The sequence below is a fragment of the Sinorhizobium glycinis genome, from assembly GCF_001651865.1.
In the GTDB taxonomy this organism is placed as follows: Bacteria; Pseudomonadota; Alphaproteobacteria; order Rhizobiales; family Rhizobiaceae; genus Sinorhizobium; species Sinorhizobium glycinis.
In genome coordinates this window covers 788,461-1,019,146 of sequence record NZ_LPUX01000053.1, presented here as the reverse complement: position 1 = coordinate 1,019,146, position 230,686 = coordinate 788,461, and the positions used below count along the sequence as shown (strand labels likewise).

Below are 230,686 nucleotides of genomic sequence, written 5' to 3'. Positions count from 1 at the left end.
CGTTTCTACAAGGGGGTCGCCCGGGTTGGGCGCCGGCGGTGCCGTACGGATTCTCCCCCTTGTGGGGGAGATGGCGGCAGCCAGAGGGGGTGCTTCTTCTGCACTCCTTGTTTTTTCGCTCACCGCGCCGCCTTCAGCAGCGCGGTCACCAGGCCAGCGGTCGAGGAATCGTGTCCCTCGGCACTCTCCGTGCCTTCGACGACCGGAAGCAGGCCGGTCGCCAGTTCCTTGCCGAGCTCGACGCCCCACTGGTCGAAGGAGTTGATGTTGAAGAGCGCGCCTTCGACGAAGACGCGGTGCTCATAAAGGGCGATCAGGCGGCCGAGCGCGAAGGGGTCGAGCTGGTCGTAGACGAAGGTCAGCGACGGTCGGTTGCCGGTGAAGACGCGGTGCGGCGCGATCCTGTCGGCCTTGGCCTCGTCCATGCCCTTCGAGGTGAGCTGGGCCTTGGCCTCAGTCAGCGTGCGGCCCTTCATCAGCGCTTCCGACTGCGCCAGGCAGTTGGCGATCAGCAGCTGGTGCTGGTGGCGCAAGTCCTTTTCGTGGCCATTGGCGGCGATCATGAACTCGGCCGGAATGATGTCGGTGCCCTGGTGGATGAGCTGGTAGAAGGCGTGCTGCCCGTTGGTGCCGGGCTCGCCCCAGACCACAGGCCCGGTCGCAAACTCCACCGGCTTGCTGTCGAGCGTCACGGCCTTACCGTTCGACTCCATGTCGAGCTGCTGCAAATACGCGGGGAAGCGCGCCAGACGCTGGTCGTAGGGCAGGATCGCCCGCGACGGATAGCCGAGCACGTTGCGATGGTAGAAGCCGATGAGGCCAAGCAGCATCGGTATGTTCTCGCAGACCGGCGCGGTACGGAAATGTTCGTCGATCGCGTGGCCACCGTCGAGCAAGCGGCCGAAATTCTCACTGCCGATGGCAATCATCAGCGGCAGGCCGATCGCCGACCAGATCGAATAGCGCCCGCCGACCCAGTCCCAGAAGCCGAAGACGCGGGCGGCGTCGATGCCGAAGGCGGCGACCTTGTCGAGCGCGGTGGAGACGGCTGCGAAGTGGTGGCCGACCGCCGCCTCGCCGAGCCTGCCAGCGATGAAGGCGCGCGCTGTCGCCGCATTGGTCATCGTCTCGATCGTCGTGAAGGTCTTGGAGGCGACGATGAACAGCGATGTCTCCGGGTCGAGGAGCTTCAAGGTGTCGGCGATATGAGCACCGTCGACATTGGAAACGAAGTGCAGCCGCGGACCGTCATGGAAGGGGGCGAGCGCCAGCGTCGCCATCACCGGGCCGAGGTCGGAACCGCCGATGCCGATATTGACGACGTCGGTGATCTTCTTGCCGGTGGCGCCCTTCAAGGCTCCCGAACGGACCTTGTCGGCAAAGGCGCCCATCGCCTCCAGAACGGCGTTGACGTCAGGCATGACATCCTTGCCGCCGACGAGGATCGGCCGGTTGGACCGGTTCCGGAGCGCGGTATGCAGGACGGCGCGCTCCTCGGTAATGTTGATGACGTCGCCACGGAACATGGCGTCGCGCTTTTCTTCGACCTTGGCGGCCTTTGCCAGCGCCTCTAGACCCTGAAGGATCTGGTCGTTGACGGCGCATTTCGAATAGTCGAGGAGCAGGTCGCCAAGTTTCGTGCTGAAGCGCGCAAAGCGGTTCGGATCGGCCGCGAAGGCGGCACGGATATCGGCTGCATTGGTCTCGCGTGCAGTGGCTTTGAGGGTTTCGACAAGCGCTTTCATCGCAGGGCTCCTTGCATCGGAAATCGGCTGCGATAGCTAGTCGGTTTAGACATGGCAAATCAAGGGCAGGTGTGCGCTGCAGCGAAAAAAGGAGGCTGCTGCGACGCCGTCCCGTATTTCATGTCGCTGAAAACATGGGGGCTGTTTTCAGAGTGGTCTGCCCCTCTCCTCGGGTTTAACCCGAGGACTAACCCTATCCTCGCAGGCGGAAAGAGGGGACTTTGGAGGTTGAGGCGCTGCCACGAGTCTCCTTCGCCCCGCTCGCGGGGAGAAGGTGGCGGCAGCCGGAGGAGGGGCTTTACCGCGCTTCGAGCGAAATGATCAGTCGCGCAAATCCTTGCGCAGGATCTTGCCGACATTGGACTTCGGCAGTTCGTCGCGGAACTCGACGTGTCTCGGCCGCTTGTAGTTTGTAAGATGTTCGGCGCAGTGACGCTTGACGTCGCCTTCGGTAAGGTTCGGATCCTTGCGCACGACGAAGAGCTTGACCGCCTCGCCGGAGTGCGGATCGGGGATGCCGATCGCTGCGCATTCGAGAATGCCCGGATGCGTTGCCACGACCTCTTCGATCTCGTTCGGGAAGACGTTGAAGCCGGAAACGAGGATCATGTCCTTCTTGCGGTCGACGATCTTCGTCAGCCCGGCGGCATTCATGAAGCCGATGTCGCCGGTGCGGAAGAAACCGTCCGGCGAAATCGCCTTCGCCGTCTCGTCGGGGCGCTGCCAGTAGCCGGCCATCACCTGCGGGCCGCGGATGCAGATCTCGCCGATTTCGCCGACCGGCAGCGCGTTGCCGTTTTCATCACGGATCTCGACTTCGGTCGAAGGGAGCGGCATGCCGATCGTGCCGGTGAACTCGTCCGTATCGAGCCGGTTGGCGGTGGCGACCGGCGAGGTTTCCGAAAGCCCGTAGCCTTCATGGATCGGGCAGTGGGTCATGGCGAGCCAGCGCTCGGCGACGGGTCGCTGCACCGCCATGCCGCCGCCGAATGTGAGGATCAGCGAGGAGAAGTCGAGCTTCTGAAACTCCGCATTGTTCATCAGCGCGTTGAACAGCGTGTTGAGCCCGGGGAAGATGTTGGTCTTGTACTTGCCCAGTTCCTTGACGAAGGCGGGAATGTCGCGTGGATTGGGGATCAGGACGTTGTTGCCGCCGGTCGCGAGCCCCATCAGCGAGTTCACCGTCAGCGCGAAGATGTGGTAGAGCGGCAAGGCGCACATGAAGGTGAGGCTTTCCGGGCGCGGCTTGCGCAGGAATGCCGTATTCAGCCAGACCTCCATCTGGGCCATGTTGGACAGAAGATTGGCATGGGTGAGGGTGGCGCCTTTGGAAACGCCGGTGGTGCCGCCGGTATATTGCAGGAAGGCGACATCGCTCGGCCCGATATTGGGCTTCGCAAGGGAAAGCTTCTCGCCCTTCGCAAGAACCGTGCGGAAGGAGAGGTGGCCCGGCAGCGACCAGGCGGGAACGAGCTTTTTCACGCGGCGCACGACGAGATTGACGACGAGGCCCTTCACCCCGAGCATGTCGCCCATCGTCGCGACCACCACATGCTTGACCTTGGTGCGTGCGACGACCTGCTCGACGGTATGGGCGAAGTTTTCCAGCACGAAAATCGCCTTGGCGCCGGCATCGACCAACTGGTGCTGGAGCTCGCGCGGCGTGTAGAGCGGATTGACGTTGACGACCGTGTAGCCGGCCCTGAGAATGCCATAGACGATCACCGGGTTCTGCAGGATGTTCGGCATCATGACGGCGACGCGATCGCCTTTCGCCAGGCCGAGCGACTGCAGCCAGGCGCCGATCCGGCCCGAATGGGCATTGAGATCGGCGAAGGTCAGCGACTTGCCCATGCAGGTGAAGGCGGGGCGCCAGGAATGCTGCGCCACCGCATGGTCGAAGAACTCGCCGAGCGAGCGATAGGGCAGCGGTCCGATTTCGGCGGGCACGCCCGGCGGATAGGACTTGACCCAGTTTTTTCCCGCGCCGGATCCCGTCTGCTGCATGCTTGCTTCCGCCATGATCTCTCTCCCTCTGGTGGCAACGAACTGCCTTGCTCACGGCGAAGAAAAATCCCTCCCGATCTTCCCTCCCGATCGAAGATGCTGTTTTTGCAGCGTCTCTTCAAGCACTAATCGGAATTAAATAACTTTGACGTAAACGTCAATAACAACGACGCATATGCAGGGGACGGATTTACCGACAGGCAGGCGAAAACAATCGAAATCTCCCTGTCATCTCTCTCCGCTAGACCCGTGGCAGGCGATCACGGCAATTGTGAATTGATCCCGAACCAGCGCGATGATTTGGAGGCGCGACCCTCTTTATGCCGAAAGCGCGCATGGAGGAAGGATGCGGGCTGGAAAGGCTGCGGGATTGTTGTAAGGTTCTTGAGAGACGGAGGACTACAGGTGCAATTGGGCAATCGTGAGCGAGAAAATCTCCCGGCGGAGCCGCGGCTCTTCGGGCAGCCTCCCCATTCGCGCTCGGCCCTCGTCCTGCCGATCTCGGCGGCGCGCTGGCTGCTCGTCCTCGTGCTGCTCGCCGGCGTCTATTTCTTCCATGGCTTCGTCGTGCCGGTGCTTGCCGCCGTCGTCATCGGCTTTGCCAGCTGGCCGATCTACCGTCGGCTGCTGCAGGCCCTGAACGGCAATCGGACGCTCGCGGCAACCATCGCCATCACCTCCGTCGTCGCCTTCATCGTCGTGCCCATCTCGATCGCCGCGGCCTATGCCGTGGACGAGGTGCGCGACTGGCTCGTCTGGGCGGTGGAAACCAACGTGAACGGGGCGCCGGTCCCGGCCTGGCTGACGACCATCCCGGTGGCCGGCGCCTGGCTTGGCCAGCAGTGGGTGAAATATGTCGGCCATCCAGGCGCACTTGGCGAAATGGTCCAGCTCGTCAGCGGCTCCAATATCGGCAACATCTACCGCGGCGTCCTGGTGATCGGCGCCTCCGCCTTCCAGTCCTTCCTGACGCTGCTTTTCATGCTGATCACGCTGTTCTTCGTCTATCGAGATGGCCACGCCTTTTCGAAGCAGCTCGATCGGCTCGGCGAGCAGATTTTCCCGATGCGCTGGGAGCGCCTGTCGCGCGTCGTGCCGCTCACCATCAGCTCGACGGTGACCGGCATGGGCATCATTGCGATCGGCGAGGGCATCGTTCTCGGCGTCGCCTATTGGCTTGCCGGCGTGCCCTCCCCGGTAACGCTCGGCATCATCACCGGTCTCATGGCGCTCATTCCGGGCGGCGCGCCGCTCTGCTTCACCCTCGTGTCGATCTATCTGGTGGCGAGCGGCTCGCCGTTCCACGGCGTCGCGCTCTTTGCCTGGGGAACGACAGAGCTCTTCATCGTCGACAAGACGCTTCGCCCAAGGCTCGTTGGCGGCCCGATCAAGCTGCCCTTCCTGCCGACCTTCTTCGGCCTCGTCGGCGGCGTCAAGACAATGGGATTCCTTGGCCTTTTCGTCGGACCGGTGCTGATGGCGCTGCTCGTAGCGATCTGGCGGGAGTGGATGCACGAGGTGACGAACCAGCCGGAGCCGGCGGCAAAGCCGGTCTCCAGGGTGGACATCGCCGCAAAATAGGATCGGCCCCGGCTCCGGTCTTGTTTTCTCGAAGGTATTGCCTGGCCGCGCATCGCTTTCACAGAAATGAACCTGCTGAGGATCGAGTTCGAGAGATTGCATGTCCGACACTGATCGCGACCTCGAAAGCCGCCCCGATCCCGATGCCCTGCTGGCGCTGGCCGAAAAGGGCGGCAGAGGGAAGCTGACGGTGTTCCTCGGCGCCGCGCCGGGCGTCGGCAAGACCTACGCCATGCTGATGCGGGCGCAGCGCCTCAAGGAAGAGGGCGCCGATATTGTCATCGGACTTGTCGAGACACATGGGCGCAGCGAAACCGCGGCTCTGCTCGAAGGGCTGGAAGTCTTGCCGCGCCGCGAAGTAGTGCATAGCGGGCGCACGCTCCATGAATTCGATCTCGACGCCGCTTTGGCGCGACGTCCGCGGATCATCGTCGTCGATGAGCTCGCCCATACCAATCTCGGCGAGGGCCGGCATCCCAAGCGCTACCAGGACATCGAGGAACTGGTGGATGCCGGCATCGATGTCTGGACGGCGCTCAACATCCAACACCTCGAAAGCCTGTCTGACGTCGTCGCGCAGATTGCCGGCGTGCCCGTGCGCGAGCGCATTCCCGACACGGTTCTGAACCGCGCCGACGAGGTGCTGCTGGTGGACCTGCCGCCGGCGGAACTGATCGACCGGCTGAAGGAAGGCAAGGTCTATCTGCCCGATAGCGCCAAGCGCGCCGTCGATAATTTCTTCCGCCTCGGCAATCTGACGGCGCTGCGCGAACTGGCGCTGAGGCGGACCGCCGACCGGGTCGACGACCAGATGGTCGACTACCTCAAGCAGAATGCCATAGAGGGTCCCTGGCCGGCCGGCGAGAGGCTTCTCGTCTGCATCGGCCCGGATCCGCTGTCGGAAAAGGTGGTGAGGACGGCAAGCCGGCTTGCCTCTGGCCTCAACGCCGGCTGGATCGTCGTTTCCATCGAGCGTGCGGATCGCGCCTCGGGCGATGGCGAGGCGGTGCGGCAACTCGACGAGACCTTCCGTCTTGCCGAGCAACTGGGCGCCGAGACGCGTCGCGTCATCGGCAGCGATTTCGTCGAGGAGATCCTGAAGCTTGCGAGGCGCGAACATGCGACGCAGATCGTCATCGGCGCGCGGCGCCACTGGTTCCCGCTGAGCCTGTTCCGCGCCTCCTTGCCCGACGCGCTGGCCAAGCGCGTCTCGGGCATCGGCATTCATCTCGTCACCGGCAAGATCGAGCCGGCCGCCAAGCCGAAGCTTCGAAGCAAACAGCTGCTGCCGGAGGGATTCGGCCGAGCGCTCGGCATAGCCGGTGGCGCCGTCGGGCTGGCGACAGTGCTCGGCCTGCTGATCGAGCACTTCATCATCCTGCAGAATATTTCGCTTCTCTATCTCCTCGCCGTGCTCGCCTCGGCGGTTTACGCCGGTTATCTCGCCGCCTTGGCAGCCGCGCTGTTTTCCGTTGTCGCCTACAATTTCTTCTTCATCGAGCCGGTCGGCACGTTCACGGTGGCGGAGCCGCACGAGGTCTTCGCGCTTTTCGTTTTCCTGGCGGCTGCGGCGCTCGCCGGCGGCCTTGCCTCGCGTGTTCGCGAGCAGGCGAAGACCGCAAGGGACCGGGCGACCGCGACGCAGGCGCTCTATGATTTTACCCGCAAGCTTTCCGGCACCGCCAATGCCGAAGACGTGCTCTGGGCGGCCGTCACCCAGATCCAGGGGACGCTGAGGCGCAATGCCGTGCTGTTGCTGCCGGAACACGGCGATCTGGCCGTGAGGGTCGCCTGGCCACCGGACACCGAGCTCAGCGTCAGCGACATGATGGCGGCGCGCTGGGCTTTCGAGAAGAAGGAGGCTGCCGGCAATGACACCGGCACGCTGCCGAACAGTCCGTTTCAGTTCAGGCCGCTCACAAGCCCGCAGGGTGTCGTCGGCGTTTGCGGCTTTCTGCAGGAGGACAGCCCTCTCGACATCAACGAGGAACGGGCCCTTGCCGCCATTCTCGACCAGACCGCGATCGCCGTCGACCGCGCCCGGCTATCACGCGAAAGCTTCGATCAGGCCGCCCAGCTCGAGGGCGAGAGATTCCGTGCTGCTCTGCTTTCGTCGCTATCCCACGAGCTGACGACCCCTTTGGCGACGATCAGCGGCGCAGTGACGACCCTGCGCCAGCGTCACGAAGGAATGCCTGACGAGAGCCGGGATGATCTTCTGAACTCGATCGAGGAGGAAAGCGGCAGGCTGATGCACTTCGTTGCCAACCTGCTCGACATGAACCGGATCGAGGCGGGGACGATCAATGCCAGGCGCGATCGGGTCGATGTGGCGGACGTCGTCCACTCAGCCGTGGAACGGGCGCGAAAATACTTTCCCGGCCGGATTTTCGAGACCAGCATCGCCGCCGACCTGCCGTTGATGCGCGGCGACGGCGTCCTGCTCGGGCAGGTCCTCTTCAACCTGCTCGACAATGCCGACCGGTTCGGAGGCGACGAGCCCGTCAGCATCTATGCCCGGCGGGAGGCCGACGAGGTCGTGCTGTCGGTGACGGACCTCGGCAAAGGCATCGCGCCCGCCGATCTCGAGCACGTCTTCGACAAATTCTTCCGCAAGGGAAAGCCGGACGGACGCGCGCTCGGCACCGGCCTCGGGCTTACGATCAGCAAGGCCTTCGTCGAGGCGATGGGCGGGCGGATCAAGGCCGAGAGCCCGGCGCTCAGGCGCCGCGGGACGCGTATTTCCATGCGCTTCGCGGCGGTTGAAGCGGAGCCCTCGAGCTGAGGTGAGACTGCCATATGGCCTTTGCGGCCAAGTTGTTTTATGACGGACTGCAATCATAAATTTGTAAGGGCCGGATTTCATTAAGATGAGTGTCGCTCCCGATGGCGGAGAGCCGGATAGCCCGGGCGCCGATCGACGCCCTATTGCGGCGCGCGACAGCGGCTTCGCGCGTCGATTGACGGCGCTGCTTTTGAAGACGCCGATCACGCCGAATGAGATTTCATTGCTGAGTGTCGGCTTTGCCGCGATCGGCGGCGCCACTCTCTTCCTTGCGACGCGCTGGCCGGCGCTTTATCTGGTCGCCGTCGCCGGCATCCAGCTGCGGCTCCTCTGCAATCTGCTCGATGGCATGGTCGCGGTCGAGGGCGGCCGCGGCTCGCCGGTTGGCGCGCTCTACAACGAGTTTCCCGACCGCGTCGCCGACACGCTGTTGATCGTGGCGCTCGGCTATGCCGCCGGTGCCGGCTGGCTCGGCTGGGCCGGTGCGCTTGCCGCCGCCCTGACGGCTTATGTGCGCGTCTTCGGCGGATCGCTCGGCCAGCCCCAGGACTTTCGCGGCCCCATGGCCAAACAGCACCGCATGGCGCTGATGAGCCTTGCCTGCCTGCTGGCATTCGGCGAGCCCCTGCTGACGACGGAGCGCTTCGTGCTTTACGCCACGGCGTGGATCATCCTCGCCGGGGCGCTTTTCACCTGCTGGACCCGCACCAGGGCGATCGTCTCGCGCATCCCGGGAGCCGCAAAGCCGTGATCGATCTGGTGCTGATTGGTCTCACGCGGTTTCTCGTCGGCGGGCAGGCGCGATGGATCGGCGCCTCTCCGGATATGCGCCAGCGCATCTATTTCGCCAATCACGCCAGCCATCTCGACACGCTGCTGATCTGGTCGGCCCTGCCGCGGCAGCTACGCGGCTCGACCCATCCGATCGCTGCCGCCGACTATTGGGGCAAGGGGAAGGTGCGGCGCCATATCGCGCTGAAGGTGTTGAATGCCGTGCTCGTGGACCGCGCCACGCAGGGCCCGCCCGGGGCGGCGCTCGCCCCGTTGCGCGGCGTGCTCGCTGAGGGCGAGTCGCTCGTTCTCTTTCCCGAGGGCACGCGCGGCAACGAGCGTCTGCCGGGGCCGTTCAAGAGCGGTCTCTACTGGCTGTCGCAGGAATTCCCGGAGGTCGAGCTGATCCCGACCTACCTGGACAATCCGTCCCGCGCCTTCCCGAAGGGAACCTTCCTGCCCGTTCCGATCAGCTGCACGGTTCGCTTCGGCGCGCCGCTCCTGAGGCGGGCAGGGGAGGAGAAGGACGCGTTTCTCGACCGCGCCCGCGCTGCCGTCGGTGCGCTCGCCTCGGATCCCGTTTCATGAGGCCGCCATGTCTTTGACCGACAAGCTGTTCATCCTCTTCGGCGGAATTTGTGCCCTGCTCGGCATCGCCTCGGCGATCGGCTTCGCATTGTCGCGCAAGGTGACCTCCGAGAACGGCCGGGCGACGGTCGACAATCTCAACGCCCGCATCAGGGCCTGGTGGGTGATGGTCGCGATCTTCGCCCTGAGCTTCGGCCTCGGCCGGGGCGTCACCGTGGTGCTTTTCGCGCTGACTTCCTTCTATACGCTGCGCGAATTCATCTCGCTGACGCCGACGCGCGGCGCCGATCACCTGCCGCTGGTCGCCGCCTTCTACGTGCTGCTGCCGCTTCAATACTGGCTGATCTGGACCGACTGGTATGCGTTGTTCACGATCCTTGTCCCGGTTTATGGCTTCCTTCTCCTTCCGAGCCTTGCCGCGCTAAAGGGCGATGCCGATGCGTTCCTGTTGCGCGTGTCGCGCATCCAATGGGGCCTGATGCTGACGGTATATTGCATCAGCCACGCGCCGGCGCTGTTGACGCTCGACATCCCCGGCCGCCCGCGCGAGGGCTTCCTGCTGCTCTTCTTCCTGATCACCGTCGCGCAGTTCAGCGACGTGATGCAATACGTCTTCGGCAAGCTCTTCGGCCGAACGAAGGTGGCCCCCGTTATCAGCCCGTCGAAGACCGTCGAGGGCCTCGTCGGCGGCGGCCTCTCCGCCGTCGCCGCCGGCGCCGGCCTCTGGTGGATCACCCCGTTCACGCCGCTGGAGGCCGCCGCCATGGCGCTCGCCATCGTCGCCATGGGCTTCCTCGGCGGCCTGTCGCTCTCGGCCGTCAAGCGCTCGATGGGCGTGAAGGACTGGGGCACGATGATTTCCGGCCACGGCGGCGTCCTCGACCGCATGGATTCGCTGAGTTTTGCCGCACCGGTGTTCTTTCACCTGACGCGGTATTTTTATACGTGAGAAAAATGGTGCCGCTTACGTGACTCGAACACGTGACCCCATCATTACGAATGATGTGCTCTACCGACTGAGCTAAAGCGGCATTAGACGGTTCCGCGGATGTCGCAGAACGAATGTGAGGCGCTGATAAACGCAAAGCGCCGAGATTTCAAGCCATCAGTTTCGAGAACTTGAAAATTCCTTCGGCGCGGCGCGGTCGCCGGGAAGTGCGAGGCCGAGGCGTGCGCGGGCGGCGGCGTATTCGCGCTCCCACCGCTCGACCAGGTGGGCGACGGTGCTGACTTCGCGGATGGCGCCGATGCCCTGGCCGCAGCCCCAGATGTCCTTCCAGGCCTTCGCCCCGCCGACGGCCGTGCCGAAATCCATCTTCGACGCGTCTGCCTCCGGCAGGCTGTCCGGATCCATGCCGGCGGCGCGAATCGAGGCCTTGAGGTAGTTGCCGTGGATGCCGGTGAAATAGTTGGAATAGACGATGTCGGCGGCGCTGCTGTCGACGATCATCTGCTTGTAGGCGTCGCTGGCGCGGGCCTCTTCGGTGGCGATGAAGGGGGAGCCGATATAGGCCATGTCGGCGCCCATCGCTTGCGCCGCGAGGATGGCGTCGCCGGTCCCGATTGCGCCCGAGAGCAGCAGCGGCCCGTCGAACCAGGCGCGGATTTCCTGGATGAGCGCAAAGGGCGAGAGCGTCCCGGCATGGCCGCCGGCGCCGGCGGCAACGGCGATCAGCCCGTCGGCGCCCTTGCGGATCGCCGAGTTCGCGTGGCGGTTGTTGATGACATCGTGGAGCACGATGCCGCCATAGGAGTGGATCGCGGCGTTGACCTCCGGCACCGCGCCGAGCGAGGAGATGACGACCGGCACCTTGTATTTGACGCAGAGCATCAGGTCCTGCTCGAGCCGGGTGTTCGACTTGTGGACGATCTGGTTGACGGCAAAGGGTGCCGCCGGCCGGTCCGGGTGCTTGCGGTCGTGGTCGGTGAGCGCTTCGGTGATCTCGGCGAGCCATTCGTCGAGCTGTGCCTGCGGACGCGCGTTGAGCGCCGGGAACGCCCCGATGACGCCCGCCTTGCATTGCGCAATCGTCAGCCGGGGATGCGAGACGATGAAAAGCGGAGCGCCGACAACCGGCAGTCTCGTCGTTCCGGACAGAATTTGCGGCAACGGCATCGGGTCTCTTCTCCATCGCAATTTTTTGACGTTTGCGTAAACGTCAATGTAGATAGCAGCAATGACCGCGCTTGCAAAGGGAGGTATTTCGCCGAACATTCCGGCGGGTCACGCGTCTTTTCCCCGCGGAAGACCCGGCGGCGGCGCTGGCGGACTTGCAGATTCCGCAAGCAGCAGTTACCCAATCGTTAATAAAACCAACGGCGTGCCGCGGGAAGAGGCGAGGCCTTCCCATATTTGCCCCGCTTGGGCGCGGAAGTCTGGTGTGCAGAAGGATTTGATGTGAGCGGACTCGAGACGGCGATCAGGAATGCACTGGAACGCTCGGAGCGGAGCAATGCGGAAATCCGCGCGCGGATCTATCAGTCGGCCCGCCAGGCGCTGGAAAACGGCCTCAAGAAGCAGGAGATCGAGGACCCGGAAATCATCGCCAAGCAGCGCCACCGGCTGGAAGCGGTCATTCACGCGATCGAAACGGAGGAGCGGGCTGCCCTGAAGGCGCGTCTCGCCACGCCGGTCGTGAGCCTCGCGGACGTGAAAGGCAAGGGTGATGCGGCAGCGCGAGCTTCAGCCGGTGCGGCTGCCCCTTTGCGGCAGGAGCCGGGTTTCAGGGCGGAGGCACAGCCGGCGTCCCCCGGTGACGGCGGCCTCGGCGCGCTCGGTGCCCTGCGCCCGGAGCGTGACGGCCCCATGGCTTCGACGCAGCCGGTGACCGGTGGTGAAAAACCCGCCGGCGCGGCGACGTCCGGTTCGATCGCCCCGGACCTGGGCGTCACCGACAAGCGCCCGCGCAAGCGCAAGGGCGGTCGCATTCTCTCCTTCGTCATGGTTGTCGCAACACTCGCCGCGGCGGCGGGTGCCGGCGTCTGGTGGGTCGAGACCAATGACCTGTTGAAATCGCCGGCCGAGCGCGACACCAATGTCGCCAATCCGCCGGCGGTGGTGGAGACCGAGGACTTCCCCGCGGCGGCCGGTTTGCCGACCCTCGGGGCGCAGGAGGGTTTCTCCGGCGAGTGGATCGAGATCTTCACGTCGGCGGATGCGGCGGCCGTCAAGCCAAGCGCCCGCGCCAGCGCGGAGCCGTTCGACGACGATGGCGGCGAACGCATCCGGCTGACGTCGGCGGCCGCGTCGAAAGAGGGCGAGGTGGCGATCGAAATTCCCGCCGATGTGCTTGCCAAGGTTTCGGGCAAGTCCTCGACGCTGGCGCTGAGCGTCCAGGCACTTCCGGGCAAGACGACGGAGTTCTCCGTCGAATGTGATTTCGCGGCGCTCGGCGCCTGCGGTCGTCATCGCTTCACCGCGCATGACGAGCGCCTCGACATGCTGTTCAAGATCAGCTTCGAAGGCAGTCGTCCCCCCGGCAGTTCCGGAAGGTTGCTGATCAACAGCGACGTCAGCGGCGCCGGCAACAGCCTGGATCTATTTGCCATTCGCGTGCTGCCGAGGCAATGAGCCGCCCTGGGTGGTCGAACGGAGCGTTCCTTGGATCGTTCTTCCGGGGCTAAACCCCCTCTGGCCTGCCGGCCATCTCCCCCACAAGGGGGGAGAATACGTGCGGCCGGCCTCTTGCTCCGACCGAACGGCTTATGCAAGCGGAACGCTTCGGTGGACGTGTAAAGCGTGCCACACCGATTCTCCCCCCTTGTGGGGGAGATGGCCGGCAGGCCAGAGGGGGCTATTACCCCTTGCCAGGGCGAGAAATCACCTGAGGAAGCCAGGTCCGGACCCGACGATCTTGTCGTCTATCTTGCCGATCGCGGCCTTGTCCTTGCCGTCGTAATCGAGCTTCGTCAGCAGGTGGCGGATCAGGTTGATCCTGGCGCGACGCTTGTCATTGCCGCGGATGACGGTCCAGGGCGCATGGTCCGTATGCGTTTCCTTCAGCATCCGGTCGCGCTTCTCGGTGTAGTCGTCCCATTTTCCCAACGCCGCGATGTCCATCGGCGACAGTTTCCAGATCTTCAGCGGATCATGCCGGCGGTCGTGAAACCGCTTCAACTGCATCTCCCGGCCGATATTGAGCCAGAACTTGAAGAGCTGGATGTTCTCGTTGACGATCATCTTCTCGAAGCGCGGCGCTTCCTTGAGGAAATGCTCGTATTGCTCCGGCGTGCAAAAGCCCATCACCGGCTCGACGCCAGCGCGGTTGTACCAGGAACGATCGAAAAGAACGAATTCGCCGGCGGTCGGAAAAGTCGACACATAGCGCTGGAAATACCACTGGCCGCGCTCGGTCTCGGTGGGTTTGGTGAGCGCGACGACGCGCGCCGAACGGGGGTTCATATAGGCGGTCGTCGCGTGGATGGCGCCGCCCTTGCCGGCTGCATCGCGCCCCTCGAAAACGGCCATGACGCGCTTGCCGGTCGCCTGCATCCAGAACTGGACCTTGACGAGCTCGATCTGCAGCTTCGTCAGCGTTTCCTCGTATTCCTCCTCGCTGAGCTTTTTCTCATAAGGGTAGTCGTCGGAGGAGAACGCTTCGTCGTCGATCCATTCCGGCAGTTCCGGATTGTCGATGTCGAACACCCGGGTCTTGCCGCCGATCGCGAGTTCGACCGCGCGGCTTCCCGGCGTGCCCGCAGTCGGTGCCTGTTCGAGAGCCATGCCTTCCTCCACTGTCGTCGATTTCACTACAGCGCCGTGCGGCTTTTCAGTCCGCAAAGGTCGCTCCAGCGCATTGGATGCGGTGGAGGAGGCCATAATTACATTGCAGATTCAAGCATCTCGTGAAAATCATGTCATGAAGCGCCGCTATTTCTGCCCGAATGGCCGGAGCGGTCAGCTGGAATGCTTTAGGCGTTTCCGGCCGAGACCTCTCCACTTTCGCGCGTACTCGCCACACTTATTGGTATGTGGGGTGACGTTCCTCATGGTTAGGGAGGCGGCAAATTGAGCAACGAGGGTATCGTCTTGGATGGTGCGAAGGTGTTCTGGGAGGGCCTCAAGCCGAGACTGAAGGCAGAGCGCTGGATTCTCGGCCTCTCCATCGTGCTTGCCGTCCTCGCCGCCCTCGCCGGCATCCACATCCTGGCGGTGCTTGCCTTCTGGCTCGTTCTTGCAGCAGCCCTTCTCAAGCGAAGTGCTCCTTTGGCAGAGCCGGTGCCGGAGGCGGCACCGAGCGTAACGGAGACGCGGACGGACGCGCTGATCCCCGTGCTGAACGCGCTCGATATGCCGGTGCTCGTCATCGCCGCGGACGAGACCGTCCTTTTCCAGAACGCCGCCGCCGAGAAGGCCTTCGGCACGATCCCCCCGGAAAGCTACCTTTCGGCGCGCGTACGCTCTCCCGGAATACTCGACATGGTGCGCGAGACCATTGCGACGGGCAAGGTCAACCAGATCGAGCATGCGGAACGCTTGCCTTCGGATGCGGTCTATGTCGTCCGCGTCGCCCCGGCGGATGTCGGCGGCGAGGGGCCCAGCGGGCGGGTCTTCCTGCTGACCTATCGCGACATCTCGCAGACCCGCCGCATCGACCGGATGCGATCCGACTTCGTCGCCAATGCCAGCCACGAGCTGCGCACCCCGCTCGCTTCGCTCCGCGGCTTCATCGAGACGCTGGAGGGTCCGGCGAAGAACGACACGAAGGCGCAGGAGAAATTCTTCGGCATCATGCACGAGCAGGTGACCCGCATGAGCCGCCTCGTCGATGATCTCCTGTCCCTGTCGCGGCTGGAGTTGAAGTCGCACATCGCCCCGGAAGACCAGGTCGACCTGGTGCCGCTGCTCGGACATGTGCGCGACAGCCTTCTGCCGCTCGCAAGCGACCTCGATGTGAGGATCTCGCTCGAGGTGCCCGAGGAGCCGGTCTTCGTCCAGGGCGATCGCGATGAGCTGATCGAGGTCTTCGAAAATCTCATCGAGAACGCCTGCAAATATGGTCAGGAAGGCAAGAAAGTCGACGTGCGGCTCACGGGCAAGGAGGGGCAGGCGGAGGTGACGGTCACCGACTACGGCCCGGGCATCCCGGCCGAGCATGTGCCGCGGATCACCGAACGCTTCTACCGGGTCAATGTGGAGGCGAGCCGGTCGAAAAAGGGGACCGGCCTCGGGCTTGCCATCGTCAAGCATATCCTGACGCGCCACCGCGCCCGCCTGCTCATTCATTCGGAGGTCGGCAAGGGAACGGTCTTCACGGTCCGCTTCTGACACAAAAGCCATGCGACGGCTGTGTCGATCAGAAATCCTGTAGCATCTTCAATGACATAGCCTGTCATAAATGTTTCACGAAATTGACATAAAACCTGTAGCCATCGGCGGCTAACTAGGGCAGCCGATCAGACGGCGAAGAGAGCGCTGGACCCATTGGCGCACCAACACGAGCCCATTCCGGGAGAACATCTATGAAAGTCCTTAAACTCACTGTAGCGGCGCTGGTTGCATCCGCCGCTTTCGCCGGTGCCGCAGCAGCTCGCGACCAGATCCAGGTTGCTGGCTCCTCGACCGTTCTTCCCTATGCAAAAATCGTCGCCGAGAGCTTCGGCGAGACGTTCCCGGACTTCAAGACGCCGGTCGTCGAATCCGGCGGCTCTTCCGCCGGCCTGAAGGAATTCTGCAAGGGCGTCGGCGAAGACACGATCGACATCGCCAACTCCTCGCGCAAGATCAAGGATAGCGAGATCGAGGCCTGCAAGTCCGCCGGCGTAACCGAGATCCAGGAAATCAAGATCGGCTATGACGGCATCGTCTTCGCGACGGACGCAGGCAATGCCGACATTGCGCTGAAGCCGGAGCACCTCTACAAGGCGCTGGCCGCTGAAGTCGTCGTCGACGGCAAGCTCGCCGCCAACCCCTACAAGAAGTGGTCGGAAATCGACGCTTCGCTGCCGGATGCGGAGATCGCCGCCTACATCCCGGGCGAAAAACACGGCACGCGTGAAGTCTTCGAAGAGAAGATCCTTGCCCATGGCTGCAAGGACGCAGGCGCTCTCGATGTCATCAAGGCTGCCATCAGCGACGAGAAGGCCGCTGCCAAGAAGTGCGTTGCCGTTCGTAAGGACGGTCTCGCTGTCGACATCGACGGCGACTACACCGAAACGCTCGCCCGCATCGCCTCCAACAAGAGCGGCATCGGCGTCTTCGGCCTGTCGTTCTACGAAAACAACGCCGACAAGCTCAAGGTCGCGACCGTCAACGGCGTCGTTCCCTCGACCGAGACGATCGCTTCCGGCGAATATCCGGTTTCCCGCCCGCTGTTCTTCTACGTCAAGAAGGCGCATCTCGGCGTCGTTCCGGGCCTCAAGGAATATGTCGAATTCTTCGTCGACGATCAGATGATCGGCCCCGACGGCCCGCTCGCCGAATACGGCCTGGTTGCCGCACCGGACGCCGAGCGTGAAGAAATCCGCAAGTCCTTCGAAGCCGGAAATCTGCTCTGATCAAAATGACGTCCCGGCGCAGCTTTCCGCTGCGTCGGGACTTTGCGAAATTCGATTTTTCCGGTGGCTTTTGACGGCCCTGCCGTGGAGACGTGCCGATGAGCACCTCGCTTCTTCTCCTGATCATTGCTTTGATTGGTATTGGCGCCTATTTCGCCGGCCGTGCCCGTTCGCTCACCCGGTCCGGCAACAAGCTTGCCACCTTGCATTCCCTGCCGGGCTACCATGGCAGCTACGTCGCCATCTGGGCCGTGTTGCCGGCGCTGCTCGTGCTTGCCGGCTGGCTGATCGCCTCGCCGATCTACATCGATTCCGCCGTCCGTTCGACGCTTCCCGATGCGGTCCAGAGCCAGGGTGACGCGACCGTCCAGCTTGCTCTCGGTCAGGTGAAGGCAGTCGCCACCGGGCTCAATCGCCTTGACGCGACGGAGATCGAAACCATCAAGGACGGCTCGGCCAATCTGCGCGAGACGCTCGCAGCCAGGGGCGTAGCGCTCGCCGGGGAAGGTCAGCCCTTCATGGTCGAGGCGGCGGAGCGGTTCAATGCGATGCGGCTCTATAGCCGCTGGCTGATGAGCGCCGTCGTGCTGCTTGTCGCGATTGCCGGCGGCCTTTATGCGATCCGCAATGTCACCGCACGCTTCCGCGCCCGCAATCAGGTCGAGCGCGTCATGCTCGGCTCGCTCGTCGTCGCTTCGTCGATCGCCATCCTGACGACGATCGGCATCATCGGTTCCATGCTTTCGGAGGCCGGCCGGTTCTTCAGCATGGTTTCGCCGGCCGAATTCTTCTTCGGCACGGTGTGGGATCCGCGCTTCGCGGCGGCCGGCAGCGAGGGGGCCTCCGGCCAGTTCGGCCTGCTGCCGCTTCTTGGCGGCACGCTCTATATCGCCTTCGTCGCCATGGCGTTCGCCGTGCCGATCGGCCTGTTCGCCGCCATCTACATGGCCGAGTATGCAAGTCCGCGACTGCGCTCGATTGCGAAGCCGCTCCTGGAGGTGCTCGCCGGCATCCCGACGATCGTCTACGGCTTCTTCGCCCTCGTCACCGTCGGACCGTTCCTGCGCGACATCTCCGCGCAACTGAACGGGCTTATCACCGGCAACTACCAGAACTTCATCCAGGCGCAGAGCGTGCTGACCGCCGGGATCGTCATGGGCATCATGCTCATTCCGTTCGTCTCGTCGCTCTCGGACGATATCATCACGCAGGTGCCGCGGGCGCTACGCGACGGCTCGCTCGGGCTCGGCGCGACGCGCTCGGAAACTGTCAAGAAGGTCATTCTTCCCGCCGCGCTGCCCGGCATCGTCGGAGCGCTGCTGCTGACCGCCTCGCGCGCGGTCGGCGAAACGATGATCGTCGTGCTTGCCGCCGGCGTCGCCGCGCGCATGCAGATCAATCCCTTCGAACCGATGACGACCGTGACGGTTAAGATCGTGCATCAGTTGACGGGCGACCTCGAGTTCACCTCGCCGCAGACGCTGGTCGCCTTCGCGCTCGGCATCACGCTCTTCGTCATCACGCTCGCGCTCAACATCTATGCGCTCTACATCGTGCGCAAATATCGGGAACAGTACGAATGACCGACGTTGCTTCTCCAACGGTAAGGGTCTCGACCCGTCCTGCCGAAAGCCGCCGCGACATCGGCATCAAGCGCCGTTACGCCGCGGAGCGCCGGTTCCGCGCCTACGGCATCAGCGCCATCGTGATCGGCCTGTTCTTCCTTGCGGTCCTTGTCTGGAGCGTCGTTTCGAAAGGCTACACGGCCTTCCAGCAGACGACGATTACGCTGCCGATCGAGTTCTCGGAGAAGGTGATCGATCCGAAGAACGAGCGGGCGACCGATCCGAAGCAACTGCAGACGGCCAACTATCCGGTCCTTGCCCGCGACGCCCTGGTCAAGCGGCTCGGCATCGACCCGAAGAAGCGGCCGCTGGTCAAGCAGGCGAACGACATGGTGTCCGACAGCGTCCGCACGCAATTGCGCGACATCGTCGTTGCCGATCCTTCGGTCATCGGCAAGACGATCCCGGTGACGCTCCTCGCCGACGCGAACATCGATTCGGCCTTCAAGGGTCAGATCGACCTCACGGTCGAAGAATCGAAGCGCAAGGTCAAGGACCAGCAGGTCGCCTGGATGAACGAGCTGGCTGAGGCCGGCGTGCTGAAGAAGAGCTTTAACACCGGCATCTTCAGCTTCGGCGCCTCGAGCCGTCCGGAGGCCGCCGGGGTCGGCGTGGCGCTCGTCGGATCGGCCTATATGATGTTGATCGTTCTGGTCCTGTCGTTGCCGATCGGCGTTGCCGCCTCGATCTATCTCGAGGAATTCGCGCCGAAGAACCGCCTGACCGACCTGATCGAGGTCAACATCAACAATCTCGCCGCCGTGCCCTCCATCGTCTACGGTCTTCTCGGCCTCGCCGTCTTCGTGAACTTCGCCGGCATGCCGCGTTCGGCGGCACTCGTCGGCGGCCTGGTGCTGACGCTGATGACGCTGCCGACGATCATCATCGCGACGCGCGCCGCGCTGAAGGCCGTGCCGCCGTCGATCCGCTCCGCCGCGCTCGGCCTCGGCGCCTCGAAGATGCAGACGATCTTCCACCACGTGCTGCCGCTCGCCATGCCCGGCATCCTCACCGGCACGATCATCGGACTGGCGCACGCCCTGGGCGAGACGGCCCCGCTGCTGTTGATCGGCATGGTCGCCTTCGTCGTTGACTATCCGGGCTCGCCGCTCGAGCCCTCCACCGCGCTTCCGGTGCAGATCTACATGTGGGCGAACGAGGCGGAGCGCGCCTTCGTGGAGCGCACCTCGGGGGCGATCATCATCCTCCTGATCTTCCTCGTCATCATGAACCTCGGGGCAATTCTGTTGCGGCGTCGCTTTGAGCGTCGCTGGTAGTGGGGTAAGGACTATGAACATCATGTCGGAAGCTGCAGTCGAAAAGGCTCTGGACCAGAAAATGAACACGGTGCCCTTGAAGATGATCGGCAAGGATGTGTCGGTCTACTACGGCGAGAAGCGCGCGCTCTTCGACGTCAACCTGGATATCCGCGAGAACACCGTAACGGCGCTGATCGGTCCGTCCGGTTGCGGCAAGTCGACCTTCCTGCGCACGCTCAACCGCATGAACGACACGATCGAGAATTGCCGCGTCACCGGTCGGATCACCCTCGACGAGGACGACATCTACGATTCCTCGATCGACGTGGTGGAGCTGCGCGCCCGCGTCGGCATGGTGTTCCAGAAGCCCAATCCGTTCCCGAAGTCGATCTACGAGAATGTTTCCTATGGGCCGCGCATCCATGGCCTTGCCCGCACGAAGGCCGATTTCGACGAGATCGTCGAAACGAGCCTGCAGAAGGCGGGTCTTTGGAACGAGGTGAAGGACCGTCTGCAGGAGCCGGGGACCGGTCTTTCCGGCGGCCAGCAGCAGCGCCTCTGCATCGCCCGCGCCGTCGCCGTCAGCCCGGAAGTGATCCTGATGGACGAGCCCTGCTCGGCGCTCGACCCGATCGCGACCGCCAAGGTCGAGGAGCTCATTCACGAGCTGCGCGCCAATTTCACCATTGTCATCGTGACCCATTCGATGCAGCAGGCTGCCCGCGTCTCGCAGCGCACCGCCATGTTCCACCTCGGCAATCTCGTCGAGGAGAACGATACCGACAAGATGTTCACCAATCCGGATGACCAGCGCACCCAGGACTACATCATGGGCCGCTTCGGCTGATCGGCCGAAGACCCACTTGTGAAGAGCGCGCTCTCGAGGAACCGAAGATGTCCCACCCCCACATAACGACCGCCTTCGACGAAGAGCTGAAATATCTGACGCGCCGGATCTCCGAGATGGGCGGTTTGGCCGAGCAGATGGTGGCCGACTCCGTCCGCGCTCTCGTGAACTCCGACCTGGCGCTTGCCCAGAAGGTGATCTCCGACGACGCGATCCTCGATGAGGCCGAGCGCCAGATCGGCGAAAAGGCGATCGTCACTATCGCCAAGCGTCAGCCCATGGCCGCGGATCTCCGCGAGATCATGGGGTCGATCCGGATCGCCGCCGATCTGGAGCGTGTCGGCGACCTCGGCAAGAACACCGCCAAGCGCGTTATCGCGGTTGCCGGCTCCGGCATCCCGCGCAAGCTGGCGCGGGGACTGGAGCATTTGGCCGAGCTCGCGCTGGTGCAGCTCAAGGAAGTCCTCGACGTCTACGCCTCGCGCTCGCCGGAAAAGGCAAAAAGCATCCGCGAGCGCGACGAGGAGATCGACGCGATCTACACGTCGCTGTTCCGCGAGCTCTTGACCTATATGATGGAAGATCCGCGCAACATCACGCCCTGCACGCATCTTCTCTTCTGCGCCAAGAACATCGAGCGGATCGGCGACCACGCGACCAACATCGCCGAGACGATCTATTACATGGCGACGGGCGCCCAGCCGCAGGGCGAACGGCCGAAGGACGACACGACGTCGACGCTCGGATCCGTCACCGACTGAGACCGGCGCGCCCGCTACCTTATGAATCCAGGCAAGGAGTCGTAGCTGAATGTTGCCGAAGATAGCAGTCGTCGAGGACGAGGAAGCGCTGAGCGTGCTCCTGCGCTACAATCTCGAGGCGGAGGGCTTCGAAGTCGATACGATCTTTCGTGGCGACGAGGCGGAGATCCGCTTGCAGGAGCGCCTGCCAGACCTTCTGATCCTCGACTGGATGCTGCCCGGCGTCTCCGGCATCGAGCTCTGCCGCCGGCTTCGGCAGCGGCCCGAGACGGAGCGGCTGCCGATCATCATGCTGACGGCGCGCGGCGAGGAGAGCGAGCGGGTGCGCGGGCTCGCGACCGGTGCCGACGACTATGTCGTCAAGCCCTTCTCGACGCCCGAACTGATGGCACGGGTGAAGGCGATGCTGAGGCGCGCCAAGCCGGAGGTGCTGTCTACGGTGCTTCGCTGCGGCGACATCGAGCTCGACCGCGAAACGCACCGCGTCCACCGTCGCAGCCGCGAGGTGCGGCTCGGCCCGACGGAGTTCCGGCTCCTGGAATTCCTGATGTCCTCGCCGGGACGCGTCTTCTCTCGCTCGCAATTGCTCGACGGCGTCTGGGGGCACGACATCTATGTCGATGAGCGTACGGTGGACGTCCATGTCGGCCGCCTGCGCAAGGCCCTGAATTTCTCCAATATGCCTGACGTGATCAGGACGGTGCGCGGGGCCGGCTATTCGCTGGAAAGCTGAGGCCTTCGCTGTCGTCACAGCGCTCCAAAGAGAGAAGGGGCCTCTCGGGCCCCTTCATGCTTTTTCAGTTCAATCTTACCGTCAGCGCACGCGGCGCCGCTCGGCCGAGGGCTGATAGGCGAGCCTTGCGTGATAGCTGCAATAGGGCGAGGATTCCGGTGAATCGTTGCCGCAGAAGTGGAATTCTTCCTTGAGCGGGTCGCCGATCGGCCATTTGCAGGTCCGCTCGGTCAGCTGGGTCAGCTCCAGCCGGCGCGACATCGGCACGACGATGCTGGTGTCGAGAGCGATGTCCTGCTCCGCCACCAGATCGACGGCGACCTCTTCCTTGAGCACGGTGGTCCCGGCAGTGCGGGTGACGGTCCGGGTCACGGCGCGCGCCGCGTAGTTGGGGGCGCGGGGCGCGGAAGTCGTCCGCTTGGGGCGAGCCGCCGCGGTGGTTCCGCCGGCCTTGGCACGGCCCGGCAGGCTCAACCGATGAACCTTGCCGATGACCGCGTTACGACTGACGCCTCCGAGCTGCGCCGCTATTTGGCTCGCGCTCAGGCCCTCCGACCAAAGCTTCTTCAGCTTTTCAACCCGCTCGTCAGTCCAGTTCATTTCTGCACTCCCCGTTCTCGGCGTTTGGGATGGCAGAATCCATCACCGTTCTCCGGAAAAGCCCCGGAGTTTCAACGCGATAACTATTTTGGTGACTAGGTCCGCCGCATGCGTCTAGTAATTGAATATTAACCTACCGGCAGGGTGACTCCGTGGCAAGAGTCGCCGGAATCGCGCCGAATCGATTTCGCAGTTTTCCCCAACTTGCTGTCGGATAGTTGCATTTTTGCAAGCCCCGAGCGGTGATTTTTTCGCAGCCCGGAATCCGTGTCGGCGAAGTCGTCGCAAGCCTTGGTTTTGTTGACATTGCGCCGCGAAATGGGAATAGTGCCTCCCGCCGCCGAAAGGCGGCATTTTTGATTTTTGTCGGGCAGGATACGTCCGATAACGATGCCGACGGATGAAGGAGACGCCGACCATGGCCGCAACGACGCCGCTCTACGACACCTATCTGCGGGCGCCGTTGCGTTTCGAGCGAGGCGAGGGCGTCTGGCTGGTTGCGGAAGACGGCACGCGCTATCTGGACTTTGCAGCCGGCGTCGCGGTGAATTCGCTCGGCCATGCCCATCCGCATCTCGTCGAGGCTCTCAAAGGCCAGGCCGAGAAGCTCTGGCATGTGTCCAATCTCTACGACGTTCCCGGCCAGGAGAGCCTGGCGCGGCGGCTGACGGCCGTTACTTTCGCCGATCGCGTGTTCTTCACCAATTCCGGTGCCGAAGCGCTCGAATGCGCGATCAAGACGGCGCGCCGCTATCATTTCGCCAAGGGGCATCCGGAGCGGTTCCACGTCATCACCTTCGAAGGCGCTTTCCACGGCCGCACCATCGCGACGATCGCCGCCGGCGGCCAGCAGAAATATATCGAGGGGTTCGGGCCGAAGGCGCCAGGCTTCTACCAGGTGCCGTTCGGCGATATCGCCGCCGTCAAGAATGCGATCAACGACGAGACTGCCGCGATCCTCATCGAACCCATCCAGGGCGAGGGCGGCATTCGCCTCGCCCCGAAGGCGTTCATGCAGGAACTGCGCGCGCTTTGCGACGAGTACGGTCTGCTCCTGATCCTCGACGAGGTCCAGTGCGGCGTCGGCCGCACGGGCAAGCTCTTCGCCCATGAATGGGCCGGCATCACGCCGGACATCATGGCCGTTGCCAAGGGCATCGGCGGCGGCTTCCCGCTCGGCGCCTGCCTGGCGACGGAAGCAGCGGCCGCCGGCATGGTGGCCGGCACCCATGGATCGACCTATGGCGGCAATCCGCTGGCGATGGCGGTTGGCAATGCGGTGCTCGACGTCGTCCTCGCCGAAGGCTTCCTCGACAACATCCGCGACGTGGCGCTCGTCTTCCGCCAGGGTCTCGCCTCGCTCAAGGACCGCTTCCCGGATGTGATCGAGGAGATCCGCGGCGATGGGCTGATGCTCGGCATCAAGGCCAAGGTGCCGTCCGCCGACTTCCTTAAGGCGATCCGGGCCGAGAAGCTGCTCGTCGTGCCGGCCGGCGAAAACGTGTTGCGGCTGTTGCCGCCGTTGATCACCACCGCTGCCGAGGCGCGAGAGGGGCTGGCGCGACTTGAACGCGCTGCCGAAACGGTCCGGACCAATAGCGGCACGGCTGCGGCTTGAGATAGCGACGGATTGCGGGCGGCCCGAAAGCATGGTCGACTACCGGTTTATGACGGGAAATACAGCATCATGACTGCCACCAGACACTTCCTCGATCTCTCGGCGATGACGGCCGCCGACCTGCGCACGATCATCGACGATGCACGGGTGCGAAAGACGGCGACCAAGGCCGGAACGGCCGGGAAGCCGCTTGCCGGCAAAATGCTGGCGATGATCTTCGAGAAGCCGTCGACCCGAACCCGCGTTTCCTTCGATGTCGGGATGCGGCAGCTTGGCGGCGAGACGCTGTTCCTGTCGGGAACCGAAATGCAGCTCGGCCGCGCCGAGACGATCGGCGACACCGCCAAGGTTCTCTCGCGCTACGTCGACGCCATCATGATCCGCACGACCGATCACCGCCGGCTCCTGGAATTGGCCGAGCACGCCACCGTTCCGGTTATCAACGGCTTGACCGACGACACGCATCCCTGCCAGATCATGGCCGATATCATGACCTTCGAGGAGCATCGAGGTCCGGTCGAAGGCAAGACGATCGCCTGGACCGGCGACGGCAACAACGTGCTCCATTCCTTGATCGAAGGCTCGGCACGCTTCGGTTACCGGATGAACATGGCCGTGCCGCTCGGCTCCGAGCCGCAGGACAAGTTCATGAACTGGGCGCGCAACAACGGCGGCGAAATCCTGCTTTGCCATGAGGCGGAGCAGGCGGTTGCCGGTGCCCACTGCGTCGTCACCGACACCTGGGTGTCGATGAACCAGGAGCATCGCGCCCGGGGACACAATGTCTTCCAGCCCTATCAGGTCAACGAGGCGCTGATGAAGCGCGCCTCCCCGGAAGCATTGTTCATGCATTGCCTGCCGGCGCATCGCGGCGAGGAAGTCACCGACGAGGTCATCGATGGTCCGCAGTCCGTGGTCTTCGACGAGGCTGAGAACCGCCTGCATGCGCAGAAGTCCATCCTCGCCTGGTGCCTGGGCGCCGTCTGAGGTGTCGCTGAACCGGCTCGGGTCAACAGCTGCCGCAGCGGCGAGACTATTGAAACCGGCGAGGTTTGACACGATCTAGGCTGCATACGGGGCGGCTCCGGTGTGCCGGCAATCGCCGCTCACGGAGCCAGCAGGCGAGTTTGCCGAACGACGCTCGAAGGGGTGCCGGCAAAAGCACCTGGCTTCTGGACAAATCCGTTCACGGCGGGATCAAATAGATAACGGGCAGGTTGCACGAGGGTAAGCAATGCCCTTACTGCGGCCATTGTTCGCGAGAAAGGAGCAAACGATGACAGAGACAGCACCGGGACTTGGCGAGTTCGACTTTGCCGGTGACGACCACGTCGTTCCCTTTCAGGTCGAGGGCCTCGACGTGCGCGGCCGAGCCGTGCAGCTCGGTCCGATGCTCGACGCAATCCTCGAGCGGCACAGCTATCCGCTGCCGGTGGCGCGGCTCGTTGCCGAAACGGTCGTGCTGACGGTTCTGCTCGGAACCTCGCTCAAGTTCGAGGGCAAGCTGATCGTCCAGACCCAGGGCGATGGGCCGGTCGATCTCGTCGTCGCCGATTTCTCCACTCCGGACCGGGTTCGCGCCTATGCGCGCTACGACGAAGAGGCGCTTGCCGTCGCCGAGAAGGGCGGGCGCACGCAGCCGCACGAATTGCTGGGCAACGGCATCCTCGCCTTCACGATCGACCAGGGCGCCCATACCCAGCGCTACCAGGGTATCGTTGCGCTCGACGGCGCGACGCTGGAGGAGATCGCAGCGGTCTATTTCCGCCAATCGGAGCAGATACCGACCAAGGTCCGACTTGCCGTCGCCGAACTGCTCGACCGGGACGAAAACGGCAAGCCGCGGCATCGCTGGCGCGCCGGCGGCATGGTGGCGCAGTTCCTGCCCGAGGCGTCCGAGCGCATGCGCCAGCCGGATCTCCCCGGCGGCGACGGCGATGACGGCGACGCCAGCCTCCTCTTCGACGAGGACGATCTCTGGGCCGAAGCCAAGGTGATGGTCGAGACCATCGATACCGACGAGCTGACCGATCCGACGGTCGGCACGGAGCGCCTCCTTTATCGGCTGTTCCACGAGCGGGGCGTTCGCGTCTACCAGCCGCAGGCGGTCTATGATCGCTGCAGCTGCTCGCGCGACAAGATACGCGAGGTTCTCGAAGGGTTGAGCGAGGAGGACGTCGAGCACAGCATCGAGGACGGTCAGATCAAGGTGACTTGCGAGTTCTGCTCCACCAACTACCGTTTCGAGGCAAGCGAGGTGCGGTCTCAATAAGCGGTGCGTTAATTCAGCGTCCGCACCAGTCCGGGAGAATCCAGCGAAAAGGCGGGGATAGCCACAGTGAAGGTTTCCCCGTCTTCGGCTTCCATGCTGTAGTGGCCGAACATGACGCCGGATGGCGTGTCGAGCGGGCAGCCGGAGGAGTATTCGTAGGTGTCGCCGGGATTGAGCAGCGGCTGCTCGCCGATGACGCCGGGACCGCTCACCTCGTCCACCTGGCCGTTCTCGTCGGTGATGTGCCAATAGCGCGTCATCAGCCGAACCGCGATCTCGGAATGGTTCGATATGACGATGCGGTAGCCCCAGACATAGCGGCTGTCATCCGGATCCGATTGCTCTTCGAGATAGTACGGCTCCACCGTGACTTCTATGTCGCGAGTCAGTGCGCGGTACATGTTCGACATCCTGTTTCAAAACTGCTCGACTATCATACAGCGATAAGGTTTCGTGAAGAATAACGGCAAGATTATACGAGTCGCTTCAAATTTCACGCAAGGCGGGCGAACATGCTTGACGGCGCGGTGCGCAAGCGTCTGGATCCCATTTTGAACCGGCTGGGTGCGGCGCTCGCTACACGCGGCTTGGGTGCCGATGCGATCACGATCTGCGGCCTTTGTCTTGGACTTGCCGCGGCCGTCCTCATTGCCCGGCACTACTATCTTGCGGGTGCGGCTCTCATCCTGTTGAGCCGGCTCTGCGACGGCCTCGACGGGGCGGTGGCGCGCGCAACCCGCAAGACCGATTTCGGCGGCTTTCTCGACATCGTCCTCGACTTCGCCTTCTACGGCGCGATCCCGCTCGCCTTCATCGTCGCCGATCCGGCGATGAACGGCCTTGCCGGCGGGCTCTTGCTCTTTGCCTTCTATGTCAACGGCTCGAGTTTCCTCGCCTTCGCGGTGATTGCCGAGAAGCGGGCGCTGTCGACGGAAATCCGCGGTGCGAAGTCGCTCTATTTCACGACCGGGCTTGCGGAGGCGACCGAGACGATCGCCTTCTTTCTGGCAGCCTGCCTGCTTCCGGCCTGGTTTCCGCCGCTGGCAGTGATATTTGCCGCCGTCTGCCTTTACACCGCGCTCTCGCGGATCGTTCTCGCACGCCTCACTTTTCGCGACGGGCAATGAAAAAACCGCCCGCGGTAAGCGGGCGGTCAACACTCTCATGCTGCGAGTCAAATCAGGCCCGGACCGCCTCCAGCGCCTTGGCGAAATCCTCGACCAGATCGTCGCTGTCCTCGATGCCGGCCGAGAAGCGCACTGTACCGGCCGAGATGCCGAGTTCGGTGCGGGCCTCGTCGGTGAGGTTCTTGTGCGTCGTCGTTGCCGGATGGGTGATGAGGCTCTTGGAATCGCCGAGATTGTTGGAAATCCGCACGATCTCGAGCGCGTTCTGCAGCGCGAAGGCCGCTTCCTTGCCGCCTTTCAGCTCGAAGGCCACCAGCGTCGAACCGCCGCTCATCTGCTTGGCGATGATGTCGGCCTGCGGATGGTCCTTGCGGCCCGGATAGATGACCCGGGCCACCTGCGGCTGCTCGGCGAGGAAGTCGGCGATGCGGCGGGCGTTCTCCGTCTGCTGCCTGACGCGCAGCGGCAGCGTCTCGATGCCCTTGAGCAGCGTCCAGGCGTTGAAGGGCGACATGGCGGGGCCGGTATGGCGGAAATAGTCGTGCAGGTTCTCGTCGATCCACGCCTTGTCGGCCAGCACGACGCCGCCGAGGCAGCGGCCCTGGCCGTCGATATGCTTAGTGGCGGAGTAGACGACGATATGTGCGCCGAGTTCCAGCGGCTTCTGGAAGAGAGGTGTGGCGAAGACATTGTCGACGACAACCTTGGCACCGATCTGGTTGGCGAGCTTTGCGACGCCGGCAATGTCGATCACCTCGAGCGTCGGATTGGTCGGGCTCTCGAGGAAGAAGACCTTGGTGTTCGGGCGGACCGCCTCTTCCCAGTTCTTAAGATCGCGGCCATCGACCAGCGTGCATTCGACGCCGTATTTCGGCGCCAGCGTCTCGACGACCCAGCGGCAGGAGCCGAAGAGGGCGCGGGCGGCGACGATGTGGTCGCCGGCCTTGACCTGGCAGAGGATTGCCGAGGAGACCGCCGCCATGCCGGAGGCCGTGGCGCGCGCATCTTCGGCGCCTTCGAGCATGCACATGCGCTTCTCGAACATGTCGTTGGTCGGGCTGCCGTAGCGGGCATAGATGAAGCCGTCGGTCTCGCCTTTGAAGCGGGCTTCCGCCGCTTCCGAGCTCTCGTAGACGAAGCCCTGGGTCAGGAAGATCGCTTCGGAGGTCTCGCCGTGCTGCGAGCGGGTGGTTCCGCCGTGGACGAGTTGGGTTGCCGGGCGCCAGGTCTTGCTCATGCGACGATTACCTTCAAAACAAAAAAACCGGCCGCGAAACGACCGGTTTGACACCCGGCCTTTTTAGCTACTTGTTTAACGTGGCTGCAAGCCGACCGGCCAAATCACCACGGGATAAAGCTCCAATACTGCCTGGCCGCGCTTGCGTCAATTCCCGGAGTTTGGTTTTGTCTGGCAACTGAGAATGAGGATCGCAATGCCCCGCGAAACAGGGATTTTGGCCGACCGCGCGATTGCCGCGCTGTATGCCTCGGGACGTCTGAAGAGCGAGAAGGCGCTGGATAGTGACCAGATCCAGCCGGCCAGCCTCGATCTTCGCCTCGGATCCAAGGCGTTTCGCGTCCGGGCGAGCTTCATGCCGGGACAGGCCCATCTCGTCGCCGACAAGCTCGATCGTCTGAAGCTGCACGTGATCGATCTGAGCGAAGGCGCAGTCCTGGAGACCGGTTGCGTCTATATCGTGCCGCTGATGGAGAGCCTTTCTCTGCCGGAGAGCATGTCCGCCTCCGCCAATCCGAAGAGCTCGACAGGACGCCTCGATATCTTCACGCGCGTCATCACCGATAGGGCCCAGGAGTTCGACAAGATCCCGGCCGGCTATAGCGGGCCGCTCTATCTCGAGATCAGCCCTCGGACCTTTCCGATCGTTGTCCGCCGCGGCTCGCGTCTCTCGCAGATCCGCTTCCGCGTCGGCCATTCCGTTCTCTCCGAGCAGGAATTGCTGGCGCTGCACGAAAGCGACGTGCTCGTCGCCAGCGAGCGGCCCAATATCACCGGCGGCGGCATTGCGCTGTCGATCGATCTCAAGGGCACCGGGCCTGACGGCCTGATCGGCTATCGCGGCAAGCACCACACATCGGTGGTCGATGTCGACAAGAAGGCCGAGCACGCGGTCTTCGATTTCTGGGAACCGCTCTATAGCCGCGGTCGCGACGACCTGATCCTCGATCCCGACGAGTTCTATATCCTCGTCTCGCGCGAGGCGGTGCATGTGCCGCCGCTCTATGCCGCCGAGATGACGCCCTTCGACCCGCTGGTCGGCGAGTTCCGCGTCCACTATGCGGGCTTCTTCGATCCGGGCTTCGGCCACGCCTCGGCCGGCGGCAGCGGCAGCCGTGCGGTGCTCGAGGTTCGCAGCCACGAAGTGCCCTTCATCCTGGAACACGGGCAGATCGTCGGCCGCCTGATCTATGAGCACATGTTGGAACGACCGGAGGGCCTCTACGGCATCGATCTCGGCTCGAACTATCAGGCGCAGGGGCTCAAGCTTTCGAAGCATTTTCGTGCCGAGTGAGCATGAGAGCTTGACAGATCGCAGCTGTTGGGGAAATTTCCGCTTCTGACGCGGGTGTAGTTCAGTGGTAGAACGCCAGCTTCCCAAGCTTGATGTCGTCGGTTCGATCCCGATCACCCGCTCCATCTCTCTTCCGCTCCAACAGACGGTCGACAGCTTGTGCCGTGCGCCCTCATGTCGAAGATCCGTCAATGGCCAGCGCCGCAACACCCCGCTAAAGCGCCGTGCGTCTTTTCAGGCGCACGAAGATTGCTGTAGCACTTTGATTTGCTGCATGTTTCATCCTTAAATCGGCACGATTTAAAGAAACATGCAGTAGGCTCACGAATCGGATGGCAATGACGCGCGCTTTCTTTCACCGTCTTCTCGGCATGCTTGCGGTCTCGGGGTTGCTTCTTGTGTCCGGGGCGAACGCCGCGCCGAAGGACCTGCCTTTGCTGTTCGATGCCCGCGAGCGCATCGCCAAGCCCGATCTGACCGCGCTGGCGCGGCTGCGTTTCCTCACCACGGTCGATTTCCCGCCTTTCAATTTCATTGACCAGTCGGGCAAGCTTTCGGGTTTCCATGTCGACCTCGCCCGGGAAATCTGCCGTGAGCTGGAGATCGAAGCGAAATGCCAGATCCAGGCGGTGACCTATCCCGAGCTGATGCCCGCCCTCGAACAGGGCCAGGGCGAGGCGATCGTCGCCGGCATCGCCGTGACGCCGGAACTGAGGCGACGTTTCGCCTTCTCCAGACCCTTCATGCAATTGCCGGCGCGTTTCGCGCTCAACAGGAAGGCAGGCGGGGACGCTCAGAGGCCAGCCGATCTTATCGGCAGACCAATTGGGGCCGTTGCCGGCACGACCCACGAGGCGATGCTGAAAGCCTTCTTTCCGAAGCTCGAAGCCAAGGCCTATCCCGACCGCAATGCCTTGCTGAACGCCCTGCGGGAGGGCGCCGTGACGGCTGCCTTCTCCGATGGCATGCAGCTCTCCTTCTGGGTCTCCGGAAGCATTGCCGCGGGATGCTGCGCCCTGATGGATGGCGCCTATTTCTCGGAGCGCTTCCTGGGCGAGGGCCTGACGATCATGAACCGCACGAGCGAGCCCGCCCTGACCCAGGCAATCGACCATGCGCTCCTGGCGCTCTCGCGCAGCGGCAGGCTCGAGGAAATCTACCTGCGCTATTTCCCGAACGGCATCTATTGAACGGAAAATCCCGGCGCCGCGAATGCTACCTGCGAAAGCGGGCGAGGGCGCCGCGCTCGATCGCCGCGCAGGTGAGCTTGTCGAGGGCGAGACGGTCGCGCAACAGCTGCAACAGCCGGATTTCCTCGGTGCGGATGCGCTGGTCGGCAGCGGCGATCTCGACGGCAAGCGCATAGGCTGTTTCGTAGTGCCGCTGCGGCAGCGATTCGCGGACCATTTCGAGCGTGACGTCGAGCCCCTCCGGAGCGGCAAGCTGGGCCGCGCACTCGCGGCCGATATGGATCAGCCGATCCTCGTCGAAACCGTCGAAGGCCGGCAGGAAACGGACGAGCCCGCCGATCCGTGCGAATTCGTCATCGCTCATGATCCTGTCGACGGCCGACATCATGACCATGACATAGACAAGGGCTTCGTGCTGGCTGAGGCTCGCGGACATCTACTCTCCTGCAATCGATGGCGCCCAGTTAGGGATTCCCGCCGGGGCTTGCAAGTCCGGCACGGTCTCGCCGAAGTCCGCGCCGCCGGTGGGCTCGATCACCAGCCGCCTCCGGCTCAGATCACGCGGGTCGCTGCCGTAGAAACCGCGCTTGGCGTTGCGGGCAGCCTCCGCCTTCGCTTCGAGGGCAGTGCCTGGGAGCGGTATCGCCCAGCCGTTCGTGACCAGCCATTCGGCGACGTTGATTTTGCCGACGGTGCAGCTTGCGGCGGCGGAGCCTTCGGTCCTCTCGTCGACCTGGTCGCAGACGAGCGCACGCCCCCTCAGGAAATTGCGGAACGCCGTGCGCGCGACCATGCCGCAGGGCCAGCTCTTGCCGGTTCCCTCGCAGACCTTTTCCGCGTTTTCCGGCTCTATGTCCTTGATCTGCAGCGTCGTGCCGCCGTTCTGGACGAGCCCCGCTGCAAGCGCGACGGGTCGTTGCAGGACAATGGGGGATGCCTTCTTCTCTTCCGGGGCGGAAAGAGGCGGCCGTGGCGCAATCCTTTCAAGTGGTTTGGCAACGCCCTCTTCCGGGATGGCGAAGAGAGATGGGTCGACCGGCCGCACCGGCACCCTGGAGGTCTTGGCGGCAGCCTCCGCTTCGGCGGGCGACGGGGTCGGCTCGGCCGGAAGTTCCTCGGCTGCAACTGGTGCTTCAGCCGGTTCTTCGATTATGGCGTCCGGCGTCTCGAGAACGAAATCAGGCGTGGCGGCGCTTTCGCGGCCGCGGATCGTAGCGGCCCCGCCGAGCAGGATGCCGGTGTAGATGGTGAGGGCGGCGAGCCCGCCGGCGATGGAAATGAACTGCGGCCGCATCCTGACGCTATCCTATTGGCTGGCCCAGATGATTCGGGCGATCCATTCGACGTCTTTCATCTCGAAATTGCGGTTCGGGTGGTCGGGATTGAGCGACAGAAGCTCGACGCCGCGCGGCGTCTGCCGCGCCAGGATCTTCGCCATTACCTCGCCCTCGCGGCTCTTGAGGACGACGCGGTCGCCGCGGCGCACCTGCGCTCCCGGATCGACGATCAGCACGTCCCCGTCGCGATAGAGCGGCAGCATGCTGTCGCCCTGGACCTCCAAGGCGTAAACGCTCGCCTTGCGCTGCGACGCGACGGGGAACTCTACCTCGTCCCACCCTTGGCCGACGGGAAAGCCGCCGTCGTCGAAGAAGCCGCCTGCGCCGGCCTGCGCGAAACCGATGAGAGGAATGCCGGAAGCCGGCTGACCGGAGCGGGACGATGCTCCGCTGCCCGCTTGCAAGAGCGCCATGAACTGGTCGATCGTCGCGCCGGTCGCCTCGAGGATTTTCGAGATCGATTCCGTCGACGGCCATCGATCGCGACCGTCGGGGGACTGGCGCTTCGACTTGTTGAAGGAGGTCGGATCGAGACCGGCGCGCCGTGCGAGGCCGGACGGCGAGAGCTGATGGCGCTCCGCCAGCGCATCGATCGCTCGCCAGACGCTGTCATGTGAAAGCATGTCGATCCACCCTGCCACAGTGCGGCGACGCGGCGCCGCACACCGACCACCGGCTACGCCCGCTTCAGCCTCATTGTACCCTAACGAGGCGAGAAACCGCCGTAAAGAACAGGCAGGAAAATAGTCCTGTGCTTGCGAAGTGACGCCCACGACGGGCTCATGAACCGGCGTTGGCGGGTTCCCGTTCCTTGGCCTTGCGGGCTATGACCTCCTCATAGGCCGCCTGCAGCGTCTGGCGCACGGATGGGCCGTCCGATTCACGAGACACGCCGAGATGTTCGGCCCTGAGCTCGTTCATGAAGCGTTCCCAAAGTACCGGGCCGCCCTCCTCCATGAGCTGGGCGCGGATGCTCAGTTCCTCGCTGACCGGCAGATAGCGTCGGCCCCAGGCGCCAAGATGCGCCATGATCGGCACCAGCGCGATCGCCATCTCGGTGAGGCTGTAGATCGCCTTCTGCTTGTGGCTCGGATCGTCGCGTTTCGTCAGCATGCCGATTTCGAGCAGCGTCTTCAGCCGGTCGGCGAGGATGTTGGAAGAAATGCCCTCCTGTGACCGCAAGAGCTCGCGGAAGTGGCGTTTGCCGCCGAAGATCATGTCGCGGATGATCAGCAGACTCCATTTGTCGCCGAAGACTTCGAGCGAGAGATTGATCGGGCAAGCCGAGCGGTGATCGTCAGTCATTCTGGTCTCTGTTCCGAGGGCGGATGGCATATGCGCTTTCCATCCTTTAAAACTGCTTGCATTATTGCGGCAGTGGCAATACAGCGCAACTGCTTTCAAAGCAAAATCAGTTCTTGACGGGGCAGGTTCGGGGCGCGGCCGCCGGACCGCGCCGCCGAGAAGGAAACGTGCCCAGCCTTCCGTGAAGCGTGCAAATAGCGTCTGCACTGAACGCCAAAAACAAGGCAAGCATCGCGATAACCGACCTGCGACGCAAAAAAGGCCGCACCCGTCGGCGCGGCCCTCGAATATCTCGCCGGCCAGGGCGGGCGGCTTAAGCCGCCTTCTGCGCCTGGCCGTAAGGATCGAAGCGTCCGTAGAAGGTCTCTCCCTTTTCGGCCATCTCTTTCAAGAGCGGCGTCGGCTTGAAGTGGTCGCCATGCTCTTCGGCGAGCTTTTCGCAGAGTTCGACGAAGGCTTTGGCGCCCATGCCGTCGATATAGGAGAGCGTGCCGCCGGTATAGGGCGCGAAGCCGAAGCCGAGGATCGAGCCTACATCCGCCTCGCGCGGATCGGTGACGATGCCTTCCTCGATCGTCCGGGCCGCTTCGAGCGCGATCGTCACCAGGAAGCGCTGCTTCAGCACCTCGACATCGACCTTGTCGGCCGCCTTCTGCGGATAGAGCTCCTTGAGGCCCGGCCAGATATATTTCTTGGCCGGCTTCGCCGGGTACTCGTAGAAGCCCTTGCCGTTCTTGCGGCCGCGCCGGTCAAGTTCGTCGACCATCTTGTTGACGAGTTCCATGTGGCGCGGATCGACGGCCTTCTCGCCGAGGTCGGCGACCGTCGCCTTGAGGATCTTCTGGCTGAGGTCGATCGCCACCTCGTCGTTCAGCGACAGCGGCCCGACCGGCATGCCGGCCATCTTGGCGGCATTCTCGATCATTGCCGGCGGCACGCCCTCGATCAGCATGTCGTAGGCTTCGTGGATGTAGCGGAAGACGCAGCGGTTGACGTAGAAGCCGCGAGTGTCGTTGACGACGATCGGCGTCTTCTTGATCGCCGCGACATAGTCGAGCGCCGTGGCGAGTGCCTTGTCGCCGGTCTCCTTGCCGAGGATCACTTCCGTCAGCATCATCTTCTCGACCGGCGAGAAGAAATGGACGCCGATGAACTGCTCCGGCCGCTTCGAATTCCCGGCAAGGCCGGTGATCGGCAGCGTCGAGGTGTTGGAGGCGAAGATGGCGTCCGGGGCGATGACCGCTTCCACCTTCTCGATCACGTCCTTCTTGACCTGCCGGTCCTCGAACACCGCCTCGACGACGAGGCCGGCGTCCTTGAGGTCGCCATAGTCGGCCGACGGCGTGATTCGGGCGAGCAGCGCTTCGCCCTCTTCCTTCGTCAGCCGGCCCTTGCTGACGGAATCCTTGACCAGCCCTTCCGAATGCGCCTTGCCCTTCTCGGCTGCCTCCATGTCGCGGTCGATGAGGGTGACCGGAATGCCGGCGGCAGCCGTCACATAGGCGATCGAGGCGCCCATGAAGCCGGCGCCGACGACGCCCACCTTCCTGAATTCGGATTTCGGCACGCCGGCCGGCCGACGGGCACCCTTGCCGAGCTCCTGCATCGAGACGAACAGCGAGCGGACCATCGAGAAAGCTTCGGTCGTCTGCAGGATCTCGGTGAAATAGCGCTGCTCGATCTTCAAGCCCGTATCGAACGGCACCTGCAGGCCCTCATAGACGCATTTCAGGATGGCGATCGCGCCCGGATAATTGCCGTAGGTCTCGCGGCGCAAAATGGCGGAAGCCGCCGGCCAGAGCTGTGCGGAGGCGGGCGTCCAGACGCCGCCGCCCGGAAGCTTGAAGCCCTTCTCGTCCCAGGGCTGCACCGGCTTCAAACCATTCTTGATCATCGCCTTGGCTGCCTCGACCAGCTTCTCCGGATCGACCACCTCATGTACGAGGCCCATGGCCTTCGCACGCGCCGCCGTCAGCGACGAGCCGGTTGTCATCATCTGCAGCGCGTCCTGCGTGTTGGTGAGCCGCGGCACGCGCTGCGTGCCGCCGGCGCCCGGGAAGATGCCGACCTTGACCTCGGGGAGGGCGATCTTCACCGATTTCGAATTGGCGGCGACGCGGCCGTGGCAGGCGAGCGACAGCTCGAAGGCGCCGCCCATGCAGGTGCCGTTGATCGCCGAGACCCAAGGCTTGCCCGAGGTTTCGAGCTTGCGGAAGAGCCCGGTCATGCGCCCGACGAGGTTGAAGAGCTTTTGCGCGGCATTGGCCGGATCGTTCTTCTTCTCCTCGGCATGCAGCGTGAACATCGACTTGATCATCGAGAGATCTGCGCCGCCGGAGAAGGAGGATTTTCCGGAGGTGAAGACGACGCCATTGACGGCGGCATCGGCGGTCGTCTGGTCGACGATCGCATCCAGTTCGTCCATCACCTCCTCGGTGAAGACGTTCATCGACTTCTCCGGCATGTCCCAGGTGACGAGCGCGATGCCGTCTGCGTCGGTTTCGATCTTGAAGTTCGTGTAAGACATATTCTCTCTCCCGGGATCGGATCAGACGCGTTCGATGATCGTGGCGGTGCCCATGCCGGCGCCGATGCAGAGCGTCACCAGCGCCGTGTTGAGGTCGCGGCGTTCGAGCTCGTCGAGCACGGTGCCGAGGATCATCGCGCCGGTCGCGCCGAGCGGATGGCCCATGGCGATCGCGCCGCCATTGACGTTGATCCGGTCCTGCGGAATGTCGAAGGCTTGGCAGTAGCGCAGCACCACGGCGGCAAAGGCCTCGTTGAGCTCGAAGAGATCGATGTCCGACAGCTTCATGTCGGCGCGCTTCAGAAGCTTTTCCGTGACGTCAACCGGCCCGGTCAGCATCAGCGCCGGATCGGAGCCGATATTGGCGAAGGCACGGATGCGGGCGCGCGGCTTCAGCCCCATGGCTTCGCCGCCGGCCTTGGAGCCGAGCAGGACCGCCGCGGCGCCATCGACGATGCCCGACGAATTGCCGGCGTGGTGGACATAGTTGATCCGCTCGATTTCCGGATGCGCCTGGATGGCGACGGCCTCGAAGCCGCCCATCTCGCCGGGCATCTGGAAGGAAGGGTTGAGCGAGGCGAGCGCCTGCATGTCGGTGCCGGGGCGCATGTGCTCGTCGCGGTCGAGGATCGTCAGGCCGTTCTGGTCCTTGACCGGCACGACCGAATTCTCGAAATAGCCCTTCTCCCAGGCGTGCGCCGCGCGCTTCTGGCTTTCCACCGCATAGGCATCGACGTCGTCCCGCGAGAAGCCGTATTTGGTGGCGATCAGATCGGCCGATACGCCCTGCGGCATGAAATAGGCCGGCAGGTTGACGGAAGGATCCATGAACCAGGAACCGCCGGACATGCCGAGGCCGATGCGCGACATCGACTCGACGCCGCCGGCGATGACGATGTCGTCCGCTCCTTGGGCGATCTTGGCGGCGCCGAAATTGACGGCATCGAGGCCGGAGGCGCAGAAGCGGGAGATCTGCATGCCGGGCGCTCGCGTCGAGTAGCCCGCTTCAAAGGCCGCCGCCTTCGGGATCACCGCGCCCGCATCCATGACCGGGTCGACGCAGCCCATGATGATGTCGTCGACGGTCGACGTGTCGATCCCGTTGCGATCACGCACGGCCTCGAGCACCTTGGCGGCGAGGCGGACGGAGGGCACTTCGTGCAGCGCGCCGTCCTTCTTGCCACGGCCGCGCGGCGTGCGCACGTGGTCGTAAACGAAGACTTTCGTCATGTCTTATCTCCCTTTCGTCGGCGCCTGCTCGGGCCGCGCATTATCGTTTGGAACGGGGAGCGGGCGGAAAACCGCCTCGCAACCCGTTCCTCGTCCAGTTGCACTCTGAAATCAGAACGCCGCGGCGTCCAGCGCCATAAGCGTGTCGGCGCCGGTTTCGATGCGAGCCTTGCGCAACGCCGTCTCCGGCAGGATACGCTCCATGAAGAACTTCGCCGTGATCAGCTTGTTCTTCAGATAATCCGCCTGCGTCGTCTCGCCCGCAGCAAGCTTCTCCTCTGCGGTCTTGGCCATCTTCGCCCACATGTAGCCTAGCACGACGAGGCCGAAGAGGTGCATGTAATCGGTCGAGCCGGCGCCGGCATTGTCGGGCTTGGCCATGGCGTTCTGCATGAACCACATTGTCGTCGCCTGCAGGTCGTTGAGGCCCTTCTTCAAAGCCTTGGTGTAGCCGGCGAGCCTTTCGTCACCGCGGTTCTCCTCGCAGAAATCGCCGATTTCCTTGAACAGCGCCATGACGGCGCGGCCGCCATTCGCCGCCAGCTTGCGGCCGACGAGGTCGAGCGCCTGGATGCCGTTCGCGCCCTCGTAGATCATCGCAATGCGGGCATCGCGCACATACTGGCTCATGCCGTGCTCTTCGATGTAGCCGTGCCCACCGAACACCTGCTGCGCCATGACGGCATGCTCGAATCCCTTATCGGTCATCACGCCCTTGAGGATCGGCGTCATCAGCCCGAGCATGTCGTCGGCCGCCTGTCGCTCTGCTTCATTGTCGGAGCGGTGGGCGAAATCGGATTTCAGCGCCGTCCAGAGCGTGAAGGCGCGGCCGGCCTCGTTGAAGGCCTTGATCGTCATCAGCGAGCGGCGCACGTCCGGATGGACGATGATCGGGTCCGCCTTCTGGTCGGGCGCCTTGGCACCGGAAAGCGAGCGGCCCTGGATACGTTCGCGCGCGTAGTTCGCGGCGTTCTGGTAGGCGATCTCGGCGATCGCGAGCCCCTGCATGCCGACGGCGAGGCGCGCCTCGTTCATCATCACGAACATGGCGCTGAGGCCCTTGTTCTCCGCGCCGATCAGGTACCCGGTCGCCTCGTCATAGTTCATGACGCAGGTGGAGTTGCCGTGAATGCCCATCTTCTCTTCGATCGCGCCGCAGGAAACGCCGTTGCGCGCGCCGGGCTCCCCGGCGTCGTTCAGCTCGAACTTCGGCACGATGAAGAGCGAGATGCCCTTGACGCCTTCCGGCGCGCCTTCGATGCGGGCAAGCACGAGGTGGATGATGTTCTCCGCCATGTCGTGCTCGCCGGCGGAGATGAAGATCTTCTGGCCGGAGATCCTGTAGGAGCCGTCGCGGTTCGGCACCGCCTTGGTGCGAAGCAGGCCGAGATCGGTGCCGCAATGCGGCTCCGTCAGGTTCATCGTCCCGGTCCAGGTGCCTTCCACCATCTTCGGCAGGTAGGTGCGCTTCTGCTCCTCGGAGCCATGCACGAGAATGGCGGCGATCGCGCCCTGAGTCAGGCCCGGATACATCATCAGCGACATGTTCGCGGCGGACAAGAATTCGCCGACGGCGGTGTGAAGGGTGTAGGGCAGGCCCTGCCCTCCGAATTCTTCGGGCGCGGCGAGCCCCAGCCAGCCGCCCTCGCGGTAGAGATCGAATGCCTTCTTGAAGCCCTTCGGCGTGGCGACCGAGCCGTCGTCGCGGCGCGTGCAGCCTTCCTGGTCGCCGGGAAGATTGATCGGGAAGAGTTCTTCCTCGGCCAGCTTTGCGGCTTCGCCGAGGATCGCCGCCACCATATCCGGCGTCGCATCCGCAAAGCCCGGCAGGTTGTGGTAGCGCTCGATGCCGAGCACGTCGTGGAGGATGAACAGGGTGTCGTCGACCGGAGCCTTGTAGATGGGCATTCTTTTCCTCGCCTTGATGTCCCCTCGGGCCGCGCCGCGGCTTGCCCGATTCTGCTGCCTGGAGCGCGCCGAAGGGATCGGTGTCGCATCGTCGGCAGGATGCTACAAAATTTTGACGTTTGCGTAAACGTCAAAAAAAGGCCGCGGAAAAATTTGGCCAGAACGTCCTGTCGAGAAGGATTAGGACCGGTCCGGATGGATAAATCGTTAAAAAACCCCACCGGTTAACCGCTTGTTTACCACGTTTAATGAATTGTGGGCTGTGAGTTGGTCAAAGCTGCAACCGCGATGCTCGCGTGAATGTGGCTTTGTCCGCATCGGCTGGGCCGCTGAAGAGGAAGGAACTTGGACTTTCCGCGGCTGCCACGATCGACGGCGACAGGGGCGAAGAGACAATGAACGGATCGCGATCCAATCCTCAGCGCGCAGGCAGCCCGTCCTATGGCGACAGGCCGTCGCTCGACGCCCTTAACCGCACCATCGAAGGTCTCGAGGCCCGCATCGAGGGCCTGATGAGCAGCGTCAGCCGCGAGCAGCGCCAGCCGGACCGTCCGGCAGCGCCGGCGAACAAGGCCGTGTCGGAAATCCTCGAGCGCCAGCGCTCCTTGAGCGCCGCACGGGAGCGATTGCCGCTGCGGGAACGCATTCCGGCGCGCGAAGCCGATCGCGCTGCTCCCCCGCGGCCTGCGGAAGAGCCGCGATACCAGGCCTCCCCGGCAGGGCCCGCCCAGCCGGGGCGCCCATCCGCGGCAGCCGATATCGCCGAGGCTCTCGTCGGCTTGCGACAGGACCTGAAGCGCGACATCAGCGACGGGCTTGCGCGCGAAATGCACGCCCTTCGTTCGGAGATCCGCGGCATCAAGGCCGAGGCTTCCGAAGACCGCAGCTACGCCGCGGACATCAGGGCCGATTTGCAGCGGCTGGCCGACAGCATCAATCAGCTCGGCCGACAGGCGCCATCGGCGCAGGCCGATGCCCTTCGGATCGAATTCGACGACCTCCGCTCGATGCTCGACGGCCTGGCGCGCGAAGACAGCATGCGCCGCATGGAAAGCCGCTGGAACGGCGTCGAGGATCGGCTGAACGCCTTCGACCAGAACCGCGACGACGAGCTCGTGGCGCTCGCCTACCGTCTTGACGAAATCAAGTCGCAGATCGGCGCCCTGAACCAGGCCTCGGCGGTCGATGTGCTGGAGGACAAGCTTGTCGCGGTCGCCCGGGCGATCGAGTTGCTCGGCCGCCAGATACAGCCGGACGACGGGCGGCTCGTCTCGCAGTTCGCCGAGCTCGATCAGCGGCTTGACGAAATCAGCCGCGCGGTCGCCACCGGCCGCAATGCCACGACCCTCGACAATGCCTTCGTCAACCGGATGGAAAGCCGCCTCGGCGATCTCTCGCGCCAGATCGACAATCTTGCTCGCCCCGCGGATGCCGGTCTTGGCGCACGGATCGAGGCGCTGGCGGCGCGGGTCGAGGATCTTGCGGGCGAGAGGGCCGCGGCTCGGCTCGAGGAGCGGCTCGACCAGCTTTCCGCTCTGCTGGAGCGCAGCCAGCGCAATGCGGCGCCGGAACTGACGGATTATCTCGCCGACATTTCGCGCAGGATCGAGGCGCTGGATCAGGGCAGCGTCAACGACGCCCTGGCCGAGCGGCTCGACTATCTCGCTCGCCGCATCGACGACCTGGACGGCCGAGGTGGCTCGCCGGCGCCCGACATACGCTTCGAGCGGCTCGAAGACCGACTTGCCGACATCGCACAGCGCCTGGAGGAGACGCACGCCGCGCCCTTCGACGACGGCGAGGCGCTGCGCAATCTCGAAGCGCAGATCGGCAATCTTTCAGCGCTGGTGAGCCAGTCGCATCAGGAGCCGGCCGGCGCAGCGCCGATCGAGTTCGAAAGCCGCATGACGGCACTCGAAGACTATCTGGCCACCAGCGACGAATACATCATCGAAGCCGCCCGGCGGGCGGCCGAAGCGGTGATGGAGGCCTATGCCCGGAACGGCATGCCGCAGACCGCTGCCGGCGCCGACATGGCCGCGATTTCGGCGCTCGCCGAAGACCTCAGGGCGCTGGAGGACCTCAGCCGGTCGAGCGAAGAACGCACCGCGCGTACCTTCGAGGCCCTGCACGACACGCTCGTCCACATCGCCGAGAAACTGGAGCGGCTCGAAGAGCGGGAGCCGAGTGCCGGGGTGCGGAATGCCGCGCGCGACGTGCCGATGATGCCGAAAGCGGTGCAGCCGGAATTTGGCGGCGCATTCAACGACGCCGACCTCGAGCGGCAGGGCGAACTTCAACCGGTCGGATCAACGGCTGAAGCCGAAGTCACGGTTGCAGGTCCGGTTGTGGCCGACATATCTCCCTCCGTTGATGTTTCGACTGTCGAGCGGGATGAAACGCGGGTCGAGGCCCCCGCTGCAAAAGCGGGCCTGCTTGCCGGTCTCACCAGGCGCTTCGCCGCCAAGCGCAACGAGACTGCGACCGTGCAGGCGCGCCAGATGGTCGAGCCCACCCCCTCGATCGACCCCTCGGAAATGCTCGCGCCCGAGGACGCCAACCAGTTGCTCGAGCCCGGCTCCGGCGTGCCGGACGTCAAGAAGATTCTCGAGCGCGTGCGGGCCGGGCAAATGGCCCGCGGCCAGCCGGCTGCCGGCGGCGAAAAGGCGGATTTCATCGCCGCGGCGCGCCGTGCGGCGCAGATGGCCGTCGAGGAAGCCGATTCGCTGAAGAGCGCCAAGGACAATAAGGGACCGTCAGCCGTCGGTGCTGCCTTTGCCCGTCATCGCCGCCCGATCCTCATGGCAGTCGGTGCCGTGCTGCTGGCGATCATGTCCTACCCGCTGGTCAGCACCGTGCTGAAGGGCAGCGACGCGCAGAGCGTCCAACCCGCCGTGGCGGTCGAACGCAAGGCGGAAGTGGAAATTGCGCCGAAGGCCGCCGAGGCAGTGGCGAAGCCGGTTGACGCCGCGAGCGCGGCAACACCTGCCGAGCCGGCGAAAGCTGCAGCTCCGGTCGACAAGACTGTTACTCCGTCCATCGCGACGAAGGCACCCGAAGCAGGGGCGGACAAAGCTGCCGCAGTCGTTCCGGCAGTGGAGGGAGGTCAAGCGCCCCTGCTGCAGCCGGCGTCAGCGCCGACCCAGACGGGTCCGGTCTCCACTTTCCAGGTGACCACGACGGGCGCCCCCGGGGCAGCGAGTTTTGCGCCGGTCAAGGCGAGCGAACTCGTCCTGCCGGAAGGCTTTGGCCCGCCCGCCCTGGTGACGGCGGCGAAGGGCGGCGATCCTCTGGCCTTTTACGAGATAGGCACCCGCTTCACCGAGGGTCGGGGGGTCAAGGAAGACCTGGCGGAAGCTGCCCGATGGTATCAGCGCGCCGCCGATGCCGGCGTCGTGCCGGCCGGTTACCGCCTTGCCAATCTCTACGAGAAGGGGGCGGGTGTTGCGCGCGACGCGGCGAAGGCCAAGGCCCTCTACCAGAAGGCTGCCGAGGCGGGTAACGCCAGCGCTACGCATAACCTCGCGGTCATGCTCGCCAGTGGCCGCGACGGTGCGCCCGATCTCGCCGCAGCGGTGAAATGGTTCGAGAAGGCTGCCAATCTCGGTGTCCGCGACAGCCAGTTCAATCTGGCCGTTCTCTATGCGCGCGGCAACGGCGTCGCTCAGAGCCTCGAGGAGTCCTACAAGTGGTTCGCGATCGCCGCGCGCGATGGCGACAAGGACGCCGGCGAAAAGCGCGACGAGATCGCCAAGGCGATGAAGCCCGAGGAGCTCTCGCGCGCCAAGGCCAAGGTCGAGGCCTGGAAGGTGCAGCCGGTCGATGCCGCGGCGAACACGGTGGATGTGCCTGACGCCTGGGTTGGTCCCTCGACGAAGACGGCGTCGGTCGACATGACCAAAGCCGTCCGCAACATCCAGGCCATTCTCAACAACAATGGCTTCGACGCCGGCGCGCCCGATGGGCAGATGGGCAAGAAGACGATAGCCGCGATCAAGGCGTTCCAGAAGTCGATCGGACACGAGCCGACCGGTGAGATCACCGACGAATTGGTGAAGGAACTGTTGAAGCGCAATTCGTGAGGGCGATCCGCTCGCCCGCACCCCGTCCGGCCCATCGCCGGCACGTCGTCTCCGGCGTGGCCCCGCGATGCCGCAATAAAGCCGAAGATCCGGGCCATGTGGGCAGCGGTAGAAATCGCCCGCCATGTGCCTGAAAAGGTTGACAGCTCAGGCCCGAGGGCGCATGAGCGGAGGCGCCGCACGTTGTCCTCTCGAGGGTGTCGGCGGCTAGCCGAAAATGTCCCGCGCGTGGTGAATTTCTTGTGACTTCGAAGCATTCCGCCATGCCTCTTCCCGAGGCGGAGGGGCGCGAATTAGTCAAAACGTTGCACGATTCCTAAATCGTTTCCGGTTAGGAGTTGTGCAGTTGCAATTTCACCCGCCTTGCGGGTTCGTTGTTACGTCGAGGTTTGGCCGTGACGGTCTATCTGCCCATAGCAGAGTTGTCGGTGAACATTCTCATCATTCTCGGCATGGGCGCGGCCGTCGGGTTTCTGTCCGGCATGTTCGGCGTCGGCGGCGGTTTCCTGATCACGCCCCTCCTGATCTTCTACAACATTCCGCCGGTGGTGGCGGTGGCGACCGGTGCGAACCAGGTCGTCGCCTCGTCGATCTCAGGCGCCATCACCCATTTCCGGCGCGGCACGATCGACATCAAGCTTGGGACGGTCCTGCTCTGCGGCGGCCTCGTTGGCGCGACCTTGGGCGTCTGGCTGTTTTCGATGCTACGCCGAATCGGCCAGCTCGATCTGGTCATTTCGCTGCTTTACGTCGTGCTTCTCGGTTCGGTCGGCGGCTTGATGCTCTGGGAGAGCATCGGTGCGATGCGCAAGGCCGCCAAGAACCAGCCGACTCAGTTGCGCCGGCCCGGCCAGCACAATTGGATCCACGGACTGCCCCTGAAGATGCGTTTCAAGAAGTCGAAGATCTATCTGAGCGTCATCCCGGTCGCCACGCTCGGCTTCTGCATCGGCATCCTGACGTCGGTCATGGGCGTCGGCGGCGGCTTCATCATGGTGCCGGCGATGATCTATCTCCTGCGCATCCCGACCAGTGTCGTCGTTGGAACCTCGCTGTTCCAGATCGTCTTCGTCTCGGCCTATACGGTGATCGTCCAGGCATCGACCAATTACACCGTCGATATCGTGCTTGCCTTCGTCCTGATGATCGCCGGCGTCATCGGCGCCCAATATGGCGTGCGCGTCGGCCAGCGGCTGCGCGGCGAGCAACTGCGGGCCCTCCTGGCGCTGCTCGTCCTTGCCGTCGGCATCCGCCTGTCGATCGAGCTGATCATTCCGCCCAAGGATATCTATTCGGTGGTTTCAGGGGGGTTCGGCTTCTGATGCGCGCGCTTGGCCGTCTCGTTCTGTTTGCTGTCGCTTTGATGGTCGCCGGGCCGGCAGCGGCACAGTCTCTGGAGCGCGAGGTTGGAGACTTTACCGAAAAACTCGAGATCGGCATCTCGACGGACGAGATTTCCATCACCTCCGATTTTCGCGGCGCCGACCTGACGATCTTCGGCGCCATCGACGGCTTCGACGCCAACCTTCTCGCCCAGGGCAAGTACAACATCATCGTCGTGCTCGAAGGGCCGAAGGACCATGCGACGGTGCGCAGGAAGGAGCGCGTCTTCGGCATCTGGGTCAACACGCAGTCTATGACCTTCGAGCTCGTGCCCGAAGCCTATTCGCTGTCGACCACGCGCGATATCGAGACGATCGCGCCGCCGCGCGACATCGCCAACATGGGCATCGGCGTCGATCACATGCGGCTGGTGCCGCTCGGCTTCATCGGCGACGGCAGCAGCCTCGGCGAGTTCCGCAATGCCTTCCGCCGCATCCGCGAGGAGAGCGGCGTCTACCAGCGCGATCCGGGCGGCGTACAGTTCATCAGTTCGAGCCTCTTCAAGGCGTCCGTCCGCCTGCCGGCCAATGTCCCGAACGGCGTCCATGTGGTGCGCGCCTATCTCTTCCGCGAGGGCCTCTTCGTCGCCGCCAAGGCCCTGCCGCTGCGCGTCGTGAAAACCGGGCTCGAACAGGCGATCACCCGCGCCGCGCACGATCAGCCGGTGATCTACGGCCTCCTTGCCGTGGCGCTGGCGGTAATCACCGGATGGGGCGCGAGCCTGCTTTTCCGTAAGGATTGATGCGGAACGGAACCCGGCGGGTGCCTTCTCGGGCTTACCGTCGGCGCCGGCGCGTTTCCTTTTGAGCCGTTGCGGTTTAAGAGAGGGTGAGGATCAAGCAACGCCCTTCCGGTCCTTGCGCCGAGGGGCGACCACAACGATCGGGAGACTGCCTCCCGGAAGCAGAGGAAGCCCATGAAACCGATTTTCGTGCAACTGCAATGCGCTCCCGGCCGGACCTACGAGGTCGCCGACGAGATCTACCGCAAGGAAATCGTCTCGGAGATGTACTCGACGAGCGGTGACTACGATCTGCTTCTGAAGATCTATGTCGAGGAAGGCCAGGACGTCGGCAAGTTCATCAACGACAATATCGCCAGCGTTCCGGGCATTTCCCGTTCGCTGACGACGCTCACCTTCAACGCTTTCTGATTGATTCCGATAGGGGCGGAATGCGAGCGGAAAACCGCTCACACTTTTCCTCATTCCGCCCTAACCCAGGAGATTGGCGAAGCGCACCGAATAAATGCGGTCGCGGCCCATCATGTGGGCGACGAGTTGCTGGCGGTCGAAGAGGCCGGTCATCGCCCGGTGCCGGAGATCGAGCCCCCCGGTGGTGACGCCGAAGGCCGGCATCAGCAGCCTCTTGCCGTCCGTTGCGAAGCAGGCGCGTCGGATCGATCTTTCGCGGCGCCGTACGGTTGCCGAGGGATGTAAGTGGCCGGCGATTTCGCCGACGCCGTCCGCCAGAGATGGCTCGTGGCGGAAGACGAGGCCTGCATGGCGAAGCTCGTCCATCGACGCGCCGGGCACTCCTGACGGGCCGTCGGGATCGTGATTGCCGTTGATCCAGATCCAGTCACGCCCGCGCGCCATCGCCTCTATCATCTGGCGGAACGTGTCCGGCATCGCCGCTGATCCGCGCCGGTCATGGAAATTGTCGCCGAGGCTTATAACCGTTGCGGGACTATGGCGAGCAATGATGGCCTCCAGGATGCGCAACGTCGCGAGCGTGTCGTAGGGCGGCAGCATCATGCCGCGCCGGGCGAAGGCGGAGCCTTTTTCGAGGTGGAGGTCGGAAACGACCAGCGTCCCGGTCTCCGGCAGAAACAGGCCGCCGAGCGGGTCGCAGATGGCGGCGACGCTGTTTATCGCGATGCGCGCCTGGAAGGGAGCGCTTGTCGTGGAAGCGGATGTCGCATGAACGAGCCGGTGCATGGTCACACCGACGTTCTCGGATGCAGGACAAGACCCCTCCCCAACCCCTCCCCACAAGGGGGAGGGGCTCCGCGGCGGCACCATCTTGGCCCCTTCGACGGTTCGACAAGTGGCTGGAGCAAAGTGCGCGCGCCGAGAGCGCGGCAAGGTAGCCCCTCCCCCTTGTGGGGAGGGGTTGGGGAGGGGTCTTTTCCTTCCCGCTGGGATAGCCGGCAGGCCAGAGGGCGGTAGAGCATCCGCACTCCGTCCGGAATACCCCTGATATAGTTCACATTGCTCTCCTATCCATCGGTACCATGGCCGCCTCCCATCGCCTCCTCGATCAGCTCGTCGGCGGCCTCCGTCAACAGGAAGTCCTGCGCCTCTCCGTGAACCGATTCCCGGCCGATCTCAAGCATGACCGGGACGGCGAGCGGCGAGATGCGGTCGAGCCGGCGATGGGTGATGTGTCCCTTGATTCGCTTGAGCATAGTGCCGAGGCGACCAATGTCCAAAAGTCCGGCGGCCGCGTCGTTGCGCGTCGCTTCCAGCAGGATGTGATCGGGCTCGTGCATCCGCAATACGTCGTAAATGAGGTCGGCCGAAACGGTGACCTGGCGACCGGTCTTTTCCTTGCCTGGATGGCGCTGGTCGATCAATCCGGCAATCACTGCACAGGTGCGAAAGGTGCGCTTCAGCAGGAAGGATTCGTTGAGCCAGGCCTCAAGATCGTCGCCCAGCATGTCCTCGTCGAAGAGCCGGGCGAGCGATGGGGTCCGCGCCCGGAATGCCGCGCCCAAGTCGTCGAGCGCCCAAACGCCGAGCGAATAGTCGGTGGCGACGAAGCCGAGCGGTTTCAGGCCGGCCCGATCGAGGCGCCGGGTAAGCAGCATGCCAAGCGTCTGGTGGGCGAGCCGCCCTTCGAAGGCGTAGGTGACCATGTAGTGGCGGCTGCCGCGCGGGAAGGTCTCGACCAGCAGCTCGTCCTCGCGCGGCAGCATCGAGGCGTCGTCCTGCAGCGCCAGCCAGTCGCGCACCTGGTCCGGCAGCGTGGCGCGCCGCGCCGGGTCGGCAAGCATCTTCCTGACCTGCGCAGCGAGATAAGTGGAGAGCGGAAATTTGCCGCCGGCATAGCTCGGCACCTTGGGATCGAAGGAAAAGGCTTGTGACACGAGACATTCGTTCTCGCGTATGCCCTCGAAGCGCAGCACCTTGCCGGAGAAGAGAAACGTATCGCCCGGCGACAGCATCTCGAGGAAATACTCCTCCACCTTGCCGAGCGGCATGCCGCCGCGGCCGAGCGAGCCGCGCGCGTTGCGCTTCACCATGCGCACGTTCAGCATCGGCGATTCGACGATGGTGCCGACATTCAGCCGGTACTGCTGCGCGACCATCGGATTGGAAACCCGCCAGAGCCCATCCTTGGTCTTGCGAATGCGGGCGTAGCGCTCATAGGTGCGAAGCGCGTAGCCGCCGGTGGCGACGAGGTCGACGACCCGCTCGAAGGTCTCCCAGGAAAGATCGGCATAGGGGGCTGCGGTGGTGATCTCGTCATAGAGCTGCAGCGCGTCGAAAGGCCTGGCACAGGCCATGCCGAGCACGTGCTGGGCCAAAACGTCGAGCGCTCCCTTGCCGACAGGCGGGGTGTCCTGTGCGCCGACATAGTTGGCGTCGAGCGCCGCCTGGCATTCCATCACCTCGAAACGGTTGGCCGGGACGAGGATCGCCCGGCTCGGCTCGTCCATTCGGTGGTTGGCGCGGCCGATGCGCTGCGCGAGCCGGCTCGCGCCCTTCGGAGCGCCGACATGGACGACCAGGTCGACGTCGCCCCAGTCGATGCCGAGATCGAGCGTCGATGTGGCGACGACGGCGCGCAGCCGGTTCTCGGCCATCGCCGCCTCGACCCTGCGGCGCTGGGCGACATCGAGCGAGCCGTGGTGCAGCGCGATCGGCAGATTGTCGTCGTTGATCGTCCAGAGCTCCTGGAAGAGCATTTCCGCCTGGCTGCGCGTGTTGACGAAGAGCAGCGTCGTGCCGTGCGCCTTGATCGCCTTATAGATGTCCGGGATCGCATAGCGGGCCGAGTGCCCCGCCCAGGGCACCTGGCTCTCCGCGCGCAAAATGGAGATTTCCGGTTTTGCCCCGCCGGATACGGTGATCAATCCGGCGTAGCTCTCCGCGTCCGGGGTCTGGCCGACCAGCCAGCGCTGCAATTGCTTCGGTTCGGCCACCGTCGCCGAAAGGCCGATCGTCTGCAGGCCGGGCGCCAGGCGGCGCAGCCGCGCCAGCCCGAGGGCGAGCAGATGGCCGCGCTTCGAGGTGACGAGCGAATGCAGCTCGTCGAGCACGACATAGCGCAGATCCTTGAAGAAGCGCTCTGCCTCGCCATCGGCGATGAGCAGTGCCAACTGCTCCGGCGTGGTCAGCAGCAGGTCGGGAGGGCTCAGCTTCTGGCGCTGCCTTTTGCCCTGCGGCGTATCGCCGGTGCGGTTCTCGATCCGGACCGGCAGGCCCATTTCATTGACCGGCTTCGTGAGATTGCGTTCGATGTCGACGGCGAGCGCCTTGAGCGGCGATATATAGAGCGTGTGGATGCCGACGAAGGCGGAACCGGGCGGAATCCTGCCGCGCCGCGTGACATCGACCAGCGACGGCAGGAATCCGGCAAGCGTCTTGCCCGCGCCCGTCGGCGCGATCAGCAGCGTGCTTTCCCCTGTCTCGGCCCGTGACAGCAGTTCCTGCTGGTGGGCGCGCGGCCGCCAGCCCTTTTCGGCGAACCAACGCAGAAAAGGCGTCGGCAACGTCAAGGCGTCGCTTTCCGGCAATGGGGCATCGATCCTGTTCACGGGGAACAAAGGTAGATCAAACGGCGCAAAAGAGAAGCCTGCATGGCGCATGTCGGCGCTCGCCCCTCACCCTAGCCCTCTCCCCGCTTGCGGGGAGAGGGGACTTAAACGGCGCGGCATATCCCTTCGCCCCGCTTGCGGGGAGAAGGTGCCGGCAGGCGGATGAGGGGCGACTCGCGCACGTTTCAAAGCGCGATATATCGATCGGCGCGGTGGTTGATTGCTACGAAGAGGTTGAGGACGACCGCGCCGAGCACCGACCACAGGACGACCCAGGGCGTCGTGACCGCGAAGGCGACAGCCAGAACCACCATGTCGATCGCCAGCTGCACGAGGCCGGCGCGGATGCCGAAGCGCTCCTGCAGATAGACGCCGAGGATGCCGACGCCGCCGAGGCTGGCGCGGTGGCGGTAGAGCGCCAGGACACCGTAGCCGAGCAGCAGTCCGCCGAGAAGCGCTGCCCAGCCGGGATGGATCTGATCGATCGCGAAAAGCCGCGACTGCACGTCGGTCAGGACCGAGGTGAGACCGATGGCGATGAAGGTCTTGATCGTGAAGGCCGGACCCAGGCGCTTCAGCGACAGGTAAAAGAACGGCAGGTTGAGCAGGAAGAAAGCGAGACCGAAATTCACGCCGGTCGCATAGTGCAGGAGGAAGGCGACGCCGGCGGTGCTTCCGGTCAGCAATCCGGCACTCGCCAGGAAATAGAGTCCGAGAGCGGCGACGAGGCTGCCGGAGAAGACGCCCTGCACATCCTCGAGCGGCGTGTGCCTTGTGGGACTGGTATTCCAGAGACCGAGAACGCTGCTCATCTGTGCCATGGTGAACTCCCGCAAAGAGCTCCACTATTTGCTGCGGCGCACAAGAATAATCAAGAAAAATATGTAAGTATTGCTGACCTATTTTGCAGGCCAGCGTTGCGGTTCACGCAGGCTTGCGGGCCAGAAACAGGATGCCGGCAATCGGCAGGCCGGCATCCATGCGGATGACCGCCCGTTCGATGGCGATCATCGACAGCCGGAACTCGGCACAGAGTGACGCGACATAGGCGTCCGAATGCGCGTAGCGCAGCGACGGCCTTAGCACGAAGCCGTCCTCCGCCGCAGCGTCCTCGACAGAGAAGGCAAACAGCCCGCCCGGCGTCAGAAGCCGGTCGGCGATGACGAAAGCGCTTTCGAGGTGGCCGAGATACATCAGCACGTCCGCAGCGCTGACGAGATCGGCGCGCGCTTCCGCGAGTTCGCCGAAGAGGCCACAATCGTCCGGCGACAACGACAGGTCCGCCCGGCCCAACCGATCATAGACCGCCTTGCCTCCGGCCTTGGCAAGCATGTTAGCCGAAAGATCGAAGCCTTCGAGAAAGCCGGCGCGGCCGCGGATGCGCTCGCCGAAGAGCCCGGTGCCGCAGCCGATGTCGGTGACGTGGCGAAACTTTTGACCGCTGGTCGTCCGGTCGATCAGCGCCGCGAGCTTTTCCGGAACGCTGTAGTCGAGCTTCTCGACAAGGGCCTGGTCGAAGCGCTCGGCATAGTCGTCGAAGAGCCGCTCGACATAGGTGCTCAGCGGTTGCTCCGGCGTGTCGCCGGCGCCGAGAAGCGCCAATTTCAGGCTGGCGCCGAAAATGTCCTCAGGGTTGAGGCGAAGCGTGTTGCGCAAGGCCGCGACGGCCGCCTCTTTTCGGCCCGATTTCTCCTCATAGTCCGCCAGCCGGAACCATCCGGCCGCCCAATTCGGCACGAGTTCAAGCGCTTGGACCATGAGCTCGGCCGCGCCGTGGTGATCACCACTCTCGGCGAGCATCTTGGCGTAGTCGGCGCGGCGATCGGCGATCAGATCGCCGGAGGAAAGCTGGTGGGCGGCCATGAGGGTGACAGGCTGGTTGCGACGGACGCTTCTGGCGCCGGGTGCGGCAAAACACAAGCGGAATCTGAACGACCGCGGTTCTCGCGGCTTGCGGGCCCCGGCCGAGCGGCTTATGTGATGGGAAACAGGAGAATTTTTCGCTGATGTCGGACGGCGTAAACAGATTTCTCGGTGATTCACCGTTGCGGATACTGGTGAAACTCGTGGTCGTGTCGATCCTCGTCGGCTTCGTCATGACCGTTTTCGACTGGCGTCCCATGGACATTCTCGACGGCATCCGCGACTTCGTCGTCGATCTCTGGCGGACGGGCTTCGCAGCGCTCGGGCGCGTCGGCGATTACCTGTTGCTCGGCGCTGCCGTCGTCATCCCTGCCTTCATCATCCTACGTCTCTTGAGCTATCGGCGGTAAGCATGCAGGATCAGTTCTTTCTTCCGCGCAGGCGGCTTGTTCTGCGTGCCGGTGCGGTGCTCTCGCTCGGGCTAGTCGCCGGCTGCTCGACTTCCGGTCTCCTCACTCCCGACGACGGAACGGGCAGCGACCAGACCGAGGCGACGCTCGGCTATGTCAATTCACTGCGCAAGGGCAGGGGGCGCACGACTCTCGTGCGCGATCCGGCCGCGTCCGTTGCCGCGATGCACCAGGCGGCGCGCATGGCACGCGCCGGCAAGATGAAGCACAGTATCGGCTGGCGCGACGATTTTGCCGATCGGATGAAAGGCGATGGCGTCACCCTTCCGGCCGCCGAGAACATCGCCATGGGCCAGGAGAACGCCGAACGGGCCTATGAAGCCTGGTTCAATTCGCCGAAGCACCTCGAAAACATGCTCGGCAGCTATCGCGGCCTGGGTGTGGCCGTGGCGCAAAATACCGCTTCCGGAAACCGCCCCTATTGGGCCATGGTGCTGTCCGGCTGAGTCGATCCCCAAGATTGCCTTGCGGGGACGGCCGCAGGGTAACGACGATGACTGCCACGGAAAGCCTCGAGCGTGGAAGGCTTGCCCGCGAAGCGGGTCCTTTTGACGTCACTAACCGGCTGATCTTTTCGATCGCGTTGCCGATGACGCTCGGCTTCCTGACGACGCCGCTTCTCGGCCTCGTCGACACCGGCGTCGTCGGCCGGCTCGGCCGGGCCGAGATGCTCGCCGGCCTCGCGGTCGGTGCCGTCCTGTTCGATCTGATCTTCACCACCTTCAATTTCCTGCGCGCGTCGACCACCGGCCTCGTCGCGCAGGCCTATGGCCGCGGCGACCGGCGCGAGCAGCAGGCGGTGTTCTGGCGTTCGCTTGTGATCGCACTCTTCTGCGGCATCGCCATCGTCCTCCTGTCGCCGCTTCTGCTCGCCCTCGGTCTGTGGCTGATGGCGCCGGAGGCGGAAGTCGCCGCGGTGACGCGCACTTATTTTCTTTACCGCATGCTCTCCGGCCCGGCGGCGCTCGCCAATTATGCGATCCTCGGCTTCGTGCTTGGCCGTGGCGAAGGGACGCTCGGCCTGCTGCTGCAGACGCTTATCAACGGCATCAACATCGTGCTTGCCATTCTCTTCGGCCTGGTCCTCGGATGGGGCGTCGCCGGTGTCGCCATCGCCACGGTGACGGGGGAGGTTGTCGGTGCTCTGGCAGGCTTCGCGATCGTCTACGGCCGTTTCGACAAGAGGGATGCGCCGGACTGGGCGACGATCTTCGCCGGCGACCGGCTCAAGGCGCTGTTCGGCCTCAACCGCGACATCATGATCCGGTCCTTCGTGCTGCTCGCCGCCTTCACGCTGATGACCCGGATCGGCACGTCCCTCGGCCCGGTGACGCTGGCGGCCAATGCCGTGCTGATGACCATCTTCCTTGTCGCCGGCTATTATCTCGACGGCCTTGCCAATGCGGCCGAGCAGCTGACCGGGCGCTCGATCGGCGCCGCCTATCGGCCGGCCTTCGATCGCGCCCTCAGGATGACCGCGCTATGGTCGCTGGGGCTCGCCCTGATGACGACGGTGTTCTTCCTCGCTTTCGGCAACGCGCTCGTCGATCTTCTGACCACGGCGCCGGAGGTGCGGGCGCTCGCCTATGAATTCATGCCGTGGGCGGCGGTGACGGCACTCACCGGCGCGATGGCCTTCCTGATGGACGGCGTCTTCATCGGCGCCACCTGGTCACGCGACATGCGCAACATGATGCTCGCCGCCTTCGCCGTCTACGGCGCGGCACTCACCGTTCTCGTGCCGGCCTTCGGCAATCACGGCCTGTGGGCCGGTCTCAACTTGTTCCTGCTGCTGCGTGGCCTGTTCTTGGTGCTGTTGCTGCCGCGCCGCGCCGCTCAGACGTTCCGCCCGGCCCAGTAGTCGAGACGGCTGTCGCGGATCTCGCGGATAGAAGCGAGCTTGTCGCGATCGCAAAGCTGTGACAGGCCGCGCACGATCCTGCCTGGCAGGCCCGGTCCCTCGTAAACCATGCAGGAATAGAGCTGCACGAGGTCGGCGCCGGCGCGGATCTTTTCCGCTGCGGTCTCTGCCGAGCTGACGCCGCCCACACCGATGATCGGCAGGTCCGGCCCCAGCCGTTTGCGCATCCGGGCGAGCACCGCCGTCGACTTCTCGAAGAGCGGCTTGCCGGAAAGCCCGCCAGCCTCCTTGGCCTGACGCTGATCCCTGAGGCCTTCGCGCGACAGCGTCGTGTTGGAGACGATCAGGCCGTCGAGATCATGGGCCAGCACTTCCGCCGCGATGTCGTCCATGCCTCCTTCGGTGAGATCCGGGGCGATCTTGAGGAACACCGGAACGCGCCTTCCACTTTTCTCCGCTTCCTCGTCCCGGGTGGCAAGCACGACCGAAAGCAGCGCCGCCAGGCTCTCGCGTGCCTGCAGGTCGCGCAGGCCCGGCGTGTTCGGCGAGGAGATATTGGCGGTGAAATAGCGAGCCACCGCATAGAAGGTGCGGATTCCCGCGACATAGTCGGCGATCCGGTCGGCGCTGTCCTTGTTGGCGCCGATATTGACGCCGATCAGCGCCTGGCGCGAGCAGGCCTGAAGGCGCGCCAGCGCCGCCCCGTGCCCATCATTGTTGAAGCCGAGCCGGTTGATCACCGCCTCGTCCTCGACGAGCCGGAAAATCCGCGGCTTGTCATTGCCCTGCTGCGGCCGCGGCGTCACCGTGCCGATTTCGGTGAAGCCGAAACCGAGCCTCAAGAGAGCTTCCGGCACCTCGGCATTCTTGTCGTAGCCGGCCGCCATGCCCACCGGATTGGGAAAGGTAAGCCCTGCAATGGTCTGCTCGAGCCTGGCATCAGCAGGGGCGGCACAGCTCGGCACGACGCCGCTCTTCAGCGCCCTGATCGAGATGCCATGGGCGGCTTCCGGATCGAGGAGGAACAGGCCGCGGCGGGCGAGGCGTTCGAGAGGTCCGGTCATGGCGCGAGCTCGGGGAAGACATGCTTGCCATCGGCGCCGAGCGGCAGGGGCTTTTCCCATAGCACCGCGTCGAGCGTCAGCGGCGCATAGAGATGCGGAAACAGCGCCCCGCCGCGCGAGGGCTCGTAAACGAGCTCGTCGCCAAGCGCGTCCGCGTCGACGGCGACGAGCAGCAGATCCGTCTGGCCCTCGAAATGCCGCGCCGCTGTCTCGGCGACCTGGTCGCCCGTCGAGAAATGAATGAAGCCGTCGGCGAGATCGACGGGCGCGCCGGAAAACTGTCCCGCACGCCGGGCTTCCTGCCATAGAAGCGTCGGAACGATCTTGTATATGGTAGTCGTCATAATCCGCTCGTCCGTCATCAAATCGAGCCATGGCCTTGCCGCAAATATCGCCGCATGTCCACCGCCGAGCATCGACCGAAGGCGGATTTGAGCGGGATGAGGAAAGCGGCAAGCGTATTTCCGCCCGCACCCTGCTATAAGTAGTGGACGCGCTCACGGGAGCATCCGATGGAGAGGACGGCATGAGGCAGGTAATCGCAGCGCTCGCGTTCGGCTTGGCCCTCGGCTGGAGCCATTCGGCCGGAGCCCAGGAGCCGGCGCCGGGGCGCTTCAGCATGCAGAAATCGGAAACGGGATTCGCCCGGCTCGATACCGAGACCGGCGAGGTCACCCTCTGCCAGGAGAAGAACGGCGCGCTCGTCTGCCGGATGGCCGCTGACGAGCGCGCCGCCTTCGAGCGGGAACTCGACCTGCTCACCAAACGGGTCGAAGCCTTGGAAAAGGCCCTGCAGGGCGGGGCGACAGCCACTAAACCCGATCTTCCGACCGATGAAGAGATTGACCGGACGATGAGCATCATGGAAAGAATGATGCGCAAGTTCATGGACATCGTGAAGGAACTCGAAGGTCGCGATGCCACCGACGAAGGTGGACCGGTGCCTGACAAGACCTGATCGTCCTGAACAAGCACCGAATGGCGCGCGGAGGACGAAGCCGCTCGGTGAAGAAACATGCGGCATTGCGAGTGCTGCATCCGAGGCTCTTGGGAGGGAGCGTCACATGGCCGACATGACCATCATCATTGCCGACGATCATCCGCTGTTCCGCGGCGCGATGCGCCAGGCGCTGAGCGGCATGGACGGCGCACCCGCCGTCGTCGAGGCCGGCGATTTCGCAGCCGCCCGCAAGGCGGCGGCGGATAACCCGGATGCCGATCTGATGCTTCTTGACCTTACCATGCCGGGGGTCAGCGGTCTTTCCGGCCTCATCGCCCTGCGCGCCGAATTCCCGAGCCTGCCGGTGATGATCGTTTCGGCCCATGACGATCCGGCGACCATTCACCGCGCCATCGATCTCGGCGCGGCGGGTTTCCTTTCGAAATCGGCCGGCATCGAGGAAATCCGCGACGGCATCGAAAAGGTCATGGCCGGCGAGATCTTCGTCCCGGCCGGTTACGACCAGAACCAGGAATACGAACCGGAAGTGGCCGACCTCCTGCATCGGCTGCAGACCTTGACGCCGCAGCAATCGCGCGTCTTGTCGATGCTGGCCGAAGGCCTGCTCAACAAGCAGATCGCCTACGAGCTCGGCGTCTCCGAGGCGACCATCAAGGCCCATGTCTCGGCGATCCTCCTGAAGCTCAACGTCGACAGCCGCACCCAGGCGGTCATCCAGCTTTCAAAGCTCGGGAGCGTGGCGGCGGCTTAAGCGGCAACAACTGCGGGTGAATTCGCCCCTCATCCCGCTGCCGCGACCTTCTCCCCGCAGGCGGGGAGAAGGGGCATGCCGCGCCGTCTTGCCTCTTTCGTCGACCGGTATTGAGGGGACTGGGAGCTTGCTGCGTGTCCCTTCGCCCCGCATGCGGGGAGAAGGTGCCGGCAGGCGGATGAGGGGCAAATCCCCGAATGAACCCGCCGCTACTCCGCCGCCGCGCGTCCCGCGGCGGCGAGCTGGGTCAGCCAGGCACGCAAGACAGCCGGCCGCACCGGCTTATGCTGCAATGAGATTCCATCACGCTCGGCGGCGCCGCGGACCTCCGGGGTGCGGTCGGCGGTCACCATCAGCGCCGGAACGCTCTCTTGCCAAAGCGCTCGGATAGCGGCGATCGCCTCGATGCCGGTGCCGTCGTCGAGGTGGTAGTCGGCGACGATCGCGTCGGGGCGCGCCGGCAGGTTGTCCGGACCCATCCGAGCACAGGCAGCAACCGATTCCACCGTCGTGACGGCGCAGCCCCAGCCGCCCAGAAGCAGCGCCATGCCCTCGAGGATCTTCGGCTCGTTATCGACGCAGACGACAGCAAGGCCGGTCAGCGCTTCGCTCGTTTTCGTCGCGGCGACCGGCTGCGGCCTTGACCGTTCGCCGGCGCTTGTATCGAGCGGTACGGTGACCTTGAACCCCGTGCCCTTTCCGGGCTTCGACTGCAGGCCGACCGGATGGTTGAGCACACGCGAGATGCGGTCGACGATGGAAAGTCCGAGGCCGAGGCCGGAGGCTGTTCGCGCCCCTTCGTCGAGGCGTGCGAATTCCTTGAACACGGTCCGGAACTTGGACGCCGGAATGCCTATGCCTGAATCGAGCACTTCGATCGTAACCGCCTGCTTGTGCCGGCGGACTCCGACGAGCACCTTGCCCTGGAGCGTGTACTTGATCGCATTCGAGACGAGATTCTGGACGACGCGCCTGAGCAGGTTCGGGTCGCTGCGCACGACGAGCGAGGTCGGCATGACGATGAACTCGATTTGCTTCGCCCGTGCCATCGGGGCGAAATCGGTCTCGATGCGCCTCAACAGGTCATTGAGCGGCACGGACTGCAACCGCGGCTTCATCGCGCCGGTGTCGAGCCGCGAGATGTCGAGAACGGCACCGAGAATAGCCTCCACCGATTCGAGCGATGAGTCGATGTTCTGGACCAGCGCCTTGTTGTCGGACTCGCCAAGCCGTTCGACAAGTGAGGAGGAATAGAGTCGCGCCGCGTTCAAAGGCTGCAGGATGTCGTGTCCGGCCGCCGCGAAGAAGCGGGTCTTGCCGATATTGGCCTCCTCGGCGGCGGCGCGCGCCTCGCCGAGTTCATGGTTGACCCGCGTCAGTTCGCTGGTCCGCTCGGCGACGCGCAGTTCCAGCGTCTCGTTCGCCTGCTTGAGCGCCATGTCGGCCGCAACGCGCGGGGTGATGTCGGTATAGGTGGTGACGATGCCCTTGTCGGGCATGGCGTTGGTGCGGACCTCGACGATCCGCGCACCATTGCCGAGTTCGAGCAGGAACGGATTGTCGAGCGTCAGGAAGGTGGCGACCAGGGTCTTTTCGTACTCCTTGCGGATATCGCCGCGGCGCGCCAGGATCGCCACGATGTCGGCAAGCGGGAAGCCGACCTGGCCGGCGGCCTCGGGTAGGTCGAGCAGTTCCCGGAAACGGCGGTTCCAGATGATCAGGTTGTTCTGGTTGTCGAAGACGGCGATGCCCTGGTCCATCTGCGAGAGAGCCGTCTGCAGCATGTCCTGGTTATATTGCAGCGCCTCGCTCGCCTGGTCGAGCAGCCACGCGGTATCCGACGAGGTGTCGTCCATGCGCTGCAGCACCAGCGAAAACACCAGCCGGGCCGAAGAGGAGCCGATGGCGCTGCCGAGCAATTGTTCGGAAAAATGGACGAGGGCCATGTCGGCGGAGGCGTTTTCATCGAGCCAGCGGCCCGACTGCTGCTCGTAGGTGTGGAAGGAGCGCTGCATGCGTTCCTCGCCCATGTAGCGGGCGATGGTCGTCTTGAGGTCGCGCACCGACACTTTCGTCTTGCGACCGCGGAAGGCCCTTTCGGTGCGCGAGCGGCGCGTGATGAACACCCCGGCCTGGAAGCGCTCCAGCGGCTTCGGCGTGCGCGTCAGCGAGCCGAGCACATAGGCGGACACGTTGACGAGCATGCTGAGGGCGGATGCGTTGACGAGCGGGTCGGACTGCGGGCCCGAGAAGAGATCCGTAAACGGCAGGAGGAAGCTCAGGATCGTCGAGGCAACGTGGGAATTGTCAGGCCCGCCGAGGCTCGGCAGGAAGAGGACATAGGCCCAGACGAGGAAGCCGCTGACCATTCCTGCAATCGCGCCCCGGGCGTTCGCCTGCCTCCAGACGAGACCGCCGATGAGCGCCGGTGCCATCTGCGAGATGGCGACGAAGGAGAGGAGGCCGAGCGAGGCGAGGCCGGCGCTCATGTCGGCGGAGCGATAGTAGCCGTAGCCGAGCAACAGGACGACGAAAATCGCCGTGCGGCGGATGTTGAGCAGCGTCCCGGCCATGCTCTCCTGCAGGGTGCCGCGGGTGCCGAGCCTCTGGCGCAGGAAGACCGGCATCACGATGTCGTTGGAGATCATGATCGACAGCGCCACCGAGGCGACGATGACCATGGCCGTGGCAGCGGAAAAGCCGCCGATGAAGGTGAGAAGGGTGATGAGAGGTACGTCGCTGGCGAGCGGCAGGGCCAAGAGATAGAGGTCGGCGTCGCCGGCGCCGGAGAAGGTCAGGATGCCGGCAATGGCGATCGGCAGGACGAAGAGATTGATGGCGATAAGATAGAGCGGAAACAATATCCCAGCGGTGCGCAGTTCGTTCTCGGTGCGATTTTCGACGACGGTGACGTGGAACTGCCGCGGCAGCATGATGATGCCGAAGGCGGAGAGGACGATCAGCAGGATCCAGCGGGCGGCCGGCGTCTGGTATTCGAGGGCGGAAAGGACGGCGGGGCTCTGCTGAGCCGCGGCCAGAAGATTTGCCGGCCCGTCGAACAGGACGAAGACGATGTAGATGCCCGCCGTAAGCATGGCGACGAGCTTGACGACCGATTCCATCGCAATCGCCAGGATCAGCCCGTCCTGGTGCTCGGTCGCATCCGTGTGGCGCGTCCCGAAGACGATCGCGAAACAGGCGAGGAAAAGCGTCACGAGCAGCGGCAGGTCGATGAAATTCTCGCCCGCGCCGATGCCGTAATCGCTGGTGTCGATCATCGCCGCGACAGAGCTCGAAACCGCCTTGAGCTGAAGGGCGATATAGGGAATGGCGCCGACCAGCGAGATCAGCGCGACGATCGCCGCCACCGCCGGGTTCTTCCCGTAGCGTGCCGCCACGAAATCGGCGACCGAAGTCAGCTTCTCGGTCTTGGCGAGCTGCACGATCCTGCGGATCAGCGGCATGCCGAGCGTGAACATTAGGATCGGCCCGATATAGATGCCGGTGAACTCGAGGCCATGCTCGGCGGCAAGCCCCACGCCGCCGAAATAGGTCCAGGAAGTGCAGTAGATCGCCAGGCTCAGCGCATAGACCAGCGGCCTGCCCTTGCTGGCAATCCTGCTTCTGCTGGCCCGCCGGTCGCCGTAGCTTGCGACTGCGAAGAGCAGCAGCAGATAGGCGAAGGCCGAGGCGAAAATGACCGAACCCGAGAGCATGCCTCACTCCTCGACGGTGAGCATAGGGCAAGTCCATCCCATTGAGAATTGGCTGCTTTATGCGTCTTAAGTCCAAGATCGGACCGACGCTGCGCCCTTGCCGCGCCTTGGACGGCGGCGTCCTCCCCGGAAATTGGATCGTGAAGGGCGGTTCCATAGAACCCGGCTTTGGTCTAGTTTCCTACCAGCGGTTGCCGCGCGGGACAGGCGCGGCCGATCGTTCCAAGATGGCGATATCACGGAGGGACGCATGCTGAATGAATTCAAGGAGTTTATCGCCCGCGGCAATGTGATGGACCTGGCGGTCGGCGTGATCATCGGCGCCGCCTTCAGCAAGATCGTCGATTCTGTCGTCAACGACCTGGTGATGCCGATCGTCGGTGCCATCACCGGCGGCGGCTTCGACTTCTCCAACTATTTTCTGCCGCTGTCGGCGAACGTCACGGCTCCGACGCTTGCCGCGGCTCGCCAGCAGGGCGCGGTCTTTGCCTACGGCAACTTCATCACGGTACTGATCAACTTCCTGATCCTCGCCTGGATCATCTTCCTGTTGATCAAAATCGTAAATCGCCTGCGGAAGTCGATCGAAAAGGAGAAGCCACCGGCACCAGCCGCGCCGCCGCCGCAGGACATCCTTCTGCTGGCGGAAATCCGTGATCTCCTGAAGCAGCGCGCCTGACTGGTGCTCGTCGCGGGCCACGCTCCTGATGGCCCGCAAATTCATCACAGAAATCGATAAATCCGTCAGAGAAAATCGCGTGATCGCGGGCGGGAAAGCGTCTAGAAGCGGCGGGCAACTACAGCGACCTTTGAATTGCTGCATGTCTTTATCCTTAAACCGACTGCGATTTAAGGAGACATGCAGGAGGAGCCCGCCGCCGATGACGATCATGACCAGCCTCAGCCCCCGCGCTCTTTCGGCGCCCGAAAGCGGCATCGTCGAAGTGGTGAATTATGCGCGGGGTCGCGACGGTCTCATTCCGCTCTGGGTGGGCGAGGGCGATCTGCCTACGCCGGATTTCATCAGCCGGGCGGCCGCAGAAGCGCTAACGGCTGGCGAGACGTTTTACACCTGGCAGCGCGGCATTCCACCGCTGCGCGAGGCGCTGGTGCGCTATTACCAGCGCCGCTTCCAGAAGACGCTTACGCCCGAGAATTTCTACGTCGTCGGATCCGGAATGCAGGCGATCAAGCTTTCGATCGAGGCGATCGCCTCGCCCGGCGACGAGATGGTGCTCCTGACCCCGGCCTGGCCGAATTTCGCGGCCGCCGCTGACCTCTCCGGCGTGCGCCCGGTCTCAGTGCCGCTCCGCTTCGAGAGCGGGAAATGGCAGCTCGACCTTGACCGTCTCGAAGCGGCAATCGGAGAGAAGACGCGGGCGCTCTTCATCAACACGCCGTCCAATCCGACCGGATGGACCGCGACGCTGGACGATCTCAGCGCTATTCTGTCGCTGGCGCGCAAGCACGGCCTCTGGATCATCGCCGACGAGATCTACGCGCTCTACTGCTATCTCGGCGGACGGGCGCCGTCGTTCCTCGATATCATGGAGGAGGATGACCGCATCCTCTTCGTCAATTCCTTCTCGAAGAACTGGGCGATGACCGGCTGGCGCGTCGGCTGGATCGTCGCACCCCCGGCAATGGGGCAGGTGCTCGAGAACCTCGTCCAGTATTCGACCTCCGGGGTCGCGCAGTTCATGCAGCGCGGCGCCGTCGTCGCCTTGGATGAGGGGGACGGCTTCGTCGACCACAATGTCGCCAAGGCCAGGCGCAATCGAGATATGCTCTGCGATGCGCTGATTGCCACCAATCGCGTCGAGACCCTGAAGCCGGATGGGGCGCTTTACGCCTTCCTGAAGATCGACGGCGTAACGGACGCACGCCGGGCCGCGATCGACATCGTCGACAAGACCGGCGTGGGGCTCGCGCCCGGAACGGCGTTCGGCGAGGGAGGATCGCTCTTCATGCGAGCCTGCTTCCTGCGCGATCCGACCCAGATTGCAGAGGCCGCGGACCGGCTGCGCGCCTATATCCTCAACCGCTGAGACGGGATTTCGTGCGTTCCAGGTTCGATCGATAAAATCCGAATGTTTGCCGTGGTTGGCGTTTAACCACACGAATGAGAATAGCCGGCCAAGAGCGGCGTCGGCCCGCCGATTTACCAATTCCGTAAGCATCGCCCGTCTTTCCTGTTACCGGGTTCTATCGGGGGTTGGAAGGGCAGTCATGGCCGTATTGGTAACAGGCGGAGCGGGCTATATCGGCAGCCATATGGTCTGGTCATTGCTCGACGCGGGTGAGTCCGTCGTCGTGCTCGACAGCCTCACGACCGGCTTCCGCTGGGCGGTCGCGCCGGAGGCGCGTTTCTATTTCGGCGATGTCGGCGACCGGGCGGTGCTGGCGCGGATCTTCGCCGAGAACGAGATCGACGCCGTCGTGCATTTCGCCGGATCGGCTGTCGTGCCGGACTCCGTTGCCAAGCCGCTCGCCTATTACGAGAACAACACGGCAAAGACGCGGACGCTGATCGCCGCGACGATAGAAGCCGGCGTGCGCCGCTTCGTCTTCTCCTCGACGGCCGCCGTCTATGGCACCCAGGACACGCCGGAGCCGGTCAAGGAAACAGCTGCCCTGCGTCCGGAAAGCCCCTATGGGCGTTCCAAGCTGATGTCGGAGATCATGCTCGAGGACACGGCCGCCGCCCATGATTTCAGCTATGTCGCGCTTCGCTATTTCAACGTGGCCGGGGCCGATCCTCTCGGTCGAGCCGGGCAGTCGACCTTCGGTGCCACCCATCTCATCAAGGTCGCCTGCGAGGCGGCACTCGGCAAGCGCCGCAAGGTCGACGTGTTCGGCACCGACTATCCGACGGCGGATGGCACTGGCATCCGCGACTACATCCATGTCAGCGATCTGGTCGCCGCCCATCGGAACGCGCTTGATTATCTGAGGCGCGGCAGCGACCCGCTCGTCACCAATTGCGGCTATGGCGAAGGCTTTTCCGTGCTGCAGGTCCTCGACACCGTGCGGCAGGTTTCCGGCCGCGACTTCCGCGTCGACTATGCGCCGCGCCGCCCGGGCGATGCGGCCCAGGTCGTCGCCGATCCGTCGGTCGCGCGGCTGAAGCTCGATTGGGTCCCGACCCATGCGAGCCTCGAACATATCGTCCAGAGTGCCTTCGACTGGGAAGGATATCTCAGCCGCAAGAACGGTTTCGACGATGGTCGCGGCGAGGACGGGCGGCTCGTCGCCAACGGGTGATGGCAGGCCTACTCCTGGTCTTCGCCGAGGAGCTTGCGCTCATGCGCGATCGCATGGTCGATCAGCTGCGTCCACAGCCCCTCATAGAAGCCCGGATCGAGGCCGAGCGAAATCGCGTGCCTGCGGGCGTTCTCCCTGACCTCTGTGACGCGCGCCGGAATATCGGCCTTCAAGTTCAGCGGACGTTTGATCTCTGCCGCGCGGTCGATATAGCCCCAGCGCTCGGCAAAGAGCGCCATCAGGGCGCGGTCGAGCCGATCGATTTCGGCGCGCACATCCGCCATTGTCGTGCATTCCGCGGGGGTCTTTGGCATGTCCGGCTCCTGCCGGGGCGTTTCGCGCCCCGTTTCATCGCGCCGAACTGCTAGCAAAGCGGATGCCGGCTGAGAAGGGGGAAAACCGCCGCAGAGCTCGAGAGATAGCCCCTGCGGCGTGCTTCGCGCATCGTAGCACGCCATGCCATTCCTCACGCTTCGTCATCCTCGGGCTTGACCCGAGGATCCAAGCACGGATGTCGTCCATGGAAGTAGCTGGCTTGTGTCTGGATCCTCGGGACAAGCCCGAGGATGACGGAAGAACATGGGATCGCGTGCAAGAGTTGACCGGAGGCTTGTCCCGCAACCCAGCCTGAACTGGTCACCTCGGCAGGCGATCGCAGGGGAGTAGGGTGCGGTCCTGTCTCCGTCCGGCGATTGCCTGCCGATGTGTAGGAAGACGGTACTGCCGCAAGCTTGAGCGGGGCTTTCCCTAGCTGCCGAGCACAAGCTTGATCGCGAGCCCGACGGCGCTCACGACCGCGACGCCGGCGACCCAAAGGCCGACGAACCAGAGAAGCCTGCGCCCGAGCGCGCTCATTAGTGATAGCCCTCTTCCGGATCGACCTTGCCGCGGAAGACCCAATAGGCATAGGCGGTATAGGCGAGAATGATCGGCACCAGCACGAGTGCGCCGATAAGCAGGAAAGCGAGGCTCTCGTTCGGCGCCGCGGCGTCCCAGATGGTGAGCGACGGCGGCACCATATAGGGGTAGAAACTGATACCGATGCCGATATAGCCAAGAAGGAAGAGCCCAAGGGCGGCGAAGAAGGGCTGCCTATCCTGGCGCTCCTGTATCCCCTTGAGCAGCAGATAGAGGCAGCCAAGAACAAGCAGGGGCACGATGACGCTGAAGATCGCCGTCGGCCAACCGAACCAGCGCTGGAGATAGACCGGCTCGAGAAACGGCGTCCAGAGGCTGACGATGCCCATGGCCGCGACGGTAGCGAAAGCGCATTTGAGCGCGATTGAGCGGGCACGTTCGGCGAGGTCGCCACGCGTCTTCATGACCAGCCAGGTCGCGCCGAGGAGCGCATAGCCGACAACGATCGCCAGGCCGGTGACGATGGAGAAGGGCGTCAGCCAGTCCCACCAGCCGCCGGCATAGGCCCGGTCTTCGACCGGAATTCCCTGGACGAGCGCGCCGAGCGCCAGCCCCTGGGCGAAGGCCGCGAGCGTCGATCCTCCGGCAAAGGCCCAGTTCCACAAAAACTCGCCGCGCTGGGTGCGCCAGCGATATTCGAAGGCGACGCCGCGGAAGATGAGGCCGAGAAGCATCGCGATGATCGGCGCGTAAAGCGCCGGCAGGACGGTCGCATAGGCGAGCGGGAAGACGGCCATCAGTCCGCCGCCGCCGAGCACCAGCCAGGTCTCGTTGCCGTCCCAGACCGGTGCCACGGAATTCATCATCACGTCGCGATCGTGCTTCTCCGGGAAAAACGGAAAGAGAATGCCGACGCCGAGGTCGAAGCCGTCGAGAACAACATAGGCGAGCACTGCGAAGGCGATCAGGGCGGCCCAGATGAAGGGCAGGTCAATGGCCATGATGGCCTCCATGGGGTTTCGCCGCTGCCGGGCCAGGGGTGACGCCGGCGGTGCGCAACGGCCCCTCGTCGAGTTCCGGCATGGTATCGCGCGGCAGGCGCGCCATCAGCCGCAGAATGTAGAAGGTGCCGGCGCCGAAGACGAGGAAGTAGACGACGATGAAAGCGACAAGCGACGCACCGACGGCCGGAGCCTCGATCGGTGAGACCGAATTGGCCGTCAGCAGGTGGCCGTAGATCGTATAGGGCTGCCGCCCGACTTCGGTGGTGATCCAGCCGGCAAGCACCGCCACGAATCCCGCCGGGCCCATCACGACGGCCACGCGATGCAGCCGGGCATCCGTGGCGAGCGTGCCGCGGTAGCGACACAAGAGGCTCCAGAGCCCGATGCCGAGCATTGCAAAGCCGATCGCCACCATGACGCGGAACGACCAGAAGACGATTCTGACGGGAGGGTGCAGTTCTTCGGGAATGGAATCGAGGCCGGCGAGCGGCGCATCGAGATCGTGTTTCAGGATGAGGCTCGACAACTTGGGAATTTCGACCGCGTAGTCGACCCGTTTTTTGGCGGGATTCGGAATGCCGAACAGGATCAGCGGCGCCCCGTTTTCATGGCTTTCGTAGTGGCCTTCCATTGCCATGATCTTGGCCGGCTGATGCTCGAGCGTGTTGAGCCCGTGCAGGTCGCCGGCGAAGATCTGGATCGGCGCGACGATCGCCGCCATCCACATCGCCATCGAGAACATGGTGCGGGCGCGGCGCGGCGCGGTGTTGCGCAGGAGGTGCCAGGCGCCGCAGGCGCCGACGACGAAGGCGGTGGTCAGATAGGCGGCGAGCACCATGTGGACCAGCCGGAATGGGAACGATGGATTGAAGATCACCGCCCACCAGTCGGACGGAACGAACTGGCCGGCCTCGTTGACGGAAAAGCCGGCCGGCGTCTGCATCCAGGAGTTCACGGCGAGGATCCAGGTCGCCGAAATCAGCGTGCCGAAGGCAACCATGGCGGTGGCCAGGAAGTGAAGCCGCGGCCCGACGCGGTTCAAACCGAACAGCATGACGCCGAGAAAGCCTGCCTCGAGGAAGAAGGCGGTCAGCACCTCGTAGCCCATCAGCGGCCCGATCACCGGCCCGGCGCGGTCGGAGAACACGCTCCAATTGGTGCCGAACTGATACGACATGACGATGCCGGAAACGACGCCCATACCGAAGGCGACGGCGAAGATCGTTTTCCAGAAGTTGAAGAGCTCGAGATAGACCTCGTCCTTTTTCCAGAGCCACAACGCCTCGAGGACGGCAAGATAGCTGGCCAGTCCGATGGAAAAAGCGGGAAAGATGATATGAAACGAGACAGTGAAGGCGAACTGAATGCGCGCAAGCACTGTCGCATCGAAGGCTTCGAACAAGGCGCGGTCCTCGCATCCCGCAGGTCGTTTATCGATCAGAGCGTTGTCCGCTCAACGTGTGATCGAATCTGATGCAGAATTGCCAAAGGTCAATGACAGGCCGGCCGCCACGTTGTCACACTGCGGCAATGTTTCGCCTGCGGCATTTGGACCGGACAGATCGCCGGCGCTATGACCGCCCCAGATAGGCCTCGGCGAGCTCCGTCCAGAAGGCGGCGCCGATCGGCAGCAAATCATCGTTGAAGTTGTAGCCCGGGTGGTGGAGCGGCTTCTCCTCGCCGGTCACCCGCGATCCCAGGAAGAAGTAGGTGCCGGGCTTCTCCATGAGCATATAGGCGAAATCCTCGCTGCCCATGTAGGGACGCGCGAGATCGACGACCTTGTCCGCCCCGGCGAAGCGGATGGCGAGGTCGCGGACAAAATCCGTCTCCTCCTTGTGGTTGATCGTCGGATCGTAGCTCCGCTGGTAGTCGACGGTCGCCCGCATGCCGAAGCTCGCCGCCTGCGCCTCGGCGATCATCCGTATGCGCCGCTCCAGCTCGTCGCGGACGGCCGGATCGAAGGAGCGGATGCCGACGACGATCTCCGCTCTCTCGGGGATGATATTGCTCGCCGAACCCGCGTGGAAGGCGCCGACGGTGACGACCGTCGGGTCCATCGGATGGATGTTGCGCGCGACGATCGTCTGCAGCGCCATGACGATGCTGGCGCCGCAGACGATCGGGTCGGCGGTCTCCTGCGGCTCGGCGCCGTGGCCGCCGCGGCCGTGAACGGTGATTCGCGCCTCGTCGACGGCGGCCCCGATCGGCCCCTCGCGCAAGGCAAACTGCCCAAAGGGCAGGTTCGGCTCGTTGTGAAGCGCGAAGACAGCGTCGCAGGGGAATTTGTCGAACAGGCCCTCGTCGATCATGATCTTCGCGCCGCCGAAATTCTCCTCGGCCGGCTGGAAGATGAGGTGGACGGTGCCGTCGAAATTCTTCCGCTCGGCAAGCGCGCGGGCCGCGCCCAAGAGCATCGCCGTGTGGCCGTCATGGCCGCAGGCATGCATCAGCCCTGGCGTCCTGCTGGCGTAGTCGAGCCCGGTTTCCTCTTGGATCGGCAAGGCGTCGATATCGGCGCGGATGCCGATCGAGCGGGCGCCGGTGCCGTTCCTGAGCGTGCCGACGACGCCGGTCTTCGCAAGTCCGGTCGTGACCGTGTAGCCCAGCGCTTCGAGGTGGCGTGCGATGAAGGCGGATGTCCGCCGTTCCTCCAGCCCCAATTCCGGATGCGCGTGCAGGTCGCGGCGAATGGCGACGAGTTCGGGCATGGAATTGCTGATCGCAGCGGAGATTTTCATGTCAGGCACCACGGGTGGGAATGCGGTTCTCGAAATAGCGGAAGGCGACGACCAGGATGCCAGTCAAGCACATGTAAATGAGCGCCAGCAAGAGCAGCGGCTCGTAGGTGAGATAGGTTTCCTGCCGGACCTTGGAGATCACCGCATAGACGTCGACCACCGTGATGGTGGCCACGAGCGGCGTCGACTTGAGCTGCAGCACGGTCTCGCCGTTGAGCGTCGGCAGCGCCCGGTGGACGGCGCGGGGCAGCCAGATGCGCCGGAACATCGTCCAGCGACCCATGCCATAGGCGCGAGCGGCTTCCAGTTCTCCCTGCGGCACGCCGGCAAAGGCGCCCCGCATCACTTCCCCCTCGTAAGCGGCGAAGGAGAGCGTCAGTGCCGCCACCCCATACGGCCACGCCTCGCGCAGGTAGGGCCAGAGGAAGGAATGACGGATCCAGGGGAACTGGGGGAAAAGCGAGCCGAGCCCGTAATAGAGCAGCCAGAGCTGCAGGAGCAGCGGCGTTCCGCGGATGACGGTGCAGAACAGGCGGGCCAGGACCTTGAGGAACCAGGGGCCGGTGACCTGGACGAGGCCGAGCGGAACGGCGAGCAGGAAGCCGAGGATTGCGGTGCTGAACAGCATTGCCAGGCTGACGAGGGTTCCGGAGCCGAGCCATGGAAGATAGCGCGGCAGCCAATCCCAGCGCATGAAGACGGCGATTGCGACGACGAGGCCCGCGAGGAGCAGCAGCATGACGATGCGGTGCGGCCGGAGAAAGTTTTCCGGCGTGGGAAGATCTTCGGGGACGAGCGCGAGCGCGTGGGTCGTTTCGTCGGTCATCGCCGCTCCGCGAAGCCGCGCCGGGCGTGCCGTTCGATGATGCCGATGAAGAGGTTCGAGACGAGCGTCAGGACGAGATAGAGCGCGCCCGCCGCGCAGAAGAAGAGGAGATAGGCCTTGGTCGTGCCGGCCGCCTGACGCGTGACGAGCGTCAGTTCGCTGAAGCCGACCACGGCAAGCAGCGCCGTGTCCTTGGTGGCGATCAGCCAGAGATTGGCAAGGCCGGGGATCGCATAGGGCAGCATGGCGGGGAGGGTGATGCGCCTCAGAACCTTGCCTGGCGACATGCCATAGGCGCGCGCCGCCTCGATCTGACCGGCCGGCACCGCCTTGATCGCGCCGCGCAGCACCTCGGTAGAATAGGCGCCCTGCACGACGCCGATGACGAAGATGCCGGCCGCCAGGCCGCTGATATCGACGGTCGCGATCCCCATGGCGCCGAGGAACTGGTTCAGGAAATCGGTCCCGGCATAGTAGAGAAGCAGGATGAGGACGAGCTCGGGGACGGCCCGGACGATGGTCGTGTAGCACTCGAGCAGGTCGCGCAGCACCGGGCCGCCATAGAGCTTGCCGAAGGCGCCGCCGACGCCGAGCAGCAGTCCGAGAGCATAGCCGCCGACGGCGATCTCGATCGAATGCAGGAAGCCTTGCAGCAGGACGCCACCCCATCCCGGCGCTGCAAGCGCGAGCAGGCTCCAGTTTATGAAGGAATCCGCGGCCACGGCCACCTCGTTCTTCAGAGCGGGATGAGGAAAAGTGCGCGGTTTTCCGCCCGCATCCCGCTCCAGCTTCAAGTCCAGGCCGGCGGTCCGAAAACAGCCGGCCAGTTACGGGCTAGCCACCGTAGATGTCGAAGTCGAAATACTTCTTCGAGAAGGCCTCATAGGTGCCGTTGGCGCGGATCGCCTTGATCGCCGCGTTGATCTTCTCCTTGAGCTCCGTTTCGCCCTTGCGCAGCCCGACGCCGACACCCGGTCCAATGACGTCCACATCCTCGGCGACTTCGCCCTTGTAGTCGCAGCATTCCTTGCCCTGGTCGCTCTTCAGGAAGGCCTCGAGCGCGATCGCATCGGCCTGCACGGCGTCGACACGGCCGGCGGCGAGATCCTGGTTCGCCTCGTCCTGCGTCTGGTATTCCTTGACCTCGACGCCGGCCGGGGCGAAATGCTTCGTCGCATAGGCCTGGTGCACGGTCGAGACCTGCACGCCGAGCGTCTTGCCGGCGAGGCCTTCCGGCGTCGGCTTGATGTCCTCGCCCTTGGTCCCGATGATGCCGGTCGGCGTGTTGTAGTATTTGTCGGAGAAGTCGATGGTCTTCAGACGCTCCGCGGTGATCGACATCGAGCCGACGATCATGTCGATCTTCTTGGCTGTCAGTGCCGGGATGATGCCGTCCCAGGCGACGGGGGTGATCACGCAGTCAAGCTTCGCCTCGGCGCACATCGCCTTCATAAATTCGACCTCCCAGCCTTCCCAGTTGCCGTTCGCGTCCGGCGAGGTGAAGGGCGGGTAGGGTTCTGCGGCAATACCGACCTTGACCTGTTCGGCCGAGGCGGCGGCACCGGTGAGCGACAGGGCGGCGGCAAGCGCCAGGAGCTTCAATGTCTTCTTCATGCTGTTCCCTTTTTTGGTTGTTGAGCATTGCGGAATTCAATGAATCGAACTGATGAACTTCTTCAGCCTTTCGGATTTCGGCGCGCCGAAGATCGCCTCCGGCGGCCCCTGTTCCTCGATGATGCCGTTGTGCAGGAAGACGATGTGGGTGGCGACGTCGCGGGCGAACTTCATCTCGTGCGTGACGAGGATCATTGTCCGTTTCTCGCGCGCAAGGTCGCCGATCACGGAGAGAACCTCGCCGACGAGCTCCGGATCGAGCGCCGAGGTCGGCTCGTCGAAGAGCATGACAAGCGGCTGAATGGCGAGCGCCCGGGCGATCGCGGCGCGCTGCTGCTGGCCGCCGGAAAGGAAGGCCGGGTAGGCGTCGCGCTTTTCGTGGAGCCCGACGCGGCGCAGCAGCTTCTCTGCCCTCTCCACCGCTTCCGCCCTGGATTTGCCGAGCACGTGGACCGGAGCCTCGATGACGTTTTCGAGGATGGTCATGTGCTGCCACAGATTGAAGCTCTGGAAGACCATGCCGAGCTGGGTGCGGATGCGCTGGACCTGCTTGCGGTCGGCGGGAACCAGGCCGCCGTTGCCGTCCGGTTTCATGCGGATTTCTTCGCCGTGGACGCAGACCCGCCCGGACGAGGGCAATTCCAGCATGTTGATGCAGCGCAGGAAGGTCGATTTTCCCGAGCCGCTGCCGCCGATGATGGCGATCACGTCGCCCTGCCGGGCAGTCAGCGAGACGCCCTTCAGCACTTCCAATGGCCCGAAACGCTTGTGGAGGTCGGTGATCGCAATTGCCTGGGCCGCGTCCGTCATCGACACGCGGCTCCATTGGCGCGCAGAGCTTCTCGTGAAGGCATGAAAACAGTTCCCCTGCTCGTTCTTTCGTGCAGCATCTTCGGCTTGTCACGCTGTTTCATGGCCGGCATGGTTGCACTTGTGTCGCTATTATTCAAGTGTATAATAACTTCGTCGCTGATTTTTTGGCGGCCCCACCCAAAATCACACCCCGCAGGAGCAGCGCATGAGTCTATCCGATCCGCAGGCGACGATGATCGGGCAGAGCGGGCGGGAGCGGTCGTGAGCCGCCGGAGTTTTCACCGCGCTCCGGAAGGCGAGCGCCGCCAGGAGCTCATCGAGGCGACGCTCGACTGCATATCGGAATTCGGCCTGAAGGGTGCGACGGTCCGGCAGATTGCGGTTCGCGCCGGCGTGACGGCCGGGCTCGTCCGCCATTATTTCGACTCGAAGGATCAGATGGTGGCGGAAGCCTATCGCGCCGTCATCGCGTCGCTCACCGAAAAGGCCAAGAACGTAGAGGGGGATCCGACGACGCGGCTCAAGGATTTCATCGCCATCAACCTGACGGAACCGGTGGCCGACAGCCGCAGCGTCTCGCTCTGGGCCGCCTTCATCAGCCAGGTGCGGGTCGATCCGGTGCTCGCCGAGATTCACCGCGAAGGCTATCTCGCCTTTCGCAATGCCCTGCAGGATCTGTTGAGCGATTTCCTCGCGGCGAAGGGCCGCGCCGCGAGTTCGGAGGAATGCCGCCGCTATGCGATTGCGATAAATGGCCTTGTCGACGGGTTGTGGGTAGAAGGCTGCCTTGCCGGCGATCTTTTCCGCGACGGCGAACTGGTCGGCATTGCCATGGCCTCCGTCGAAGCGCTGCTCGGCCTGCCGATAGAAGCTTAGCCGATAGAACAATAAGAAACGGGAGAAAGCACCATGCGTTATGCGTCGATCACCTCGCGCCTGGCGGACCTTGGCTCCGGCAAATGGTCGCTGCACATTGGGGCACGCCAGCTGAAGGCAAGCGGCGCGGATCTCATCGAGCTCACCATCGGCGAGCCTGACCTGCCGCCCGACCGCGCCCTTCTCGACGAGTGCCAGCGCGCCATGGATGCCGGGCGCTACCGTTATTCGAATGGCCGCGGCGAGCCGGCCCTCGTCGCCGCGCTTGCGGAAAAATATCGTCGCCGCCGCGCCGATGTGACGGCGGAGAACATTCTCTGTTTCCCCGGCACCCAGACGGCGCTTTTCGCGGTGATGCTGGGGCTGGCCGAAGCAGGCGACGGCGTGCTCGTCGGCGATCCGCTCTATGCCACCTACGAGGGCGTCATCCGTTCGACAGGCGCCCATCCCGTTCTCGTGCCGTTGAAGCCGGAACACGGCTTTCACATGCGGGCGGAGGACCTGGAGCGGGCGGTTACGCCCGACTGTCGTGTCCTTCTCTTGAACACGCCGCATAATCCGACCGGTGCCGTGCTGACGGCGGCGGAGATCTCGGCAATCGGCGAGGTTGCGCGCCGCCACGATCTGTGGATCGTCTGCGACGAGGTCTATGAGGAACTGGTTTTTGACGCCGTCTTCGCGTCCCCTTTCGACGATCCGGATCTCGCCGAGCGCACCGTGGTCGTCTCGTCTATTTCGAAGTCGCATGCCGCTCCCGGCTTCCGCAGCGGCTGGGCGATCGGCCCGGCCGAGTTCACGCATCGCCTCCTGGCGGTTTCGGAAACCATGCTTTTCGGCCAGCAGCCATTCATCGCCGACATGACCGCCTACGCACTGACGCATGACATCGATACGGCGCGGCAGATGCGCGAGGCTTACAGGCGACGCGCCGGCCGGATGGCGGTCGCTCTCGCCCGGACGCCGGGCATCTCGGTTCTGCCGCCGGAAGCCGGCATGTTCGCCTTGATCGACGTCTCCGGAACGGGTCTCTCGGGCGAGGCCTTTGCCTGGGCGCTGCTCGAAGAGGAGGGTGTGGCGGTGATGCCGGGTTCGTCCTTTGGCAACGAGGCGCGGAACTTCCTGCGGGTCAGCCTCACCGTACCGGATCAGGATATAGACGAGGCATGCCGCCGGATCGCCGCTCTGGCCGAACGTTGTACGACTCGAAAGGAGCGCCGCGCATGAGCGTCGAAATGAAAACCGTCGGCGAGGTCCTCGTCGATCTGCTCGAGGCAAACGGCGTCGAAGTCGTGTTCGGCATTCCAGGCGTTCATACCGTCGAGCTCTATCGTGGGCTTTCGGCCTCGAAGATCCGCCATGTGACGCCCCGTCATGAGCAGGGCGCCGGCTTCATGGCCGACGGCTATGCGCGCGTCAGCGGCAAGCCGGGTGTGGCGCTGGTCATCACCGGACCTGGCCTCACCAATACGATCACGGCAATGGCGCAGGCGCGGCAGGATTCGATCCCGATGCTGGTCATTTCCGGCGTCAACCGGCGCGACTCGCTGGGGCACGGCCGTGGGCTGCTGCACGAACTGCCCGACCAGCAGGGGATGATGAAGACCCTGGCTCTCTATTCGCACACGCTGATCAATCCGGCCGACCTGCCGCTGGTCGTCGACCGTGCCTTTGCCGTGCTGCTTTCCGGGCGGCCCGGGCCTGTGCATATCGAGATCCCGACCGACGTGATGGTCGAGCGGATCGAGAGCAAGGGCATCAAGCCAGCGGCGGCGACCCGCCCGCGCTCCGACAGCGAAACCTTGCAGAGGGCGGCGATCCTCTGCGCGGAAGCCTCGCGCCCCGTCGTTCTCTGCGGTGGCGGGGCGCTGACGGCAGAGGCGGAGGTACGGGCGCTCGCCGAGCAGATCGGCGCGCCGGTGGTTACGACGGTGAACGCCCGCGGCATGCTGGCCGGCCATCCCTTGCGCGTTCCGGCAAGCCCGAGCCTTAAGGCCGTCCGCGCCTTGCTGCGCGATGCCGATCTCGTGCTGGCGCTCGGCACCGAGATGGGTCAGACCGACTACGACCTCTATGCCGATGGCGGTTTTCCCGTGCTTCGCAACTTGATCCGCACCGACATCGACGCCGCGCAGCTGGCGCGCGGGCCGCAGGCGGCGCTGTCGATCCTTTCCGGGGCAAAGGCCGCGACGGCGGGGATGCTGGGTTTCCTGCCCGGCCACACGCCCGCAAGGGACGGCGCGTCGCGGGCCGATGCGGCGCGCATGGCGGCGCTGAAGGAAATGACACCGAAGATGCGTGCCGAAGTCCGTGTGATCGACTTGATCTACAAGGCCCTTCCGGACTGCACCATCGTCGGCGATTCGACCCAGGCGGTCTATGCCGGCAACCTCTACTGCGATGCGCCGCGGCAGCGCGCCTGGTTCAACTCCGCCACCGGCTATGGGTCGCTCGGCTATGCGCCTCCCGCGGCCGTCGGCGCGGCGGTTGCCGATCCGGAAAAGCCGGTCGTCTGCCTTGTCGGCGACGGGGGCTTCCAGTTTTCGCTGGCCGAGATCGGCTCGGCGGTAGATGCCGCGGCCCGGGTGACCTTCCTCGTCTGGAACAATGACGGCTACCGGGAGATCGAATCCCACATGGTCGAAGCCGGTGTCACGCCGGAAGGCGTGAAGCCTTCCGCGCCGGATTTCCTGTTGACTGCCAAGGCTTATGGCGTCCCGGCTGAGCGGCTGGCGAATATCGAGGACCTGCCGCGTGCTCTGGCGGATGCCGCTTCGCGGTCGGGTCCGTCGCTGATCGAGATCCATCAGGAAAGGACCGCCGGCCTCGCTGCCTGACAACGATCGGGCCGCGCCGCATTTGACTTTTGCGCCCCGGAATGGTGTTAAGGGCGCCTGCTCGAATCCGGCCATGTTCTTCCACTAGGCTGGGGATCGGGCTGAATTTTATCTCGCGGGCGCTAAGGCGCCGAGAGAAAGGAACCGCGTCCTCGATGGACCGCTTGGGTGGTGGCAGCAGGAACATGCAGGCCGGCCGGCTCCTTGCCGTGCTGTGGCTGTTCTGCGCTTCCTTTGCCATGCAGGTCATCGCCGTCGGGCAGAGCGTTTCCGGCCGTGTGGGCGCGCAGACCGGCAGTGTCTCCGCGCCCGATGGCGGATCGCCCGATCGTCCCGCCGCCCGCCAGATTTCCCGTGCCGTCGCCTTGCCGGAATTGCGCATCAGTGGTGAGCGGCCCGAAGGAAAGGTGACGCTCGGCGGCGACCCGTCCGCGGTGCTTGCGGCCGAAGCTGTGACCTTGCCGATCTATGAGGACACTCGGCTCCTCGGTTATCCGCGCACGGAAGGCGCAATCGGCTCCCGCCACGAGAGCGAGCGTATCCGCGGACCGCCCGCGGCCTGAATTGCGATTGAGAATTCGGCGGAGCTTTCACTCCGGCCTCGATGAAACCTAGCCCGATCGGTGCCAAAGAAGGCGCGCTCAGGCGTTTTTGGAATTTCCACATGCGTACATCCAGATGGGCGGTTCTCGCCTATGTCGCGATCATTATCTTCGGATGCCTCGCGGCGGTGCCGAGCGTGCTGACGCCGGCCGTGCGGGAGCGATTCGCTTCCGTGCTTCCCTTCAAGCCGGTCACCCTCGGCCTCGACCTTCGCGGCGGTTCGCACCTCGTGCTCGAGGTCGACGGGGCGGGGCTGCAGAAGGCTCGCCTCAACTCGCTTCTCGACGACACCCGGCGCGTCCTGCGCGGCGAGCGCGTCTCCGCCTCTTCGGCGCGAATCAGCGGCAACAGCGTGACGGTAAACGTCGCCGATCCCGCCGATCGGGAAAAGGTCCTGCCGAAGCTGCAGGAATTGGCCGCGCCCATCGGCACGGTCGGTTTCGGCGCCGCCGCTACTGAAGTCGAGGTGACGACCACCGGCGACGTCATCACGCTGGCGATGACCGAGGCAGGTCTTGCCGACCGCATGACCAAGGCGGTCGAGCAGAGCCTTGAAATCATCCGCAACCGCGTCGACCAGGTCGGCGTCGCCGAGCCGCTGATCCAGCGCATCGGTTCGAACCGCATTCTCGTCCAGCTGCCGGGCCTCCAGGATCCGACGCGTCTGCGCGAACTGCTCGGTTCGACGGCACAGATGAGCTTCCACATGCTCGACCAGAGCGTCGACATCACGCAGCCTGCCCCGCGCGGCGTCGATATCCTGCCGGGCGCCGATGACGGCAACAAATATCCGGTCGAAAGCCGCGTCGCCATTTCCGGCGAACGCCTCGAGGATGCGAAGGTCGGCTTCGACCAGCGCAACAACCAGCCGGTCGTGGATTTCGCCTTCGACTCGCTCGGCGCCCGCCAGTTCGCCGACATCACCCGTGAAAACGTCGGCCGTCCATTTGCCATCGTCCTCGACGGCAAGGTCCTGACGGCTCCGGTCATCAACGAGCCTATCCTCGGCGGCCGTGGCCAGATCAGCGGCAACTTCACGGTCGAGGAGGCCACGGTCCTCTCGGCACTGCTGCGTTCCGGCGCTTTGCCGGCACCGCTCACCATCATCGAAGAGCGCTCGGTCGGGCCGAACCTCGGCAGCGACTCGATCCGTATGGGCCTCTACACCGGTCTTGCCGGTTTCGGCCTCGTCGTGACGCTGATGATCGTTCTCTATGGTGCCTGGGGCATGATCGCCAATGTCGGCTTGGTGCTCCACACCATCCTGACGATCGGTGTTCTCGGCCTGATCGGCTCGACGCTGACCTTGCCAGGCATTGCCGGCATCATCCTCGGCATTGGCATGGCGGTCGACGCCAACATTCTCATCAACGCGCGTATCCGCGAAGAAACGGAAGCGGGCGCCGGTGCGATGAAGGCGCTCGACGTCGGCTTCAACAAGGCCTACGCGACCATTCTCGATTCCAACGTCACCACGCTTGCCGGCACGGTTCTGCTGTTCTGGCTCGGCAGCGGCCCGGTCCGCGGCTTCGCGGTCACCATGATGCTCGGCATCGTCATCTCGATGTTCACTTCGGTCACCGTCGTGCGCCTGCTGATGCGCGAGGTCGTCGTGCGCCGCAAGATGAAGAAGCTGGAGATCCCGTCGCTCTTCGGGCGCGTCCCGCACCTGCCGACCTTCTCCTTCATGAAGCGTCGCTTCCAGGCTATCGGCTTCTCGGCCTTCCTGTCGATCAGCTCCGTCATCCTGTTCTTCACGCCGGGGCTCAACTACGGCATCGACTTCATCGGCGGCATCCAGGTCGAGGCGGTGTCGAAGGAGAAGATCGACCTGCCGACGCTGCGCCACAGCCTCGAAGAGCTCAATCTTGGCGAGGTTGCGCTGCAGGACTTCGGCGGCGGTCAGTCGGTGCTGGTTCGCGTCCAGCGCCAGCCGGGCGGCGAGCAGGAACAGACGGCGGCGCTGAACCGCATCAAGGATGCCGTGACGACCGCCATCCCCGGCGCCAGCATGGAGCGCACCGAAGTCGTTGGCCCGACGGTCAGCGGCGAGCTGGCTCGTTCCGGCTTCCTCGCCGTCGGCCTCGCGATGGTGGCGATCCTGCTCTACATCTGGTTCCGCTTCGAATGGCACTTCGCCGTCGGCGCGATCGCGGTGCTTTTGCTCGACATCACCAAGACCGTCGGCTTCTTTGCGCTGACGGGCATCGACTTCAACCTGACGGCGATCGCCGCATTGCTGACGATGATCGGCTACTCGGTGAACGACAAAGTGGTGGTCTACGACCGCATGCGCGAGAACCTGCGCAAGTACAAGTCGATGCCCTTCTCCGACCTCATCGACATGAGCATCAACCAGGTGATCGCGCGATGCATCTTCACCTCGATGGCGACGGCGCTTTCGCTGGTGCCGATGGCCATCTGGGGCGGCGAGGCGGTTCGCAGCTTCGCCTGGCCGATGATCTTCGGCGTCATCGTCGCGACGACCTCGTCGATCTATATCGGCGGGCCGATCCTCTTGTTCCTCAGCCGCTGGTGGAAGGATCGCGAGGCCGGCCGCTCCAGCGCGCAGCCAGGCACGCCGGCGGTCTGACGTCCGCCGCCTCCATTACCGACAGCAGGGGCAGCCTCACGGGGCTGCCCCTTTTTCGTCCGAAAGTGCTGCCTTTATGCGAATCGTCGCTTGCAGGTCGATTCGGCGCTACCTAGATAGGAGATGCCCCTGCAGGGGACGCAATGGAATTGTCTACGAGGCGACCAGAAACGGGATGAGGAGAATTATTTTCCGCTTTCTCGTTTTTGTAATTGACTAAATTGGTAGATTATTCTAGTTTGCAAACCGTGACGCGGAAGGATTCCGCCTCGCATTGTTCATGAACCGCCGCGGCGCCATGTGCCGCGCTCAGCCGAAGGAGAGTGACATGTCCAGAATTGTCTCGACCGCCGCCTTCTGCGGCTCTCGTTCCCTTTGTCGTGCAACAGTGAAAGGTCTCATTCGCACGCTTTGCCGAATGTGACTGTTCGAACTTACCAAATTCACCTTTTGCCGAGAATTGAATGATCCGCGCCCCAGGCGTGGAGGAGCGTTATTCGCATGAACAAGCAAGTTATCGAATATGGCGGAGAGGCCGTTGGCGTCGTCGTCCCGGACCAGGACCGGTTGAAGTTCCTGGCCGTCAAGTATCACGTCTGGGATCTCGACGCGCAACGTTTCGGCTCCGCCGATGAAGCGCGCGCCGCCATACGGCACCTGCTTGCCGGCCAGGCCGCACCCAAACACCAAGCCGGCGCCGCGGCGTGATTCTTGCGCCGCCGCCGCCCGTAGCCAATGATCCCCAGTTATCGAACGTCGGCTGCAGCTTCCGCGCCGCGGCCGACAAGGTTCGCCAGGACTTCATGGAGCCCGAAGCCTGTGTCAGGGCGCGTTTCCATGACGTCAGGCGAGCGATCCCCCGGTTCTCGCCTCGCTCGACGCTCGCCGGCCGGAGGTCTTTGCCGCCGAACACGCCTGTGGAAAATCGGATCCGCTGGCGTGAGCGCCGCGAAAATTGGCTGGTTTGGCCGAAACACGGTGTTGGAGGCTTGGTTTGCGGGAAAAAAGGGCATATCTGGCTTTTATATTCCAAGCGCGGTCGCTAGAGGCGGCTTGCGATCGTATCGTTTGTGAAACCGGGATTGATGATGGGCTTGCGACACGTAAAGGCCGAGGGGTCTTCCCCGAGCGCCGTTCTGGATTCGATCGGCCGGACGTTGACGACGGCCACCAACGGCATCAAGGCCCTGGCTGAGCACCTGGCGGCGGATCAAGGTTTCGCGCGCAGCCTCGTCGAGGCGGTCGAGCTGGTCGGTGATGGCCATGGCCGCGTCGTCGTTTCGGGCGTCGGCAAGAGCGGCCACATCGGCCGCAAGATCGCCGCGACCTTGGCCTCCACCGGCACCTCGGCCTATTTCGTCCACCCGACGGAGGCAAGCCACGGCGATCTCGGCATGGTCACCTCCGATGACGTGCTGATCCTGCTCTCCTGGTCGGGCGAGACGGCGGAACTCGCCAACATGCTCACCTACGCCAAGCGCTTCAAGGTGCCGATCGTGTCGATCTCCTCCAACCGCGACAGCATCCTGGCGCGCAATTCCGAGATCGCCCTCGTACTTCCAAAAGTGCCGGAGGCCTGTCCGCACGGGCTGGCGCCGACGACCTCGGCCATGCTGCAGCTCGCCGTCGGCGATGCGCTGGCGATCGCGCTTCTGGAGCGGCGCGGATTTTCCGCCGAGGACTTCAAGACCTTCCACCCGGGCGGCAAGCTCGGCGCGCAATTGCGGCTGGTACACGAGCTCGCGCATGTGACCAGCCAGATGCCGCTGCTCGCCGTCGGCCGGCCGATGAGCGAGGCTGTCATCGAGATGTCGGCGAAGGGCTTCGGCGTCGTCGGCATCGTGGACGGCGGCGGCGTGCTCGTCGGCGTGATCACCGACGGCGACCTGCGCCGGCACATGACCGGCGACCTGCTTGGCCAGCCGGTCGAAGAGATCATGTCGCATCATCCGAAGGTGGTGCAGGGAGACGTGCTGGCAAGCGCCGCAATGGAATTCATGCAGGAGCACAAGGTCACCGTGCTGTTCCTCGTCAACGAGGCAGGGATGCCTGAAGGCATCCTGCATATTCACGACCTGTTGCGCGCCGGCGTTGCCTGACGGGAAGCGCTTGCCCTCTTTTGCGGCTTTCGCCGGGGCGGCGGATCGATGAAGGCGCCGGGCTGGTTGACGGTGTTGCCGTGCAGCCGCTCGGCGATGGCGTCAGCCGCGGCATCGGTTCCGGCGACAGAATAAAAGTTGCCGCGAACCTGGATCGATGCCGCCATCAGCCGGAACATTGCCGCACCCAACTCCGGATCCGGCGCCTGCGGCGCCGCCCAGAACGCATCGAGCGGCTGCTGGTCCGTAAGCCCTGCGATGTCGAAAACGGCTCTGCCCAGGATTTTCACGGGCTTGGCTTGTTTCAATGCATGCAGCCCGGCGGTCGAGTTGACCGTCACCATGCCGGCGCTCTTCTCCGCCAGCAGATCCAGATTTCCGCCGTCGAGATAGATGACGCGCTCGTTGATTCCGAGCGCCGTCGATTGCTTTGAAATGATCCTGCGCCAGGGGATCAGGCTGTTATCGAGCGGATGCACCTTGATGGCAAGCCTGCTGGCGGCCGGTGCATGGCGTGCGAAAGAGGCGAGGATATCCGCAATCGCCTCCTTCTGGCTGTTGAAGGGAGAGTGCGCCCGCAATTGGAAGTCGGTTTCGAGTTGCAGCGGGTAGACGAAATAGGGCGTGCCCGCCGACGTGAGTGATCCGATCAGCCGGTTTGCGGCTCTTTGCTGGCGCTTGGCTGCCGCCAGGCGCCTCACCCAGCCGGCATATTCCGCCAGCGGATGAAAGATCGCGTGCCGGCGATAACCAGGAAAGAGGAACCAGAAGAACACGTTCGGCAGGTTGTAGAGAAGGTCATAGGCCGCTTCGGCAAGGAAGGTCTGCGTGTGCCGCCGCCGCCAGTCCGGTTCCGGCAACCCGGCCGCCGCTTGCAGGATCTGCTGCGGGTCGGCAGGGAAATGCGAATTGGACGACATGCCGCCGCGCTCGAGCGTCAGCCAGTCGGGTCTCAGATACCCCATCTCGACGACGAAAACCTCAACTGAGAGTCGGCGCGCGGCAGCGACCGCTAGCCGGTGATAGGGGCGTTCCTCGCCGAGCAGGACGAGGTCGCTGACCGAATGGCGGCGGATGAATTCCTCCACATAAGCGGCCCAATTGGCGATCGAGCCCCGATAGTTGTGCGCGCCGCCACGCCGCCAGAAGATCTGGTCGCCCGCATTGAGGTTGATCCGCAGGCAGGTATGGCCGAAAGCCTCGAGCCGCGCGGCGATCTTGGCGAAGATCGGCGACGAGGGGCCCTGCAGGAACAGGAAAGTCCGTCGTGGTCGCTGCTGGATCGTCGTGCCTGCCGTCATGCTGCAAGTTCCCCACCGCCGCCGCTATTGCAGCGCGTCCTTGTGCAGCTTGGCGTGCTTCAGCAGGGCGCGCAGTAGATTCCACGGGTCCTCGTCCTGCGGAGGTCTGGGCCGGTGATTTGCCGGGCGGGCCTTGGCTAGCGGGACGACGAAATAATCCGTGCGCGGGTCGGGAAACGGATCGGCAAAGGACTTCAGGAGGGGCGCATGATCGCCGTAGAAGACGAGCCATACCGGGCGGTCCAGCCTGTCGAGACCGTCGACCAGCTTCTTCAATGCGGCATCCGATTGCTCGAGGATCGCCAGGTAGATCTCGACCGGATTGGTGAGCGTTCCAGCGCGGCCGGGCTCCCAAGGGCCATGATTGGCCATCGAGGCGACGAACAAGAAGCCGCTGTCTTCGTCGGGAAGCGTCTCTGCCTCCTCTAGAACTCGCGCGGTCAGCACGGCGTCGGAGACATAGAGACCGTCCTGAGAAGCATCATGGTCGAATGCATCGAGCATAGTGAGCTTGTCGAAGCCCAAAACCGGCATGGCCTTGTGGCGCAGGAAGAACGTCCGGTCGTAGGGATGAATGAAATGCGTGCGCCAGCCGGCCCGCTTCAACTTTCCCGGCCAGACGACATCCGCATAGTGGGCGGCGCGAAGATAGGGATAGCTCGCGTCGACGTGGATATCGTCCGGCACCAGGCCGCTCAAGACCGCGAACTCGGTTCGCAGCGTGTAGCCGCCTTCGAAAACGTTGCTCAACCGCCCCCACTGCGCCGCTTGCTGGCGTAGCCCGTCGATCGTCGGCAACTTGATCGTGTCGACCCCGAAGTGCCGCATGTCGATGAAGGATTCCGATTGCCAGACGACGATGAGCGGCGCCTCCTCGTGGCCGATCAGTTCGTGGACCGCGGCTCGAAGGCGTTCCGAGAGTTCGGCGACGATCTTCTCACGCTTGACCCCAAGCCAGACGATGAAGTGGAAGACCACCGAGCCGAAGGTGCCGAAACGCACCGTGCTCATCTTGACGTTGACCTTCTTCCCCACCAGCCGCTGCACGAGCGCCGCCGTCGGGCGATTGACCGGGCCATAGAACAGCGAGATCCAGGGCAGGCTTGCCGCTGCGACCATCACTGCGACCCAGAACGCCCTGTCCCGGGCCGGCAGGATGCTCGGCTCGAAATACATGTACAGGCCCGAGACGCCGAAGACGTAGAGAAAAGCGACGATCCAGAACACGATGTTCAGCGACGTCGCGTAGAAGATCGACTTGTATTTGAACACGTCGGCTACGAGCGCGATGTCCGAGAAGACCAGCGGCTCGCGGATGAACTTGAACTTCGCGCGGGAGATGCCCGTGAAGATGATGAAGAAGCTCATGGTGCCGGCAGCGGCGTAAAGCGGCCTCCACGAGATCGCGAAGAAGCCGGCAAAGACGAGCGCAATGACCGGCAGGCGGGCGAGGGCGTCGATACTGTTTTGGTTGCGGCCATGGGGAGACGCGTTCTTCCGCCGCTCGCGCTTCGGCAGCGCAAAACGGTCGGTGAAGAAGATCACACCGCAGGACAGCAGGTAGCAGCCGAGCGTCAACGCTGCCGGATAGTCGTGCAATTCAAAGGGAAGTAGCGCCAATCCGTTACCTTCGAGCCATTTCCGCGCCTCGCCGGCAGGTCTCCGCCCGACACTTAAATGCTAACTCCTGCAGGCACAAGCGCGGCAGGGAATTCCACAGTCACCGTCCACGACTGCGCGCGATCGCCCGGTCGAACCACCAGTTGATGAGCGGCCGAACGGCCGGCCCGAAGCGCCCAAGCAGAAAAAGAGTGAGGCCGAAATAGGTCTCGAACCTGTTCCGATCGACGCCTTCGATGATCTTCCTGGCAACGGCTTCGGCCGTCCACGGGCGCACAGCCCCCATCACCACACTTGCCTCCCGCGGGCGCTCTGCGATTTCCCGGTCGAATTGCGGCGTCTCCGTATCCGGCGGAAAGCTTACCGAGACGCCGACGCCGTGGCAGCGCGCTTCGCAGCGCAGCGCCTCGGCAAAGCCGCGCAGGGCGAACTTCGACGCGCAATAGGCCGTGTAGCCGTAGATGCCGACAAGTCCGGCACCGGAGGAAATCATCACGATGTGTCCACGCCGCCGCCGGGCCAAGTCCGGGTAGACGGCACGCACCGCATGTACAGTGCCGGAGAAGTTCGTTTCCATCTGGCGGCGGAAGGCGGTGCTCGACGTGACTTCGAACGGCGCCGGTTCGACAATGCCCGCGGAGGTCACGAGAATGTCGCAGGGGCCCAGCGCCTCGATGCAGCGGCCAATCGCCGGGCCGATTTCTGCCTCGTTCGCGACATCGGCCGTTTCGATATGGAGGTCGCCGGCTCGCGCGCCGTGCTTGGCAACGAGCTTCTGCGCCGCCAGGTCCAATAGATCGCGCGAGCGCGCAACGAGCGACAGCCGCGCACCGCGGCCCGCGTAGATCGATGCGAGTGCCAGGCCTATGCCGCTGGAGCCGCCGGTTATGATCACATGGGTCATCCAGTAAACCTGCCTGCAAGCTGCAGCCCTTGGGCAACGACGATGTCTAAAGCGTGTCGCGTTCAAACGGGTTCACGCGACGCGCTTTAGGTGTTTGTTTTATGCATGTCGTTGTCCCAATACCGCTGCACACTTTTGGGCGACATGCATTAGCGTGCCGAGAGGGCCTTCAGCATCTGATCGATATCGACCCCGCCGAGGCCGAAATTCCGTTCGGTGAGATCCTTCAGGCGCTCGGCCGTCAGCGTCACGGTACGGCGGATCTGCTCCTCCGTGTGTTCGCTGGTGATGAAGAAGCGCAGCCGTGCCATCCCCTCCGGTACGGCGGGATGAATGATCGGCAGCACGTTGACGCCGGCGGCGAGCAGGTCGTTCGAAAGCTGTACGGCCCTGAGCGAATCGCCGACGATCACCGGCACGACCGAGTAACCGCCGCTCAAGCCGGTGTCGAGGCCGGCCTCCTTGGCGAGCTTCAGGAACAGGCCGCCATTGCGCCTCAGCGCCGCGGTGCGCTCCGGCTCCCGTTCGAGAACGTCGAGGCTCGCGACCGCCGATGCGCCGAGAACGGGCGCGAGGCCGACGCTGTAGACGAAGCCGCCGGCCGAGGCCTTCAGCACGGCCGCGAGCGCCTCGCTGCCGGCGACGTAGCCGCCGCAGCTCGATGTGGTTTTCGACAGCGTCCCCATCCAGATGTCGACCTCGCGCGGATCGACGCCGAAATGCTCCGCCAAGCCTTTGCCCCGCTTACCCAAGACCCCCAGCGAATGGGCCTCGTCCACCATCAGCCAGAAGCCGAATTCGGCCTTGAGCTTCAAAAGCGCCGGCAGGTTGGCGACATCGCCGTCCATCGAATAGATGCCCTCGACGATCACCATGATGTGGCGATAGTCGCCTGAAACGGTGCGGAGAACATGTTCCAGGTCGGCCGTATCGTTGTGCTTGAACAGGCGGCGCGCGGCACCCGAAAGCTTGATGCCGGCAAGCGCGCTGTTGTGGATGAACTCGTCATGGATGACGAGGTCTTTCGGCCCCAACAGACAGCCTATGGCCGCCACATTGGTGAGATAGCCGCTGACGAAGCAGACGGCCGCCTCGACACCGTAGAACCGCGCGATCCGCTCCTCAAGCTCGACATGCACCGGTCTTTCGCCCGCCACAAGCCTGCTCGCCGAGGCGGAGATCCCGAAGGACTCGATCGTCTCGCGCGCCCTGTCGAGGACGTGGGCGTGGCGGTTCAACCCGAGATAGTCATAGGAAGCGAAGTTGATGAGCTTGCGGCCGTCGATCACCGTCGTCGCGCCGGCCGCGGTCTGATGCGCGCGATAGAACGGATTGGCGATGCCGAATTGCTGGCTCACCAGCTTCTGGGCCTGCACTTGCTTGTATTCAGGCAAATCCTCGAAGCGGGCCTGCTGGCGACGCGGAGCAGGCGGCAACTCCCGCTCCGAGCGCGCCATACGGTTGCGCTCGGAGGATTGATGGGTGTTCCTCATCCTGTCCAGCAGGTTCTCCTTGAGGCTGCTGTTCATCTTGGAGAAGGTCTGGCCGTTTCCGTCGTTGCTCATTGGCTCAGTGCTTTTTCCTTGGCTGCTCCGATATGGCGTTGCGTGAGTTCGGTGACGAGCTTGTCGTCGGCGGTTTCGGCATCGTCGCTCTGGTCGCGCTTGCTTACCTTTTCATAGAGCTTGCGCGCAACGTCCCCCACGGTCGTGTTGTCGGCGACGCCGCTGAGCGGCATGTCGAATCCGGTATTCTGCTGGAAGCTGATGCCGAGCTCGACCGCCATCAGGCTGTCGAGGCCGATTTCCTTCAGGATCTTGCCGCGCGTCACCGTATCCTTGGCCACGCGGAGAATAGCGGCGATCTCGCCCGCGACCAGGTCGAACAGAATGTCCTCCGCCTCCTGGGGCGACTTGCCCTCGATCATCGCCACGAGGTCCATCTTGGCGCCCTCGGCGCCGGAGGCGTGCTGGTCGGCGCTGCGCAGGATCACCTCGAAGAGCGCGTTTCGGGCAACCGGCAGATTGCGCGCCGCCGCCCAGTCGATCTCCGAGATCATCACAACGGCGGCATCGACGGTACCCGGATCGGCGGCGATATGGCTCTCGACCATATCGAGCGCCACCTGGGCCTTGAGCGCCGTCTTGCCGATGCGCTTGGAGAGAAGGTCGTTGACGTCGGCGTTCTGCGTCAAATAACCGGCGTCGGCAATGGCGCCAAAGCCGACTGCCAGCCCGGCCCGTCCCTCTGCGCGCCGTGCGCGGGCGAGGCCCTCAAGGTAGCCGTTGGCGGCCACATAGTTCGCCTGGCCCGGATTGCCGACCAGCGTCGTTGCGGAGGAGAACAGGATGAAGTTGTCGAGTGCGTCTCCGCGCGTGAGACGGTCGAGGATCGCCGCTCCTTTGGCTTTCACATCGATGACCGGGCGGTTGCGCTCGCGGTTCAAGTTGCCGATCAGTGCATCGTCGAGCACCATTGCCGCATGCACGATCGAGCGCAGCGGCGCCTGCGCCCGAAGTGTCGCAAGAAGCGCTTCCACCGCGGCGGCATCGGTGACGTCGCAGGCGTGGAGCGATGCCGACACGCCGGCCTTCTGCCAGCGCTCGATCGTCGCGCTCGTCTCGGCATCCGGCTGGCCGCGGCGTGAACAGAGAGCGATGTGGCGGGCGCCCTTCTCGACGAGCCACTTGGCAGCGGCGAGGCCGAAGCCGCCGATGCCGCCGACGACGAGGTGCATGCCGTCCGGATCGACCTTCATGCCCCTGCGCGGGTTGGCGGCAATCTCGTGCTTGCCGGCGACCGGCGGGAGAACGACGATCTTGCCGATATGGCCGGCGTTCTGCATCAGCCGGAAGGCATTGCCGATTTCGTCGAAATCGAAGGCGCGATAGGGAAGAGGCGTCAGCCTGCCTTCCTCGAAGAGTTCGCCGATCTCCAGGAAGATGCGCTTGGTCAGTTCCGGCTGGTTGACGAGGAGCTGGTCCGCGTCGATGCCGAAATAGCTGACATTACGCCGGAACGGCCTGAGGCCGATCTTGCTGTCGGCGTAATAGTCGCGCTTGCCGAGTTCCAGGAACCGCCCGAAAGGTTTGACGAGGGCGAGGCTCTGCTCCATCGCCTCGGCGAAGAGCGAGTTGAGGACGAGGTCCACCCCTTCGCCGCCGGTCACGGCGCGAACGTCATTGACGAAGCCGAGCGAACGGGAATCGAACACGTGATCGACCCCGAGCATCGTCAGGAAACGTCGCTTTTCGCGGGTTCCAGCCGTGGCGATGACCTTGGCGCCCTTCAGCTTGGCGACCTGGAGTGCAGCGAGGCCGACCCCGCCGGCAGCACCGTGGATGAGGATCGTCTCGCCTGCCCGGATACGGCCGAGCTCGACCATCGCATAATAGGCGGTGAGGAAGGCGACCGGCAGCGTGGCAGCGGCCACCGGGCTGATCGTCTGCGGCAGTCTGGCGACGCCCGCGCGGGAGACGACCGCATGCGTCGAGAAGGCGGCAGACGCAATCGCCATCACCGCATCGCCGACGGCGAGATCGTCAACGCCTTCCCCGACCTCGACCACATGTCCGGAAAGCTCCATGCCGATCGTCGCGCCGGCAAACCCGTCCTCAAGCGCCTCTTCCGGCAATAGGCCCATCGCCCACATGACGTCGCGGAAGTTCAGCCCCGTAGCGGCAACGGAGACGACGATCTCACCGGGTCCCGCCCGCGGCACATCGGTTTCTTCCCAGGCGATGCTGCTGACCTGGGAACTGACGCGCTGGCGAATGGTAGCGGCCGAGAAAGCGCTGATCTTGCCTTCGGTCCTGGCGGCAGGACCGGACACGGCCCGGATTTCCGAGACCAGGCCCGTCGCCCGATCAAGCAGCCACTCGCGGTTGGAACCCTGGATGGAGAGCAGCGGCAGCGCCGAAGCGAGCATGTCCTCGTGGCTCGCACCGACAGGATCGGAGAAATCGAGCGAATGAACGTCGAGGAATTCGTATTCGTTCTGCAACACGCGGACGAATGTCCACAATCCCGAATTCACGCCCGAACTTGCGGATCGCGACACCGGTGCGCCGCCCGGCGCCACCAGCACGAGGCGGGGACGCTCGGCTCCGGCAGGCTCGGAGCTCCCGGCACGCTGCTTCAGCGCTTCCGCAAAGGCGCTGAGCGCCAGCACCTGCGTCTGCAGCGAGGCGGAATCGACGTCGCCGGCGTGGTCTGCCGCCGCGGACACGAAAACCGCGCGGACCGGGTTTTCGCCGAGCCTGTCGAGCGCTGCGCTTAGCAGGGCGACATCAGCGGCCATATCGCCCGAGACGGAGACGGGGATGGCCCCAGCAGGAGTCGGGCCGTGCCGGGCGTCCGTTTCGACCACCAGATACGGATTTGCACCGGCATCGTTTGCCGCCGGCCCTGCCGCGACGGCAGTGCCGCGTGCCTCGATCAGGATCGTGGTGCCGTGCGGGCACTCGCAATCGCTGACGCTGACGTCGCTGAGATCGAGATCGGTCAGACATTTCTGCCAGTGCGACGCCGCGGCGAGCTTGCCGATCGCGAACTCCGCGGTCTGGCTGCGTTCGAACCAGCCGTCGGAGAGACCAAAGGCGAAGTCGCCGAAGATCGACGGAGCACTGACGGCAGCGACCAGCGCGCCCCTTTCGCGCAACATCGAACGCAGCGCAACGCGAATGTCGGCGTCCTCTTCGATCAACTGGTACAGGTTGTCCGAAGCGCTGACGGCGAGATCGAAGGGCCCTATCGCGGTGAATTCGCTCTTCTTCAGAATGCGCACATGGGCGTCTTCCTCGAATGCGATTTCGAGATTGCGCTGGGCATTGTCGCGCGGCTCGACGACCGAAAGGGTCGTTCCATGCCGTGCCGCCAGATCGGCCAAGCGCCGCGTGAACCCTGCGGAGACACTGCCGAACTCGACGATGCGAAGTCGAGCGCCATTCACCTGCGCGGCCAAGGCGTGTTCGACCATGCCGAGGACCTGATCCATGCGCGAACGGCTTGCCGCCGAATGGACAGCCTGATGGTCGAGCGTCGCCTCGCTGATGAAACCCGACTGGAAAGCCGCAGGTTCGCCAGTTCCGGCCAGCAGCACGTCGAGACGGCTCATCGCTTCCGCATAGGCGTTGTTGATCAGCACCGCTTCGACGGCGCGGTCGGGACGTTCACCATAGAGCTCGCCGAGGATCTCTTCGACGGTCGGAAGGGTGAACTCCGGCGCGATTTTCCAGCTGCCGTTCAGGTGTTCACAGAGCCCGGCATCCTCGAGTGCGTAGAGGCAGTTCGTCAGGAAGCATTGGAACGCGAAATCGCCAGGCAAGCCATTGCTCTGGATCGTGCTCTTTCCCCGCGCCAGCTTGAGAGCGATTTCATGACAGGCGCGATAGATGGACGCATTGAAGAGCAGTGTCGCATTGTCGACGCCGCTGTCGGCGCCGGTCGTTTCCGCAAGCTTCGCCGGCACCGTCCCGGCCAGCTTCGTGCCGGTCAGTATCACATCGGACAGAACCGACTCGTAATGGAAGGACAGTCCGTCGAGCGTCTTGTGCTTGCGCAGATAGGTTCGGCGGAAACGGCAATCGTCGAATTGCGCAACCGGCTCGCCCGCCGCATCGAAGAAGTGAAACCGTGCCTTGATCGAATTGGCACTGACACGCTGGATCTCGATCGTCGCACGGGCAATCGGCCTGCCTGCATTGACGACTCGTACCGAACCGAAGCGGACCGGAATGTAAGGCGCGCCGCCCTTTTCGCCGGTGAAGCGGTCGAAGAGGGCCACCAGCCCGTGGAAGGTCGCGTCGACGGAGATCGGATGGAGCGCATATCGAACGAGTGGATGCCCTGCTTCGGCCGGTGCCTTCAGCTCGACTTCGATCAGCCGTTCCCCGTAGGCGACCGCCTTTGCGAGCAACTGGAAGTGTGGGCCGTAGTCGAGCCCGAACTGCCTTGCCGTGTCGTAGGCCTTCGCCGGAGTGACGGTGCCTGTCTTGGCCAGACCGGAGATGGAGGGCAGTTTTCCGTTCGCTCCGGCTATCGGCTTGCGGCTTCTCGCCACCGCATGCACCGCCCAGTCGTCTTCCGACAGGCGTTCACGCGAACGGATCTCGATGTCGCCGGTCTCCGGCGACAGCGTGGTCGAGAGCTCCATGATCCGGCTGTCGCTGAGTTCGAGCGGCCGGACGATCTCGAGATTGGTGATCTCGACCTCGTCGCTGCCGTAATATTGCTGCGCAGCCGAGACGGCCACTTCTATGAAACCGCTGCCCGGCAGGATCGCCTTGCCGTCGACAACGTGTTCGGCGAGATCCGGGAAGAGATGCGCGTCGACATGGTTCTTCCAGCTGCCGCTGTTCGGGTCGCTCCGCCAGCCCGAAAGGCGGTAGGGCTTGCCGGAACGACCGAAGAGGTCGGTCGCGTCAGTGGTGGACTGCGGGCGCAGTTCGACAGGTTCGAACGGCAGGGTCGGCAGTTCGATAAAGGCGTCGCGCTTGCCGTAGACGCTCGGCCGGTCGACTGCCGCGCCGTGCGCGACGGCCCGCGCCATAGATGCGGAGATCGGGTCCTGCCCCTTCTCTCCGGCGTCGCGAAGCAAGGTGGGTACCACCGTCGCCGGAACCGCGGCCTGCTTGATCGTCTCCTTGACATAGGAGGCGAGGATCGGACGCGGAGAGATTTCGATGAACAAACGGCAGCCGAGCGCGAGCGCCGCCTCGGCGGCCGCCTGGAAGCGCACCGGCTCGCGGACGTTCTTCCACCAATAATCGGGATCGAGCTCCGTGCCGTCGAGCGCACTGCCGGTGACCGTCGAGAGGTAGGTCAGCTCCGTCCGGCGCGGGGCGATATCGGGAATATCGGCAAGGAACGCCTCTTTCGCCCGGTCGATGATCGGATGGTGGAACGGGTAGTTGATGTCGAGGATCTGAACCGGGATCTTCGCCTTGCGAGCGGCGTCGCGGAAGGCGGTAATCTCGTGTGCCGGCCCTGAAATCGTCACCGAATTATGCGCGTTGACGGCAGCCACGCAGAGTTCGTCGAGACCGCGCGCCTCAGCAAAGGCGTTGGCCGCTTCCTCGCCGAGCATCACGGCTGCCATCGTGCCTTGGCCCGCCAGCAGATCCTGGTGCAGCGAGCGCTTTGCGACGATCGACACGGCATCGACCAGCGACAGGGCGCCTGCCGCATAGGCTGCGGCGATCTCGCCGACGGAATGCCCGAACACGGCGGCCGGCGTGATGCCCATCGCCACGAGCGAGTCGGAAAGTGCGGCCTGGATCGCGAACAGCAGCGGCTGGGCGATCTTGGTGTCCGCGAGCCTCTTGTCCAGCTCCGGATCGGTCAAGAGGTCCTTGAGATCGATATCGGCGTGGAACTTGAAGAGCGCACTGACGGAGGTGAAGGACTGGCGGAAGTGCAGGTTTTCGCGGAAGGCCTCGACGCCCATGCCGGCCCATTGCGAGCCGTTGCCGGAGAAGACGAAGGCGACCTGAGCATTCTTGACGGGCGCCTCGCCGACCTCGCCGACATCGGAGCCCGGCTTCTCGAGGTGGCTGGCAATCGCCCGGACGATGTCCTCGGGATGGTCGCTGCGCGCCGCGAAACGGTGGCGCATATGGGTGCGGTTCGAGCCCGAAGCAGCGATGATGGCGCGTGTCTGTTCCTTGGAAGCGCTCGCGAACGTCGCCTTGTAGTCCTTGAGCAGGTTTTCGAGGCTCGACTGCGTGTGGGCGCTTGCGAGAAACACGTGTCCGGCCGATCCAGCCGTTGCCTTTTCCTGTGCGACCGGATCGGGATCGCTGATGACGACATGGGCGTTGGCGCCGCCGAAGCCGAAGGAGTTGATGCCGGCAAGCCGAGCGCGCTTGCCCCTCAGGAGCTCGATCGGATTGGCCGTCACGCGGACGTTAAGGCCCTCGAAATCGATATGCTCGTTCGGCGTGTCGAAGTGCAGCGAAGCCGGAAGGTAGTTGTGCTCGAGCGCCAGAACGGCCTTCATCATCCCGAACAGACCGGAGGCCGGCTCGGTATGGCCGATATTCGACTTGATCGAGCCGATCGGCACCGGAGCCCGGCGCTTGGCGCCGATGACCGTGCCGATGGACCACACCTCCGCCGGGTCGCCGACCTTGGTGCCCGTACCGTGGCCCTCGACGAAGGCCACCTGATTGGCGTCGATGTCGTTGCCCTCGTAGATTGCTCGGAGCAGGTTCGCCTGCGCCTCGCGCGAAGGCAGCGAGATACCGTTGGTGCGGCCGGCCGAGTTGACGCCGGAGGCGACGATCCTCGCATGGCTCCTGTCCCTCTCCCGGCGGGCGCGATCCGACCGCCGCAGGACGAAGACGACGCCGCCTTCGGCACGGACATAACCGGCGCCGTCGTTGTCATAGGCGCGGCAGAGCCCCTCCGGCGACAGCATGCGCGCCTGGGCGAAGCCGACGAAGGGGAGCGGGTGGGCGAGAATATTGACGCCGCCGACGATCGCCGTGTCGATCTCACCGGCGTCGAGCGCCCGCATCGCCTGGTCGAGTGCCACGAGCGAGGACGAACAGGCGGTGTCGACGGTCATGCTCGGGCCGCTTAGCCCGAAAACATGCGAAATTCGGTTGGAGACGATCGAGAGCGTATTGCCCGTCATGAAATAGGGGCCTGCGGCAGCCGGGTCCTCGACCGTCAGGTTGGCGTGATCGAGGCTCGATGCCCCGATATAGACGCCGACATTCTCGCCATGCAGCGACGCTATCGAGATGTTTGCGTCCTCGAGCGCGCGCCAGGCAAGCCGCAGCAGCACCCGCTGCTGCGGGTCCATGTACATGGCCTCGCGCTGCGACATGCCGAACACGGCCGGATCGAAATCATAAATCGTGTCGAGAACGCCGGCGGCAAACGAATAGGTCTTGCCCTGCGTTCCCATCACCGGGTGCCAGAAACGCGCCAAGTCCCAACGGTCGCCCGGCACGCTGGACACGGTGCACATGCCTTGACGAAGGATTTTGAACAGCGCCTGCGGCGATTCCGCTCCAGGTGCCAGGCATGCACGCCCTATGATTTCAACAGTCATGTATGATCGAACGCTCTAGAACTGCCGTTAAAATTGTCCTAGCCAATTGCAACGTCAAACGGAAATTGCAATCGGCGAAAGATTTGCTGGGTGGTTTTCCCCGTTTTTGTCCCCCCTGCTGTATTAGGGAGCTTTTAACTCATAGTGCCTAGCTTTCAACCCCAAAGGACTAGATAAACGGCCTGCAACACCCGTCCAAAACAATTACCGCGACAGCTCGTAACCGATTTCGGGGGCGGTATGGCCGGAAAGGCGCAGTTCCTAATATTTTGGCTCGCTTATCGGCGGGTGGCTTGTTGTGGGACGGCGATTGTGCTTTTCAGGGACCGGCGGATTCCTGCCGGGACGAATGCGGCGCAGATCTTTGAATGGAATCATCGCTGTGCCGAATACGGAGTATCGTAGTGAAACGAGTGACTGCCCTTCTGCTTTGTACCGCGCTTGCGGGATGTCAGGCTGTACCGGGCGAGGGCCCTCTGACAAGCGATATCGTCGCAGAAGCCGGCCAGTCGGGATCGGAGATCGGCAGGAAGAACGCCACCGTTTTCGACATCATTGATATCGACGGCCAGTCCGCGCGGCTCGTTTCCGAATATGTGGCGACGACCCTCAGCCGCCGCTTCGGCATCGGCGGCGGCGTCGGCCAGGTAGTGATCGGCGTCGGCGACCAGCTGAAGGTCACCATTTTCGAGGCGGGCAGCGACGGCCTGTTTTCCACAACGGAATCGAAACAGACGAGCATCGACCTCGTCGTCCAGCCCGACGGCAAGGCGGCGATCCCCTATGTTGGCTCGGTCCGCTTCGCCGGCTTGACGCTGGAGCAGGCGCGCCAGGCGATCCTCGATGCTCTGAAGCAGAAGGCCGTGGAGCCGGACGTCATCGTCACCTCGACGTCGACAGCGTCGCGCATCGTCACCGTCTCGGGCGCCGTCGGCCGCCCGTCGGTGGTGCCGCTCAACCTGGTCAGTGAAACGATCAACGAGGTGATCGCCAAGGCCGGCGGTCCCTCGGCGCAGCCCTACGAGACCTATGTCACGCTGGTGCGCGGCAAGAAGACCGGAACGGTTCTGCTGAAGTCGATCATCGAGAGCCCCTCGGAAAACATCCATGTGAAGCCGGGCGACCAGATTTTCGTCACCCGCGATCCGCGCACCTTCACGATCCTCGGCCAGGTTCGCGCCAACCAGCGCGTCGAGTTCGGCTCCAACGACCTCAATCTGCTCGAAGCCGTGGCGCTCGCCGGCGGCGGGGCGGATCGCACCGTCGATGCGAAGGGCTATTTCGTCTTCCGCTACGAGGAGCCGGACATCGTCATGAGCCTGCTCGGCCGCGAGCGCTTCAACTCCATGCTGAGCAAGGGCATGAAGCCCGACAGCGTCGGCCGCTATCCGATCGTCTACCGCTTCAACATGACGAACCCGGACAGCCTGATCATCGGACAGACCTTCCCGGTCAAGAACCGCGACGTCATCTACGCCTCGCGCCATCCTTCGGTCGACATCACGAAGTTCCTGGATTTCGTCGCGCGGCCGATCGGCATTGCGAATTCCGGCGTCAATATCGCCGACAATATCAACGATCTCAACAACTGAAAGTAGCGTGGGGGTATACGCCTCCACGACCTCGCCAGTCGCGTGCCAGCATCCTGGTGAACATGCTTGCCGCCTCGCGCGTTCTGTGATTGATCTTGCGCTTAAATCGGTTTGCCGATCGTCGAAAGACGGTCGGCGATCGCGAGGAGTGGCCCATGGCTGAAGATGCCCTGATCGTCATCGACATGCAGAACGACTTCTGCCCGGGCGGTGCGCTCGCGGTCGCGGGCGGCGATGAGATCGTGCCGGTCGTCAATCGCCTGATCGAAGCGGCCCAGCATGTCATCCTGACCCAGGACTGGCACCCGGCCGGGCACTCGAGCTTCGCTTCGAGCCATCCCGGCAAGGCGCCTTTTGAGACGATAGCGATGCCTTATGGTGAGCAGACGCTCTGGCCCGACCACTGCGTCCAGGGAAGCCCGGGCGCCGATTTCCACCCCGCTTTGCGCTGGACGAGGGCGGAGCTGGTCGTCCGCAAGGGGTTCCGCCCCGAGATCGACAGCTATTCCGCCTTCTTCGAGAACGATCACCGCACCCCGACAGGCCTCGCCGGCTACCTGCGCGAGCGCGGCATCTCCAGAGTGTCGCTCTGCGGTCTCGCGACCGATTTCTGCGTCGCCTACTCGGCGCTCGATGCGGTCGCTCAGGGCTTTTCGACCTCCGTTGTGCTCGGCGCCTGTCGCGGCATCGACCTGAACAGATCGCTTGCGGCGATGACCCGGCGCATGCGCGAGGCGGGGGTCGAACTCATTTAGCCGCACAGGAGCGGGATCGCTCCGAGTTACCAAATCGATCATGATGGTGTTCGGCCAGACGTGATCCAGAAGGAGCGTAGTCTGAAATGCCAAAGACCGATATCGCGCGGCGGGTCTATAACCACACCTGGAAGCTCGATCCGATCATCCGCAGTCTTTTGGATACGGATTTCTACAAGCTCCTGATGCTGCAGATGATCTGGCAGCTCTATCCCGATGTCGATGCGACCTTCTCGCTGATCAACCGCACCAAGACCGTGCGGCTTGCCGAGGAGATCGACGAACAGGAGCTGCGCGACCAGCTCGATCACGCCCGCACCCTGCGGTTCACCAAGAAGGAGATGATCTGGCTCGCCGGTAATACGTTCTACGGCCGCAAGCAGATCTTCTCGCCGGAATTCCTTTCCTGGCTCGCCAGGTTCCGGCTGCCCGAATACGAGCTGTCGCGCCGCGACGGCCAGTTCGAGCTGACTTTCCGCGGCCGCTGGGTCGAGACGACGATGTGGGAGATTCCGGCGCTGGCGATCATCAACGAGCTGCGCTCGCGCGCCGCGATGAAGGGCCTCGGTCCCTTCACGCTGGACGTGCTCTATGCCCGCGCCAAGGCCAGGATGTGGTCGAAGGTCGAGCAGTTGCGGCAATATCCGAACCTGCGCATTTCCGACTTCGGCACGCGCCGCCGGCACAGCTTCCTGTGGCAGCGCTGGTGCGTGGAGGCGTTGAAGGAAGGCATCGGCGCCTCTTTCTCGGGCTCGAGCAATGTGCTTCTCGCCATGGACAACGATCTGGAGGCGCTCGGCACCAATGCCCACGAACTGCCGATGGTGGCGGCCGCGCTCGCCCGCAACGACCGGGAGCTTGCCGCGGCTCCCTACCAGGTTCTGCAGGACTGGAACCAGCTCTATGGCGGCAATCTGCTGATCGTCCTGCCGGATTCGTTCGGCACCGCCGCCTTCCTGCGCAATGCCCCCGACTGGGTGGCGGACTGGACCGGCTTCCGGCCGGACAGCGCTCCGCCGATCGAGGGCGGCGAGAAGATCATCGCCTGGTGGAAGAAGATGGCCCGGGATCCGGCCGAGAAGCTGCTGATCTTCTCCGACGGTCTCGATGTCGACACGATCATCAAGACCTATCGCCATTTCGAGGGGCGCGTGCGCATGAGCTTCGGCTGGGGCACCAACCTGACCAACGATTTCGCCGGCTGCGCGCCGACCGAGATCAGCGGCCTCAATCCGATTTCGATCGTCTGCAAGGTCAGCGAAGCCAACGGTCGGCCGGCCGTCAAGCTTTCGGACAATCCGCGCAAGGCAACCGGCGATCCCGCCGAAGTCGAGCGCTATCTGAAATTCTTCGGAACGGAGGATTTCGTCGAGCAGAGCGTCCGCGTGTGATGAGCGCCGCCTCTGACATCCCACGTTCGACACCTTTTCCGCCGTCAGCTTCGGCGGAAAATGCCTGAGCCGACGCCCAATAATATGACTTATGGGGGTACCTCACTATTTTCTTGAATTTCCCCCGAAATGCCCCATGATGACCCGCGTTGAGGTACACCTTGGGAGGGGTTCGTGCGTCAAGCCTATTCACCCGATGACGTCGACGTCATGCGCGGTGCACTGGATATCTGGTGTGCCCTGCACAATGTCGGCAAGGATGGAGCAGAGGCCAACAGAGCCGCGCGGCGCATCCTCGACCTTATGGACAGGAAGAAGTGCTCCTGCGACGAGCTTCTGGCTCAGCTCGGAGACTTCAGGCCGGAACCGCATCACCGCGCCTTCTAACGACAGCGACAACACCATCCGACGTCTTGATCGGCGAGACTTGCGTGTCGCCGAGATAGGCGGAGACGGGCGTTTGCCCCGACTCAACCGGCGAGCCGAGCAGCCGGGCGAAGAAAGCGGTAGGCTACAGTGCCGTGCGTCTTTTGAGACGCCACAGTATACGGCAGCTGCCTCGCGTCGGTTGCGGTGCGGCAGGGCTTTCCCTCTTGTCCTCATTCCTGTGCTTGTCACAGGAATCCCGTGGCGACCGTCAGCGCGGTATCGACGAGGTAATTTCGCCGGAGACGGCGGCGTTCGCTGGCGTCCTGTGCTGGGACAGGGCAACGTGCAGGATCCCGGACGCCGCGATCGACGCGACAAGAACGGCGATGGTGGCGCCGAGCCCCGATTTGATCATCCCACGTCCTCCAAGCGCGTGATTTGCCGCTCCGGCTGTCAAAGCGCGAGATGGAGTTATTCCTGTGGCGACGATCAGGCTGTTCCCCGAGTAACGTCAGACATGGTTAATGATGTTTTGATGGTTCGGCAGCCGGCATTTCGATCGATATGCGATCGCCACCATGTTTTGGACATCTTTCTGGCAACCACTCGCCGGCCAATGCGTTCTGAGCGAACGTAGGGGTGACATTTTGATCGAGAGCACGGATGGCGCAAAGCGATGCCGCGTCGAAGATTGGTCCCGATGGGCCAGAAGAAGCCGAGCCGAGCCGTGATCAGCCGGGCAGTTCGGAAGGCGCCGCATTCGCAAAGACCCGAGAGGCACTTGCGGGGCTGGGTCGCGCGCTGGCCAGACTTGGCCGGGCGCTCCACGAGGAAGTACCTGTTGCCGCCCGTCGTGCCGGTGAAAAATCGGGCGCCGCGGCGATCGGCGCCATCGAGCGGCTGGGGCGGACCTCAAATGGCAAGTCCGATTCCGTCGCCTTAGCGGGACGCTCCGCAAGCCGATGGGTGAAGCCGCGGCGAGGGCGAACCGAAGACCACCGCGCCGAACCGAAGCGCCCGAGCGGCCGGCGTACAATCCTGGTGCGGACCGTATCGGCAGCGGCGCTGGCGTCGCTCGTGCTGCTGGTTGCCGTCTTCGCCTGGGCCTTGCGCGATGTTCCCTGGGACGAGATCGCCGAGGGCTCGCTGAAGCCGGTCGTCGTGCTGGAAACCGCCGACGGCAAGCCTCTGGTGAGCCAGGGGCCGTTTCAGGGGTCCTACGCGGTGCGCGCCGATTTTCCGCCGCATCTGGTCGAGGCGGTGCTCGCAAGGGAGGACCGGCGCTTCTACGAGCATTCCGGCATCGATCTCCGGGGCATCGCCCGGGCGATCTACACCAACCTCGGGGCGGGCGAGGTTGTGCAGGGCGGCAGCACCATCACGCAGCAGCTGATCAAGATCCTCTATCTCGAGCGCGACCGCACCTGGAAGCGGAAGATACAGGAGGCGGTGATCGCCTTCTGGCTGGAGCACAAGCTCGGCAAGGACGAAATCCTCACCCGCTATTTGAACAATATCTACCTCGGCGCAGGCGCCACCGGCGTGCCGGCCGCTGCCCGCATCTATTTCGACAAAGAGGTTCAGGAGCTTTCGATCGGCGAATCGGCGATGCTCGCGGCGATCATCCGCGCACCCTCGCAGCTCAATCCGCTGACCAATCCGGAGGGTGCCCGCCAGCAGGCGGAACTGGTCCTCGATGCCATGGTGAAGGGCAACAGGATCACGTCTGAAGAGGCGAAGGTCGCCCGCGCCGACTTCGGCAAGCTCCAGCCGACCAGTCCGGCGATCCGGTCGGGAAGCTGGTTCGCCGACTGGATCATGCAGGATGCCCGCGAACTCGCCGGTCCCTATCGCGGCACGATCAAGGTGAGGACCACCATGGTGCCGCGGCTGCAGGCGATCGCCGACAAGGTCGTCGCCGATGCGCTTCGGCGCGAAGGCGGCAAGGCGGGCGTCTCGCAGGCCGCTTTGGTGGCGATGACGCCGGAGGGCGCCGTCGTCGCCATGGTCGGCGGCCGCGACTATACGAAGAGCACCTTCAACCGCGCCTTCTCGGCGATGCGCCAGCCCGGCTCGGCCTTCAAGCTGTTCGTCTATTATGCCGCGCTAAAAAGGGGCCTGAGCCCGTTCGACCCCGTCGAGGACGCGCCGATCGAGATCAACGGCTGGTCGCCGGAGAATTTCGGCGGCGGCTATAGCGGCGTGGTCAGCATAGCCGAAGCCTTCGCCCGATCGCTGAACGCCGCGACGGTGGCGCTGGCGATGGAGGTCGGCATCGACGAGGTCATCGCCTCGGCGCGGGAACTCGGCATCGATGCCAAGCTCGCCGACACGCCGAGCCTCGCGCTCGGCTCCTCGGAGGTGAACCTGCTCGACCTCACCGGCGCCTATGCCTCCGTCCGGGCCGGCCGGGCGCCGATCGAGGCATGGGGCATCGAATCCTTGCATGCCGAGGGCCAACCGCAGGCCTTCCGGGTCGGCCCTTCCAAGGAGGCGGTGACCGATATCAGTCAGTACCGACCGGACCTCGTTGCGCTGCTGCGGTTGGTGGTCGAACGCGGAACCGGCCGCGAAGCGGATATCGGCACGCTCGCCGCCGGCAAGACCGGCACCAGCCAGAACCACCGCGACGCCTGGTTCGTCGGCTTCACCGAGCCGCTGATCGTCGGCGTCTGGGTTGGCAACGATGACGAGACGCCGATGAAGGACGTCACCGGCGGCAAGCTGCCGGCGCGGATCTGGAAGAACTTCATGACCGCGGCGCTGGCTGAAGGCACGCCGGAGCAGAGCGGCGCGCAGGTGGCGGGGTCCGCACCGGCTTGCAACTTCAGGGCCTGCGCGCGGGCCTATCGGTCGTTCCGGCCGGATGATTGTACGTTCCAGCCGTATTACGGGCCGAGGCGTTTGTGTGAAAAGTAGGGCAGGTGCGAATCCAGTGCGGCGATGCTGTAGGGTTCGCTGAGCTTTTGTATTTTCCGCTATTTCGAAGCCAATGGCGCGCAAGAGCGCTCGCCGCGCGGAAGATGTTGCTCGGCTACGATCTTGGGCTCGGCTCGAAGCACCTGGGAGTGCCCGCTGGCGCAGAACACGATCTTGCCGCCCGGCGGCGAGTTCAAATTGATCGTCCATCGCCAAAAATCGAAGGGTCGATCCAGACGCTCCCGTGTAACGCGGTCGATGGAAAGTTCACTCATCGCGGTTCGCCCATCGCTGTCGCCGTGATCGATGGCAAGCTGCAGATCACCGACATCGTGAAATGTCAGGGTGGCTGGCGCCACGCTGAAGCGAAACATCCCAGAAGGTTCGCAAAGCCAGTCGGCGATGAAATCGATGTCGAGCACCAGATCGCTGCGCCATTCCTGTCTCTCTGGATCGCCGATGTCGAAGCGGATTGCGTAGATGAGATTGTCGTGCCATCGCCAGACGAGATCGTCCTTGAGCGTGCCTTTGTCGTCGGAGTCAGTTCTCATTGGAGCACTTCCCGCGCCCGTTCACCCGGCGATCACCCTAGCAAGCTCAAGCGATTCTTTGCAAATATCAGCCAAGGAAAACTGGTGCTGCTAGAGAGATTTGAACTCTCGGCCTCTCCCTTACCAAGGGAGTGCTCTACCCCTGAGCTATAGCAGCATCCGGCGGCGTTGGGTGATACGCCGCAGCAAGCGAGGGGCCTATTGCCATAGCTTGCGGGAGAGCGCAAGGCGCATTTCGAAGTTTTTGACGGGGAGGGGGCGTCCTCGCCTGCGGCAAGCTCGGTCTCAGGTCACAAAGCCCCTTGGTTTCAATGCCTTGATGCAGGCCACGATTTGAAAATCGCCGCTAATTTTTCGGAATTTCGCTCGGCCGGAACTCACCTTGCCGCTTCCGGAGTTTCGGCTTTTGCGCTAATCCATTGACCATGCAGAACGACGACGACAAGGGGCGCGCGCCGGGGCCGCGAAGCGGCGCGAAAGCCGGCAAAAGCGAGGCGGAGGTGAGGCGGCAGCGGCTGGCGAAGACGCTCCGCGACAATCTCCAGCGCCGCAAGCAGCAGGCGCGGGCCCGCCGGGCGGGCGACGCCGACGAGACATCCGGAGTGCCTGCCGCAAAATCGGACGAATCGGGCGATTAATGCATGTCGCCCAAAAGTGTGCAGCGGTTTTTGGATGACGGCATGCAGGAAGGGAAGTAATCGGCGGGGGATAAATCACCTTCTTTGAGGCTTCCGCCATTCCTGTCGACTTCGCATTTCAAGGCACTTCTAATTTCGCGGCATCTCCACTAAGAGACGCCCTTCAGCAACACCGGATTTTTTTGGAAAGGCGGGCGGCGCCCGTGCGAGAGGTCTCATGGATCGCATCAGGATCGTAGGCGGAAATCAACTTAACGGGGTGATCCCCATTTCCGGCGCCAAGAATGCCGCTCTGCCCCTGATGATCGCGTCGCTCCTGACCGACGACACGCTGACCCTGGAAAACGTGCCGCACCTCGCCGACGTCGAGCAACTGATCCGCATCCTCGGCAATCATGGCGCCGATATCTCCGTCAACGGCCGGCGCGAGCGCCAGGGCGAGAGCTATGCCCGCACCATCCATTTCACCAGCCGCAACATCGTCTCGACCACGGCGCCCTATGAGCTCGTCTCGAAGATGCGCGCCAGCTTCTGGGTCATCGGGCCGCTGCTCGCCCGCGAAGGCAAGGCGCGCGTCTCGCTGCCGGGCGGCTGCGCCATCGGTACGCGGCCGGTCGACCTCTTCATCGAGGGCCTGACGGCGCTCGGCGCCAACATCGAGATCGACGGCGGCTACGTCAACGCCACGGCGCCCGCAGGCGGCCTCATCGGCGGGCGCTATGTGTTCCCGAAGGTCTCGGTCGGTGCCACGCATGTGCTGATGATGGCCGCGACCCTTGCCAACGGCACGACGGTGATCGGCAATGCGGCCCGCGAGCCCGAGGTCGCCGATCTTGCCAAGTGCCTGAACGCCATGGGCGCGAAGATCTCCGGTGCCGGCACCGGCACGATCACCATCGAAGGCGTGCGCTCGCTGTCGGGCGCCCGCCATCGGGTGCTGCCCGACCGCATCGAGACCGGTACCTATGCCATGGCGGTGGCGATGACCGGCGGCGACGTCATCCTTGAGGACACGGATCCAAGCCTGCTCGATACCGCCCTTGAAGCGATCCGCCGGGCCGGCGCCGAGATCAGCGCGACGAACAGCGGTATCCGCATCGTCCGCAATGGCCCCGGCATCCGCCCGGTCGATATCGTCACCGATCCCTTTCCGGGCTTCCCGACCGACCTGCAGGCCCAGTTCATGGGCCTGATGACCAAGGCGGGCGGCGTTTCCCACATCACCGAGACGATCTTCGAGAACCGCTTCATGCATGTGCAGGAACTGGCGCGGCTCGGCGCGAGGATCTCGCTCGCCGGCCAGACGGCGAAGATCGAGGGCGTCAGCCGGTTGAAAGGCGCCCCGGTGATGGCGACCGACCTGCGCGCTTCCGTTTCGCTCGTCATCGCCGGGCTTGCCGCCGAGGGCGAGACGATGGTCTCGCGGGTCTACCACCTCGACCGCGGCTTCGAGCGGCTTGAAGAAAAGCTGACGCGCTGCGGCGCCCATGTCGAGCGCGTCAGCGACTGACACGACAGCGCCGCGCGTCTCGAGTTGCTGCATGTTTTTATCCTTAAATCGGATTCGATTTCAGGAAACATGCAGTAGGCTTTTGCGCCTGAAACCGTTGCGGTTTCGGGCGCGACGTCTTATGTCCTTGATGATTGCGGTGCAAAATTCGGCGCCGGACTGCAGGGATGGATCGCATGGATGCTTTGAAGCTGCTCGCACTCGACGAGGAAGACCTTGGGGTCGTTTCCGCTCATGTGCAAGACGCAGTCTTCAAGGTGGCCGGCATTCATTATGATGCGCGCCGTCGCCAGTTTTCCCTGGTCCTCAACCGCTTCGTCTGGGAGGCGGCGGAAGGCAAGCGCAGGAGCTTCGAGCGGCGCCGCGCCTTGCTGCTCTTCAAGTGCGTCACGGCCGTGCGCTCGCTCGGCTTCGACCGGGCCGACATGGAAGCGGTGCTCGATCTCCTGGCGCTGCGTTTCGTGCTCAAGGGGGAGGGGCCGGAGGGAACGGTCGAGCTCGTGCTCGCCGGCGATGCCTTGATCGCGCTTGATGTGGAATGCATCGAGGCGCAGCTTGCCGATACCGGCGGGGCGTGGGAAACCGCGTTCAAGCCGCGCCATCCCGAAGGCGACTGAGCAAAGCGCCGCCACCACCAAGAGGATCATCGCATTGGCAATCAGGTTGAACTTTCTCGACAGCGGCTTCGAACGTGAATTCGCCGCGTTCCTGACGACCAAGCGGGAGGTTTCCGAAGACGTCAACGCCGCGGTGCGCGCCATTATCGACGACGTGCGGGCGCGCGGCGACACCGCGCTTGCCGACTATTCCGCCCGGTTCGACCGCGTGGATTTCAGCGTCACGCCCATGGCGGTCAGCTCGGCCGAGATCGACGCGGCGATCGATGCGGTCGAACCGGAGGTGCTCGGCGCGCTCAAGGTCGCGGCGACCCGCATCGAGGCGCATCACCGCCGGCAGGTGCCGAAGGATGACCTCTACGAAGATCAGATGGGCGTCGGGCTCGGCTCGCGCTGGACGGCGGTCGAAGCGGTGGGGCTCTACGTCCCGGGCGGCACCGCCAGCTATCCCAGCTCGGTTCTGATGAATGCGCTGCCGGCCAAGGTCGCCGGCGTGCCGCGCATCGTCATGGTGGTGCCGGCGAGGGATGGTGCGGTCAACCCCGCCGTGCTGGCGGCGGCGCGGCTCGCCGGCGTCGAGGAAATCTATCGCATCGGCGGCGCCCAGGCCGTCGCCGCGCTCGCCTACGGCACCGAGACGATCGCGCCGGTGGCGAAAATCATGGGGCCCGGCAATGCCTATGTCGCGGCTGCCAAGCGGCAGGTCTTCGGCACCGTCGGCATCGACATGATCGCCGGCCCCTCGGAGGTGCTGGTGATCGCCGATGCCGACAACGACCCGGATTGGATCGCGGCGGATCTCCTGGCGCAGGCAGAGCACGACGCCAGCGCCCAGGCGATCCTGATCACCGATGACGCCGCCTTCGGCGGGGCGGTCGAGCAGGCGGTCGAGCGGCAGCTCACGACGCTGCCGCGCACCGAGACGGCAACGGCGAGCTGGCGCGACTTCGGCGCCGTGATTTTGGTGCCGGATCTCGACAAGGCCGTGCCGCTCGCCAACAGGATCGCCGCGGAGCATCTCGAGCTGGCGATGGCCGATCCGGATTCGATGGTCCCGAAGATCCGCAATGCCGGCGCCATCTTCATCGGCCGCCACACGCCGGAGGTGATCGGCGACTATGTCGGCGGCTCCAACCACGTGCTGCCGACGGCGCGCTCGGCGCGCTTCTCCTCCGGGCTCGGCGTGCTCGACTATATGAAGCGGACCTCGATCCTCCGGCTCGGACCCGAACAGCTGCGCATTCTCGGCCCGGCGGCGATCGCGCTGGCCAAATCGGAGGGCCTTGAGGCCCATGCCCGCTCTGTCGCCATCCGCCTCAATCTTGAGGATGCCGGATGAGGGCCGATCGCCACCTGCGCCTCTGCGATGTCGTGCTGGACGAGACGATCGGCCGCTCGACCCCGGACGTGGAGCATGAGCGCGCGGTTGCGATTTTCGACCTCCTGGAAGAGAACCTGTTCGAGCCTGTCGGCCATCCGGGCGGGCCCTATCGGCTCAATCTGTCGCTGGTCGATTCGAAGCTCGTCTTCGCGATCTCGACCGACGGCGGTGACGCGGTTGCCACCCATATTCTGTCGCTCACCCCCTTTCGCCGCATCGTGAAGGACTATTTCCTGATCTGCGAAAGCTATTACGAGGCGATCCGCACGGCGACGCCGAGCCAGATCGAGGCGATCGACATGGGACGTCGCGGCATCCACAACGAAGGCTCGCAGACGCTGATCGATCGGCTTTCCGGCAAGATCAGGCTGGACTTCGATACGGCGCGGCGCCTCTTCACACTGGTCTGCGTGCTCTATTGGCGCGGCTGACGGGGGCGGACATGACCGGGATCGCCTTGCCAGGATCGAAGATGCCCCGCTCGATCCTCTTCATGTGCGGCATGAACGCGATTCGCTCGCCGATGGCCGAGGTGCTTGCGCGGGCCGCGCTGCCGAAGGGGACCTATGTGGCCTCCGCCGGGGTCCGCCACGGCGAGCGCGATCCCTTCGTGGACGTGGTTCTCGATGAGGTCGGGCTGACGATCGGTCGCCACCAGCCGCGCACGCTCGAGGAGCTCGAAGACGATTACTTCGATGTCATCGTCACGCTGGCGCCGGAGGCCCATCACAAGGCGCTGGAACTGACCCGCTCCATGGCGGTCGATGTCGTCTACTGGCCGACGCCGGATCCGACGGTGGCGACCGGCACGCGCGACCAGATCGTCGGCGCCTATCGGGCTGTCAGGGATCACCTCGCCGGCCTTATTGCCAGCCGGCTGGCTGGTCGCGAGAAAGTCGGTTGAAGGACGGTGCCGTTCGCTTTTGCGTGGCTGAAAGCCATGTCGGCATCGTAGGGTAGAATTGCGGAAAAAACGGGTATCAAGGCGGGTTCACAAATCCGCGGCGATTGTGTAGTTTCCGGCAAATTTTTCAAGGATGCGTGGCGCATCCCTGTTGAACATGAGAAAGCACAATCCTGCATGGCGAAAGAAGAAGTCCTCGAATTCCCGGGCGTGGTCACCGAATTGCTTCCCAACGCGACGTTCCGCGTGAAGCTCGAGAATGACCATGAGATCATCGCCCACACGGCCGGCCGCATGCGCAAGAACCGCATCCGCGTTCTCGCCGGCGACAAGGTGCTGGTCGAGATGACCCCCTACGACCTGACGAAGGGCCGCATCACCTACCGCTTCAAGTAAGCACGACTTTAGCGGCGGTAACCTCCGGGATCTGACGGTTCGCTTCGATGACAGTCACCCAGAAATTGATATTGGCGTCCGGATCGCCGCGTCGCGTCGAGCTTTTGGCGCAAGCCGGTATCGAGCCGGCGCGCTTGCTGCCGATGGACCTCGACGAAACGCCGAAGCGCGCCGAGCACCCGCGCTCGCTGGCCCGCCGGCTTTCCGCCGAGAAGGCGAAGGCGGCACTGGCGGCGATCAAGGGGGAGCCGGCCTGGGACGGGAGCTACATCCTCGCGGCCGACACGGTCGTCTGCGTCGGTCGCCGCATCCTGCCGAAGCCGGAGCTGATCGGCGAGGCGTCGAGCGCGCTGCACCTCCTGTCCGGCCGGAGCCACCGCGTCTATACCGGCATCTGCCTCGTCACGCCGGACCGGACGATCCGCCAGAAGGTGGTCGACACGAAGGTACGCTTCAAGCGCCTTTCCGGCTACGACATCGAGAGCTACCTCGCCTCCGGCCAATGGCGCGGCAAGGCAGGCGGCTATGGTATCCAGGGCATTGCGGGCAGCTTCGTCGTCAAGCTCGTCGGCTCCTATACCAATGTGGTAGGATTGCCGCTCTATGAGACCGTCAATCTCCTCATCGGCGAGGGGTACGACGTCCATGCGCGTTGGCTGGAAGGCTGAAGACAAGTGAGTGGCGAAGGCAAGAAGCACGGCTCGAATGTCGAGCCCCTGCGCCCGACGCGGCCCTGCCCGGAATGCGGCCGCCCGTCGGTGCGCGAGCACTACCCCTTCTGCTCCGGGCGCTGCCGCAATGTAGATCTCAACCGCTGGCTTTCCGGCTCCTACGCGATCCCCGTCGCCGACGACGAATCGAAAGCCGACGACGAGGATCGCTAGACTCGCTTGGCCCCCCATCCGCCTGCAGGCACCTTCTCCCCGCGAGCGGGGCGAGGGACTCGTGGCGCGCGCTTAAGTCCCCTCTCCCCGCGTGCGGGGAGAGGGCTAGGGTGAGGGGCGATCGCACGACTGACAGTGCGGGGGGCTGCGCCGATCCTGCTGAATCCCTTCGCTTTTCACGGCTTCTCCACGGCTCGTGGATTTCCATCGAAAAAGAGTCATTTGGTGCTGGACACGGCCGAACAAGATGCTATAACCCCGCTCGCTTCCGGGGCGAACCAAGCGCCCCCACGGCTTTCAAAGCCGCTGCCCACAGGCAGGATGCCCGGATAGCTCAGTTGGTAGAGCAGCGGATTGAAAATCCGCGTGTCGGTGGTTCGAATCCGCCTCCGGGCACCATTTTCTTCGTGTCCACACCGAATGCAGCGTTTGAGGGCGTCTTATCGCAGGCAATCGCCGCAACCTGCCTCCATGCCGGGCCGATCGAAGTTGCCCTGTTGAACCGGGAGGAGAGTTTGGCCCAGGCAGAGTGCCGCATCAGCTCAGTCGACGGGACCTGCTGCTCCCGCACGGAGTTCCGCTTGCATTATCGTTCCATGAAGGCACGTGCCATGCTGTCCCGGATCGGCCTGGTCAGGTAGTCGAAAAAGGTTCGCTCTGCTGTCTGGATTAGGATCTCCGCCGGCATCCCTGGAGTTGGCGCGAAGCCGGGAACTCTTGAGAGCTCGCTGACCGGCAGGTTGACCCGGGCCAAATAGACCTCCCGTGCGCCGTCGCCCGTTGTGTCGGGCACCGAGTCGGCGGAAACATAGAAGACTTCGCCATTCAAGACCGGCGTCGTCCGCTGGTTGAGGGCGGTCAGTCTGACGGTCGCATTCTGACCGACTTTGACGTTGTCGATCTCGGTGCGGAGCACCAGTGCTTCAATGATGAGAGGCACGTCGGACGGCAGGATTTCCATGATCGGCTTGCCGCTTTCGATGACGCCTCCGGGCGTGTGATAGTAAAGCCTGACCACCTTGCCGCTGACCGGGGCGTTTATGGTGGCGCGGCGCAGGACGCTGGCCGCCCCGCGCAACTGCTCGCGCACCGAATCCAGTTCGGCCTCCACTTTTTGTAGTTCCTCGAGGGCGGCCTCGCGATAGCTTTCCCGTACCTGCTGGACCTGCTGCTCTTGCTTCAGAATCTGGACGCCGGTTTCCGCTATCTCGGCGGTCAGTCTCCCGGCCTGCCCCTCCGCGTCGGCGATCGACCGCTGGATCGTCTTGATCTCCGTCCTGCGGATCAAATTCTTCTTCAGGAGCGACGTCTTGCTGGCATATTCCTCCTGCAGGAGAACACGCTGCTGGCGAACTGACTTGAGTTGTTGCTCGTAGCCTTTCGCGCGGAAGCGGAAACTCTCGATGTTCCGCATCAGCAGTTCGATGTCGCTGTCCAACTTGCTTTTCCAGGACTGGAAATTGACCTCTTGACTGCGGATTATCCGCCCGATGTCCGGGTCGTCCGGCCGTGGACGAAGGTGGTCCGGCAGTGCAATCTCGTCGGCCCCTCCTATTTGCGACTGGAGGCGGGCGATTATCGCCTCCAGTCGCGCCTGCCGCAGAAAAAGCTGCCGTTCGTTGGCGCGCGCCGCCGTTTCGTCCAGCCGAATGAGCGGTTGGCCTGCGTCTACTTGATCGCCTTCGTTGACCAGGATTTCTTCGATGATCCCGCCTTCAAGGTGTTGGATGATCTTGTTCTGGCCGGTCGCGACGAAACTTCCCTGGGCGATGATGGCAGCGGCCAGTGGCGCCGTGAAGGCCCACCAGCTGAAGCCGCCGAACGTAACTGCCATGAGGGCGAGCCCAAAGACGGTATGTCTCCAGATCGAGCGCGGAACCGGTGAATACCACTCGAGGTCGTAAACTTTGACTGCGTCTGTCATGGTCGCCTACGTAAGCTGATTGTGGTCGAGCGGATTGCCCTCGAGATTCATTCCGCGGGAGGCGAGGGCCTTGAGAACGTCCTGGCGCATGCCGAAGAGGGCCACGGTGCCGTTCACCAGCAGCAGCACCTTGTCGACGCTGTTGAGGAGGGCCGGTCGTTGGGTAACGGTCACGACGGTGATCTGCTGCTTCCTTGCATGGGCGAGTGCCCGCGTCAGCGCCGCCTCTCCCGCGCTGTCGAGATTGGAATTGGGCTCGTCGAGCACCACCATGCGAGGATTGCCGAAAAAGGCGCGGGCGAGCGCGACGCGTTGTTTCTGGCCGCCTGAGAGGGGGGATCCGTCCGCCGCCACGAAAGTCTCATATCCGTGCGGCAGCTGCGCGATCATGTCATGCACATCGGCGAGCTTGGCGGCCGCATAGATTTCAGCGTCGCTGGCGTCCTCCCGCATGCGGGCGATATTGGCCTTGATGGTTCCCGGAAAGAGCTGGACGTCCTGTGGGAGATAGCCGATGCTTTCGCCGAACTGACGTTGGTCCCAGTTCCTCAGATCCATGAGATCGAGCCGGACATTGCCGGATGTCGGCAGGATGGAGCCGACAAGCATTTTGCCGAGCGTTGTCTTGCCCGCTCCGGAACTGCCGATCACGGCCAGCGAATCACCCGGATTGAGCGAGAAGGTCACGCCGTTGAGGATGACGCGCTTCGTGCCTTGCGGGACGAAAAGCAGCCGTTCGACGTCGAGGCGCCCTTCCGGACGCGGCAGTTTCAGGCGCTCGAAATTGAGCGGCGAGGACTGCAGCAGGGAGGCGATGCGAGAATAGGCGGCGCGCGATTGGACCACCTGGTTCCAGCCTTCGATCGCCCCCTCGATCGGCCCGAGGGCTCGGCCGGCAATGATCGATGCGGCGATCACCATACCGCCCGTAAGGTCCCCACGCAGGGCGAGATTGGCGCCCCAGCCGAGCATCATGACCTGGGTGAGCGACCGCAAGGCCTTGGAGAGGGAAGCGAATGCAATGTTGCGGTCCTGCGCCACGACTTGCGCCGTGAACGAGCTGGCCATGTCCCTGCCCCAGATGCGGACGGATTCCGGGATCATGGCAAGCGCATTGATGATCTGCGAATTGCGCGACATCGAATCGAGGTGGAGGTTTGCCTTGCTCTGAAACGTATTGGCTTCGCCGAAGGAAGCCGCCGTCGCCTTCTGGTTCAACAAGGTCACGACGAGAAGAAGCAGTGCCGAGGTGATGACGATGGAGCCGAGATGCGGGTGAATGAGGAAGACTGCCACCACAAAAAACGGCGCGATCGGGGCATCGAGAAAGGAGAGCAGTGTGCTCGACACCAGAAAGGAGCGCAGCTGCTGCAGATCGCCAAGCGTCTGATATTCGCGACCATTGCTGTGCAGCGAGGCTCTGGCGGCCGCGCTGAGGATCGGCGCGCCGAGCTGCGCGGCAACCTCCACCGCGGTGCGCATCAGGATCATGCGGCGAACTGCATCGAAAATCGCCTGCAGGATGACGGCGCCGACAATCAGCCCAGTGAGCATCACCAACGTGTCGATCGAGCGGCTCGTGAGCACCCGGTCGGATATCTGAAACAGATAGATCGGTATGGCGAGCACGAGAATGTTGGTGGCGATGGTGAACAGCATCACGATCATTAGGTTCTGCCTGATCGCCCGCAGACCCGCCTTGAGACTGGCGGAGAAATCGACCGGGCCGAGGCGTTTATGGAAGACACCGGCGCCTCCGCCTCCTCCTTTGCCGTCTCCGCCGCCTTCTCCTCCCGGGGAGCCACGCTTATCCGGTGTCCGGGCCTCTGCCTTTATCGGACCGCGGTCGCCCTCGATAACGACCATTCCCGACATGGTGGTCTTGTCCTTGGCTTCGGCCCTGGGCTCGGCACTTGGTTTTTCGAAGCGCGGTTCGGGTTTGCCGTCGTCCTGAATCAGCCCGCTGCCGGATTCCCCGTTTCCTCGTCCGTCCCGGATTTCGGGGGCGTTTGCGGTGTCGGCTTTCAGGGGAGGCGGGGCTGCCTGTAGAATGACCTCGGCTGCCGGCGTCGAAATCCGCTCGGATGCGGTCGGGGCGGTCGTATCTGGGCCATTGGTGTTCTGGTCAGGTCTTGCGGCCGCCGCGCCGCGAAGATGGTCAATCACCTCGTCGATCTCCTTGACGGTGCGCTTCAGGACGTTCTCCCGACGGTCGAGTGTACGGAGCACTTGATCAGGGGAATGCTCCGCCTTGGAATCGAGCGAAGAGACCACGTCGCCGTCCGTGGCGAGCTCTTCAAAGGTCGGTGCGCGGTCGTCGGCCATCATCTCCTCCGCCGGCCCATCAGGCGAGCATGCTTTGCATGGGATCGGCACTCGTCGTGTCGATCGGAGGCGGCGCGTGGTCCAGGGGCTTGGGTCCGGGGTCCGGAGCCATCATGTCTTCGCCGAGGAATGCCACCGCTTCGTTGATGAGCGCGTCGGGATTCTGGGCTGCGAGGTCGGGTTCGGTATCGATCAGCTGGGCTTGGAAAAGGACCTCGTCCGAATAGGCGTTGCCGCCGGTGTAAATGGTCTTGCCGGGGTCGGCATCGACGATTCCCGCATAGTTGACCAAGCTGTTCGAACCCGTCGAAATCGTCCAATCCGCCTTGGCATGGCCGACGAGCTTGTTCTTCGCCAGCGCGACCTCGTCGCTGTCGCCCAGGATGTTGGTCTGCTTGATGGAATTGAGATTGACGAGGTGACCCTTGATATTGAGGACCTTCAAGCCGTTCATGCCGGCGAACGCGTCATCCCTGAGGACGTCCTTCGGAAGCGATTTCTTGTCGCCTGCGAGATCGCCGAAGGCGTCAAGGTAGGATTCCGGCATCGGCTCCACGGTGGTCGCCCCACCTGCTTCCACGATGCCCGCCTCATTCCAGAGCAGGTTTTCCCCGGTGGAGACCGACCCCTGGCCGCTTGTGCCGAAGCCTTCGACGGCGTCAACCAGGTCGTTGTCGAGCAGGATATTCGCCTGCTGGATGATATTGGCGTCGTAAACATCGCCGCCGACGAAGATGAGGTCGTAGTAGTGGCCGAGCTCGGCGAGCGAGACGTCGTTGATCGCGGTGTTGTCGCCTGTAATGATCGAAGCCTTGGTGCCGGCGGACGCGAGAACGGCCGTGTCCTCATCCGTCACGAAGGTGAATTGCTCGATCCAGTTCACAATCAGGAGGTCGCCCTCGATCTCGGTGATCGCCCAGACCTTCGGGAAGTCGCCGACTCCCGCCTGCTCTGTGTTGGCGGGGGAGGGGTCGAGATGCTTGAACATCGCGATGTTGAACGTCTCGGACGGCTTGGCCGAGTCGAGGTTCCAGCCGTTGAGGGCGGGACTCAAGAGATCGTTGTCGCACAGCACATTGATCTGGCTGATCGCGTTGAGCTCGACATGGTCGCCGGCGACAGCGAGCACCTGCGACTGTAGCGAGTTGTTTGTCAGTTGCACGGAATTGACCAGGGTGTTGCCGCCGGCTTGCAGTTCGACCGCAGGCTCGATCGAGACGGGTCCCTTGCCCGCGGTGAAGGCGCCGCCGGCCTGATCGGTGGGAGCCGGCTTGCCGTCCGGCATCTCCTCCTGTGGCGGCAGGTAGTCTTCGAGGCTGGGTGCCTGCTCTACGAGCTCTCCATCGACGAACGTGCCTTCGAGGGTCTCGGATTTCGCCACGAAGGCGCCTTCCTGTCCGTCGGCGGAGAAGGCATCAAGCTCCTGCGCAGCGGTTGTGATGTAGGTGGCAATCTCCTCGGGCGAACCTGGAATCTCCTCGTCGCCGAGGGGGGACATCTGCCGCGCCGCTTCGATGAGATCGTTCATGAGGGCGCTGTTGTCCACCTGGGATTCGACGTGCAGACCGTGACCGCCAAGGCTGACGACATCGTTGTCCGAAAGCCAGATGTGCTGGGAAGCGTACACAGCCGTCGACCCGGGCGGATCGATCTGAAATTCCGCGGCGCCGCCCGACGATGTGGAACTGGGCGCATTCGGGGTATAGGGGCCGGGATTGTCGATTTCGCTTACCGGGCGCGAGGGCGTTATTTCCTCTGGGTGGACGCCGGGATGCCGTCCGAGGGACGTCTCGACCAGGTCCGGCTCGACCGGCCGATAGGAAACACGGGGATCGAAGCCCTCGAGCTCGTAATTCGCCTTGACCGTGACGGGCACGGAGGACAGCTCCTGCGGGTCTTCCTGGGCTTTCTGGAGAGCCTTGAACTCTTCATAGGCCTCACGCAGTCGGACTTCTTCGATGGCAATTGCGAACAGCCCGATGAAATGGGCAATCGCCTCGGTGGTCTTGTCGAAATACACGGTCATTGTCAGCCCGCCTTTGCATTTCGGTGCCGTTGGGCCGCGCGGGACGAGCCCGCGCAGTCCAGTTCAATTCCCGATTCCGAGGATTGCGGATCGGAGGCGTCGAAATACCCTTAGGCGTCTTCGTCTTCGCCGATCGACGTGGTGCTGTAGTTGCCCCCGACGACCGTCATGTCGATCGTGTTGCCTTGCAGATTGGCGCCGAGCACGAACTGCTGGTTGAAGGCATTCGTGTCGATCACCGCATCGGCGCTTGCCGAGGAGATTCCTTCGAGGAAACTGTCATCCCCGTTGTAGGAACCCCAGGTCCCGCCTGCGCCACCTGCACCGCCAGCTCCGGTCGTGGCAATGCCGCCTGCGGCGCCCGCGCCGCCTGCACCGCCTGTGGCGTCGCCGCCTGCACCGCCGCCGGCCCAGGTATCGCCAGCCCAGGCGCCCGTGAGGGCAAGGCCGCCGCTACCGGCGCCACCAGTTGCGGCTCCGCCGGACCCGGCTCCGCCGGCAGCATCGCCGGAGGTTCCGCCGTTGGCGTTGGCAGCGCCGCCGCCACCGCCGCCGCCGCCGTTACCAGCACCGAGACCGAAGCCTGCGCCTATGCCCACGCCGGCGCCGAGAGCATTCCCGCCGTCACCACCATCGTCCGAGCTGCCCCCATTGGCGTCGCCGGTCTTGCCGACGGCGACGCTGTTGCCGCCGTCATTGTCGCCGCCGTCGCCGCCGAAGTTGAGGATCGGGATCGAGAAGCCGTGGGAATCTGCCCCGTCGCCGCCGTTGCCGGCGTCCTTGGCAGTCGCGTCGTCGCTTTCGACGTCACCCGTCTTGCCACCATCGCCCGCCTTGCTGTCGCCACCTTCGCCGCCGGCTGCCGCGCCGACGCCAAGGCCGACACCGAGCCCGAGCCCGAGCCCGAGGCCGGCTCCGCCATTGCCGCCGTCGCCAGCCTTTGCGTAGCCGCCGTTGGCATTGCCGCTGGTTCCGCCTGTGCCGACGCCGACGCTTGCCGCGATACCGCCGTAGCCGTCGCCACCGTCAGCATCGCCCTTGTTGTATGCATCGCTGCCGATGGCTTTTCCGCCGCTCGCGAAGCCGCCAATCGCGGCGCCACCATCGCCCCCGTCGCCACCGTCGGCATCGGCATCCCCGCCGCCTTCGCCGCCGTCACCGCCGGCATCGATGCCGTCGTCCGACTTGGCGTAGCCGCCATAGGCATCGCCCTTCTGGTACAAGGTGCCGTCATTGGAGACGTCGTGCAGATAGTCGTCATCCGACATGATGGCGGATTGGCTGAAGACGTTACCGACGTCATTGCCTGCGCCGCCGAGTGAGTCGTTCAAGATGTCCTTGAAGCTGATGCTGGCCATGCCGTTGATGGTCGAGTCGTCGACGTCGACAAAGTCGTCATCCGAGGGCTTCCAGCCATCCAGGTCGAGCTTGACGTCCACGTCCACGTCAACGTCGGTCTTGCTTTCTACGTCGACCTTGGTCTCGCTCTTGTTCAGGTTGGCGTTCAGGTTGGCGTTACCGTTCACGTTGGCATTGCCGTTTCCGTTCAGGTTGGCATTGCCGTTGCCGTTCAGGTTTCCATTGCCGTTGGCATTCCCGTTGCCGTTGAGATTGCCATTGCCGTTGAGGTTTCCGTTCAGGTTGTGGGACGCGCTGGACTGCGTTTGATCTTGTCCCTGGTCCTGTCCCTGATCCTGACCTTGGTCCTGTCCCTGTTTCTGCTTCTGAAGTTCAAGCTGCGCTTGAAGCTCATGCTGGCTCTGGTCCTGAGTTTGGTCCTGGCTTTGGGTGTCCCATGGCCACAGGAAATTCTTGTCATTGCTCATAAGAGTATCCTCAAATTGAGCCGCGACAGCCGAACCGCCATTTTCTTTCACGCGGATTTGAGCCATGCGCGGGCTGAGTGTTGATGATGAGGAAGCGGGATCGACGGCCAGGAATGGCCGCAGGTCCGCTGTTCAAGGTTCTCGTCTTGCGCTGGGCATTCACTCTCCCTTCTTTGAGGGGAGCAGTAGGTCCTTCGAAAGGAGCGCCCTTGCGGCGCAGACACTCGTCCTCCCAGACCTGAGCGTTTTCCTGCTCCCGTGCTGCGGGAAAAAGTCTGTTGCCGGGACAACCGAAATGTAAGTTGCCAGTTCGATGGAGGAGATGCGCCCGAGAATTCCACGGGTGGATAGGCTGCTAACTTGAGGTAGTATACCGGGCGCCGAAATGAGATATTCTCACCATTCTGTATACGGGCACGTAAACCTATGAAGAGATACCAAGAGCTCCTACTTTTGATTGGGCAACTGAACTACACCTGGACCAACACTGAAAGCCTGCTCATTTACCTGATCGCCGGCCTTGCCAATACGGACAAGGAGACGGCCATCGTCATCTTCCTGACGCTTAATACCACGCGCGCTCGCATCGAGCTCGTCGAGAGACTCGCCAAGACGAGCAAGACACCAGCGTCGCGCCGGCAAGAAATTCTTGCAATAACGCAACAACTTGGTCGGCAGGTGAAGCTTAGGAACAAATACAGCCACTGCATTTATTCCTTCGACGAGACCGGTGATCAGGCGAGCACCCAGTTGATGGCCATCTTTGACAGCAAGGACACGATCAAATACGGCAAGATCGAGCAGATCGACGATGCGGAAATCGTGCGGATCAACGAGGTCATCGAGCACATCCAGAGGATCAACAGGGAGATCTGGGCGATGGTCGACCGATACTCCTTCCCACGCTGACACTGGAGCCTGAGGCCGCTTCGCCTTTCACGTGGAACCGGCTTCAGCTTTTGAGCCGCTAGAGCGGGATGCGCTCACATACGTTCGCATCGCCGCTCTAAACCTTTGTTTTTGCCGCATTTGTGCGACGTCAGGTGATTCCACCTGACTGCAAAATGCTCTAGCAATGGCTGATTGCCTCGCAGACCCGAGTCGACTTGCTGTGGCATTCCGCCGGCTGTATCGACCCGGAAACTTTGTGAAGGTTGCGGCGTTCCTCGACTTCGCCACGGGGCGCATTGGAGAAGCAAATAGCTCGGGTCTGGCAGCGAGCAGAGCGACGCGCCTGCTCGGCACTCTCGTCAGGAAAATGTCCGGAAGCGCGAGAGGTTCATCAACTCTTGTGGCGCATCCCACCGGAACAACGGGCGAATGGCAACGGCCCCACCTCGGTTGAGGTGGGGCCGTAATCGCGATCAATCAGGACGGCCTACAGACGGTTGTCTTGGCTGCCATCATGCTCGATGCCAAAGGGGCGACCGCGTCGCCCCGGCACCGACGCCGTTAGATGGCCTGGTATGCCGCCAGGATCGCCTCCACCTGCGAGGTGTTCAGGGCTTCCACCTGCGTTGTCGTGACGGCCAGCAACTGGTCGCTGGACAGGCTCAGGATGTCGTCCGTGGACAGACCGGCGATTGCAGTCGTGCTGATCGCGGCGATGTCGGCGGTCGAGAGGGTCGCGAGATCGTCCGTTGACAGGGCCGCGATGTCGGCCGAGTCCAGCGCTGCGACCTGGGCCGAAGTCAGTGCCTCGACCTGGTCGGTGCTGAGCGCGTCGATCTGGTCGGAGCTGAGCGCGCCGATGACCTTCGTGTTCAGGGCTGCGACCTGATCGGTGGTCAGTGCCGCGACGTTGTCCGTGCTGAACGCGGCCAGTTGCGTCGAGGTCAGGGCTCCGATCTGGGCCGAGGTAAGCGCCGCGACCTGGTCCGAGGTCAAGGCCCCGATCTGGGCGGTGGAGAGCGCTGCGACCTGAGTGGTCTTCAGCGCCGCCGCCTGATCGGTGGACAGTGCCGCGACATTGTCGGTGGACAGACCCGTGAGCGCCGTGACCGCGATGGCCGCGATGTCGGCGGTCGAGAAGGTCGCGAGATCCTCGGAGGCGAAGGCGGCGAGTTGCGCCGAGCCGAGCGATGCAACTTGCGCCGTCGTCAGGGCCTCGGCTTGGTCGGAGCTCAGCGCGCCGATCTGTACCGAGCTCAAGGCTGCGACCGTCTTCGAGTTCAGCGCCGCAACCTGATCGGTGGAGAGCGCCGCGACATTGTCGGTGGAGAACGCCGCAATCTGTGTCGAGCTCAGGACGCCGACCTGGGACGAGGTGAGCGCAGTCACCTGGTCCGAGGTGAGGGCGGCGATCTGGGCGGTGGAGAGCGCCGCGACCTGGGTGGTCTTCAGCGCCGCAGCCTGATCGGTCGACAGGGCCGCGACATTGTCGGTTGAGAGACCCGACAGGGCGGTTGCGGCAATTGCCGCAATCTCCGAGGTCGAGAAGGTTGCAATGTCCTCGGAAGCGAGAGCCGCGATGTCGGCCGAGTCGAGCGCCGCGATCTGGGCAGAGGTCAGCGCCTCAGCCTGATCGGAGCTCAGCGCTTCGATCTGTGCCGAGCTCAGCGCGGCGACCGTCTTCGAGTTCAACGCTGCGACCTGGTCGGTGGAGAGCGCCGCGACATTGTCGGTGGAGAGCGCCGAAATCTGCGACGAGGTGAGGGCTCCGACCTGCGAAGAGGTGAGCGCCACGACCTGGTCCGAAGTCAGGGCCGCAATCTGGGCAGTCTTCAGCGCCACGACCTGGGTGGTCTTCAGCGCTGCGGCCTGATCGGTGGAAAGCGCCGCGACATTGTCGGTGCTGAGACCCGCCAGCGCCGTGACCGTGATCGCCTGAATGTCGGCAGTCGAGAAGGTCGCGATGTCCTCCGAGGCCAGAGCCGCGACCTGCGTCGAGGTGAGCGAGGCGACTTGCGCCGTGGTCAGGGCCTCGGCCTGGTCGGAGCTCAGGGCTTCGATCTGGGCCGAGGTCAGGGCGGCGACGCTCTTCGAGTTGAGCGCTGCCACCTGGTCGGTGGAGAGCGCCGCGACATTGTCGGTGGAGAGCGCCTTCACCTGCGTGGAGGTCAGAGCTCCGACCTGAGACGAGGTGAGCGCCGTTACCTGATCCGAGGTGAGGGCCGCGACCTGGGCGGTGGAGAGTGCTGCGACCTGGCTGGTCTTCAACGCTGCAGCCTGGTCGGTAGACAGTGCCGCCAGATTGTCGGTGGACAGACCCGTGAGTGCCGTGACCGTGATCGCCGCAATGTCGGCGGTCGAGAAGGTCGCGAGATCCTCGGAGGCAAGGGCTGCGATTTGCGTCGAGCCGAGTGCCGCCACCTGCGCCGTGGTCAGAGCTTCTGCCTGGTCGGAGCTGAGAGCGCCGATCTGTGCCGACGTCAGAGCTGCCACCGTCTTCGAGTTCAGCGCTGCGACCTGGTCGGTGGAGAGTGCGGCGATATTGTCGGTGGAGAGCACCGAAATCTGCGTCGAGCTCAGGGCTCCGACCTGTGACGAGGTGAGCGCCGCGATCTGGTCCGAGGTGAGGGCGGCGATCTGGGCGGTTTTCAGCGCCGCGACCTGGGTGGTCTTCAGCGCTGCAGCCTGATCGGTCGACAGAGCCGCGACGTTATCCGTCGAGAGGCCTGCCAGCGCTGCGACCGTGATGGCCGCAATATCGGCGGTCGAGAAGGTTGCGATATCTTCCGAAGCCAGAGCACCCATCTGCGCCATGGTCAGAGCGCCGACCTGCGCCGAGGTCAGCGCTTCGAGCTGATCGGAGCTCATTGCGTCGATCTGTACCGTCGACAGTGATGCCAGGGTCTTGGTGTTCAGGGCCGCGACCTGATCGGTGGTCAGTGCCGAGAGGCTGTCAGTGGTGATCGCGGACGCCTGCGTCGAGGTCAGGGCACCGATCTGAGTGGTGCTCAGGGCGGCGATCTGGTCCGAGGTGAGTGCGGCGATCTGGGTGCTCTTCAGCGCCGCGACCTGGGTGGTCTTCAGTGCTGCCGCCTGATCGGTAGAGAGTGCCGCGACATTGTCGGTGGAGAGGCCGGCAAGTGCGGCGACCGAGATTGCCGCAATGTCGGCGGTCGAGAAGGCAGCGATATCTTCAGAAGCCAGCGCAGAGAGCTGCGTCGAGCTGAGCGCGCCGACAAGAACCGAGGTCAGCGCCTCGACCTGCGTGGAGCTGAGCGCGCCGATCTGTGCCGTGGTCAGAGCTGCGACGGTCTTCGAGTTCAGCGCCGCCACATGGTCGGTGGAGAGTGCCGCAATATTGTCGGTGCTGATTGCAGACACCTGCGACGAGGTAAGCGCTCCAACCTGGGACGTGGTGAGCGCAGTCACCTGGTCCGAGGTGAGGGCGGCGATCTGGGCGGTCTTCAGCGCCGCGACCTGGGTGGTCTTCAGCGCCGCGGCCTGATCGGTCGAGAGTGCCGCGACGTTGTCGGTGCTAAGACCCGTCAGGGCAGTGACCGTGATTGCCGCAATGTCGGCGGTCGAGAAGGCGGCGATGTCCTCCGAGGCAAAAGCCGCAATCTGAGTCGAGCTGAGCGATGCCACTTGAGCCGTGGTCAGAGCCTCGGCCTGATCCGAGGTCAGGGCTTCGACCTGTGCCGAGCTGAGCGCTGCGACGGTCTTCGAGTTCAAGGCGGCGACCTGGTCGGTGGAGAGTGCCGCGACATTGTCGGTGGAGAGCGCCTTCACCTGCGTCGAGGTCAGGGCTCCGACCTGCGAGGAGGTGAGCGCCACGACCTGGTCCGAGGTGAGGGCGGCAACCTGCGTGGATTTCAGCGCAGCAACCTGGGTGGTCTTCAGCGCCGCGGCCTGATCGGTGGAGAGCGCCGCGACATTGTCCGTGGAAAGGCCCGAAAGCGCCGTGACGGTGATTGCCGCGATGTCGGCGGTCGAGAAGGCGGCGATGTCCTCAGAGGCAAAAGCCGCAATCTGCGTCGAGGTGAGCGCGGCGACTTGCGCCGTGGTCAGCGCCTCGGCCTGGTCGGAGGTGAGAGCGCCGATCTGTGCCGAGTTCAGCGCTGCGACGGTCTTCGAGTTGAGCGCCGCCACCTGGTCGGTGGAGAGTGCGGCGACATTGTCGGTCGAGAGCGCCGAAATCTGGGTCGAGCTCAGGGCTCCGACCTGAGACGAAGTGAGCGACACGACCTGGTCCGAAGTGAGGGCGGCGACCTGGGCCGTCTTCAGCGCTGCGATCTGAGTGGTCTTCAGCGCAGCGGTCTGATCGGTCGACAGCGCCGCGACATTGTCCGTGCTCAGTCCCGAGAGGGCGGTCGCGGTGATTGCCGCGATCTCCGAAGTCGAGAAGGTTGCGATATCCTCGGAAGCGAGCGCCGCAATGTCGGCCGAGTCGAGTGCGGCGATCTGCACGGCGGACAGGGCTTCGACCTGATCGGAGCTGAGCGCGCCGATCTGTGCCGAGCTCAGTGCCGCGACGGTCTTCGAGTTGAGCGCCGCAACCTGGTCGGTGGAGAGCGCGGCGACATTGTCAGTGGAGAGCGCCGAAATCTGCGTCGAGGTCAGGACGCCGACCTGTGACGAGGTGAGCGCCGTGACTTGATCGGAAGTGAGGGCGGCGATCTGGGCGGTCTTCAGCGCCGCGACTTGGGTGGTCTTCAAGGCTGCGGCCTGGTCGGTGGAGAGCGCCGCGACATTGTCGCTGGAAAGACCGGCGAGCGCCGTGACCGTGATCGCCGCGATGTCAGCAGTCGAGAAGGCCGCAATATCTTCGGAGGCGAAAGCCGCAATCTGCGTCGAGGTGAGCGAGGCCACTTGGGCCGTGGTGAGAGCCTCGGCCTGGTCGGAGGTGAGGGCGCCGATCTGTGCCGACGTCAGGGCGGCGACGCTCTTCGAGTTGAGCGCTGCGACCTGGTCGGTGGAGAGGGCCGCGATATTGTCGGTGGAGAGTGCCTTTACCTGTGTCGAGCTCAGGGCGGCGATCTGCGAAGAGCTAAGCGCGCCGACCTGGTCCGTCGTGAGGGCGGCGATCTGGGCGGTCTTCAGCGCTGCAACCTGGGTGGTCTTCAGTGCAGCGGCCTGGTCGGTGGACAGTGCCGCGAGATTGTCGGTGGAGAGACCGGCGAGCGCGGTAACGGAGATCGCTGCGACCTCGGCGGTCGAGAAGGTGGTGATATCTTCAGAGGCCAAAGCCGCAATCTGCGTGGAGGTGAGCGCGGCCACTTGCGACGTGGTCAGGGCCTCGGCTTGGTCGGAGCTCAGGCCGCCGATCTGTGCCGAGCTCAGCGCTGCCACCTGCGACGTCGCCAGGCTTGCGATCTTGGCCGCATCGATGGCCGCCAGCTGGTCGAGGCTGATGCCGGCGACCGAGGTTGCCGAGATGGCGCTCAGTTGTGCGGTGCTGAAGACCGCGACATCGTCCGTATCGAGCGCCGCGATTTGGGTCGAGGAGAGCGCCTTGACCTGAGCAGTGGTCATAGCCGCGACGTCTTCCGTCGTCAGGGAGGCAACCGCGGAGGTCGAAAGATTCTTGATCTGGGTGACGCTCAGAGAAGAGATGATGGAAGTCATGGACGCGAGCCTTCAAAGTTAATCGCTTGTGGAAAACCCGTTGACGCCGAAAGTGCGACAAGCGCCGGGAACCCCGAAGGAACCAAGCGCGTGACACGTGCGACCTCGTGCGACGCCTGTCCACCCGGACGCGAAGACCCGCTTCGGCTCAAAGCGTCCTGATGGGCGAAAATATCGGGTTGAGGGACATGGCTCGCGTGAGCCCTAGCGTTCGGAAAGCTTCATGCACACAGGACCAGCGCGTCCTATTTCCTACGCCTATGAATGGAACCTTTCCCTGGCGAGATCGGCTCCGTCATCTTCGCCGCAGTCTCATCCGGCGGTTGCCGACTGCGGCACTCGGTTACTACGACTAGCTGCCAAAGTTAAAATTTTGGTTAACGGGCCGGCTTGAAGGGCAAATGCCAGAGCATTCGACCGGACTCGGCCTGGGCGCGAAGATTCGAGAGCAGGCTTGCGTCTGACGAGACGCTAATACATCGAATCCATGGTTGGCAATACGCAGCGAAAGGTAAAGTGCCGAGAGGCTCGACCGCTGCCTTATGCCGCTTCGTTCTGCCTCGCGGGCCGAAGGACCCGGGCAGGGCCGGAGGATGTTCATACGAGCGGTTCGTTGTGTACCACGCCCGATCCTTGCTTATCGAAGCGGCGCAAGCCCAAGGCAAGCTAGTCCGGTTAATGGCGTGAAATAGCCTTCGAACATGTTCTCTGCGTCGGCCGCCAACTCGCCTGTTAGTGGGATTTCAATGACCATTTACACTCACCTCGCTTCGGATCCTGCTTCTCCACTTGCTGGTTTCCTGGAAAGGGCGCGACAACAGCGGCTTCCCCTGACGGAATTGTTCCAGTTTGCCGAAAGCTTCAATGCCGCCGGGCAGAGAGAGCAGGCTGCCGAACTCTACAAATCCTGGATCGCCTACAACGATTCCAATCCGCTGCTTCACCTCGTCTATTTCAACTACTCCGTCACGCTCAGGCAGATGGGCGACCTTGCCGGCTCCATTCATGCCCTGCGCGCCTGCCTGAAGCTCGAGCCGCGCTTCGGCCAGGGTCATATCAATCTCGGCCGTGCCCTGGAGGATGCCGGACTGACGGGTCAGGCGATTCAACAATGGCAAGTCTATGCCGAGGCGACCTCCGAGATCACGCCGGAGCGCGCCGCGCATCGTTTGATGGTCCTCCAGCACATGGGTCGGGTGCTCGAGAATGCCGGTCTGATGGAGGAGGCGGAAAGCACGCTGTGGAAGGCGATCGAGCTCAGGCCAGACAAGACCGAGGCCGGCCAGCATTGGACATCGCTCAGGCAACGCCAATGCAAATGGCCGACATTGGCCCCTTCGGAACATGTATCGGCCCGGCAACTGCTCGATGCGCTGTCTCCGTTGACCCTTGCCTGTTATGCTGACGATCCGGTTTTCCAGCTTGCCAAGGCCTATCGCTACTGCAAGTCGCTGGTGGGCCGACCGGACTTGAACGGCTTCCCGAAGCTCCTGCCTCGGCAAAAGTCCGGAACCGGGCAGCGATTGCGCGTCGGCTATGTGTCGTCGGACCTGCGCGACCACGCGGTTGGCTTCGCGCTCAGCGAGGTTTTCGAAACGCACGACAAGAGCAGCGTCGAGATCTACGCCTATTATTGCGGCGAAGCGCGGACGGGCGACGCAACGCAGACGCGGATGATGAGCGCCATCGACTGCTGGCGCGACATTTCCGCCGTCAGTGACATCGACGCCGCAAAGCAGATCATCGCCGACGAAATCGACATTCTCGTCGATGTCAACGGCTACACGAAACATGCCCGCACCAAAATCTTCGCCTACCGGCCGGCGCCGGTGATCGTCAGCTTCTGCGGGTATCCGGGCACGATGGGCAGCCCCTTCCACCAATACATCATCGCCGACGAGCAGATCATCCCGCCGGAAAACGAGATCTACTATTCGGAAAAGGTGCTGCGCATCCCTTGCAACCAGCCCGTCGACCGCAAGCGGCAGATCGCGCCGCGGCCAAGCCGGGCCGAAGCGGGGCTGCCGGAGGACGGCTTCATATTCGCCTGCTTCAACGGTGCGCAGAAGATCACCGCCGCTTGCTTCGATCGCTGGATGGCAATCCTTGCCGCGACGCCCGGCAGCTTCCTCTGGCTGCTCGGCGGCGGCGAGAATGTCGATCAGCGCCTCAAGCAGGCGGCCGAACAGCGTGGTGTCGCACCCGAGCGCCTGATCTTTGCTTCGAAGGCTCCCAACCCCAACCATCTGGCGCGCATCGGATTGGCCGATCTCTTCCTCGACACCTTCCCCTATGGGGCGCATTCCACCGCCGGCGACGCGCTGACCATGGGATTGCCCGTCCTGACAGCGCCCGGCAACGGCTTCGCGTCGCGATTCTGCTCGAGCATCGTCGCCGCGGCAGGCGTGCCGGAACTCATTTGCGACGGACCGGACGACTTCGTCCGCAAGGCAATTGGGTTCGCGAAGGACCGACAGAGCCTCGCGCGTGTCAGGCAGGCTCTGGAGAGCCGGCGCGACGCGAGCGTATTGCGCGACATTCCGGCTCTCGTCCGGCGCCTGGAAGAACTGTTCTGGCAAATGCATGGCGAGTGCGAGCGCGGCGAAACGCCCGTGCCCGATCTCGGCAATCTCGACATCTATTACGAGGTCGGGGCGGAGATCATGAAGGAAAACGTGGAGTTCGTCGACAGCGCCGCCTATCGGCAGCGGTATGTCGAGAAGCTGGCCGAGTGGCACGCCTTTTCGCCAATCCCGTTCGACTCCCGCTTGTGGACAGCGGCGACAGCCGACGCGCGATGAGCGGCACCAGTTTCAGATAGTGAGGATGATATGGCTCCGGTTATACTTGTCACATTCGCAGGCCGACAGAAGAGGATGGAAATCCTCACCCGGTATATCCGTTCCGCCATGGAGGCCGGGATCATCGACGAGTGGCACGTCTGGGATTTCACCCGCTCGCTGCAGGATCATGAATGGGTGACGCGCGAATTCGGCCCCGTTCGCTACATGGGCTCCGCCGCGCCCTACCAGTCCAACGGATCGGTCGCGCCCAACCAACCGCTACGCCTCAGCGCGACGATCACCAACGACCTTCATCTCGCCATCGTTCCGGATGACGGCAGCCAAGACTACTTCGAACTGGTTGTCGGCGGTTGGAGCAACTCGCACTCGGTGTTGCGGAAACTGCCGCTAAGCCAACTCCAGAGTTTCGATCGCAACGATGTACCGGCGCTGTGGAGCAGACCCACTCCGGGCATACTGTCGCCGGGCACTGCCAATCAGATTGTCCTCAACATCGATGCGGCAGGTGTTCCCTCGCTCCATGTCAACAACGTAGCGATCGGCCGCTGGACCGAATTGGACTTGTCAGCCGGCGCGTCCATCATGGTCAGAGGCGGGTGGGGAGCCGACCTGGAACTGGGCAATGTACGAGAGCGGATACAACGTTTCGTCGGCAACCCGAATGAACAGATGCCCTATTGGCAGGCCTATGATTACTATGCCAAGCGGCTAAAGACCTTTTCGGATTCCATATTCCTGAAGTGCGACGACGACATCGTCTACATGGATCTCGAAAAGCTCAGCGATTTCATCGAGTTCAGGCGAACAAATCCGAAATATCTCGTGGTTTCCGCCAATGTGGTGAACAACGGAGTTTGCGCCCACTGGCAGCAGGTAGCGGGCTCCATTCCCGAGGGGGTTGGCCATTTCGAACGGCCGCCGGGCGGGTTTGGCGGGAGCCTCTGGCAGAGCGCGGAACGTGCCAATGAGCTGCACGACTACTTCCTGCAAACCAACAGCAAGCACCTGCCTTTGCCGAGCAAGGTGATCGAGTGGAACGAGCGTCAGTCGATCAACTTCATCGCCTGGCTCGGCAAGGACCTCGTGCATATGGCCCTTCCGAAGGGAGATGACGAGCGCGCGCTCACCGTTGATCTGCCGACGCTGCTTGAGCGGCCAACGGCGATCTACTCGGATTTCACCGTCAGTCATTTGAGCTTCGGACCCCAGGAGCAGGGCCTGGCGCTCGACCGCTTGATCGATGCCTATGATGAGCTGATGCGCAGCGCACTCGCCGCGTAACACACTCGTCGAATATCTCATTACCGGACTGGAGCGTCGTCGAATGCGCGCAAGCGGAACAATCGGTATCGTTGGGGCGGGACTGTCGGGTGCGGTCATTGGCCGGGAACTGGCCGAGGCGGGTCACCAGGTCGAGATCTTCGATGCGCGCGGCCACATCGCCGGAAACTGCCATACGGAGCGCGACGAAGACACCGGGGTCATGATCCATGTCTACGGCCCGCACATCTTCCATACGGACGACCGTGAAGTCTGGGATTATGTCAACAGCTTCCAGACTTTCGTGCCCTACAAGAACCGCGTGAAGACAACATCGGGGGACCAGGTCTACTCGCTGCCGGTCAACCTCCACACGATCAATCAGTTCTTCGCCAAAACCTTCAGGCCGGACGAGGCCCGTGCGTTCATCGAAGCTAAGGCGGACAGGTCGATCGAGGACCCGAAAACCTTCGAGGAGCAAGCGCTTCGCTTCGTGGGCAAGGACCTCTACGAGGCCTTCTTCCAGGGGTACACGCAAAAGCAGTGGGGCTGCTCGCCGACGGAATTGCCGGCGTCCATCCTGAAGCGGCTGCCGGTGCGCTTCAACTATGACGACAATTACTTCGCGCACAAATATCAGGGCATGCCGGAGAATGGCTACACCGATATGGTCGGCCGCATCCTTGACCATGCCAACATCAATGTGAGCCTCAACACCCGCTTTTCACGTGCGCAAAAGGACGGTTTTTCGCATGTGTTCTACTCAGGTTCGCTCGACGGCTATCTGGATCTCGAATTCGGCCCGTTGGGATATCGAACGCTCGACTTCGAGCGGTTTGAGTACGACGGCGATTACCAGGGCTGCGCGGTCATGAACTACGGCGATGTCTCCGTGCCCTACACCCGCATCACCGAGCATAAGCACTTCTCGCCGTGGGAGGAGCATAAAGGCTCCGTCTGCTACCGCGAGTTCTCCCGGGAATGCGGCCCTGACGACATCCCCTACTATCCAATCCGCCTCGTCAAGGACAAGGAACAACTGGCCCAGTATGTCGAGCGTGCAAGCCTCGAAACATCGATCACCTTTGTCGGGCGGCTCGGTACCTATCGCTATCTCGACATGGACGTGACCATTCGTGAGGCACTCGATACGGCACGGCTTTACCTCGCCCGAAGGGCGCAGAATGCGTCGATGCCGGTATTCGTGCACTCGCCGATCTGATCGACGATAACGATGGCGTGATTGTTGCGGATCAGCGCCATCGAACCGCCCCGGAATTCTGGCGATCCGGTCGGCAGAAGATAGACGGCAAACGAAAGAGCATGCCACGAAGGAAGGCGGGCCAATCTCACCCTATGGTCGCCCTGCGGACCGCTCCGCTGCAACGAATACGTGACGGCGTTGAAGGTCAGACAGACACAAGGTTGCTGACTATTATCGACGGCAGCTTATTCCCATAGCAGCCATGAGATCGCCCATGCCGGTATCCGGACGTTTCCCTCGCTCAACCTGCAATTCGAACTTGGGCTACGCCTTCTGACGACGGCGATCTCCGCGGTCGCCCGAACGGGCAACAGCTGTTGCCGGATGTGCCCGAGGCTTCAGGAACGACCGCTCTTTCGGGGCGTCGTTTGGCAGATAGAGACTATTCAGACCCCAAGGGTTTTCACGCATGACCTCCATCATTTCGTCCCTCAGCCCCACTCTGATCAAATCCTACTCGACGGCGGCCGTTGCTGCCTGGACGACGGAAGATGTGGCTTCGCTGACGACGAAGCAGATCAGCGTGCTGTCTTCCGCTCAGATCGCGGCGCTCGACACGGAGGATGTCGATGTCCTCAGCTCCCGGCAGCTGGGCGCCATCGCTCCAAGCGCCATCGTGGGTTTGACCCTGGAGCAGCTCGCCGTTCTCGACCGATCGGACATCGAAAGCTTCGGCACGAGCCAGGTTGCAGCCCTCACCACGACGCAGATAAATGGCCTGTCGACGGAGCAGGCGGAGGCTTTGACCTCGACCCAGGTCGGCGCCTTTAGCGCACTGCAGCTCTCGGTCCTGAGCGAGGAAGACCTGGCGGCCTTCTCGACTGCCGACATCGCGGCCATCGGCGCGAAAGCCATAACCGGGCTCCCCACGGATGTCTTCGCCTCGCTGTCCACGGATCAGATTGCCGCCTTGAGCACGCGTGCTGTCGCCGCCCTGACGACTGCGCAGATCGCCGCCTTGTCCACCGACCAGATTGCCGTCTTGACGACGGCCCAGGTCGGTGCATTGAAGGCGTCGCAAATCGATGCCTTGGGCACCGACGACATCGCCGCGCTTTCCACTGACCAGATAGCTGCGTTGAGCGCCTCGGCAATCACGGGGCTGTCCACCACTCAGATCGCCGTCCTGTCGACCGACCAGATCGAGGCACTGACCGTCTCGCAGGTGAAGGCGCTGACGGCGGCGCAGCTCGGGTCCCTGGAGACGGACGGCATAACGACATTCTCGACCGCCGAGATTGCGGCGATCAGCAAGGCCGCATGGGGCTTGACCACAGGCGCCATCGCTGCGCTCTCCACCGCCCAGGTTGCCGCCCTGAACACGACGGCGGTCGCCAGCCTGACGACCGGACAGATGGCCGCCTTGTCGACCGATCAGGCCGAGGCGATGTCCGCCTTGCAGGTGAAGGCGCTAAATTCGAGACAGCTTGCGGCGCTCGCCACCGACGGCATCGCGACGTTCTCGACTGCCGAAATCGCGGCGATCACCAACCTGGCCATCAAGGGCGTGAGCACGGAAGCGATCGCCGCGCTATCGACCGCTCAGGTTGCAGCGCTCAGCACGAGTGCGATCTCGGGCCTGACGACCGCGCAGAGCGAAGCATTGTCCTCCGACCAGACCGCGGTCCTTTCCGCCGCACAGCTCAGGACGTTGAGCTCGGCGCAAGTCGCCGCCCTTGGCACGGACAACGTCGAAGCCTTGTCCACGGACCAGGTCGCGGCGCTCAGCACCAAGGGCGTCATGGGGCTGACAACCGACCAGATCGCCGCCTTGTCGACCGACCAGGTCGAGGCTCTGTCAGTGACGCAGGTAAAGGTCCTGAACGCACGACAGATTGCGGCCCTTGGCACCGACGGGTTGGCTATGTTCTCGACCGGCGATATCGCGGCGCTCAGCAACAAAGCCGTATTGGGATTGGACGCCGAGGTCGTCGCGTCCCTGTCCACCGATCAAATTGCGGCACTCAGCACGAGTGCGGTCGCCAGCTTGACGAGCACCCAGATGGAGGCCTTGTCGACCGGTCAGGCGGGGGCCTTGTCCGTCTCGCAGGTGAAGGCGCTGAGCTCGGCACAGCTCGCCGCCCTCGGTGAGGACGGCATCGCAATGTTCTCGACCGCCGATATCGCGGCGATCACAAACAAAGCCGTCCCCGGCGTCAGCGCGGACGCACTTGCTGCGCTTTCCACCGCTCAGATAGCGGCGCTCAGCACGAGTGCGATCGCCAGTCTGGCGACCGCACAGATCGCTGCCCTGTCGACCGACCAGGCTGCGGCACTGTCCACCGCACAGCTCAAAGCCCTGAGCTCGACGCAGATTGCGGCGCTGAGCACGGACAACGTCGCGGCTTTGACCACGGTGCAGGTCGCCGCTCTCGGAACGAAGGCGGTTGCCGGGCTTGCCGCCGACCAGATCGAAGCCATGTCCTCCGATCAGGTCGCGGCTCTCTCCTCCGCACAGGTTGCCGCGTTCGGCTCCGAGCAGCTTGCGGCCCTCAGTGCGGAGGACATAGCGGCATTCTCGACCGCCGATATAGCGGCGATCAGTTCGAGCGCCGTAGCGGGGCTGACGGAAGATCTCATCGAAGCCCTCACCACGAACCAGGTCCTGGCGCTGAGCACGAAGGGCATCGCTCGCCTCAGCACCGATCAGATCGATGCCCTCTCCAGCGATCAGATCGCCGCCCTGTCCACCACGCAGGTGGCCGTCCTGAGCTCCACGCAGCTCTCGGCACTGAAGCCGGAGGATATCGCAAGTTTCTCGACCGCCGATATCGCTTCGATCGGTTCCAAGGCCATTTCCGGCTTGTCGGAGGATGTCGTGGCGGCTCTGTCCTCCACGCAGATTGCCGCGCTCAGCACCGCCGGCATCGCGGGATTGAGCACGGACCAGATGGCGACGCTCAGCTCCGACCAGGTTGCGGCCTTGAGCACCAAACAGATTGCAGCGCTGAAACCGACGCAGGTCGCCGCCTTGAGCACGGAGACCGTCGCGGCCTTGTCCTCCGACATGATCGCCGCGCTCAGCACTGCCGGCATCAACGAGTTGACCGCCGACCAGGTCGAGGCCCTTTCCTCGGATCAGATCGTGGCGCTGAGCACCAAGCAGGTTGCCGCGCTGAGCTCGGCGCAAATCGCCGCGCTGGACACCAGCGATATTGCGACGTTCTCGACCGACCAGATCGCGGCGTTGAGTACGGTTGCGATCACGGGGCTGAGCACAAAGCAGATCGATGCCCTGAGCACCGATCAGATGGACGCCCTGACCGCGGCACAAGTCGGCGTGCTAAGCTCGACGCAGCTTGGGGCGTTCGGAACGGAAGACATTGCGGCCTTCTCGACGAAGGACATTGCGGCGATCAGCGCAAGTGCGATGGCCGGACTGTCTACAGCCGTCGTGGCCGCCCTTTCCACCGACGAGATCGCTCTGCTGAGCACCGCCGGTGTTGCCGGCCTCAGCAGCGCCCAGTTGAACGTGCTCAGCAGCAGTCAGCTCGCCGCCCTGAGCACCAAGCAGGTCGCCGCGCTTGGGTCGGCGCAGATCGCCGCTTTGGGAACGAGCGATCTTGCGGGTCTCTCGACCGATCAGATCGCAGCTTTGAGCACGGCCGCGATCGCAGGGCTGAACACCAAGCAGCTCGTTGCCTTGAGCACCGATCAAGTGGAGGCCCTGTCCTCGACACAGGTAGGCGCTCTGAGCGCGACGCAGCTCCGAGGCCTGGCGGCGGAAGACATTGCGGTCTTTTCGACCAAGGACATCGCGGCGATCAGTTCGGATGCCGTGTCCAGCCTCTCCACCGCTGCTGTCGCTGCGCTTTCCACGGCTCAGGTCGCCGCCCTGAGCACGGCCGGCATTGCGGGTCTGAGCAGTGCGCAGGTCTACGCACTCGGCACCGATCAGCTCGCTGCCTTGAGCACCAAGCAGATTGCCGCGTTGAGTTCGGTGCACGTCACCGCGTTGGGCACCAGCGACATCCAGGTGCTTTCGACCGATCAGATCGAAGCCTTGGGCACCGCTGCCATCGCCGGACTGACCACCAAGCAGCTCGCCGCGTTGAGCACCGATCAGGTAGAGGCGCTGGCCGCTGCCCAGGTCGGCGCCCTGAGCTCGACGCAGCTAGCAGCCCTTGGCACGGACGACGTGGCGGGCTTCTCGACCAAGGACATGGCGGCCATCGGATCGAGCGCCATAGCGGGGCTTTCGACGGCTGCCATCGCTTCCCTTTCTACTGAGCAGATCGCCGCCCTGAGCGCCACTGCCGTTGCGGGACTGACCACCAAGCAGATGGCTGTCCTGAGTTCCGACCAGATTGGCGCCCTGTCGACCGAGCAGCTCAGCGGATTGACGTCCCAGCAAATCGCCGCCCTTGATGCAGACGACATAAAGGCACTCTCCGTCGACGAGGTCGCGGCGATCGGCGCGGATCTCGTTTCCGCTCTATCGACCGATGCCATCGCCGCCTTTTCCACCGATCAGATCGCCGCCTTGGATACGGATGCCGTTGCGGCGCTGAGCACCAAGCAGGTCGATGCCCTGAGCACCGATCAGCTTGCCGCCTTCACCACGGCTCAGGTCGGAGCGCTCACCTCCAGGCAGGTGGATGCCTTGAGCACGGATGACGTCGCGACGCTCTCGACCGACCAGATCGCTGCGCTGAGCGCGGCGGGTGTCGTCGGCCTCAGCACCGCGGACATCGCCATCTTGAGCGCGGGCCAGGTCGATGCCCTGACGGCGACCCAGATCGCCGCTCTCGGGTCGAGGCAAATCGCCGCCTTGAGTTCGGACGACATAGCAGGCTTTTCGACCGCGGAGATCGCGGCTCTCAGTTCCAGTGCCATAGCGGGATTGTCCACCGACACGATTGCGGTACTTTCGGCGGAGCAGATCGCCGCCTTGAGCACGGACGGGGTCGCCGGCCTTACCACCGCCCAGATGAACGTGTTGAGCACCGAACAGCTTGCCGCCCTTTCGACCGAACAGGTGGCTGCGCTTAGCTCCAAGCAGGTGGCGGTGCTGGGGACCGACGACCTGGCAGCTCTTTCGGCGGACCAGATTGCCGCGCTGGGTACCGCTGGCATTGCGGCCCTTTCGACCGCGCAGGTCGATGCGCTGAGCGCCGAGCAGCTCGAAGCCCTGACCACCGGCCAGGTGGCGGCGCTGAGTTCGACGCAAATCGCCGCCTTGAGCACCGACGATCTTGCGAACTTCTCGACCGCAGATATCGCGGCGATCAGTTCGGATGCCGTCGCGGGGCTATCCACGGACACGATAGCGGCGCTCTCGGCGGATCAGATCGCGGCTCTGAGCGCGGCCGGCATTGCCGGCCTTTCCACCGCCCAGGTCGGTGCGCTGAGCGCCGACCAGCTCGAGGCGCTTTCGACCGACCAGATCGCCTCCCTCAGCTCCAAACAGGTGGCGGCGCTCGGCACCGGCGACATAGCTGCCCTTACGACGGAACAGATTGCCGCTCTGAGCACGGCCGGCGTTGCGGCACTTTCCACGGCGCACATCCAGGCACTGGGCGCCGATCAGCTCGAGGCTCTGACCACCAGCCAGATCGCGGTGATGAGTTCGACGCAGATTGCGGCGCTGAGCACGGACGATCTGGAGAGCTTTTCGAGCGCGGATATCGGGGCGATCGGTTCGAGCGCCGTGGCGGGACTATCCACCGACACGCTGGCGGCGCTTTCGGCCGATCAGATCGCCGCCTTCAGCGCGGCCGGTGTAGCCGGTCTTTCCACCGCTCAGATCCAGGCATTGAGCACCGGCCAGCTCGAGGCGCTGTCGACCGGCCAGATCGCCGCGCTCAGCTCCAAACAGATGGCGGTGCTGGGAACGGACGACATTGCCATTCTCTCCACGGACCAGATTGCCGCCCTGGATACGGCTGCAATTGCCGGCCTTTCCACCGCTCAGATGGACGTGCTGAATGCCGATCAGCTCGAGGCGCTGACCTCCGCCCAGGTCGCCGTTATGAGTTCGACGCAGATCGCGGCGCTGAGCACGGGCGATCTGGAGAACTTTTCGACGGCCGAGATCGCGGCGATCAGTTCGCGTGCCGTAGCGGGACTGTCCACGGACACAATCGCTGCGCTTTCGGAGGATCAGATCGCGGCGCTTGGCACCGGTGGCATCGCCGGCCTTTCTACGGCCCAGATCAACGCGTTGAACACCGACCAGGTCGAGGCTCTCACCTCGCTCCAGATTGCCGCGCTGAGTTCGAAGCAGATCGCCGTCCTCGGCACGGATGATCTGGAGACCTTCTCGACGGACGAAATAGCGGCGATCAGTTCGAGTGCCGTAGCAGGACTGTCCACCGATACGATCGCTGCGCTTTCGGTCGATCAGATCGGGGCCTTGAGCTCGGCCGGCATATCAGGCCTTTCCACCGCCCAGATCAATGCGCTGAGCACTGACCAGATCGAGGGCCTGTCGACGGCGCAGATCAGCGGTCTCGGCTCCAAGCAGGTGGCGGCCCTGAGCACCGACGACCTCGCGGTGCTCTCGACGGCGCAGATTGCCGCGCTGAGCACGGCGGGTATTGCCGGCCTCGACAGCGACCAGGTCCATGCCTTGAGCGATGAGCAGGTCGAGGCCCTTACCACCGTCCAGATCGCTGCCATGAGCTCGGATGCGCTGTCGGGGCTGAGCACGGATGACTTGGAAGGCTTCTCGGGCGACGAACTCGCGGCGATCAGTTCGGCCGCCATCCGCGGACTGCCCACGGAATTCATTGCAGGGCTTTCCACCGCCGAGATTGCCGCCCTCGGCACGGCCAGCATTGCGGGCCTGAGCAGCGCTCAGGTCGGAGCCATGAGCGCCGAGCAGATCGATTCGCTGTCCACGGATCAGATTGCCGCCTTGAGCGCGGATGGGCTTGCGGGTTTCACTACCGAGGATCTCGCGACGTTTACGACCGAGGAGCTGCAGGCGATCAGCGCGGCTGCCATAAAGGGATTGTCCACGGACTTTGTCGCAGCACTCTCCACGGACGAGATCGCCGCCCTGAGAGCAAGTCAGGTCGGGTCGCTGAGCTACAACCAGGTGGCGGCGATGAGCGCCGCCCAGATCGCCACCTTGTCCACCGCGCAGCTCGGTGCTCTCAACGCCATACAGGCGGCGGCCTTGGGGACGGACGACATCGCCCAGCTCTCCACCGATGATATCGTCGCCTTGGGTACGAGTGGGATCTCGGGACTGACCACCAGGGTCGTCGCCGCCTTGACCACGGATCAGGCGGAGGCCCTGACGGCCGTTCAGGTCGGGGCGATGACCTCGGCGCAGGTCGCGGCCTTGGAGACCGAGGATCTGGCGACCTTCTCGGCCGAGGATGTCGCCTCGTTTAGCGCATCCGGTGTCGCGGGTCTGTCGACGGACGACATCTCGAACCTGTCCAGCACGCAACTCAACGCGTTGATGGACTCCCAGATGGACGCTCTGAACTCCGATCAGATAGCGGCAGTGATCGCGGCCTATCTGGCAACCTGAAGCATTTAGCCATTGCGGCTTGGTGCGCCACGGGCGGCAGCGAGCTGCTTGCGCGCCGCAGCCGGCGTGATCGAGAATGCCTTGCGGAATTTACGAATGAAGTGCGAGACGTTTTCGAAGCCGGTTTCCAGCGCGATCTCGATCAGCGGTTTGTCGGTGGAGGCGACGAGGCGCATCGCCGCGTCGAGGCGGAGCTTCAGATAGACGGATATCGGCGTCGCCCCGAGTTCGTTCTGGAACAGGCGCTCGAGCTGCCGGCGCGATATGCCGAGCACATTCGCCACGTCGTCGATGCCGATCAGATCTTCGAGATGCTGCTCCATGACCATCAGCGCAAGGCTGATCCGTTTGTCCTGCACCGGAACGGGGCCGAGCGGATTTCGCGGCTGCATTTCGCTCGCCTCGCGGCGACGCGTGATCTGCATGATTTCGAGCGCATTGCGTTCGGCGTCTTCGCCGACATGCTTCCTGATCAGATAGGTCGCGAGATCGGCGACACTGCTGCCGCCGGCGCAGGTGATGATGTTGCGGTCCTCAACGAAGATCCTGTTCGACGTGACCCCGATCGCGGGGAAGCGGGAGCGGAATTCGTTATGATGAAGCCAGCTCACGCAGGCGGAATGGCCGTCGAGCACGCCTGCCTCGGCGAGAACGAAGCTCCCGGTGCAAACGCCGATGATCGGCACGCCGGCGCGCGCGGCGCGGTGCAGGTAGTCGATCGTCTCCCGATCGAGCGGCTCGGCGACGTTGAGCCGTCCGCCGACGACTGCGATATAGCTGAATTCCGTCGGTGGACGAAGCGGCGCGGTCGGCGCCACCTGGATGCCGCAACTCGACATGACGAAGTTTCTCGTGCTGCCGAGCACCTCCCAGTCGCAGTTCACGCGCCCCGACTTGTCCTCCACGTCGCTTCCCAGGCGGAGCGCATCGACGAAGAGCGAGAAGGCGCTGAGCGTGAAGCTGCGCGCCAGAACGAATCCGACACGCAGCACGCCCTTGTTCGTGAGGGGCTTCCCGGCGGCAGCCGTTGTTTCCGTGAGAGCCGTTCGCAATGTCGCGCTGTTCCGTTATCGATGCGGGCGGGGTGCCCATAGACCTCCCGCCCGCCATGCGCGTCTCGAGACGCGCCTCCAAAGTTCGAGATCTGCTTCTATTCGCCGATTATCCCGCAAGCAACGGTCCGGGTAAATGCTTGTCTTACGTCCTGAGACAGCTGGGCTAATCCGCATTGACAGGATGACTTGTTAACCAACTTGACGGAAAATTCTTACTGCAGAAGCGCGGGCAAGGATCTACGCAGATGACAAAGCACATGATGAAGGTGCTGATGAGCCTCATGGCCGCGCTTTCGTTCGGCTCGCTCATGGTTCTCATGGCGGTTCTCTAGGATCGGGGCGGGGCGGCGCGCCGGCGCCGTGGCTGGGAGGTCAGGTTTCCGACACGTCGATCCATTCCGCGCCGGTCAGTTCCGCCATGCGGTGGGGGTTGATGTGGACGGCGGCGTTGATTGCGCCGGCAGCGGGAACGACCACATCGAAGGCCTTCAGGGCTTCATCGCAATAGACCGGATGCGGCTTCGCAAGGCCGAACGGGCAGACGCCGCCGACCGGATGGCCGATCTCGGATTCGACCTCGCTAGAGCCGAGCATGCGTGCCTTGGTGCCGAAGCGGGCCTTGTATTTCCTGTTGTCGAGGCGAGCGTCGCCGCGGGTGACGATGAGGATCACCTCGTCGCCGACGCGAAGCGCCAGCGTCTTGGCGATCTGTGCCGGCTCGACGCCGTGCCCTTCGGCCGCAAGCGCCACCGTGGCGGTGCTCTGCTCCAGTTCGATGACATCGATGTCCGGGGCGTGCTGGGAAAAGAACTCTTTGACGGAGGTGAGGCTCATCTCGGCTTGGGTCGTGGGTTGACAAAACGGAATGCGGGCGGAGAAAAGTCCGCGGGCCTTTCGAGGACGAGAATGTTTCAGTCGTCGTTCGAAGCGTCAAGGTCTTCCGGGCGTAGACCTTCCTGTTGCGGCGGCAGGTAGCCGTGGCTTGCGAACCAGTTTTCGAGAATCGTGGAGATTGCGTCCTGGCGCGTCAAAGTGGCCGGATGATCGCTCATATAGGATTGCAGCGCGGTTTCGATCTTCTCGGCATAGAACTCGGTCATTGTTCCCTCCGCTCGCTTCTTGCGGTGGCGATCCGCGGCTTCGGACGCGGATCGCTCCGGCGCCTCGTCAGTCGGACAGGAGTCGCCGTGGCACTTGTAATCGCTGAATGATTTTGTCCTCAAACCGGTTCCGATGATAGGTGATTCCCGCGTGGGAAATCGCCATTTCAGGCCTGTTTGACGATCCGGATCAGCACGAGCAGGATGATCGCACCGAGCGTCGAATGAATGATTGCGGCGAAAGTGCCGGTGCCGAGCGTGATGCCGACCGCCGGAAACAGATAGCCGGCGATAAGCGCGCCGATGACGCCGACCACGATGTTGCCGATCAGGCCGAAGCCGAAGCCGCTGACGATCAGGCCAGCGAGCCAGCCGGCAACCGCGCCGACGATCAGAAATACCAGAATGCTTTCAATGCCCATCAATGCTTCCTTTCGGTTGTGCTTGCCGGAAACATAGCTCATCCGTCGCGAGCAGATAGAGGCCAATCCGATCGGGAGTGATTTTTCTGCGCAAACGGGATGCCTTGCCGCGGAGCGGCTATTCCCACCCGCAGCGCCGTGGGCCCGAAAAGGCGCACGGCGCTGTGATGGTGACGATCCCCCGGGGTGCGGGACGCCCCGGGATCGCAATGCGACCGGATAGGAGCGACGGCCGGTGCGCGAGTGTCAGCGATTGCTTACCTTCACGCCGCCTCTTCAGACGATGCCGCCGCCGCCACCGGCAACCGCAGGTCGTTCGGCCGCTACCCGCGCCCGATAGCCGCTCGCCCGGTAGGTCGCGACCGGAGCGATGGCGCCGCCATTTTCGAGGCGGGCCATGGCGAGGATCGGCTCGACATCCGTACGGAAGGCGGCTTTCAGCGTCTCCGACGCCATCAGTGCGTCGTTTGCCTGCTGCTGGCCTTCGAGGGCCTGGCGATCGACGAGGAGCGCCTGGGCATAGGCGCGGCCGACTTCCGTCGCACTGGTCATCAGGCTCTCGATCGGGTCCGTGACGTTGTGGCTCTGATCGAGCATATGCGCCGGATTGAAGCCTTCCGCCGCGCGAGTCTCGGCGTCGACCAGCTCGTTGAACACCAGGAAGAGCCGGTAGGGATCGATCGAGCCGGTGTCGAGATCGTCGTCGCCATATTTCGAGTCGTTGAAATGGAAGCCGCCGAGCTTCTTGAACTGGATCAGCCGGGCGACGATCATCTCGATATTGACGTTCGGCGCATGATGGCCGAGATCGACGAGGCAGAAGGCCTTCGGCCCGAGCTCCTGTGCGATCAGGTAGTTCGTGCCCCAATCCTGCACCACCGTCGAGTAGAAGGCGGGCTCGTACATCTTGTGCTCGGTGAAGACGCGCCAGTCATCCGGAAGCGCCGCATAGACGGCCTTCATCGAGTCGAGATAGCGCTCGAAGGCTCGGGTGAAGTTGCTCTGTCCCGGGAAGTTGGAGCCGTCGCCGATCCACACCGTCAGCGCCTTCGAGCCGAGCGCCTTGCCGATCTCGATGCATTCGAGATTGTGCTCGACCGCCTGGCGGCGCGTTGCGGCATCGGTATGGGTGAGCGAGCCGAACTTGTAGGAATGCGCCTGGCCGGGAGCGTCCGAGAAGGTGTTCGAATTCATCGCATCGAAGCCGAGGCCGAGGGAGGTTCCCTTTTCCTTCAGCGCTGCCAGGTCGGCCACCTTGTCCCAGGGGATGTGCAGCGAAACGGCCGGCGTCGCCCGCGTCAACTCATGGATGACGCCGCAGTCTTCGAGCTTGTCGAAGATGTTGCGCGGCTCGCCGAGCCCGGGGAAGCGGGCAAAGCGCGTGCCGCCGGTGCCGACCCCCCAGGAGGGGACGGCGACGCCATAGGCGGCGACCTTCTGTTTGATCGCGTCGATGTCGACGCCGCGGCGTGCAAGCCGCTCGCCGAGGTTTTCGTAGTCGCGCCTCAACGCGTCCTGGCGCTTGGCATTCTCGGCTTCGATCACCGACGTGCTGATCATGTTGGTCATGGCAACCTCCCGTTCAGCGCGTGAAGGACTGGGCGTTGCCCGCGTCGACATTGACGATGTTGCCGGTCGATTTCGCCGACATGTCGGAGGCGAGGAAGTAGATGGCTTCGGCAATGTCCTCGGGAAAGACGCTGAGCTTCAGCATCGACCGATCGCGGTAATGTGCCTCCAGATCATCGACGTCCATCTTGTAGGCGGCTGCGCGTTGCTCCTTCCATTCGCCGCTCCAGATCTTGGAGCCGCGCAGAACCGCATCCGGATTGACCACGTTGACCCGGATCTGTGCCGATGCACCTTCGAGGGCGAGGCAGCGGGCAAGATGGATCTCGGCGGCCTTGGCCGTGCAGTAAGCCGACGCGCCGGGCGAGGCGGCAAGCCCGTTCTTGGAGGCGACGAAGACGACGTTGCCGCCGGCCTTCTGGCTGCGGAAGATGCGGAACGCTTCGCGCGAGACCAGGAAATAGCCGGTCGCGAGTATGTCGATGTTCTTGTTCCAGAGCGCCAGCGTCGTGTCTTCGATCGCCGCCGACGAGGCGAGGCCGGCATTGGAGACGAGAATATCGAGGCCGCCGAAGGCAAGCAGCGCATCTGCGAAGCCGGTCTCGACCGCCGCCTCGCTGGTCACGTTCATATTGACGGAGCGGACGAAATCCTTGCCGTAGCGCGCGGCGAGTTCGCTCTCGGCGGTTTCGAGGGCCGCCTCGTCGATGTCGGCGAGGACGACGCAGGCGCCTTCCTGCATCAGCCGGTTGGCCGTCGCCTTGCCGATGCCGCCGGCGGCGCCGGTGACGAGCGCGATGCGTCCGGCCAGGCTCTTCGGCTTCGGCATGCGCTGGAGCTTAGCTTCCTCGAGCAGCCAGTATTCGATGTCGAAGGCTTCCTGTTCGGGCAGGCCGACATAGGTCGAAACGCCCGAGGCGCCCCGCATCACGTTGATCGCGTTGACATAGAATTCGCCGGAAATGCGCGCCGTCGCCTTGTCCTTGGCGAAAGTGATCATGCCGACACCGGGAACGAGATAGACGACCGCGTTCGGGTCGCGCATCGCCGGGCTGTCGGCATGCTTGCAGCGGTCGTAGTAGCGCGCATAGTCGGCGCGGTAGGCGGCGATCGCCTCCGGCAGGCCGGCAAGGGTATTTTCGACATCCGGCTGAGCGGGATCGAAGTCGACCACGAGCGGCCGGATCTTCGTTCTGAGGAAATGGTCCGGGCAGCTTGTGCCGAGGGCCGCGAGCGGTTCGAGGTTCGTCGATGTTACGAAATCCAGGACGGCCTTGCTGTCGTCGAAATGGCCGACCTTCTTCTCATCAGTGCCGATCAGGCCGCGGATCACCGGCATCAGCTTCCTGGCAATTGCGGCGCGTTCCGCAGCGCCAAGCGCCGGTTTCGCCTCTCCGCCGAAGGCAGGCGCCGTATTTTCCGCCTCAAACCAGGCGATCGCCCGGTTGATGATCTCGATCGTCGTCTCGTAAGCCTCCTTGGCCGTGTCGCCCCAGGTGAAGAGCCCATGGCTTTCGAGCACCAGGCCGCGCGCCTTCGGGTTTTCGAGGCAGTATTTCTCCAGCCAGAGGCCGAGTTCGTAACCCGGCCGCTTCCAGGGCAGCCAGCCAATCTCGTCGCCGAAGATCTTCTTGGTCAGTTCCTTGCTGTTCTTCGAGGCGGCGATGGCGATGATTGCGTCCGGATGCATGTGGTCGACATGCGTTTTCGGCACATAGGCGTGCAGCGGCGTGTCGATCGAGGCGGCGCGCGGATTGAGGTTGAAGGTGCAATGCGGCAGGTATCCGACCATCTCGTCTTCGAATTCGACGCCGCGATAGATGCCCTTCAGCGCCCGGAGCTTTTCCATGTAGAGCGTCGCGAACCCGTCCATCTTGATCGTGCCGACGTCGCCGCCCGATCCTTTCACCCAGAGAACCTCGGCCATCTCGCCGGTGAGCGGGTCCTTCTCCATCACTTTCGCAGAGGTATTGCCGCCGCCGTAATTGGTGATGCGCTTGTCCGAGCCGAGCAGATTGGACCGGTAGAGAAGCCGCTCCGGCTCGCTCATCCCCGCCGCCTTGGCGTCGTCCCAGAGATTGGCCAGGCGTGCGCCCTGTTGCTTGTCGAGCATCTCGAATTCCTCCCGGTAAAGCTGGCCGCCGGCACTCGAGGCCGCGACGGTATGATTGGCATCAGATCACACGGCCGATGCGCGGATGTCAATCAAAAACGATCAAAAACGTTCATATTGCAATGCACAATGAAAAAAGATGATCGAAACTGATTGACAATGCGCGGGACTGATGGAAGCATGCAGGACATCGGAGGAGCGCATGCACGAGAAAGAAAGACATAGGATCATCCTGTCGGCAGTGCAGGAAAAGCCGGTCGTGACCGTGCCCGAGCTCGTCGAATTGACCGGCAGCTCGGAGGCGACGATCCGGCGTGATGTCGCGGCGCTCCATGTGCAGAAACGACTGCGCCGGGTGCGCGGCGGCGCCGAAGCGATCAATCCGCCGCAATTCGTCGGCCTTGCCGGCCGCCCCTTCAGCGTCAACGAGGGTCTGCATGCGCGGGAAAAGCAGGCGATCGCCCGCGAAGCGGTGGCGCTCTGCCAGGACGGCGAGCCGATCATCATCAATGGCGGCACCACGACCTTCCAGATGGTGCATTTCCTTTCCAACCGCCGGATGCAGGTCTTCACCAATTCCTTCCCGATCGCCGAGCATCTGCTGAAGCACTCGAAGAACACGGTGATGCTTTCCGGCGGCACGATCTACCGCGAGCAGAACATCATTCTGAGCCCGTTCGACAATGACGTGACGCGCAATTTCTACGCGCGCCGCATGTTCATGGGCGCGCAGGGGCTCGGGCCGCTCGGCCTTATGGAGGCCGACCCGCTCTTGATCCAGGCCGAGCAGAAGCTCATCGACCAGGCCGACGAGCTCGTGGTGCTCGCCGATTCCTCGAAATTTCACAAGCGTTCGAGCCTCATTCTTTGCGGCCTCAAGCGCATCACCACTGTCATTACGGATTCGGGCATCGAGGACAGGCATGCCTCGATGCTCGAAAGCGCCGGCGTCAATCTCGTCATCGCCAATGCGAAGCCGAAGGCCGACGCGGAAACTGCTTCGACATCCGCCTGAGGCGGATGGGGAGGGGGAAAATGGAAGCGGTCTGACCGGGCGAGCCGGTAGCAGGACCGTCAAATGGAATTGTCGGGTCGGTTGATGCATCCAGTCCGGATGCAGGCCCAAGGGAGGAGAAAGTGATGAAAGTTCTGAAATCATTGATGGTGACGGCCGCCGTCGCGGTCGCGCTCATGGCCAACGCCGCCCATGCGGAAAACAAGAAGATCGCGCTCGTCGTCAAGGCGCTCGGCATCGGCTTCTTCGAGGCTGCCAACAAGGGTGCCCAGGAAGCGGCCAAGGAACTGGGCGACGTCGAGATCATCTATACCGGTCCGACTTCGACGACCGCCGAGGGCCAGATCGAGGTGATCAACTCGCTGATCGCCCAGAAGGTCGATGCGATTGCGGTTTCGGCGAACGACACCGACGCTCTCGTGCCGGCCCTTAAAAAGGCGATGGACCGCGGCATCAAGGTGATTTCATGGGATTCGGGCGTCGCCAAGGAAGGCCGGCTGATGCACCTCAACCCGTCATCGAGCCCGCTGATCGGCAACATGATCATCAAGCTCGCCGCCGATAACCTGCCGGAAGGCGGCGACGTCGCGGTGCTCTCGGCCTCGGCAACGGCCACCAACCAGAACACCTGGATTGCCGAGATGAAGAAGGTGCAGGGCAACTACAAGGGCATCAACGTCGTGGCCACCGTCTATGGCGATGACCTGGCCGACAAGTCCTATCGTGAAACCCAAGGCCTCATCCAGTCCCATCCAAACCTGAAGGCAATCATCGCTCCGACCTCGGTCGGCATCGTCGCCGCCGCTCAGGCCGTCACCGACGCCGGCAAGATCGGCCAGATCAACGTCACCGGTCTTGGGCTGCCGTCCGAAATGGCCGGCCACGTGAAGTCCGGCGCCTCGAAGTCCTTCGCCATCTGGAACCCGATCGACCTCGGCTATTCGGCCACGATGATCGCCTATGATCTCATCGGCGGCGCGGAAGCCAAGCCCGGCGCGGAACTGAAGATGGGCCGCATGGGCACCGTCAAGCTCGACGACAACAACGAAGGCGCCATGGCCGATCCGTTCGTCTATGATGCCTCGAACGTCGAGGAATTCGCGAAGATCTTCTGATCGGGGAGGGGCGCTTGCCCCTCATCCGGCCTGCCGGCCACCTTCTCCCCGTTTGGACGGGGGGAAGGGAACGCGTGGCGGCGCCTCGCCCTTCATGAACGCTGGCGGAAACCGCGGGCTGCGACATGTCCCCTCTCCCCGCGAGCGGGGAGAGGGCTAGGGTGAGGGGCAGCCTCACAATGAAGGACGCCCGAACGACCGCCGCCCAATTGAAACGACTGAACTGGTGGACCCTCTCTTGTTGCAGGAAAAGACCCCATCGCGGGCGAAGCCCGCCATCACGCTGGAGGGCATATCGAAGTCCTTTCCGGGCGTGCGTGCTCTCTCGGATGTCTCTCTCGCGCTCTATCCGGGTTCGGTGACGGCGCTGATCGGCGAGAACGGCGCCGGCAAATCGACGCTCGTCAAGATCCTGACCGGCATCTACCAGCCGGATTCCGGCGTGATACGGGTCGCCGACTCGGACACCACGTTCCCCACCGCCCTTGCTGCGGCGCGCGCCGGGGTGACGGCGATCCACCAGGAGACGGTTCTCTTCGACGAGCTCTCCGTCGCGGAAAACATCTTCCTCGGGCATGCCCCGCGCAACCGGTTCGGTTTGATCGACTGGAAGAAGCTGAACGCGGACGCCGAGGCTCTGCTGCACCGGGCCGGTGCGGACTTCGACCCGACGATCCGGTTGCGCGATCTCGGCATCGCCAAGAAGCACCTGGTGGCGATCGCCCGCGCGCTCTCGGTGGATGCGCAGGTTGTCATCATGGACGAGCCGACGGCGGCCCTGTCGCACAAGGAGATCCATGAGCTCTACGCCCTGATCGAGCGGCTGAAGGCCGACGGCAAGGCGATCCTCTTCATCAGCCACAAGTTCGACGAGATCTTCCGGATCGCCGACCGCTACACGGTTTTCCGCGACGGGACGATGGTCGGCGAGGGACTGATTGCCGAGGTCAGCCAGGACGATCTCGTCCGCATGATGGTCGGTCGTGCCGTCGATTCCGTCTATCCGAAGAAGGAGGTCAGGATCGGTGAGCCGGTGCTGACGGTTTCCGGCTACCGCCATCCGACCGAATTCGAGGACATCAATTTCGAGCTGAGGCGCGGCGAGATCCTCGGCTTCTACGGCCTCGTCGGCGCCGGCCGCTCGGAGTTCATGCAGTCGCTGATCGGCATCACCCACCCGTCGGCCGGTGCGGTCAAGCTCGACGGCGAGGTGCTGGTCATCCGCAGTCCCGCCGAGGCGATACGCGCCGGTATCGTCTACGTGCCTGAAGAGCGCGGCCGCCAAGGGGCGATCATCGGCATGCCGATCTTCCAGAACGTCACCTTGCCATCGCTTTCGCACACGTCGCGCTCAGGCTTCCTGAAGCTCGCCGACGAGTTCGCCCTGGCGCGTGAATACACTTCCCGCCTCGATCTTCGCGCCGCATCGCTCGACCAGGACGTCGGCACGCTCTCCGGCGGCAACCAGCAGAAGGTGGTGATCGCCAAGTGGCTGGCGACGAAGCCGAAGGTCATCATCCTCGACGAGCCGACCAAGGGCATCGACATTGGCTCCAAGGCCGCCGTCCACGCCTTCATGAGCGAGCTCGCGGCGCAAGGCTTGAGCGTCATCATGGTCTCTTCGGAAATCCCGGAGATCATGGGCATGTCCGACCGGGTCATCGTCATGCGCGAAGGCCGGATCGCCGGCCGCTTCGAGCGATCCGAACTGACGGCCGAGAGGCTGGTGCGCGCCGCCGCCGGCATCGAAACGCAGCTCAACGGGAGGGCCGCATGATCGCCAAGCTCCTCAAGAATCGCGAAATCCTGCTCGTTGTAGCGGTTGTCGTATTGCTCGCCCTGATCGCCTTGCGCTTTCCTGCTTTCGTGGCGCCGTTCAATCTCGCCCGCGTCTATAACGACACGTCGATCCTGATCATCCTGGCGCTTGGCCAGATGGCGGTGATCCTCACCCGATGCATCGACCTCTCGATGGCGGCGAACCTCGCGCTTTGCGGCATGGTCGCGGCCATGCTGAACGCGGCCTTTCCCGGCCTGCCGATCCCGCTCATCATCCTTGCCGCCATGGCGCTCGGCGGTCTGCTCGGCATGATCAACGGTACGCTCGTCTGGAAGCTCGACATCCCGCCGATCGTCGTCACGCTCGGAACGCTGACGATCTTTCGCGGCCTGATCTTCCTCCTGACGGACGGCAAGTGGATCAATGCCCACGAGATGAGCGAGGCCTTCAAGGCCCTGCCACGGCTGGATCTCGCCGGTGTGCCGGTGCTTTCCTGGCTCTCGCTGCTGATGGTCTGCGTGATGTTCCTGGTGATGAGCCGCACGCCGCTCGGTCGGGCCTTCTATGCGGTCGGCGGCAATCCGCATGCCGCGATTTATACTGGCATCGATGTCGGCCGCACGCGCTTCTTCGCCTATTGCCTTTCGGGCACGCTCGCCGGCCTCTCGGGCTATCTCTGGGTGTCGCGCTATGCGGTCGCCTATGTCGATATCGCCGCCGGCTTCGAGCTCGACATCATCGCGGCTTGCGTCATCGGCGGCATTTCGATTGCCGGCGGCATCGGCTCGGTGGCCGGCGCCGTGCTCGGCGCACTCTTCCTCGGCGTGATCAAGAACGCCCTGCCGGTGATCAACATCTCGCCCTTTGCGCAGATGGCGATCTCCGGAACGGTCATCATCATCGCCGTCGCCGTCAACGCCCGCGCCGAGCGGCGCAAGGGCCGGGTCATTCTCAGGAAAGCGGAGGCGGTCTGATGGCCCACGCTCAACTCTCTCCCCGCAACATCCCCGATCGCCTCGAGGGGCGCGGCGCCCGCATCATGAAGAGCTGGGAAGCGCTGCTGATCGTGGTCGCGACCTTGATCTTCCTTGGCAATTCCTTTGCGTCGCCCTATTTCCTCGACCCGTGGAACCTGTCCGACGCCACCTTCAACTTCACCGAAAAGGCGATGATCGCCTTCGCGATGGCGCTGGTGATCATCTCCGGCGAGATCGATCTCTCGGTCGCCTCGATCATCGCGCTCGCCTCGACGGCGATGGGCTATGCCGTGCAGCTCGGCGTCGATACGCCGGCGCTTGTCGCGATCGGTCTCGGCGTTGGGCTTGCCTGCGGCGCCCTCAATGGCCTCTTGATCACCGGCCTCGGCCTGCCGTCGATCGTCGTGACGATCGGCACGATGAGTCTGTTCCGCGGCCTGTCCTTCATCATTCTCGGCGACCAGGCCTTTACCGGCTATCCCGAAAGCTTTGCCTGGTTCGGCCAGGGTTATGTCTGGTGGGTCTTCTCCTTCGAGTTCACCCTCTTCGTGCTGCTCGCCGTCGCCTACGGCGTGCTCCTGCACAAGACGAATTTCGGCCGCGCCGTCTACGCCATCGGAAACAATCAGACGGCGGCGCTCTTCTCCGGCGTGCGCGTGGCGCGGGTGAAGTTCACGCTCTTCCTGCTGACGGGACTGATGGCCGGGCTCGCCTCGATCTGCCTCACCTCCCGCCTCGGCTCGACGCGCCCTTCGATCGCACTCGGCTGGGAGCTCGAGGTCGTCACCATGGTGGTGCTCGGCGGCGTCAACATTCTCGGCGGTTCGGGCACGATACCGGGCGTGGTCCTGGCGGCGCTGATCATGGGCATGGTCACCTTCGGCTTCGGCCTCCTGAACGTTCCGGGGATCGTCATGTCGATCTTCATCGGCCTGCTGCTGATCTCGGTCATCGCCCTGCCGATCCTCTGGCGGCGCGCCCGCCGCCGTCTCGCGCACTGAGGTTTCCCGATGGAAAAATACGCTTTCCGCATGCGGCTCAACCCCGGCATGGCCGAGGTATACAGAGCGCGTCATGATGCGATCTGGCCGGAGTTGGTGACGCTGCTCAAAGATGCCGGCGTCTCCGACTATTCGATCCATCTCGACGAGGAGACCAACCTGCTGTTCGGCGTGCTCTGGCGTACGGAGGACCACAAGATGGCCGATCTGCCGTCGCACCCGATCATGCGGAAATGGTGGGCCTACATGGCCGACATCATGGAAACGCGGGCGGACAACGAGCCGGTCGCCGTGCCGCTCAAGACCGTTTTCCATCTCAGCTGACATGAAAACCGTCGCCGTCATCGATATCGGCAAGACAAACGCCAAGGTCGCGTTGGTCGATCTCCGGCGCTTCGAGGAAATTGCCGTCCGCAAAATGCCCAACGTCGTCGTGAAGGACGGCCTCTATCCGCATTTCGACGTCGAATATCTATGGCGTTTCATGCTTGATAGCCTCGCCGCACTGCACCGCGAACACCCGGTGGATGCGATTTCCGTGACAACACATGGGGCGACCGCCGTCCTGCTCAACAACGCAGGCAACCTTGCTATGCCGGTGCTCGATTATGAATATGGCGGACCGGACGCGCTTGCCGAAGAATATGGCCAGGCGCGCCCGCCCTTTTCCGAGACCGGCTCGGCCCGCCTGCCGATGGGGCTCAATGTCGGTGCGCAGCTCTTCTGGCAGCAGCGCATTTTTCCGCGACATTTCGCCGAGGTCGCGACGATCCTCACCTATGCGCAATATTGGTCCTATCGTCTCACCGGCGTTGCGACGAACGAATTGACCTCGCTCGGCTGTCATACCGATCTGTGGAGTCCCAAGTCTGCAACGTTCTCGACGATGGTCGAGGCGCGGGGTTGGGCCCCGCTTTTTGCGCCGGTGCGCAAGGCGGACGAGGTGATAGGCGGCCTGCTTCCCGCGCTTGCCGAGGCAACGCGCCTGCCGGACGGGCTGCCAGTCTATTGCGGCATCCACGATTCGAACGCCTCGCTGCTGCCGCACCTGCTGACCCGCAGCGCGCCGTTTTCCGTCGTCTCGACCGGGACCTGGGTCGTCATGATGTCGGTCGGCGGTGAGCAGGTGGAGCTCGACGAGAGGCGAGATACGCTGATCAATGTCAATGCACTCGGCGATCCGGTTCCATCTGCCCGCTTCATGGGCGGCCGCGCCTTTTCGTTGTTGATCGGCGACGATCCGCCGCCACCTTCACCCGAGGCCGAACGTCGTGTGCTTGCAGAAGGCTATATGCTGCTGCCGTCGGTGCCGGGCGGCTCCGGTCCTTTCCCCTCGGCAGAGCCGCGCTGGACGGTGAACGAAGACAATCTCGCCCCAGCCGAGCGGCTCGCCGCCGTCTCCTTCCATCTTTCCCTGATGACGGCGACCTGCCTCGATCTCATAGGCGCGATGGGCGAAATTGTCGTGGAAGGTCCGTTCGCCGGGAATTCCGCCTACTTGCGGATGCTGGCCGCTGCTACCGGCCGGCCGGTGCTCGCCAACTGCCTCAGCAGCACTGGAACGAGCCTCGGTGCGGCCTGCCTTGTCGCGGGTGCCGCGATCAGGACAGGAGCGGAAGCCTTCTCGGAAGCTGTCCCACGGAGCTATGTCGATTACGCACACAAATGGCAGCGCTTGACCGCCGAGCACGTGTAGAGCGGCCGCAGTCGCAAATGTGTATCGATGGATAGGAGAAAGTAAGAGCGAACCGATCTTCTTGGACGCTGGTCGAAAGACCGCGCGTCAGAAAATGTTTCTGTTCGCCGCTCTTCTATGTTCGAGATTGATGACGATCGAGATCGCCGTCATTGCGAGGATTGCGATGGTGGCGGCGCTAATTCCAAGAACAATCATTGCTCATACCCGTGGACGCATCTTCATGATGTCGCCTGTGCCTGTGACGGTGCAGCTTGCGCGGTTTGCGCCCATTCGACCTTCGCCTCGATACTGGACGACAAGTAGAACTGCAATTCTAAACTCTTGTGATTAAAAACCTGTTGTCTCCGGCAGAGTAAATCAGTGCATGATAGCAGCTAATAACGCGCTGGTTGAATTTTAGCGATTCCGATTACGGGCCAAAAACCGTTAACCTTCAAGCAAGGAATTAACCATAAACATGGTCCCACACGTCGGAATAGGAAGTCTCAGCTTCTCTCAAGGCATGATGCCGTACCGCCGTACCGGTTCCGGTCCGGTATGAATTTCACCGAAGTTACTTGCGGGATGGACGATAGAGAACGCTCAGGCACGCCGATCTCACCGAGTGGGCGTGACCGGCCACAGCCCTTTCGGGCCACATCTTCCCTCAGGCAAGTCTCGACTACGCATCAGGCCGGGGAACAGCGTGCAGCAGGAAGCGTCAGAACAGGCAAGGAAGAGCCAGGCGGCCAGCCTGCTCGAGCGCCTGCGCTTTGCCGGTCTCGACGAGGCAGCCTGCGCGCTTCTGCGTGATCGTCGACAGGCCCTGTCGCCGCGCATCGAGCTTGCGCTGCGTGACCTTTTCCATCGGCTGCAGACCAATCCGGACGCCGCTCGCCATTTCGACAATGATCGCCAGCTCGACCGGCTGCACGATCTTCAGTCGTCCCACTGGAATGTGCTGACCGATGCCCGTTTCGACGGGCTCTATGCCGAACGCGTCAAGGTGCTGGCCGACACCGAAGCCCGCATGAGCCTCGACCCGCGCTGGCAGCTCGCAAGCCACGCGGTCGTGCTTGAGCATCTCATTGTCGGCGCCGTCGAGGATGCCTGGCCCAAGTCCCTGCTTCCCTTCGGAAGCGCGCGCAGGCACGAGCTCTGCCGCCTCGTTGCCGCTCTGGTGCGCGCCGCCTTCGTCGACAGCGAGATTGCGGTGGCGCTGCGCTTCAATGCGCTCCGCCAGCAGCATCAGCGCCAGCTCTCGGATCAGCGCAAGGGCGACGAGACCGAAGTGACGGCGCTCTTCTCCGATTTCATGCAGGCTCTCGGCGACGGCGATCTTGGTGCTCGCCTCCCAACCGACGGGCCCGATGTCTGTCGGCCGATCGCCGCTGGGCTGAATGCCGCCCTGGACCAGATCCAGCAAGCCCTGCAGTCCGGCGACAAGCGTGCAGCGGCGGCCGAGAGCATGGTCGAAAGCTTGCGCAGCCGCACGACCGAATTTTCCGGCTCGGCTCTCGGCGAGGCGGAGGCACTGACCGACCGCGTCGCAGCGCTTGGCGCGATGACCGAACGCATGCGCGCCGGCTCGATCAGGATCAGCGAGGCTGAGGCTAAGGCCAGCGAGACGCGCCTGGCTGCGGAGCGCAGCGGCGAGATCGCCGGTCAGGCGATTTCTGCCATGGCGGATATCGAGGCTTCCGCGGAAAAGATCGGCCAGATCATCGGCGTCATCGACGAGATCGCCTTCCAAACCAATCTTCTCGCTCTCAACGCTGGCATCGAGGCGGCACGCGCCGGCGAAAGCGGCCGGGGCTTCGCTGTCGTCGCCCAGGAAGTCCGCGCCCTTGCGCAGCGCTCGGGTGAGGCGGCGCGCGAGATCAAGCAGCTCGTCAACGGCACGAAGACGCAGGTCGAAGCCGGCGTCGAGATCGTCGGCCAGACGCAGAATGCGATCAGCAGCATCGTCGAGCAGGTGATCTCCATCAATGCCGCCGTCTCCGGCATCGCGCGGGAGGCGCAATCGCAGGTGAGCGATCTGGCCGCCGCGGCCTCCGAGATCGGCGGCATCTCGAAGGCGATGAGCCGAAGCGCGGAACTCGCCGGCGAGACGGCGGCTTCGACCGAAGATCTCCACGGCACCATCCTGGAGCTGGGACAGACGATCCGCCGCTTTCGTTTCGAGCGCCAGGCCGGATTGAGGGCTTCGACATTCGCCCCGCCGTCCGCGCTTCTGCCGCAAGTCGATGAGGACGATAGAGCGATGCCGTTCGGCGATGACGCCGCCTCCGGGCGGCAGGTCGCCGGATGGCGGCGCTAGTGTCAGTGAACAGGTCGGTCGAGGAACAGAATGGCCAGCAGGAACATCGCAAAGAAATCGCTGAAGCTCGCTCCGGTCCTGGACCTGAACGAAGCGACGGCGTTGCATGAAAGGCTGCTAACGCTCAAGGGGGCTCCGATCGAGATCGATGCGTCCGCCGTCGAGCGGATCGGAACGCTCTGCGCACAGGTGCTGATGGCCGGTGCAAGAAGTTGGGAAGAGGATCGGATGTCCTTCACCTTTGCAAAGGTGTCGGACGCGTTCGTTAAAACGACACAGCTCATCGGCGTGGACGTCGCGCCCCTGATGGCAAAGGAGATTTGAGAAATGAAGAAGAGAGTTCTGACTGTGGACGATTCCCGGACAATCCGGAACATGCTTCTTGTCACCCTCAACAACGCCGGCTTCGAAACGATCCAGGCGGAGGACGGTGTCGAAGGCCTCGAAGTGCTGGAGACCGCCAATCCGGACGTGATCGTCACGGACATCAACATGCCCCGCCTCGACGGCTTCGGCTTTATCGAAGGCGTGCGCAGGAACGACCGCTACCGCGCCATCCCCATCCTGGTGCTCACCACGGAAAGCGACGCCGAGAAGAAGAACCGCGCGCGGCAGGCGGGCGCTACCGGCTGGATTGTCAAGCCGTTCGACCCTACCAAGCTGATCGATGCCATCGAGCGTGTAACGGCCTGAACATCGAGGGTGTCCTCCAATGGATATGAACGAAATCAAAGAGATTTTCTTCCAGGAATGCGAGGAGCAGCTCGCGGAACTGGAGTCGGGTCTCCTGAAGCTCAATGATGGCGACCGCGATCCCGAGACGGTCAACGCCGTCTTCCGCGCGGTCCACTCGATCAAGGGTGGCGCCGGCGCGTTCGGGCTCGATGACCTCGTCTCGTTCGCGCATGTCTTCGAGACGACGCTAGACTGCGTTCGATCCAACAGGCTGGAGCCCAATCAGGACGTCCTGAAGGTCATGCTGAAATCGGCGGATGTGCTCGCCGACCTCACCAATGCCGCCCGCGACGGCGGCAGTGTCGACGGGGCGCGCAGCCGGCAGCTGATCAAGGAACTCGAAGCCCTCGCCAATGGCGAATTGCCGCAGCCTGCTGCCGAGGCACCTGCGAAGTCCGCACCGGCGCCCGCGAAGGCAGCACCCGCAGCCATACCGGCGCCCGCAGTGAACGAGGAAGGGTTTCAGCCCGTCGCCTTCTCTTTCGAGGATTTCGAAACGAGCGAACCCCCGACGATCGAGCCGTCTACCTTTGAGATCCTCTTCAGGCCGAAGTCGGAACTCTATGGCAAGGGCAACGACGCCACGCTGCTGCTGCGCGATCTCTCTCGCCTCGGCGAGATGAGCATCCATTGCGACATGGATGAACTGCCGGCGCTCGGCAGCATGAATCCGGAGGCCGCCTATTTCGCCTGGAAGATTTCGCTGAAGACCGACAAGGGCGAAGAGGCGATTCGCTCGGTGTTCGAATTCGCCGAATGGGATTGCGAGCTCGAGGTTACGCTGGCAGGCGGCAATCACGCTGGCGCGGGCGACGAGCTGCCGATGCAGCCTGTTCCTTTCGACCTGTCGCTGCTCGATGAAGCCATGCCGGCCTTGGCTGGGGCGGCCGAGGATGATGAGCAGGTTGCCGCCCGGCAGCGCGAGGCTCGCGACGAGGCGGTATCGGCTGCGTCGATCGCGAGCAACGTCCTGCAGATGGCCCAGACCGCGCGCGCGTCCGCCGAGAACGCCAGGAGTGCGGCGCCGGCTTCCGCGGCACAGGCGGCCGCACAGCAGGCCGCTGCCTCCGCCGCCACCCCGACGATCCGCGTCGATCTCGATCGCGTCGATCGCCTGATCAACCTGGTCGGCGAGCTCGTCATCAACCAGGCGATGCTGTCGCAGAGCGTCATCGAGAACGACACGAACGGCACGTCGTCGATCAACATGGGGCTCGAGGAGCTGCAGCAGCTCACCCGCGAGATCCAGGACAGCGTCATGGCGATCCGCGCGCAGCCGGTGAAGCCGGTCTTCCAGCGCATGTCGCGTATCGTCCGCGAAATCGCCGACATGACCGGCAAGTCGGTCCGCCTCGTCACCGAGGGCGAGAACACCGAGGTCGACAAGACCGTCATCGACAAGCTCGCCGAGCCGCTCACGCATATGATCCGCAACGCGGTCGACCACGGCCTCGAAACGCCGGAAAAGCGCGTCGCAGCCGGCAAGAACCCGGAAGGCACGGTCCGGCTGACGGCAAAGCACCGGTCCGGCCGCATCGTCATCGAGCTTGCCGACGACGGCGCCGGCATCAACCGCGAGAAGGTCCGGCAAAAGGCGATCGACAATGACCTGATCGCCGCGGACGCAAATCTCTCGGACGAGGAAATCGACAACCTGATCTTCCACGCGGGCTTCTCGACCGCGGACAAGATCTCCGACATTTCCGGTCGCGGCGTCGGCATGGATGTCGTCAAGCGTTCGATCCAGGCGCTCGGCGGCCGCATCAACATTCAGTCGAAGCCGGGGCAGGGCTCCGTCTTCACGATGAGCCTGCCGCTGACGCTCGCCGTCCTCGACGGCATGGTGGTGACGGTCGCCAGCCAGACTCTCGTCGTGCCGCTGACGGCGATCGTCGAAACCCTTCAGCCCGAGGCCTCGGCGATCCATAGTTTCGGCGCCTCCCAGCGGCTGATCTCGATCCGCAACTCCTTCTGCCCGCTGGTCGACGTGGGCCGCATCCTGAACTTCCGCGCCACCCAGGCCAATCCGGTCGAAGGCGTGGCACTCCTCGTCGAGTCCGAAGGCGGCGGCCAGCGCGCCTTGATGGTCGATGCCATCCAGGGCCAGCGCCAGGTGGTGATCAAGAGCCTCGAGGCGAACTACACCCATGTTCCGGGCATTGCGGCGGCGACCATTCTCGGCGACGGGCGCGTGGCGCTCATCCTCGATGTCGATGCGATCGTCGCCGCCTCGCGCGGACAATCCCTGCCTGAAATGTCCCTTGCTGCAGCCGGATAATGTCTATGACCTATGCCGCAAAAAATCTGACGACTGGCGGACGGGAGCTGATCGCTTTCCGCGTCGGCGGCCAGGAATTCTGCGTCAACATCATGTCGGTCCGCGAAATCCGCGGCTGGACGCCTGCGACAGCGATGCCGCACGCGCCGGGATATATGCTCGGCATCATCAATCTGCGCGGCGCGGTGCTGCCGATCATCGACTTTTCGGCGCGCCTCGGCATGAAGCCGGCCGAGCCGACGGTCCGCCACGTGATCATCGTCGCCCAGGTGAATGGCCGGTCGGTGGGGCTTCTCGTCGATGCCGTCTCCGACATCCTGACCGTCTCTGATGCCGACATGCAGCCGACGCCGGATATCGCCTCGGACTTCGAAAGGAGCTTTGCGCGTGGCGTGCTGGCGATCGAGGGACGCATGATCTGCCTCGTCGAGCTCGATCAGGTCTTCCCGCATGAGGAAAGGGAAGCAGCATGAGGACCCAGGCCTCTTTCGAGCAGAAGCTGTCGCCGGACGAATGCCTGGCGAGCGGCGAATATCCGCTGACGCGCCGCGACCTTGGCGAAATCGCGGCGATGATCTATGCGGATGCGGGCATCTATCTGAATGAATCCAAGGCCTCGCTGGTCTATTCGCGGCTGTCGAAGCACATCCGCACCCTCGGGCTCAGGGGCTTCCGCGACTATTGCCAGCTTGTCGCCTCGCCGGCGGGCGCGGCGGCGCGCCGCGACATGCTCTCGCATCTGACCACCAACTTCACCCGCTTCTTTCGCGAGAACCATCATTTCGACCATCTGAAGACGGATGTACTGCCGGGCCTGATCGCCCGGGCGAAGAACGGCGGCCGGGTCCGCATCTGGTCGGCGGCCTGTTCCGACGGCCAGGAGCCCTATTCGATCGCGCTCACGGTGCTGTCGCTGCTGCCGAATGCCGCGGAATACGATTTCCGCATTCTCGCGACCGACATCGATCCGAAGATCCTGGCGCTCGCCCGGGCCGGCGCCTACGACGCGACGGCGCTCGAAACGGTAAGTCCCGCCATGCGCAAGCAATGGTTCCGGGAGGTCGAGGTGAACGGTCGCGGCAAGTGGCAGATCGATGACCGCGTCAAGCGGCTGATCACCTTCAACGAGCTCAACCTCATGGCGCAATGGCCGCTCAAGGGGCCCTTCGACGTGATCTTCTGCCGAAACGTGGTGATCTATTTCGACGAACCGACACAGATGAAGATCTGGTCGCGATTCGCAGGCGTGCTCGACACGGGCGGACATCTTTACATCGGCCATTCGGAACGCGTCTCGGGGGATGCCAAGGCGATCTTCGACAATATCGGCGTCACCACCTATCGCCATACCGGCAAATTCCATGGAGGTCGGGCATGAACGCTCCCGCCCGTGTTCTCGTCGTCGATGACTCGCCCACGATGCGTGGGCTGATCTCGGCCGTGCTCAATGCCGATCCGGAGGTAAGGGTCGTAGGCCAGGCGGCCGATGCGCTCGAGGCCCGCCAGGCGATCAAGCAGCTCGATCCCGATGTCGTCACCCTCGACATCGAGATGCCGAACATGAACGGCCTCGAATTCCTCGACAAGATCATGCGGCTGAGACCGATGCCGGTCATCATGGTCTCGACGCTGACCCACAAGGGTGCCGAGGCGACGATTGCCGCCCTCGAAATCGGTGCTTTCGATTGCGTCGGCAAGCCGCACCCCGGCGATCCGAATCCGTTCGGCGGCCTGGTCGAGAAGGTCAAGGCGGCGGCGCGCTCGCAGCGCAAATCGATGATCACCAGCAACCGGGTGACATCCGCGCCGGCCGTGACCACCGTTTCCGAGTACAGGGCGGGCCGCAAGGTCATCGCGATCGGCGCTTCGACCGGCGGCGTGGAGGCCCTGATCGCGGTCCTGCAAAAGTTCCCGGCCAATTGCCCGCCGACGGTGATCACCCAGCACATGCCGCACACATTCACCAAGAGCTTTTCCGAGCGGCTGAACCGGCTCTGCGCGCCGACTGTCGAGGAGGCGACCGACGGCGCCCGGCTCGAAGTCGGCAAGGTCTACCTGGCGCCCGGCGGCGACCGGCACCTTCAGGTCTCCAGTGCCTCCGCGCCCTGCTGCAGGCTGATCGACCGGGAGCCCGTCAACGGGCATCGCCCGTCGGTCGACGTCCTTTTCGATTCGGTCGCCGAAATGGCGGGGCGCAACGCAATCGGTGTGATTCTGACCGGCATGGGGCGCGACGGCGCGGCCGGTCTCCTCAAAATGCGGCACGCCGGGGCGCGCACGTTCGGACAAAACGAAAAGACCTGTGTCGTCTATGGAATGCCCAGAGTGGCCCATGAATTGGGTGCTGTCGAAACGCAGCTCCCCCTCGGCTCGATCGGGGAGGAGATATTGAAGGCGGCAGCAGCCCGGAAGGAAGGAAGCGAATAATGTCCATCGCCGAAAAGATAAAAGTCCTGATCGTCGACGACCAGGTGACAAGCCGGCTGCTCCTGGGCGACGCCCTGCAGCAACTCGGCTTCAAGCAGATCACTGCCGCCGGCGACGGGGAGCAGGGCATGAAGATCATGGCGCAAAACCCGCACCATCTGGTCATCTCGGATTTCAACATGCCGAAGATGGACGGTCTCGGGCTGCTGCAGGCGGTTCGCTCGAACCCGAACACCAAGAAGGCGGCCTTCATCATCCTGACCGCGCAGGGCGACCGTGCGCTGGTCCAGAAGGCTGCCGCGCTCGGTGCCAACAACGTTCTCGCCAAGCCGTTCACCATCGAAAAGATGAAGGCAGCCATCGAGGCCGTGTTCGGGGCACTGAAGTGATGCTGGAGGCTGCCGGCAGGCGTGTGCATGTCATTCAGGGCGAGTTCAAGGTCGTCAACGATCCGGATATCGTTCTTTCGACCATTCTCGGTTCCTGCGTGGCCGCATGCATGCGCGACCCGGTGGCGGGCGTCGGCGGCATGAACCATTTCCTGCTGCCTGGCTCTTCGACGTCGCCGGCATCGGCGGGTGACGCGACGCGCTACGGCGTGCATCTCATGGAACTGCTGATCAACGGTCTCCTGAAGCAGGGCGCGCGCCGCGATCGCCTCGAGGCCAAGATATTCGGCGGGGCCAAGACGATCGCGCGCTTCTCCAATGTCGGGGAGCAGAACGCCGCCTTCGCGCGGCAGTTCCTGCTCGACGAAGGCATCCGTGTTGTCGGAGAAAGCACCGGCGGCGAACATGGCCGCAAGCTGGAATATTGGCCCGTGACGGGCCGTGCCCGCCAATACGCGTTGACCGGTGTGGAAGCCCAGCGCGCCATCCACCAGGACCAGCGGCCCGCGCCTGCCCCGAAGCCGGTGGAAAGCTCGATCGAGTTCTTCTGATCGCCCTCCGAGGGCCGGCCAGCCGGGTGCCAACGTATCCTTTCAAGCCCACGTGAGAGAATGATGCAGACCGATCACCAGAGCTACATGCCTCGCGCGGAAGAATCGCTGCCGGACGTGCTGATGCGCATTGTCACCGAACTCCATGACGTCGCCTACCTCATCGAGCGCATCGAGCCGCAGCTCTGGAGCGGCCATGATGCGCCCGTGACCGATCCGTCCGAAAAGTTGATGGTGCTCCAGGGTGTCGATCTTGCGGTCCAGAAGGCCCGGGGGCTTGCCGAATTCATTGACACGATCACCGCATCGATCCCCGACACGTGCCTCGTGGACATCTCGACGGCCGTGAACCTGATCAAGCTTGCCGACATGAAGAAGGCGCTCGGCAGCGGGCTGTTGCGTCACGGCCACTCGCAGCCGCTCACGAAGGCCTCGGGCGACTTCGAGGCGTTTTGACGCGGTGGATTGCCCCTCACCCTAGTCCTTACCCTAGTCCTCTCCCCGCGTGCGGCGAGAGGGGACTGGAGGGGGCGGCATCTCCCTTCTCCCGTCAACAACGGGGAGAAGGTCGCGGCAGCGGGATGAGGGGCGTGAAACCCGCCGCTAAGATCGCTCCAGACTGCTCCGTCAAGTTCGCGCAAGTTTCGCCGCCTAGCTTCGCTTCCGGGGCTGGTAGATTCGCGCGTGTCGATACCGGGCTTACCAGAATGTTGGATCTTCGCATGATGCCGTCGAGTACCGGCAAGGGTGCCATGCGATACTGGGTGCGGAAACAGAATGAATCTGTTCGATCAATTCTCGACGTTCACGAAAAACCTGAGCAATCTCGGGCAGGGCAAGCTGATAGCTCTCGCGGTGGCCGGCATCGTCGCAATCGGCTTCGTTCTCGGCGCTGCCATCTACGTCAACAAGCCGGCCTTTGAAACGCTCTATGTCGGCCTCGAACGCAGCGATGTCACCCAGATCAGCATTGCGCTTGCCGAGGCGAATGTCGACTTCGAGGTCGGCGCGGATGGCGGCAGCATTCAGGTGCCGGTAGGCATGACCGGCAAGGCTCGCCTGCTCCTGGCGGAGCGCGGCCTGCCGAGCAGCGCCAATGCCGGTTACGAACTCTTCGACAATGTCGGCTCGCTCGGGCTCACCTCCTTCATGCAGGAGGTCACGCGCGTTCGTGCTTTGGAGGGCGAGATTGCCCGCACCATCCAGCAGATCTCCGGCATTGCGGCGGCCCGCGTTCATATCGTCATGCCGGAGCGGGGCAGCTTCCGCAAGGCCGAGCAGACGCCGACCGCATCGGTGATGATTCGCGCGAGCGCGACGGTCGGCCGGGGTGCCGCCTCCTCCATCCGCCATCTCGTCGCATCGTCCGTACCGGGTCTCGATGTCGACGATGTCACCATTCTCGACTCGACCGGCCAGTTGCTCGCTTCGGGCGACGACCCGGCAAGCAGCGCCCTCAACCAGTCGCTCGGGGTGGTGCAGAACGTTCAGACCGATCTCGAGAAGAAGATCGACAATGCGCTTGCCCCCTTCTTGGGCATGGACAATTTCCGCACCAGTGTCACGGCCTCTCTCAACACCGATGCCCAGCAGATCCAGGAGACCGTCTTCGACCCCGAATCGCGGGTCGAGCGCTCCACGCGCGTCATCAAGGAAGAGCAGAAATCCAGCCAGCAGCAGCCGGACAACGCCGCGACCGTGCAGCAGAACGTGCCCCAGGCGGCGCCGCGTGGCGGTGCAGGCCAGCAGTCGAGCGACGAGGCGGAGAAGAAGGAAGAGCAGACGAATTACGAGATCAACAGCAAGACGATCGCCACCGTCAAGAACAGCTATTCGATCGAACGGCTGTCGATCGCCGTCGTGGTCAATCGCGGCCGCCTGGCGGCGATGGTCGGCGAGGGGGCCGATCAGGCGAAGATAGATGCCTATCTCCAGGACATGCAGAAGATCGTCGCCTCCGCTGCCGGCGTCGATCCGAACCGCGGCGACGTCGTCACGCTGAACGCCATGGATTTCGTCGAGACGCAATTGCTGGACCAGCCGGTCGCAGGCCCCGGCGTCATGGAAATGTTGACGCGCAATCTCGGCGGCATCATCAACTCGCTGGCTTTCATCGTCGTCGCCTTCCTGGTCGTCTGGCTGGGCATGCGGCCTCTGGCCCGCCAGATGGGCTTTGGCGGCCAGGCGGGTCAACTCGAAGGCGAGGCAGCCGGTCTCGAACTGCCGGATTTCTCTCCGGCCGGCGCAAGCGCCGCGGGAGGTGCCCTCATGGAAGGCTTCGGCTCGGACTTCGGCTTCGACAGCACGGACGACCTGCTCAACCTCGGCGACGAAAGCAATGGCTTCAATCGCCGCGTCAAGGAAGGTCCCGAGCGCCGGCTTTCCCGCATGGTGGAGATCAGCGAGGAGCGCGCCGCAAAGATCCTCCGCAAATGGTCCCTCGACCGCGCCGCCTGAGATCGTTCGAGAGAAGGCACAAGAAATCCCGCCTCACCGCGGGATTTCGCGTTTCCGGGACAGGGTGCTGCTGCATGCTTCCTTAAATCATAGCCGATTTGGACATGCAGCAACTCAAAGTGCTACGGCGACCTTCGCGCGCGCGGCGCTGTAGTCGGCGCGCGTCATTGATCGTCTGATGGCGGCCGATCGAAATAATGCCAGAGTCAATTCCGCCTTAGCAGCGTAAAGGCCAATTTCGTCGCAAGAATCCAGATTGGCGTGACGAGTCTAGGTGAGGGGGGTGGATCGAAGCATTTAAGGAAAATTTAACTTATTGGATTCCGAAACGGCGATGCCGCCCGCCTGTCGCTGTTGGTGCGCCGTTGGTTATTTGTCGAGTGCGCGCTTTTTTTGGAAATATAACTATCCCATGTTGAAATGAATACAGGATCATCTTTGTCTTATACAGATAGCTGCGGACCATTCGGCGTCTCGGACTTGATGCATTTTAGCAACAGGCATCTTTTGAAAGTAAAGTTCGCTCATCTATATTCGAGGGGCTTGATGCGCAAAACGGGCAAAAAGTCGCCCGACAGCGGCCGAATCTACTCCCTAGACGTGTCCCCTTCGCCCCCTCCGGCGGCGGAATGATGCGGTCGCTATTCGCGCGAAAACCAATAAAAATCATCTGTATGCGATTGCCGGTCCAGGGCGTCGGCCTGCGGTGGCGGTTTTGCCGTAAGCCGGCCGGTCAGCGATTTCTCTACCCAAAGATGAGCAAGCAAAGCGCGCCGCAATCACAGTGTCTTTTTAGGGGCGGCGAGGTACAGTTTAGATATTGATTCGCGTCCTGGTTCGCACGTGGGAATGCCGGCTTCGGCCGGTTGCCTTCGGCAGGGCAACCGTTGCAGGGGGCGTCGAATCCGGCACGGGGGCTGAAAGTCATGGAGATTTCACAGACGAGCGCGGCCTGGTCCTTGCCGATCGCCGCGCCGCGCACGAGTGGTCGCGGCCTATCGCGAGAACAGTTGATGCGGAGGCTCGGGGAAGCTGCCGGGCGCAGCAGCCTTGCCAACGGGCTGACCATTCTGACCGAATACGTTGGAGCAACGCATTACCTTCTGGCTCGCCACGATCTGTCGCAGGATGGCGGACTTGATTTCGTCCTGTGCTCCGATTGGCCCTTCGACGTCGTGCGGCGTCTTTCAAAGATTGTCATCGGTCTGAACGCAAAGACGACTGAACTGGAAAAGTGCCTGACGGTGCTGCAGCCGTCCTTCCAGGTCCTGCCCGACGACATCGATCTGCCGCGGGGGGTCAACCGCTCCTATTGCTCCGTGACGTTCAATGTCGGTCGGTCCCGTTACTCATTGATGCTGCTGTTCCCAGAGGACGTCATCCTGTCCCAGGAAGGGTTGCGCGATATTGGCGTACTCGCAAGCTATCTCACGAGCTTCAAGGCCGATGCCGGCGTTCGGCACGACCGGGACTTCGAGCTGACCGAGCGGGAGCTTGAATGCCTGTTCTGGATCGCCGAAGGCAAGACGAGCGAGGAAATCGCCGTCATCCTCGGAATCTCCCGAAACACCATCAACAACTACATCACCAGCGTGATGCGGAAGACCGCGACGCGCACCAGGTCGGAAGCCATTGCCCACGCTGTCCGGCACAATCTGGTATAGGAGCAAGACGATGGTGCATCTGGACGCGGAGAGCCGCTTGGACGATGCCCGGCTCGGGCGAAGCGCACGCGCGGCTCGCGCCGCGACGCTGGTCACGCGGCTGCAAGCCATGCAACGGCAGATCAACGCGAAGAACTTCGCGGTCCTGCGCGTCAATGGAAGGGGTATGCCGGCAACGCGCAAGCTCACCTGCGTCCTGCACAATTGGGGTGCCGCGTCCGAAGCGAATGCGCACGAACTCTTGAAGGTCTATGGCGAGGACCTGCTTCAGCACCTCGATCGTTCGCCGCTGGCGCTGCTGTGGGATGGCCAGGGAGAGCATCAGGCAGCCGATGTTCCTGACCTGGCCCTTTTCTCGCACCGGCTGAAGGGGCGGAAGCTCTCCTACTCGGGCATCGCCCTCCCGATACGGCTCGGCGCGCAGGGCAACGGCTATGTGGTCTTTGCCGGCAGCTATATCGACGCGCCGGCCGAGCAGATCCTCGACCTGCACGGGCGCTGCGCACAGGTCATGGCCGACATGCTGGCGGCGGACGAAAGGCGACTGTTGAAGGGCGAGACCCTCAGCGACCGCGAAATCGCCTGCCTGCAGATGGCGGGCGACGGCTATATCAGCGAGGAGATCGCCGAGAAGATGGGACTTTCCGTCCACACCGTGAATGCCTATCTCGGCGCCGCCACGACGAAACTCGATTCCGTCAACCGCATCCAGGCGATCGCCAAGGCCATACGCCTCGGCTATATCAGCTAAAAAAACTGCAACACTTTGCCAGCAAATCGCCCCTCATCCGGCCTGCCGGCCACCTTCTCCCCGCGAGCGGGGCGAAGGAGACTAGCCGCGCCGTCTCGATCTTGCGGGAACAGCAGCCAAATACACCAGCGGCCTCCCCTCTCCCCGCGTGCGGGGAGAGGGTTAGGGTGAGGGGCGATTCTGAGGAGAGGACGTTCGCAATCGAATGCTCTAGCTCGCCAGCGGCAGAGGGTAGGATTTGACGAATTTCGCCTCTTCCAGGCTCCTGGCGAGGAAGGCGGTATTCTCGTCCGGATCGGTCGAGGGACGCTGGAAGTTGATGTGGCTGATCTCGATGCCGGCCGCTTCCCCGGCGAGCACGAGGCGTGCATAGACCGTCACGCCGCGCGGCTTCAACTCAAGGTCCAGGATGATTTCGGGGCGACTGTTCCAGTCGAGACTGTAGTTGCCGCCGAGGCCGAAATTCACGGTGCCCGGCAGGAAGTAAAGTTCCGCCGCCGATTCCACGAGATCGGCGATGCTTGCATAGGACTCGAACCGCAGGAGCGCGATGAAGTCCGCAGCGTCGATCAGGCGCAGTTCTGTTGCTACCGGACGAATAGCCTCTGCCACTAGTTTTTCGCGTTTTTCAGAGAATTCGCACTTCTTCAAGATCATGTCACCCGTTTTTGTTGCGGCTGAGCTGCGTAAACCCGGTGAATGAGTTCGGCGACTGCCTTGTAAAACACCGGTGGAATGACACTATCCACCGAGACTTGCGCAAACATGGAGCGCGCGAGCGGCGGATCCTCGAAGACCGGAATGCCGTTTTTCTCGGCGATCTCGCGTATCTTGAGGGCGACCAGGTCCTGCCCCATGGCGACGACCATGGGGGCGTCGTTCTCTTCGCGCACGTAGCGGAGCGCGACCGCATAGTGCGTCGGGTTGGCGATCACCAGAGTGGCGCGGGGCACGGAAGCGATCATGCGCTTGCGGGCGCGGTCCCGCTGCATCGATCTGAGCCGCGACTTGACGATCGGGTCGCCCTGCGACTGCTTCAGTTCTTCCTTCACCTCCTGCTTCGTCATCCTGAGTTCGGTGTACCAATGATGACGTGTCCAGAAGAGATCGACGATCGCCAGCACCGCCGTGGCAAGCAGCACGACGGTGACGATCTGCTTGAGGTCGGAGGTCATCGTCGCGAAGATCGTCACCGGGTCTGAAAACATCAGGTCGAGCGTGGCGAAATAGTCGTTCCACAAAACCAGGACGACGATGATCGAGATGACGATGATCTTGAACATCGACTTGGCGAATTCCACCAGGCCCGGAATGCCGAAAATGCGCTTGAAGCCCGCTATCGGCGAGACGCGGTTCATATTGGGCATGATCCGGTCGAGCACCGGACGCGGCAGGTTCTGGAAGATCGACGACCCGACGCCGAAGATGATGAGCAGCAGGAAAATCGGAACGACCAGGGCCGCCGATTTCAGGACGACGTGCGAGATCAAACCGACGGCATCCGTGGCCGTTTCGAGCCGCCAGGCCTCCGGTTGCTCGAATACGTCCTTGAGGGCCTCGGCCGTGCTGGCGGCGCCGTCGGAAAGGAAGAAGACGATGAAGATGTAGACCGCAAGCGTCGAGGCGAAGGCCGTCACTTCGCGAGAAAATGGGACATTGCCCTTTTCCGCCGCATCGGACAGTTTTTTCTCCGATGGCGCTTCGGTTTTACTGTCCTTGTCCTGATCTTCCGACATGAAACAGGAAGCTCCCACCCTGGCAAGAAGCGCGGCGTGGATCGCGCCCCTGACCGATCTCCGGATCGATCAGCCGCGCCAATGCGCGCCCGTGCCTCTCTCGTGGACCGCGAGCCTCTCATGCGCAAGAGCCGGACGCCGAGAAGGCGGCCGGCTCAACAGAAATTGGAGCAGTTCGGGGCTTTTGCCGACGTGATGCGGCCCCAGGGGGCAACCTCGGTCAAGCGGCTTCCGATTCCTTTTCCTTGAGCTCCAGCTGTCCGCTGGCCGCGAGGCGAATCGCCTCCTGCGTGATCGAACGCCTGGCAATGGCGATGTCGCGCGGGTTGATGCCGGCATCGCCGACCGCAAGGTCCGATTCGATCATGCGCCGCTGGCGTGCGCCGACGGATGCGAGAATCGATTCGCGCAATTCCGGCGCCGAGCCCCTGAGAGCCATGGTGATGACATCGGTCGAGACGTCGTTGAAGAGTTGCACGCGGCTTCTCTGCGGCATGTAGAGGATGTCGTCGAAGAGGAAGATCTTCGGGCGGACCTTCTTGGCGGAATCGGTGCTGATCGTTTCCAGCGAGGCAAGCAGCGTATCCACCTGCTTCTTCTCGAGCTCGTTCATCACCTCGGCGATCTTCGCCGGGCCGGGCGAATTGCGCTCGGCCTCCATCTCGTCGATCATCTCGATGACGCGCGTCTCGATGATCGAGGCCGCCTTCGGGCTGACATTCTTCATGTTGACGGCGCGGTTGAGAATGTCCGGCCGCTGTCTGTCCGAAAGCTGCAATAGAACCTTCGCGCCGAAGCTCGACGGCATCATCGAAAGGACATAGGCGATCGTCTGCGGATGCTCCTTGGCGAGCGACTGGGCAACGGCGACCGGATCGCATTCCTGCAATCGATCCCAGATGCTTGCCTCGTAGGACTGGAACGTGGCGCGCCGGCCGAGCAGGCCATCGACCTCGTCCGGTGTCAGACCTTCTTCGAGGATGCTTTCCATCGCCTTGGCGTTGTCCATCAGTCCGGCGCCTTCGGTGAAAAGATCCTCGAACTCGTTGACCAGTGCCTCAAGTTCATGGGGAGGGATGGCGCGCAGCGACTGAGCGGCGGCGATGATTGCCTGCAACTCGGCCTGCGTGAAGAATTTCAACAGTTTTCCAGCCACGGATTTGCCCATGGCGAGCAGTACGGCCGCGGCCTTTTCCGTCTGACTGAGCGGTGTTGCCAGTGCCTGCGCTTCGAAACTTTCGAAATCCATCATGGATTCATCCCTCGCCCGATCATCGGGCCTACTTTCTGCTGCCCTTTATCTCGATGAGCTTGACCCCGAACCGGGTCACATCGCCTTCGAGTACGGTAATCTCACCGCGGCCGATCACCCGGCCGTTGACCATGATTTCGACCGGCTCGCCGATCTTGCGGTCGAGCGCGATCGTTGCGCCTTCGGTCAGCCCCATGAGGCCGGAGACCTGCATGCGGCTCGTGCCGAGCACGATCTGGACGTCGATCGGGATGTCCATGATCAGGTCCATATTTGCCGCCATGCCGCTGCCCGGCGTACTTTCGGCGCCGGGTGCCACCGCGCCGAAATCGTCGCCGCCGAAATCGCTGCCGGCAAAGCCGCCTCCGACATCGAGGCCGCCACCCAAGGAAACATCACCGAAATCGCCGCCGAAGCCGCCTGCACCGAGATCGCCGCCGAAGTCCGCACTCTGCCCGAACGGTTCGGCAGCACCGAAGTCGCCGCCGAAATCCGTTGTTGTGCCGTCCTGCTTGAGAACGCCGCGCAGATCGTCGATCGCCTGGTCGAGCTCGGCGTCTCCCGCAAATGCGGCCTGTTCTTCGATGGATGCTGCTTTCTTGCGTGCCATGTGCGGATTATTCCAGTTGAAGCTTGCCTCAGGCATTCTGCGATGCGAGGTGTCGGTTAACTCATGATGTGACGAAGGATGTCCTGCTCGGAACCGTGCGTATCCTTGATGCGAACCGTGTATTTCGACCCGGACCGGCCGAATTCGCAGACATAGAGGTCACGCCCGTTGGCGTTGACCTCGACCCGCACCTCCTGGCCGTCATGAAAGGGGATCACGTCTCCCGGCTGCAGCCGGCTGATCGTCGCGAGTGTCAGGCTCTCCAGTCGGATGCGCGCCTCGATCGTTACGGCAGAGCGGCGAATCTGCTCCTCGAGCTGCTCGCTCCAGCCCGTCTTCATATCTTCGTTCCGTCCGGCGCTCCTCGGCGGGACGACGTGGGTCTTGAGCAGCACGCTTTGCGGGATGATCACCGAGAAGGTGGAAAGCACCGGTCCGAGACCGATGGTCATGTCGATCGAGGCGGCGTAGACATCCTCGAGCGTCGGGTCGGGCTGCATGCGTTCCGCACCGTTATGCGGCCGTCCGACCACCGGCTCGAACCCGCCGGACGCGTTTACCGCCATGCGCACGGCCTCGGCGATCCTGTCGAACACCGGCACCGCGACGTCGATCTCGATCTTGGAGAGCGCCCGCGGCAGCGGCTCCTCGATGTCGGTGGGCTCGGCGCCGAGCAGGGCCTCGACGAGCGCGATGAGGACGGGGCTGTCGCAGCCGATCTGGAAATCGGCGCACCAGTTGCGGAGAGAAACGTCGCTGAGGAGAACCGCTTCCCCGAGGTCGGCGATGAGCTCGTTCCTCAGCCCCATCGTGAAGCCGGCATAGCCGATCGCGAGCTCGCACCCGGCCTCCGCCCTGAGCATGTCGGGAAGGAGTTCGCTGAAGACATGGCCGAGTTCCAGAGCGGTGCGGCCGATGGTCTTTTCGTCGCCGAGCGCACCGGTCATGCGCGCCAGGAGTCTCTTGTCGAAGGCGTAGACGTTCGATGCGGTGCTCGGGTTCATGGATTAAGCCGCCTTGCTTTCGCTACCGCCGCCCGGATTCATCATCTCCTGTTCGACCGCATCGATGGACGGCCGCTCATAGGCGGAGATCGTCTTGCGGCCATATTCGAGAGCGACCTGGGGAACGGAGCCGTTCATGTAGGCAAGCAATGTCTGCTTGACGATGACGTAGAGCCGGTTCTGCTTCTCGCGGACCGCCTTTATGTTGGCGACGAGCGGACCGACGATCGAGTAGGAGAGGAACACGCCGAGCAGCGTTCCGACGAGGGCGGCGGCGATTTTCGCGCCCAGCACTTCCGGCGCTTCGTTGATCGCGCCCATCGCCTTGATGACCCCGAGAACAGCAGCCACGATGCCGATGGCCGGCAGGGCATCGCCCATGCTCGTCAGAGCGTGGTAGCACTTCATCTTGTCGTGGGTGATCGTCTGGATCTCCTCGTCCATCAGTGCTTCGATCTCGTGCGAGCGGGCATTGCCGATGATGATGAGCCGCACATAGTCGCAGATGAACGCCGTCAGTTCCTTGTTCTGCAGGACGGTCGGCGCGGATTGGAAGATCGGCGACTCCTCGGGATTGTCGATGTGGCCTTCGATCTCGTTGCGCGACTTGGTTCTGAGATCGCGCATCAGGCTGTAGAGCACGCCGAGCGTGTCGAGGTAATGGCGCTCCTTCGGTACCTTGTGCTTGAACGCCTCGCCGAGCGCCTTGCCGGTATCCTTCACCACCTTCATCGAATTGGCCATGATGAAGCCGCCGATGCCGGCCCCGCCGATGATCATCAGTTCGAAGGGCTGGTTGAGGACTTCCAGGTGGCCGCCCATGGCGAGGTATCCGCCGAGGATACAGCCGAAAGTCACAAGGAGCCCGATGATGATGTTCATTGTCGATACCTGTCGCGATCGTGAATTTCCCCTGACGGAATAGGATTTCTTCCTTGCGTGAGGCTGGCCGTGATCCCCGGCCAGAGCCGGCACGCCGAACAGGTTCGCGCAAGCCAATAAGGGCAGGATTCACCAAGGTCGGGCCATGGCGCCGGGCCGCCATTTTGGACAGGGCGAGCGATCGTGACCACGACCTATACGAGCTACAAGCTGATAACCGCCGACCTCACGAGGTCACTGGAGCGCGTCTCCGAGCAGCCGGACGTGGCACGCGAGACGGAATACTACCTTTCCAGGATCGGCAGCATCAAAACGCTCGACGAGTTCTTCGCCGACAGCCGGCTCTATGACTATGCGATGAAGGCACACGGTCTCGAGGACATGGCCTATGCCAAGGCCTTCATGCGCAAGGTGCTTTCGGAGGGCATCGACAGCGACGACGCCTTTGCCAACAAGCTGGCGGACAGCCGCTACAAGGCCCTCGTCGAATCGCTGAACTTCGCGCGCCACGGCGATACGGCTACCTCGTTCGAGCGTGCGCAGAAGGGCGTCGTCGACAAATACACGCGCCAGACGCTGGAGCAGAATGCCGGAGAAGAAAATACCGGCGTCAGGCTGGCGCTCTACTTCGAGCGCATGGCGCCTCTGATCACCAGCGGTTACGAGATCATTGCCGACGAGGCGCTGGCACAGGTCGTGCGGGCCGCGCTCCAACTGCCCGAGGAGTTTGCCGCAGCCGATGTCGACCGGCAGGCCGAGGCCTATGAGGAAGCGATTGACCTCAAGGACTTCCAGGATCCGGTAAAGCTCGCGGCTTTCATCGATCGCTTCACGGCCCTTTGGGAGATCGACAATTCGTCCGACGGCTACGATCCGCTTGCGGTTTTCGGTTCTTCGAGCGGCTACGGAATTTCCCCCGACCTGCTCCTTTCCATCAACAATCTGAAACTCGGGGGACGCTGACGTGCAGACCGGCCTCTATGTGGCGCTGTCATCGCAGATGGCGCTTGAGAAGCGCTTGAACACGCTTGCCGACAATATCGCGAACGCCAACACGGTCGGCTTCCGTGCGACGGAAGTGAAGTTCGACCAGGTGCTTGGCGATACGAAGCCGACCCGGGTCGCTTACGTGTCCGAAGGCGAGGAATACTTGAGCACCAGCAACGGCGCCTTGGCGCGGACCGGTTCCGCGCTCGACTTCGCCGTCAAGGGCAACGCGTGGTTCTCCATCGACACGCCCGGCGGGCCGGCCCTGACCCGCGACGGCCGCTTCACCCTGACGGAGACCGGTGAGCTGGTGACCATCAAGGGATATCCGGTGCTCGACGCCAGCGGGGCGCCCATCCAGTTGAACGGCGGGGCGGGCGAGATCACCGTCGGGGCAGATGGCGCCATCCACCAGAACGGCGTCCAGGTCGCGCTGCTCGGCCTTTATGAGGCGGATTTCTCCAGCGGCTTTGTGCGCTATGACAACAGTGCCGTCATGCCCGCCGCTCAACCGGAGCCCGTTGTCGACCGCTTCGATGTCGGGGTGATGCAGGGTTTCCTCGAAGAATCGAACGTCAATGCCGTCCAGGAAATGACGCAGCTCATCATGGTGACGCGCGCCTTCGACAATGTCACCGCTTTGATGCGCGACAGCGAAGGATCGCTTGAAGAAGCGATCAAGACGCTCGGCGGCGAACGCTGATGCGTATCGTGCAAAAACGCAACGCGCTCTGAGGCGCGGCGGGAAAAGTGTGAAGCGGCCATGCCAAGGCAACGGGCCGGGGTCGATCGCAACGGAAATCTGCATGGAACGCCAAGGCTCTGACATCATTCCGGCTTCGACCTCGCTGGCGGCGCTCGCCGGCCTGGTCGAGCGCTATGCGAATCCCGACTTTTCGATCGCCCCTGGCGGTCATGTCCAGACGATCTCGCCGGGGCACTATACCGTCAGCGGTTTGTCTCGCCATGTGCGGCTCGGGGACTTCGTGGCGCATAAGAGTGCGACCGGCACGCATCTCGGGGAAGTCGTCCGCGTCGAACCGGAGCGGGTCGTCGTCTGCCCGATCGAGCCCGGCGATCCCATCGGCATCCACGATACCGTCATCCGCAAGGGGGCCTTCCGCATCGCGCCGACGGACAACTGGTGCGGCCGCACGATCAATGCGCTGGCCGAGCCGATAGACGGCCTGGGCCCCCTCCTGCAGGGCGACGTTCGCCGTTCGATCTCGAATACCGCGCCGCCGTCGATGACCCGCAGACGCGTCGAGCAGGGTTTCAAGACGGGCGTGCGCGCCGTCGACATCTTCTCGCCGCTCTGCCTCGGACAGCGCCTCGGCATCTTTGCCGGCTCCGGCGTCGGCAAGTCGACGCTGCTTTCGATGCTGGCGCGCGCCGACGCCTTCGACAAGGTGGTGATCGCGCTGGTCGGCGAGCGCGGCCGTGAAGTGCGTGAATTCATCGAGGATACGCTCGGCGACAATCTTGCCAAGTCGGTCGCCGTCGTCGCCACCAGCGACGAGAGCCCGATGCTCAGGAAAATGGCGCCGCTCACGGCGGTGACGATCGCCGAGCACTACCGCGACAAGGGCGACAACGTTCTGCTGATCGTCGACAGCGTGACGCGTTTTGCCCATGCGATCCGCGAGGTGGCGACGGCGGCGGGAGAGCCGCCGATCGCCCGCGGCTATCCGGCTTCGGTCTTCACCGAATTGCCGCGCCTGCTCGAGCGCGCCGGCCCCGGTGCCGAAGGGACGGGCACGATCACCGCGATCATCTCAATCCTGGTCGACGGCGACAATCACAACGATCCGGTTGCCGATTCGGCGCGCGGCATTCTCGACGGGCACATCGTGCTCGACCGCAGCCTGGCCGAGGAAGGGCGCTATCCGCCGATCGATCCGCTGGCCTCCATCTCGCGCCTGGCGAGGAAGGCCTGGACACCGGATCAGGAAAAGCTCGTGGCGCGGCTGAAATCGCTCATCCACCGCTTCGAGGAGACCCGCGACCTCAGGCTGATCGGCGGCTACCGCGCCGGCGGCGACCCGGATCTCGACATGGCGATCAAACAGGTGCCCGTCATCTATGACGTCCTCAAGCAGACGCCCGGCGAGCGGTCCGCCGTCGATGCCTTCACCGATCTTGCCAATGCGCTGAAGGCAGCCGCCATGGGCAACCAGCCCGCCGCCGGCATCCGGGGGAAGGGATAGCAATGACCGATAACGACGCGGACGAAATCGTCCATCAGCGCCGGCGCGACGCCAAGATGCCGTTGACCGATAAGGTCCTCGGCGCGATCGGGCTGGCCATGGCTGCCTTTGCGACCTTCTTCCCGTGGTACGCCTTCCTGCACCAGGACCAGTTCTCGATTCCGCCGCTCTGGCAGGGAACGACGCGGGATCTGCCGGAGCGCCCCGGTCGCGGCGTCGTGTCGGTCTCGCCGCTGGCGATGACCGATATGGACGAAGGGACCGCCGCAGCGATCGATCGGCTGACGACGGCAACCGTGCCGGGGCTGGAAGATCAACCCGCAGCAGCCGCGCGCGAGCCGGCAGACGGCCCGGAACAGCCCTTTCCCGAACCGTCCGGCTTCAAACTGATGCACGTCGCCAATGGAAGGGCGCTGATCGAGGACGCGACCGGCATGTATATCGTGCGCATCGGATCGGCCCTGCCGGACAACAGCCGGCTTGCCACCTTCGAACAGCGGAACGGCCGCTGGGTGATGATCACCTCCAAGGGCGAGGTCTACCAGGCCAAGTAGGCCGTCAGGCCACCTTGCTCGCCCGGGAATTGCCTCACGCATCAGAATTCGGCGAAGGGCCGCTTCGCCGCCAAGGCGACACGGCGAAAATCCCCCGCATTGCCCTCCGCATCCGCTTTTTCGACAAGTCCCACGCAAGATTACCGGCCTAGGGTCTCCTCATCTCATGAGGAGTGATCGATGGATCCGATTCAGCTTTTCGAACTCGCGTCGCGCCAGGCCAAATGGCTGACGATCCGCCAGAATGTCGTGGCCGGCAACATCGCCAATGCCAATACGCCGCATTACAAGGCAAGAGACGTCCAACCCTTCGAAAGCGTGCTTCAGAACACCGGCATCCAGATGGCCGCGACCCATCGCGCCCATTTCACCGAGAGCCCGGACGCCGCCCAGGTGACCGAGGTCAGCATGATCGACGACGTGGCGGTCCAGCAGTCCGGCAATACCGTCGCGCTCGAGCAGGAAATGATGAAGACGGGCGCGATCAAACGCGATTACGAACTCAATTCGGGGCTGGTGAAATCCTTTCACCGGATGATGCTCATGACGGTACGGAAATAAGACTCATGGATCCTTTGACCTCGGCACTCAAGGTTTCGGCTTCGGGCCTGCAGGCGGAATCGACGCGCCTGCGCATCGTTTCCGAAAACATCGCCAATGCCCGCTCCACCGGCGACGTACCAGGCGCCGACCCCTATCGGCGCAAGACGATTTCCTTCGCCGCGGAAGTCGACCGGGCAAGCGGCGCATCGCTCGTCGAGATCCAGCGCCTCGGCACCGACGATTCGGATTTCAATATCGAGTTCGACCCCGGCAGCCCGGCCGCCGATGAGAAGGGCATGGTGAAAATGCCGAACGTCAACGTGCTGATCGAGATGGCCGACATGCGCGAGGCCAACCGCGCCTACGAGGCCAACCTGCAGACCATCAAGCAGTCCCGCGATCTCATCTCCCAGACAATCGACCTGTTGAGGGCTTCGCAATAATGATCGATGCAATTCAGTCCGTCGGCGCGTTTTCGACTATGAAGGAGGCCGAGGGCACCAGCCTCATCGGCTCCACGGCGCTCTCGCTGCCGAACGCTGCAGCTTCCGCTCCGCAATCGCAAAGCTTCGCCGAAGTCCTCGGCAACATGACCGCGGACGCCATCAGCTCGATGAAATCGGCGGAAGGGGCGTCGCTGCACGCGATCCGCGGCGAGGCGAACACCCGCGAGGTCGTCGATGCTGTGATGAGCGCCGAACAGTCGCTGCAGACCGCGATCGCGATCCGCGACAAGGTGGTCACCGCCTATCTCGAAATCGCGCGCATGCAGATCTGAAGGAACGTGACATGAAGGCCCTTTCCATCGCCGCCACGGGCATGAACGCCCAGCAGTTGAACCTCGAAGTCATCGCCAACAACATCGCCAACATCAACACGACCGGCTACAAGCGGGCGCGGGCGGAGTTTTCGGATCTGCTTTATCAGACGGAGCGCGCCCAGGGCGTGCCGAACCGCTCCAATCAGGCGATCGTGCCGGAAGGCGCCATCGTCGGTCTCGGTGTCCAGACGGCCGCCGTCCGCAACCTCCACGTCCAGGGCAGCCTCGTCAATACCAGCAACGATCTCGACCTTGCGCTTGTCGGCCGCGGCTGGTTCCAGGTCGAAACGCCCAACGGCGAGACGGTCTACACCCGCTCGGGTGCCTTCAACACCAATGCCACCGGCCAGCTCGTCACCATCGACGGCTACACGGTGGTTCCCGGCATCACCGTACCGCAGGATGCGACCGAGATCACCGTTTCCGCGTCCGGCCAGGTTCTGGTGCGGATCGGCGACGCCACGGAGACCCAGGAAATCGGCCAGCTGACGATCGCCAATTTCGTCAACGAGGCCGGTTTGGAGCCGCAGGGCGAAAACCTCTTCAAGCAGACGGCGGCATCCGGCGAGCCGATCGTCGGCACACCGGCCGATCCTGGCTTCGCGCAGATCAAGCAGGGCTATCTGGAATCTTCCAACGTCGATCCGGTCAAGGAAATCACCGATCTCATCTCGGCCCAGCGCGCCTACGAGATGAACTCGAAAGTCATCCAGGCCGCCGACGAGATGGCCGCCACGGTGAGCAAGAACCTCAGGTAACGGGAAGAGGGGGCAAACATGATGTTTCGCCGATCGGCCGAAAGGGCAGCAATCGAAAGCGATTCCACGCGCTTGACGCGGCCGCTCGCCTTCGTCGCGATCGCCGCCGCCCTGCTGTCGCCGGCGCTCGCTTCCGCTCAGCAGCCGACCGCTGTCATTCCGAAACAGACGATCTATCCTGGCGAAACGCTCGAGGCGAGCATGTTGGAAGTGGTCGAGGTGACCAATCCGGATCTCGCCGCCGGTTATGTCGGTTCCCTCGAAGAAGTCGAGGGCAAGGTGACGAAGCGGACGCTTCTGCCGGGACGGGTGATCCTCGCCTCGGCGCTGCGCGACCGATACGCGGTGGAGCGCGGCTCGACGGTTCGGCTGATCTTCAACAATGGCGGGCTGACGATCACCGCCTCCGGCTCGCCGCTGCAGGACGCGTCGGTCGGTGAATTGATCCGCGCCCGCAACATCGATAGCGGCGTCATCGTGTCCGGGACGGTGATGGGCGACGGCACGATCCATGTGGTGGCGAAATGACGATGCGCGTTTGCAAGTGGTTGCTGACCTTCGCCTTCCTGTTGGCGGCGACCTTGGCACCTGTCCATGCCGCGTCGCGGATCAAGGACGTCGCCTCGCTTCAGGCCGGGCGGGACAACCAGCTCATCGGCTACGGACTGGTGGTCGGGCTGCAGGGAACCGGCGACAGCCTGCGTTCCTCCCCGTTCACCGAGCAGTCGATCCGCGCCATGCTGCAGAACCTCGGCATCTCGACCCAGGGCGGCGAGTCCCGGACGCGAAACGTGGCGGCGGTCCTGGTCACCGCCACGCTGCCGCCTTTCGCAAGCCCCGGCAGCCGCGTGGACGTCACGGTCGGCTCGCTCGGCGATGCGGCGTCGCTGCGCGGCGGCACGCTCGTCATGACGTCGCTTTCGGGTGCCGACGGGCAGATCTATGCGGTAGCCCAGGGCTCGATCGTCGTCACCGGCTTCAGCGCCCAGGGTGACGCCGCCAGCTTGTCGCAAGGCGTGACCACGGCCGGCCGCGTCCCGAACGGTGCGGTCATCGAGCGCGAGCTACCGTCGAAGTTCAAGGACGGCTTCAACCTCGTGCTGCAATTGCGCAATCCGGACTTCTCCACCGCCGTCGGCATGGCGGCGGCGATCAACAAGTTCGCCGCTGCGCAGTTCGGCGGCCGCATCGCCGAAGCCTTGGACTCGCAGTCCGTTCTCGTCCAGAAGCCGAAAATGGCCGATCTCGCCCGGCTGATGGCCGACATCGAGAACCTCGTCGTCGAGACGGACGTTCCGGCACGCGTTGTCGTCAACGAACGGACCGGCACGATCGTCATCGGCCAGGACGTGCGCGTTGCCGAAGTCGCGGTCAGCTACGGCACCCTGACGGTGCAGGTGACCGAGACCCCGACGGTCGTGCAGCCGGCGCCCTTCTCGCGCGGGGAGACGGCGGTCGAGCCCAATACCACCATCGAGGCGCAGTCGGATGGCGGCACGGTCGCGATTCTCAACGGGTCGAGCCTTCGCTCGCTCGTCGCGGGCCTGAACAGCATCGGCGTCAAGCCGGACGGAATCATCGCGATCCTGCAGAGCATCAAGACGGCGGGAGCCCTTCAGGCGGAGCTTGTGCTGCAATGACCGGAATTTTCTACCATCTTCTCGGCAAGTCTCGCCGCACGCTGGTGGCCGCGGCCGCGGGCGGAACGATGCTGGCGATGCCTGGCGCATTCGCACAGGACGTCACCGCGCCGCCGGCTGAAAGCGCTGCGACCAACGAGATCCAGCAATTCTGCACCAATATCGCCGACGCGGCGCGCGACCAGCGCTACCTGTTGCAGCGCAAGGACCTGGAAACCTTGCAGGCGAGTGTCGACGAACGCATTGCGACTCTCGAAAAACGCCGGGCCGAATACGAGGACTGGCTGAAGCGCCGCAACGATTTCCTGAAGCAGGCGGAACTCGGACTCGTCGATATCTACAAGACGATGAAGCCAGATGCCGCCGCCGGCAAGCTCGAGATGGTGCGCCCGGAGATCGCCGCGGCGATCGTCATGAAGCTGCCGGCGCGCCAGTCCTCGCTGATCCTCAGCGAGATGAGCGACGAGAAGGCGGCGGTGCTCACCAACATCATCTCCAGCGCCAGCGACCCGAACACCTCGAAGGAGCCATCATGAGAATGCAACTTACGGCCATCCTGGCCGCGAGCCTCCTTGCGGGATGTCAGAACCAGGCCTTCAATGAGATCGGCCAGGCGCCGGCGATGAGCCCGATCGGCAGCGGCCTGCAATACACCCAGACGCCGCAGCTTGCCATGTATCCGAAGCAGCCGCATCAGATGACCGCCGGATACTCGCTGTGGAACGACCAGCAGGCCGCCCTCTTCAAGGACGCCCGCGCCATCAATGTCGGCGATATCCTGACCGTCGACATCCAGATCGACGACAAGGCGTCCTTCAACAACGAGACCGACCGTAGCCGCACCAACTCCAGCGGCTTCAATCTCGGCGCCGGCGGCGAATCGCAGACCAGCGACTTCGAATGGTCCGGCAATCTCGAATACGGCTCGAACACCAAGACCGAAGGGGACGGCAAGACCGAGCGCTCCGAGAAGCTCCGGCTGCTCGTCGCCGCCGTCGTCACCGGCGTGCTGGAGAACGGCAATCTCCTGATCAGCGGCTCGCAGGAAGTGCGCGTCAACCACGAACTGCGCATCCTCAACGTCGCCGGCATCGTCCGGCCGCGGGATGTCGACGCCGACAACATCATCTCCTACGACCGGATCGCCGAGGCCCGCATCTCCTACGGCGGCCGCGGCCGGCTGACCGAAGTTCAGCAGCCCCCCTATGGCCAGCAGATCGTCGATCTCATTTCGCCGATCTAAGGGGCGTGACGATGGAAGAAATCGACAGCAAGCAGCAAAAGTCGCCGTCGCTGGTCATGACCATTGCCGCGGTCGCCCTGGTGACGCTCGTCGCCGGCGGCGGCGGCTGGCTTGTCGGCGCCCTTCTGGCGCCGCCGCCGCCGCAGAAGACCGAGGCGGCGGCGGAGGTGCCCCCGAATGCCACCGGCGAGGAGGGCCTTCCGAAGGTCGCCACGGAGGCCAACGGCATCGTCCAGCTCGAACCGATCACCACGAACCTTGCCTATCCGGCGGAAAACTGGGTCCGCCTCGAGGTCGCGCTGCAGTTCGAGGGCGCCCCCGACGTCGCCTTGGCCGAAGAAGTCCACCAGGACATCGCGGCCTATCTCAAAACCGTGTCGCTGCAGCAAATCCAGGGCCCGCGCGGCTTCCAATATCTCCGGGATGACATCCAGGAACGGGTTGACCTGCGCTCCGGCGGGCGCGTAACCAATGTGATGTTCCGAACCTTCGTCATTCAATGATTCGGCAGGGTCAGGACCACTAGATTCATCCATTCTGTACAGGTTCTGACCCTGGATGCTCCGGATTGCTGCATTTATTGTCGCCATGATGGCGATGTCGGGAATTGCCGGGGCCCAGAGCTTTCCCGCCGATATTCTGAACGCGCCGGTCGATGGCTCGGTCGCCTCCTGGATCATCCGCACCTTCGGGCTCCTGACCGTCCTTTCGGTGGCCCCAGGCATTCTGATCATGGTGACGAGCTTCCCGCGCTTCGTCATCGCCTTTGCGATCCTGCGCTCAGGCATGGGCCTTGCGACCACGCCGTCGAACATGATCATGGTGTCGCTGGCGCTGTTCATGACGTTCTATGTGATGGCGCCCACCTTCGACCGCGCCTGGCGCGAGGGCATCGATCCGCTGCTGAAGAACGAGATCTCCGAGACCGAGGCGCTGCCGCGCGTCTCCGAGCCCTTCCGCGAGTTCATGCTTGCCAACACGCGCGACAAGGACCTGCAGCTCTTCATCGACATAGCCCGCGAAAAGGGCCAGACCGTCGTTGTCGACGACAAGGTGGATCTGCGCGCGGTCGTCCCCGCCTTCATGATCTCGGAGATCCGTCGCGGCTTCGAGATCGGCTTCCTGATCATGCTGCCTTTCCTGGTGATCGACCTCATCGTGTCGACGATCACCATGGCGATGGGCATGATGATGCTGCCGCCAACCTCGATCTCCCTGCCGTTCAAGATCCTGTTCTTCGTGCTGATCGACGGCTGGAACCTGCTCGTCGGCAGCCTGGTGCGCTCCTTCACCTGAAGCGCAGCCGGTGTCCCTCGTTAAGACATTCGGCGACCCCACAACAATCCGTTAAGCATAGGATTTCATGCGGGATTCACCACGTTCCCGCATCGCCTCCGGGCCGCCCCGCCGGTTAAGATGTTGGCAAGAAATGGCTGCGAATTTCGTCTTCACACGACGGGTTTGGTGTCCTTCACGAGCTGAGTGGAACCGAGTGGCATGATGCCGGATCGTCGTGACCGGTAACGAATTTTCAGCCCGGTATGTCCCCCCAATCAGTATTTCGTAAGGGACAAACGAATATGGCAAGCATTCTCACCAACAGCTCGGCAACGGCCGCTCTCCAGACGCTGCGCTCCATCTCCTCCAGCATGGAAGACACGCAGAACCGCATTTCCACCGGCATGCGCGTCGGCTCTGCCTCCGACAACGCCGCTTACTGGTCGATCGCGACCACCATGCGTTCCGACAACGCAGCTCTTTCGTCGGTCACCGACGCGCTCGGCATGGGCGCCGCCAAGGTCGACACCGCTTATGCCGGTATGGAAGCGGCCATCGACGTCGTCAAGGAAATCAAGGCGAAGATCGTTGCCGCCACGGAAGAAGGCGTAGACGGCGCTAAGGTCCAGGAAGAAATCGACCAGCTCCAGGACCAGCTCCTGAGCATTGCCGAATCCGCTTCCTTCAACGGGGAAAACTGGATTGCCGGCGAGGCCGCGACCAAGACCGTCGTCACCGGCTTTGTCCGGGCTTCGGACGGCACCGTTTCGATCAAGACGTCCAGCTACGCGCTCACCGATGCGGCCGATGGTACGCTCCTCTTCGCTGATGACGGCGCAGGTGGACTTGATACCGCAACCGGTATCCTCGGCACGGATGGCACCAACGGCAACAATGTCTACGGCCTCGACATTTCCGCGATGGACGCCACGGCACTTGGAGAAGCACTCTCCGACGTCGAAGACGCGCTGACGGCAATGACCAGCGCCGCCTCTTCGCTCGGTTCGATGTCGACCCGTATCGATCTGCAGGCCGACTTCGTTTCCGAACTCAGCGACTCGATCGAAAACGGTATCGGCCGCCTAGTCGATGCCGACATGAACGAGGAATCGACCCGCCTCAAGGCCCTGCAGACGCAGCAGCAGCTGGCCATCCAGGCTCTGTCGATCGCCAACTCCGACTCGCAGAACATCCTGTCGCTCTTCCGCTAATCGGCGCGCCGGCACGGAGGCTGACCGTGCCGCAACGCTGGAAAAGAGCCGCGACCGAATTCGGTCGCGGCTTTTTCGCATTTTTTGTTCCGCTTCAGCATTCCTTAACCATCTTGCTGTTTCCTAGCACCATCGAAACGGCGGGTTAACCAATGAAATTAATTGGTTAGCAGGCATGACGCTGACCGTCGCTTTCCGGCGAACTCCGGAATGTCCCTTCTTAATCAGCCACTAAGGGGCACTCAGAAATGACAAGCATTCTTACCAACATTGCAGCCATGTCCGCACTCGAAACGCTGCGGAGCATCGGCAGCAACATGGAGACGACCCAGGGCCGCGTCTCCTCCGGCCTGCGCGTCGGCGAGGCGTCGGACAACGCCGCCTACTGGTCGATCGCGACCACCATGCGTTCGGACAACATGGCGCTCTCCGCCGTCCAGGACGCCCTCGGCCTCGGCGCCGCCAAGGTCGACACCGCCTATGCCGGTATGGAATCGGCCATCGAAGTCGTGAAGGAAATCAAGGCCAAGGTCGTTACCGCAACCGAAGAAGGCGTCGACAAGGCCAAGGTCCAGGAAGAAATCGATCAGCTTCAGGAACAGCTGCTGTCGATCGCCGAATCCGCTTCTTTCAGCGGCGAGAACTGGATCGGCGGCGTAGCCGGCAATACCGTGACCGTCGTCTCCGGCTTCGTCCGCGCGTCCGACAGCACCGTCTCGGTCAAGACGACCAGCTATGCGCTGGTTGATGGCGTGACGGGCGGCAACTTGCTGTTCAGTGACGACGGCACCGGTGCTCTCGACACGGCGACCGGGATCCTGGGCACCGCTGGTGCATCCGCTGGCGCGTATGCTGTCTACTCGCTGGACATCAGCGCGCTCTTGACGACAGACATGAACGACGTGCTGTCGGACGTCGACGATGCGCTCTCGGCCATGACCAGCGCTGCTGCTGAGCTCGGTTCGATCTCCATGCGCATTGGCCTGCAGGAAGATTTCGTCGCGAAGCTGTCCGACTCGATCGACTCCGGCGTTGGCCGTCTCGTCGATGCCGACATGAACGAGGAATCGACCCGCCTCAAGGCTCTGCAGACGCAGCAGCAGCTTGCTGTTCAGTCGCTGTCGATCGCCAACAGCAACTCGGAAAACGTCCTCCAGCTCTTCCGTTAATCGACAAAGCCGGGCTAGGGGTCAATCGATCCCTGACAAACCGAGCCACTTCAGAAAGCCGCGCCTTGCGAAAGGCGCGGCTTTCACGCGTTTAGGCTTCAGCGTAAGGAAATTGTTAGGTTTTGTTAATTTTGTTAGCCCCTTTTAGACTTTGTTAACCATGTTCCCGTTAGCTGGCCGCATCGAAACGATGAGTTAACCAAGGTGACCAGCGGGTTAACAGGCATGAAGCCGATCATTCGTTCCCGGTAGCGATCCGGAATGTTCCTTTCATTCTAATGCTATTCGAGGGGCGAACAGACCAATGACCAGCATCCTGACGAACACGGCGGCGATGGCCGCACTTCAGACCCTCCGCTCGATCGACGACAATCTGGAGACGACGCAGGGCCGCGTTTCATCGGGGTTGCGTGTGGGCGAGGCGGCCGACAACGCCGCTTACTGGTCGATCGCCACCACCATGCGTTCCGACAACATGGCGCTTTCCGCCGTTCAGGACGCGCTCGGTCTCGGCGCGGCCAAGGTCGACACCTCTTATGCCGCGATGGAAAGCGCCATCGAAGTCGTCAAGGAAATCAAGTCGAAGATCGTTGCGGCCACCGAAGAGGGCGTCGACAAGTCGAAGATCCAGGAAGAAATCGACCAGCTGCAGGAGCAGTTGATGTCGATCGCCGAATCAGCCTCCTTCAGCGGCGAAAACTGGGTCGCCGGCGACGCGGGCGACAAGACCGTGGTCTCGGGCTTTGTGCGTGCGTCCGACGGCACAGTTTCGGTGAAGACGACCACCTATACGCTCGACGACACGGCGACCGGCAACTTGCTCTTCGGCGGCGATGGCGCGGGCGCAATCGTGGACACCAGCGGCATTCTCGGCACCACCGGCGGCGCGACGATCGGCGTTTCCATCTATGCCCTCGACATCGTCAACTTCGATACCGCGGAAATGGCCGAGGCGCTGACCCTCGTTGAAGAGGGCCTCCAGGCGATGACGAGCGCGGCCGCCGAACTGGGCTCGATCTCCATGCGCATCGGCCTTCAGGAGGATTTCGTCGCGGCTTTGACCGACTCGATCGACTCCGGCATCGGCCGCCTCGTCGACGCCGACATGAACGAGGAATCGACCCGCCTGAAGGCCCTGCAGACGCAGCAGCAGCTTGCCGTCCAGTCGCTGTCGATCGCCAACACCAACTCGGAAAACATCCTCCAGCTCTTCCGCCAGTAGGACCGGTTGGCAGCCGTTAAGGCTGCTGTCCCAGCTGCCAATTCTTGAGGCCGCGCAATCGCTGCGCGGCCTTTCGGCGTTCTGGAAGTTCCGGTCCCGGCAAGATGATTTAAGCCTTTCTTCATACATGTTAATCGTCCGTTAACCGCGTTAACCATTTGTTAACCATTTGACGTTAACGCTTTGTTAAGCAGGATGATCTGTCCACCCAGGGCAAAAAGGTGGCAGCGCGCATGACGCCGTACCATCCTCGCCGGTTTCCCACCCGGAATGTCTTCGACCTCCCATCGATAGGGCGATAGCCGATGACCAGTATCATGACCAACGCCGCCGCGATGGCGGCATTGCAGACCTTGCGTTCGATCAACAGAAATCTGGATGAGACCCAGAGCCGCGTGTCCTCCGGCTATCGCGTCGAGACCGCGGCGGACAACGCCGCCTATTGGTCGATCGCGACGACGATGCGGTCGGATAACGCGGCGCTTTCGACCGTCCAGGATGCGCTGGGCTTGGGTGCGGCCAAGGTCGATACCGCCTATGCCGCGTTGGACACGGTCATCGACCTGATGAGCGAGGTCAAGGCGAAGCTGGTGGCGGCACGCGAGCCCGGCGTCGACAAGAGCAAGATCGACAAGGAGCTCTCGCAGCTGAAAGACCAACTGGTGTCGGCAGCCCAATCGGCTTCCTTCTCGGGTGAGAACTGGCTTTACAACGACGCGAGCGCAGCGGTAGGCACGAAATCGATCGTTGCCTCCTTCAATCGCAGCGCCGAGGGCAGCGTCTCCGTTACGACGCTTGATTATGACACGTCGGGCTCCATTCTCGTGGACGTCCAGGACGCGAGCCGCGGCTTGCTGACGATGGCTGTGGATGCGGATGCGCTTGTCTCGGCTCCGACCGGATCGGCCCGGGAATACTACCTGATAGACGCCGGCAGCCCTCCGGCCGGCACGGAAATTGCGCTCTCCGACACGACGACCGACAGCGAGTTGGACGACATGATCAGTGTCGTGGACGATCTCATCAGCCAGTTGACCAATTCTGCCGCGACGCTCGGCGCTATCACCAGCCGCATCGAAATGCAGGAAAACTTCGTCGCCAACCTCATGGATGTGATCGACAAGGGCGTCGGCCGTCTCGTCGACGCCGACATGAACGAGGAATCGACGCGCTTGAAGGCGCTGCAGACCCAGCAGCAGCTCGGCATCCAGTCGCTCTCGATCGCGAACACCAACTCCGAAAACATCCTGAGATTGTTCCAGGAATAAACGAAATCTTCCCTTCCGCCGTGCCGCCGGTCATCGGCATCTGGCGGGACTGGTTGGACCGCGCTGTTGCCCTGGCGCGGTCCAACAACCTTCATTTTCGCACAAGTTTGGCCGGCTAGTTTCCCTTCGCAGTCTGCTCGGCCGGCTGCCGGTCAAATTGATCTTGGCCGCCGCTTGCACCGGTCCCGCCTCGGGGTCCGCCCTCCGCGAACCGTTGCGCATCGAGAATGCTGGTCCTGTCGCTGTCTCGGGTGAGCAGGATCGAAGGAGACATTACGTGTCAGGCGCTGTGGATTTCTGGACCATGCGGCAGCCGCTGCCGGACAGGCGGAGCGCTCCGGTATCGGCGGCGAGCCGCCGGGGAGACCGTCGATGAGTGCGTCGCTCTCCCGCTATCTCAAGGATTTCAGCGCGCCGAAGATCGAACTCACGCGAATGCCGCCGAAATTTTTTCCGGACCTCGAAGGGGACTTTCCCGCCGAAGACCGGTCCGCACAGAGGTCGCCCATGCCCGAGATCGACGTCGATGCGGAGCGGCGCGAAGCCTTTGCGCAGGGCCGCGCGGAAGCCGCTGCCGAGCTCGCCTTCGAGCATCAGCGGGAGCTCGCCGAACTCAAGGCGCGGCACGCCGAAGAGCTCGACGCCGTGAAGCATCGCCTGGCGGAAGAAACCGCCTCGAAACTCGCCGCCGGCTTCGCCGAGATCACCGAGCGGCTGGCGCTGGCGCTCGGCAACCAGGCGGCGCGCGTGCTTGCGCCGGTCCTGGGCGAGGCGCTCATCAAGCGCGCCGTCGAGGATCTAGCGACGATGATCAGGCAGGGCGTCGGCGCGGGAGAGGGGCTCACCATCACGGTCAAGGGATCGCCAGTGCTCTTCGAATCGCTGAAACAGCATCTGGATGACGACACGTTGGTATTCCGGCACGTGGTTGCCGACGACATCGATCTCACGGTCGAGATGGGCGAAGCGGTTCTGGTGACCAGAATGGCGGCCTGGGCCGATACCGTCCGGAAGGTTCTGGCATGAGCGACGAAAGCCATCACAACGGCAAGAACGAAATCATCATCGTCAAGCGTTCCGGAGACGGGCACGACGGCCATCACGGCGGCGGGTGGAAGATCGCCTATGCCGACTTCATGACGGCGATGATGGCCTTCTTCCTCGTCATGTGGCTGATCAATGCCGCCAACGAGGAAACGAAGGCGGCGATCGCCTCCTATTTCAATCCGGTGCAACTCACCGATCAGAAGCCCGCGGAGAAGGGCCTGAAGAATCCCGCCAAGGATGCCGAGGGTGAAGAGACGCAGCAGCGGTCGAAGGCGGATGGCGACCAGGCGAAGTCCGGTGGATCGGCCAAGACCGGCGACCAGTTGACGGCAACCTCGGGCGAAGAGACCAAATATTCCGACGCCGATTTCTTCGAGAACCCCTATTCGGTTCTCTCCGAAATCGCCCGCGAGGTCGGCCGTGAGGCCAATATCAGCGTCAAGGGCGAGGGCGGCGCCGCTCAGTCGGGACCGGCGACCGGCGCCGACGGCGGCGAGGCCTATCGCGATCCGTTCGATCCCGATTTCTGGACCAAGCAGGTCGAAGTCAAGGATGCCGGCAATGCTGCCGAGAGCCAAGTCGCGGCGGCTGAGAAAAATGCCGCGCAGGCGGGTGCCGCACAAAGCCCCGCCAATGGCGAGGCGCCGGCGAAGACCGCGGACGAGCCCGGCACGGGCGAGGTACCGCTCAAGAAGGAAGCGGAAGCACAGGAGCGACAGAAGGAAGCCGAAGCCCTGAAGGCCGACATCGAGAAGGCGATCGGCGGCGAGGCGGGGCGGCTTCTCGAGGGGCTGCTGGTGACGCCTTCCGAGGGCGGGCTGCTCGTCACGATCAGCGAGCAGACGGACGCGCCGATGTTTGCGGTGGGTTCTGCCGTTCCGGAAAAGGAGCTCGTCCTCGCCATGGAGAAGATCGGCAAGCTGCTCGCCGATCGACAGGGGGCCGTGGCGATCCGCGGCCACACGGATGGCCGCCCGTTCAAGGACGGAACCTATGACAACTGGCGGCTGTCTGCTGCGCGCGCCCAGAGCGCCTATTACATGCTGGTCCGCGGCGGCCTCAAGGAAGAACGCGTCAATCAGATCAGCGGTTTTGCGGACCGGCGCCTGCAGGTGCCGAACGAACCCTATGCCGCCGCCAACCGGCGGATCGAGATCCTGTTGCATTCGGGGCAGGGTTGAGAAAGATGCTGGAGCGGCTTCGCGCTATCCTCGCGACTTCGGTTCTCGCGGCACCGCTCGCAATCGGCCTCGCACGCGCAAGCGAGACGGAAGAGCTCGCTCCGTTCAAGATGATCCGGTCGCTGCAATACGTCCAGGATTCCGTCGTGCTCGGCGATCATTCGGCGATCGAGATGCAGCGCTTCATGCTGGGCGAGATCGACAAGCGTCTGAGGGCGGCCGATGAGGCGATCTTTCGCGATCCCCGCAACGTCGATGCGGCGCTCGTCTATGTGATGAGCGGCGGCAATCCGGAAACGCTGGAGTACCTTACGGACCGGGATATCGAGGGCAACTTCGACGCCCGGGTTACGGATGCGCTCAGGCAATATCTGCGCGGCAAGGGACCGTTGATCGTCGAAAATCTCTCCAATGCGGCGCCCGAATACAAGAACTCCCGTGTCGGTCCCTATCTGTTTCTGATCCTCGGCAACGCCATCTCGCAGCAGGATCCCGTTGCCGCGATGAAATATTACGACTGGGCGCGTCTGACGGCGCCCGGCACCATCATAGAGGAGGCGGCGCTTCGCCGATCCGTACCGCTTGCGGCGAGGGCAGGCGATCCGGACAGGGGCTTGCGCTATGCGCTGAACTATGCGCGGCGCTACTTGACGTCGCCCTATGCGAGCCAGTTCGCCGACGTGTTCGTCGAACTGGCGGTCGCTCACTTCGGCGAGGCGGTGGAAAAGAGAGTCGCCGAGATTCTCGGCTTCATGGATCAGGCGCGCCAGCGCGAGGTCTATCTGCGCGTCGCAAGGCGGGCAGCGATCGCCGGGAACCAGCCTCTGGCGCGCTTGGCTTCCAGCCGGGCTGAAACGCTCGCCGGCGACGGCGGCGGGCAACCGCAGCTGCTGGCGAGCTTCTACGACGGGCTTGCGGCCGTGCCCTCGCAGGACGTCTTCGCCGCGGCGCAGACGCTGGCAGCGATTCCGGACGAGAAGCTCTCGCCGCGCGACCGTGCCCTCAGGGAGGCCGCCAGGGCGATTGCGGAGGAGGTTGTGCGACTACCGCAGGATGAAAGCCCCGCGCAAGCGTCAACACCTATACCGGAAAGCAATACTGGCCCCGCGGCAGATGGCGGCGAAACAGAAGAAACCGGAAGCGGCATGAGTCCCTTTGCCAAGGCGGTCGAAACGCCGCCCCCGCCGGATGACGAGCCGCCAGCGGAGACCGACGCAGCATCCGATCCGGCGCTTGAGGGGTTCATGACCAGCGGGCGCTCGAAGATCAAGGAGATCGATGCGCTCCTTGCGAAGGAAGGACTATGAGGCCACTTGAACAGACGTTCCGCGCTCCCGCCACGGCCATCGGTGCCCGATCCGGATCCGGCCGTGCAGGAGATGAGCAAGTTACGGGAGAGCCCGGCGCCTTCGAGAGTGCAGTCGCAGATGCCGGCCGCCAGAAGGTACCGGCCCAGGGTGCCGCTCAGGGCAACGGAGAGGATGCCGTCGCATCTCTCGCGGGCGACGCGCAAGCCCCGGCCGTCGAGTTGACGATCGGCAATCGTCAGGCAGGCGTCTTGATGGCGAGCACCGTCACGGGAACCGCTCGCGGTTCGATGCCTTCGGCGCAAGGCCGCGGCCAGGCGGATGCGGAAGGCGCGCTCCCGAAAGACCGGACAAAGCTCGACGCTTTCCGCGGGAATGGAAACCTCCAGCATCCGGTGGGCAGGGCGTCGGTTGAGAGCGAGGAGGTCAGCGACACGGACGGCAATGTGGCCACGATCAGGCCGAAGGGCCATGCGCCGGCGGAGACCGGCGCAGCAGAGACGTTCGAGTCCCAGGGGATCGCGGAGGGCGATACGGGCTCCGCCGCGCCGGCGAACGGTACCGTCAGCGACCTCCTGTCGTTGCTCGGCGGCAACGCGCCGACGATCATGGACATTCAGGCCACGGACATTAGGACCGCGGACACGCCAACACCTTCGGCCACTGACCGCGCCCGCCCGGCAGCCGAGACAGCCAATGTCACGGCGGACGCTGCCGCGGGGGACGGCTCACGAACCGAACAGCAAGGCGATGCCGCGTCCGACCGCCTCTTCCGCTTCGCGCGCGCCGACGGCAAGGGACAAGCGGTTTCGATGACCGTGTCGGCGGACGGCGAAGCAACTGCCGTCGAGAACAGCAGGTCTTCTGCGAACGCCAAGGCCGAAACCGTAACCGTCCTCGAGGCGCGCCGCTATCTCGGGGTCGCGATGAACACCAACTCCGCCTCGGTGGCGGGTGCGATCGCCGGTGACGGCGGATGGGCGCAGGCGCTCCAGTCGAGCGCGGCGTCGGCGCAGACGGAAGCATCCAGCCAGGCCGGCAAGACGCTGAACACGTTGAAGATCCAGATGCATCCGATCGAACTCGGCACGGTCACGGCGACACTGCGCCTGAAGGACGACGAACTGCAGGTCGACCTGAAGGTGGAAACGGGCGAGGCGTTCCGTCAATTGCGCGATGACCAGAGCGAGATGGTGAAGGCTCTGCGCGCCCAGGGCTTCGCGGTCGACCAGGTCAACGTCGTGTTCAATGCCGGCGGCGATGCTTCGAACAGCGGCGGTTCGCAGCCGCAGACGCAGGCCCAGCTTGGCCAGTCGGGCCGCGAACGGTCCGGTGAAGACGGCGGCCAGGGGCGTCAGCGGCAGAATGGTGGCGAGGCTGCGATGGCCGAGACATGGAGGGGCGGTGATGGAACGGACGATGCGTCTGGCGGCGTTGAGCGCTCTCGCACTGGTCACGTCTACATGTAGCGCGGTTGCGAGCGCCGGTGTCTGCGAACGCGAGATCGCTTCCGCCGCTGCCAAGTACGGCATCCCCACCGGTATCCTGTACTCGGTCGGCCTGACGGAGACCGGCCGCAAGGGATCGCTGCAGCCCTATGCGATGAACATAGAGGGCAACGCTTATTTCGGCACGAGCGTTCAGGATGTCCTCAGCCGGTTCGGCGCTGCACGGGCGCAAGGCGCGAAGCTCATCGATCTCGGTTGCATGCAGATCAATCATCATTTCCACGGCGAGCATTTCAGCTCTCCCGAGGAAATGCTTGATCCGCGACGGAATGTCGACTATGCGGCCCGCTTCCTCTCCAATCTGCGCGCCAGGCACGAGAGCTGGACGATGGCGGTCGCCCGCTATCATGCCGGGCCGAACAACGATCCGGCGCAGAAGAAATACGTCTGCCGCGTCATCGCGAATCTCGTCGCGACGGGCTACGGCAAGTGGACGCCGAACGCGGCCGAGTTCTGCCGGTAAACAATCCGAAGTTGTGATATTCGCGTCCGTTCCGCATTGTGGCGACAATGCGGAGAGATTGTGATCGCAAGCGCTATTTGTTGCCATGCGTTAACTTTTCCACACCAGTTTAGTGTCATCCTTAACGGGCGCATACTAGATATAGATCAAATCGGCACACATTCCTTAATCAACTATTAAAATCTCCCATTAACTTTCTCTAGTTGTTCGTGAATCCCCGGATTCGTACCTCTCAACCAGTGAGACACCCATACTGATTCGGAGGCGGACGAATGATCGTGGTGGTTGATGAAAGAGAGCTTGTGAAGGACGGCTACGCGTCCCTGTTCGGGCGCGAGGGCATTCCTTCGACCGGGTTTGATGCCAAGGAATTCGGCGAATGGGTGAACACTGCCGCCGATTCGGACATCGATGCGGTCGAGGCGTTCCTGATTGGCCAGAGTGAAAGCGCTTTCAGCCTGCCGCGCGCCATCCGCGACCGCTCGCAGGCACCGGTGATCGCCATGAGCGACACGCCTTCGCTGGAAAACACGCTCGCGCTGTTCGACTGCGGCGTCGACGACGTCGTTCGCAAGCCCGTGCATCCGCGGGAAATCCTCGCGCGCGTCGCGGCGATCCGCCGGCGCCTGAAGGCAATCGCCAACTACACGGACATCGGGCCGATCCGCGTTTTCGCCGACGGCCGCGATCCGGAGATCAACGGTGAGGTCTTCGCGCTGCCGCGCCGCGAGCGGCGCATCCTCGAATACCTGGTCGCCAACCGCGGCCGGCGGGTCTCCAAGTCGCAGATCTTCAATGCGATCTACGGCATCTTCGACGAAGACGTCGAAGAGAACGTCGTCGAAAGCCACATCAGCAAGCTGCGCAAGAAACTGCGCAAGAAGCTTGGCTTCGATCCGATCGATTCCAAGCGCTTCCTTGGCTACTGCATCGACTGGAACTGAGCCGGAGCGACGGAAGGGCGGGGCACCAAGACAGGTTCACGCAAGGCCCGACTTCTAGTCTCCCACTGAAGCAGGAAACGAGGATCCTCCATGAGTCTCTACGGTACCATGAGAACGGGCGTCTCTGGCATGAACGCCCAGGCAAACCGCCTCAGCACGGTCGCTGAAAACGTCGCGAACTCCAGCACCGTCGGCTACAAGCGGGCCTCGACCGAATTCTCGTCGATGATCCTGCCTTCCAGCAACGGTTCCTACAATTCCGGCGGCGTAGAGACTTCGGTGCGCTACTCCATTTCCGACCAGGGCTCGACAACCTATACGACATCGGCAAGCGACCTTGCGATCGACGGCGACGGTTTCTTCATCGTTCAAGGTGCCAACGGCCAGGAATACCTGACGCGCGCCGGTGCATTCGTTCAGGATGACTCGGGCAATCTCGTCAATGCGGCGGGCTTCACCCTGATGGGCTATGAATACGAGGCTGGCGTCGATCCGACGGTTGTCGTCAACGGCTTCGATGGCCTGACCGAGGTCAACCTCGCCTCGCAAGGTCTCACCGCAGCCGGCTCTACGGAGGCCTCGATGGGCGCCAACCTGCCGTCCGGCGCAGCGAATGGTGACGTTTCGACGACCTCGCTCATCGCCTTCGACACACAGGGCAACAGCCGTATCCTGGATTTCAATTACACGAAGACCGGCGACAACGCGTGGTCTCTCGAGGTTCTCGATCGGACCACCGGTACGTCGCTCGGCACGCAGGCACTGGATTTCGACACAAGCGGCGCTCTGACCACGTCTCCGTCAACCATGACGATCAGCGGCTCCCTCCTCGGCGTAATCGCCGGGACCGGCGCCGAGCTCAACGACATAACTCTTGATTTCACCGAAACCACCCAGCTCGGTACGTCCTTCACCCCAGATGGTGGTGAGATCGATGGCAACGCACCGAGCAAGGTCTCCGGCTATCAGATCGACACGGACGGCGTCGTCTACATCAAATATGCGAATGGCGAGCTCGAGCCGCGCTACCGCATTGCTCTTGCCAATGTTCAAAGCCCCGACAAGCTGGTTCCCGAATCCGGCAACGTCTATTCGCAGGGTGTCGATTCCGGCGTCATCGTCACCGGCTTCGCCGGTTCCGGCAGCTTCGGCGAAATCCTTTCTGGGGCGCTTGAAAGCTCGAACGTCGATATCGCCGACGAGCTGACCTCGATGATCGAGTCGCAGCGCAACTACACGGCCAACTCCAAGGTCTTCCAGACCGGTTCGGAGTTGCTCGAAGTCCTCGTGAACCTGAAGCGGTAATACCAAGAAGACGGTCCCAGCATGTCGTTGTCCTCGGCCATCGCAATTGCGCAATCAGTATTCAGCACCACCGCCTCGCAAACGGCGACGGTGTCGAAGAACGTCGCCAATGCGAGCAACGCGGATTACTCGCGCCGCATGGCCATGCTGGGAACCACGCCCGATGGTGCCCAGGTCGTCTCGATCTACCGGGCGCAGAACGAGGCCCTGCTCAAGCAGAACCTCGCAAGCATCTCGCAGTCCTCCGCGCAGGGCAGCCTGCTTTCCGGACTGGAGCTCTTGAAATCGGCGCTCGGCGGCAACGACTACGAGACGGCGCCGTCGACCTACCTCTCCGCTTTCCGTGACAGCCTGCAGACCTTCGCCTCGACCCCGGGCAACTCGACGATCGCGGCAACCGTGGTCGCGGATGCGTCGGACCTTGCCAACTCGATCAGCACTACGGCGACCGCGGTGCAGGAGCTGCGCCGCGACACCGACAAGGAAATTGCCGAAGAGGTCGACAATCTGAACGCGCTGCTCGCCAGCTTCGAGACGGCGAACAATGCCGTCAAGCAAGCGACGGCGTCGGGCGCGGACGCCACGGCGGCGCTCGACGAACGCGACAAGCTTTTGAAGCAGATATCCGAGCTCGTCGGCATCTCCACCGTCACGAGGGCCGACAACGATACCGTCATCTACACCTCGGACGGCACTGTCCTCTTCGAGACGCAGGCCCGGCAGGTGACGTTCACGGCAACCCCGGCCTTTGATGCAACCACGACCGGCAACGCCATCTTCGTCGATGGCGTGTCGCTTTCGGCCGGCACCGGCGCGGACACCACCGCGCAGGGCAAGCTTGCGAGCCTCCTCCAGCTCCGTGACGACATCGCTCCGACATTCCAGTCGCAGCTCGACGAGATGGCCCGCGGCCTGGTCGACCTCTTTCAGGAGAACGGCGCCCCCGGCCTCTTCACCTGGGCGGGTGGAACGGTTCCCGCGGTCGGGACGATCGAGCCTGGCATCGCGGCGAGCCTGACTGTCAATGCCGCCGCGCAAGCCGATCCGTTCCTGCTCCGCGACGGCGGCTTCAACGGCCTTGTCTCCAACCCGGGCGGCGCCACCGATCCGAATTCCGGCTACACCGATCTCCTCGACGGTTTCATCACCGCCATGGACGGCGACATGGATTTCGATGCTGCGGCGGGGCTCGACAGCACCAGTTCGGTCATGGAATTCGCCGCCTCGTCGATCGGCTGGTTCGAGCAGATCCGCAGCGCCGCCTCGACGGCCGACGACAACAAGACGGCTCTGTTGGCGCGGACGGAGGAGGCCCTGGGCAATGTCACCGGAGTCAGCATCGATGAAGAGCTGTCGCTGCTGCTCGATCTCGAACAGTCCTACAAGGCGTCTGCAAAGTTGATCAGTACCGTGGACGCCATGATGGCGTCCCTTCTGGAAGCCGTGAGGTAATCATGAAGACATCCTTCGTTTCTAACCTGGCGGTGCAGAATGCCATGCGCCTGACCATTCAGCAGGGCCAGGAGGAACTGCTGAAGCTTCAGACGGAGGTCTCGACCGGCCGGCACGCGGATGTCGGCCTCGAGCTTGGTTCCTCCACCGCGCGTTCGGTCAATCTGCAGCGCGAACTGGCGCGATTGGAAACCCTGGTCGACACGAACTCCGTCGTCACGCAGAGGCTTGCGTCCTCCCAGGAAGCCCTCGGAACGATGGCGGAGGCGGCGGAGCAGGTCCGCAATACGCTCGTAACCTTCAAGGGCAATGATTCCGTCGACCAGTTGTCGGTCCAGAAGACCGAGATCGAAAGCGCAATGTCGCTTTTCACCGCGTCAGCGAACACGTCCTTCAACGGCGAGTTCCTCTTCGCCGGCATCAACACCGATGTGAAGCCTTTCGAGGACTATGCGGCGACTGGTTCGGCCGCGAAGACCACCTTCGACAATGCGCTGGCGACCTACATGTCGGCGAACGGCATCGCTTCCATGAGCGACTTCACCGCGGCGCAGATGGAAGACTTCATCACAAACACGCTGGAGCCGCTCTACACGGACGACGCGCAGTGGGCCGCCGATTGGTCCGCGGCCTCGAGCCAGAACATGACGAGCCGCATCAGCACGTCCGAAGTCGTGCAGAGCTCGACCAACGCGACGACCAGTGGTTTCCGGATGTTCGCTCTGGCCAGCGTCATCTCCTCGGAACTGATGGACGAGGACATCGGATCGGACGTGCGTGCCTATGTCGGCGAGGCGGCCCTCGGCTATGTCGAGCAGGCGATCACCGGACTGACGGCCGAACGCAGCACGCTCGGCATTTCCGAGGCGCGGGTGGAGAAGGCGAACACCTCGCTCGAGGTTCAGATCAAGCTCATCAACACGCATATCACCGATCTCGAGGGCGTCGACACCTATGATGCGTCGACCCGGATGAACACGCTGCTGACGCAGATGGAGACATCCTACACCCTCACCGGACGGATCCAGCAGTTGAGTTTGATAGATTTCCTCTGATGACAAGAGGACAAGGACAAGCATGAAGGATGTCTGAATGTATCAGTTTGCATACGCCGAGATCATGGAGGAAGGCGTAGCCATTTCCAAGGATCGCGAGTGGCAAGTCCTTAATCGCTCGATCGCGCTCCTGGAAGCGGCAAGGCAGCAGAAGGGATACTCAAGAGAAGCGATCGAGGCCATCTACTACACCCGACGTGTCTGGATACGCTTCATCGAGGACCTGCGCGCCCCGGATAACCAGCTCAATGAGGAGTTGCGTGCCAATCTGATCTCGATCGGGATCTGGATACTGAACGAGACGGAGAAGATCCGCAAACGCGACTCCTCCAACTTCCAGGGCATAATTGACATTACCACCATCATCAGGGATGGACTGAAATGAAGAGCACACTGCGTATCTCGCTGAAATCGGGCGAACGGATCTTTGTAAACGGCGCGGTGCTCCGCGTTGACCGCAAGGTTGCCGTCGAATTCCTCAACGACGTCACCTTCCTCCTGGAAAACCACGTCCTGCAGCCGGAAGACGCCACGACGCCGTTGCGGCAGCTCTATTTCATCGCCCAGATGATCCTGATCAATCCGGAAGGCGCCGAGCAATCGACCGCCATGTTCCGCAAGTCGATCGTCATGCTGCTTGCCTGCTTCAAGAATGAAGAGGTGCTGGCGGAGCTGAAGCGCATCGACGGACTGGTCACACAGGGCCGCGCCTTCGAGGCGCTGAAGGCGATCCGCGGCCTGTACCCCATCGAGGAGCGTATCCTGAACAATCAGGAAATCACGCCGGCCACCATTGACCAGATTCGCAAGGAGATCGCGCCATGGCGGTAAGCGCTGTGTCGTCGAGCGCATCGACGAGCACGACATCGACGACGTCGACCAGCAGTACGGACGCGGCTGACGCGACACTGAATTATCAAAGCTTCCTGAAACTGCTGATCGCGCAGATGCAAAATCAGGATCCGACCGATCCGATGGATGCAACCGAGCAGATTTCGCAGCTGGCGACCTTCTCGCAGGTCGAACAATCGATCAAGACGAACAGCAATCTGGAGAGCCTGCTGGCGAGCGAAAGCCTGACGCAGGCGTCGACCTATATAGGCAAGACGATCACGAGCAGCGACGGCAAGACGAGCGGCGTCGTCGCCGAGGTCGAGGTTACCTCGGATGGCGTGACCGCGATCACGACCAGCGGCAAGGAGATCACGATCGAGACCGGGATCACGGTGTCGACGACCTCGTCCGATTCAGAAACGTGATTCTGTCCGGTTGGGAGCGGGCAGGGGCGGAAATCGCACATCCCTTTCGTCACCCCGCTCCAGGCCAGACTGGGGCCGCGTGCAGGGCCCTTGCTTGACGAGCGCCGGTGATTGTTGAGAATCTCTGACGAATCACCCCTGAAAATTTGGCCGCTGCTTTCGAGCGCGACGGGATAGGACCGAACCGGAATGAATGAGGCGGACGCTCTCGACATCGTGCAGGCCGCGATCTGGACCGTGATCGTCGCCTCGGGTCCAGCCGTGCTGGCCGCCATGGTGGTCGGCGTCGTCATCGCCTTCATTCAGGCGCTGACCCAGGTCCAGGAAATGACGCTGACCTTTGTGCCGAAGATACTGGCGGTGATGGTTACCGCGGCGATCTCTGCGCCGTTCGTCGGCGCGCAGATCTCCATCTTCACCGATATAATCTTTTCCAGAATCCAGTCCGGCTTCTGAGGTTTTCCCCGATACCACCTTCGCGCAAGCTTGGGTCTCTAGATCTGCCGTCATAGACTGGGCAGCCTCTCGCAGCGCGCTGCCCGCCTCTCATGAAGAGACGGAAGAGACATGGCACAACAGGCGACGCTGACCATCCCGAAACTCGCACCGAAGAGCCGGGATATCGGCTTCGCGCTCGGGATCGTGATGATCCTGTCGATCCTGTTCTTGCCCATCCCGCCGCTCCTCATCGATTTCGGGCTGGCCTTCTCCATCGCCTTTTCGGTGCTGATCCTGATGGTCGCGCTCTGGATCCAGCGGCCGCTCGAATTCTCGTCCTTTCCGACGATCCTCCTGATATCGACGATGACCCGCCTGGCGCTGAACATCGCCACGACGCGCGTCATTCTGTCCCACGGCCATGAGGGACATGGCGCCGCCGGCGGCGTCATCTCGGGCTTTGCGAGCCTCGTGATGTCCGGCGACTTCGTCATCGGTCTGATCGTCTTCCTGATCCTCATCACGGTGAATTTCATCGTCATCACCAAGGGCGCGACGCGTATCGCCGAGGTTGGCGCCCGCTTCACCCTCGATGCGATCCCCGGCAAGCAGATGTCGATCGACGCCGATCTCTCGGCCGGCCTGATCGACGAGAAGCAGGCGCAGCACCGCCGGCGCGAACTGGAGGAGGAAAGCTCCTTCTACGGCGCCATGGACGGTGCCTCGAAATTCGTGCGGGGCGACGCGATCGCCGGCCTGATCATCACGGCGATCAACGTCTTCGGCGGCATCATCATCGGCTATCTGCGCCACGACATGCCGATCGGCGAGGCGGCCGATGTCTTCGTCAAGCTCTCGGTCGGCGACGGCCTCGTCTCGCAGATCCCGGCGCTGATCGTTTCGCTCGCCGCCGGCCTTCTCGTGTCGCGCGGCGGCACCGCCGGCTCGACCGACCAGGCCGTCGTCGGCCAGTTGAGCGGCTACCCGCGTGCGCTGACGGTGGCGGCCGGCCTCATCGTCCTCCTCTCCGTCATGCCGGGCCTGCCCTTCCTGCCTTTCGCCATGCTCGGCGGCGGCATGGCCTTCCTGGGTTGGTTCATCCCCAAGCAGATCGAAGCCGCCAATGCCGAGAAGCGCGCCGAGGAAGCTGAGAAGGCGCAGCAGACGAAGGACAGCGACAAGGATTCCGTCAAATCGGTGCTGAAAACGGCGGAGATCGAGCTGCTGGTCGGCAAGCAGGTCTCGACCCGGCTGCTCGGCGCGCACCAGGAACTCGCCTTCCGGGTCGGCAAGATGCGCCGCAAGTTCGCCCTGCAATACGGCCTGGTCGTTCCGGAGATCAAGGTTTCAGACGACATCACCATTCCGGACAAGGCCTACCATATCCGCATTCATGGCACGACGGTCGCCTCCAATACCGTGCGAGTCGGCGAAGTGCTGGTCGTTACCGGCGGCGGCCGCCGGCCGAGCGTGCCCGGCGACGAAATCCGCGAGCCCGCCTTCGGCATGCCTGCGCTTTCCATTCTGGAGACCTTCACGGAAGATCTGAAGCGCGAAGGCTTCCACCCGATCGACAACGTCTCGGTCGTGCTCACGCACTTAAGCGAAGTGATCCGCAACAACCTGCCGCAGCTTCTCTCCTACAAGGACGTGAAGGTGCTGATCGAGCGCCTCGATCCGGAATACCGCAAGCTCGCCGACGAAATCTGCACCTCGCACATGTCCTATTCCGGCCTGCAGGCGGTCCTCAAACTGCTGCTCGCCGAGCGCGTTTCGATCCGCAACCTGCATCTCATTCTCGAAGCGGTGGCGGAATTGGCGCCGCATGTCCGCAAGACCGAACAGATCGTCGAGCACGTGCGCGTGCGCATGTCGCAGCAGCTCTGCGGCGATCTAGCCGAAAACGGCGTGCTCCGCGTCCTGAGGCTCGGCAACAGGTGGGACATGGTGTTCCACCAGGCGCTGAAGCGCGACGCCAAGGGAGAGATCGTCGAGTTCGACATCGACCCGCGCCAGCTCGAAGAGTTCAGCGAGCAGGCGACGAAGGTAATCCGTGAACATCTCGACCGCGGCGTGCCCTTCGTGCTGGTAAGTTCGCCCGAATCCCGCTCATATGTGCGCATGATCATCGAACGCCTCTTCGCCACGCTGCCCGTGCTCTCCCATGTCGAGCTCGCCAAGGGCCTGGAAATCAAGATCATCGGCGCGATTTCATGATAACCGATCCCGAGGGCACGGTGCTGGCGCTGTTCGCGGCATTCTGCCGGATCGGCGGCTGCATCATGATCATGCCGGGATTTTCGACGGCGCGCGTTCCGATGCAGGTGCGGCTGTTCATCGCGGTCGCGCTTTCCATGGCCATCCTGCCGATCATGTGGACGGACATTTATCCTGAGGTCGCGGGCAAGGGTCACACCTACATCTATCTCATCGCGACCGAGAGCGTCATCGGTGCCGTCATCGGCCTCGTGGCGCGCTATTACGTCCTCGGACTGCAATTCGCCGGGACGGCGATGACAATGCTGATCGGCTTCAACCCGCCGCCGGCGACCGACGTGCTCGAAGAAACGGCAGAAAACCAGCTCACCAGCATGATCAGCTTCGCCGGCTTGATGCTTCTCTTCATGCTCGACTTCCACCACGTGATCTTCGAGGCGATCGCGCAGTCCTATCGCGTGATGCCGATCGGCATCGGCTTCGATCCGCAGGGCATGCTGATAACGCTGTCGAACTCGCTCGGGCAGACCTTTCTGATCATGCTGCGCCTTGCGAGTCCCTTCGTCATCTACGGCCTGCTTTTCAACGTGGCGATCGGCATGGTGAACAAGCTTGCTCCGCAGGTTCCGGTCTATTTCATCTCCCAGCCCTATCTCATCATGGGCGGCCTGTTCCTGCTCTATCTCGGCATAGCGGCGATGCTTCGCCTGTTCGCCGATGGCTTCGCGCCTGTGATGCAGGGTGGTTAGCAGGGAAGGGTTATGAAAGCGCGATCGGAAAAACTGAAGCGGCTGGTCGACGTGCAACGGCATCTCGAGCGGATGGCCGAAAGCGAGCTTGCCGAGACGACCCGCCAGCGTGGCGTGCTGGCCGAGACCATAGATGTCGTCGTCGATGCCATGGGCTCGGCGCACCCCATGCACCGCGCCTTCTCCGGCCACTATGCCTCCCAGCTCGGGCGGCTGGTGCAGAAGGACCAGATGCTGCTCGGCATCCAGCAGGTCCACGAGGCGCGCATGCTGAAGGAGCGCGCCAAGGGCGATCGGCTGGAGGAAAGCATGAAGGAGGCGCGCATGACGGAAGACCGCGAGGCGGACGACAATCAGGTGCTCGACCTCATCGATCAGCATGTCGCCGGCTACGCGCCAGCTTCCGGTAAGGTTGAGCGGCGATAGTGCGTTATCCGGACGGGCCGTCGAAACAGCCCTCCGGTTCGTACTGATTGCGCTGCCCCGTGTGACTAGACGCCGGGCAGCCGTCTTGAGAGGACCTGACATGGCTATTTCCCCGCCCAGCGATCTGGTGCTGGACGTCGTCCGCGCCGCCGATCCGGCGGAAGTTCAGGAGGCGCAGGCACGGCTTAAGGCCAATCGCGCCGCCTTGCAGGCCACGAACCTTGCGGAAAACGGCAATGGCTTCGCCGCAGCGGTTTCTGTGCTGAATTCCTCGGAAGGATCGACGGGTCTCGGCGACATCAGCAATCGGGTCGAGCCGAAGAAGGTGCCGGAGACCTACCGCAAGTTCGAGGCGATGGTGCTGCAGAATTTCGTCAAGTCGATGCTGCCGAACGAAAGCGAGAATGTGTTCGGCAAGGGCACGTCCGGCGAGGTCTGGAAAGGCATGATGGCAGAGCAGATTGCCAACGTGCTTGCCGACGGCGGCGGCATCGGCATAGCCGACCGGATGGTCGGCAGCGACAAGGCCGATCGCGCCAACGCGCGGCTTGATGACAATACCAGCAACCTCGCTGCCGGCATGGTTCACGAAATCGAGCGTAAAGCCGGATTCCTGACCGCCGACGAGAAGAAGAACGAGGCATAGTTTTGGTCGGGACGGTTCGCGCCTCTGTTCGAGCCCTTTCCTAAACGCATAATTCGGGAGTTGATTTATGGAAGCTGTGGCATCCCACGATCTGCGGATACAGAACGTTCTCGGCCGGTTGGAGATGATCATCGACAACGAGAACAGCCGCATCGGCGTGGACCCAAAATTCGACATCAAGACGTCGAACGCGCACAAGAGCCGCTGCCTCTACGAGCTGACGATGCTGCATCGAGCCGCCGCGCCCGGCGAAATCTCGCCGTCCTTCACTTCGCAGACGCGCCACCTCAGGCAGAAGCTCAAGCTCAACGCCCAGAAGGTCGAAGCGCATCTCGAGGCCGTTCGTTCGGTCGTCGAGCTTCTGAAGACCGCCGCACAGGATGCGGACGCGGACGGCATCTACACCGAAGCGCAATTCCGTTATAGCGATTTCTGATGCTGAAGCTCGTTCTCACCGGAGTCTGGGTCTGCGCGGTGACGCTCGGATCCGTCTATTTCTCGATGCAGCACGCCTCGGCGCCGGCTCTCTCCGACGCGGAGGCTGACAGGCGCGCATCGGAGGAATACGTGCCGGGAGAGATCATTACCGTCCCGGTGATCGAGGATGGGGCGGTCCAGGGCTACTTCCTGGCGAAATTGTCCTTCTCGGCGACGCGCGAAGGGATCGCGAAGCTGCACGCGCCGCTTCGCCAGGTCGTTACCGACGAGCTCTATGACATGCTCGTCGGCTCGCGCTTCGTCGATGTCGCTGACACCGGCACCTTCGACCTGCCGAGCTTCAAGGTCGCGGTCAAGGACGGCCTGAACAAGAAACTCGGCAGCGAGGTGATCACCGAAGTCCTGGTCGAACAGCTAGAATATCTGGGCAAGGACGACGTAAAACGCGCGGCCAACGGCGAGAACAGGCCCTACAAGGAGCCGGTCCCCGTGGCCGATAAAAATGGCAAGGTCGCTTCCGACAAGATCCCCGAAGGTGGCGTGAAGGCGACGAGCGGCCACTGAAACGCGTCGTTCAAACGCATTCACGCCGCGCGCTTCACTTTCTGTTCCTATGTCGTTACCCCAAAACCGCTGCACACTTTGGGAAGGGGCGTTCTCACCTCTCCTCAGGAGCGGGGGTACTGTTCGTCAGAAAAACCTATCTTCGCCGTCAGCCGGCCGACCGCCACATGGAAGTGGTAGAGGCTTGCCGTGGCAAGCCCGGTTTGTGCCCATAGCCTGAGGCCGCGCGGCAGGGACGTTGCGAGCAGCGCGATCGATTTGCCGAGCGTTCGCAAGCGGCCCGCGAAGGTCGCGTCGCGCTGATGCTCCAGCAGTGTCGCGATCGCGCCCTGTTCGAGGCTGCGGGCGCGGATCCAGGACGCCGCCGTGTGATCTGGCGGAACTGTTTCCGCTACCCATGCCTCCGCTGCCCAGGCAAACGAGAATCCCTTCGCCCTGCAGCGATTGAAGAAATCCCCGTCGCCGACCCCGACGAAATTCAGGGCGGGGTTAAGGAACGGCCGCGGCATTGCATCAAGCACCGCTCGTGTGATGAGGACGTTGCCGGCGGAATAAAGCCGCGGCACCGACCCGGTCGCTTCGTAATGGGGCGAGAAGATCGGATGATGCTTCCATTTCTGTCCATCCAGATCCTTGAAGACAGGAAGCTGCGGGCCGCCGACTATGTCGGCCGCGTGACCCTCCTGAACGGCAACAAGGCAATCGAGCCATTCGGGAGCGGCAACCGCATCATCGTAGATCATGGTGACGGCGCGCAGGTTCGGATAGAGTTCAAGAGCAGTCGCCCAACCGGCATTACAGGCATGGCTGTGTCCCCGCCGGTGGGCGACGATAACGGTCGAATCGGACCGGTGTTCGAGAAAGAAGCGCTTTGCCGCTTCCGCTCCGGCCAGGCCACCCGGATCGTTCTCGACCACCACGGTGGCGCAAGGAACGTCGGGACGTTGAGAAACGATGGTCTTCAACGTCTTGACGAGATGGTCCGGGCGGCGGAACGTCGGAACCACGACGACGAGTTCAATATCCGCCGCATTCTCCAGTTCGGCCTGGAAGTGGATCGAAATATCCTGACCGGTCGGTGTCATCGACGAAACCCGCGCAGCTAAAGGCAAGCAAAAAATCAAATTTCCCAAAGGAGATGCTGAATCAGAATAGGAGTCTATCACGTTCATCGCCCAAGCGTGACTGGACTCGAAATGCTCCTCGCGGAGACAGGCCCGCGTCTCCGTTGCGATCGGCCGCGGCTGGCTGCCATGCGTTCGAACTCTCAAGCCAGCCTCGCGTGACCGGCCGGTCTTTCAACGGTGCAAGGAAATGCGGCCATTGCCGGCCGAAGCGCGGGGCAATTCCCCTAGGCACTTGCATTTATGCGTTTGGAACAGCATAGGGCGCATGCAGGCCAATGCGCAATGTGGCGCCAGCTAGAGTGTGCGCGTCGAGGACATTTCGGGAGATACGCCGTGACGACTGTGATTGATGGCAAGGCCGTTGCCGCTTCGGTCATCGAAACCGTGAAATCCGCCACCAGGACGCTGGAGACGGAAGCAGGCGTTCGGGCCGGGCTCGCGGTGGTCATCGTCGGCGAGGATCCGGCAAGCCATGCCTATGTGTCGGCGAAAAGCCGGATGGCCAAGGAATGCGGTTTCCTCTCGGTCCAGCATACGCTGCCTAAGGAGACATCGCAGGAGGAACTGGCGGCGCTGGTGGCGGAGCTCAATGCCGATCCGTCCATCCACGGCATCCTCGTCCAGTTGCCTTTGCCGAAACATCTTCAATCGGAGCCGATCATCCAATCGATCCTGCCTGAGAAGGATGTCGACGGCTTGCATGTCGTCAACGCCGGCAAGGTCGCCACCGGCGATCTCGACGGCGGGCTCGTCTCCTGTACCCCGGCCGGCGCCATGGTCTTCGTCCGCCGCACCCATGGCGACGACCTTTCCGGGCTGAACGCCGTGGTCATCGGCCGCTCCAATCTGTTCGGCAAGCCGATGTCGGCGCTGCTGCTCGCCGCCAATGCGACGGTCACGACGGCGCATTCGCGCACCAAGGATCTGCCGGCCGTGTGCCGCAACGCCGATATCCTGGTGGCGGCCGTGGGCCGGGCGGAAATGGTCAAGGCGGACTGGGTCAAGCCCGGTGCGCTGGTCATCGATGTCGGTATCAACCGCGTTCCTGCGCCGGAGCGCGGCGAGGGCAAGACGAAACTGGTCGGCGACGTCGCCTTCGAGGAATGCGCCAGGGTTGCAAGCGTCATCACGCCGGTGCCGGGGGGCGTCGGGCCGATGACGATCGCCATGCTGATGGCGAACACGATCATCGCCGCCTATCGCAAGGCCGGTCGCAAGCCCCCGAAGTTCTGACATAGAAGTTCGGACACCTACCGCCCCGGCGCGGGACCGGTTGAAGCGCGCACGATCAGTTCGGCGCGCCAGAGCTCCTGTTCCGGATAGTCGCCGCGGCCGATTATCCCGCCGATCAGCCGCGTCGCGATGCGCGCCCCTGCTGCCCGCAACGAGGAGCGCGTGGTCGTCAGCGGCACGCTGAAGTTCTCGGGCTTCAGCATCGGCAGGACGTCGTCATGGGCGATGACCGAGATGTCGCTGCCGATGGCGAGCCCCGCGCGGTTGATGGCGCGCACCGCTCCGAGCGCCAGAACCGTACTGGAGCAAAGAACCGCTGTGGGCGGGTTAGGCCGCTCAAGAAAGTGCTGCATGCTTCGATAGCCGTATTCGTCCGCCATCACCGAATGATGGACGAGCTCCTCGTCGACGCCAAGGCCCCACTCCTCGAGCGCCCGCGTCACTCCCTTTTTCCGACGAATGGAAAAGGCGAGGTAGTCCGGCCCGTTGATCAGCGCGATCCGGTGATGGCCGAGCTGCAGAAGCAGCTTGGTCGCGTCGTAGAATGCCTGCGTATTGTCGATGTCCAGGAACGGATAGTCCCGTGGGCCCCCGATCGACCGGCCGTGGACGACGAAGGGGATCGAGAGCGCCTTCAGCATGGGAATGCGCGGGTCGTTGGGGCGCATATAGGCCAGGAAGAGCGCATCGACATTGCCGCTTGCCGCAAGCCGCCGAAACGTCGCCTCCTCGTCGTCCGGCGCGCTCGGGTTGAGCACGAAATGGAAGTCGTGCTTTACCGACTCCTCTGCGAGGCCCGCGAGAAACTCGCCGAAATGGATGTCCGAATCGATCCCGGGCGCGATCGGCATGACGAGCCCGATCGAATAGGCCTTTCCCGTTGCCAGCCGCTGGGCGGCACGATTGGGCCGGTAGCCGGTCTCGCGCACCGCCTGCAGAACCCTTTGCCGTGTTTCCGCGTTGACTTCCGGGTAGCCGTTGAGTGCGCGGCTGACGGTCGTTTGCGAGAGGCCGAGGATCTCCGCCAGCTGCTTTAGATTGACTGCCATGGCCGATTTCCTCTCAAAGCGCTTTGGATATCCACTCTATTTTTCGTTCTTTTGGCAAGCGCTAACTTGTCCTGATACCACCCGCGTCGCGCGGGAAAAAGCAGGAAACCGTCGTTTTGCGCCGCAAATGCTTGCTGCAAAGCAATATATGGAGTGCAGCGAGCTTCCAGAGGAAAGCTCTTGACTCTTTCCCGGCGGCAATGGAGTGTTAGCAAACTCAAAGCGCTTTGAATGTGCGCCTTGACGATCCACCCGCGGCGCAACGCCCGGGTTTCTTTTTGGGGAGGACCAGGACGTGAAGAGACCATTGCTGATTGGCGTTGCTGCGCTCGCTCTGCTTGCAGGGGCGGCCAGCGCTGCCGACCTGAAGTTCAAGCCGGGCGAGGATTCGAAGTTCAACTGGGGAAGCTTCGAGGAGTTCAAGAAGGGGCACGACCTGAAAGGCCAGACGCTGACGATCTTCGGTCCCTGGCGCGGCGAGGACGAGGTTCTGTTCAAGAGCGTTTTTGCCTATTTCGTCGAGGCGACTGGGGTTGAGGTCAAGTATTCCTCCTCGGAGAACTACGAACAGCAGATCGTCATCGACACGCAGGCCGGCAGCCCGCCCGATGTCGCGATCCTTCCGCAGCCGGGCCTGATCGCCGACCTCGCCGCGAAGGGGCTCCTGACGCCGCTCGGCGACGAAACCAAGCAATGGCTGCTCGACAACTATGCCGCCGGTCAGTCCTGGGTGGACCTCTCCACCTATAACGGCAAGGACGGCACCGCGGCGCTCTACGCCTTCCCCTACAAGATCGACGTCAAGTCGCTCGTCTGGTACGTGCCGGAAAACTTCGAGGACGCCGGCTACGAAGTGCCGAAGACCATGGAAGAGCTGAAGGCGCTGACCGAGAAGATCGCCGCCGATGGCGAGAAGCCCTGGTGCATCGGCCTCGGCTCGGGCGGTGCCACCGGCTGGCCGGCGACGGACTGGGTCGAAGACCTGATGCTGCGCACGCAGTCGCCCGAGGTCTATGACAAGTGGGTCAAGAACGAAATTCCCTTCACGGATCCGGCAGTGACCGGGGCGCTCGACGAGTTCGGCTGGTTCGCACGGAACGACAAGTTCGTCGATGGCGGCGCGGCAGCCGTCGCCTCCACCGATTTCCGCGACAGCCCGAAGGGTCTCTTCGCCTCGCCGCCGAAGTGCTATCTGCACCACCAGGCTTCCTTCATCCCGTCCTTCTTCCCGGAAGGCACGGTGGTCGGCGAGGATGCCGACTTCTTCTACATGCCGCCCTATGAGAGCAAGAAGGAACTCGGCAACCCGGTGCTCGGCGCGGGCACGCTTGCGATGATCACCAAGGATACGCCGGCCGCGCGCGCCTTCATCGAGTTCCTGAAAACGCCGATCGCGCACGAGGTCTGGATGGCGCAGACGAGCTTCCTGACGCCCTACAAGAGCGTCAATGTCGACGTCTACGGCAACCCGCCGCTGAAAAAGCAGGGCGAGATCCTGCTCAACGCCACGACCTTCCGCTTCGACGGTTCCGACCTGATGCCGGGCAAGATCGGTGCCGGCGCCATGTGGACCGGCATGGTCGATTTCGTCGGCGGCAAGTCCTCGGCCGACGTCGCTGCCGACGTGCAGAAGGCCTGGGACGCGATCAAGTAATCTGGACCGGCGGGCGGCATCGCCGTCCGCCGCCAATCGGACCGGTGCGCGAGAGCGGGCAATTCCAACAAAAAGCGATAGCCGCCGTCATGCGATGCGTCCGCTGTTCCGGCGGCGTTTGAGGGGAGGGATGTGTCATGCAGCTGGCCGCTGCCATTCTGACGATGATAGCCGGTGTCGCGGCCTGCGCGGCCTATTTCTGGGCCACCAGTCTCATTCTCGATTGGATTTTTCCTTCGAAGGGGCTGTCGGGCGCCGCCGCCTCCCGCAATCTGCGGATCACCAACGCCATCCGGCCGTGGCTGTTCCTGGCGCCGGCTTTGTTCGCGCTGACGATCTATCTCATCTACCCGGTGGTCCAATCCGTGTGGTTGAGCTTCCATGACCGGGGCGGCCAGAATTTCGTCGGGGCGCGCAACTACAACTGGATGATAAACGACGGTGAATTCCGCCAGTCGATCTTCAACAACTTCCTCTGGCTGCTGGTCGTTCCGGCGCTCTCGACCTTCTTCGGGCTGATCATCGCGGCCCTGACGGATCGCATCTGGTGGGGCAACATCGCCAAGACGCTGATCTTCATGCCGATGGCGATCTCCTTCGTCGGCGCGGCCGTCATCTGGAAGTTCATCTACGATTATCGGGCTGCCGGCTCCGAGCAGATCGGCCTCTTGAATGCGATCGTCGTCGCCTTCGGCGGCGAGCCGCAGGCCTGGATCACGCTGCCCTTCTGGAACAACTTCTTCCTGATGGTGATCCTCATCTGGATCCAGACGGGCTTTGCCATGGTCATCCTCTCCGCGGCACTGCGCGGCATCCCGGAGGAGACGATCGAGGCGGCGGTCATCGACGGCGCCAATGGCTGGCAGATTTTCTTCAAGATCATGGTGCCGCAGATCTGGGGCACGATCGCGGTCGTCTGGACCACCATCACCATCCTGGTGCTGAAGGTCTTCGATATCGTGCTGGCGATGACGAACGGTCAATGGCAGAGTCAGGTGCTCGCCAACCTGATGTTCGACTGGATGTTCCGCGGCGGCGGCGATTTCGGCCGCGGCGCCTCGATCGCCGTCGTCATCATGGTCCTCGTCATTCCGATCATGATCTGGAACATCCGCAACGCGACCAAGGAATCGGGAGGCCACTGAGATGAACCCGTCGACGCGTTCTCCGCTCACCTGGGCCGTCCATCTTTCGGTCCTGCTTCTGGTCCTTCTCTGGACCATGCCGACCGCCGGCCTGCTGATCTCCTCGCTGCGGGACAAGGACCAGCTCGCCGTCTCCGGCTGGTGGACGGCGTTGGCCACCTCGTCGCGCAACGACGTGGTACGCGCCCCTTCGGCCGAACACCAGGTCGAGCGGGATGGCAAGTTCGTGATCGCCGGCAATCTGCTCGAGGGGCAAGGTGGCGGCCAGATCTCCGCCTTCGGTTTTTCCAGCCGTGAGCCGGCGACGTTCAAACCCGGCGAGACGGCCGAGCTCAACGACGGCGAGCGACTGACGGTGCAGGCGGACGGCAGCTTCGAGATCGTCTCGGACAAGAAAATGGAAGGATCGCGCGGCCAGCGCATCTTCTATACCGCCGCGACGCCGCCGCGCTTCACGATCGACAACTACGTCGAGGTGCTAAGCGCGGCCGGCATCGGGACGTCGTTCCTCAACTCGCTGACGGTCGCGATTCCGTCGACGGTCATACCGATCCTGATCGCGGCCTTTGCGGCCTATGCGCTTGCCTGGATGCCTTTCCCGGGCCGCGCCATCCTGCTCGCCGTCGTCGTCGGCCTGCTGGTCGTGCCGCTGCAGATGTCGCTCATCCCTCTTCTGCAGCTTTATAACGGTGTGGGGGCCTTCTTCGGCGTGCCGGCCAAAACCTATATGGGCATCTGGCTCGCCCATACCGGCTTCGGCCTGCCGCTGGCGATCTATCTCCTGCGAAACTACATGGCCGGCCTGCCGCGCGAGATCATGGAGTCCGCCCGGGTCGACGGCGCCAGCGATTTCGACATCTTCGTCAAGATCATCATGCCCTTGTCGTTCCCGGCGCTTGCCTCCTTCGCCATCTTCCAGTTCCTCTGGACCTGGAACGATCTGCTCGTCGCCATCGTCTTCCTTGGCGCCGGTGAGGATTCACTGGTGCTGACCGGGCGTCTGGTCAACCTCCTGGGCTCCCGCGGCGGCAATTGGGAAATCCTCACCGCCTCCGCTTTCATCACCATCGTCGTTCCGCTGATCGTCTTCTTCACGCTGCAACGCTACCTCGTGCGTGGCCTGCTGGCGGGATCGGTCAAGGGCGGCTGACATTCAAGACAGGACTTCGAATTCGCATGAACAAGACTGAAACGACCGGCGCAATCCTGGCGGCCGACAAGGACTGGTGGCGCGGCGCGGTGATCTATCAGATCTACCCGCGCTCCTTCCAGGACACCAACGGCGACGGCATCGGTGATCTGAAGGGGATCACCGCCCGGCTGCCGCATGTGGCGGCGCTCGGCGCCGACGCCATCTGGATCTCGCCCTTCTTCACCTCGCCGATGCGCGATTTCGGCTACGATGTCTCCAACTACACAGATGTCGACCCGATCTTCGGTACGCTCAAGGATTTTGATGCGCTGATCGCCGAAGCCCATCGCCTCGGCCTTCGCGTGATGATCGACCTTGTCCTGTCGCACACTTCCGACCAGCATCCCTGGTTCGTCGAGAGCCGCTCCAGCCGCAGCAACACGAAGGCCGACTGGTATGTCTGGGCCGATTCCAAGCCGGATGGCACGCCGCCGAACAACTGGCTGTCGATCTTCGGCGGCTCCGCCTGGGCCTGGGACCCGACGCGGCTGCAATATTACCTGCACAACTTCCTGACGTCCCAGCCCGACCTCAACCTGCACAACCGGCAAGTGCAGGAGGCGCTTCTCGACGTCGAGCGTTTCTGGCTGGAGCGCGGCGTCGACGGTTTCCGCCTCGACACCATCAATTTCTATTTCCACGACAGGGAGCTGCGCGACAACCCGGCGCTGGCGCCGGAGCGGCGCAACGCCTCGACCGCGCCGGCCGTCAACCCGTACAACTACCAGGAACATATCTACGACAAGAACCGGCCGGAAAACCTGGAATTCCTGAAGCGCTTCCGCGCCGTCATGGAGGAGTTTCCGGCGGCAGCGGCCGTTGGCGAGGTCGGCGACAGCCAGCGTGGCTTGGAGATCGCCGGCGAATACACCTCGGGCGGCGACAAGGTGCAGATGTGCTACGCCTTCGAGTTCCTGGCGCCGGATCCCCTGACGCCGGAACGCGTCGCCGAGGTGTTGCGCGATTTCCAGAAGGTGGCGCCGGAAGGTTGGGCCTGCTGGGCCTTCGCCAACCACGATGTCGTGCGCCATGTCAGCCGCTGGGGCTCCGGCGTCGCCGATCACGCCGGCCACGCCAAGCTGCTTGCGAGCCTGCTCATGTCGCTGCGCGGCTCGGTCTGCATCTACCAGGGCGAGGAACTGGCGCTGCCGGAAGCGGAACTCGCCTATGAGGACCTTCAGGATCCTTACGGCATTCAATTCTGGCCCGATTTCAAGGGGCGCGACGGCTGCCGCACGCCGATGGTCTGGGAAAGCCTCCCGGACGGCGGCTTCAGCAGCGCGAAGCCGTGGCTGCCGATATCGGAGGCTCACCTTCCGCAGGCGGTCGCCATCCAGGAGGGTGACCCGGCTTCGGTGCTCGAGCACTATCGCCGCTTCCTCCATTTCAGGAAGGCGCATCCGGCCTTCGCCAAGGGTGGTATCGAGTTCGTCGAGACGCGGGCACCGCTCCTCGGCTTCATCAGGATCCACGGCAACGAGAGGCTCTTCTGCCTTTTCAACATGAGCGAGGAGCCCGCGGCCGCGGACCTGCCAAGCGAAGACGTCGAGCCGCTCGAAGGCCACGGCTTCATCGCTGATATAAAGGACAACAAGATCAGTCTTCCGGCCTGGGGCGCGTTCTTCGCGCGCCTCGCCTAGAAAACCGAGGGGAGGGTGCAATGACGGGTCTGCTGCTTAAAGACATTCGCAAGTCCTACGGGGCGGTCGATGTCATTCACGGCATCAACCTCGACATCAAGCAGGGCGAGTTCGTCGTCTTCGTCGGGCCGTCCGGCTGCGGGAAATCGACGCTGCTCAGGATGATCGCCGGGCTCGAGGAGATCACCGGCGGCGACATGTATATCGACGGCGAGCGGGTCAACGATGTACCGCCGTCGCAACGCGGCATTGCCATGGTGTTCCAGTCCTATGCGCTCTACCCGCATATGACCGTCTACGACAACATGGCCTTCGGCATGCGGATCGCCAAGGAATCGAAGCAGGAGATCGATCGCCGCGTCCGCTCGGCCGCAGAGATGCTCCAGCTCACCAAATATCTCGACCGCCTTCCGAAAGCGCTCTCCGGCGGCCAGCGCCAGCGCGTGGCGATCGGTCGGGCGATCTGCCGCAATCCGAAGGTCTTCCTCTTCGACGAGCCGCTGTCCAACCTCGACGCGGCGCTTCGCGTCGCCACGCGCATCGAGATCGCCAAGCTCAGCGAGCGGATGGCCGATACGACGATGATCTACGTCACCCATGACCAGGTGGAGGCGATGACGCTCGCCGACCGTATCGTGGTCCTCTCCCTCGGTCATATCGAGCAGGTCGGGGCTCCGCTCGAGCTCTACGAGCGCCCGGCGAACCTCTTCGTCGCCCGCTTCATCGGCTCCCCGGCCATGAATGTCATCCCCGCGACGATCACGGCGACCGGCGCGCAGACGGCCGTGACGCTTGCGGGCGGCAAGCCCGTGACGCTCGACATTCCGACCAACGCGTCCGAAGCCGGCAAGAAGGCGAGCTTCGGCGTGCGGCCGGAGGACCTGCAGGTGACTGACGGCCAGGACTTCCTCTTCGAGGGCACGATTTCGATCGTCGAAGCGCTCGGCGAGGTGACGCTGCTCTACATCGAAGGCCTCGTCGACAACGAGCCGATCATCGCCAAGATACCCGGCATCCTCAAGGTCGGCCGCGGTGACAAGGTTCGGTTCACCGCCGACAAGGCCAAGCTTCATCTCTTCGACGCGGACGGACGCAGCTATCGCGCGTAGACCGCATTGGGGAAGGGCTAGGCGCAAATGCCCCTCACCCTAACCCTCTCCCCGTTCTGACGGGGAGAGGGGACTAAGGCGGCGCCGCGATTCCCCTTCGCCCCGCTTGCGGGGAGAAGGTGCCGGCAGGCGGATGAGGGGCAATTTCAAGTACAAACAGAGTTACTGTCTCCCTTGAAAACCATCCCCGATGCTTTCGGCTGGATTATGCGCATTCCCATTCCCGCGCCAAACTCTCTGTTAAATTTCATGGGCTAGCTTGGCCGCAATTGGAATGCGAAAGGTGAGTCCCATGAGTGGTGCGGCCCCCGTTATGCCCCGGCACTTTCTCAACAAGGAAGAGTCGTTCATGTATGATCGGGAGGCGAATTTCCCGATGGAGGATACGCGCAACGACGCCCGGATCGAATTTACCGAGAAGGGGATGCAGAACCTTTCGTCGCGCCGCTGCGAGATCATCAAGCTGTCGAAAAGCAGCGCCGTGATCGGCATCGTGACGAAGTTCCAGCTGCCGCAGAATTTCTATCTGGACATCCCGAGCGCCCGCATTCCGTTGATCGGCTGCCTGTTGAAGCGGGTCCACGCCAACAACCTCATCGAGGCTCGGTTCCTGCGGCTATTGAGCGACCGCGATCTCAACCGGATCTTCGTGTACAGCACCCATCCGAACCACCGCAACCGCACGCTCGACATCTATCGCTGACCGCGGAAAACTCGATCGACGGGTGATCGAGCTCCGTTGACGTCGGCGCGCGCGGGAGGGCCGACTGCATCGAGGGCGTCGATGTGCTCGCGCCCGAAGCCGAACGTTATGACGGCCGGAGTGGCATGCCCACCATTCGCGTGAGGCTGCGATTGCGCCGCGCCTCAGTGAAACAGGACGCTTCCACCGTTGTCGGCCGCACCGGCGATCTGGCGGAACGGCGCGAATAGCTCGCGGCCCATGCCGAACTCGTTGTCGGAGAGGTCGATATGCGCCGGCACGCGCGTCTTCAGCGCGATGTCCTCGATCTTGACCTCGATCGTTCCTTTGATCGCGTCGATGCGGATGATGTCGCCCTCCTGAATGCGGGCGATCGGTCCGCCGTCCTTTGCTTCGGGCGTGACGTGGATGGCTGCCGGCACCTTGCCCGACGCGCCGGACATGCGGCCATCGGTAACGATTGCCACCTTCTGCCCACGATCCTGCAGGATGCCGAGCACCGTCGTCAGCTTGTGGAGTTCCGGCATGCCGTTCGCCTTGGGGCCCTGGAAGCGCACGACGGCGACGAAATCGCCTTCGAGCTTGCCTGCCTTGAAGGCGGCGTTGAGCTCGGCCTGATCGTTGAAGATCTTGGCGGGGGCCTCGATGACATGGCGTTCCGGCTTGACGGCCGAGATTTTGATGACCGCCTTGCCGATATTGCCGGTCAGCATCTTCAGACCGCCCGTATGCTGGAACGGCTGGTCGATGGTCGCCAGCACCTTTGGATCGGCGCTCTCCTCTGGCGCCGGCTCACGCTGGACTGTGCCGTTGTCGCCGAGCCTCACGTCGATCGCATAGGCTTCGAGTCCCTGGCCGTAGACGGTCCGGACATCGTCGTGCAGCAGGCCCTTCTTCAGTAGCTGTGCGATGAGGAAGCCCATGCCGCCGGCCGCGTGGAAGTGGTTCACGTCGGCAAGCCCGTTCGGATAGACGCGCGCGAGAAGCGGAACGATGTCGGAAAGTTCCGAAATGTCCTGCCAGGTGAGCACGATGCCCGCGGCGCGTGCCATGGCGACGAGGTGCATGGTGTGGTTGGTCGAGCCGCCGGTCGCATGCAGGCCGACGACGCCGTTGACGATCGACCGTTCGTCGATCATTTCGCCGGCCGGCGTGAATTCGTTGCCCATGGCGGTGATCGCCAGCGCCCGCTTCGCCGCCTCCTTGGTGAGCGCGTCGCGAAGCGGCGTGCCGGGATTGATGAAGGAGGCGCCGGGCAGGTGGAAGCCCATGATCTCCATCAGCATCTGGTTGGAGTTGGCGGTGCCGTAGAAGGTGCAGGTGCCGGGGCCGTGATAGGACTTGGACTCCGCCTCGAGCAGTTCGTCGCGGCCGACCTTGCCCTCGGCGAAGAGTTGCCGGACCTTGGCCTTTTCGTCGTTCGGCAGGCCTGAGGTCATCGGCCCGGCGGGAACGAAGACGGCCGGCAGGTGGCCGAAGGTCAGCGCCGCGATCACCAGGCCGGGCACGATCTTGTCGCAGACGCCGAGATAGACGGCCGCGTCGAACATGTTGTGAGACAGCCCGATGCCGGCGGCCATGGCGATCAGGTCGCGCGAGAAGAGCGACAGCTCCATGCCGGGCTGTCCTTGCGTGACGCCGTCGCACATTGCCGGCACGCCGCCGGCGACCTGCGCCACCCCGCCCGCTTCGCGGGCGGCCTCGCGGATCAGCGCCGGATAGGCCTCGAACGGCTGATGCGCCGAAAGCATGTCGTTATAGGAGGTGATGATGCCGAGGTTCGGAACGCGGTCGCCGGCGAGCGCCTCCTTCTCGGCGGGGGAACAGACGGCAAATCCGTGTGCGAGGTTGCCGCAGCCGAGCACGCTGCGGTGCGGTCCGTTCGCCGCGGCGCTACGGACGCGTTCGAGGTATGGTTCGCGATAGGGCCTCGAACGCTCGACGATACGGGCGGTAATGGCGGCAATGCGGGAATCGGCGGACATGGCACATCCTGTTCCGGAGTCTCAGGACTCCTTGGTCTTCATCCTGTCATCGGCTAACAGCGGCAATGCTTCCAAGCGGCGCGTGTCGCTGTACGCTTCGAACTGCTTTTATCTTGCCCGGACGCGTTACGGCGCCCAGTAGATCTGCAGCGGCGATGCCGCCCGCCCCAGCACGGCGCGGATCGGCATTTCGGCCTCCTCGCCCGAGGCTTGCGCCCGGGCAAGGACCTCCTTCTTTCCCTCACCCTCGATATGCAGGACGAGATATCCGGCATCCTGAAGGCTCGAGAAAGTAAAGGTGAGGCGGGTTTCACCGGCCCCGTCGGCCTCCATCGTGATCACGCCGCGTGGAGTCGCCGGATCGAGCGCCTCCTCAAGACGCGTGCCGCCGGGAAAGAACGAGGCCGTATGCCCGTCCGTTCCCATGCCGAGCACAACAACGTCGAAAGGGGCAGGAATAGCGGCCGTTTTCTCGGTTGCGATCGCAGCCGCATCCTCGGCCGTCGCCGCAGCGTGATAGAGCGGCACGAACTGCGCCGCGGCCGCATTGTTCTGAAGCAGGTTGGCCGCGACGAGCGCGTGGTTGGAACGGTCGCTTTCCGGCGGCACGAACCGCTCGTCGACGAGCGTGATCGTCACCTTCGCCCAATCGATGTCGCGCCCAGACAGGGCGCGGAAAAAGGCTTTCGGCGTCGAGCCGCCCGAAACCGCGATGCTCGCCTTGCCGCGAGCCGCAATCGCCGCGGCAAGCCTGGCGCTGAGGGCATCGGCAAGCCCCTCTGCCAGGGCCGCAGCATTGTCGAATTTGTGCAGGATTGCGCTCATGGGCCGGTCCTAGATCGTATCGTTCCAGGTGCGGCCGTCGCGTTCGATGAGCGCGATCGCCTGGCTTGGCCCCCAGGTGCCGGCCGTGTAACCCTGCACCTGCTGTCCTGCCGTTTCCCAGGCCTTGAGGATCGGATCGATCCATTGCCAGGCGGCCTCCACCTCGTCGCGGCGCACGAACAGCGTCTGGTTGTTGCGGATGACGTCGAGCAGCAGCCGCTCATAGGCGTCGGCGTTGCGCACGCCGAAGGCCTCGGCGAAGCTCATGTCCAGCGGCACGTTCCTGAGGCGCATGCCGCCCGGTCCCGGGTCCTTGATCATCAGCGACTGCTTGACGCCCTCGTTCGGCTGCAGGCGGATCATCAGCTGGTTGGCGGAGATGCGCCCGGCGCTGTTGTCGAAGATCGAGTGCGGAATCTGCTTGAAGGTGATGACGATCTCCGACATGCGGCCGGCCATGCGCTTGCCGGTGCGGATGTAGAACGGCACGCCGGCCCAGCGCCAGTTGCTGATCTCCGCCTTGATCGCGACGAAGGTCTCGGTGTTGGAAACGCCGCCTTCGAGCTCTTCAAGGTAACCCTTGACCGGCCCGCCGGCCGAGGCGCCGGCGCGATACTGTCCACGAACCGTGACCTGCTCGACATTGGCAGCAGTGATCGGCTTCAGGGCTCTCAGCACCTTGAGCTTCTCGTCGCGTACCGCTTCCGCGTCCATCGAGGTCGGCGCCTCCATCGCGACGAAGCAGACGAGCTGGAGGATATGGTTCTGCACCATGTCGCGCAGCGCCCCGGCCTTGTCGTAGTAGCCGGCCCGATTTTCCAGGCCTACCGACTCGGCGACGGTGATCTGCACGTGGTCGATATGGGCAGAATTCCACAGCGGCTCGTAAAGCGCGTTGGCGAAGCGCAGCGCCATCAGGTTCTGCACCGTCTCCTTGCCGAGATAGTGGTCGATCCGGAAGATCTGCTCTTCGCGGAACACCTTGCCGATCGTGTCGTTCAACTCCGTCGCGGAAGCGAGATCGCGTCCGATCGGTTTTTCGACGACGATGCGGGTGTTCTTGGTGATGAGCTTGTGATCGCGGATCCTTTCCGAGATATCGCCGAAGATCGCCGGCCCGACGGCGAGATAGAAGGCGCGGGTACGATCCTTGCTTTCTTCCAGCAATTTCTTGAGATCGTCCCAGCCCTGTTCGGACTTCGCGTCGACAGAGACGTAGTAGAGCCGGGACGTGAACTTCTCCACCTCGACCTCGTCGAACTCGCCCGGCTTCAGGTGTTCCCTCAGCGCATCGGTCGCAAATGTCCGATATTCTTCATGGCTGAGCGCTGCACGAGAGGCGCCGATGATTCGCGTTGGCTCGGTGAATTGGCCTTCCATTTGCCGGTGGTAGAGGGCCGGCAACAGCTTGCGCTCCGCAAGATCGCCGGTGCCGCCGAACACGACATAATCAAACGGTTCGACAGGAATGATCTGGCTACTCATGGAATGTCTCGATCTGTTTCAGGTCAGGGGCAGGTATAATCTAATCGATTTAAAAGCGCTAGGGTGCAACGCAACAAAATCGTACCTGCCCGACTTTTCCAACGCATGACGCCTTCGTTGAACCACTTCAAGAAGTCGGGACTTGGTCAAACACCTGCAGCACCGCGCGTCTTTTCGGACGCACAACCATGCGGCTCTAGAGCCGATCGCGCAAGGCATACCAGCTCAGTGCGAGGAAGAGTAGGGCCGATCGGAAGCGTGTTCCGCCGGGGAAGGCTGGTATCTTCAAGTCCTTGAGGAGATCCAGTTCCGTCGCACTGCCGAGTGCGAGATCGGCATAAAGCTTGCCGCAATAGTTGGAGAGCATGACACCGTGGCCGGAATAGCCGCCGATGCTCGTCACCCCCGGCATGACTTCGCGGAAGAAAGGCTGGCGCGGCATGGTGATGCCGACCGAGCCGCCCCAGGCATGGGTGATCTCGACATTGGCGAGTGCCGGATAGATCTCGCGGATCTGGCGTCGAATGTGGCTGGAAATGTCGCGCGGATTGTCGGCGGTATAGGCTTCGCGCCCGCCGAACAGCAACCGGCCGTCCTTCGACTTGCGGAAGTAGCGCACGACGAAACGCGAGTCGTCGACGGATTCGCCACCCGGAAGAATCTCCGGATGGTCCGTCAGCACCGGAGTCGCGCCGATGAACGATCGGATCGGCATGACGTGGCTTGCGGTCACCGGCTCGAGATTGCCGATATAGGCGTTGCAGGCGATGAGCACCCGTTCCGCAGTGATCGTGCCCCGACTGGTCTCGATGACCGCCGCGCCACCCTTTTTCTCGACCTTCAGCGCCTTCGTCTGTTCGTAGAGATTGGCGCCGGCAAGGGCAGCCTGTTTTGCCAGGCCAACCAGCAGCTTCATCGGATGGATATGGCCCGTGCCGGTGTCCCTGATGCCGAAGTGATAGTGGCTCGAACCAAGCCGGCTCGCCGTCTCCTCGCGGCCCATGAACGAGAGATGCGGATAGCCGAACCGCTCCGCCATCGCCTCGACATGGCTTCGATAGTCGTTCTCGAGGCTTTTCTTGTGGCCGACGGAGAGCTGGCCGGGCACGAACTCGATATCGATCCCGTGCGCGCTCGCGAAATCGAGCACGTAGCGCTTGGCGTTCTCCGCCATGTCGAAAAGCAATTGCGCCCGCTCGTGTCCGAGCACCTCTTCCGCCTCGTCGGCCCAGGCGCGCTGGCCCGTGCCGAATTGACCGCCGTTCCGCCCAGAGGCGCCGTCGCCGCAGCGGCAGGCATCGATCAGCGTCACGTCGGCGCCGCCCTTCGCGAGGTTGTAGGCTGCCTGCAGCCCGGTATAGCCGCCGCCGACGATGGCGACGTCCGCCCGGCGAGAACCCGGCATTGCGGGATAGGCGGGCCTATCCGGGACGGTCGCCTCATACCAGGAAATTCCGGGCGAGATCGGGCTTTGCCAGTGCATCGATACGCTTTCCGACTCAGACATTCAGGAGCAGGAATTCGCGTTCCCACGGGCTGATGACCTGCATGAAAGTCTCGAACTCGCCGCGCTTCACCCCGGCATAGATGGCGATGAACTCGGCGCTGAAGACCTCCGCAAGCGACGGCGCCGATTCGAGCAGCGAAACGGCTTCAAGCAGGCCGCGCGGCAGATCGATTTCGCCCTCATTGGCGGTATCTTCCGAGGGGGGCGTCGGCTGCAGGCCCTCCATGATGCCGAGATAGCCGCAGCCGAGCGAGGCGGCGAGCGCCAGGTAGGGGTTCGCATCGGAGCTCGGCAGGCGGTTCTCGATGCGTCTCGCGACCGGGTCCGATACGGGAATACGGAACGCCGTCGTCCTGTTGTCGTAGCCCCACGCCGTATTGACCGGCGCCGACATGTCCGGCGTCAGGCGTCGATAGGAATTGACGTAAGGCGCCATCATCGACAACGTCTTCGGCACGTAGTGCTGCATGCCGCCGAGGAAGGAGAAGAACTCCTTGGAAGGTGAGCCGTCCGGGCTGGAGAAGATATTGCGGCCGGTCTCTATATCGATGACCGATTGATGGATGTGCATCGCCGACCCAGGCTGGCCCTGCATCGGCTTCGCCATGAAAGTGGCGTAGATGCCGTGCTTCAGCGCCGCTTCGCGGATGGTGCGCTTGAACAGGAACACCTGGTCGGCGAGTTCGATCGGATCGCCGTGTCTCAGATTGATTTCGAGCTGCGCCGGTCCCTCTTCATGGATCAGCGTGTCGATCTCGAGACCCTGCTTTTCCGAAAAATGGTAGATGTCGTCGATCAATTCGTCGAATTCGTTGATGCCGGCGATCGAATAGCCCTGGCCGCCGAGAATGGAGCGGCCGGAGCGGCCCTTCGGCGGGCGCAGCGGATAGTCCGGGTCGTCGTTCTGGGCGACGAGGTAGAATTCGATCTCGGGCGCGACGACCGGTTTCCAGCCCTTCTGCCGATAGAGGTCCACGACGCGCTTAAGGACATTGCGCGGTGTGTAGCTGATCTGCTCGCCCTGCGAGCCGACGATGTCGCAGATCACCTGCGCCGTCGGGTCGCTCTCCCACGGGACGATGGAAATGGTCGACAGATCTGGTACCAGCTTGATGTCGCTGTCGCGGGAGTCGTAGCGGAACTGCCCGGTTTCCTCCGGGTACTCGCCGGAAATCGTGTGGCGGTAGATCGCCGATGGCAGCGCCAACGAGGTGTTGGAGGTGAATTTCGAGGTCGGCATCATCTTGCCGCGCGGCACGCCGGCAAGGTCGGGCGTGATGCATTCTATATCTTCAATGCCGCGGATCTTCAGCCAGTCGACCGCGTCCTTCCAGGTCTTGACGCCCCGGGGGGCATGCAGGGCGAGGGGAACTCCTGAACTCTTGCTGACCTTTGCTGTCTGTTGTGCAACGCTTCTCTTGGAAGACATAAATCACCGGATTCTGCTTCGGATAGCGCATCATAACCGCCCGTTGCCAATTGGCTACTGCATGTTTCCGTAAATCGCGTCCGATTTGCGGACATGAACATGCAGCATCTCGAAGTGCCACTGTGCGTCTGACAAGGGCGCTGTCGCGATGCTCCGCGATTGACTTTTCGCCGGCGGCCGGAAAGGAAGGCGAGAAACGCGAAGAGGGTTTCCGTGATCGAGAAGCAGGATGTGGTGATCATCGGGGCGGGTGCCGCCGGCATGATGTGCGCGATCGAGGCGGGAAGGCGCGGCCGCCGCGTCGTCGTCATCGACCACGGCAAGGCGCCGGGCGAGAAGATCCGCATTTCAGGCGGCGGCCGCTGCAATTTCACCAATATCCATGCGGCTCCGAAGAACTTCCTTTCCGACAATCCGCATTTCTGCAAGTCGGCGCTTGCCCGCTACCGGCCGCAGGATTTCGTGTCGCTCGTCGAGCAGCACGGCATCACCTGGCACGAGAAGACGCTGGGGCAGCTTTTCTGCGACCATTCGGCCAAGGACATCATCCGCATGCTCCTTACGGAGATGAAGGAAGCAGGAGCAACGCTGCGCCTCGAGACGGCGATCACTGCGGTGGAACGGATCGCCTCGGGTTTCCGCGTCACCACGAGCGCCGGGACGATCGATGCCGGATCGCTGGTGATTGCGAGCGGCGGCAAATCGATCCCGAAGATGGGGGCGACCGGTCTTGCCTATCGCATCGCCGAGCAGTTCGGTCTGCCGGTCGTCGAGACGCGGCCGGCACTGGTCCCCTTTACGCTCGATCCTGACCAGCTTGCCAAGCTCGGGGCGCTTGCCGGCGTCGCGGCCGATGCCGAGGTGCGCTTCGGCAAGGTTGCCTTTCGCGAGGCGGTGCTCATCACCCATCGCGGCTTGAGCGGGCCGGCGATTTTGCAGATCTCCTCCTATTGGCGCGAGGGCGCGGAGATCGTCCTGCGATTGATGCCCGACATCGACATCGCCTCGATCCTCAAGGGCATGCGCCGCACGAGCGGACGCCAGGCGGCGCAGACCGCCCTTGGCGATATCCTGCCGCGACGGCTCGCGCATTTCTTTGCCGAGGAGGCAAAGCTCGCCGGGCGCCTGCTCGCCGATCTCTCGGACAAGGCGATCGACGCGCTGTCGGCTTCCATTCAGGCCTGGGCCTTGAAACCCGCGGGGACGGAGGGCTACCGGACCGCCGAAGTGACGCTCGGCGGGATCGATACGCGCGCCCTCGACTCGCGGACCATGCAAGCGACGAACATCCCCGGCCTCTATTTCATCGGCGAATGCGTCGACGTGACCGGCTGGCTCGGCGGCTATAATTTTCAATGGGCCTGGGCTTCCGGCTTCGCCGCGGGTCAAGACGTGTAACGCCTGCGTAAAATTGGTGATTTGCGTCTTCAGCCATTGTTAAGGGAAATAGTCGAACCTGCTTTCAAATGGCTCCACAGCCGGCAGAGGACTGCAGCGCCGCGCGTCTTAATCAGACGCACAAAGTCACTGTAGCACTTTGAATCGCTGCATGTTTTTGTCCTTGAATCGAGGTCGATTTAAGGAGACATGCAGTAGCGGAACGGTCCACAGAAAGAGACCGGACTGTTTCCTTTTCAAGGCCTTTCCTCAGCCGCAGGATGGTTGCACCATGTCGCGTATGGCAAGACCGGGCTGGTCCTGCCGAGGAGTAAGGATAGGATGCCATGACTGAAGATCGTCGCCGTCCCCGCGCCATCGCCGTCGCCCGATCCGATGAGCGCCGCTCTCAAGGTGAGCTGATCGCCTTCACCGCGACTTTGGCGCTTTTCGCGGCCGCAGCTTTGGCAATTTTCTCCTTCCTCTGATCTTCCCCTTTTTCCGTGATCGGAAGCCATTCGCAGGCGGCCTGCCGCGGTGCGAGAACAGCCTTCACGGCGCCGGTTGAGACCGCTCCGGTGAGATCGCCTTCCGGCGAACGCCGCGCTTATAAGAATCTTAATCGTTGAAACCGAATATGGCCGAAATGAATCCGTCAGGTCCTCACCGCCCGAAGCGGTGCGGTCCCGCAATGATTGCCGATGGATTGGCGGCGTGCGCCGCATGACTTCCGAAAAAACATCAGCCTGTTTGCGCATCGGGTGGTGTCCAAGCGTTCTGTTCGGACGCTTGACGCCATTGGGGGAGCCAAACGCGCGCTGGGAGCCAAGGTGTTTTCATGTTCATTGACAGGATTCTTGCCCGCTTCAAGATCCAGACGAAGGTTCTGTTCTTCATCCTGCCGTTCGTCGTCAGCATCACGGCGGTCGGTATCACCGGCCTCTATGCCTCGGGCCTGCTGCAGGGCCGCATGGAAATCTCGAACAGCGTCCTGCAGACGCTGAGCGGCTTCAAGGACGTCTATGCCGGGATGAACCAGTTCCTGCACGAGACCACCGAGGAGAGCCGCAAGGCGGTCCAGGACACGATCGCCGCGCAGAAGGAGGTCCTGGCCGACACGGCTGCGCAGGTCGCAGGAGGAAGCGGCGAAGACGAACTGGCCGCCGCAATCGCTGCGACCAGCGACGTCGAGGCGCGCATCGACGGGCTCTGGACGCTGCATGAGGGTGAACAGAAGCTGCGCGCGGCGACGAAGGCCAATCTCGAGAAGTTGGCCGCCCAGCAGGTGAAGATCAACGATGAAACGAACCAGCTGCAATATGCGGTGCGCAAGGACGAGAACGCGGCAAAAACGATGCTGCGGAACGCCGAAAAGCTCCTGCGCGCGAGCCGTTTCTATACGGAATTCGCCACGGAGGTCAGCAGAGCGATAACTGTCGAAGAAAAGCTGAAGACTGCAGCGGACCGCTTCCCGGTCATCGGCCGCACGCAGCGCGACATTTTCACCCTGCTGCCCAAGGGCGAAAAGTCTCTCGCCGAAACCGTCAATTCGGCTTCTGGGGCGATCGGCGGGCTGATCAGGGCGCCGGCCGGCCCAGAAACGCTTGCCACCCTTGCGAAATTCGTGGATCGTTTCCGGAACGCCAGCTTCCGCCTGGAGGCCGCCTCCGTCGGGAAGATGCGCGAGGCGACGCAAATCTTCGCGCAGCTCGACGGCAAGATTGCCGCGACGGAGTCCGTCCTGACCGCCACGCGCCGCCTGTCCGTCTCGATCACCGATATCCAGATTGCCACGGCGGCATTTCTCGGCAACACGACCGAGGAGAATCGCCAGAAGCTTCTGGACAAGTTCCTGGCCGTCCAGGCCAACATCACGACCTTGCGCGGCATCGCCAAGGACATGAGCTTCTTCGATGCAACTGCGGAAATGATCGTGCCGGTCATCAACGCGATGAAGAAGGACGGCGTTTCGCTGGTCGAAATCACCGACAAGCGGACGGTGGAGTTCAACGCCGCCGGCGCATCGATCGACGAGATCTGGAACGATCTCACCGGGTTTGCCGAGCAGCAGAAGGTCGCCGCCGGCACGGAACGCGAGGAAGCCAACCAGATTTCGGTCGCCGCCACCGTAGCCGGCGTCGTGATCGCGCTGCTCGCGGGGATCGCCCTGACCCTGACTCTGAAGCGGCCGATCGGACAGATCACTGCGGCCATGCGCCGGCTCGCCGACGGCATGCTCGATACGGCGATTGACGGCGATGCGCGGCGCGACGAGATCGGCGACATGGCGCGTGCGCTCGGCGTCTTCAAGGAGAATGCCCTTTCGAAGGTGCGCATCGAAGCAGAGAGCGCGGAAGAACGTGCCCGTGCCGAAGCCGAGCGCAACCGCAACGATCGGGACAAGCGCGAGCTCGACCGGCAGATCGATCTCGCCGTCAGCGAACTCGCGGCCGGCCTCGGACGGCTTTCCCAGGGGGATCTCTCCCAGCAGATCCAGGTGCCTTTCCACGGACGCCTGGAGCAGTTGCGGCAGGACTTCAACGGCTCGCTCATCCGCCTGCAGGACACGCTGGCGCAGATCCGCGGCAATGCCCAGGCGATCCAGCAGAGCGGCGCCGACATGCACCATTCCGCCGATGCGCTGTCACGGCGCACGGAGGCACAGGCCGCCTCGCTCGAACAGACGGCGGCCGCCGTCGACCAGATCACTGCGACAGTGCGCTCCTCGGCGGAGCGCGCCCATGAGGCGAACCAGGCGGTTGCCGAAACCAAGCGGAGCGCCGACAGTTCGGCGACCGTGGTTGCCAATGCCATCGCCGCGATGGGCCGCATCGAGGATGCTTCTCGCCAGATCGAACAGATCATCGAGGTGATCGACGACATCGCCTTCCAGACCAACCTGCTCGCCTTGAACGCCGGCATCGAGGCGGCGCGGGCCGGCGAAGCGGGCAAGGGCTTTGCGGTCGTCGCCCAGGAGGTTCGCGAATTGGCGCAGCGCTCGGCCGAGGCAGCGCGGGAAATCAAGGGCCTGATCAACAAATCGACGGACGAGGTCAGTTCCGGCTCGCTGCTCGTCAAGGAGACGGGCGCGGTGCTCGCCTCGATCAGCGCGCAGATCGTCACCGTCAGCCAGCATGTCGACATGATCGCCACCGCAAGCCGCGATCAGGCGACGGCGCTGCATGAGGTCAACGGCTCCGTCAACCAGATGGACCAGATGACCCAGCAGAACGCCTCGATGGTCGAGGAGGCGACCGCCACCAGCCGTGCGCTGGCGACGCAGGCCGATACGCTGATGATGCTGGTCGAGCAATTCCGCCTGGAACCGGAGAGCGGAGCCGGCCAGGTTTATCGTGCCGCATAGCGGGCCGGGAACGTTCCTCGGCCACAACGCAATACAGCGCCGCGCATCATCATGCGCGGCGTCGTCGTTTGATCAGAACGTGGTTCCTATGGCGCCATGCACTGGGTGCCCTCGCAATCACCGCGCCTCTCGGCCGGCCGCGGTCTGCGAAAGAGCGCGGCGAACATGTGTTCCGCGAACGTTTCGGTTCGGACTTTCGATCGGGGCTCGAATTGTTCGTCCCAGCGGCGGTTTCTCGAGGCCATTTCGAACAATAAGGCCATTGCCATCATATCCATGGTGATGCTCCTTCTCTCTTGGGCATCTCCTCTTTTATGCATCCGAAACTGTTTTACATACAGTCGATTTCCCCATACATTTTTCAATGATGAAAAACACGGATTGGGATGTCTATCGCTGTTTCATGACAGTGGCGCGCGGCGGCGGGCTGACCGGCGCGGCGCAGGCGACGGGGTTGAGCCCCGCCACGATCGGCCGGCGGATGCTGGAACTCGAGGAGCGCACCGGGCGCGCTTTGTTCGTCCGGAGCCAGACCGGCTACACGCTGACAGCCGAGGGCCGTTTCCTGTTCGAGCAGCTGCAGGAGATGGAGGCGGCGGCCCGCAAGGTGGAAAGCTGGCAGAGGGAGGGCGAGGGCGCCACGGTCGTCCGCATTGCGGCCGGCACCTGGGGGTCGTGGCTGATCGCCGAAAACTTCCCGGCGATCTGCACGGAACGCGACACGTTCGCCATCTCGCTCTCGATCGGCGAGGCGCGGGCAAGTCTCGCCTATCGGGAGAGCGACATCGGCATTCGCGCCTTCGAACCGGAGGAGACCTACCTCGCCTCGCGGCCAGTCGGCGAGGTCGCCTATGCCGCCTATCGCCAGAAAAACGCCCCCGGCGGATCGGATCGCTGGGTCGCCGTCGCCGAAGAGGAGGCCCTTTCGGCCTATCTGCGCTGGCCGCACGAAAACGCACCCGGCCGGATCGTGGCAACCGTCAGCCGCCCCCGATCCCTGCTCGACCTGGCTCGCGCCGGGGCCGGCAAGGCGGTGCTGCCCTGTTTCGTCGGCGATCTCGATCCTCAATTGGAAAGGGCGGGCGACGAGATCGGGCCGCTCCGGCATCGGCAATGGATCGTCATGAACAATGAAGACCGCCACCGGCGGGATATTCGAACCGTCGTCGATCGCATGACACGGTTGCTCCGCAGCCATGCGGATCTGTTTGCCGGCAAGCGGCCACGTCGGAATGCCGCATGACCGTAGAATGCGCATCGGCCGGCGTTGCGCCGGCCGACACGCCCTGCGCTTTCAGTCGCTCAGTTGAGATCAGATCTGTCGAGAACCCGAACCTGGAGAGCCTGCATACTATAGTGCCGGAGCTCCTGCCACACGGCAACGCCAAGCATGAGCGCGGCCGCGGCCGTCATGAGCGTCGCCATCAGGACCTGCCCTGGGTGACGATGACCGGGATCAACAGGTCGCCCCAGTTGCCGCCGCCGCCGTGGTGGCGTGCCGAGCGCACCAGTTCGACCGAGACGCCGGCCTCGACCGCCTTCATGACCGACTGGTTGAGGCGGTGCAGGTCGTTGGCGACCATGCGGATCGCTGCCTGTTGGTCCGGGGTCATGGCCGATGACTGTTCCTCGGCTCGTTCCTTGACGCGTGTCTGTACTGTCATTGGAGTGCTCCTTCAAAGGTTAGAGCCGGACGCGGAAGAACCATTTTCGTCTCCCGCTTGCGGTTCAAGGATTTCAATGTTTCGGGACGCGCAACGGGCAGGGATGTCGCGCGCCCCGGCCTTGCATTCATTCTGCCGCCGGGCGGAACTGGTCGTGTTCGGTCGATTCCTTCATCGCCGTCGTCGACGACAGGCCGCCGGTGATCGCCAGCGACACGGCGTCGAAGTAGCCGGTGCCGACTTCGCGCTGATGCTTGGTCGCCGTGTAGCCGTTCGCCTCGGCCGCGAACTCCGCTTCCTGCAGCTCCGAATAGGCGGCCATCTGCCGGTCCTTGTAGCCGCGCGCCAGTTCGAACATGCCGTAGTTCAACTGGTGGAAGCCGGCGAGGGTGATGAACTGGAACTTGTAGCCCATGGCGCCGAGCTCGCGCTGGAACCTGGCGATCGTCGCGTCGTCGAGGTTCTTCTTCCAGTTGAACGACGGCGAGCAATTATAGGCGAGCAGCTTGCCCGGATGCGCCTTTTGCACGCCTTCGGCGAACTTGCGCGCCTGTTCGAGATCCGGCTTGGAGGTCTCGCACCAGATGAGATCGCAATAGGGCGCATAGGCGATCGCGCGGGCAATGCAGGGCTCGATCCCGTTCTTCACCTGGTAGAAGCCTTCCACCGTGCGGCCGGCATCGTAGTCGACGAAGGGCCGGTCGCGCTCGTCGATGTCCGAGGTGAGGAGCTTCGCGGCTTCCGCATCGGTGCGGGCGACGACCAGCGTCGGCGTGCCCATGACGTCGGCGGCAAGCCGCGCAGCGTTGAGGTTGCGGATATGGGCCGCGGTCGGGATCAGCACCTTGCCGCCGAGATGACCGCACTTCTTTTCAGACGCAAGCTGGTCCTCATAGTGGACGCCCGCCGCACCGGCCTCGATGAAGGCCTTCATGATCTCGAAGGCGTTGAGCGGCCCGCCGAAGCCGGCTTCCGCGTCGGCGACGATCGGCGCGAACCAGGTCTCGACCGAAAGGCCTTTTCCTTCCGCCGTTTCGATCTGGTCGGCGCGCTGAAGCGTGCGATTGATCCGCTTCGCCAGTTCCGGCGCCGCGTTGGCCGGATAAAGCGACTGGTCCGGATACATGGCGGAGGCGGTATTGGCGTCGGCAGCGACCTGCCAGCCGGAGAGGTAGATCGCCTTCAAGCCGGCGCGAACCATCTGCATCGCCTGGTTGCCGGAGAGTGCGCCGAGCGCATTGACGAAGTCCTCCTCGTGAATGAGCTTCCAGAGGCGGTTCGCGCCCATCTCCGCAAGGGAATGACGGATCTCGACCGAGCCCCTGAGCCGCTTCACGTCCTCGGCGGAGTAAGGCCGCTCGATGCCGTCGAAACGGCCCTGGGGTGCGCTCGGAACGAGTTTGTAAAAATCAGTCATGCTTTTCTCCTCGTCAAAATCGTGAGCTCTACAACTTTTGTCTTAGCTCGCATCGGGTCACGCCTTCTATATGACAGTTTTTACATTGCACTGCATAAACGAGCCACATCTATTCCTGCATTGCCGGTATTAAAGGGGTTATCTTGTCTTGTGTTTGACAATGCGAAGCAGTAAACATGTAAATCTTGTCAAAACAACTTTGACGAAAAAGCTGTCAAGGGAGTGACAAATGGCCGAGAACAAGATCTTCGCCGGACCCCGCGTCAGGCGAATCCGCAACGGCCTTCAGCTGACGCAGACGGCGATGGCGGAGGCGCTCGGCATCTCGCCGTCCTACCTGAACCTCATCGAGCGCAACCAGCGGCCTTTGACGGTGCAGCTTCTGCTGAAGCTCGCCTCTGTCTACAAGGTCGACCTGGACGAATTGCAGGGCGAGGCGGGCGGCAGTCTCACCCAGTTGCGCGAGGTTTTTGCCGATCCGCTGCTTGCCGGCGAGCTTCCGGGAGATCAGGAACTGATCGAGGTGACCGAAGCGGCCCCGAATGTGTCGGGCGGCGTCGTCAAGCTCTATCGAGCCTATCGCGAACAGGCTTCGCGCCTGAAGGACCTGGCGGAGCTTCTTGCGGGGCAGGGGCACATGGCGACGCTTGCCGACACCCGGCTGCCGATCGACGAGGTCCGCGAAACCTTCGAGGCGCGGCCGAACCATTTCGCCCGGATCGAAGAGGCCATCGAGGCGTTCCATATCAGCCTGTCGCCCGGCGACGACCTTGTGAGCGGGCTGAAGGCCTGGCTGAAAAGGGAACACGGCCTCGTCGTGCGGACGCTCCCGGTACATGTAATGCCGAATCTCCGCCGCCGTTTCGACCGCCACTCGATGCGCCTGTTCATTTCCGAGCGGCTGTCGCCCTTCGATCAGACGCTCGAAATCGCCATGGAGGTCGCATCGATCGCTTGCCACGAGGCGATCGTGGCGGAGCTCGACCAGATCCATTTCACGAGCGCGGAGGCGCGCCGCATCGGCCGCTTCGAACTCGCGCGTTATGCGGCCCATGCGCTGATGATGCCCTACGCGGCCTTCCATGCGGCAGCTCATCGGGCGAAATACGATATCGATCTCCTCAGGGCACGCTTCCAGGTATCGTTCGAGCAGGTGGCCAATCGGCTGACGACGTTGCAGCGGCCCGGCGCCGCCGGCGTTCCGTTCTTCCTCATGGAAATCGACAACGCCGGACATCGTCTGCGCCGCGCCGGCGCTCAGGGCTTTCCCCATGCCCGCTTCGGCGGCGCCTGCCCGAAGCTCAACATCCATGCGGCCTTCGCGGTTCCGGGGCAGATTCTTGTCGATCGCGTGGAAATGCCCGACGGCAGCGAGTTCCTGACCGTCGCCCGGACGGTCGAAGGACCCCAGGCCGCTTTTCAGGAGCGGGTCAGACGCACCGCGCTGCTGATCGGTTGCGATGCCGGCTTCGCGCAGGAGACGGTTTATGGGGCCGCGCGCCTGCCGGCGATAGCGGTCGGCCCGGTCTGCCGCCTCTGCGAGCGCCAGGGCTGCCTGGCACGCGCCGAGCCGCCCGTCACACGGCCACTCGGTCTCGACGAGATGGCGACGGGCTTGAGCGTGTTCGATTTTCAATAGCGGCGCGTTGCGGCCGAGGCGGATGGAGGCGACCTGCGTCGCCGCCACCGGCGAGGGCGGGCAGGTCCATAAGTCCCGGATTTTGCTTGTGCTTGCGAAAAAGTAACCGACTCGGGGATGGCAGGATTGCCCGTGCGAAAGCGCTTGAGCTTATTGAAAAACATGCCTAACTTCGGCTTCGCTACGAACAACAGACAGGGCGCAACCGCGCGAAAAATGGGCGACTTGTCTCGAACCGATAAATGAGGGGAGTTGTATGTCCAAACTCATCGTCGCAACCTTGGCGGCCGCAATGCTGGCGGGGTCGGCCATGGTCGCTTCCGCCCAGGAGCGGGTCGTCAACGTCTATAACTGGTCGGATTACATTGACGACAGCATCCTCCAGGATTTCACCAAGGAGACCGGCATCAAGGTCGTCTATGATGTCTTCGACTCCAACGAAATCCTGGAAACCAAACTGCTTGCCGGCGGCTCCGGTTACGACGTCGTGGTGCCGACGGCGAGTTTCCTGCAGCGCCAGATCGCCGCAGGCGTGTTCCAGAAACTCGACAAATCTAAGCTGCCCAATCTCTCGAACATGTGGGACGTGATCATGGACCGTACGGCCAAGTACGATCCCGGCAACGAATATGCCGTCGACTACATGTGGGGCACCACCGGCATCGGCTACAATGTCGACAAGATGAAGGAGATCCTCGGCACCGACGCCAAGCCGAACTGGGATGTCATCTTCAATCCCGAGATTGCGGCGAAGTTCAAGGATTGCGGCATCCATTTGCTCGACTCGCCGACCGATATCATGCCATCGGCGCTTGCCTATCTCGGCCTCGACCCGGACAGCCACGAGGCGGCTGACCTTGAAAAGGCCGCCGACCTGCTCTTGAAGGTCCGGCCCTATATCCGCAAGTTCCACTCGTCGGAATATATCAATGCACTGGCAAATGGCGACATCTGCCTGGCTGTCGGATTTTCCGGCGATATCTTCCAGGCGCGCGACCGTGCGGCCGAGGCGAAGGCCGGCGTCACGGTAGATTATTCGATCCCCGCTCAGGGGGCGCAGATGTGGTTCGACATGCTGGCGATCCCCGCCGATGCGCCGCATGTCGGCGAGGCGCACGAATTCATCAACTACCTGATGAAGCCGGAGGTTATCGCCAAAGCCTCGAACTACGTTTTCTACGCCAATGGCAACAAGGCCTCGCAACAGTTCCTCGACAAGGAAGTGCTCGAAGATACGGCCATCTATCCGTCGGACGAAGTGATGCAGAAGCTCTTCACTACGACGCCGTTCGAGGCCAGGGAACAGCGGGTATTGACCAGGCTCTGGACGAAAATAGTCACCGGTCAGTAAGAGCCGAAACGAATTGCCCGGACCTCAGGTCCGGGCAATTTTCTTGAGAGCGGGTTGCAAAAACGGTTCAGCCCGCAGCGGATGGGCGCCACGGCACTGCGCCCACCGGTTGTGGCATTCGGGGTTAATGATGAAGTCTCTCGGTAGTATCCGGCGTTCCTTCGCACCATGGGCGGACCCCGCCTCCAAGCCATTCATTTCCGTCAGGAACGTGACCAAGAAGTTCGGCGACTTCACCGCCGTCGACGATCTTTCGCTGAACATCTACACGCGCGAGTTCTTCGCGCTGCTCGGCGCTTCCGGTTGCGGCAAGTCGACCCTGTTGCGCATGCTCGCCGGCTTCGAGCAGCCGACCTCCGGCGAAATCATCCTCGATGGCCAGAATCTCGCCGGCATCCCGCCCTACCGGCGGCCCGTCAACATGATGTTCCAGTCCTACGCGCTGTTCCCGCACATGACGGTCGAGAACAACATCGCCTTCGGCCTGAAGCAGGACGGCATGCCGAAGGCGGATATCGCCGAGCGCGTCGCGCAGATGCTGAAGCTCGTCAAGCTCGAGAAATTCTCCCAGCGCAAGCCGCATCAGCTGTCCGGCGGCCAGCGGCAGCGCGTGGCGCTTGCCCGTTCGCTGGCCAAGCGGCCCAAGGTGCTGCTGCTCGACGAGCCGCTCGGTGCGCTCGACAAGAAGCTGCGCGAGGAGACGCAGTTCGAGCTGATGGATCTGCAGCAGGAACTCGGCCTCACCTTCGTCATCGTCACCCATGACCAGGAAGAAGCGATGACCATGGCCGACCGCATCGCCGTCATGAGCCACGGCAAGGTCGTCCAGGTGGCGACGCCGGCGGAAATCTACGAGGCGCCGAATTCGCGCTTCGTTGCCGACTTCATCGGCGACGTGAACCTGTTCGACGGCACGGTGACCTCGGCCGAAGGCGGTTCCGTCCGGATCGAGACGACCGGCGGCATTCCGCTTCGCATGGCCTCGGCGGAGAAACCGGCAAATGGTGCCAAGGCCGCTGTCGCCATTCGTCCGGAAAAGATCAGGATCAGCCGCCAGCCACCCGCCCATGCACCGATCAATGCGGCCGAGGGCGAGATCTGGGACATCGGCTATCTTGGCGACATGACCGTCTTCCACGTCCGCCTCAAGGACGGCAAGGTCGTCAAGGCCTCTGCGCTCAATGCCGTGCGCGCCGTCGAGGATCCGCTCGGTTACGACCAGCAGGTCTGGGTCTCGTTCGGCGAAGATGCCGGCGTGGTGCTGAAGGACTGAAGCCATGGCCAAACTTTCCTCAGCCCTCGCCAGCCGCCTGGTGATCATCGTCCCCTATGCCTGGCTCTTGTTCTTCTTCCTCATTCCCTTCTTCATCGTCTTGCGCATCTCGCTTTCGCAGACGACGGTCGCGATGCCGCCCTATACGCCGGTCTTCGATCTGGCAGGCGGGCTCGCGGGCATTCTGGACAAGGTCCGCGAATTCTCCGTCGACAACTACGTCTGGCTGACCGAGGACGCCCTCTATTTTAACGCCTATGTGTCGAGCCTCGTCATCGCCTCCATCTCGACGATCCTGACGCTGCTGATCGGTTATCCGATCGCCTACGGCATGGCCAAGGCGCCGCCCGCGATCCGGCCGACGCTGCTGATGATGGTGATCCTGCCGTTCTGGACAAGCTTCCTGATCCGGGTCTATGCCTGGATCGCCATCCTGAAGCCGGAGGGGCTGCTCAATCAATTTCTGATCGCGATCGGCGTTATCGATCAGCCGCTGATCATCCTCAATACCAACTCGGCGATCTATATCGGCATCGTCTATTCGTACCTGCCGTTCATGGTACTGCCGATCTACTCGGCGCTCGAGAAGATGGACCACTCGCTGATCGAGGCCGCCCAGGATCTTGGCTG

192 protein-coding genes, 4 tRNA genes and 1 riboswitch (1 of these 197 cut by a window edge) are annotated in these 230,686 nt (G+C 63.4%); of the genes, 132 read left to right on the top strand and 64 right to left on the bottom strand.

Annotated elements, in window-relative coordinates; genetic code table 11:
* Positions 1 to 119: 119 nt before the first annotated feature.
* Together pgi and AU381_RS09595 are read right to left on the bottom strand one after the other, a co-directional pair.
* On the bottom strand, positions 120 to 1,745 hold the full coding sequence (pgi, locus tag AU381_RS09600) for a glucose-6-phosphate isomerase (RefSeq protein ID WP_064241482.1): 1,626 nt from the start codon (positions 1,743 to 1,745) through the stop codon (positions 120 to 122).
* 321 nt (positions 1,746 to 2,066) lie between these two features.
* Positions 2,067 to 3,767, bottom strand: coding sequence for a long-chain fatty acid--CoA ligase (locus tag AU381_RS09595; protein ID WP_064241481.1), 1,701 nt, complete (start codon positions 3,765 to 3,767; stop codon positions 2,067 to 2,069).
* A gap of 390 nt (positions 3,768 to 4,157) precedes the next feature.
* On the opposite strand from AU381_RS09595, the gene AU381_RS09590 reads away from it, so the two are divergent.
* From AU381_RS09590 to AU381_RS09570, 5 genes are all read left to right on the top strand, one after another.
* Positions 4,158 to 5,333, top strand: coding sequence for an AI-2E family transporter (locus tag AU381_RS09590; RefSeq protein WP_064241480.1), 1,176 nt, complete (start codon positions 4,158 to 4,160; stop codon positions 5,331 to 5,333).
* Between the two features lie 100 nt (positions 5,334 to 5,433).
* Positions 5,434 to 8,118 (top strand): sensor histidine kinase, encoded by a 2,685-nt coding sequence (locus tag AU381_RS09585; protein WP_064241479.1) that lies wholly within the window; start codon positions 5,434 to 5,436, stop codon positions 8,116 to 8,118.
* Positions 8,119 to 8,203: 85 nt separating this feature from the next.
* Positions 8,204 to 8,869: a CDP-alcohol phosphatidyltransferase family protein gene (locus tag AU381_RS09580; protein WP_064241478.1), complete on the top strand. Its 666-nt coding sequence runs from the start codon at positions 8,204 to 8,206 to the stop codon at positions 8,867 to 8,869.
* Complete coding sequence (locus AU381_RS09575; RefSeq protein WP_064241477.1) at positions 8,866 to 9,477, top strand: lysophospholipid acyltransferase family protein; 612 nt, start codon at positions 8,866 to 8,868, stop codon at positions 9,475 to 9,477. The genes AU381_RS09580 and AU381_RS09575 overlap by 4 nt, the downstream gene beginning before the upstream one ends.
* Positions 9,478 to 9,484: 7 nt before the next feature.
* Complete coding sequence (locus AU381_RS09570; RefSeq protein WP_064241476.1) at positions 9,485 to 10,426, top strand: phosphatidate cytidylyltransferase; 942 nt, start codon at positions 9,485 to 9,487, stop codon at positions 10,424 to 10,426.
* Between the two features lie 6 nt (positions 10,427 to 10,432).
* Here the strand turns inward: AU381_RS09570 and AU381_RS09565 are convergent.
* Positions 10,433 to 10,508: transfer RNA gene (locus AU381_RS09565), tRNA-Thr, on the bottom strand.
* 74 nt (positions 10,509 to 10,582) lie between these two features.
* Positions 10,583 to 11,593 carry an NAD(P)H-dependent flavin oxidoreductase gene (locus tag AU381_RS09560; RefSeq protein WP_064241475.1) on the bottom strand — a complete coding sequence of 337 codons (1,011 nt, stop codon included), beginning with the start codon at positions 11,591 to 11,593 and terminating at the stop codon, positions 10,583 to 10,585.
* 282 nt (positions 11,594 to 11,875) lie between these two features.
* Here AU381_RS09560 and AU381_RS09555 point away from each other — a divergent pair, with 282 nt between their 5' ends.
* Positions 11,876 to 13,048 (top strand): hypothetical protein, encoded by a 1,173-nt coding sequence (locus AU381_RS09555; RefSeq protein ID WP_064241474.1) that lies wholly within the window; start codon positions 11,876 to 11,878, stop codon positions 13,046 to 13,048.
* A 249-nt stretch (positions 13,049 to 13,297) separates the two neighbouring features.
* On the opposite strand, the gene ppk2 is transcribed toward AU381_RS09555, so the two are convergent.
* A complete protein-coding gene (ppk2, locus tag AU381_RS09550) occupies positions 13,298 to 14,200 on the bottom strand; it encodes a polyphosphate kinase 2 (protein ID WP_064241473.1) in 903 nt (300 codons plus the stop codon).
* Positions 14,201 to 14,485: 285 nt separating this feature from the next.
* Between ppk2 and phoR the strand changes: the two genes are divergently transcribed.
* From phoR to phoB, 7 genes are all read left to right on the top strand, one after another.
* Complete coding sequence (gene phoR, locus AU381_RS09545; protein WP_064241472.1) at positions 14,486 to 15,745, top strand: phosphate regulon sensor histidine kinase PhoR; 1,260 nt, start codon at positions 14,486 to 14,488, stop codon at positions 15,743 to 15,745.
* A 194-nt stretch (positions 15,746 to 15,939) separates the two neighbouring features.
* Complete coding sequence (locus AU381_RS09540) at positions 15,940 to 16,974, top strand: substrate-binding domain-containing protein (RefSeq protein ID WP_064241471.1); 1,035 nt, start codon at positions 15,940 to 15,942, stop codon at positions 16,972 to 16,974.
* A 98-nt stretch (positions 16,975 to 17,072) separates the two neighbouring features.
* Positions 17,073 to 18,557, top strand: a complete 1,485-nt coding sequence (gene pstC, locus AU381_RS09535) for a phosphate ABC transporter permease subunit PstC (protein WP_064241470.1) — start codon at positions 17,073 to 17,075, stop codon at positions 18,555 to 18,557.
* Positions 18,554 to 19,876, top strand: a complete 1,323-nt coding sequence (pstA, locus tag AU381_RS09530) for a phosphate ABC transporter permease PstA (protein WP_064241469.1) — start codon at positions 18,554 to 18,556, stop codon at positions 19,874 to 19,876. The genes pstC and pstA overlap by 4 nt, the downstream gene beginning before the upstream one ends.
* A 13-nt stretch (positions 19,877 to 19,889) precedes the next feature.
* Positions 19,890 to 20,705 carry a phosphate ABC transporter ATP-binding protein PstB gene (gene pstB, locus AU381_RS09525; protein WP_064241468.1) on the top strand — a complete coding sequence of 272 codons (816 nt, stop codon included), beginning with the start codon at positions 19,890 to 19,892 and terminating at the stop codon, positions 20,703 to 20,705.
* Between the two features lie 47 nt (positions 20,706 to 20,752).
* Positions 20,753 to 21,466 (top strand): phosphate signaling complex protein PhoU, encoded by a 714-nt coding sequence (phoU, locus tag AU381_RS09520; RefSeq protein WP_064241467.1) that lies wholly within the window; start codon positions 20,753 to 20,755, stop codon positions 21,464 to 21,466.
* Between the two features lie 49 nt (positions 21,467 to 21,515).
* A complete protein-coding gene (gene phoB / locus AU381_RS09515; RefSeq protein ID WP_064241466.1) occupies positions 21,516 to 22,199 on the top strand; it encodes a phosphate regulon transcriptional regulator PhoB in 684 nt (227 codons plus the stop codon).
* Between the two features lie 81 nt (positions 22,200 to 22,280).
* Here phoB and AU381_RS09510 read toward each other — a convergent pair whose 3' ends face one another.
* The gene (locus AU381_RS09510) at positions 22,281 to 22,799 is read right to left on the bottom strand and encodes a GcrA family cell cycle regulator (protein WP_064241465.1); all 519 of its coding nucleotides are present in this window, start codon (positions 22,797 to 22,799) and stop codon (positions 22,281 to 22,283) included.
* 418 nt (positions 22,800 to 23,217) lie between these two features.
* Here AU381_RS09510 and AU381_RS09505 point away from each other — a divergent pair, with 418 nt between their 5' ends.
* The 3 genes from AU381_RS09505 to AU381_RS09495 all read left to right on the top strand — a co-directional run bounded on the left by AU381_RS09505 (position 23,218) and on the right by AU381_RS09495 (position 26,689).
* A complete protein-coding gene (locus AU381_RS09505; RefSeq protein WP_064241889.1) occupies positions 23,218 to 24,417 on the top strand; it encodes an aspartate aminotransferase family protein in 1,200 nt (399 codons plus the stop codon).
* Positions 24,418 to 24,486: 69 nt separating this feature from the next.
* Positions 24,487 to 25,404 carry an ornithine carbamoyltransferase gene (gene argF, locus AU381_RS09500; protein ID WP_064241464.1) on the top strand — a complete coding sequence of 306 codons (918 nt, stop codon included), beginning with the start codon at positions 24,487 to 24,489 and terminating at the stop codon, positions 25,402 to 25,404.
* Between the two features lie 289 nt (positions 25,405 to 25,693).
* Positions 25,694 to 26,689, top strand: a complete 996-nt coding sequence (locus tag AU381_RS09495) for an Hsp33 family molecular chaperone (protein ID WP_064241463.1) — start codon at positions 25,694 to 25,696, stop codon at positions 26,687 to 26,689.
* Positions 26,690 to 26,697: 8 nt separating this feature from the next.
* On the opposite strand, the gene apaG is transcribed toward AU381_RS09495, so the two are convergent.
* Positions 26,698 to 27,090, bottom strand: coding sequence for a Co2+/Mg2+ efflux protein ApaG (apaG, locus tag AU381_RS09490; protein WP_064241888.1), 393 nt, complete (start codon positions 27,088 to 27,090; stop codon positions 26,698 to 26,700).
* Positions 27,091 to 27,201: 111 nt separating this feature from the next.
* On the opposite strand from apaG, the gene AU381_RS09485 reads away from it, so the two are divergent.
* The gene (locus AU381_RS09485; protein WP_064241462.1) at positions 27,202 to 27,816 is read left to right on the top strand and encodes a CDP-alcohol phosphatidyltransferase family protein; all 615 of its coding nucleotides are present in this window, start codon (positions 27,202 to 27,204) and stop codon (positions 27,814 to 27,816) included.
* A gap of 52 nt (positions 27,817 to 27,868) precedes the next feature.
* Here AU381_RS09485 and AU381_RS09480 read toward each other — a convergent pair whose 3' ends face one another.
* Entirely contained in the window at positions 27,869 to 29,053 is a 1,185-nt protein-coding gene (locus AU381_RS09480; protein ID WP_064241461.1) for an O-succinylhomoserine sulfhydrylase, read from the bottom strand.
* A gap of 42 nt (positions 29,054 to 29,095) precedes the next feature.
* Positions 29,096 to 29,174: riboswitch (SAM riboswitch) on the bottom strand.
* A 75-nt stretch (positions 29,175 to 29,249) separates the two neighbouring features.
* Between AU381_RS09480 and AU381_RS09475 the strand changes: the two genes are divergently transcribed.
* The 3 genes from AU381_RS09475 (at position 29,250) to AU381_RS09465 (ending at position 31,537) form a co-directional block, all read left to right on the top strand.
* The gene (locus tag AU381_RS09475) at positions 29,250 to 30,347 is read left to right on the top strand and encodes a 2'-deoxycytidine 5'-triphosphate deaminase (protein WP_064241887.1); all 1,098 of its coding nucleotides are present in this window, start codon (positions 29,250 to 29,252) and stop codon (positions 30,345 to 30,347) included.
* A gap of 50 nt (positions 30,348 to 30,397) precedes the next feature.
* A tRNA-Gly gene (locus AU381_RS09470) sits at positions 30,398 to 30,472 on the top strand.
* Positions 30,473 to 30,685: 213 nt separating this feature from the next.
* On the top strand, positions 30,686 to 31,537 hold the full coding sequence (locus AU381_RS09465) for a transporter substrate-binding domain-containing protein (RefSeq protein WP_064241886.1): 852 nt from the start codon (positions 30,686 to 30,688) through the stop codon (positions 31,535 to 31,537).
* A gap of 25 nt (positions 31,538 to 31,562) precedes the next feature.
* On the opposite strand, the gene AU381_RS09460 is transcribed toward AU381_RS09465, so the two are convergent.
* The 7 genes from AU381_RS09460 to AU381_RS09430 all read right to left on the bottom strand — a co-directional run bounded on the left by AU381_RS09460 (position 31,563) and on the right by AU381_RS09430 (position 39,844).
* The gene (locus AU381_RS09460; protein ID WP_064241460.1) at positions 31,563 to 31,973 is read right to left on the bottom strand and encodes a tellurite resistance TerB family protein; all 411 of its coding nucleotides are present in this window, start codon (positions 31,971 to 31,973) and stop codon (positions 31,563 to 31,565) included.
* The gene (locus tag AU381_RS09455) at positions 31,974 to 32,831 is read right to left on the bottom strand and encodes a thermonuclease family protein (RefSeq protein WP_064241459.1); all 858 of its coding nucleotides are present in this window, start codon (positions 32,829 to 32,831) and stop codon (positions 31,974 to 31,976) included. It abuts the gene before it with no gap.
* A gap of 12 nt (positions 32,832 to 32,843) precedes the next feature.
* Entirely contained in the window at positions 32,844 to 33,497 is a 654-nt protein-coding gene (locus tag AU381_RS09450) for a S24 family peptidase (RefSeq protein ID WP_064241458.1), read from the bottom strand.
* A 157-nt stretch (positions 33,498 to 33,654) separates the two neighbouring features.
* Complete coding sequence (locus tag AU381_RS09445; protein WP_064241885.1) at positions 33,655 to 34,179, bottom strand: winged helix-turn-helix transcriptional regulator; 525 nt, start codon at positions 34,177 to 34,179, stop codon at positions 33,655 to 33,657.
* Positions 34,180 to 34,492: 313 nt separating this feature from the next.
* A complete protein-coding gene (locus AU381_RS09440; protein ID WP_064241457.1) occupies positions 34,493 to 36,706 on the bottom strand; it encodes an FAD-dependent oxidoreductase in 2,214 nt (737 codons plus the stop codon).
* A gap of 21 nt (positions 36,707 to 36,727) precedes the next feature.
* Positions 36,728 to 37,936: an acetyl-CoA C-acetyltransferase gene (locus AU381_RS09435; RefSeq protein ID WP_064241456.1), complete on the bottom strand. Its 1,209-nt coding sequence runs from the start codon at positions 37,934 to 37,936 to the stop codon at positions 36,728 to 36,730.
* 111 nt (positions 37,937 to 38,047) lie between these two features.
* A complete protein-coding gene (locus AU381_RS09430) occupies positions 38,048 to 39,844 on the bottom strand; it encodes an acyl-CoA dehydrogenase C-terminal domain-containing protein (RefSeq protein ID WP_064241455.1) in 1,797 nt (598 codons plus the stop codon).
* Between the two features lie 395 nt (positions 39,845 to 40,239).
* Between AU381_RS09430 and AU381_RS09425 the strand changes: the two genes are divergently transcribed.
* The 4 genes from AU381_RS09425 (at position 40,240) to AU381_RS09410 (ending at position 46,462) form a co-directional block, all read left to right on the top strand.
* On the top strand, positions 40,240 to 43,926 hold the full coding sequence (locus AU381_RS09425) for a peptidoglycan-binding protein (protein ID WP_064241884.1): 3,687 nt from the start codon (positions 40,240 to 40,242) through the stop codon (positions 43,924 to 43,926).
* Positions 43,927 to 44,321: 395 nt separating this feature from the next.
* A complete protein-coding gene (locus tag AU381_RS09420) occupies positions 44,322 to 45,248 on the top strand; it encodes a sulfite exporter TauE/SafE family protein (RefSeq protein ID WP_064241883.1) in 927 nt (308 codons plus the stop codon).
* The gene (locus AU381_RS09415) at positions 45,248 to 46,051 is read left to right on the top strand and encodes a TIGR02186 family protein (RefSeq protein ID WP_064241454.1); all 804 of its coding nucleotides are present in this window, start codon (positions 45,248 to 45,250) and stop codon (positions 46,049 to 46,051) included. Before AU381_RS09420 ends, AU381_RS09415 begins: the two co-directional genes overlap by 1 nt.
* Positions 46,052 to 46,225: 174 nt before the next feature.
* Positions 46,226 to 46,462: an Lrp/AsnC ligand binding domain-containing protein gene (locus AU381_RS09410; protein WP_064241453.1), complete on the top strand. Its 237-nt coding sequence runs from the start codon at positions 46,226 to 46,228 to the stop codon at positions 46,460 to 46,462.
* A gap of 60 nt (positions 46,463 to 46,522) precedes the next feature.
* On the opposite strand, the gene pdeM is transcribed toward AU381_RS09410, so the two are convergent.
* The 4 genes from pdeM to AU381_RS09390 all read right to left on the bottom strand — a co-directional run bounded on the left by pdeM (position 46,523) and on the right by AU381_RS09390 (position 51,936).
* A complete protein-coding gene (pdeM, locus tag AU381_RS09405; RefSeq protein WP_064241452.1) occupies positions 46,523 to 47,248 on the bottom strand; it encodes a ligase-associated DNA damage response endonuclease PdeM in 726 nt (241 codons plus the stop codon).
* 281 nt (positions 47,249 to 47,529) lie between these two features.
* Positions 47,530 to 50,082 carry a ligase-associated DNA damage response DEXH box helicase gene (locus AU381_RS09400; RefSeq protein ID WP_064241882.1) on the bottom strand — a complete coding sequence of 851 codons (2,553 nt, stop codon included), beginning with the start codon at positions 50,080 to 50,082 and terminating at the stop codon, positions 47,530 to 47,532.
* A gap of 176 nt (positions 50,083 to 50,258) precedes the next feature.
* On the bottom strand, positions 50,259 to 50,894 hold the full coding sequence (locus tag AU381_RS09395) for a YitT family protein (RefSeq protein ID WP_064241451.1): 636 nt from the start codon (positions 50,892 to 50,894) through the stop codon (positions 50,259 to 50,261).
* 103 nt (positions 50,895 to 50,997) lie between these two features.
* Positions 50,998 to 51,936, bottom strand: a complete 939-nt coding sequence (locus AU381_RS09390; protein WP_064241450.1) for a class I SAM-dependent methyltransferase — start codon at positions 51,934 to 51,936, stop codon at positions 50,998 to 51,000.
* A gap of 143 nt (positions 51,937 to 52,079) precedes the next feature.
* On the opposite strand from AU381_RS09390, the gene AU381_RS09385 reads away from it, so the two are divergent.
* Genes AU381_RS09385 through AU381_RS09375 form a run of 3 tightly spaced genes read left to right on the top strand, consistent with a single transcriptional unit; the run spans position 52,080 to position 54,267 of the window.
* The gene (locus AU381_RS09385) at positions 52,080 to 52,346 is read left to right on the top strand and encodes a DUF6460 domain-containing protein (RefSeq protein ID WP_064241449.1); all 267 of its coding nucleotides are present in this window, start codon (positions 52,080 to 52,082) and stop codon (positions 52,344 to 52,346) included.
* A gap of 2 nt (positions 52,347 to 52,348) precedes the next feature.
* The gene (locus AU381_RS09380; protein WP_064241448.1) at positions 52,349 to 52,852 is read left to right on the top strand and encodes a CAP domain-containing protein; all 504 of its coding nucleotides are present in this window, start codon (positions 52,349 to 52,351) and stop codon (positions 52,850 to 52,852) included.
* 47 nt (positions 52,853 to 52,899) lie between these two features.
* Complete coding sequence (locus tag AU381_RS09375; protein WP_064241447.1) at positions 52,900 to 54,267, top strand: MATE family efflux transporter; 1,368 nt, start codon at positions 52,900 to 52,902, stop codon at positions 54,265 to 54,267.
* On the opposite strand, the gene AU381_RS09370 is transcribed toward AU381_RS09375, so the two are convergent.
* Together AU381_RS09370 and AU381_RS09365 are read right to left on the bottom strand one after the other, a co-directional pair.
* Complete coding sequence (locus AU381_RS09370; RefSeq protein ID WP_064241446.1) at positions 54,243 to 55,331, bottom strand: quinone-dependent dihydroorotate dehydrogenase; 1,089 nt, start codon at positions 55,329 to 55,331, stop codon at positions 54,243 to 54,245. The two genes, AU381_RS09375 and AU381_RS09370, sit on opposite strands and share 25 nt — an antisense overlap.
* Positions 55,328 to 55,675 (bottom strand): DUF952 domain-containing protein, encoded by a 348-nt coding sequence (locus AU381_RS09365; protein ID WP_064241881.1) that lies wholly within the window; start codon positions 55,673 to 55,675, stop codon positions 55,328 to 55,330. The genes AU381_RS09370 and AU381_RS09365 overlap by 4 nt, the downstream gene beginning before the upstream one ends.
* Before the next feature lie 182 nt (positions 55,676 to 55,857).
* On the opposite strand from AU381_RS09365, the gene AU381_RS09360 reads away from it, so the two are divergent.
* Together AU381_RS09360 and AU381_RS09355 are read left to right on the top strand one after the other, a co-directional pair.
* Entirely contained in the window at positions 55,858 to 56,289 is a 432-nt protein-coding gene (locus AU381_RS09360) for a hypothetical protein (protein ID WP_064241445.1), read from the top strand.
* A gap of 106 nt (positions 56,290 to 56,395) precedes the next feature.
* Positions 56,396 to 57,043: a response regulator transcription factor gene (locus AU381_RS09355; RefSeq protein WP_064241444.1), complete on the top strand. Its 648-nt coding sequence runs from the start codon at positions 56,396 to 56,398 to the stop codon at positions 57,041 to 57,043.
* A 209-nt stretch (positions 57,044 to 57,252) separates the two neighbouring features.
* On the opposite strand, the gene AU381_RS09350 is transcribed toward AU381_RS09355, so the two are convergent.
* Positions 57,253 to 60,759, bottom strand: coding sequence for a PAS domain-containing hybrid sensor histidine kinase/response regulator (locus AU381_RS09350; RefSeq protein ID WP_064241443.1), 3,507 nt, complete (start codon positions 60,757 to 60,759; stop codon positions 57,253 to 57,255).
* Positions 60,760 to 61,009: 250 nt separating this feature from the next.
* Here AU381_RS09350 and mscL point away from each other — a divergent pair, with 250 nt between their 5' ends.
* The 3 genes from mscL to galE all read left to right on the top strand — a co-directional run bounded on the left by mscL (position 61,010) and on the right by galE (position 64,023).
* The gene (gene mscL, locus AU381_RS09345; protein ID WP_064241442.1) at positions 61,010 to 61,438 is read left to right on the top strand and encodes a large conductance mechanosensitive channel protein MscL; all 429 of its coding nucleotides are present in this window, start codon (positions 61,010 to 61,012) and stop codon (positions 61,436 to 61,438) included.
* Between the two features lie 202 nt (positions 61,439 to 61,640).
* Entirely contained in the window at positions 61,641 to 62,807 is a 1,167-nt protein-coding gene (locus AU381_RS09340; RefSeq protein WP_064241441.1) for a pyridoxal phosphate-dependent aminotransferase, read from the top strand.
* Between the two features lie 181 nt (positions 62,808 to 62,988).
* Positions 62,989 to 64,023, top strand: coding sequence for a UDP-glucose 4-epimerase GalE (galE, locus tag AU381_RS09335; protein ID WP_064241440.1), 1,035 nt, complete (start codon positions 62,989 to 62,991; stop codon positions 64,021 to 64,023).
* Between the two features lie 8 nt (positions 64,024 to 64,031).
* On the opposite strand, the gene AU381_RS09330 is transcribed toward galE, so the two are convergent.
* From AU381_RS09330 to AU381_RS09295, 8 genes are all read right to left on the bottom strand, one after another.
* Entirely contained in the window at positions 64,032 to 64,337 is a 306-nt protein-coding gene (locus tag AU381_RS09330) for a chorismate mutase family protein (protein ID WP_064241439.1), read from the bottom strand.
* Between the two features lie 540 nt (positions 64,338 to 64,877).
* Positions 64,878 to 65,882: a cytochrome d ubiquinol oxidase subunit II gene (cydB, locus tag AU381_RS09325; RefSeq protein ID WP_064241880.1), complete on the bottom strand. Its 1,005-nt coding sequence runs from the start codon at positions 65,880 to 65,882 to the stop codon at positions 64,878 to 64,880.
* Positions 65,872 to 67,287, bottom strand: a complete 1,416-nt coding sequence (locus AU381_RS09320) for a cytochrome ubiquinol oxidase subunit I (RefSeq protein WP_082909745.1) — start codon at positions 67,285 to 67,287, stop codon at positions 65,872 to 65,874. Before AU381_RS09320 ends, cydB begins: the two co-directional genes overlap by 11 nt.
* A 169-nt stretch (positions 67,288 to 67,456) precedes the next feature.
* Positions 67,457 to 68,626, bottom strand: a complete 1,170-nt coding sequence (locus AU381_RS09315; protein ID WP_064241437.1) for a M20 aminoacylase family protein — start codon at positions 68,624 to 68,626, stop codon at positions 67,457 to 67,459.
* Between the two features lies 1 nt (position 68,627).
* Entirely contained in the window at positions 68,628 to 69,452 is an 825-nt protein-coding gene (locus tag AU381_RS09310) for an ABC transporter permease (RefSeq protein ID WP_064241436.1), read from the bottom strand.
* Positions 69,449 to 70,174, bottom strand: coding sequence for an ABC transporter permease (locus AU381_RS09305; protein WP_064241879.1), 726 nt, complete (start codon positions 70,172 to 70,174; stop codon positions 69,449 to 69,451). Before AU381_RS09305 ends, AU381_RS09310 begins: the two co-directional genes overlap by 4 nt.
* 112 nt (positions 70,175 to 70,286) lie before the next feature.
* The gene (locus AU381_RS09300; RefSeq protein WP_064241435.1) at positions 70,287 to 71,066 is read right to left on the bottom strand and encodes a transporter substrate-binding domain-containing protein; all 780 of its coding nucleotides are present in this window, start codon (positions 71,064 to 71,066) and stop codon (positions 70,287 to 70,289) included.
* A gap of 36 nt (positions 71,067 to 71,102) precedes the next feature.
* On the bottom strand, positions 71,103 to 71,876 hold the full coding sequence (locus AU381_RS09295; RefSeq protein WP_064241434.1) for an ABC transporter ATP-binding protein: 774 nt from the start codon (positions 71,874 to 71,876) through the stop codon (positions 71,103 to 71,105).
* Between the two features lie 264 nt (positions 71,877 to 72,140).
* Between AU381_RS09295 and AU381_RS09290 the strand changes: the two genes are divergently transcribed.
* The 7 genes from AU381_RS09290 to AU381_RS09260 all read left to right on the top strand — a co-directional run bounded on the left by AU381_RS09290 (position 72,141) and on the right by AU381_RS09260 (position 80,884).
* Complete coding sequence (locus AU381_RS09290; protein WP_064241433.1) at positions 72,141 to 72,755, top strand: TetR family transcriptional regulator C-terminal domain-containing protein; 615 nt, start codon at positions 72,141 to 72,143, stop codon at positions 72,753 to 72,755.
* 33 nt (positions 72,756 to 72,788) lie between these two features.
* A complete protein-coding gene (locus AU381_RS09285; RefSeq protein ID WP_064241432.1) occupies positions 72,789 to 73,979 on the top strand; it encodes a pyridoxal phosphate-dependent aminotransferase in 1,191 nt (396 codons plus the stop codon).
* A complete protein-coding gene (locus AU381_RS09280; protein ID WP_064241431.1) occupies positions 73,976 to 75,589 on the top strand; it encodes a 5-guanidino-2-oxopentanoate decarboxylase in 1,614 nt (537 codons plus the stop codon). Before AU381_RS09285 ends, AU381_RS09280 begins: the two co-directional genes overlap by 4 nt.
* 155 nt (positions 75,590 to 75,744) lie before the next feature.
* Positions 75,745 to 76,152, top strand: coding sequence for a hypothetical protein (locus AU381_RS09275; protein WP_064241430.1), 408 nt, complete (start codon positions 75,745 to 75,747; stop codon positions 76,150 to 76,152).
* Between the two features lie 101 nt (positions 76,153 to 76,253).
* Complete coding sequence (secD, locus tag AU381_RS09270) at positions 76,254 to 78,785, top strand: protein translocase subunit SecD (RefSeq protein WP_064241429.1); 2,532 nt, start codon at positions 76,254 to 76,256, stop codon at positions 78,783 to 78,785.
* Positions 78,786 to 79,286: 501 nt separating this feature from the next.
* Positions 79,287 to 79,493, top strand: coding sequence for a hypothetical protein (locus tag AU381_RS09265; RefSeq protein WP_064241428.1), 207 nt, complete (start codon positions 79,287 to 79,289; stop codon positions 79,491 to 79,493).
* Between the two features lie 380 nt (positions 79,494 to 79,873).
* Positions 79,874 to 80,884 (top strand): KpsF/GutQ family sugar-phosphate isomerase, encoded by a 1,011-nt coding sequence (locus AU381_RS09260; RefSeq protein ID WP_064241878.1) that lies wholly within the window; start codon positions 79,874 to 79,876, stop codon positions 80,882 to 80,884.
* Here the strand turns inward: AU381_RS09260 and AU381_RS09255 are convergent.
* From AU381_RS09255 to AU381_RS09235, 5 genes are all read right to left on the bottom strand, one after another.
* Positions 80,854 to 82,185: a capsule biosynthesis protein gene (locus tag AU381_RS09255; RefSeq protein WP_064241427.1), complete on the bottom strand. Its 1,332-nt coding sequence runs from the start codon at positions 82,183 to 82,185 to the stop codon at positions 80,854 to 80,856. The genes AU381_RS09260 and AU381_RS09255 overlap by 31 nt on opposite strands.
* A gap of 24 nt (positions 82,186 to 82,209) precedes the next feature.
* On the bottom strand, positions 82,210 to 83,805 hold the full coding sequence (locus AU381_RS09250; protein WP_064241426.1) for an LTA synthase family protein: 1,596 nt from the start codon (positions 83,803 to 83,805) through the stop codon (positions 82,210 to 82,212).
* Between the two features lie 100 nt (positions 83,806 to 83,905).
* Positions 83,906 to 84,709 (bottom strand): SDR family oxidoreductase, encoded by an 804-nt coding sequence (locus tag AU381_RS09245; RefSeq protein ID WP_064241425.1) that lies wholly within the window; start codon positions 84,707 to 84,709, stop codon positions 83,906 to 83,908.
* A 149-nt stretch (positions 84,710 to 84,858) separates the two neighbouring features.
* Positions 84,859 to 86,274 (bottom strand): aminotransferase class I/II-fold pyridoxal phosphate-dependent enzyme, encoded by a 1,416-nt coding sequence (locus AU381_RS09240; protein WP_064241424.1) that lies wholly within the window; start codon positions 86,272 to 86,274, stop codon positions 84,859 to 84,861.
* Positions 86,271 to 93,770 (bottom strand): type I polyketide synthase, encoded by a 7,500-nt coding sequence (locus tag AU381_RS09235; RefSeq protein WP_064241423.1) that lies wholly within the window; start codon positions 93,768 to 93,770, stop codon positions 86,271 to 86,273. The genes AU381_RS09240 and AU381_RS09235 overlap by 4 nt, the downstream gene beginning before the upstream one ends.
* A gap of 404 nt (positions 93,771 to 94,174) precedes the next feature.
* On the opposite strand from AU381_RS09235, the gene AU381_RS09230 reads away from it, so the two are divergent.
* From AU381_RS09230 to AU381_RS09215, 4 genes are all read left to right on the top strand, one after another.
* Positions 94,175 to 95,362 carry a polysaccharide biosynthesis/export family protein gene (locus AU381_RS09230; protein ID WP_064241422.1) on the top strand — a complete coding sequence of 396 codons (1,188 nt, stop codon included), beginning with the start codon at positions 94,175 to 94,177 and terminating at the stop codon, positions 95,360 to 95,362.
* Between the two features lie 155 nt (positions 95,363 to 95,517).
* A complete protein-coding gene (pncA, locus tag AU381_RS09225) occupies positions 95,518 to 96,117 on the top strand; it encodes a bifunctional nicotinamidase/pyrazinamidase (protein ID WP_064241421.1) in 600 nt (199 codons plus the stop codon).
* 86 nt (positions 96,118 to 96,203) lie between these two features.
* Positions 96,204 to 97,508, top strand: a complete 1,305-nt coding sequence (pncB, locus tag AU381_RS09220; protein ID WP_064241420.1) for a nicotinate phosphoribosyltransferase — start codon at positions 96,204 to 96,206, stop codon at positions 97,506 to 97,508.
* A 174-nt stretch (positions 97,509 to 97,682) separates the two neighbouring features.
* On the top strand, positions 97,683 to 97,895 hold the full coding sequence (locus AU381_RS09215; RefSeq protein ID WP_064241419.1) for a hypothetical protein: 213 nt from the start codon (positions 97,683 to 97,685) through the stop codon (positions 97,893 to 97,895).
* A gap of 250 nt (positions 97,896 to 98,145) precedes the next feature.
* Here the strand turns inward: AU381_RS09215 and AU381_RS30275 are convergent, their stop codons facing one another.
* The gene (locus AU381_RS30275; protein ID WP_082909741.1) at positions 98,146 to 98,292 is read right to left on the bottom strand and encodes a hypothetical protein; all 147 of its coding nucleotides are present in this window, start codon (positions 98,290 to 98,292) and stop codon (positions 98,146 to 98,148) included.
* A 248-nt stretch (positions 98,293 to 98,540) separates the two neighbouring features.
* On the opposite strand from AU381_RS30275, the gene AU381_RS09210 reads away from it, so the two are divergent.
* On the top strand, positions 98,541 to 100,796 hold the full coding sequence (locus AU381_RS09210) for a PBP1A family penicillin-binding protein (RefSeq protein WP_064241418.1): 2,256 nt from the start codon (positions 98,541 to 98,543) through the stop codon (positions 100,794 to 100,796).
* 59 nt (positions 100,797 to 100,855) lie between these two features.
* Here AU381_RS09210 and AU381_RS09205 read toward each other — a convergent pair whose 3' ends face one another.
* Both AU381_RS09205 and AU381_RS09200 read right to left on the bottom strand, forming a co-directional pair.
* A complete protein-coding gene (locus AU381_RS09205) occupies positions 100,856 to 101,347 on the bottom strand; it encodes a hypothetical protein (RefSeq protein WP_064241417.1) in 492 nt (163 codons plus the stop codon).
* A gap of 82 nt (positions 101,348 to 101,429) precedes the next feature.
* A tRNA-Thr gene (locus tag AU381_RS09200) sits at positions 101,430 to 101,504 on the bottom strand.
* Positions 101,505 to 101,766: 262 nt separating this feature from the next.
* On the opposite strand from AU381_RS09200, the gene AU381_RS09195 reads away from it, so the two are divergent.
* From AU381_RS09195 to AU381_RS09150, 10 genes are all read left to right on the top strand, one after another.
* The gene (locus AU381_RS09195; protein WP_082909739.1) at positions 101,767 to 101,985 is read left to right on the top strand and encodes a hypothetical protein; all 219 of its coding nucleotides are present in this window, start codon (positions 101,767 to 101,769) and stop codon (positions 101,983 to 101,985) included.
* A gap of 217 nt (positions 101,986 to 102,202) precedes the next feature.
* Positions 102,203 to 103,495, top strand: a complete 1,293-nt coding sequence (gene murA, locus AU381_RS09190) for a UDP-N-acetylglucosamine 1-carboxyvinyltransferase (protein ID WP_064241415.1) — start codon at positions 102,203 to 102,205, stop codon at positions 103,493 to 103,495.
* Positions 103,496 to 103,671: 176 nt separating this feature from the next.
* On the top strand, positions 103,672 to 104,112 hold the full coding sequence (locus AU381_RS09185; RefSeq protein ID WP_064241877.1) for a DUF2948 family protein: 441 nt from the start codon (positions 103,672 to 103,674) through the stop codon (positions 104,110 to 104,112).
* 34 nt (positions 104,113 to 104,146) lie between these two features.
* Entirely contained in the window at positions 104,147 to 105,451 is a 1,305-nt protein-coding gene (hisD, locus tag AU381_RS09180; protein ID WP_064241414.1) for a histidinol dehydrogenase, read from the top strand.
* Positions 105,448 to 105,924 (top strand): UPF0262 family protein, encoded by a 477-nt coding sequence (locus AU381_RS09175; RefSeq protein WP_064241413.1) that lies wholly within the window; start codon positions 105,448 to 105,450, stop codon positions 105,922 to 105,924. The genes hisD and AU381_RS09175 overlap by 4 nt, the downstream gene beginning before the upstream one ends.
* An 11-nt stretch (positions 105,925 to 105,935) precedes the next feature.
* Positions 105,936 to 106,397, top strand: coding sequence for an arsenate-mycothiol transferase ArsC (locus AU381_RS09170; RefSeq protein WP_064241876.1), 462 nt, complete (start codon positions 105,936 to 105,938; stop codon positions 106,395 to 106,397).
* Between the two features lie 177 nt (positions 106,398 to 106,574).
* Positions 106,575 to 106,793 (top strand): translation initiation factor IF-1, encoded by a 219-nt coding sequence (gene infA, locus AU381_RS09165; RefSeq protein ID WP_014327290.1) that lies wholly within the window; start codon positions 106,575 to 106,577, stop codon positions 106,791 to 106,793.
* Positions 106,794 to 106,840: 47 nt separating this feature from the next.
* Complete coding sequence (locus tag AU381_RS09160) at positions 106,841 to 107,461, top strand: Maf-like protein (protein WP_064241412.1); 621 nt, start codon at positions 106,841 to 106,843, stop codon at positions 107,459 to 107,461.
* 6 nt (positions 107,462 to 107,467) lie between these two features.
* Positions 107,468 to 107,677, top strand: a complete 210-nt coding sequence (gene yacG, locus AU381_RS09155; protein ID WP_064241411.1) for a DNA gyrase inhibitor YacG — start codon at positions 107,468 to 107,470, stop codon at positions 107,675 to 107,677.
* A 323-nt stretch (positions 107,678 to 108,000) separates the two neighbouring features.
* Positions 108,001 to 108,076, top strand: a tRNA-Phe gene (locus tag AU381_RS09150).
* 187 nt (positions 108,077 to 108,263) lie between these two features.
* Here AU381_RS09150 and AU381_RS09145 read toward each other — a convergent pair.
* The 4 genes from AU381_RS09145 to AU381_RS09130 all read right to left on the bottom strand — a co-directional run bounded on the left by AU381_RS09145 (position 108,264) and on the right by AU381_RS09130 (position 115,778).
* On the bottom strand, positions 108,264 to 109,601 hold the full coding sequence (locus AU381_RS09145; RefSeq protein WP_064241410.1) for an HlyD family type I secretion periplasmic adaptor subunit: 1,338 nt from the start codon (positions 109,599 to 109,601) through the stop codon (positions 108,264 to 108,266).
* Positions 109,602 to 109,607: 6 nt separating this feature from the next.
* Positions 109,608 to 111,926: a type I secretion system permease/ATPase gene (locus AU381_RS09140; protein WP_064241409.1), complete on the bottom strand. Its 2,319-nt coding sequence runs from the start codon at positions 111,924 to 111,926 to the stop codon at positions 109,608 to 109,610.
* A gap of 19 nt (positions 111,927 to 111,945) precedes the next feature.
* Complete coding sequence (locus AU381_RS09135; protein WP_064241408.1) at positions 111,946 to 113,952, bottom strand: hypothetical protein; 2,007 nt, start codon at positions 113,950 to 113,952, stop codon at positions 111,946 to 111,948.
* Positions 113,953 to 114,062: 110 nt separating this feature from the next.
* A complete protein-coding gene (locus tag AU381_RS09130) occupies positions 114,063 to 115,778 on the bottom strand; it encodes a hypothetical protein (protein ID WP_064241407.1) in 1,716 nt (571 codons plus the stop codon).
* 426 nt (positions 115,779 to 116,204) lie between these two features.
* Here AU381_RS09130 and AU381_RS09125 point away from each other — a divergent pair, with 426 nt between their 5' ends.
* Positions 116,205 to 116,687 (top strand): hypothetical protein, encoded by a 483-nt coding sequence (locus AU381_RS09125; protein ID WP_064241406.1) that lies wholly within the window; start codon positions 116,205 to 116,207, stop codon positions 116,685 to 116,687.
* 543 nt (positions 116,688 to 117,230) lie between these two features.
* On the opposite strand, the gene AU381_RS09120 is transcribed toward AU381_RS09125, so the two are convergent.
* Positions 117,231 to 122,294 (bottom strand): beta strand repeat-containing protein, encoded by a 5,064-nt coding sequence (locus tag AU381_RS09120; protein WP_064241405.1) that lies wholly within the window; start codon positions 122,292 to 122,294, stop codon positions 117,231 to 117,233.
* Between the two features lie 746 nt (positions 122,295 to 123,040).
* Here AU381_RS09120 and AU381_RS09115 point away from each other — a divergent pair.
* From AU381_RS09115 to AU381_RS09100, 4 genes are all read left to right on the top strand, one after another.
* Entirely contained in the window at positions 123,041 to 125,095 is a 2,055-nt protein-coding gene (locus AU381_RS09115; protein ID WP_064241404.1) for an O-linked N-acetylglucosamine transferase, SPINDLY family protein, read from the top strand.
* 30 nt (positions 125,096 to 125,125) lie between these two features.
* Positions 125,126 to 126,379, top strand: a complete 1,254-nt coding sequence (locus tag AU381_RS09110) for a DUF6250 domain-containing protein (RefSeq protein WP_064241403.1) — start codon at positions 125,126 to 125,128, stop codon at positions 126,377 to 126,379.
* A 43-nt stretch (positions 126,380 to 126,422) separates the two neighbouring features.
* Positions 126,423 to 127,580 (top strand): UDP-galactopyranose/dTDP-fucopyranose mutase family protein, encoded by a 1,158-nt coding sequence (locus AU381_RS09105; protein WP_064241402.1) that lies wholly within the window; start codon positions 126,423 to 126,425, stop codon positions 127,578 to 127,580.
* A 451-nt stretch (positions 127,581 to 128,031) separates the two neighbouring features.
* Positions 128,032 to 135,108 (top strand): hypothetical protein, encoded by a 7,077-nt coding sequence (locus AU381_RS09100; RefSeq protein ID WP_064241401.1) that lies wholly within the window; start codon positions 128,032 to 128,034, stop codon positions 135,106 to 135,108.
* Between the two features lie 5 nt (positions 135,109 to 135,113).
* Here the strand turns inward: AU381_RS09100 and AU381_RS09095 are convergent, their stop codons facing one another.
* From AU381_RS09095 to AU381_RS09070, 6 genes are all read right to left on the bottom strand, one after another.
* The gene (locus tag AU381_RS09095) at positions 135,114 to 136,100 is read right to left on the bottom strand and encodes a GlxA family transcriptional regulator (RefSeq protein ID WP_064241875.1); all 987 of its coding nucleotides are present in this window, start codon (positions 136,098 to 136,100) and stop codon (positions 135,114 to 135,116) included.
* A 435-nt stretch (positions 136,101 to 136,535) separates the two neighbouring features.
* Positions 136,536 to 136,997: a YbaK/EbsC family protein gene (locus AU381_RS09090; protein ID WP_064241400.1), complete on the bottom strand. Its 462-nt coding sequence runs from the start codon at positions 136,995 to 136,997 to the stop codon at positions 136,536 to 136,538.
* Between the two features lie 77 nt (positions 136,998 to 137,074).
* Positions 137,075 to 137,263 carry a hypothetical protein gene (locus AU381_RS09085; protein WP_064241399.1) on the bottom strand — a complete coding sequence of 63 codons (189 nt, stop codon included), beginning with the start codon at positions 137,261 to 137,263 and terminating at the stop codon, positions 137,075 to 137,077.
* A gap of 167 nt (positions 137,264 to 137,430) precedes the next feature.
* Entirely contained in the window at positions 137,431 to 137,685 is a 255-nt protein-coding gene (locus AU381_RS09080) for a GlsB/YeaQ/YmgE family stress response membrane protein (protein WP_064241874.1), read from the bottom strand.
* A gap of 276 nt (positions 137,686 to 137,961) precedes the next feature.
* Positions 137,962 to 139,254 carry an L-rhamnose catabolism isomerase gene (gene rhaI / locus AU381_RS09075; RefSeq protein WP_064241398.1) on the bottom strand — a complete coding sequence of 431 codons (1,293 nt, stop codon included), beginning with the start codon at positions 139,252 to 139,254 and terminating at the stop codon, positions 137,962 to 137,964.
* Positions 139,255 to 139,267: 13 nt separating this feature from the next.
* The gene (locus AU381_RS09070; protein WP_064241397.1) at positions 139,268 to 141,367 is read right to left on the bottom strand and encodes a bifunctional rhamnulose-1-phosphate aldolase/short-chain dehydrogenase; all 2,100 of its coding nucleotides are present in this window, start codon (positions 141,365 to 141,367) and stop codon (positions 139,268 to 139,270) included.
* A gap of 202 nt (positions 141,368 to 141,569) precedes the next feature.
* Here AU381_RS09070 and AU381_RS09065 point away from each other — a divergent pair, with 202 nt between their 5' ends.
* From AU381_RS09065 to visR, 20 genes are all read left to right on the top strand, one after another.
* Positions 141,570 to 142,382, top strand: coding sequence for a DeoR/GlpR family DNA-binding transcription regulator (locus AU381_RS09065; RefSeq protein WP_064241396.1), 813 nt, complete (start codon positions 141,570 to 141,572; stop codon positions 142,380 to 142,382).
* A 125-nt stretch (positions 142,383 to 142,507) separates the two neighbouring features.
* Positions 142,508 to 143,497, top strand: a complete 990-nt coding sequence (gene rhaS / locus AU381_RS09060; protein ID WP_064241395.1) for a rhamnose ABC transporter substrate-binding protein — start codon at positions 142,508 to 142,510, stop codon at positions 143,495 to 143,497.
* Positions 143,498 to 143,735: 238 nt separating this feature from the next.
* On the top strand, positions 143,736 to 145,274 hold the full coding sequence (locus AU381_RS09055; RefSeq protein WP_064241394.1) for a sugar ABC transporter ATP-binding protein: 1,539 nt from the start codon (positions 143,736 to 143,738) through the stop codon (positions 145,272 to 145,274).
* Positions 145,271 to 146,251 carry an ABC transporter permease gene (locus tag AU381_RS09050; protein WP_064241393.1) on the top strand — a complete coding sequence of 327 codons (981 nt, stop codon included), beginning with the start codon at positions 145,271 to 145,273 and terminating at the stop codon, positions 146,249 to 146,251. Before AU381_RS09055 ends, AU381_RS09050 begins: the two co-directional genes overlap by 4 nt.
* A complete protein-coding gene (locus AU381_RS09045) occupies positions 146,251 to 147,255 on the top strand; it encodes an ABC transporter permease (protein WP_064241392.1) in 1,005 nt (334 codons plus the stop codon). Before AU381_RS09050 ends, AU381_RS09045 begins: the two co-directional genes overlap by 1 nt.
* A 9-nt stretch (positions 147,256 to 147,264) precedes the next feature.
* Positions 147,265 to 147,579: an L-rhamnose mutarotase gene (gene rhaM, locus AU381_RS09040; RefSeq protein WP_064241391.1), complete on the top strand. Its 315-nt coding sequence runs from the start codon at positions 147,265 to 147,267 to the stop codon at positions 147,577 to 147,579.
* A gap of 1 nt (position 147,580) precedes the next feature.
* On the top strand, positions 147,581 to 148,951 hold the full coding sequence (locus AU381_RS09035; protein ID WP_064241390.1) for an FGGY-family carbohydrate kinase: 1,371 nt from the start codon (positions 147,581 to 147,583) through the stop codon (positions 148,949 to 148,951).
* Between the two features lie 688 nt (positions 148,952 to 149,639).
* Positions 149,640 to 151,253 (top strand): globin-coupled sensor protein, encoded by a 1,614-nt coding sequence (locus AU381_RS09030; protein WP_064241389.1) that lies wholly within the window; start codon positions 149,640 to 149,642, stop codon positions 151,251 to 151,253.
* A gap of 30 nt (positions 151,254 to 151,283) precedes the next feature.
* Positions 151,284 to 151,577, top strand: a complete 294-nt coding sequence (locus AU381_RS09025; protein ID WP_064241388.1) for an STAS domain-containing protein — start codon at positions 151,284 to 151,286, stop codon at positions 151,575 to 151,577.
* A gap of 3 nt (positions 151,578 to 151,580) precedes the next feature.
* A complete protein-coding gene (cheY1, locus tag AU381_RS09020) occupies positions 151,581 to 151,946 on the top strand; it encodes a chemotaxis response regulator CheY1 (protein WP_064241387.1) in 366 nt (121 codons plus the stop codon).
* A 19-nt stretch (positions 151,947 to 151,965) separates the two neighbouring features.
* Entirely contained in the window at positions 151,966 to 154,266 is a 2,301-nt protein-coding gene (locus AU381_RS09015; RefSeq protein ID WP_064241386.1) for a chemotaxis protein CheA, read from the top strand.
* A gap of 5 nt (positions 154,267 to 154,271) precedes the next feature.
* Positions 154,272 to 154,739: a chemotaxis protein CheW gene (locus tag AU381_RS09010; protein ID WP_064241385.1), complete on the top strand. Its 468-nt coding sequence runs from the start codon at positions 154,272 to 154,274 to the stop codon at positions 154,737 to 154,739.
* Complete coding sequence (cheR, locus tag AU381_RS09005) at positions 154,736 to 155,644, top strand: protein-glutamate O-methyltransferase CheR (RefSeq protein ID WP_064241384.1); 909 nt, start codon at positions 154,736 to 154,738, stop codon at positions 155,642 to 155,644. The genes AU381_RS09010 and cheR overlap by 4 nt, the downstream gene beginning before the upstream one ends.
* On the top strand, positions 155,641 to 156,693 hold the full coding sequence (gene cheB, locus AU381_RS09000; RefSeq protein WP_064241383.1) for a protein-glutamate O-methylesterase CheB: 1,053 nt from the start codon (positions 155,641 to 155,643) through the stop codon (positions 156,691 to 156,693). The genes cheR and cheB overlap by 4 nt, the downstream gene beginning before the upstream one ends.
* Positions 156,693 to 157,082 (top strand): response regulator, encoded by a 390-nt coding sequence (locus AU381_RS08995; RefSeq protein WP_012706841.1) that lies wholly within the window; start codon positions 156,693 to 156,695, stop codon positions 157,080 to 157,082. The genes cheB and AU381_RS08995 overlap by 1 nt, the downstream gene beginning before the upstream one ends.
* On the top strand, positions 157,079 to 157,633 hold the full coding sequence (cheD, locus tag AU381_RS08990; protein WP_064241382.1) for a chemoreceptor glutamine deamidase CheD: 555 nt from the start codon (positions 157,079 to 157,081) through the stop codon (positions 157,631 to 157,633). The genes AU381_RS08995 and cheD overlap by 4 nt, the downstream gene beginning before the upstream one ends.
* 63 nt (positions 157,634 to 157,696) lie before the next feature.
* Entirely contained in the window at positions 157,697 to 158,089 is a 393-nt protein-coding gene (gene cheT, locus AU381_RS08985) for a chemotaxis protein CheT (protein WP_064241381.1), read from the top strand.
* Positions 158,090 to 158,410: 321 nt separating this feature from the next.
* On the top strand, positions 158,411 to 160,090 hold the full coding sequence (fliF, locus tag AU381_RS08980) for a flagellar basal-body MS-ring/collar protein FliF (RefSeq protein ID WP_064241380.1): 1,680 nt from the start codon (positions 158,411 to 158,413) through the stop codon (positions 160,088 to 160,090).
* A 926-nt stretch (positions 160,091 to 161,016) separates the two neighbouring features.
* Positions 161,017 to 161,754, top strand: coding sequence for a transcriptional regulator VisN (gene visN / locus AU381_RS08975; protein ID WP_064241379.1), 738 nt, complete (start codon positions 161,017 to 161,019; stop codon positions 161,752 to 161,754).
* 10 nt (positions 161,755 to 161,764) lie between these two features.
* Entirely contained in the window at positions 161,765 to 162,505 is a 741-nt protein-coding gene (visR, locus tag AU381_RS08970) for a transcriptional regulator VisR (protein ID WP_064241378.1), read from the top strand.
* A gap of 210 nt (positions 162,506 to 162,715) precedes the next feature.
* Here visR and AU381_RS08965 read toward each other — a convergent pair whose 3' ends face one another.
* The 6 genes from AU381_RS08965 to motA all read right to left on the bottom strand — a co-directional run bounded on the left by AU381_RS08965 (position 162,716) and on the right by motA (position 167,989).
* Positions 162,716 to 163,162 (bottom strand): hypothetical protein, encoded by a 447-nt coding sequence (locus AU381_RS08965; RefSeq protein WP_162273411.1) that lies wholly within the window; start codon positions 163,160 to 163,162, stop codon positions 162,716 to 162,718.
* Entirely contained in the window at positions 163,159 to 164,241 is a 1,083-nt protein-coding gene (gene flhB / locus AU381_RS08960) for a flagellar biosynthesis protein FlhB (RefSeq protein ID WP_064241377.1), read from the bottom strand. Before flhB ends, AU381_RS08965 begins: the two co-directional genes overlap by 4 nt.
* A 220-nt stretch (positions 164,242 to 164,461) precedes the next feature.
* Positions 164,462 to 165,493 carry a flagellar motor switch protein FliG gene (gene fliG / locus AU381_RS08955; protein WP_064241376.1) on the bottom strand — a complete coding sequence of 344 codons (1,032 nt, stop codon included), beginning with the start codon at positions 165,491 to 165,493 and terminating at the stop codon, positions 164,462 to 164,464.
* Between the two features lie 28 nt (positions 165,494 to 165,521).
* Complete coding sequence (gene fliN / locus AU381_RS08950) at positions 165,522 to 166,103, bottom strand: flagellar motor switch protein FliN (RefSeq protein WP_244520035.1); 582 nt, start codon at positions 166,101 to 166,103, stop codon at positions 165,522 to 165,524.
* 56 nt (positions 166,104 to 166,159) lie between these two features.
* Positions 166,160 to 167,107 (bottom strand): FliM/FliN family flagellar motor switch protein, encoded by a 948-nt coding sequence (locus AU381_RS08945; protein ID WP_064241374.1) that lies wholly within the window; start codon positions 167,105 to 167,107, stop codon positions 166,160 to 166,162.
* 3 nt (positions 167,108 to 167,110) lie between these two features.
* The gene (gene motA, locus AU381_RS08940) at positions 167,111 to 167,989 is read right to left on the bottom strand and encodes a flagellar motor stator protein MotA (RefSeq protein WP_064241373.1); all 879 of its coding nucleotides are present in this window, start codon (positions 167,987 to 167,989) and stop codon (positions 167,111 to 167,113) included.
* A gap of 183 nt (positions 167,990 to 168,172) precedes the next feature.
* Here motA and AU381_RS08935 point away from each other — a divergent pair, with 183 nt between their 5' ends.
* The 37 genes from AU381_RS08935 (at position 168,173) to AU381_RS08755 (ending at position 199,888) form a co-directional block, all read left to right on the top strand.
* Positions 168,173 to 168,952, top strand: a complete 780-nt coding sequence (locus AU381_RS08935) for a DUF1217 domain-containing protein (protein WP_064241372.1) — start codon at positions 168,173 to 168,175, stop codon at positions 168,950 to 168,952.
* A 1-nt stretch (position 168,953) separates the two neighbouring features.
* The gene (gene flgF / locus AU381_RS08930) at positions 168,954 to 169,679 is read left to right on the top strand and encodes a flagellar basal-body rod protein FlgF (RefSeq protein WP_064241371.1); all 726 of its coding nucleotides are present in this window, start codon (positions 168,954 to 168,956) and stop codon (positions 169,677 to 169,679) included.
* Between the two features lie 103 nt (positions 169,680 to 169,782).
* Positions 169,783 to 171,183 (top strand): flagellar protein export ATPase FliI, encoded by a 1,401-nt coding sequence (gene fliI / locus AU381_RS08925; protein WP_064241370.1) that lies wholly within the window; start codon positions 169,783 to 169,785, stop codon positions 171,181 to 171,183.
* Positions 171,184 to 171,185: 2 nt separating this feature from the next.
* A complete protein-coding gene (locus tag AU381_RS08920; RefSeq protein ID WP_064241369.1) occupies positions 171,186 to 171,737 on the top strand; it encodes a hypothetical protein in 552 nt (183 codons plus the stop codon).
* A gap of 180 nt (positions 171,738 to 171,917) precedes the next feature.
* On the top strand, positions 171,918 to 172,298 hold the full coding sequence (gene flgB / locus AU381_RS08915; RefSeq protein WP_064241368.1) for a flagellar basal body rod protein FlgB: 381 nt from the start codon (positions 171,918 to 171,920) through the stop codon (positions 172,296 to 172,298).
* Positions 172,299 to 172,303: 5 nt separating this feature from the next.
* Entirely contained in the window at positions 172,304 to 172,723 is a 420-nt protein-coding gene (gene flgC, locus AU381_RS08910) for a flagellar basal body rod protein FlgC (protein WP_064241367.1), read from the top strand.
* Positions 172,723 to 173,058 (top strand): flagellar hook-basal body complex protein FliE, encoded by a 336-nt coding sequence (gene fliE / locus AU381_RS08905; RefSeq protein ID WP_064241366.1) that lies wholly within the window; start codon positions 172,723 to 172,725, stop codon positions 173,056 to 173,058. The genes flgC and fliE overlap by 1 nt, the downstream gene beginning before the upstream one ends.
* 11 nt (positions 173,059 to 173,069) lie before the next feature.
* Positions 173,070 to 173,858 carry a flagellar basal-body rod protein FlgG gene (flgG, locus tag AU381_RS08900; RefSeq protein WP_012706860.1) on the top strand — a complete coding sequence of 263 codons (789 nt, stop codon included), beginning with the start codon at positions 173,070 to 173,072 and terminating at the stop codon, positions 173,856 to 173,858.
* Between the two features lie 18 nt (positions 173,859 to 173,876).
* On the top strand, positions 173,877 to 174,386 hold the full coding sequence (gene flgA / locus AU381_RS08895; RefSeq protein WP_064241365.1) for a flagellar basal body P-ring formation chaperone FlgA: 510 nt from the start codon (positions 173,877 to 173,879) through the stop codon (positions 174,384 to 174,386).
* Positions 174,383 to 175,498 carry a flagellar basal body P-ring protein FlgI gene (locus tag AU381_RS08890; protein ID WP_064241364.1) on the top strand — a complete coding sequence of 372 codons (1,116 nt, stop codon included), beginning with the start codon at positions 174,383 to 174,385 and terminating at the stop codon, positions 175,496 to 175,498. The genes flgA and AU381_RS08890 overlap by 4 nt, the downstream gene beginning before the upstream one ends.
* A complete protein-coding gene (locus tag AU381_RS08885) occupies positions 175,495 to 176,034 on the top strand; it encodes a MotE family protein (protein ID WP_064241363.1) in 540 nt (179 codons plus the stop codon). The genes AU381_RS08890 and AU381_RS08885 overlap by 4 nt, the downstream gene beginning before the upstream one ends.
* Positions 176,031 to 176,741, top strand: coding sequence for a flagellar basal body L-ring protein FlgH (gene flgH / locus AU381_RS08880; RefSeq protein WP_064241362.1), 711 nt, complete (start codon positions 176,031 to 176,033; stop codon positions 176,739 to 176,741). Before AU381_RS08885 ends, flgH begins: the two co-directional genes overlap by 4 nt.
* Positions 176,742 to 176,752: 11 nt before the next feature.
* Positions 176,753 to 177,244: a flagellar basal body-associated FliL family protein gene (locus tag AU381_RS08875; protein ID WP_064241361.1), complete on the top strand. Its 492-nt coding sequence runs from the start codon at positions 176,753 to 176,755 to the stop codon at positions 177,242 to 177,244.
* A 55-nt stretch (positions 177,245 to 177,299) separates the two neighbouring features.
* Positions 177,300 to 178,037, top strand: coding sequence for a flagellar type III secretion system pore protein FliP (gene fliP / locus AU381_RS08870; RefSeq protein WP_064241360.1), 738 nt, complete (start codon positions 177,300 to 177,302; stop codon positions 178,035 to 178,037).
* A gap of 284 nt (positions 178,038 to 178,321) precedes the next feature.
* Positions 178,322 to 179,230, top strand: coding sequence for a flagellin N-terminal helical domain-containing protein (locus tag AU381_RS08865; RefSeq protein WP_014761109.1), 909 nt, complete (start codon positions 178,322 to 178,324; stop codon positions 179,228 to 179,230).
* A 248-nt stretch (positions 179,231 to 179,478) separates the two neighbouring features.
* Positions 179,479 to 180,399: a flagellin N-terminal helical domain-containing protein gene (locus AU381_RS08860; protein WP_064241359.1), complete on the top strand. Its 921-nt coding sequence runs from the start codon at positions 179,479 to 179,481 to the stop codon at positions 180,397 to 180,399.
* A gap of 304 nt (positions 180,400 to 180,703) precedes the next feature.
* Positions 180,704 to 181,621: a flagellin N-terminal helical domain-containing protein gene (locus AU381_RS08855; protein ID WP_064241358.1), complete on the top strand. Its 918-nt coding sequence runs from the start codon at positions 180,704 to 180,706 to the stop codon at positions 181,619 to 181,621.
* Between the two features lie 305 nt (positions 181,622 to 181,926).
* Entirely contained in the window at positions 181,927 to 182,889 is a 963-nt protein-coding gene (locus AU381_RS08850) for a flagellin N-terminal helical domain-containing protein (protein WP_064241357.1), read from the top strand.
* Positions 182,890 to 183,261: 372 nt separating this feature from the next.
* The gene (locus tag AU381_RS08845) at positions 183,262 to 183,915 is read left to right on the top strand and encodes a hypothetical protein (RefSeq protein ID WP_064241356.1); all 654 of its coding nucleotides are present in this window, start codon (positions 183,262 to 183,264) and stop codon (positions 183,913 to 183,915) included.
* Positions 183,912 to 185,117 (top strand): MotB family protein, encoded by a 1,206-nt coding sequence (locus AU381_RS08840; protein ID WP_064241355.1) that lies wholly within the window; start codon positions 183,912 to 183,914, stop codon positions 185,115 to 185,117. The genes AU381_RS08845 and AU381_RS08840 overlap by 4 nt, the downstream gene beginning before the upstream one ends.
* 5 nt (positions 185,118 to 185,122) lie before the next feature.
* Positions 185,123 to 186,424, top strand: a complete 1,302-nt coding sequence (gene motC / locus AU381_RS08835) for a chemotaxis protein MotC (RefSeq protein ID WP_064241354.1) — start codon at positions 185,123 to 185,125, stop codon at positions 186,422 to 186,424.
* Positions 186,421 to 187,893 (top strand): flagellar hook-length control protein FliK, encoded by a 1,473-nt coding sequence (locus AU381_RS08830; protein WP_064241353.1) that lies wholly within the window; start codon positions 186,421 to 186,423, stop codon positions 187,891 to 187,893. The genes motC and AU381_RS08830 overlap by 4 nt, the downstream gene beginning before the upstream one ends.
* Positions 187,844 to 188,395 (top strand): transglycosylase SLT domain-containing protein, encoded by a 552-nt coding sequence (locus AU381_RS08825; RefSeq protein WP_064241352.1) that lies wholly within the window; start codon positions 187,844 to 187,846, stop codon positions 188,393 to 188,395. Before AU381_RS08830 ends, AU381_RS08825 begins: the two co-directional genes overlap by 50 nt.
* A gap of 272 nt (positions 188,396 to 188,667) precedes the next feature.
* Positions 188,668 to 189,339: a transcriptional activator Rem gene (gene rem, locus AU381_RS08820; protein WP_064241351.1), complete on the top strand. Its 672-nt coding sequence runs from the start codon at positions 188,668 to 188,670 to the stop codon at positions 189,337 to 189,339.
* Positions 189,340 to 189,429: 90 nt separating this feature from the next.
* Positions 189,430 to 190,644, top strand: coding sequence for a flagellar hook protein FlgE (locus AU381_RS08815; RefSeq protein ID WP_064241350.1), 1,215 nt, complete (start codon positions 189,430 to 189,432; stop codon positions 190,642 to 190,644).
* Between the two features lie 21 nt (positions 190,645 to 190,665).
* Positions 190,666 to 192,096, top strand: coding sequence for a flagellar hook-associated protein FlgK (gene flgK, locus AU381_RS08810; RefSeq protein ID WP_064241349.1), 1,431 nt, complete (start codon positions 190,666 to 190,668; stop codon positions 192,094 to 192,096).
* Between the two features lie 2 nt (positions 192,097 to 192,098).
* Positions 192,099 to 193,151 (top strand): flagellar hook-associated family protein, encoded by a 1,053-nt coding sequence (locus AU381_RS08805; RefSeq protein ID WP_064241348.1) that lies wholly within the window; start codon positions 192,099 to 192,101, stop codon positions 193,149 to 193,151.
* A 37-nt stretch (positions 193,152 to 193,188) separates the two neighbouring features.
* Entirely contained in the window at positions 193,189 to 193,536 is a 348-nt protein-coding gene (flaF, locus tag AU381_RS08800; RefSeq protein ID WP_064241347.1) for a flagellar biosynthesis regulator FlaF, read from the top strand.
* Entirely contained in the window at positions 193,533 to 193,982 is a 450-nt protein-coding gene (gene flbT / locus AU381_RS08795) for a flagellar biosynthesis repressor FlbT (RefSeq protein ID WP_012706881.1), read from the top strand. Before flaF ends, flbT begins: the two co-directional genes overlap by 4 nt.
* The gene (flgD, locus tag AU381_RS08790) at positions 193,973 to 194,410 is read left to right on the top strand and encodes a flagellar hook assembly protein FlgD (RefSeq protein ID WP_064241346.1); all 438 of its coding nucleotides are present in this window, start codon (positions 193,973 to 193,975) and stop codon (positions 194,408 to 194,410) included. The genes flbT and flgD overlap by 10 nt, the downstream gene beginning before the upstream one ends.
* Positions 194,411 to 194,599: 189 nt before the next feature.
* Entirely contained in the window at positions 194,600 to 194,866 is a 267-nt protein-coding gene (gene fliQ / locus AU381_RS08785) for a flagellar biosynthesis protein FliQ (RefSeq protein WP_012706883.1), read from the top strand.
* A 111-nt stretch (positions 194,867 to 194,977) separates the two neighbouring features.
* Positions 194,978 to 197,065 (top strand): flagellar biosynthesis protein FlhA, encoded by a 2,088-nt coding sequence (gene flhA, locus AU381_RS08780; protein ID WP_064241345.1) that lies wholly within the window; start codon positions 194,978 to 194,980, stop codon positions 197,063 to 197,065.
* Positions 197,062 to 197,814 carry a flagellar biosynthetic protein FliR gene (gene fliR / locus AU381_RS08775; protein ID WP_064241344.1) on the top strand — a complete coding sequence of 251 codons (753 nt, stop codon included), beginning with the start codon at positions 197,062 to 197,064 and terminating at the stop codon, positions 197,812 to 197,814. Before flhA ends, fliR begins: the two co-directional genes overlap by 4 nt.
* Before the next feature lie 12 nt (positions 197,815 to 197,826).
* A complete protein-coding gene (locus AU381_RS08770) occupies positions 197,827 to 198,240 on the top strand; it encodes a hypothetical protein (RefSeq protein WP_064241343.1) in 414 nt (137 codons plus the stop codon).
* Positions 198,241 to 198,340: 100 nt separating this feature from the next.
* A complete protein-coding gene (locus AU381_RS08765; RefSeq protein ID WP_064241342.1) occupies positions 198,341 to 198,886 on the top strand; it encodes a rod-binding protein in 546 nt (181 codons plus the stop codon).
* Between the two features lie 67 nt (positions 198,887 to 198,953).
* The gene (locus AU381_RS08760) at positions 198,954 to 199,322 is read left to right on the top strand and encodes a hypothetical protein (protein WP_064241341.1); all 369 of its coding nucleotides are present in this window, start codon (positions 198,954 to 198,956) and stop codon (positions 199,320 to 199,322) included.
* Positions 199,322 to 199,888, top strand: coding sequence for a hypothetical protein (locus tag AU381_RS08755; protein WP_064241340.1), 567 nt, complete (start codon positions 199,322 to 199,324; stop codon positions 199,886 to 199,888). Before AU381_RS08760 ends, AU381_RS08755 begins: the two co-directional genes overlap by 1 nt.
* 104 nt (positions 199,889 to 199,992) lie before the next feature.
* Here AU381_RS08755 and AU381_RS08750 read toward each other — a convergent pair whose 3' ends face one another.
* Positions 199,993 to 200,973: a glycosyltransferase family 2 protein gene (locus tag AU381_RS08750; RefSeq protein ID WP_064241339.1), complete on the bottom strand. Its 981-nt coding sequence runs from the start codon at positions 200,971 to 200,973 to the stop codon at positions 199,993 to 199,995.
* 375 nt (positions 200,974 to 201,348) lie between these two features.
* On the opposite strand from AU381_RS08750, the gene folD reads away from it, so the two are divergent.
* Positions 201,349 to 202,248: a bifunctional methylenetetrahydrofolate dehydrogenase/methenyltetrahydrofolate cyclohydrolase FolD gene (folD, locus tag AU381_RS08745; protein WP_064241338.1), complete on the top strand. Its 900-nt coding sequence runs from the start codon at positions 201,349 to 201,351 to the stop codon at positions 202,246 to 202,248.
* A 17-nt stretch (positions 202,249 to 202,265) separates the two neighbouring features.
* Here the strand turns inward: folD and AU381_RS08740 are convergent, their stop codons facing one another.
* Positions 202,266 to 203,297, bottom strand: a complete 1,032-nt coding sequence (locus tag AU381_RS08740; RefSeq protein WP_064241337.1) for a substrate-binding domain-containing protein — start codon at positions 203,295 to 203,297, stop codon at positions 202,266 to 202,268.
* Between AU381_RS08740 and AU381_RS29610 the strand changes: the two genes are divergently transcribed.
* The 7 genes from AU381_RS29610 to AU381_RS08710 all read left to right on the top strand — a co-directional run bounded on the left by AU381_RS29610 (position 203,296) and on the right by AU381_RS08710 (position 210,740).
* Positions 203,296 to 203,481, top strand: coding sequence for a hypothetical protein (locus tag AU381_RS29610; RefSeq protein WP_156528562.1), 186 nt, complete (start codon positions 203,296 to 203,298; stop codon positions 203,479 to 203,481). The genes AU381_RS08740 and AU381_RS29610 overlap by 2 nt on opposite strands.
* Positions 203,482 to 203,592: 111 nt before the next feature.
* Positions 203,593 to 204,951, top strand: a complete 1,359-nt coding sequence (locus tag AU381_RS08735) for an ABC transporter substrate-binding protein (protein ID WP_064241336.1) — start codon at positions 203,593 to 203,595, stop codon at positions 204,949 to 204,951.
* A gap of 137 nt (positions 204,952 to 205,088) precedes the next feature.
* Complete coding sequence (locus AU381_RS08730) at positions 205,089 to 206,096, top strand: carbohydrate ABC transporter permease (RefSeq protein WP_064241335.1); 1,008 nt, start codon at positions 205,089 to 205,091, stop codon at positions 206,094 to 206,096.
* A gap of 1 nt (position 206,097) precedes the next feature.
* Positions 206,098 to 207,246 (top strand): carbohydrate ABC transporter permease, encoded by a 1,149-nt coding sequence (locus tag AU381_RS08725; RefSeq protein ID WP_064241334.1) that lies wholly within the window; start codon positions 206,098 to 206,100, stop codon positions 207,244 to 207,246.
* A 26-nt stretch (positions 207,247 to 207,272) separates the two neighbouring features.
* On the top strand, positions 207,273 to 208,928 hold the full coding sequence (gene bglA / locus AU381_RS08720; RefSeq protein ID WP_064241333.1) for a beta-galactosidase BglA: 1,656 nt from the start codon (positions 207,273 to 207,275) through the stop codon (positions 208,926 to 208,928).
* Positions 208,929 to 208,948: 20 nt separating this feature from the next.
* Complete coding sequence (locus AU381_RS08715; RefSeq protein ID WP_064241332.1) at positions 208,949 to 210,037, top strand: ABC transporter ATP-binding protein; 1,089 nt, start codon at positions 208,949 to 208,951, stop codon at positions 210,035 to 210,037.
* 292 nt (positions 210,038 to 210,329) lie between these two features.
* Positions 210,330 to 210,740, top strand: a complete 411-nt coding sequence (locus AU381_RS08710) for a hypothetical protein (protein ID WP_162273410.1) — start codon at positions 210,330 to 210,332, stop codon at positions 210,738 to 210,740.
* Between the two features lie 164 nt (positions 210,741 to 210,904).
* Here AU381_RS08710 and edd read toward each other — a convergent pair whose 3' ends face one another.
* From edd to AU381_RS08685, 5 genes are all read right to left on the bottom strand, one after another.
* Positions 210,905 to 212,725, bottom strand: coding sequence for a phosphogluconate dehydratase (gene edd / locus AU381_RS08705; protein WP_064241330.1), 1,821 nt, complete (start codon positions 212,723 to 212,725; stop codon positions 210,905 to 210,907).
* 126 nt (positions 212,726 to 212,851) lie between these two features.
* Complete coding sequence (pgl, locus tag AU381_RS08700) at positions 212,852 to 213,550, bottom strand: 6-phosphogluconolactonase (RefSeq protein ID WP_064241329.1); 699 nt, start codon at positions 213,548 to 213,550, stop codon at positions 212,852 to 212,854.
* 9 nt (positions 213,551 to 213,559) lie between these two features.
* Positions 213,560 to 215,035, bottom strand: coding sequence for a glucose-6-phosphate dehydrogenase (gene zwf, locus AU381_RS08695; protein ID WP_064241328.1), 1,476 nt, complete (start codon positions 215,033 to 215,035; stop codon positions 213,560 to 213,562).
* Positions 215,036 to 215,231: 196 nt separating this feature from the next.
* Positions 215,232 to 216,518 carry an NAD(P)/FAD-dependent oxidoreductase gene (locus AU381_RS08690; protein WP_082909731.1) on the bottom strand — a complete coding sequence of 429 codons (1,287 nt, stop codon included), beginning with the start codon at positions 216,516 to 216,518 and terminating at the stop codon, positions 215,232 to 215,234.
* A 16-nt stretch (positions 216,519 to 216,534) separates the two neighbouring features.
* Complete coding sequence (locus tag AU381_RS08685) at positions 216,535 to 217,971, bottom strand: glutamine synthetase family protein (RefSeq protein ID WP_064241326.1); 1,437 nt, start codon at positions 217,969 to 217,971, stop codon at positions 216,535 to 216,537.
* Between the two features lie 213 nt (positions 217,972 to 218,184).
* Here AU381_RS08685 and AU381_RS08680 point away from each other — a divergent pair, with 213 nt between their 5' ends.
* From AU381_RS08680 to AU381_RS08665, 4 genes are all read left to right on the top strand, one after another.
* Positions 218,185 to 219,369: a BaiN/RdsA family NAD(P)/FAD-dependent oxidoreductase gene (locus AU381_RS08680; protein WP_064241325.1), complete on the top strand. Its 1,185-nt coding sequence runs from the start codon at positions 218,185 to 218,187 to the stop codon at positions 219,367 to 219,369.
* A gap of 326 nt (positions 219,370 to 219,695) precedes the next feature.
* Complete coding sequence (locus tag AU381_RS30270; RefSeq protein ID WP_164476173.1) at positions 219,696 to 219,836, top strand: hypothetical protein; 141 nt, start codon at positions 219,696 to 219,698, stop codon at positions 219,834 to 219,836.
* A 350-nt stretch (positions 219,837 to 220,186) separates the two neighbouring features.
* Positions 220,187 to 222,712, top strand: coding sequence for a methyl-accepting chemotaxis protein (locus AU381_RS08675; RefSeq protein WP_064241324.1), 2,526 nt, complete (start codon positions 220,187 to 220,189; stop codon positions 222,710 to 222,712).
* A gap of 367 nt (positions 222,713 to 223,079) precedes the next feature.
* Positions 223,080 to 223,955 carry a LysR family transcriptional regulator gene (locus AU381_RS08665; protein ID WP_064241871.1) on the top strand — a complete coding sequence of 292 codons (876 nt, stop codon included), beginning with the start codon at positions 223,080 to 223,082 and terminating at the stop codon, positions 223,953 to 223,955.
* 181 nt (positions 223,956 to 224,136) lie between these two features.
* Here AU381_RS08665 and AU381_RS08660 read toward each other — a convergent pair whose 3' ends face one another.
* Together AU381_RS08660 and aceA are read right to left on the bottom strand one after the other, a co-directional pair.
* Entirely contained in the window at positions 224,137 to 224,376 is a 240-nt protein-coding gene (locus AU381_RS08660; protein ID WP_012706908.1) for an SMc00767 family acetate metabolism repressor, read from the bottom strand.
* A gap of 127 nt (positions 224,377 to 224,503) precedes the next feature.
* Positions 224,504 to 225,793, bottom strand: a complete 1,290-nt coding sequence (gene aceA, locus AU381_RS08655) for an isocitrate lyase (RefSeq protein WP_064241323.1) — start codon at positions 225,791 to 225,793, stop codon at positions 224,504 to 224,506.
* Between the two features lie 229 nt (positions 225,794 to 226,022).
* On the opposite strand from aceA, the gene AU381_RS08650 reads away from it, so the two are divergent.
* From AU381_RS08650 to AU381_RS08635, 4 genes are all read left to right on the top strand, one after another.
* On the top strand, positions 226,023 to 227,432 hold the full coding sequence (locus AU381_RS08650) for a helix-turn-helix domain-containing protein (protein WP_064241322.1): 1,410 nt from the start codon (positions 226,023 to 226,025) through the stop codon (positions 227,430 to 227,432).
* A 256-nt stretch (positions 227,433 to 227,688) separates the two neighbouring features.
* On the top strand, positions 227,689 to 228,783 hold the full coding sequence (locus AU381_RS08645) for a polyamine ABC transporter substrate-binding protein (protein ID WP_064241321.1): 1,095 nt from the start codon (positions 227,689 to 227,691) through the stop codon (positions 228,781 to 228,783).
* Between the two features lie 130 nt (positions 228,784 to 228,913).
* Positions 228,914 to 230,056 carry an ABC transporter ATP-binding protein gene (locus tag AU381_RS08640; protein ID WP_064241870.1) on the top strand — a complete coding sequence of 381 codons (1,143 nt, stop codon included), beginning with the start codon at positions 228,914 to 228,916 and terminating at the stop codon, positions 230,054 to 230,056.
* A gap of 4 nt (positions 230,057 to 230,060) precedes the next feature.
* Positions 230,061 to 230,686, top strand: partial view of an ABC transporter permease subunit gene (locus AU381_RS08635; RefSeq protein ID WP_064241320.1) — the 5' portion only. 286 nt of this gene lie beyond the right edge of the window; the window shows 626 of its 912 coding nt (coding positions 1-626); its start codon is at positions 230,061 to 230,063; the stop codon falls past the right edge of the window.

What these genes read in the sequence shown, in the direction of transcription:
- AU381_RS08875 (WP_064241361.1), top strand. Translation starts at nt 176,753, where the DNA reads ATGGAAGAAATCGACAGCAAGCAGCAAAAGTCGCCGTCGCTGGTCATG.
- AU381_RS30275 (WP_082909741.1), bottom strand. Translation starts at nt 98,292, where the DNA reads ATGATCAAATCGGGGCTCGGCGCCACCATCGCCGTTCTTGTCGCGTCG.
- AU381_RS09385 (WP_064241449.1), top strand. Translation starts at nt 52,080, where the DNA reads ATGTCGGACGGCGTAAACAGATTTCTCGGTGATTCACCGTTGCGGATA.
- AU381_RS08690 (WP_082909731.1), bottom strand. Translation starts at nt 216,518, where the DNA reads ATGCACTGGCAAAGCCCGATCTCGCCCGGAATTTCCTGGTATGAGGCG.
- AU381_RS09100 (WP_064241401.1), top strand. Translation starts at nt 128,032, where the DNA reads ATGACCTCCATCATTTCGTCCCTCAGCCCCACTCTGATCAAATCCTAC.
- AU381_RS09120 (WP_064241405.1), bottom strand. Translation starts at nt 122,294, where the DNA reads ATGACTTCCATCATCTCTTCTCTGAGCGTCACCCAGATCAAGAATCTT.
- AU381_RS09360 (WP_064241445.1), top strand. Translation starts at nt 55,858, where the DNA reads ATGAGGCAGGTAATCGCAGCGCTCGCGTTCGGCTTGGCCCTCGGCTGG.
- fliQ (WP_012706883.1), top strand. Translation starts at nt 194,600, where the DNA reads ATGAATGAGGCGGACGCTCTCGACATCGTGCAGGCCGCGATCTGGACC.
- AU381_RS08840 (WP_064241355.1), top strand. Translation starts at nt 183,912, where the DNA reads ATGAGCGACGAAAGCCATCACAACGGCAAGAACGAAATCATCATCGTC.
- AU381_RS09025 (WP_064241388.1), top strand. Translation starts at nt 151,284, where the DNA reads ATGGCCAGCAGGAACATCGCAAAGAAATCGCTGAAGCTCGCTCCGGTC.
- AU381_RS09370 (WP_064241446.1), bottom strand. Translation starts at nt 55,331, where the DNA reads ATGACCGGACCTCTCGAACGCCTCGCCCGCCGCGGCCTGTTCCTCCTC.
- AU381_RS09540 (WP_064241471.1), top strand. Translation starts at nt 15,940, where the DNA reads ATGAAAGTCCTTAAACTCACTGTAGCGGCGCTGGTTGCATCCGCCGCT.
- AU381_RS09510 (WP_064241465.1), bottom strand. Translation starts at nt 22,799, where the DNA reads ATGAACTGGACTGACGAGCGGGTTGAAAAGCTGAAGAAGCTTTGGTCG.
- motC (WP_064241354.1), top strand. Translation starts at nt 185,123, where the DNA reads ATGCTGGAGCGGCTTCGCGCTATCCTCGCGACTTCGGTTCTCGCGGCA.
- AU381_RS09185 (WP_064241877.1), top strand. Translation starts at nt 103,672, where the DNA reads ATGGATGCTTTGAAGCTGCTCGCACTCGACGAGGAAGACCTTGGGGTC.
- pstB (WP_064241468.1), top strand. Translation starts at nt 19,890, where the DNA reads ATGAACATCATGTCGGAAGCTGCAGTCGAAAAGGCTCTGGACCAGAAA.
- AU381_RS09210 (WP_064241418.1), top strand. Translation starts at nt 98,541, where the DNA reads ATGGCGCAAAGCGATGCCGCGTCGAAGATTGGTCCCGATGGGCCAGAA.
- AU381_RS09035 (WP_064241390.1), top strand. Translation starts at nt 147,581, where the DNA reads ATGAAAACCGTCGCCGTCATCGATATCGGCAAGACAAACGCCAAGGTC.
- infA (WP_014327290.1), top strand. Translation starts at nt 106,575, where the DNA reads ATGGCGAAAGAAGAAGTCCTCGAATTCCCGGGCGTGGTCACCGAATTG.
- AU381_RS09070 (WP_064241397.1), bottom strand. Translation starts at nt 141,367, where the DNA reads ATGCTCGACAAGCAACAGGGCGCACGCCTGGCCAATCTCTGGGACGAC.
- AU381_RS09260 (WP_064241878.1), top strand. Translation starts at nt 79,874, where the DNA reads ATGGGCTTGCGACACGTAAAGGCCGAGGGGTCTTCCCCGAGCGCCGTT.
- AU381_RS09415 (WP_064241454.1), top strand. Translation starts at nt 45,248, where the DNA reads ATGCGCGCGCTTGGCCGTCTCGTTCTGTTTGCTGTCGCTTTGATGGTC.
- flhA (WP_064241345.1), top strand. Translation starts at nt 194,978, where the DNA reads ATGGCACAACAGGCGACGCTGACCATCCCGAAACTCGCACCGAAGAGC.
- AU381_RS09505 (WP_064241889.1), top strand. Translation starts at nt 23,218, where the DNA reads ATGGCCGCAACGACGCCGCTCTACGACACCTATCTGCGGGCGCCGTTG.
- flhB (WP_064241377.1), bottom strand. Translation starts at nt 164,241, where the DNA reads ATGTCGGAAGATCAGGACAAGGACAGTAAAACCGAAGCGCCATCGGAG.
- AU381_RS08665 (WP_064241871.1), top strand. Translation starts at nt 223,080, where the DNA reads ATGAAAAACACGGATTGGGATGTCTATCGCTGTTTCATGACAGTGGCG.
- AU381_RS09255 (WP_064241427.1), bottom strand. Translation starts at nt 82,185, where the DNA reads ATGACGGCAGGCACGACGATCCAGCAGCGACCACGACGGACTTTCCTG.
- AU381_RS09395 (WP_064241451.1), bottom strand. Translation starts at nt 50,894, where the DNA reads ATGGCACAGATGAGCAGCGTTCTCGGTCTCTGGAATACCAGTCCCACA.
- AU381_RS09340 (WP_064241441.1), top strand. Translation starts at nt 61,641, where the DNA reads ATGACGATCATGACCAGCCTCAGCCCCCGCGCTCTTTCGGCGCCCGAA.
- flgA (WP_064241365.1), top strand. Translation starts at nt 173,877, where the DNA reads ATGATGTTTCGCCGATCGGCCGAAAGGGCAGCAATCGAAAGCGATTCC.
- AU381_RS09170 (WP_064241876.1), top strand. Translation starts at nt 105,936, where the DNA reads ATGACCGGGATCGCCTTGCCAGGATCGAAGATGCCCCGCTCGATCCTC.
- AU381_RS09595 (WP_064241481.1), bottom strand. Translation starts at nt 3,767, where the DNA reads ATGGCGGAAGCAAGCATGCAGCAGACGGGATCCGGCGCGGGAAAAAAC.
- rhaI (WP_064241398.1), bottom strand. Translation starts at nt 139,254, where the DNA reads ATGACCAACATGATCAGCACGTCGGTGATCGAAGCCGAGAATGCCAAG.
- AU381_RS08920 (WP_064241369.1), top strand. Translation starts at nt 171,186, where the DNA reads ATGACCGATAACGACGCGGACGAAATCGTCCATCAGCGCCGGCGCGAC.
- AU381_RS09355 (WP_064241444.1), top strand. Translation starts at nt 56,396, where the DNA reads ATGGCCGACATGACCATCATCATTGCCGACGATCATCCGCTGTTCCGC.
- fliE (WP_064241366.1), top strand. Translation starts at nt 172,723, where the DNA reads ATGATCGATGCAATTCAGTCCGTCGGCGCGTTTTCGACTATGAAGGAG.
- AU381_RS08830 (WP_064241353.1), top strand. Translation starts at nt 186,421, where the DNA reads ATGAGGCCACTTGAACAGACGTTCCGCGCTCCCGCCACGGCCATCGGT.
- cheY1 (WP_064241387.1), top strand. Translation starts at nt 151,581, where the DNA reads ATGAAGAAGAGAGTTCTGACTGTGGACGATTCCCGGACAATCCGGAAC.
- visN (WP_064241379.1), top strand. Translation starts at nt 161,017, where the DNA reads ATGGAGATTTCACAGACGAGCGCGGCCTGGTCCTTGCCGATCGCCGCG.
- AU381_RS09280 (WP_064241431.1), top strand. Translation starts at nt 73,976, where the DNA reads ATGAGCGTCGAAATGAAAACCGTCGGCGAGGTCCTCGTCGATCTGCTC.
- cheB (WP_064241383.1), top strand. Translation starts at nt 155,641, where the DNA reads ATGAACGCTCCCGCCCGTGTTCTCGTCGTCGATGACTCGCCCACGATG.
- flgH (WP_064241362.1), top strand. Translation starts at nt 176,031, where the DNA reads ATGAGAATGCAACTTACGGCCATCCTGGCCGCGAGCCTCCTTGCGGGA.
- AU381_RS09460 (WP_064241460.1), bottom strand. Translation starts at nt 31,973, where the DNA reads ATGTCCGCGAGCCTCAGCCAGCACGAAGCCCTTGTCTATGTCATGGTC.
- AU381_RS08885 (WP_064241363.1), top strand. Translation starts at nt 175,495, where the DNA reads ATGACCGGAATTTTCTACCATCTTCTCGGCAAGTCTCGCCGCACGCTG.
- flgG (WP_012706860.1), top strand. Translation starts at nt 173,070, where the DNA reads ATGAAGGCCCTTTCCATCGCCGCCACGGGCATGAACGCCCAGCAGTTG.
- AU381_RS09455 (WP_064241459.1), bottom strand. Translation starts at nt 32,831, where the DNA reads ATGCGGCCGCAGTTCATTTCCATCGCCGGCGGGCTCGCCGCCCTCACC.
- AU381_RS09245 (WP_064241425.1), bottom strand. Translation starts at nt 84,709, where the DNA reads ATGACCCATGTGATCATAACCGGCGGCTCCAGCGGCATAGGCCTGGCA.
- AU381_RS09390 (WP_064241450.1), bottom strand. Translation starts at nt 51,936, where the DNA reads ATGGCCGCCCACCAGCTTTCCTCCGGCGATCTGATCGCCGATCGCCGC.
- AU381_RS08685 (WP_064241326.1), bottom strand. Translation starts at nt 217,971, where the DNA reads ATGTCTTCCAAGAGAAGCGTTGCACAACAGACAGCAAAGGTCAGCAAG.
- flgB (WP_064241368.1), top strand. Translation starts at nt 171,918, where the DNA reads ATGGATCCGATTCAGCTTTTCGAACTCGCGTCGCGCCAGGCCAAATGG.
- AU381_RS09485 (WP_064241462.1), top strand. Translation starts at nt 27,202, where the DNA reads ATGCTTGACGGCGCGGTGCGCAAGCGTCTGGATCCCATTTTGAACCGG.
- AU381_RS09495 (WP_064241463.1), top strand. Translation starts at nt 25,694, where the DNA reads ATGACAGAGACAGCACCGGGACTTGGCGAGTTCGACTTTGCCGGTGAC.
- AU381_RS09125 (WP_064241406.1), top strand. Translation starts at nt 116,205, where the DNA reads ATGAAGAGATACCAAGAGCTCCTACTTTTGATTGGGCAACTGAACTAC.
- AU381_RS09410 (WP_064241453.1), top strand. Translation starts at nt 46,226, where the DNA reads ATGAAACCGATTTTCGTGCAACTGCAATGCGCTCCCGGCCGGACCTAC.
- AU381_RS09560 (WP_064241475.1), bottom strand. Translation starts at nt 11,593, where the DNA reads ATGCCGTTGCCGCAAATTCTGTCCGGAACGACGAGACTGCCGGTTGTC.
- pstC (WP_064241470.1), top strand. Translation starts at nt 17,073, where the DNA reads ATGAGCACCTCGCTTCTTCTCCTGATCATTGCTTTGATTGGTATTGGC.
- AU381_RS08815 (WP_064241350.1), top strand. Translation starts at nt 189,430, where the DNA reads ATGAGTCTCTACGGTACCATGAGAACGGGCGTCTCTGGCATGAACGCC.
- rhaM (WP_064241391.1), top strand. Translation starts at nt 147,265, where the DNA reads ATGGAAAAATACGCTTTCCGCATGCGGCTCAACCCCGGCATGGCCGAG.
- AU381_RS08650 (WP_064241322.1), top strand. Translation starts at nt 226,023, where the DNA reads ATGGCCGAGAACAAGATCTTCGCCGGACCCCGCGTCAGGCGAATCCGC.
- AU381_RS09085 (WP_064241399.1), bottom strand. Translation starts at nt 137,263, where the DNA reads ATGACCGAGTTCTATGCCGAGAAGATCGAAACCGCGCTGCAATCCTAT.
- AU381_RS09300 (WP_064241435.1), bottom strand. Translation starts at nt 71,066, where the DNA reads ATGAAGAAGACATTGAAGCTCCTGGCGCTTGCCGCCGCCCTGTCGCTC.
- AU381_RS09365 (WP_064241881.1), bottom strand. Translation starts at nt 55,675, where the DNA reads ATGACGACTACCATATACAAGATCGTTCCGACGCTTCTATGGCAGGAA.
- galE (WP_064241440.1), top strand. Translation starts at nt 62,989, where the DNA reads ATGGCCGTATTGGTAACAGGCGGAGCGGGCTATATCGGCAGCCATATG.
- AU381_RS09015 (WP_064241386.1), top strand. Translation starts at nt 151,966, where the DNA reads ATGGATATGAACGAAATCAAAGAGATTTTCTTCCAGGAATGCGAGGAG.
- AU381_RS08725 (WP_064241334.1), top strand. Translation starts at nt 206,098, where the DNA reads ATGAACCCGTCGACGCGTTCTCCGCTCACCTGGGCCGTCCATCTTTCG.
- AU381_RS09475 (WP_064241887.1), top strand. Translation starts at nt 29,250, where the DNA reads ATGCCCCGCGAAACAGGGATTTTGGCCGACCGCGCGATTGCCGCGCTG.
- AU381_RS08730 (WP_064241335.1), top strand. Translation starts at nt 205,089, where the DNA reads ATGCAGCTGGCCGCTGCCATTCTGACGATGATAGCCGGTGTCGCGGCC.
- AU381_RS09235 (WP_064241423.1), bottom strand. Translation starts at nt 93,770, where the DNA reads ATGACTGTTGAAATCATAGGGCGTGCATGCCTGGCACCTGGAGCGGAA.
- AU381_RS09110 (WP_064241403.1), top strand. Translation starts at nt 125,126, where the DNA reads ATGGCTCCGGTTATACTTGTCACATTCGCAGGCCGACAGAAGAGGATG.
- motA (WP_064241373.1), bottom strand. Translation starts at nt 167,989, where the DNA reads ATGAACATCATCATCGGGCTCCTTGTGACTTTCGGCTGTATCCTCGGC.
- cheT (WP_064241381.1), top strand. Translation starts at nt 157,697, where the DNA reads ATGCAGACCGATCACCAGAGCTACATGCCTCGCGCGGAAGAATCGCTG.
- AU381_RS09010 (WP_064241385.1), top strand. Translation starts at nt 154,272, where the DNA reads ATGACCTATGCCGCAAAAAATCTGACGACTGGCGGACGGGAGCTGATC.
- AU381_RS09240 (WP_064241424.1), bottom strand. Translation starts at nt 86,274, where the DNA reads ATGAGCAACGACGGAAACGGCCAGACCTTCTCCAAGATGAACAGCAGC.
- aceA (WP_064241323.1), bottom strand. Translation starts at nt 225,793, where the DNA reads ATGACTGATTTTTACAAACTCGTTCCGAGCGCACCCCAGGGCCGTTTC.
- AU381_RS08760 (WP_064241341.1), top strand. Translation starts at nt 198,954, where the DNA reads ATGGAAGCTGTGGCATCCCACGATCTGCGGATACAGAACGTTCTCGGC.
- AU381_RS09275 (WP_064241430.1), top strand. Translation starts at nt 75,745, where the DNA reads ATGGACCGCTTGGGTGGTGGCAGCAGGAACATGCAGGCCGGCCGGCTC.
- AU381_RS09480 (WP_064241461.1), bottom strand. Translation starts at nt 29,053, where the DNA reads ATGAGCAAGACCTGGCGCCCGGCAACCCAACTCGTCCACGGCGGAACC.
- AU381_RS09380 (WP_064241448.1), top strand. Translation starts at nt 52,349, where the DNA reads ATGCAGGATCAGTTCTTTCTTCCGCGCAGGCGGCTTGTTCTGCGTGCC.
- AU381_RS09205 (WP_064241417.1), bottom strand. Translation starts at nt 101,347, where the DNA reads ATGAGAACTGACTCCGACGACAAAGGCACGCTCAAGGACGATCTCGTC.
- AU381_RS09105 (WP_064241402.1), top strand. Translation starts at nt 126,423, where the DNA reads ATGCGCGCAAGCGGAACAATCGGTATCGTTGGGGCGGGACTGTCGGGT.
- flgD (WP_064241346.1), top strand. Translation starts at nt 193,973, where the DNA reads ATGGCGGTAAGCGCTGTGTCGTCGAGCGCATCGACGAGCACGACATCG.
- AU381_RS08995 (WP_012706841.1), top strand. Translation starts at nt 156,693, where the DNA reads ATGTCCATCGCCGAAAAGATAAAAGTCCTGATCGTCGACGACCAGGTG.
- fliR (WP_064241344.1), top strand. Translation starts at nt 197,062, where the DNA reads ATGATAACCGATCCCGAGGGCACGGTGCTGGCGCTGTTCGCGGCATTC.
- rhaS (WP_064241395.1), top strand. Translation starts at nt 142,508, where the DNA reads ATGAAAGTTCTGAAATCATTGATGGTGACGGCCGCCGTCGCGGTCGCG.
- AU381_RS08640 (WP_064241870.1), top strand. Translation starts at nt 228,914, where the DNA reads ATGAAGTCTCTCGGTAGTATCCGGCGTTCCTTCGCACCATGGGCGGAC.
- pncA (WP_064241421.1), top strand. Translation starts at nt 95,518, where the DNA reads ATGGCTGAAGATGCCCTGATCGTCATCGACATGCAGAACGACTTCTGC.
- mscL (WP_064241442.1), top strand. Translation starts at nt 61,010, where the DNA reads ATGCTGAATGAATTCAAGGAGTTTATCGCCCGCGGCAATGTGATGGAC.
- AU381_RS09065 (WP_064241396.1), top strand. Translation starts at nt 141,570, where the DNA reads ATGCACGAGAAAGAAAGACATAGGATCATCCTGTCGGCAGTGCAGGAA.
- AU381_RS09585 (WP_064241479.1), top strand. Translation starts at nt 5,434, where the DNA reads ATGTCCGACACTGATCGCGACCTCGAAAGCCGCCCCGATCCCGATGCC.
- flgC (WP_064241367.1), top strand. Translation starts at nt 172,304, where the DNA reads ATGGATCCTTTGACCTCGGCACTCAAGGTTTCGGCTTCGGGCCTGCAG.
- secD (WP_064241429.1), top strand. Translation starts at nt 76,254, where the DNA reads ATGCGTACATCCAGATGGGCGGTTCTCGCCTATGTCGCGATCATTATC.
- fliI (WP_064241370.1), top strand. Translation starts at nt 169,783, where the DNA reads ATGGAACGCCAAGGCTCTGACATCATTCCGGCTTCGACCTCGCTGGCG.
- AU381_RS09140 (WP_064241409.1), bottom strand. Translation starts at nt 111,926, where the DNA reads ATGGCCGACGACCGCGCACCGACCTTTGAAGAGCTCGCCACGGACGGC.
- AU381_RS08750 (WP_064241339.1), bottom strand. Translation starts at nt 200,973, where the DNA reads ATGACACCGACCGGTCAGGATATTTCGATCCACTTCCAGGCCGAACTG.
- AU381_RS09375 (WP_064241447.1), top strand. Translation starts at nt 52,900, where the DNA reads ATGACTGCCACGGAAAGCCTCGAGCGTGGAAGGCTTGCCCGCGAAGCG.
- apaG (WP_064241888.1), bottom strand. Translation starts at nt 27,090, where the DNA reads ATGTACCGCGCACTGACTCGCGACATAGAAGTCACGGTGGAGCCGTAC.
- AU381_RS09115 (WP_064241404.1), top strand. Translation starts at nt 123,041, where the DNA reads ATGACCATTTACACTCACCTCGCTTCGGATCCTGCTTCTCCACTTGCT.
- AU381_RS09135 (WP_064241408.1), bottom strand. Translation starts at nt 113,952, where the DNA reads ATGACCGTGTATTTCGACAAGACCACCGAGGCGATTGCCCATTTCATC.
- AU381_RS09175 (WP_064241413.1), top strand. Translation starts at nt 105,448, where the DNA reads ATGAGGGCCGATCGCCACCTGCGCCTCTGCGATGTCGTGCTGGACGAG.
- flbT (WP_012706881.1), top strand. Translation starts at nt 193,533, where the DNA reads ATGAAGAGCACACTGCGTATCTCGCTGAAATCGGGCGAACGGATCTTT.
- AU381_RS09450 (WP_064241458.1), bottom strand. Translation starts at nt 33,497, where the DNA reads ATGCTTTCACATGACAGCGTCTGGCGAGCGATCGATGCGCTGGCGGAG.
- AU381_RS08965 (WP_162273411.1), bottom strand. Translation starts at nt 163,162, where the DNA reads ATGATCTTGAAGAAGTGCGAATTCTCTGAAAAACGCGAAAAACTAGTG.
- AU381_RS09435 (WP_064241456.1), bottom strand. Translation starts at nt 37,936, where the DNA reads ATGACGAAAGTCTTCGTTTACGACCACGTGCGCACGCCGCGCGGCCGT.
- AU381_RS09295 (WP_064241434.1), bottom strand. Translation starts at nt 71,876, where the DNA reads ATGACGGACGCGGCCCAGGCAATTGCGATCACCGACCTCCACAAGCGT.
- AU381_RS30270 (WP_164476173.1), top strand. Translation starts at nt 219,696, where the DNA reads ATGACTGAAGATCGTCGCCGTCCCCGCGCCATCGCCGTCGCCCGATCC.
- AU381_RS08675 (WP_064241324.1), top strand. Translation starts at nt 220,187, where the DNA reads ATGTTCATTGACAGGATTCTTGCCCGCTTCAAGATCCAGACGAAGGTT.
- cydB (WP_064241880.1), bottom strand. Translation starts at nt 65,882, where the DNA reads ATGGCCATTGACCTGCCCTTCATCTGGGCCGCCCTGATCGCCTTCGCA.
- AU381_RS09160 (WP_064241412.1), top strand. Translation starts at nt 106,841, where the DNA reads ATGACAGTCACCCAGAAATTGATATTGGCGTCCGGATCGCCGCGTCGC.
- AU381_RS09045 (WP_064241392.1), top strand. Translation starts at nt 146,251, where the DNA reads ATGGCCCACGCTCAACTCTCTCCCCGCAACATCCCCGATCGCCTCGAG.
- pdeM (WP_064241452.1), bottom strand. Translation starts at nt 47,248, where the DNA reads ATGCACCGGCTCGTTCATGCGACATCCGCTTCCACGACAAGCGCTCCC.
- AU381_RS09580 (WP_064241478.1), top strand. Translation starts at nt 8,204, where the DNA reads ATGAGTGTCGCTCCCGATGGCGGAGAGCCGGATAGCCCGGGCGCCGAT.
- phoB (WP_064241466.1), top strand. Translation starts at nt 21,516, where the DNA reads ATGTTGCCGAAGATAGCAGTCGTCGAGGACGAGGAAGCGCTGAGCGTG.
- AU381_RS08890 (WP_064241364.1), top strand. Translation starts at nt 174,383, where the DNA reads ATGACGATGCGCGTTTGCAAGTGGTTGCTGACCTTCGCCTTCCTGTTG.
- AU381_RS09130 (WP_064241407.1), bottom strand. Translation starts at nt 115,778, where the DNA reads ATGAGCAATGACAAGAATTTCCTGTGGCCATGGGACACCCAAAGCCAG.
- AU381_RS09090 (WP_064241400.1), bottom strand. Translation starts at nt 136,997, where the DNA reads ATGAGCCTCACCTCCGTCAAAGAGTTCTTTTCCCAGCACGCCCCGGAC.
- AU381_RS08715 (WP_064241332.1), top strand. Translation starts at nt 208,949, where the DNA reads ATGACGGGTCTGCTGCTTAAAGACATTCGCAAGTCCTACGGGGCGGTC.
- fliF (WP_064241380.1), top strand. Translation starts at nt 158,411, where the DNA reads ATGAATCTGTTCGATCAATTCTCGACGTTCACGAAAAACCTGAGCAAT.
- pncB (WP_064241420.1), top strand. Translation starts at nt 96,204, where the DNA reads ATGCCAAAGACCGATATCGCGCGGCGGGTCTATAACCACACCTGGAAG.
- AU381_RS08865 (WP_014761109.1), top strand. Translation starts at nt 178,322, where the DNA reads ATGGCAAGCATTCTCACCAACAGCTCGGCAACGGCCGCTCTCCAGACG.
- argF (WP_064241464.1), top strand. Translation starts at nt 24,487, where the DNA reads ATGACTGCCACCAGACACTTCCTCGATCTCTCGGCGATGACGGCCGCC.
- AU381_RS08755 (WP_064241340.1), top strand. Translation starts at nt 199,322, where the DNA reads ATGCTGAAGCTCGTTCTCACCGGAGTCTGGGTCTGCGCGGTGACGCTC.
- AU381_RS08645 (WP_064241321.1), top strand. Translation starts at nt 227,689, where the DNA reads ATGTCCAAACTCATCGTCGCAACCTTGGCGGCCGCAATGCTGGCGGGG.
- AU381_RS08855 (WP_064241358.1), top strand. Translation starts at nt 180,704, where the DNA reads ATGACCAGCATCCTGACGAACACGGCGGCGATGGCCGCACTTCAGACC.
- fliP (WP_064241360.1), top strand. Translation starts at nt 177,300, where the DNA reads ATGCTCCGGATTGCTGCATTTATTGTCGCCATGATGGCGATGTCGGGA.
- AU381_RS08710 (WP_162273410.1), top strand. Translation starts at nt 210,330, where the DNA reads ATGAGTGGTGCGGCCCCCGTTATGCCCCGGCACTTTCTCAACAAGGAA.
- pgl (WP_064241329.1), bottom strand. Translation starts at nt 213,550, where the DNA reads ATGAGCGCAATCCTGCACAAATTCGACAATGCTGCGGCCCTGGCAGAG.
- AU381_RS09315 (WP_064241437.1), bottom strand. Translation starts at nt 68,626, where the DNA reads ATGAAAATCTCCGCTGCGATCAGCAATTCCATGCCCGAACTCGTCGCC.
- bglA (WP_064241333.1), top strand. Translation starts at nt 207,273, where the DNA reads ATGAACAAGACTGAAACGACCGGCGCAATCCTGGCGGCCGACAAGGAC.
- AU381_RS09310 (WP_064241436.1), bottom strand. Translation starts at nt 69,452, where the DNA reads ATGACCGACGAAACGACCCACGCGCTCGCGCTCGTCCCCGAAGATCTT.
- AU381_RS08770 (WP_064241343.1), top strand. Translation starts at nt 197,827, where the DNA reads ATGAAAGCGCGATCGGAAAAACTGAAGCGGCTGGTCGACGTGCAACGG.
- AU381_RS08765 (WP_064241342.1), top strand. Translation starts at nt 198,341, where the DNA reads ATGGCTATTTCCCCGCCCAGCGATCTGGTGCTGGACGTCGTCCGCGCC.
- AU381_RS09465 (WP_064241886.1), top strand. Translation starts at nt 30,686, where the DNA reads ATGACGCGCGCTTTCTTTCACCGTCTTCTCGGCATGCTTGCGGTCTCG.
- murA (WP_064241415.1), top strand. Translation starts at nt 102,203, where the DNA reads ATGGATCGCATCAGGATCGTAGGCGGAAATCAACTTAACGGGGTGATC.
- flaF (WP_064241347.1), top strand. Translation starts at nt 193,189, where the DNA reads ATGTATCAGTTTGCATACGCCGAGATCATGGAGGAAGGCGTAGCCATT.
- cheR (WP_064241384.1), top strand. Translation starts at nt 154,736, where the DNA reads ATGAGGACCCAGGCCTCTTTCGAGCAGAAGCTGTCGCCGGACGAATGC.
- edd (WP_064241330.1), bottom strand. Translation starts at nt 212,725, where the DNA reads ATGTCCGCCGATTCCCGCATTGCCGCCATTACCGCCCGTATCGTCGAG.
- AU381_RS09080 (WP_064241874.1), bottom strand. Translation starts at nt 137,685, where the DNA reads ATGGGCATTGAAAGCATTCTGGTATTTCTGATCGTCGGCGCGGTTGCC.
- AU381_RS09050 (WP_064241393.1), top strand. Translation starts at nt 145,271, where the DNA reads ATGATCGCCAAGCTCCTCAAGAATCGCGAAATCCTGCTCGTTGTAGCG.
- AU381_RS09425 (WP_064241884.1), top strand. Translation starts at nt 40,240, where the DNA reads ATGAACGGATCGCGATCCAATCCTCAGCGCGCAGGCAGCCCGTCCTAT.
- AU381_RS09285 (WP_064241432.1), top strand. Translation starts at nt 72,789, where the DNA reads ATGCGTTATGCGTCGATCACCTCGCGCCTGGCGGACCTTGGCTCCGGC.
- AU381_RS08850 (WP_064241357.1), top strand. Translation starts at nt 181,927, where the DNA reads ATGACCAGTATCATGACCAACGCCGCCGCGATGGCGGCATTGCAGACC.
- AU381_RS08945 (WP_064241374.1), bottom strand. Translation starts at nt 167,107, where the DNA reads ATGAACCCGAGCACCGCATCGAACGTCTACGCCTTCGACAAGAGACTC.
- fliN (WP_244520035.1), bottom strand. Translation starts at nt 166,103, where the DNA reads ATGGCACGCAAGAAAGCAGCATCCATCGAAGAACAGGCCGCATTTGCG.
- pstA (WP_064241469.1), top strand. Translation starts at nt 18,554, where the DNA reads ATGACCGACGTTGCTTCTCCAACGGTAAGGGTCTCGACCCGTCCTGCC.
- AU381_RS09440 (WP_064241457.1), bottom strand. Translation starts at nt 36,706, where the DNA reads ATGTCTTACACGAACTTCAAGATCGAAACCGACGCAGACGGCATCGCG.
- pgi (WP_064241482.1), bottom strand. Translation starts at nt 1,745, where the DNA reads ATGAAAGCGCTTGTCGAAACCCTCAAAGCCACTGCACGCGAGACCAAT.
- rem (WP_064241351.1), top strand. Translation starts at nt 188,668, where the DNA reads ATGATCGTGGTGGTTGATGAAAGAGAGCTTGTGAAGGACGGCTACGCG.
- AU381_RS09145 (WP_064241410.1), bottom strand. Translation starts at nt 109,601, where the DNA reads ATGACAGACGCAGTCAAAGTTTACGACCTCGAGTGGTATTCACCGGTT.
- AU381_RS09330 (WP_064241439.1), bottom strand. Translation starts at nt 64,337, where the DNA reads ATGCCAAAGACCCCCGCGGAATGCACGACAATGGCGGATGTGCGCGCC.
- fliG (WP_064241376.1), bottom strand. Translation starts at nt 165,493, where the DNA reads ATGATGGATTTCGAAAGTTTCGAAGCGCAGGCACTGGCAACACCGCTC.
- phoU (WP_064241467.1), top strand. Translation starts at nt 20,753, where the DNA reads ATGTCCCACCCCCACATAACGACCGCCTTCGACGAAGAGCTGAAATAT.
- AU381_RS08740 (WP_064241337.1), bottom strand. Translation starts at nt 203,297, where the DNA reads ATGGCAGTCAATCTAAAGCAGCTGGCGGAGATCCTCGGCCTCTCGCAA.
- AU381_RS08845 (WP_064241356.1), top strand. Translation starts at nt 183,262, where the DNA reads ATGAGTGCGTCGCTCTCCCGCTATCTCAAGGATTTCAGCGCGCCGAAG.
- AU381_RS08660 (WP_012706908.1), bottom strand. Translation starts at nt 224,376, where the DNA reads ATGACAGTACAGACACGCGTCAAGGAACGAGCCGAGGAACAGTCATCG.
- AU381_RS09350 (WP_064241443.1), bottom strand. Translation starts at nt 60,759, where the DNA reads ATGCTCTCGGGTTCGGTCATTTTCGCCTCGGCCTTCGCCTATCTGCTG.
- AU381_RS08860 (WP_064241359.1), top strand. Translation starts at nt 179,479, where the DNA reads ATGACAAGCATTCTTACCAACATTGCAGCCATGTCCGCACTCGAAACG.
- flgK (WP_064241349.1), top strand. Translation starts at nt 190,666, where the DNA reads ATGTCGTTGTCCTCGGCCATCGCAATTGCGCAATCAGTATTCAGCACC.
- visR (WP_064241378.1), top strand. Translation starts at nt 161,765, where the DNA reads ATGGTGCATCTGGACGCGGAGAGCCGCTTGGACGATGCCCGGCTCGGG.
- AU381_RS09445 (WP_064241885.1), bottom strand. Translation starts at nt 34,179, where the DNA reads ATGACTGACGATCACCGCTCGGCTTGCCCGATCAATCTCTCGCTCGAA.
- AU381_RS08805 (WP_064241348.1), top strand. Translation starts at nt 192,099, where the DNA reads ATGAAGACATCCTTCGTTTCTAACCTGGCGGTGCAGAATGCCATGCGC.
- zwf (WP_064241328.1), bottom strand. Translation starts at nt 215,035, where the DNA reads ATGAGTAGCCAGATCATTCCTGTCGAACCGTTTGATTATGTCGTGTTC.
- AU381_RS09265 (WP_064241428.1), top strand. Translation starts at nt 79,287, where the DNA reads ATGAACAAGCAAGTTATCGAATATGGCGGAGAGGCCGTTGGCGTCGTC.
- ppk2 (WP_064241473.1), bottom strand. Translation starts at nt 14,200, where the DNA reads ATGGCTCTCGAACAGGCACCGACTGCGGGCACGCCGGGAAGCCGCGCG.
- AU381_RS08825 (WP_064241352.1), top strand. Translation starts at nt 187,844, where the DNA reads ATGCGTCTGGCGGCGTTGAGCGCTCTCGCACTGGTCACGTCTACATGT.
- AU381_RS29610 (WP_156528562.1), top strand. Translation starts at nt 203,296, where the DNA reads ATGGCCGATTTCCTCTCAAAGCGCTTTGGATATCCACTCTATTTTTCG.
- AU381_RS09430 (WP_064241455.1), bottom strand. Translation starts at nt 39,844, where the DNA reads ATGCCCATCTACAAGGCTCCGGTCGACGACACCCTGTTCATCCTCCAC.
- AU381_RS09570 (WP_064241476.1), top strand. Translation starts at nt 9,485, where the DNA reads ATGTCTTTGACCGACAAGCTGTTCATCCTCTTCGGCGGAATTTGTGCC.